This window comes from Rhodococcus sp. WWJCD1 (assembly GCF_002258735.1).
Classification (GTDB): domain Bacteria; phylum Actinomycetota; class Actinomycetes; order Mycobacteriales; family Mycobacteriaceae; genus Rhodococcoides.
The window spans coordinates 1-230,686 of record NZ_NOXY01000008.1 but is presented as its reverse complement, the minus strand read 5'-3'; the positions used below and the strand labels follow the sequence as shown (position 1 = coordinate 230,686).

Below are 230,686 nucleotides of genomic sequence, written 5' to 3'. Positions count from 1 at the left end.
CCTGTGTGGTCTCTGTCCACGGCAGCGACGGAGCGTCCAGCTGGGGAGTGGTGCGCAGTGGCGAGAACATGGCTGCGACGGAACGTGAGTCCGACAGCAGTGGCGCGACCGCGTTTCGTACCGTCGGCCACCGGGGTGAAGGTCGATGGGGTCCGTCCGGTGCCGTCGGCCTCGTCATGGCGTCACCTTCGGCTCAGTAACAACGCCGTAACCGGCACGGGCGGACGGGGCACAGCTCACGATCGAAGGATCCACGCGGACCACCCTATTACGGACAAGGAATGTATGTAAATGTGCCCAGCTTTTAGGGTTCACTGTGGCTCCGGTCCCGCTGCTGGGGTCGGAGTTCTTGGAGGAGGCCCCCACCTCCGATCTGCTCCCCGGTTCGGAATACCCGACGCCGATCGGAGTCAGGTATCCAGATGTGAGGAGTGGATTCGGCTCGAGCGATTTCGGTGAGGGTCGTGGATCAGGGTCGGAGGTCGCTCGTGCGGGCACACATCGGCTCACGTCCTGCATTTGCCGGCTCCCCCATGGCGGGTGCTGGTGTTCGGTGGGGCGCGGCATACGATGAAACGAACAGTCCAGCGTGGTGGGAGGTGAACTGGGGTGGCCGAGGCCCGTCATGAGTTCGTTGCTCGCCATCTGCGTTCGCTGATCGTCAGCGGCGAATATGCAGTCGGCCAATCCCTTCCGAGCGAAAGTGCCTTGTGTGCGCAATACGAGGTCTCTCGGGGGCCCGTGCGTCAGGCGCTGGCGACCTTGTCTGCCGACGGTCTCGTGCAGCTATCGCAGGGACGTCCAGCGGTTGTTCGCTCGCGAGATGCCGCGCAGACCCTCGACACCTTCACCCCGTTCTCTCAGTGGGCCAGGCGGACGGGGCGAGAAGCGGGAAGCAAAACCTTGGAGGTGTCGCGTCGTCGGGCGTCGTCCTCGGCGGTCGATGCGTTGGGGATCGCTCCCGATGATTTTGTTGTCGAGGTTGTTCGTGTTCGGTACCTCGACAGCGAACCCACGATGATCGAGCGAAGCGTGTTCGTCGACGCCGTGGGTTCGCTGCTGTTCGATTTCGATACCGATTCGGGCTCGATCACCGACTACCTCACCGGCCGTGGTGTTCGATTCGAGTCGATGTCCCACGTGCTGGACGCAGTGTCGGCCGACTCGGTCGATGCCGACAGCCTCGGCATCGCCGCGGGCAGTCCCTTGCTCCGTGAACGTCGTACCTCACGTGACGAGACCGGAACCGCATTCGAGTACGCAGACGATCGCTACCGTTCCGATCAGGTGGTGTTCAGCATCGTCAACTCGAGGACGGCGGACCCGCGCATGATCGCATCCGAGAATTCGGGTACCTGATTGTCGGGCAGGGTATTTCATACTGCTGCAGGCATACGATTCCAGTGCGGCATGAGTAGCAGCATCGCCAGAAATGCGGCTGCTGCGAAACCGTAGAACAAGGTGGTCGTGTCGAGGTAACCGGGCAACAGACCACCGAAGATTGCACCGATGGAACCGCATCCGTTGATGATTCCGGACGCTGCCCCAGCGTGTTTCGAGGTTCCGAAGTCCACTGCGGACACACACGAAATCATGGCGTCGGCTCCGTAGATGGTCAGGCCGATGACTGCAAGCACGCCCACCATGATCCACACGTTTCCAGCTGCGGTGAGAGGTGTGAACAATGCCAGGACAGCTGTGAGAGCGACAAGACTCAGCACACATGCGGGGATACGGCGTGCCTTGAATACCTTGTCGGAGATCCGACCGATCAGGATGGGCGCACACACTCCCGCGACTCCGAACGCGATCGGAACCGTGATGGCGACGAAGTTGTCGGCGTTCTGCAGGCGTTCGGCGACGATGACCGGACCCCACAGCAGGATTGCGTAGCGGGCCGGTTTGAGCAGGAAGTAGGCCGCGCCGAGTGTCATGACCATCCGGTCCTTGATCACCACGGAAAATGTTTCGCGTACCGACATCGTTGGTTCAGCGACGGCGGATTCGGTTGCGAGCGGCGCGATCTCGGTAGGCGGGTGATAGTCCTCGATCGGTGGTAGACCGACGTCCTGTGGACTGTTGCGTTGGAAGACGAGTACGACGACGAACACTGCAGCAACGATGACGGCACCGGTGGTGAACGCCGCGCGCCAGCTGTCGAAGAGGCTGTAAGCGAACCATCCGAGGACCGGTGCGGCGACGAGGCCGCCGAATGCGTAGTTCGTGCTCCACAGTCCAAGGACACGACCGCGTTCCCCGATGGAGAAGAACTGCGACATGTTCTTCAATGTCCCGGACCAGCCGGTCGATTGCGACAGTCCCTGCACGATCATCAACGGAAGCAGGAAGACCAGCGCAGGAAGTAGTCCCATGAACAGCGTCGCCACCGCTGAGATCGCGAGGCCGCCGAGCACGACGATTCGGGGGCCGTACCGATCCGAGACCGAGCCCCAGACGAATTGCCCGAATGCGTACGCGGAGAGGTAGACAGCGTCGAGGTTGGCGAGCGTGGATTTGGTCAACGTGGTGGACAGGACGGGGTCCTCGAGGATGCCCAGTTTGGCGACCGAGAAGGCCTGTCTCGTGAAGTAGAAGCCGGCGTAGGCGATCCAGGTGACCGCGAAGATCTGAAATCGCCAGCGTTCGTAGCGTGCGATCTTCTCGTGGGCCGTGCTCAGGGCTTTCGTCATCGTATGCACCTTGGTTCGGACGCGCGAGACCTCTCGCAACGTCGTGCGATATGAGCGTAGAAGAAAGTTGTGCGCGAAGTCGCGTGGGAGAAGCGCGACGAGCGGACGAGCCGTGAGCAGGAAGCGTCGTTGCGGGTGCTCACTCGGAAGAGCAGATGTTCTCGTGAGGTTGCCTCTCTGGGAAGGGCTTTGACGTAAAGCCCGTCCCAGAGCTGACGGGGCTGGAGAGGGTGAGGAGCCGGGTCAGTGAAGAGTGTCGAGCAGGCCAGGCAGCTCTGCGACACTGTCGAGGATGTGGGTGGCTCCAGCTGCGCGGAGTTGGTCGGCGTCGTGTGCGCCTGTCAGCACTCCGACGACAGCGCGTGCACCGGATCTGAGGCCGCTGGTGATGTCGGAGGTCGTATCGCCGATTACCACCATGGACTGCACCGACGGTGCGGCGGTTCGTAGGAGTGCGGTGAGCGGCATGTCGGGGAAAGGACGCCCACGTACCCCGTCACCCGGGCACAGGACGACGTCGGCGATGTCCTGCCACTGAAGCGCAGTGAGGATTGCGTGCTGGGTCTCGTGGGCGAATCCCGTGGTCAATGCGGTCTTGACACCTCTCGATCGCAGATCGAGGAGCAGTTCCGCTGCACCTGGGATGGCACTGCAGTGACCGTCGCGGACCAATTGGCCGTAGCAGCGTTCGAAGGCCTTGTTGGCGGACTGCGCTTGTTCTTCGTTCCCGCCGGTGAGGTGTCGGAACACTTCGATCTTGGATTGGCCCATGGTGTCGGTGACGTATGCGAGCATGCGGGCCTTGTCCTCGGCGTCGTGCGAGAGTCCAGCGTGTTCGTCTGCAGCGGCGAAGGACTGTTGGACCAGTCCACTGTCTTCGACTGTGGTTCCTGCCATGTCGAACACGACGAGGTTGATCGGGTGGGTGTCGGAAATCTTCATGCGTCGACTCCTATCGGGGTGGTGGTGTGCTGTTCGAGTGCGGTGGTGAGACTGGATTCGGCCAGCCCCATGCTGGTGGTCATGCCGATGCCGGTGGTGACCGTGACGACGTGGATGCCCGGGATCGGTTCGACGAGAAGGAATTCCGAGTCGGGTGCCGAGCTGTAGATGCCCTGCCAACGCTCGGTGACCTCGATTCGTTCGACGTCGAACATCGCTTTCGCTTCGGTGACGAGGGTGTCGAACCCGGCTTCGCTCTGAAACGGTGACGACGAGATTTCGCGAATGTGTGTGTCGCCGATCAGAATCGAGCCGTCAGGTTGTGGGGTGTACATCTGGTGCAGGTCCAGTGCGAGGTAGTTCGGGTGTTCTTCACCGAGTCTCGATGCGACGTCGGCAACGGCGGGCAACCCCTCGAAGCCGGAGTACCGCAGGAGCGACCACCCGGTGAACAGGGGAGTGGGAAGTGGCACCGGAAGTTCGATGCGGGCGCGCATCATGTGGAGGCGACACCGAAGAAGCCCGCCTCGCTCGGCATATTCGGGAAAGAGACGGTCGATGTCGTAGTTGACCGTCACGAAGATGTTGTCTGCGTACAGCTCGCCCCGGGAGGTGTGCACCACACCGGGATCGAATGCCGTTGCCGCGGTTCGCCAGTGGAAGTCGACACCGCAGCCTTCGAGCCACCGGACGATCGACGGGGCAGCGGTGCGAGGGTCGACTTGGAGGTCGTCGGGCATGAACAGGCCTCCGGTGACTCCGTCCGGCGAGATGGGCAGGCGTTCGAGAATCTGGTCACGATCGAGGAGTTTCGCCTGCTCTGGTCCGCGCAGGTCCGCGAACTGCTGGAGAACGGCGAGTTCGTCGTCATGTCTGGCGACGCAGTGTGTACCCGACTCGCTCGACCAGAATTCCGCTTGTCCGGATAGGTTCAGCCAGTGTTCGCGGCCCGCTCTCGCGTAGCTCAGAGCGTCGCCCGACTGGGCAGTGATGCAGGCATGTCCGAAGTTCTGAACCGATGCGCCGACAACGGTATCGGCATGGTCCACAACGGCGACCGTCAGGCCACGCCGGTAAGCGTGATAGGCGTGCGCGAGGCCGACGATGCCGGAGCCGATTATGACTACGTCGTAGTTTCGTTGCTTGTGCATGTAAGAACTGTCGACCCTGAGAAGCAACTTGTCAATACAAGTAGGGAAAATTTACTTCATGTATATATACCTGCGATGGGGTGTCATCGGAACGAGTTCGGAGACCGGCATGATGCAAGACGGTTGAATCAGCGCTCTCGCAGGCATATTCAGCTTTCGCGTGTCGCGTTGTCGGTCCGGTCTTCCCGTTTCGACGCGTGCGATAACTTGGCCTTGTACAGGGCGATGTCGGCCTGAGTCAGCATCTCTTCGAGGGTGCTGGCTCCCGTGTTGTGTGCGACGCCGATGCTGATCGACACCGAGACGTGTGTGTCGACGATGTCGATCGGCGGGGACGTCGCAATGATCATCTCGCGCTCGATATCCGCGGCAGATCGTGTTGGACCCAGCAACGTGTCGCCAAAGAGCGCAGCAACGAACTCGTCACCGCCGATCCTTCCGAACACGGTGCCGGAGTCGCAGGTCGAGACCAGCCTGGCGGCTGTGATGCGCAGAACTCGGTCCCCGGCCAAGTGGCCGTAGGTGTCGTTGACTGCTTTGAAGTCATCGAGATCGATGAACAATACGGCTGCTGGAGCCGCCGTTTCTGCGGTCATCCGCTCGATTCGTTCGAGCAACGCAGCGCGATTGAGCACGCCGGTGAGATCGTCGACCCTCGATTTGACCAGGAGTTCGCGATACGCCTCGAGCAGGCTGCTGGTCGTAGCCGCGAAATCCGTGACATCTCGGAAGCTGATCGCGACGACCCCGTCCACATGGTTCGCGGTCACCTCGAGCGTTCTGCCGGGAAGGAAGAGGGCTTGGACCACCCTGGTGACCTCGCCGCGAGTGGCGATCGCGTTGCGATGCAGATCGTCGAAGTAGGACCCTTCCGTCTCCGGCAGTGCCTCGTGGATGTGCCGTCCGACCACCTCCGTTCGGCTGACGCCCAGATGGCGCTCGGTCTGATTGTTGATGTACCGCAGCACCATCGCTTCGTCGACGATGGCGAATCCGAGCGAGACACAATCGAGGATCCGACTCCACCGCACGTCGGGCATGAGGTCTACGTGCAGACCCGTTGGTGGCTCGACGAGCGAGACGACCCCGGTGAGCACCGAGGGCGAACCGTCGGGGGCATGTTCGATGGACACGCTCCGGGTGAGTATGTGCCGAATGTTGCTACCGCGATCGATGATTCGATAGATGCACTCTGCCCCGATGGACGCGCGCGCATCACCGTAGAGGGTTCGGAGCACAGAGGTATCGTCCGGATGCACGCGACTGCGCCAGATATCGAGGGCGGGCCGATCGTCCTGACCGACGTCGAATATCGCGGCTGCGCGCGTATCCCACTCCAGGTACGACGTGCCGATATGAAAGCGGGTGATCCCGATGGACGCCGCGTGCGGTGTCATGTCCGGGACGACTGGTTCCCCGCCGGACGGCGAGTGTGGGGTGTCGACCATACGACTCCATCCCTCGACCGACCCTGTTCCTACCGAGTGTGTACCAATCGACCGATTCACGTCACCGAATCAGGGGTTCTGTCGGTTTTGGGGTGTGTCGAGGGGAGTGTGTCAGAACTTCGGCACGATGTTGCCGGTCGCCCACTGGAGACTGAGTGGCGACGGGAATGCGATCGACTGAGCCTCCGTCGGAGAGAGTGGAACATAGTCCCCGCGCGCGACTGCGGACAGGGATGCAATACCCGGGAGTGCTCGGAAAGCGTCGAGATCGGCGGGTTGCCCCGTCGCGATCACGAGATCGGCATCGTTGTCTGCCAGGTTCTCGTAGGTGATCTGTGCTCGTCCCGGAATGGAGCTGGTCGGCAACCCGGTCGCGTAGTCGGTGGGCCGCATACCGAGCGAGTCGAGAAATTGCGCACCGGCGTCGTCGGTCGAATTGACCACGTAGACACTGCCGTTGGTGGGGCCGACGAAGAACGTGAACGTCTTACCGGACAGGTCGGGGTTGGCCTCTGCCGCAGCGGAGATCGTCGAGTCGGTGTCGGCGATCACCCGCTCACCGTCGTCGCTGCGCCCCAGCGCGGCCGCGATCGTCCTGGTGGCGTCCTGCCAGGTTTCTGCCGAGGGCGTGCTGTCGTAGTGCACGACGGGCGCTATGGCCGACAGCTGTTCGTAGCGGGTGTCGAGTCCGAATGCCTTCGTCCCGACGATCAGGTCGGGCTCGTAGGCGAGCACGTCTTCGATCGACAGGTCGGCATTCGCACCTTCGAGGAACGCTGGGGCATCCTGATCGCCCAGCTCGGCCTCGGCCCACGGTTGGAATCCCGACGCAGCGGTGGCTCGGGCGGTGGCCACCGGCGTCACTCCCAGCGACAGCAGAATGTCGGCGTCGGTCCAAGACAGCGCGACCACACGGGTGGGCTCCGAGCCGACCACGGACGAACCGAGTGCCCCCTCGATCGTGACCGGGAACTCGGCAGACGTGTTCGCGCCCGTCGGTGGTACGGGATCGGGCGACTCGCTCGACGAGCAGCCCAACAGAGAGACGACGACAACCGCGGTGAGGGCACCGTAAAACCTACGCATAACGGACGATTGTAGGGGCCGAGGTCTTCGAGTGGGGCAGTGACGATCAGGTCGTGCAGTGTCCAGGACCTACCCGCGATTGTTGTCCACCGCTGTGCCGAACACCGCGAGGTTGTAGTCGCCGCCGAAGCGAATCACGTCCACGGCAGCTGAGATCGTTTGTGCCAGTATATTTCTGGAGTTTCGTGTGAGTCTACGTCGCTGGCTGCGATCAGCTCGCGGTCGATCGAAAGCGCGGCAACATTCTGCTCGAGTTGCGCCGCGGTGGCAGAGCCGGAGAGCACGACATCGGCCCACGGTTGCGCTAGTGCAATCGCCAGTGCCAGTGCATCACGACCGACTCCCGCCGAATCCGCGGCCCTGCCGAGTGCTGAATCTTCGGCCACCAGTCGGCCATTGGCCACTGCCTCTTTGACAACGACGAACCAGCCGGCGTCGTGTGCACGTTCCAGAGCGGAGCCGGCGGACGGCTCGAGTGGGTTCCACGTCGATTGCACCGAGCTGAACACCCCGACGTCCAGCGCAGCATGCACCACATCGGCTTGGTTCGGTCCGCTGGTACTGATTCCGATTCGGGTGCCACTCTCGGCTACGGCGCGCAGGTCGTCGAGCAGTGCGGTGTCGGTGAGAGCAGGACTGTCCGGGGTGACACTATGGATCAGGTAGTGATCGGGTGGGCCGCCGAGGTCGTGCAGGGTCTGGGGCCACTGCTCGGCCAGACGGGCAGCCGAGTGCTCCTTGACCTCGTGAACTTCGGCCCCTCGCTGAAAATCGGCGACGTAGGCGTATCCCCATTTGGAGCCGATCAGCAGGTTCTCGCGCCGACTCGGGTTGTCGAGACAGCCAGCTGCCGAGGAACCGCTCGGCCAACCCGTAGGAGCGCGCGACGTCGAAGTGTCGAACTCCGCTGTCCCACGCAGCGTCCAGCACTGCGTGGCACAGCTGCTCCAAGGCTGCGGGATCGAATCGCCCGGCCACGGCATCGGAGTGCCCGACCGTGAGGTACTCGGGTCGCCCGAGTGCGGCAAGGCCGAGGCCGAGTTGTGTCATGTCGTCATTACCTTCGTTGCGATCAGGGTCGGAATGCGAGCACACGCTCCTCAGGTATGCATACCAGCACGGCTGAAGCTCGATTGTGAATGTCGTCGGGTGTTGGTTCGGAAACCCACTGTTGTAGGGCATCATGAGTTGATGAGCGATCTCGAGTACCTCGCCACTTTGCTTGCCGGACTGGATGCTGAGATCGCGCGACTCTCAGCTGCCGAATCGGGTTCGGGCGAGCAGTCCTCTGCCGTCGATGACGCGTCCGCTGCCGTCTTGCGGCTGCGCTCGAAGGTCAAGGCCGGTTACTCGGGCAAGAAGGCCTACTACATCGCGGTGTCGACCGATCCGAACGGAATCAGAGTCGAAGGGATTGCAGCGTTGCAGGGCAAACGGGCTCACGAATTGGTGCGAGACGGCGGTTGGATGCACGCGGACTCCACCACGGTGCTCGATCTACTCGATGACGATCAGATCGGCCGGTACAGAGCCATCGCGGGGCGCGGCGTGGCGCAGACGTTTCGCGACTCGCGTGAATACCTCTCAGCAGCAATAGGTCTCGCCGAAAAGTAGATCAAGGCCGGAGGCGTGGATCGGATTCATCGACCAGCGCGCGCCGCATCCAGCCGTACACCCTCTCGTCGTTCAGCAAGGTGAAGTGATGCGCGCTGTTGATCGCCAGGCCATCGTCCGGACGAAGTCCTATGTTGCGCAGCTTGTTTCGTCCTCCGGCGCTGTCGGTGCGAACGAGGCCGTCGCCCACGAATATCCCGACCGGGTGCCGCGGGTTTCCGGTAACGACGGCGGAGGCGTGATGATGCCGCACCCCCTCCGGGACCGAGATGTCCATGGCTGCGCCGACGTCGAATCCGTCGGCGTAGCTGGCATGTCCCTCTTCTTCGGTGATCGCTCCGTGGATCAGGTCGCGGACTCCGGCGCTTCGACGCGCCAACAGGTGTGCGAACGGCCGGGTCTCGGGTGCGAGTGCCAGCGCAGCGGTGGCGACGTGAACGCCGTGTGCGAGCGGCGCGCCCAGATGTGGTGTCCCCAGCGTGAATACGTCAGTCAGCAGGTCCACCCAGTGGCGGTCGCTCTCGGCGGCATGGTGAGCGGCGCTGCGTGAGACCAACCCGCCCATGGAGTGCCCGACCAGTGTGATTCGGTGAACCCTGACCGGCCACGCCGCGACGAGCTGTTCGAGCAGGGCCGACAGGTCGGCACCGTTCTTGGCTATTCGACGTCCGGTGTTGTAGCGCAGGAAGATCGAGGTGGTGCCGGCTTCGGAGTCCAGCCGCTCCCCGTATGTGGGCCGCCCGCCGAGCCGCCATGCGGATTCGGTCTCGACGAGCCCGTGCAGGAACACTACGAGATGCGCTCCCGCGGAGGGAAACGCCGCGGCCAGCGCGCGGTACTTCGGGGGTACGGGGCGGCCGTCGACGCGAATCGACATGGGATAGGCGAGGACCCGGGCGGTTCGCTCCATGTCGTCGCCGATGAGACCGTGCAGGACCGCGATCGTCTGTGCGCCGCGAGTGGTGTGCGAGGGTGACGGCCGCGAGTCGTCCTCGGTCACGTCGTCGCCGGTCACTTCGGAACTGCTGGTCAGGGCACCGACTGCCTTGGCTGCGCCGGTGCAGGCGGCCACGATGCTCGCGTAGGTGCCGGCGGAAATGGCATCGTGCATCCGCTGTGTCGGTAGTACGGCTGGACCGACGCCGAGCCGCACGGCAGCGAACGTTCGTCGTGCAACAGCCGAGTGCACTGCGCGCACTCCACCCGCGGCCGACGCCAACTCGCGAAGGGTGAGCTCGGCGAGTTCACCCAACTCCTGTGTGCGCTGAGTTTTCTTCCCCACCGAAACCAGTGTACGTATGTCCACTGAAACTGCCATTGCTCCTGCGAATCAGCGGCGGCCGACCACCGGGTTCAGCTCGGAATTCGCAAGGCCGCCGGGCTCGACACCGGGAAGGAATTCGCGCCACGTTCCGCTGATCAGCGTCGGCGACTCCACAACTCGAGCCCCATCAGCGAAGTAGGTGGTGGCCAGCGCTCGGCGAGGCTGAGTGGTCAGGTTGGGCCCCGCGGTGTGGAAGCACAGCGCGGAGTGGAACGACACGTCGCCCACTGCGAACGGCTCCGACTGCACCGCGACGTCACGCTCGCCGAAGCGCTGCGCGACGGCCTCGTCGTACGACGTGCCGACCTTGTCGAACTCCAAGTCCGCAACCTCGTCCAGTACCTCTCGGCCGCGAGCGAACGACAGCGGACCCATTCGGCCGGGGATCGCCGACATCGGCATCCAAGCAGTGACCGCTTGGGTGGTATGCAGCGGAAAATGCTCCGCGTCGTGGTGCCACGGTGTGCGTCCGCAACCGGGCTCCTTGGACAGCGCGTTGTCGTGATAGAGCCGAACGGCCGGTTCGTCGAGCAAAGCCGCGGCCACGCCCCCGACTCGGGGAGACAGCGCCACGGCGCGCATCAGGTCGTCATGAAGCCACATCTGTTCCAACGCGGTGAATCGGCCTGTGACGTCGTCGCCGTGCTCGGCTCGCAGCAGCTCCTCGAGGCGCTCCGCGAGGCGACGTACGACGGCCGGCGAGAACACAGCGGGCAGCCGCACGAAGGCTTCTCGAGCGAAGGACTCGACGGCAGCAGGGTCGAGGTCGTACGGCTCGGCAAGCTCACGTTCGACCTGCGCGTCCGTCGCCGCCTCGACGTCCGGTAGACCGGGACCGTCGACCAGCTCGGTCGGCATCGTGTCGTTGGCGGCCAGCGTGACGTACCAGTCCCACCAGTCCTGATCGTCACCTGCCCAGTCCTGATCGATACCGCCGTCGCGATTCTGTTCGGGGAGAAGCTCATTGGTCATCGGGTTCAGAGCCACAACAGGGCCGCCTCGTGCGAGAAGGTGTAGGAGCCGGACTCGTCGCGACAGGAGGCAAGGTAGTCACCCAACACCGGTGCCGCCTCCATCTCCTCCAGCGACACGGAGTCGTCGAAGGCGCAGCGCTGCAGAAAGCCCTCGGCGACAAGGCGATCGGATGTCGAGGTGGTGTACGTGACGCGCTGGTCGCGCACGTCCGCACCGGCTCGTATCAGCGCGTCGCGCACCTGCTCGGCCGTTGTGTACGGCGTCGCTTCGCGGACGCCTGCGCGGAAGGCGTCGTAGAACGCGATGTAGTGGGACGCTTCTGTGGCTTGCGCGACGAGTCCGAGACCGCCGGGGGCCAGTGCAGCCACGAACCGCTCGGTGGCGGCGTCGAGTTCGGCCGGAGGAAGTGCGTAGAGGGCGTGGGTGGCCCATACGACGTCGTAGCCGGTGTGGTCGGCGGGCAAGTCCTGCAGCGTCATCACCAGGTCGTGTCGAGCCACGAACGGCGCACCGAGCGCCCCACGCGCCTCGGCGACAGAGAACGCAGACGGGTCGAGCAGGTCGTAGGCCACCTCGGGTACCGCGGACAGATCGGTGTATCGGCGCAATGCGGTCGGGAACTTTCCGCTGCCGCAGGCTACGTCGAGCAGCGACCAGCCGTCGTGTGCGTGGGCGGCGAGCAGTGCGGGCCAGTCGGCGGCAAGGGCCAGCTGGTGGTAGTCCTCGGTGGCCAGGGCATAGAACGCCTCCATACCCGTGCGACCGGCTTCGCTCCAATGCTCGAGACTGCGTTCGGCTGTATCTCCGCTGCTCATGCCACTCCTTCTGGAAGCCGACCGCAAGGCACCGGGTGGGTGCGTCATGATGGACTCACTGTGACGTCCAACATAGCTCCGAATCTGCCGACCGACATCGCGGCCGTCCTTCTGGACGGTGTGCGAGCGGCTCGGCGTGGTGCTCCGGCCTTGGCCGGCCTCGAGCCCGAGTCCTACGCACGCGAGCATGCCGCCTTCGAGCGCCTCTCCGACCAGCGCGGCCTGATCGCCGAGCACTTCGCCGACCGGCTGGCAGCGATCGGGGACGGACCGGTCTCGGTGCTGTCGGTGGGGTGCGGTGACGGCTCGCTGGACGCCCGGCTCGCCGCGGGACTGATACAGGGGGTACCCGGCCGACCGGTGCGGTACGTCGGCGTCGACCCCTGGGTCGGAAGCGCGGAGCGCTTCTCCGCCACAATGTCCGCGCTCGAGGCGGACGAGCTCAGCTCCGACGCGTACGTCGCGTCGTTCGGTGACTCCTCGGTGGCCGAAACCTTCGATGTCGTCATGTTCGTGCACTCGATGTATTACGTCCCCGACCTGGGCGCGACGCTGCGTGCCGCGCTCGGCTTGTTGCGACCCGGCGGCGAGCTCTGGGTGGCCATTGCGCCGACGGCTGCGCTCAACGCGTTGGTCGGCGTTCTCGCCCCGCCGCTGCAGGGCCACCGACAGTGGTTCAGCGCCGACGTCGAGAGTGCCTTCGTCGACGCCGGGATCTTTCTCGACGGCGTGGTCGCCCTGGACGCGAAGATCGACCTCTCTTCCGCGAGCGACGAGGTGCTCGACTTCTCCGTACAGGCCCGGCTGACGCCAGATCTGCGCGGGCCGGTGCGGGCTTACCTGGACGCGGTCTCGGTGCCCGGTTCCGATGGCAGGCCTCGGGTGCCGCATCCGGTCGACGTGTTCGCCGCGACGCGTCGATGAGAGGGCCCGCCAGATCGACCAAAGCATGCCCGGCAACGCAGCCTGGTGGAATCGGCGGTCACGTCCACGGCAGGTGGGAACGGTTGTTCCAGTAACGCTCTGGATTCTCTGCGCTGTCCAGGCCGGCCGCCACGATCAGCTCGCGGTCGACGGACAGTGCAGCAACATTCTGCTCGAGTTGGGTAGCGGTGGCCGCGCCGGACAGCACCACATCGGCCCACGGTTGCGCGAGTGCAATCGCCAGCGCGAGTGCGTCGCGGCCGATGCCGGCCGAATCCGCGACCCGGCCGAGTGCTGAATCTTCGGCCACGAGTCGGCCATTGGCCATTGCTTCTTTGACGACGACGAACCAGCCGGCGTCGTGTGCGCGTGCCAGTGCGGGACCGGCAGACGGCTCGAGTGGGTTCCACGTCGACTGCACCGAGCTGAAGACCCCTGTCTCGAGCGCTGCGTGAACGACGTCGGCTTGGTGTGGTCCGCTCGTGCTGATGCCGATTCGGGTACCGCTGTCTGCCACGGCCCGTAGGTCGTCGAGCAGTGCACCGTCGCTCAGGGCCGGGCTGTCCGGGGTGACGCTGTGGATCAAGTAATGGTCGGGCGCACCGCCGAGTTCGTAAAGGGTCTGCGGCCACTGCTCGGCCAAACGGGCAACCGAGTGTTCCTTCACCTCGTGAACCTCGGCTCCCTGCTGGAAATCGGCGACGTAGGCGTATCCCCACTTGGAGCCGATCACGAGGTCAGCGCGCCGATTCGGCTGTCGAGACAACCAGCTGCCGAGGAACCGTTCGGCCAACCCGTAGGATCGCGCGACGTCGAAGTGTCGAACTCCGCGGTCCCATGCGGCGTCCAGTACCGCGTGGCACAGCCGCTCAAGGGCGACCGGATCGAAACGTCCCTCTATCGAAGCCGAGTGCCCCACCGTCAGGTACTCGGGGCGTCCGAGTGCGGCAAGGCCGAGACCGAGTTGCGTCATGTCGTCAGTACTTTCGTTGTGTCCGAGCGGTGAAGGTGCACAAGATCCACGGATGTGGATACCAGCATGCATGTCGACCGGAGTCTCGATGCGGCTCGACACACATCGGGCAGCGCCCGCGATATCGAGACCACATGTTGCGAGCCAGAAGTTCTCGGCTGAAACTGGGACGTCGGGCAACCAGGCGCGTGGTCTCGAGAGGCCGAGCGTGCAGAACGACTACGTAGGAGAGAGCTCGTGACCGGTTTCGAAGACAAGCCTTTGATCAACGAGATTCGACTTGCACGCGCACGTGCCGGCTCGAGTTGGGCCGGCTTGGCCGAGGCCATCGACATGCCGGTGGCATGGACGGTGTCGGCACTGTACGGCCAGCATCCGCTGAGCGTCGCTCAGGCCGATGTGCTCGCAGAGAAGTTGAACATGCCCGAAGGCTCGTTGTTCGAGCTGACCCTGGCCCCCTATCGCGGGTCGCTCGGCATCTCCTCGGACCCCACGGTCTACCGATTCCACGAGGCGCTGGAGGTGTACGGCCCGGCGCTCAAAGAACTGATCGCCGAGGAGTTCGGCGACGGCATCATGAGTGCCATCAACTTCACGTTGAACATCGAACGACGCCCGCACGATGACGGAGATCGTGTCGTGGTGACGTTCGACGGGAAGTTCCTCGACTATCGATGGACCGAGTAGACCTGGCGTGCTGCGGAACTCGGCCCTCTGTCGGTCCGCCCCGTCCCTCTGATTCCTAGCTCGATCCGTTCCCGATCCCGTCGCTGCGTCGGAGAAGTTCCAACACCAGATCTGCTGCAGCCCGCATACCCTCTGCTGTCGGATGGAACGACCCGGCGAGAAGTCCGTTGGGCCGGAAGCCGTGAACCCAGGGTTGTGCGGTACCGGTACCGTGGCCGGACTCGAAGGACGACGCGGACACGATCTCTGCCCCGGTCTTCGCTCCGGCTGCGAGGTAGATGTCGGACAACGTCGCCGAGACGGTGCGGGCGAACGCAATCTCCTCGGCGGTGAGAGGAACGGTGTCGCTGGGAACAGTGGTGTCGTCGACGATCGGGACGTAGTCGACGATGACAACCCGCGCGTGTGGTGCACGCCGTCGTACCTCGTCGATGATCCTGACGACGGAGTCGGTGGTGTTTGCTACGAGACCGTCGGTGATGTCCTTCTTGGACAGCACCTTTCGGAACAACCATCCCGCCGGACGGCCGTACCAGTGGTGCGCTACCCGGTTCGCCGCAGCACACCCGAGCAGTGCGCCGAGATAGCCCAGATCGTTTCCACCGACGGTGATCGTCACGAGATCGGTGGAGGTTCGGACTGCGTCGATCTGTGGGGCGAACCGCGTCGTGGAGACCCGTTGCTTCTTCTCGAGGATCGTGGCCGTGGTGGCACCCGACACCGTTGCATCCGTGAGCGCGGCACCCAGGTCCTCGGCGATGAGGTGTGCGTAGTTTCTCCCGGACCGCATTGCCTTGTCGTCGATTACGGGTTCGATTCCGGGTCCGGCAGCGAACGAGCTGCCCAAGGCGACCATGTTGTAGTACGTGCGTGTGCCCGGAGTGCGAGGGGATGTATCCACCACTCCACTGTGGCCGATGCCACGGCCTGCGTCCAGCCGCTTCGAGCACACCCTCTCGATCACCGAAGCTGATTCACCAACGGGTCAATGGATGTCACGCAGTGGGATCGACGAAGATGTCGAGAGAGATGGGTTCTTCCTCGATGATCGAGACCTCGCCGCGGAATCCTGAGCCCTCGGTCATTCGCCGACGCGCCGCCGTACGGCTCCCATGCCGCGGCGAATGTCAGTAGTGGGTCCACTGAGTCGAGGGTGGTCATCGTTCGCTCGTCCTTCGTTCGTTGTCATCCGATCTTCGGTTACATATTGACACGAAGGCGTTCCTAGTTGATGGTGAAATGAGAACGGTGCCGTTCCTGTTTGGTGCCGATGACGGAATGTGGAGGAAAAGTCATGGCGTCGAGCGCAGCACTGATGTCGCGGAAGTGGGTGACGGGCCGGGCGGTCGGCCGCCGGATCGAGGAACTCGACCCAGTTGTCGGAAACGAGGAAGCCACCCATCTCAGCCTCGAAGTCCGTTACGGGGACGCCATTTTCGCTCATGCCGCATACACCGTGGCCTTCGCCCGACAGGTGGCGATTCCGTCGATCGCGCGAATTCTGTACCGAACCGGTACCGGCGACATGATGCACGACGTGCGCAGACGCAACGACGACACGCTGCTTTTCTTCGGAGAGATGCTCCATCACGGGCATTCGAGCGAATACGGCCGATCGTTCATCGACCGGATGGAGCAGATCCACTCACGATTCGGCATCACCGACGACGACAAGCTGTACACGCTGGGATCGCTGGCTTTCGAGCCGGATCGAATCGTCGAACACCTCGGGTTGAACGTCTTCACCGACAACGAGCGCGAGGCGCGCTTTCACTTCTGGCGTCAGGTCGGCGAATACATGGGACTCGACGTTCCGCAGACGCGGGAAGGGTTCTTGCGCTGGACCTTCGACTACGAGGCCCGCTACGAGCACACCGACGGGGCCCGCAAGATCGTCGATCAACTGTTCCTCGATTGGAAGGAGCGGTGGTTCCCCGGTCACACGAAGCGCTTCGCCGACGGCATTCTGCTGTCGGTGTTGACCGAGGATATTCGTGCGGTACATCGATTGCCCGACCCATCCCGGGCCTATCGACGTGTCGTGCCGCCCACGATCGGTGTTTACCTCGCTTTCCAGGGTGCGCGGCCGCACCGGCCCCATCGATCCTGGTCAGATCACTTTGGAACGCGTCATCCCAAGCCGCTGGACATTCCGACGCTCGGCCACCGCAAAGCCGTCGCACGCAGCATCCGTCCGATAGGAGAAAACAGTTGAGCAGCAATGGTATCGGCTTGCCGCTGACGGTGTGCGAGGCGTTTCAGCGGACAAGGAAGATCGACCCGATGCTGTGGCGTTCCGTACTCTGGGCGACGCTGTTGCGGTGACGTGGGCTCAGTACGACTCGCGGGTACGCGCTGTGGCCTCGGGGCCGTGGGATCGCACGAGGGTCTTACCGTCCGCGGTGCGCAGCTCCGAATCGAGAAGGCAGAATCGGCGCCCCCGTCGCACCAGGGTGGTCTCGATGATCAACTCGCCCATGGACAGCGCGGGGGAGCGGATGAGATCGACATCGATGTCGGCGAGATAGCAGTCCTGAACTGCTTCGGTTCAACGGTCCACCGGCCAGCGCTCATGCCAGGAGACCGTGCCGCGAAGGACCTACTCGGTGACGGAGCCGACTCCGCCGGCGTGGGGAAATACGCCCCGTCGAGCAGAGATACGTTTCTCTCAGTGGACGGAGGAGCTCGCCTTCCTCGATAGTGGTCCTATGGACACGCTGAATCCCGATGTACCGGACGATGTCTTCGCAGACGTGTTGAAGCAGATATCGCAGTTCGTACGAACGCGTGTCGTGCCTCGCGAACTCGAGATCATGAACACCGATTCGATTCCGGAGGATCTGCGTATGCAGGCTGCGGAGATGGGATTGTTCGGCTACGCGCTTCCGCAGGAGTGGGGCGGGCTCGGTCTCAATCTGATTCAGGATGTCGAGTTCGCGATGGAGCTCGGTTACACCTCGTTGTCGCTCCGATCGATGTTCGGCACCAACAACGGGATCGCCGGGCAGGTGCTCGTGGGGTTCGGTACCGAGGAGCAGAAAGCGAAATGGTTGCCGGGCATGGCATCGGGCGACATCGTGGCGTCCTTTGCGTTGACCGAGGACGGGGCCGGGTCGAATCCGGCGGGCTTGAAGACGACGGCGACGGTCGACGGCTCGGGTTGGGTGATCAACGGCAGCAAGCGATACATCACCAATGCGCCGATCGCGAACATGTTCGTCGTGTTTGCCAAGTTGGATCCGAAACCGCAGAGTGGCAACGGTATCGCGGTATTCCTGGTCCCTGCCGACACCGTCGGGATCGACGTGGGCGTCAAGGACGCGAAGATGGGGCAACAGGGTTCCGGGACGGCCGATGTGAACTTCACCGACGTGCGGGTCGAGGCCGACGCACTGGTCGGCGGCAATGGCGACATCGGGTACAAGGCGGCGATGACGTCTCTGGCGCGGGGGCGAGTGCATATTGCTGCGCTGGCCGTCGGTCAGGCGCAGCGGGCATTGGACGAATCGGTGTCGTATGCCGCGGCGTCCACGCAGGGCGGTGAGCCGATCGGTAACTTCCAGTTGGTGCAGGCCATGATCGCCGATCAGCAGGTCGGTGTCATGGCGGGCCGGGCGATGGTGCGTGAGGCTGCGCGGGCGTGGGTGCAGGAGACCGATCGGCGTATCGCTCCCTCTGCGGTGAAGTTGTTCTGTACCGAGATGGTGGGCAAGGTCGCCGATCTGGCCGTTCAAATTCACGGTGGTGCCGGGTACATGCGTGAGGTCCCGGTCGAACGCATCTACCGTGACGTGCGATTGCTCCGGTTGTACGAGGGGACAAGTGAGATTCAGCGGTTGATCGTCGGCGGCGGCCTGATCAGGGCCGAACAGAAACGCAACTCGTGAGCGCACCACGCGAAGGTCTTCCTGGCATGTCCTTCAGGATGCTTCGCTCCGACCATGTCGGCTTCTCCGTCGGTTCCCTCGACGACGCCCTTCGGTTCTGGATCGACGGTCTCGGGGCGACCCTCGAACGCACCGGTGAGATGGGTGGAGAGTTTCTCGGAGAGGTCACCGGGGCGCACGGCGCGACGGTCCGGATGGCGGTGGTTTCCGTTGCGGGTCAGACGATCGAGCTGTTGGAATATCGCAACGTGGACGGGGAGCCGGGGACGTCGCGACCCTACGATCCGGGTTTCGCCCATCTTGCTTTCGAGGTCGACAACATCGATGCGGTCCTGACGCGTATCGCGGAGTTCGGGTGGAGGGCGCAGGGAACTCCACAACCGATTGCCGGCGGTCCCAAGGTGGGCACCCGAGTCATGTACGCAGTGGGCCCGGACGGCGAGACCATCGAATTCATGGAGCCGCTGCAGTGACGACGAGGCCGGGTTGCGCAGAAGTCATGTACCGCAGAAAGTCCGAAAACCCGCACTGAAGGTCTCGGGCGCTGGTAGGGCGTAGTCCGACCGGTCGTCGCGTCGATCGAACGGTGACGTGACGACGTCGAGCAGGCGCTCGAAAGGTTCGAGATTGCCCTCGGTCGCGGAATTCAGGGCAGCGTCGACCAGATGGTTGCGGGGAATGTATGCCGGGTTGACGCGATCCATGCCGTCGGCGACAGATGAAAGGTCCTGTCTGCGTGCCGAAACCGCATTGCGCCAACGCTCGAGCCAATTTCCGGACGCATCGGGTGGAACGAGCGCCTCGAACGGAGCCGTGTTCCCGCGCAGATTCTCGGCGAGGGCGCGGAAAGTCAGGGTCCAGTCGGCACGATGATCGGTCAGCAACCGGTGCAGGTCGTCCACGAGTGCCGCGTCCACGCCGTCGTCTGCCAGGCCGAGCTTGAGGGCCATCGCGGTCGAGTAGTGGTGTCGGTAGCGGTCCCCGTACGTGTCGAGGACCGCGGTGAGGGCTGTGATGGCGGTGTCCGGCGTCGAATTCACCAGTGGCAAAAGCGTTTCACCGAATCGGGCCAGATTCCATCCGAGAACCGCAGGCTGATTTCCGTAGGCATAGCGTCCGCTGTGGTCGATGGAGCTGAACACGGTCGCCGGATCGTAGGCGTCCAGAAAGGCGCACGGCCCGTAGTCGATCGTCACGCCGGAGATGGTCGTGTTGTCGGTGTTCATGACACCGTGCACGAATCCGACCGACATCCACTGGGCTACGAGGGACGCCTGAGCATCCACGACGGCCTCGAAGAAGGCGAGGTAGCGATCCTCAGGTGCACCCTCGACGATTTCAGGGTAGTGGCGGGCGATCGCGTAGTCCGCGAGGGTTTGCGCGAGTCCTTCCCGCCGGGCGGCGAACTCGAAGGTGCCCACCCGCAGATGGCTCGACGCAACCCTGGCGAGCACCGCGCCGGGTTGCGGCCCTCCTTCTCGCAGTACCTGCTCACCGGTCGTGACGACGGCGAGTGAACGCGTGGTGGGAATGTTCAGTGCGTGCATGGCCTCGCTGATCAGGTATTCGCGCAGCATCGCTCCCAGTACCGCGCGCCCGTCACCGCCACGCGAGAACGGTGTAGCGCCGGACCCTTTGAGATGCAGATCGACTCGATGGCCCCGATCGTCGCGAAGCTCACCGAGTAGCAGCGCTCGACCGTCGCCCAGGAGGGGCTGGAAGTTGCCGAACTGGTGACCCGCGTAGGCCATCGCCACGGTTGCAACCTCGGCCGGAGGAATCGACCCGGACAGCACGCCCGCCCCTTCCGGAGTCCGCAGCGCCGCCGGGTCGAGCGCGAGTGACCGGGCCAGGCCGTCGTTGAGGATCAGCACCCGAGGGTCCGGTGCGTGGGCGCCATGCCACGGCACCGTGACGCCGGGAACCTCGTCGGCCAAGGTGGTCTCGAATCCGAACGAAGGCAGGTTCGCGGTCGGGACTGCTGGGTCGTGCGAGGATCCACTCATGGTTCAAGGTTAGCGACGAACGACCTCGGGCCGTGCCGCCGCGTCGAATCGAATGTGGACTCGCCCGTCATCGACCGACACTCGAGCTCGCACCTCGTAGACCTCGGCGATCAAGTCCTCGGTCAGCACGTCCGCAGGTGTGCCCCCTGCGACGACCTTGCCGTCTTGGAGCACCAACACCTCGTCGCAGAACATCGCGGCCAGGTTCAGGTCGTGGAGGGCGACGATGCTGGTGATCGGTAGGCGCGCGACGAGCGACAACAGCTCGAGCTGGTGATGGATGTCGAGGTGGTTGGTTGGTTCGTCCAGCAACAGCTCGCGGGGCTGCTGGGCCAGAGCCCGGGCGATGTGTGTCCGCTGCTGCTCGCCGCCGGACAGTGTGCGCCACAATCGATCTGCCTTGTCGCTGAGCCCGGTCTGCGCCAGCGCATCGTCCACTGCGTCGTCGTCCAGGTCGCTTCCACCGAACGGTCCGCGGTGCGGAATTCGACCGAGTCGCACGACGTCACGGACCGTCACATCGATGTCCGTGTGGGAATGCTGACCGACTACTGCGACGGCGCGGGCGATGTGTTTGCGTTTGAGCGAACCGAGCTCGGCACCATCGAGCTCGACGACACCCGAGGTGGGTGTCGCGGCCCCGGACAGCAGATGCAGCAGCGAGGACTTGCCGGAACCGTTGGGGCCCAACAGGCCCACCATTCGTCCGGGCCGTGGATGCACGGTCACCCCGTCGACCACCAGGACTCCGCCGCGCTTCCACGACACGTTCGACGCATGGAGTGTCATCGAATTCTTCTCCTGCGAGCCATGATCGCGATGAAGGCCGGTACCCCGACCAAAGCCGTTCCTACTCCGACCGGAAGTGGGGTAGGAGCGAACGCGACTCGGGACACGGCGTCGACCCACACCATGAAGACGGCACCGATGATTGCTGTCGCCGGTACGAGTCGACTGTGGTTGGGTCCCACAAGTAGTCGCGCGGCGTGCGGGAGGATCAACCCGACGAATCCGATCGCGCCGGCGACGCTGACCAACGTCGCAGTGATCAGGGCGGTACCGACGAGCAGCGCCGTGCGCACTTTCGCGACATCGAAGCCGAGTGAGGACGCGACGGAGTCACCGAACGCGAACGCGTCGAGCACATATGCGTAGTAGCAACACACCACTGCTCCGATGCCGGCCACGGCCACGCACAGCACGACGTCGTCCCACCGAACACCCTCGAACGATCCGAGGAGCCAGAACATCACGCCGCGGGTCTCGTCGGAGTCCGCGAACGCGAAGATCACGAAAGATGTGAGCGCCGAGAACAATTGAGTGGTCGCCACACCGGCGAGGATGACGCGGTCGTTTCCGCTGCCGGACATTCGGGCGAGGAACAACACCAGGCCGAACGCGACGAGTGCGCCGATGAACGCCCCGCCGGACAGGCCGAGGGCGGCCCCGCCCACGCCGAGAACGCCGACCACAACTGCCCCGGTCGAGGCTCCGGAGGACACCCCGAGCACGAACGGATCCGCCAGCGGATTGCGCAGAAGCGACTGCATGATGACGCCGCAGATCCCGAGCCCGACGCCACTGGCCGCAGCGACGAGTGCTCGTGGAAGCCGCTCCTCCCAGATGATCGCGTTCTTCGACACCTTGACCGGCACATCGGTGACGCCGAGATGGTTCAGCACCACATCGCGAACATTGACCAGCGAAATATACGCCGGCCCCAAGGTGATTGCGACGAGAACCGACACCACACTCAGTGCGATTCCAGCGACCGCTGCCAGAACCCACCGCCACAGATGACGGGAAGCAGGCGAGCGATCGGCTGCAGGGCGGCGGACAGCGGTGGTGATCAGGACGACAGTCCCAGGTCGCGCAGTCCGGCCGACACCTTTTCGACGCCGTCGACGGCCCGGATCGACGGGTTCATCTCCGCACCGTGCAGCGAGATGTAGCGCTTGTCGCGGACGGCGGCCATCGTGCTGGTGACGGGGTCGGACTCGAGGAAAGCGATCTTGTCCGCTAGCAGGTCACCGGGAAAACGGTTGCGTGCGAGGTCGCCGAGTACGAGCACCGTCGGATCCCGATCCACCATGGTTTCCCAGCCGACGGCAGGCCAGTCGTCGTCGGTATCGGCGAACACGTTCGCCATACCGACCGTGCGTGCGAGCAGATCTGCCGATCCCCGTCCACCCGCGATGTACGGGCTCTTGGTGTCTGCGAACCAGAACGCCGCGGACACATCGGCATTCGCAGTCCGAGTGGTGGCGTCGGCCATGCGGTTCTTCAGTTCTCCGACGAATTCGGCACCTCGTTCGTTGACGTCGAAGATCGCCGCGAGTTCGGTGATCTCCTGGTAGAGCGAATCCATGGTCAGCGGTGTCGTGCGAGTGTTGCCGCCGTTCACGCTGCGACCGGCGTCGCAGTCCGTCGGTGAAAGATAGGTGGCTGCACCGGTTTCACTGAACCGTGAGCGTTCTGCAACGCCGCCCTGCTCGAAATGGCGTCCGAACGATGCGGTGACGAAATCGGGTTCGGTGTCGAGAACGATTTCGTAGGTGGGCGCGTTGTCGGCGAGTCGGGGGACCGCGGCGTTCGCCTCGGCCAAATTCTCCCGCACTGGATCTGTCCAAGAAGCGGTGCCCACCATCCGATCCTGCACGCCGAGCGAGAGAAGAATTTCGGTGGAGTTCTGATCGAGTGACACCACCCGCTGTGGGGCGGAGGCGAAGGTCACCGACTCCCCACAGTTCTCGATCGTCAGTGGATAGGACGTCCCACCCGCAGTGGCGTCGGAGATCGCGTCGGGCACCTCTTCGGATGCCCCGCAGGCGACGAGTGACCCGACCATGGCAACCGTGGCGGCGAGGGTCCCGGCGCGGCGACGAACGTTGAGCACGTGAAGATGTCCTTCGGTTTCAGACAGCAACGAGCCGCCGGGGATTGCCCGACGGCGGTACGCATCGAGGTGCGTATGAGCACAGGCTAACCTTTGGTTCGCGTCGACGGAAATCGTCGATGAAATCGGGTCCTGAACAGCGTGATGCGCGTCATACTCGTCGTATGGCCGACTTCAACCAGATGATCATCGATGAGTTCCGCAGCAACGGCGGACATGTGTCCACGGCGGGCTTCGGCGATGCGCTCGTCGTTCTGCACTCCATAGGTGCCAAGAGCGGCGAGGTTCGGTTGAACCCATTGATGGCGATCCCGGAGGACGGAAGCTGGCTGATCGTCGGATCGGCCGCCGGCTCACCCAAACACCCTGCCTGGGTGCACAATCTGCGCGCACACCCCGCCATCGACGTCGAGATTCCCGGAGACGGTGCGGTCCGGACCATCGCAGTGACGGTGTCGGAAATCCCCGACGACGAGTGGGACGAGAACTGGCAGAAATTCTTGGACGCGTCCGAGGGCTTCGCGAAATACGTCGAGACAGCCGAGGGACGACGGTTTCCGATCTTTCGGTTGACGCCCGCCTGACCGGTCGATGTCTGGCTAGTGTCGGAGCATGACCGCTCCTGACGCATCGAACCTGCACCCCATTCCCGGGCAGCCGAGGGTGGTGCTGTTGAAGCCGTTGATTTCCAGCCCGCTCATCGACATCGGCGAGTACACGTACTACGACGATCCGGAGTTCGCCGAGCAATTCGCGACCCGAAACGTTTTGCATCACTACGGACCCGATCGATTGATGATCGGGAAGTTCTGTGCCTTGGCCACCGGAGTCACATTCATCATGAATGGGGCGAACCACCGAATGAGCGGTGTGTCCACGTATCCCTTTCCCATCATGGGTGGTGCCTGGTCCGAGCACTCGGATCTGGTGTCCGATCTGCCGTCGCGGGGAGACACCGTGGTGGGCAACGATGTCTGGATCGGCGGCAACGTCACGGTGATGCCGGGGGTGCGGATCGGGAACGGGGCAGTGATCTCCACCGAAGCCGTTGTCACCAAAGATGTTCCGGATTACGCCGTCGTCGGTGGCAATCCCGCCCGTGTGCTCCGAGAACGGTTCACCGCGGACGAGATTCGGACTCTGCTGGACATTGCCTGGTGGAACTGGCCCATCGACTCGATCACCGAACACATCCGCACGATCTCCGATGGGTCGGTGGCCGACCTCGCTGCGGTGGCAGCGCGATTCGACTGAGTAAGAGTCGACTACCAGCCGCGACTTCTATACCCCTGCATGTGAATTCGAGTCGACCGGTGCCGGTGTGTTGCGGGTGTCGACGCTCGGGTGCTGATCCTGCACGCGCGCGGCCATGGCAATGCCGATCTCGCTGATTTCGACACCGAGGTCCTCGCGAGTTCTGGAATCCGACTCGTACACAAATGTTGTCGATCCGACTGTAGCCCCGCAGTATTCGACTATGCCGCGCTCGATCTGCGTGCGGAACGCGTCGTGCACGCGATGGCGTTCGAAGCTCTCGGCGTCGTCGCCAGCGATAACTACCAGGTGGACGGTGAGTCGGTCCAGCTTCTTGACGAGCTCGACTCCCGGTTTGTACTCGTACGCCCATCCGCTGACGAAGACCCGATCGATCCACCCTTTCAGCAGGGCGGGCATCGACCACCAGTACATCGGGAAGGCGAGAATCAGATGGTCCGCGCGGTCGATTCGTTCCTGTTCGGCGATGACGTCAGCAGGGGTGGTGCCGTTGCCGCGGAACAGGTTCTGATCGGCGATGGCAAAGCGGGGGTCGAAGTTCTCCGCAGCGAGGTCGGCCGTCTCGACAGCTCCGCCAGTGGTGCGGATCGCGTCCGAAATGGATCTGGCGACGGAGTGGGTGAGGGAGTCGGGATCGGAATGGGAGACTACGACAAGAGCGGTCATGGCTGGTCCTTTCGTTGAGGCAACGGCTATGTACCAAGAGTAGGTTACTATTCGTATATAGCGCAAGGAGGTCCGCGATGGCACGCACGAGACTGTCCCGATCGGACAGGTACGACCAACTGGTCGAGGTCTCGTGGGCTCTCGTCCGGGCAGAGGGGGCGGACGCGCTGACGCTGGGCCGGCTCGCCGAACATGCCGGCGTCGCAAAACCGGTGGTGTACAGCCATTTCGGCTCACGTGCCGAGCTGTTGGCGGCATTGTTCACGGAATTCGACGACCGACAGGCAGCCATGCTCGAGGCTTCTCTCGACACAGCGCCCGCGACGTTGGACGGACGCGCGAGCGCTATTGCCAATTCGTACGTGGGCTGCACGTTGGCCCAGGGCCGTGAACTGACAGGAGTGCTTGCCGCGCTGGAAGGTTCACCCGAACTCGAACAGGTCAAGCGCGCTGCCGAGAGGGCGTACTCCGATCGTTGCCGGGCTATTCTCGAGCCGTTCGGAAGCGGTGGTATCTCGACGCCGTCGCTCACTGCCATCTTCGGTGCCGCGGACGCGCTGTCGCATGCGGCTGTATCGGGTGCGCTCGCTCCCGGGGAGGCAACTGGGGAGTTGGCGGAGTTGATCGTCGCGATTGTCGGTAAGGCCTGACGCGGCAGGCGGGATGGGAGTGTGAATCGGGTCGCGTCTACTGCGACGTATGCGCGTTCGTGACGGGGAACCGGTTGCGCAACGCATCGAGCTGGCGATGCAACTCGTACAGGGCCCGCCTCTGAGTGTGCGCTTCCTCGCTGTGCCACACCTGACTGCGGGAATCTCCGACCCGGGACGCCTTGCGCGCACATCGCTCGGACTCCTCCACGCGAGTCGACGCCGACGCGATCTCGGCAACCAGCATGTCGGCAAACACCCGCGCCTGCGCCTCGTCCGAGCTCTCCGTCATGTGTGTCCTTTCACGAACAGAGCTGAAGTACTCGAAAGTTCGAGTACCGAAGATGAGGATAACCGCTCCCAAAGAGACCGTCTGACCGGATTCGTGAAGATGTGGGCATCGGTGCCGGCGACTGGCTACTACGCGGCGTAGTCGATAGTAGGATCCCATTCATGTCTGCCTCGGATGGATTCGCGCCCTTGCGCGGTGCCTCCGTGGGCGCTCTGTCTGCGCTGGTCACGGCCACTGCACATACGTTCGGCGGCGGGATGTTCCCGTCCGACGCGGCGATAGTGTTGCTGGTGCTCGTCTGCACGGCGGTCGGATTTGCGACAGCGGCATCACCGACTGCAGCGGCACCCCGGGCTCAGCTGCTGGCCGTTCTGGCCACGGCGCAGGCGATCGGGCACCTGTTGCTTACTGCCGTCGACGGTCACCATCACGGATCGATGCTCACCCAGCAGATGCTTGCCGCGCACGCCGTCGCCGTCCTGGCCGGCGCACTCGCCATTCGTGGAGCCGAGCTCGGACTCCGGCGTGCAGTCACCTCGCTGCGCAGGGTTTTGCCTCTACTGGCGGCCCTCGTCGTCGACGAAAATCGCATCGCTCCGCCGCTCCCGGTGTACCGGGTCCCGGAATCGACGCTATTGCTCGACCTCTCGGGCTGCGGGAACCGCGGACCACCGGCTCGAACTGCCTGAGCACAACCCATCGTCTCACCCGCGCTGCTCGTCAGGCGTCGGGTAGTGGGTTGTTGCCGCATTCGATACCGCACATCGCACTCTCGGTGATTCACGCTGCCTCCGCGCGGCCTGGTCCCGTAGGCGATGCCACCTCGCGCATATCTGCGCGCCCACTCATGCCTTCACGAAACGAGTCCTCGTGTCCACACCGGAAATGGAACGCGTCGCCGATCCTTCCCCGCCCACCCGTCCGACCAGCCCTCGCAGTTGGCGTCCGCTGATCTTGCGGCTGCACTTCTACGCGGGCATCCTCATCGCACCGTTCATCCTGATCGCCACCATCAGCGGCGGGCTGTACGCCGTCGCACCGACCATCGAACAACTCATGTATCGGGACTACCTGCACGTCGACGCCACCGGCCCGGCCGTTCCGGTGGCAGAGCAGATGCGAGCAGCGCAGGCCGAACAACCCGACCTCACCGTCGCCGCCGTGCGGCCCGCCGCCGAGGCCGGCGACACCACCCGCGTGCTGTTCACCGACCCCACCCTTGGTGAATCGAAGCGCCTGGCCGTCTTCGTCGATCCCGCCACCGCGACGTCCGTGGGCGAACTGACGGTCTACGGCTCCTCCAGCGCCTTACCCGTGCGCACCTGGATCTCCGAACTGCATCGCCATCTGCACCTGGGAGAGCCGGGTCGCCTCTACAGCGAACTCGCGGCGTCGTGGTTGTGGGTGATCGCGCTCGGCGGCCTCTACCTGTGGTTCGAGCGCTATCGACGCAACCGCGACAAGGCAAAACTGTTCACCTTCGATCGTAAGTCGAAGGGCCGCAACAGGTCCTTGAACTGGCATGGCGTAGCCGGGATCTGGATAGCCGTCGGTCTGATCTTCCTGTCCGCCACCGGACTCACGTGGTCCACCTACGCGGGCGAGAACGTCACCGACCTACGCACGGCGCTGAGCTGGACCACCCCGGCCATCACTACGACCATCGGTTCGTCCGACGCGGCGACGACGGGGGATCACTCGGATCACAGTGGTCATTCGATGGACATGTCGGCCGACGCGTCGACGGCCGAAAACAACGTCGGACGTATCGATTCGGTTCTCGACACTGCAAAGGCCAACGGTATCGACGGGGCGGTGGAGGCGTCGATCCCAGCGTCGGACGACATGGCGTTCGTCGTCGCCGAAACCCGTCAGCCCTGGGTGATGTCGAACAACTCCATCTCGATCGACGGCAGTACCGGCACGGTGATCGACACCCAGTACTTCTCGGACTGGCCCCTCGCGGCCAAGCTGTCGGCGTGGGGTATTCAGTTGCACATGGGAACGCTGTTCGGCGTGGCCAATCAGCTTGCCCTGCTTGCCCTTGCGATCGCACTGGCGTCGGTCATCATCCGCGGCTACATGATGTGGTGGAAACGCCGCCCCACCAAAGCAACCGGTCTCACCGCGGGACGCCCGCCGCTGCGTGGCGGTATTCGACGCATCTCACCGATCGCGGCGGTCGTACTGACGGTGGTCGCGGTCGGGGTCGGCTGGTTCGTCCCGCTCCTCGGGCTGAGCCTGGTGGCCTTCCTCGCCATCGACGTCGTGCTCGGGTCGATCCGTCGAACGCGAACCAGAGCCGCCAATTCTGCTGCTTCCCAACACGAAAGCGAACTCGCATGAAGCTCTCCCGACGTACTTCGACGATGGTGGCCGCCCTGTCGGTCACCGGTCTGATCCTCACCGGATGCTCCAGCAACGAGCCGGCTGCCGCGGCGAAGGAATCCGATTCCGTCGTCGTCCGCGAGCAATGGGTCAAAGCGGCCGACTCCGGTATGACGGCAGCCTTCGCCGAACTACAGAACACAGGCGACTCCGATGTGCACGTGGTCGGCGCATCGTCACCGGCATCGAGCCGAACGGAACTGCACGAGATGGCAACCGGGGCAGACGGTGCGATGGTGATGCGTCCGAAGGAGGGAGGCTTCGTCATTCCGGCGGGCGGCACGCATGTGCTTGCCGCGGGAGGCGACCACCTGATGTTGATGGATGTGACATCTCCGCTGACTCCCGGAGCCGACGCGGACTTCACCCTCGAATTCGAGGATGCGTCGACGACGACGTTCACCGCGCAGGTCAGGGACTTCTCCGGCGCCCAGGAGAACTACGAGCCCGGCACCATGAACATGGACGGGTCGGCGACCCCTGCGCCGGCGCACGGTGGCTGAGAACGAGAACCGGTCACCACGCTCGATGAGCCGGCGACGCCTCCTCGGAGGAGGCGTCGCCGCGCTCGGCGTCGCGGGCGTGGGAGCCGCGACCGGTTACGGAGTCATCGGCAACCGAGTGGACGAGACGACCACCGGAACCGACACGGTGCCGCATCACGGCATGCATCAAGCCGGAGTCGATACCGTTCCGCCGCAGGCGCACTCGACGTTCGTCGGGTTGAACCTGCAGGATCGCGTCGGGCGCGACGAGCTGATCGGAATACTGAAAGTCTGGACCGAGGACATCGGACGGCTGACAGCCGGTGCGCCCGCGCTGGCCGACACCGAGGCCGAACTTGCGCTTCGGCCTGCTCGCCTGACGGTGACAGTGGGACTCGGCCCCGGTGTGTTCGAAGCGATCGGTATGCCGGATCGACGGCCGTCGTGGCTGGCACCGCTCCCGGCGTTCGGGATCGACCGTCTGGAGCCAGGATTCACCGGAGGCGATCTGTTGCTGCAGGTGTGCTCGGACGACCCTGTCACCGTTGCTCACGCTGTGCGGGTACTCACCAAGAACGTTCGCTCGTTGGTGACGATCGCCTGGGCACAGCGCGGATTCCGGCGATCGCGGGGCACCGAGCAATCGGGGACCACAATGCGGAATCTGATGGGGCAGGTCGACGGCACGGTCAATCCAACGGCCGGGAGCACGGACTTCGATGCTCTGGTCTGGGACGACGGTAGCGATCAGCCCTGGATGAAACACGGAACGTCGATGGTGTTGCGGCGCATCCGAATCGAGATGGACACCTGGGACGAGCTGGACCGACCCGGCCGCGAACTGTCGGTGGGGCGAACCCTCGACACCGGTGCCCCGTTGACCGGAACCGCCGAGTTCGACGAGGCCGATTTCGATGCGACCGATCGATTCGGAATTCCGGTGATTCCACCGTCGTCACATATTGCGCGTGCCCGGCACACGCGCGACGGGGAACGCATCTTCAGACGGGCCTACAACTACGACGACCCACCGGCTACGGGGTCGCTGTCGAACACCGGCCTGCTGTTCGCGAGCTATCAGCGTGATGTGCTCACCCAGTTCGTGCCGATTCAGCAGCGCCTCGACGAATTCGATGCGCTGAACGAATGGACCACGCCGATCGGGTCTGCAGTGTTCGCGATCCTGCCGGGAGTGGCCGAAGGTGGTTATCTGGGGCAGACCTTGCTCGGGTGACCGTGACCCTCTGCTTCAGAACGCTGTCGCCAGGGCGACGCCGAGTGCGGTCAACGTGTCGACGAACTCGGCTTCGGTGAATGTCAGAGTGCCGCGCAGCCACCGGTCGAGAAGTTCGGTCGTGCCGGCGACCATCAGTACGGTGGCTGCTTCGGCGCGTGGGTCTCCGGGATCTGCGTCGAGCACTTCTCGCATCAGTAGCGGGGTGAACCTGTCGACCATCTGCCGGCGTCGGGCATCGAGTGCGGGGTTGGCCGATGCCGCGGTGTACAGCAGGGAGGCCCGTGGATCGGCGGTGAGAGCGCGTACCAGGGCCGCGGCGGTGTGCGCGACGCGGTCCTCCGCCGATCCATGTTGCTGCTCCAGCTCGTTCAGCGCGGTTCCCACGGTATCGATCACGTCGTCGAGGGCGGAGACGAGGATGGTGTCGCGATCTCCGAAGCTCTCGTAGAAGTAGCGCTTGGAAAGGCCGGCCCGGGCGCAGATGTCGTCGACCGTGACGGTGGAGACACCGGACTCCGCTACCGCGTCGAGGCACGCTTCGAGCAACTTCTCACGCCGTTCACGTCGGCGTTCGTCGGCGGCGACGCCTCGGTACGGACGGACGACGGGCGGCATGACTACATCTTGACACGAAGATGTGCTCAGTTGTGCGCGGTGAGCCGAGAACGGGAGTCCGGCCGCTGGACCGGCGTCAGAGCGTTGTCGACGCTCGACAACGCCAGGCCCATGCTGGTGGTCATTCCTATGCCGGTGGTGACGGTGACGATGTGCACGCGATCGAGGGGTTCTTCGAGCAGAAACTCCGAACCCGGTGCCGAGCAGTACGTGCCCTGCCACCGTTCGGTGACGTCGACGCGGTCGACTCCGAACAGTGACTTCGCTTCCGTGAGCAGCACCTCGAACCCCTCCTCGTTTTGAAACGGGGACGTGGTGATCTCGCGAACATGTGTGTCACCCAACAGAATCGACCCATCGAGCTGCGGGGTGTACATTTGGTGCAGATCGAGTTCGACGTAGTCGGGGTGGTCGGCCTGCAGGCGAGCGGCGACGTCTGCGACGGCGGGAAGGTTCTCGAAGCCCGAGTACCGTAGCAGCGACCAACCGGTGAACAGCGGCGAGGGGAGTGGTGCGCGCACTGGGAGGGTGGCGCGCATCATGTGCAGACGGCATCGCACCAGTCCGCCGCGTTCCGCGTACTCGGGGAACAGTCGATCGATGTCGTGGTTGACGGTGACGAACGTGGTGCCTGCGTGCAGGTCGCCGCGCGAAGTGTGGACGATGCCCGGAGCGAACGACGTTGCAGCGGTGCGCCAGTGGAAGTCCACCCCGCAGTCGGCGAGCCAGCGCGCGATGGCCGGCGCGGCGGTACGGGGGTCCACCTGAACGTCGGTCGGCATGTACAGGCCACCCACCACATCGGTGTCGGCAATCGGGAGCCGGTCCAGCACCTCGCGTCGGTCCAACAACACCGTGTGGTCGGGGCCGCGCAACTCGGCGAACTGCTCGAGTACTGCGAACTCGTCCTCGTGGCGGGCAACGCCGTGTGTTCCCGATTCCGCAGCCCAGAAGCCCGCTAGGCGGGCAAGCTCGAGCCAGTGACTGCGACCGGCCCTGGAGTACTCGAGCGCGTCACCGGATTGCGCTGTGATGCAGGCGTGTCCGAAGTTCTGTACCGACGCGCCCGCGACCCGGTCTGCATGATCGACCACTGCCACGGTCAGGCCACGACGGTGAGCGTGGTACGCGTGGGCGAGGCCGACGATCCCGGCCCCGACGACCACGACGTCGTATTTCGTGGTCATCTCAGGCGTCCATGACAGCGGTGAAGGTCATTCGGTCTCCGCGATAGAGCGAACGTCTGTGCTCGATGGGACTGCCGTCGGTGTCGTAGGAGACGCGGCCGAGCAGGAACATCGGTGTCCTCGTGTCGACGGTGAGGAGCGCGGCTTCTCTGGCGTCGGGGAGGACGGTTTCGATGGTATCGACGACGCGTCCGAACGTGATTCCACGCGTGCGTAATTCGGCATACAGAGACGTTCGGTGATCGAAGCTGTCCGGTAGTCCTGGAATCCGATGCGCGGGGATGCGGGTCGTTTCCAGGCCCACTCGGACGTCGCCGGTGGTGAAGACGCGCTCGAGTTGCACCACCTCTGCACCGACGTCGATTCCGAGCAGATCCGCCAGGGCGTCGTCGGCGCGGAACGTATCCCAGCCCACCAGGATTCGGGTTGCGCTCATGCCTTTCTCGCGCGCTGCCTCGGTGTACGAGCCGATGGCGAGCGGCAGTACGACCTTGGGCTCGGCCACCACCGTCGCGCGCCCACGACGCTCGATTCGACCGGCTACCAACAGTTCTCGGATGGCCTGGCGCAGCGTCTCGCGGGAGACGTCGTATCGATCGGCGAGATCACGTTCCGAAGGAAAAGCGTCGCCTGCGGACATGCCGTCGAGCATCGCATCGAGACTTCCGCGCACGATCTGGTGCTTGAGCACCCGGGGTTCGGTGGTCACAACCATGATCCGACCATAGCATCAATTGGTCTAGACCTAATTGTTGCGCGACGTTCACGATTCGTTCACCCGAGTTCCACGCAATGGTCTATACCAAACGGCAGTCTCTTCCTCATGCCGAACTCCACCACCTCGAACACCAGCATCGACATCGAACTCGTCGTCCTCGACATGGCAGGAACGACCGTCACCGACGACGGCCTCGTACTCGATGCATTCGACGCCGCGGCGACGGCCGTCGGACTCGCGACAGACGGACCCGAACGTGACGACGCCCGACGCTACGTACTCGACACCATGGGGCAGTCGAAGATCGAGGTATTCCGGGCATTGTTCGGATCCGAGGATCGCGCCCAGGCCGCCAACCGGGAATTCGAGTCTGCCTACGACGCCCGCATCGACGACGGCATCGCGCCCGTTCCGGGTGCGGCCCAGGCCATCACGAAGCTTCGTGAATCCGGCATCAGAGTCGTACTGACAACAGGGTTCTCGGCACCGACACAGAAGCGCATCATCGACACACTCGGCTGGCAGGATCTGCCCGACGCATTCCTCGCGCCCGGTGATGCCGGTCGTGGCCGGCCGCACCCCGATCTCGTCCTGTCTGCTGCGTTGCGCGCCGAGGTCAGTGACATCGCAGCCGTTGCCGTCGTCGGCGACACCTCGAGCGACATCCTGTCCGGTCGCCGCGCCGGCGCATCAGTACTCGTCGGTGTGCTCAGCGGAGCTCACTCCGAGGACCTTCTGCGCGAGGCAGGCGCGACCCACGTGCTCGAGAGCGTCGCCGATCTTCCCCCCATCGTTCTGCCGTGAACACTCACTCGACCCAACCTCACCGAACGGAAACCATTGCCATGAACACCACCTCTCGCCGTCGTGCCGTGACCGCCGCGGCCGTACTGTCTGCTGCAGCTCTCGTCGCTGCCGGGTGCTCCAGTTCGTCCGACGGAGCCACCACCGAGCAAGGGTTTCCCGAAACCATCACGCTCGCTGCGATTCCCGCCGAGAACTCGACCGATCTGAAGGCCAGCTACGATCCGGTGATCACACGGTTGGAGAAGGAGACCGGTGCGAAGGTCGAGTTCATCCAGGCCTCCGATTACGCCGGTGTGGTCGAGGGCCTCATCGCAGGCAACGTCGACATCGCATTCTTCGGCCCGTTCGCCTACGTCGTAGCCGGCATCAACGGGGCCGAGATGACGCCGCTGGGAGCCGTCGTCCAGGACGAGGGTGGCAAGCCCGGCTATCAGTCCTACGGAATCGCCCGGTCCGACAATGCATCGGTGAACGGTCTTGCCGATTACGCAGGCAAGAATGTCTGCTTCGTCGACCCCAGTTCGACATCCGGATTCCTCTATCCGACAGCAGGACTGATCGAGGACAACGTCATCGCCTCGGGTTCGGAGGCCGACATCTCGGCCGCCATGACCCCGATCTATGCCGGCGGGCACGATGCATCGGTACTTGCTGTGAAGGCGGGCGATTGCGACGCCGGATTCGCGTTCGACACCATGGTCGACCGGACGATGATCGACAACGGCGAGATTGCACCCGGCGAGCTGAAGACCGTCTGGAAGTCCGATACGATCGCCGGTTCGCTCTTCGCGGCCAACGACGATCTGGGTACCGACGCCATCGCGAAACTTCAGGACGTGTTCAGCGAGGGTATGAACTCGGATGCTTTCGTCGCCGACGGCATCTGCGCCGAAGAATGCCGCATCACCGACGAGGATGCCTGGGGCGTCGTACCGGCACAGGACAGCGACTACGACGGTGTGCGCAACGTCTGCGAGATCACCGCCTCCGAGAAGTGCAAGGGCTGACGATGTCCACTTCCTTGGACAGGGCCGACGTGGTCGTCAGCGTCCGCAACGTCACCAAGACGTTCGGGTCGACCACCGCGCTTGCGGACGTCAACCTCGATGTGCACCGCAGTGAAATGCTGGTGCTGCTCGGGCTTTCGGGCTCCGGCAAGTCGACGCTACTGCGATGCATCAACGGTCTGCATCCCGTCACCTCGGGCAGTGTCACCGCGCTCGACATTCGAGTCGATCTGGCCAACCGTCGCCGGGTGCGCGAACTGCGCAGAGATGTCGGCTTCATCTTTCAACACTTCAATCTCGTCGGTCGGTTGAGTTGCCTCGAGAACGTACTCGTGGGAGGCATCGGCCGCCTGTCGATTCCGCGCTACGGAGCACTCACCTACCCGAAGGTGATGCGAGAAGAGGCTCGGGCCTGTCTCGACCGAGTCGGATTGGCGGACTTCGCCGAACGCCGCGCCGACACTCTGTCGGGCGGGCAGCAGCAACGGGTGGCGATCGCACGCACCCTGATGCAGCGGCCGCGGATCGTGCTCGCGGACGAACCCGTCGCATCCCTCGATCCCGAGAACGCGGGGGTGGTCATGGACCTGTTGCAGCGAGTGTGCAGCGAGGAGAAACTGACGGTGGTGTGCACACTGCATCAGGTCGATCTCGCGCTCGGTTGGGCGCACCGACTCGTGGGTCTCCGAGACGGTCGGGTGGTGCTCGATCGCCCGGCAGCAGGGCTCGAGCGCGAGGACATCATGCCGATCTATCAGCGGATTGCCCCCGACGCCGGGAACAGGTCCGCGGTGGCACCGACGTGACCGTCACCTTCGAGCCGAAGCCCACGAACGCTGCAGTACAGAACGATCCGCGGCGACGTCGATGGCTGTTCCCGGCGCTGGGCGTCGTCGCGCTCGTTGTCACGGTGCTCTCGGCGGGGTACATCGACTTCGCGCCGACCACGTTGCTCGACGGTCTCGACGACGTCGGCAACCTTGTCGAACGTATGCTGCCGCCTCGCGTCGACGACACCGGCCGGATCGTCTCACTCGCCGTCGAAACATTGCTCATGGCGGTGCTCGGCACCGTGCTTGCGGCGATCGTCTCGGTTCCGTTGGCCTTTCTCGCCGCGCGGAACACCTCGCCGCATCCGATGCTGCACAGTGTCGCTCGTGCGATCATCACCTTCGGCCGGGCAATGCCGGACCTGCTGTTCGCGGTGCTGTTCGTCAGGGCGCTGGGAATCGGGGTGCTGCCCGGCATCCTCGCCCTCGCGCTGCACTCGATCGGCATGCTCGGCAAACTGTTCGCCGATGCCATCGAGGAGACCGACGTGGGGCCGCGCGAGGCACTGCGCGCCGCCGGGGCGGGCTACTTTCGAGAGATGATCAATGCGGTTGTACCGCAGGTCGTTCCGGCATGGATCGGAGCGTTCGTCTACCGGATCGACATCAACCTACGCATGTCGGTGGTCCTCGGCTTCGTCGGGGCAGGCGGTATCGGCTTCGCACTGCAGGACGCCCTGCGTGGTTTGATCTACCCGCGTGCTCTCGGAATCGTGCTGGTGATCCTGGTGATCATCGCGGCAATGGAGTTGGCGGCCATGGCTCTTCGCCGCATGCTGCTGGTTCCGTCCGCTGCCGGTCCGCAGCGCGATCGAGTGATGCGGATCGGAGCGTCGGCGGTGCTCGTCGTCGCGGTGGTGTCGTCGTTCGTGGTGCTCGAATTGGATCCGCGGTCGCTGCTGACGTGGATCGGGCCGTCGGTCGAAGTGTTCGGAAGAATGATCCCACCGGACTTCTCGTCCCTGGGATCGGACCTGCTCGACGCCGCCGTCCAGACCATCGCCATCGGTGTTGTGGCCACCGCGATCGGGATCGTGTTGTCGATACCCATCGGAGTCCTGGCCGCACGCAACGCAACTCCGCATCCCGTGGTGTATTGGTGCGCGAGGTCCTGGATTCTGTTGGTGCGGGCCGTTCCCGAGTTGATTCTCGCGGTGGTGTTCGTCGCGGCGCTCGGATTGGGTCCGGTGGCGGGAACCTGCGCACTGGCCATCGGATCCGTCGGGTTTCTCGGCAAGCTCGTCGCCGACGCCATCGAGGAGATCGATCCCGGCCCCCTCGAGGCCGTCGCGTCGGTCGGTGGCGGTTGGTGGAATCGGACATTGAGTGCTGTTGTTCCACAGGCCATTCCGTCGATGGTCGGGTCGAGTCTGTATCTGCTCGACGTGAACATCCGTACCTCCACCATCCTGGGGATCGTGGGTGCGGGCGGTATCGGCTTCCTTCTTTTCGAGTCCATCAGGACACTGAACTTCGATGTTGCCGGTGCCATCGTTCTGGTGATCTTCGTCGTCGTGTACATCGTGGAAAGGATCTCCGGGTGGATCAGATCGCTGTTGGTGTGACACGGGCTGCACTATGGACGGGTGACGGAATCGAGATGCGGGACATCGAGATTCCCACACTCGAATCGGGTGACCTGCTGGTCCGCATCGATCTCGCGACGGTGTGCGGGAGCGATCTGCACACGGTGTCGGGACGCCGGACCGGTGCGTGCCCGTCGGTACTCGGGCACGAGGCCGTCGGCCACGTGGTAAACGTCGGCGATGTGACATCCCCTGCGGAGGTGGGGGATCGAATCGTATGGTCGGTCACCGTGCCGTGCGGCCGGTGCAGCCGATGCGACAGAGGTTTCACGGCCAAATGCTCGGCCGTGCGCAAGGTAGGGCACGAATCTGCCGAAGGGGCTTGGGTTCTCAGTGGCTCCTACGCCCAGCACATCGTGCTTCCTCGCGGTACCGCTGTGGCTCGTGTTCCCGAGACCATGCCCGACGCCGTCGCCGCACCGGCTGCGTGTGCGACGGCCACGGTCATGGCGGCTCTCGAGGCGGCGGGTGCTCTCGACAGCAGAAGGGTACTGATCGTCGGCGCAGGAATGCTGGGCATCACTGCTGCGGCAGCGGCCACCGAGCGAGGTGCGACGGTCCGCGTGCTCGATCGAGACCCCGAGCGGCAGGACAGAGCCCGTGAATTCGGAGCCTGCGAGGACGATGGTGCACCGACAGATGTGGCCATCGACTTCTCCGGTTCGTCGCCCGCTGTACAGGCTGCGCTGGGCAGACTCGATGTCGGCGGCCGCCTGGTGCTCGCCGGTTCCGTCGCGCCGGGTCCACCGATTACCGTCGACCCCGAAACAGTGGTCCGAAACTGGCTGACGGTCACCGGCGTTCACAACTACGAACCGCGGCATCTCGATCAGGCCGTTGCCTTCCTGCACGACATCGGCGCGAAGTATCCGTGGGAAGCCCTCGTCGAGGCGCCGGTTCCGTTGACGGAACTCGCGTCGGTGTTGCGGCCGACGCCGTCGGGCATCCTTCGATCCTCGGTTGCGCCGTAGCGGAACGCAGGATTGCGTATCCGGAAGTAGGGATACACCAGAGGCATGCCCGAAGGTGACACCGTGTTCGCGCTGGCCGCGAGGCTGCGTCGAGCCCTGGACGGCACCACCTTACGGGCCGGCAGATTGAACGTGCCGGCACATGCGGTGGAGAATCTGGCCGGGCGAACCGTCGTCGCGCATCGAACTCATGGGAAGCATCTGTTCACCGATTTCGATGGTGGCACAACGCTGCATACACATCTGCGGATGAGCGGTTCGTGGACGGTGGTACGGGCCGGTCGATCGATTCCGCAGCGTGTGCGTCCGGACGTTCGCGTGCAATTGGCCGTGGTCGATGGGCCCACCGCCTACGGAATTCTGTTGCCGGTAGTGGACTACGGCTTCACACCCGACATGAATGTCCTGGTTGCGCATCTGGGTCCGGACCCGCTGCAGCCGACGTTCGATACCGACACGGCGGTGGCCAACGTGGTTGCTCAGACGGATCGGCCGATCATCGCGACTCTGCTCGATCAGAAGGTGATAGCAGGGCCCGGCAATCTATGGGCGAACGAACTGTGTTTCCTACGCGGACTGTGGCCGTGGACTCGGTCGAGTGACGTGGATGCCGAGAAATTGGTCGCGCTGCTAGAGCGGGCGATGCGTCACTCCGCGTCCGTTCCGGGAGCGATGCAGGTCACCACCGGCGACACACGACGAGGACGCTCGCACTGGGTCGCTGGACGAGCAGGCAAGCCATGTTTGCGATGTGGGACGCACGTTCGGGTGGTCGCTGAGGTCCCCGGTAACCCCGATCGGCGTCGAACCTGGTGGTGTCCGAGATGCCAACCGGAGCATTAGCGACGAGCGGTCGATCGCTGTTGGCTCAACGACATAACCGCCCGCGGGTATCGCGTGTTGTGAGCCGGTACCACCCACAGGCTTCCTCGTACGCGGAAATCGAAACCTGGGGGGCCGGTCAGAAGGTCGAGTTGGTCGGGTGATCGGTCTCGACCAGATCGCGAGCCACCCTGTGCAACGGCAGGTTCTGTTGTTGCGACAGCTTCGCGAGCAGCTCGAAGGCCTGTACCGCGTCGAGATCGTAGCGTTCCATGATCATCCCTTTGGCCTGGCCGATGATGTCGCGGCTGGCCAATCCTGCACGGAACTGTTCGTTGTCGCGGGCACCGAGCATCGCGATCGCGGCGTGGGCGGCGAGCGCCTCACCGATCTCGACGGCATCGGCGTCGAAAGCCCCGGGTTCGTCGCTGTAGAAAACCAACGCGCCGAGGTCATCGGCATTGCTGTAGAGCTGAAATGCGGCCAGTGACTTGAAACCTTCGCCGACGGCAAGGACGGCGAATTCCGGCCATCGCGGTTCGGACGTGAGGTCGTCCGAGACGACGACGTCGAAATGTCGGACCTCGGTGGGAATCGGGCCCTCGTCGAGCTCGTACTGAAGTCGACACAGCTCCTCGGCAACAGGATCGGTGGACGCCACGACGGTTCGCTCACCCTTGCTCACCGTCGTGACGCAACCGACGGTGGCTCCTGGGATCAGCCGAATCGCAGTACGCAGAATTTCACTGATCGTCTCGGGCATGGAACGACGGGTGTCGCGGAGTGACCGAGCGAACTCGGCAAGCGACGATGCATGGGACGTACTGGCAGGGTGCCTATCGGTCGACTGTTGCGACATTCACACTGTCCTCTCGCATGGGACCTCTGCCGTCGTCCGCCGGACAGGTCCATGAACATGCGCCGTCTGCTGGACGCCCTGCCGACCGCTACAGCCGGTTCTGTGCATTTTATACAGGTGCAAAAGCAGAAGGGACCGTCGATCGTGCGATCGACGGTCCCCTCGGCGGAAAGAATTACTTGAAGGTGTCCTTGATGTTCTCGCCGACCTTCTTCACACCTGCCGAACCCTGATCCTTCTTGCCCTCGGCCTCGAGGTCCTTGTTGTTGGTGGCGTCGCCCACAACTTCCTTGGCCTTGCCGATGGCGTCTTCTGCTGCGTTCTTGGCCTTGTCGATGAAGCTCATGTGAGTTCCTTTCCTCGTCCTGGGTTGGTACTGATGAGTTAGTCGAGTGCTCCCGTCCGAAGCGCACGTGTGCACGTAGAGATCTAGGTCACACATACCGCCGACGTTTCCACGACGACGGCTGTGGATACATTCGACCGATGATGGTCGCCAAAGTGGACAGTTATCAGCGCAAACACCCGTCGGCGGGTTTTCCGCTGGCAGTGCTGTACAAATTTCTCGACGACCGAGGTGGTTATCTCGCAGCTCTGATCGCGTACTACTCGTTCCTCTCACTGTTTCCGCTTCTGCTGCTGTTCACGACGGTGTTGGGGATCGTGCTGGCCGGCGATCCGGAACTACAGACCCGAATCATCGATTCGGCGATGAGCCAAATCCCCGTGATCGGCGACCAACTCGGTCAGCCCGATCGCCTGAGCGGCGGAACCACCGCCATCGTCATCGGCGTCGTCGGGTCGTTGTACGGCGGACTCGGAGTGTCGCTGGCCGCCCAGTACGCGATGAACACCGCGTGGTCGGTGCCCCGAAACGAGCAACCTGATCCGATCAAGGGACGCCTGCGCGGGCTGTTGCTCCTGAGCACCGTCGGCACGGCAATCATCGGGTTGACCGTCCTCAACGGAGTCGCGTCCTCGGGTGTGTTCGGGTTCGCGGGCGGTGCGTTGGCACTGATCGGTGCGGTGATCGTCAACGTCGTGGTCTTCACAGCAGCGTTTCGCATCGGAACCGCACGTGCACTGAGTGTTCGCGAGGTGCTGCCCGGTGCAGCGATCGCCGCCGTGATCTGGCAGGCGCTGCAGTCCTTCGGCGGAATCTACATTCGCTACGTCGTCGGCAATGCCAGCGCCGCCAACGGAATCTTCGCGATCGTCCTCGGTCTGCTGGGCTTTCTGTACGTCGCATCGGTGCTGATCGTGCTGTGCATCGAAATCAATGCCGTGAGGGTCGATCACCTGCATCCCCGAGCGCTGCTCACGCCGTTCACCGACAACGTCGAACTCACCGAAGGGGACAAGAACTCCTACACCGGCCAAGCAGAAGCGCAGCGTAACAAGGGATTCCAGGACATCACGGTCACCTACGACGAGCCGGATTCGGTAGCGGGGGACGACTCGCCGAGTAAGTGACCTGAGCGTCCACTATTCGGGTTCGCGAGCGGGATCCCGTGTTCGGATGCGAATTGTGGACACTGGCGGCACCTGCGAATGTCTGACATAGCTGGGAAAAATTATCCAGCGGTGCTAAAGTAGGGCTCATGCCCTCTGCCAAGGCGGACCGCCCCGAACCCACGTTCATTCAGAACGCCCGTCGCGAACAGCTGATCGAATGCGCTGTCGACGTCATCGCGGAAGCAGGTGTCGAGAAGGCGTCGTTCGTGCGCATAGCAGAGCGTGCCGGCATCAGCCGCGGCGTTATCTCTTACCACTTCGGCAGTCGCGAGGAGCTTCTCGACGGTGTCGTTCGGCTGGTGTACGCACTGGGTGAAGCGGAGGTCGGTCCTCTCGTACGCGCGGCGGGGTCGAGTCGAGAAGCCCTGTTGCAGTTCATCAGTGGCAGCGTCGCGTTCTACGGTGCGTATCCGAGGCACATGAAGGCGTTGTCGGCCATCTTCGCCGCGGTCCCTGTCCGCGGTGAACGAGCCGAGCACGGAGCCGAGATGCTCGAAGTCCATGCCCTGCTCGAAGAGGGTCAGCGCAGTGGTGAATTCCGCCGATTCGATACACGAATCATGGTGATGACGATTCGCGCCGCTCTGGACGCGGCAGTGTGGCGAGTCGGGGCGGGCGACGATGCGGAGGTGCTTGCGGACGAATTGCGCCGAACGTTCGACGCTGCAACACGATCGGATGACCGATGAGGAGGCTGCTGATCGCCCTCGGTGCAGTCCTTCTGGTGCTCGCCGGGTGCGCGTCGACCTCGGACGAATCCGACAACGCACCCCTCGACGTCGCCACGACCACGGCAACCGTGCACGGCCTTGGCACCGAGAGCACACGACAGTTTCTCGGGATCAGGTACGCCGAGCCTCCGGTCGGTGATCTGAGATGGGCACCGCCGCAACCTCTTCCGATGTCCCGTGCTGACTCCGACGCCACCGTGGCCGGTTCGGAGTGTCCGCAGAGCTCGACCGAGTCCGGTGGCGCACCGTCGACGGACGAAGACTGCCTTTTCCTGAATGTGACAACGCCGCTGGTGAAGTCGAATGATCCACTGCCGGTGATGGTGTGGTGGCACGGCGGCGGGTTCACGTCGGGATCGGGCTCTGCCTACGAAGCTCAACGGATCGCTTCCGAGGGCAATGTCATCGTGGTAACGGTGAACTACCGACTGGGCATGCTCGGTTATCTGGGCCTACCCGGTCTGCGCGGGTCCGGTAACTTCGGGTTCGCCGATCAGATTCAGTCCCTGCGGTGGGTGAACGACAATGCGGCAGCATTCGGGGGAGACCCCGACAACGTCACCGTATTCGGAGAATCCGCAGGCGGTATGGCGGCGTGCGCTGTGTTGACATCGCCTGCGGCGCAGGGCTTGGTGGACAAGGCCGCCATCATGTCGGGCTCGTGTGCGTTGGACTTTCCCGCCGACTCGATCTACCCGGGTGTGCCAGAACAGCGGCCGTACGTTTCGCTTGCAGACAATGAGGCGACCGGAATCGAAGTCGCGAAGCAGCTGGGCTGCTCGGGCTCGAACACCCTCGAGTGTCTGCGGGCTCTGCCCATCGACTCCCTGGTTGCGCAGGGACAGAACTTCTCCGACGACCTCGCCTACGATACCGAGTTGCTCCCCGCCGATCCGGCGCGTGCCGTCGAAGCCGGTGCAGCGCTCGATGTTCCGGTGTTCTCCGGCGGGAACCGGGCTGAACAGAATTCGTTCGTCGGGGGCGCGCTGCTGGCGGACCCGAGCACGGTGACAGCCGATTCTTACCCCACCCTCCTTTCCGATGCATTCGGCTCCGATGCCGCACGGGTCGCGGATCTGTATCCGCTGCAGAACTTTCCGTCCGCGGCGCTGGCATGGGCGTCGGCAACCACCGATGCCGGATGGTCGTGCCCCACGTACCGAAACAACCGAGCGCTGGCAGCGGATGCGCCGGTGTATTCGTACGAGTTCGCCGATACCGGGACCGCCGACGTCAGCGGTGTCGGCGCATCGGGTGTGCCACAGGACGCGGCTCACGCAACCGACATGCCGTATTTCTTCGACATTGCCGGTCACGATTTGCTGAAGACTCCGGCGCAGCACGACCTCGCCCGAACGATGATCGCGTACCTCACCTCGTTCGCCCATACGGGAACTCCCAGTGCCGACGGTGCGCCGCTGTGGCCGCGCACTACCGACACCGCCACTCCAGTGCTGCAGTTCGTCTCCGACAACATCTCGGTGATCGACGCCGATGCCGAGCATCACTGCGACTTCTGGAACACACTCACGCGCTGAGAGGCGTGGGCCGACGATCGATCGACTCCGCAGATGCGCGCGCATTTGTCAGATGCGGGCGGAACAGCTAGCCGATCGGGCACTGGTTCGCGCGCGGATGGCAAACGCGAGCGCGTTTGCGAGAACTGGGGCGGCGAGAACTAGGGCGGCGGCGTCGATAAGCGTGACCCCCGTCACGAACCGGTCAGCCGGTCGGTCAGAAAAGACTCCGAGTTTGTTTCGCGAAAGCGCATGCGCAAGCGCTTGTATGCGCCTTAGGCTCCTGCAATCGAGCGACGCGACCGCGTGGCTAGGGGACAAGGGAGTCCACATGTTCAATCACCGTCGGAAGTCTGCGCTGACGATCGGGACCGTGCTCATGGCCGGTTCGCTCGTCTTCGGCCTGACCGCATGCAGCAGCTCGGACTCGGACAGCGTCAAGGTCGGTCTCATCACCAAGACGGATTCCAATCCGTATTTCGTGAAGCTGCGCGAGGCCGCTCAGGCGCAGGCAGATTCCAGTGGTGCCGAGTTGGTGGCTCTGGCGGGTGCATTCGACGGTGACAACGAAGGACAGGTCGCAGCGATCGAGAACCTGGTGGGACAGGGTGTGAAGGGAATTCTGATCACCCCGAACTCGTCGACCGGAGTGCTCGACGCGATCAAGAAGGCACGTGACGCCGGTGTCGTCGTCATCGCCCTCGACACTGCAACCGACCCCGAGGACGCGGTGGACGCCACGTTCGCGACCGACAACAAGGCGGCAGGCGTCAGTCAGGGCGAATGGGTCAAGGGCACGCTCGGAACCACAGCGCCGCAGGTCATCATGCTCGACGGCACCGCAGGCGGCACTGTCGACACGTTCCGTCACGACGGCTTCCTCGAGGGAATGGGCCTGACCGACAGCTCGTCGGAGATCGTCGGCCAGGAGAACACCAACGGCGACCAGACCAAGGCGCAGACCGCCATGGAGAACCTGCTGCAGCGTGCGCCCGGCGTCAACGCGCTCTACACGATCAACGAGCCCGCCGCAGCAGGTGCGTACCAGGCAATTCAGTCCGCCGGCCGCGCAGATCAGATCACCATCGGCTCCATCGACGGTAGCTGCACCGGCATCGCGAACGTCAAGTCCGGCATCATCGGCGCAACGGTGCTGCAGTTCCCGGCGAAGATGGCCGAGCAGGGCGTCGACGCGGTCGTGAAGTTCGCTCAGGACGGCACCAAGCCCAGTGGATTCAACGACACCGGCTCGCAGCTCGTCACCGACAAGCCGGTAGCCGGCATCGAATCCCAGGACACCGCGTGGGGCGAAGCGAATTGCTGGGGCTGATCGCGAAGTACCGGCGAACACAGGGATCTGATTCGTGAGTACCGATACCGCTGCGCCTCCCAAGGCACCGAGCCGGTTCAACGTGGGCACAATCCTGCGTGAACCGCTGCTTGGGCCGCTGGCCGCACTCGTCATTGCCATCATCGTGTTCAGCTCGATTTCGAGCTCGTTCCTCAACCCGCAGAACGTCTCTCTGATTCTGCAGCAGTCTGTGGTCGTCGGCATTCTCGCCGTCGGCCAGACCCTGATCATCCTCACGTCCGGTATCGATCTGTCGATCGGTGCGGTCGCGGTGATGGGAACCATCGTGATGGCACAGTCGGCCGGGGCGAACGGACCGGTCGTAGCGTTGGGTTCGACGCTCGCCGTGTGCGTTGCGTTCGGCGCGATCAACGGCGGATTGGTGACGATGCTGCGGTTGCCACCGTTCATCGTCACGCTCGGCACGTTCACTGCGATCCAAGCAGCCACCAGGTTGCTGGCCGGCTCCGAGACCTACCAGGTGCCGAGCGGACCACTGACGCTGCTGGGTACCTCGTTCAAGATCGGCAGTTTCTCCACCACCTACGGCGTGGTGGTGATGCTGCTGGTGTACGCAGTGATGTGGTACGCCCTGTCCCAAACATCCTGGGGTAGGCATATTTACGCTGTCGGCGGGAGTCCGCAGGCCTCGGACCGATCCGGCATCAAGTCCGGTCGCGTGCTGTTCTCGGTGTACATCGTGACCGGTGTCATCGCAGCGATCGCAGCATGGGCAGCGCTCGGACGGATCCCCAACGCCGATCCGAACGCCTATCAGAACGCCAACCTCGAAACGATCACTGCGGTTGTCATCGGTGGAACCAGCCTGTTCGGTGGCCGCGGGACAGTCATCGGGACTCTCATCGGAACTCTGATCGTCGGTGTGCTGCGCAACGGGCTCACGCAGGCAGGCGTCGACAGCCTGTACCAGAACGTCGCGACCGGCATTCTCGTCATCGTCGCGGTGGCCGTCGATCAATTCGCACGTAGGAGGTCACAGTGAATGCCCCCCTCGCTCTGGAAGCGCGTGGTCTGGTCAAGACCTACGGCAGCGTGACGGCCATCAACGGTGCAGATTTCGAGTTGCGGGCCGGTGAGGTGTTGGCGGTGATCGGCGACAACGGTGCCGGAAAGTCCAGTCTCATCAAGGCTTTGGCCGGGGCTGTCATTCCGGATTCGGGTGAGATCCTGATGAACGGATCGCCGGTGTCGTTCAAGAACACGCGTGACGCGCGAGCGGCCGGCATCGAGACGGTCTATCAGGACCTGGCCGTCATTCCGGCGCTCGACATCGCCTCGAACGTCTATCTGGGACGCGAGATCAAGCGTAAGGGCATCAGCGGCAGCCTCTTTCGGCGTCTGGACATGCCGAGGATGCGGGAGGAGTCGTCGAAGCATCTGCAGGATCTGAAGATCGGTATCAAGTCGGTCAATCAGGCAGTCGAGACCCTCTCCGGTGGTCAGCGTCAGGGCGTGGCAGTTGCCCGGGCAGCGGCGTTCGGACGCGGAGTGATCATCATGGACGAGCCGACGGCCGCGCTCGGCGTGCGGGAATCGGGCATGGTGATCGATCTGATCCGAACCATTCGTGACCGCGGCATACCGGTGGTGCTCATCAGCCACGACATGCCGCACGTGTTCGAGGTTGCCGATCGAATTCACATTCACCGCCTCGGCAAGCGCGCGGGCGTCGTCGATCCGAAGAACCGCACCATGTCCGAGGTCGTTGCGCTGATGACCGGTGCGGAGGAGCCGACCGACGATGAACGCGCAGGCGTCTGAAAGGGATTCTCCGGTAGGAGTTTTCGTCGGACTGGCCACACTCGACGTCATCCATCGAGTGTCGGCCGCTCCGGCACCGAACGAGAAGATCACGTCCAGTGTGCAGTTCGTCGCGGCGGGAGGGCCGGCCGCCAACGCGGCCGTCACCTTCGCCGCACTCGGCGGCACGGCCGTGCTCGTCACCGCACTCGGCGACGACCCGGTGGCCGAGCTGGTCAAAGCCGATCTGGCTGCGTTCGGCGTCCGCGTGCTCGACGCGGCCCTGGGCACCAGCAGGTCGGTGCCCGTCTCGGCGGTGACGGTGATCGAATCGACCGGCGACCGGTCGGTCGTCTCGGCGGACGCCGTGCATTCCGAAGTTCCACCGCCCGAGGATCTCGAGACGGTAGTGGCCGGTGCCGATGTCGTCCTCGTCGACGGGCACCACCCCTTGATCGCCCGCGCCGCCGCGGAACATGCGGCGGCGCGGGTTACCACCCTGGTCGTCGACGCCGGCCGGTGGAAGCCGGTGATGAGCGAGCTGATCCCGCATGCCACGGACATGGTGTGCTCGGCGGACTTTCGCACCCCCGGCAACTCCGACACGGCTACCACTGCAGCGGCACTCGTCGGAGCGGGCGTGCATACCGTCGTCACCACCCACGGCAGCGAGCCCGTCGAATGGTGGGCCGAGGGGTCGTCCGGCTCGGTCGATGTGGAGCCGGTGACAGCGGTCGACACGGTCGGTGCCGGAGATGCTTTCCACGGTGCCTATGCCTACTACTCGACGCAGTCGGGCTCTCTGGCCGAGCGCATCGACAGGTCGGCTCGCGTTGCGGCCCTTCGCTGTTCGGTGGTCGGACCCCGAGCATGGCTACACGAACTTCCGCTGCCACACTCCACTACCGACGGACTCGAAAGCGACAACGGTGAGCACTGATCAGGACGTACAGAGAGCGACACTCGGAGAGCTCGTGGAGCTGGCCGGGCGACTCGCCGTCGCCGGAGAACGGCGCATACTCGGCCTGACCGGCGCGCCCGGTGCCGGAAAGTCCACGGTGGCGCAGCAACTCGTCGACGCGCTCGGGCCGGAGCGCGCGGTACTGGTTCCGATGGACGGGTTCCATCTGGCCAACGAGGTGTTGATCGACCTGGGCCGGCTCGACCGCAAAGGTGCACACGACACGTTCGACGACGGTGGATACGCGCGATTGATCGCGGCGATTCACGACCAGCGACCCGGTGACCCCATCGTGTACGCACCGAGGTTCAGGCGCGAGATCGAGGAGTCCATCGGTTCGGCCATCCCGGTTCCGTCGACTGTTCCGCTGGTGGTCACCGAGGGCAACTATCTGCTGATGGAGTCCGACGCGTGGCCTGCTGCGCGGTCGATGATCGACGAGGTCTGGTTTCTGGCTCCGCACACAAGGGTTCGGCACGAGCGCCTGGTAGCTCGGCACGAGGCCTACGGAAAGTCGCACGAGGACGCGGAGTTCTGGGCACTGGGCTCGGACGAACGCAATGCGGAACTGATCGGGTCGACCGCAGGCCGCGCCGATCGAATCCTGCGTCTGACATGACGGCTTCGCGGACCCGACAGCGCTGGGCCGATTGACGTGCCCACGATGGACGATGTCGCCCGCATAGCAGGAGTGTCGGTGTCGACTGTCTCGCACGTTCTCAACGGCACCCGTAACGTCAACCCGACCACCCGCCAACGCGTCGACGCGGCAATTGTCGAGATCGGCTACCGCCGCAACGTCGTTGCCCGCTCGCTCGCCGCGGGCCGAACCAATACGGTAGGGCTCTCGATCGCCGCCTTGACCAATCCCTATTTCGGCAGCCTGGTACACGCCGTCGAGCAACGACTGTCCGAGGCCGGATACGTGTTGATTCTCGGTGATTCGCACGACGAGCCGTTGTCCGAGCGGCGAGTGACCGATTCCCTGCTGGACCGTCAGGTCGACGGCATGATCCTCGCTCCCGCAGCAGGATCGGAGTCGACGACCATTCCGGAGATCGTGCGTAGTGGTACCCCTCTGGTGTTGATCGACCGGATGCTCGATCTTCCGTGCGATCAGGTGGGTCCGGAGAACGACGCCTCGGCCTACGAGCTCACCGCCCACCTCCTCGATGCAGGCCATCGACGCATCGCGATCGTCCGCGGAATCGAAGGAATCTCCTCCACGAACGAACGGTTCGACGGCTATGCCCGCGCGCTCGCCGATCGGGGAGTCGACCTCGATCCTGGGCTCATCCTCGATGGTAGGTCCAACGTCGAGGTGGCCGAGATGCACGTACGTGCACTGATGTCGAGCTCGAACCGGCCCTCGGCACTGGTGTCGATGAACAACTCGATGACGATCGGTTCACTCAAAGCCGTTCGTGCCCTTGGTTTGTCGATTCCGCAGGATCTCGCGTTCGTATGCTACGACGATTTCGAATGGTCCGATCTGTTCGAGCCTCGCCTGACAGCCGCTGCTCAGGACGTACAGACGATAGGAAGAACCGCAGCCGACCTGTTGCTGAATCGAATCGAGGGGCGGGACGAGACGCCTCGGTCGATCCGAGTTCCGACCACGTTCAACCATCGCAATTCCTGCGGCTGCGCCGCAACCTCGGCCGGAATACCGGCCGCACCCGAAAGATAGGACAGCTCATGCCCATTGCCAGTCCGGATCAGTACGCGGCCATGCTCGACCGTGCGAAGGAGGGCGGGTTCGCCTACCCGTCGATCAATGTCACCGGCTCGCAGACGCTCAACGCAGCGCTGCAGGGCTTCGCCGAGGCCGAGAGCGATGGCATCATCCAGGTGTCGGTCGGCACCGCTCTGTACCTCTCCGGCAACGCCGTGCAGAACCGTTTCGCCGGTTCCAAGGCGCTCGCCCAGTACGCCCACGAAGTGGCGCAACACTATTCGATCTCGGTTGCGCTGCACACCGATCACTGCCCCGCCGAGAATCTGGACGACTGGGTGCGGCCACTGCTGGCCGACGCGATCGACCGACGCGGACGCGGACTCGACCCGCTGTACCAATCGCACATGTGGGACGGTTCGGCGGTGCCGCTCGACGAAAACCTGCGTGTCGCTCGAGAATTGCTCGATCTGTCGGTGCAGGCCAACACGATCCTCGAAATCGAAGTGGGCGTCATCGGAGGCGAAGAGGACGGCGTCTCACACGAGATCAACGAACAGTTGTACTCGACTGTCGACGATGCTCGGGCCACGATCGCCGCGCTCGGCGCAGGGGAGCGCGGTCGATACATGACGGCCCTGACCTTCGGCAACGTGCACGGCGTCTACAACCCTGACTCGGTGCACCTCCGCCCAGAAATTCTCGCCGAGATCCAGGCTGTCGTCGGAGCCGAGACGGGTAAGGACAACCCGTTCGATCTGGTGTTCCACGGTGGATCGGGATCCAGCGCAGAAGACATCGCCTCGGCGGTGGCCAGCGGAGTGATCAAGATGAACATCGACACCGACACCCAATACGCCTTCACCCGGTCCATCGCAGGGCACATGTTGAGCAAGTACGACCAGGTCCTCAAGGTCGACGGCGAGTACGGCAACAAGAAGGCCTACGACCCCCGATCGTGGGGCAAGCCGGCCGAGACTGCGATGGCGGCGAGAGTGGTCGAGGCGACGCAGATGCTCGGCTCGGCAGGCCGCACGATGCGCTGAGAACAATTTTTCTCGAACATGTCGAATTCTGCGGACCGGTTACGTCCCAGGGTCGAATGCAGAAAGAATGGCTGCATCCGACGCTAGGAGACATCATGGCCAAGTACCTCATGCTCAAGCATTACCGCGGAGCCCCCGAGCCTGCCGACTGGATCCCGATGGACCGGTGGACCCCGGCCGAAGTGCACGACCACATTCAGTTCATGCGAGATTTCGCCGCCGAGCTCGAGAAGACCGGCGAGTTCGTCGACGCGCAGGCCGTGGCCCCCGAGGGAACGTGGGTGCGCTCGGACGGCGAAGGGAAACCTCCGGTCACCGACGGTCCGTTCGCGGAGACCAAGGATCTCATCGCAGGCTGGATGGTGATCGACGTCGACTCCTACGATCGCGCGCTCGAGCTGGCCGGGCAGCTGTCGGCAGCGCCCGGTGCCGGTGGGAAGCCGATCGACGAATGGCTCGAGCTGCGTCCGTTCATGGAGGCTCCTCCCACGATCGCCGACTGACGACCATCATGGATCCCGGAGTGCTGCGGGCACTGACGCCCGCAGTGATCGGCGTCCTCGTCCACCGCGGAGCGGACTTCGCGTCGGCCGAGGACGCCGTGCAGGAGGCGTTGGTGCAGGCGACCTCGACGTGGGCACTCTCGACCGGGGCAGGTGACGCGCCGACCGACCCGAAGGGCTGGCTCGTCACCGTCGCCTGGCGAAAATTCCTCGATGGACAGCGCTCGGAGAAGGCGCGTCGCGATCGAGAAGACCGACTGGCGGCACAGCCGGGACCGGAGAGCGTGGGCGGCGTCGACGACACGCTGCAGTTGTTCTTCCTGTGTGCGCATCCTGCGCTGACTCCGGCGGCAGCGGTGGCGCTGACCCTGCGCGCCGTCGGCGGACTGACGACACGGCAGATCGCCCAGGCGTATCTGGTGCCGGAAAAGACCATGGCGCAGCGCATCAGCCGAGCGAAACGTGCGGTGCGTGATGTGCGTTTCGACGCGCCGGGCGACCTGAGCACGGTACGACGGGTGCTGTATCTCGTGTTCAACGAGGGGTACACCGGAGATGTCGACCTTGCGGCGGAGGCGATTCGGTTGACGCGGCAGCTGGCGACACTGTCCGACGACGAGGAAACGGCGGGTCTGTTGGCACTGATGGTGCTGCACCACGCGCGCCGTGCGGCGAGAACCGGATCCGACGGTCGACTCATCCCCTTGGCCGAACAGGACCGATCCCGTTGGGACACAGCGCTGATCGCGGAGGGCGTGCAAATTCTGCAGGCGGCGCTGGCCCGAGATCGGTTGGGTGAGTTCCAGGCCCAGGCGGCGATCGCCGCCCTGCACGCCGACGCGATGCGAGTCGAGGAGACCGACTGGGTGCAGATCGTCGAGTGGTACGACGAGTTGGTCGCCCTCACCGGCAGCCCCGTCGTGCAGCTCAACCGCGCGGTGGCCGTCGGGGAAGCGGACGGCCCCGCCGCCGGGCTCGCGGCGCTGGCCGAGGTCGATTCCACGGTCCCGAGGCACACTGCGGCGGCCGCGCATCTGCACGAGAAGGCGGGTGACCTCACGCAGGCCGCGCAGTTGTACGCCCGCGCAGCGCAGTCGGCTCCCTCGTTGGCCGAGCGCCACCATCTGACTCTGCAGGCCGCACGGATCCGTGGTGTGACTCCGTGACGTCATCGACCAAGCGTACGAACCGATCGGTTTCGTAATCTGATCGTTAGCGGTAGAAAGCGGAATCCGTGCGACCCTCGTATGGTGCTGATGTTGCCAGTGGGACTGAAGAGAAAGAAGCGAAATCGATCCGCTGCGGTGGTGACGGCTGCCGTGCTGGGATCGATGTTGCTGACCGGAACGTCGGCCCAGGCCCTGCCGGGCAACTCGGGATCGGCCGACGCGGCCGCGGGAGCCGTCGGGATCCATCAGGTGTCGGCCACCCGTGCAGTGCTGAACGTGTTCTCCCCGTCCATGAATCGCGTCATCTCCAACGAGATTCTGCATTCGCCGGGAGGCGGACCTGCCCCGAGCCTGATCCTGCTCAACGGTGCACTCGGCAACGAAGACGGTGTGGGGTGGCTCAACAACTCCGGCGTCGAACAGTTCTTTCTCGACAAGAACGTCACGGTCGTAGCGCCCATCGGAGGTCGCTTCAGCTTCTATACCGATTGGCAGACCCCCGATCCGGTACTGGGCTCCAACATGTGGCAGACCTACCTGACTCGCGAACTGCCTGCTGCCGTCGACGCCGCCTACGGATCCAACGGTCGGCGCGGTGTGGCAGGACTGTCGATGAGCGGTGGCCCCGCACTGGATCTGGCGATCCAGGCCCCGGATGTGTTCGACGCCGCCGCGTCGTTCAGCGGATGCCCGGCACCGTCGAATCCGCTTGCCACCGCTGGTATCTCGGCGATGATCGCCGGCGGTCTCAACAACCCGTTCAACATGTGGGGTCTGCCCGGAAGCCAGGGATGGCGCGACCACGATCCGTCGCTCAACGTCGAACGACTGCGCGGAACCGCGGTGTACGTCAGCTCGTCCCGCGGACTTCCCGGACCGGTGGACCGGATCCCCGAGGGTGCGATTCCCCCGTTCGGCGGAATGGCGGTCGAGGCGATGGTGAACTACTGCACGTCGATCTTCGTCGACGCACTGCGCCAGGCCGATGTGCCGGCCACGGTCTCCATGCGCGACGAGGGCGCACACACATGGCCGCTGTTCGAGGATCAGCTACGCGAAGCCTGGTTCACCACGCTGGCACCGGCTCTGGGAACCAGGTGATTGCGCCGAGGCTCGCGCGGGTACGCGTCGATGGACATCACCGACGAAGGGACCACCCGAACATGGCGAAAGACGACTTGCACAGTGACAAGGGACTGCACAAGGGCGACAAGGTCGAATGGCAGACCCACGGAACCACGACCGAGGGAACGGTGGTGGAGAAGATCACCTCCGAGACCGAAGCCGCAGGCAGAACCGTGAAGGCCTCGAAGGACGAACCGCAATACCGGGTCGAGAGCGACAAGTCGGGCAAGGATGCAGTACACAAGCCGGAATCGCTCGACAAGAAGAACTGAGCGACCACGAGACGCAAACGCGCGCGCGTTTGCGGATCTCGATGGCGCAATGCAGTACTCAGGCCTGGGGCACCGATCGTTCTGCGCCCCAACTTCGTTCGATGTAGCCGCGTATCCGATCGATGTCCTCGGCGGGGATTCTCTCCGGTTCGCCGTTCTCGAGCGGATCGGTATGAAAGATGTACAAGCGTGAGGCGAACTGGTCGAACGGCAGCGAACCTTCGCCTGCGCGTTCGCCGTTGCCTGCCGTTCCCACCACGACGCCGTCTCCCCAGTCCTGCCCGCTGTCGTTGTTCGGGTTGAAGAAATAGACCCGCATGACGCCGTCGGGGTCGGTGGTCACGCGCAGGATGGTGATGGCGTGCCACCCCACATACCGTGCAGCACTGTCGGTTACGGCCACACCGGCGGGCTGCGGATGAATCAGCGGCTGATGCCCGTTGTACTCGGGGTGATACGCCGCGTAGAACTGCCGCAGGAATGCGTCCAGGTCGACGATGTTTCCGGTGGCCACGTCGACGTCGATGTGGAACTCGCGAGCCGACCACCACCCGTGGAACTCCGGGTTGACCCAGCGGTGCGGATCGCCGGGGCGATCGGCGCAGCGCCTGACCATCTCGGCGTAGATGCGGTCGAGGTGCGGAACCAGCAGCAGTGACACCGGATCGAGATCCACCGGGTCCGATGTGGCGACTCCACTGGCGCTCTCGGTCGACGAGATCGATTGCCCCTCGAAGTGCATGACGATCTCCTCGTCACGCGCCGCCCACACCACCATCTGCAGGAGGTAGTCGGGATCGTTGTAGGCCCACATCGACAATGCCCGCGCCGACTGGCACGTCGGGTTGTCACCCTGTCCGACGCCGAGCGGTTGCCCGAGCATCGACAACAGTCCACCCAGCAAGCGGGACTCCGGTGCCGGGACCGGCCCGAACGTGGTGTTCAACTTGTCCTGCACTGCGGGTGCGAGTTTCAGCGACATCTGCCGCCACAACGACGGCACGATCGGCGGTTGATGCAGAATCCCGCGATCGAGCAGCAGTGCCAATCCGTACAGGCACTGCGCGGTCTCGGGGTACACCGTCTCCTCGATGAGGCGATGGACCAGTTCCGGATAGCGCGTCAGACACGTGCGACCGGTATCCGACAGTCCCAACGCCTCGGGGAGAACGTACGAGTAGTGATCGACGAGGTACTGCGTCAACGTCGCGTGGTACGGCGAGACGAGTCCGGTGTCGTGCATCGCTCGCGCGAATCCGCGGGCCTCGAACTGCAGCGCCTCGACGTCCATCGCCTCGAGCCGCAACCGGTACACCTCCACGCCCGGATCCTCTCGGCACGCATCGGTGGTGCCGAACAGGGCCGTGATCAAGCGGTCCAGGCCTTGCCCGGAGGTGCCTAGGTCGACGGTCGGGTCGTCGCGATAGATCGCGATGCGGGTGACCATGTCCTTGATGGTGTCCACCTGAATCGGGCGCTGCCGCAGGATCCGCCAGATTTCCTCAACCAACTCGTCGAGCACGCTGTCGTAGCCGATCTGCCCGGCCACGTACCCGAACAGATCACGGATCAGATGCGCGGTACGACCGAGGCGAACTCGCTCCGACTCGGACGGGGGTGTGAACAGAACGTCGAGATTGACCGCGAGGACCTGAGAAAGGAACCGACGGGCATCCTCGGCGGTGACCGCAGCATGCTCGTACTCGCCCGCAACGATCGCGACCATCCGCAGTTCGCTGGTCGCCTCGAGCACGAAGGTGTCGTCGTTGCCGCTGCGTAGGCTGGGCCCCACGAATCCTGGAACGAGAATGTCCGGCTGCGCCCAATCGGTGCCCGCGAAGAGCCCCGCATTCTCGAGCACCTCGGCGCGCTCACGAATTGCATGACAACCACCGGGCTGCAACAGAACTCGATGCAGCGCATCGAGAACCCGCCGCACTTTGGTGTTCTTACTGAACTCGGGTGCACCGGCCAACGCCTCGGTGGCGTGGTCGAGTTGGGCCAGTCTCGACATCAAAGCCTTGTCGACCGGAGCCTTGTCGACCGGTGCAGAGTCGTTCATCGTCTGCGTCGTGGGTTCGTGGTCGTTGCCGAGTTGTTGCCTCACACGTAGAAGTCCAGTTCTTCCTGATGTTTCAGCAAGTCACGCATGACATAGGTATCTTCGCCGAAGAAGTACAGCAGTCCCCAGTGGGTGCCGAACGCTGTTCTCTTGGTGACGGTTTCCTCGACGGGTGCCGACAGATCGTTGGTCTCGTAGTAGTCGTGTCCGGACGTCTCCTCCGGAATTTCCAGATGGCTGACGACGCGTCGTCGTGGATAGACGCCGAAACATCCGGCCACGCCGGTCGCATCGACGACCTCGCGCGGGAAGAAGGCGTCGATCTCCTCCTCGGTGGTCTTCGGGTCGAACGCCAGCGCCAAGCCCTGGTAGGCGTTGAAGCCGTACGCCCGCTCCAGTAGCTCGAACACCTTGAAACCTGGTGGGCGATAGGCGACCTCACCGAAGTACATCTCACCGTCGCTGGTCACGAAGTACTCGGGATGAATGAATCCGAACTCGATGTCGAAGGTCTTGATCAGCTTCTCGATCTGCACCGTGATCTGCTCGCGGTACTTCTCCAGCTCGGGTGTCGCAGGAACGAACACCGAGTATCCGAGGGTGACGTACTCCGAGATGTTGAGGAACTTGATCTTGCCGTTGTGAATCCATGCTTCGACAGCGAACTCCCAGCCGTCGAGGTGCGATTCCATCAGCGCCGGAAATTCCTCGTCGGGAATGGAGTCGACCTCGTCAGGGGTACGAATGACGCGGTGGCCGAGGCAACCGGCCTTGTCGAAGGCCTTGACATGGATCGGGTCGTTGGGATCGCCGTCGAGCTTGAGTAGCGTCTGGTTGACACGTTTGAGGAATCGAATGACGTCCTCACGGTCGTGGGCTTCTTCGAAGATGCCCACCCGAATGCCGCCGAGCTGAGCACGGCGCTTCATCAAGGACTTGTCGCGCAACAGCATTGCCTGACCGAACAGGCGTGGGTTGCCGAGCAGTACCGAGTTGATGGCGCCGGCCCACTCCACTGTCTCCTCGTAGAGCGGGATCGCGACGTCCACGCCTTTGCTCTGCAGTGTTTCGGCGATCTCGAGCGAGCGATCGTTGAGTCGCTCGAAGTTCCACGGTAGGTACGGAATGTCGTGCTCGGTGCAGTACGCCTCGGCCCATTCCGGGGCGACGACGACGTAGCGCCGATCGAACTTGTCCAGTGCTTCCACCGCGGCCAAACTCCACCCCAGCAGGGCCACGAAACCCTTGTTCGGGTCTTTCTCCAGCCTGTCTGGCTGAGCCATGAAGTTCCTTCCCCTAGATGATTCATCGGTCGAGGTCCTTCGCTCCACCGTACAGAGGCGCTGGTCGGCAATTCCGAGCGGTGTTGAACTGGGCTCATGCGACGACGTCGTGTCGGAATCAGCCTCCCGACTTTCCCGCCGGCGTAGGCGCTCTGTTCTATGGTCGTCGGGTGAGTGCGCGACAGACCGGATGGCAGGTCCCCGCTTTGTGGTGGCGACGCGGCGAGGCGTTCCACGGGCGGAGTCCGCAACCTCGATCCACCCGGCCGAGAGCCAGCGCGAAGGCGGCAGTCACAGCGGTGGCTGCGAAGGAAGCCGCTATCGACGACCTGCTTGTTCGAACCGCCGGACGTTTCGGCGAAACAGTCGACCATCCCGAGTCGAATTCGGAGCTGTCGGCGGCCGCGCACGCCTTCGTCGACGGACGGTTCTCGGGCACCGGTGTGACCCCTACCGGTGCTGCTGTGACACTTACGGTCGTCACCGATCAGCCGGAGCACAAGATGCGAGTTCCATTCGTGGACTTCGTCATCGGCCGCTTCGGCGCGGTATTCGCTGCGGAGATGCTCGCCGAGGCTGTAGGCGTGGAGTTGGTGACCCGCGAACTCGTACCGGATCGATCGCGTACCCGGCACTCACTCGGCGTGCGAGATCCCGACGACCTTCGCAATGTCGTGTTCGGAGATTCGGCGAGCAGGGTGCGCACGGCGTTGGCTGCCCTCCCCGCCGACGACTATGCGAACGCGGTGGACAGGCTCGCACCGCAGCGTGGCGCGCGAATCGGGTGCAATCTGTTGACGTCGTTCCTGTTCCCGACCCAGCACGAGTGGGTTGCTGCGGACATCGCGCGGTCGCAGACCGTCCACCGCTATTACCGAAGCTACTGCTATTACCTCTTGGCCAGCGTCGACTCGGTCGATTCGGTCGAGAAAATTCTCGCGCTCGAAGAAACGCGAGATCATGCGATCTGGTCCACCGGGATGAGCATGAACTTCGTATACGCACTGTGTGCAAATATCGGACCGGGTGTCGAGCCCTTCGTAGCCGAGTTGTTCGAGGGCAACCTGTCTGCCCAGCACAAGAAATGGTGTGCCGGGATTTTAGGTGAGATAGACACGGACTCGGGATTCGAGCACTTGGTGTCTCGGCTGGGTAGCAAGTACATCGAGCCCGCCGTGATCGAGGCGATAGCACGATCGCCCGAGCGAGCCGCGCGGTTGCTGGCCGACGCCTCCGGGCCGGATGCGGAGCGGCTGCGCCGGGATCTGGAGCACGTTCATCCGGAGTCCGCGACGCGCAAGCGAGTATGCGGAACAACGCTCGAATCGTCGGATGTCCCTGCGCTGCTACGCGATCCACCGTGGCTCGACCGCGCCGAATCCATGGATCGCGGAGACGTCCGAGAGCAGGTATTTCGTCTCGAAAGTCCCCCAGCGCCGCTGCGTGTGGCATGGCGGGGAGACGAGCAGCGACAGTGGGCCGAGGCCATCGACGTCTATGTGCCCTATCTCGGGCGCCGGGATTGGCCGGAGGTGGTCGCCGCGTTCGGTCGAGGCACAGGTTTCTGGTCATTGCACGAGATCTCGTACGCTCCGGAGCATCTGCTGCGTCCGGTGCTGTCGTACGCCCCGACGCCACGTTACGCGTATCGAGGTGCCATCTCGTTGGGCCGACTGTTGGCCCGATTCGGAAGCGATGCACTCGATTTCGTGCTTCGTGCCGTCCTCGCTGCACCGGCCGGTCAGGCGCAGGTGTTGCTGCCCGTCGTCGGGGGACAACTGACGACGACAATGCTCGAATGGCTCGGCAAGAAGTCGCTCAGACCGGTCGCGTTCGAATGGTTCGATCGCCACATCGACAGTGCAGCATCGGATCTGGTTCCTCTTGCTCTCGGCCGTACCGGACCGAGCCGAACCCTTGCCCGACGCGCACTGTGCACTCTTGCGCGACGCGGACATCGAGACGCCGTGGTCGCTGCTGGACGGTCGTACGGGGAGCCGGCTGGTGCGGCGATAGTAGATATCGTCGACGCAGATCCACTTCTGGCCCTGCCGCGGCATATTCCGGTCATCCCGGACTGGCTGGACCCGGCGTTGCTCCCCCCGTTGACGTTGCAGGGAGAGCGCGCACAGCTGCCGTCCGACGCGATCCGCACGATCTGCACGATGTTCTCGCTGTCACGAATGGACGAGGTGTACGCCGGCGTCGATATCGTTCGTGAACTCGTCGGCCATCCCGAACTCGCGAAGTTCGTCTGGGACATGTTCGAGAGGTGGTTGCGGGCGGGCGCTCCGGAAGCGCAGAGCTGGACTCTCGACGCCCTCGGGATAGTGGGTGACGACGACACTGCGCGGCAATTGACCCCGCTGATCAGGACCTGGCCGCTTCAGTCGGCGCACCGACGCGCGGCGATGGGACTCGAGGCCCTCGCCATGATCGGGAGCGACGCCGCGCTCGGACACCTGTGGTCGATCTCGCAGTCGCTCCGGTTTCCTGCTCTTCGCGCCAAGGCCGACAAACTGATTCACCGAATCGCCGACGAGCTGAATCTGACGCCTCTCGAACTTGCCGACCGATTGGTGCCGAACTTGGGGCTCGACGCGGACGGTACGACGACCTTCGATTACGGAGACCGAACCTTCACCCTCACGTTCGATCACGAGCTTCGAATAGTGGTCGAAGACAACGACGGTAAGGTCCGAGACCGGGTACCGCGGCCCGGCCGCACCGATTCCGACGGTGCGCGCGAGGAATACCGTCGGTACACCGACCTGAGGAAAGATCTCGAGGGGGTGCGCACCGAACTCGTTTCTCGGTTCGAGAAAGCCATGGTGAACCAGCGGCGCTGGACCCTGTCGCAGGTTCGGACCCATCTCGTCGGGCATCCGTTGACCTGGCATCTGTGCAGTGCTCTGGTGTGGTCGACGACGGACGGACGATACTTCCGATTTTCCGAGCTGCGTCGCCCCGTGGGCCCGGACGGCCGCGATATCGAGGTCGCAGACGGCGATCTTGTTGTCGTGGCCCACCCGGCGACGATGGGCGACTCGCTCGGCAACTGGACCTTCATGCCGGAACAGCCTTTCGAGCAGGTCCGACGGGAGGTCTTCAGGACGGATGTCGCCGCCGAGATGGCAGCACTCGAGGGTCGCAAGACGACTACCGATCAGCTGCTCGCGCTGGGTGAAAGAGGATGGAAGCGTGAGGATCCGCAAGACAAGGGTGCCCAGATCTCGCTGAACAAGCGTCTGGATTCCACGACGGCGGTGATCATGGCGTTTCCCGGCTTCAATGTGTCGAATCCGAGAATGTGGGGCGAACAGAAGATCGTCCACGTCTTTCACAGCGGACTCGAATTGTCGGTGATTGCGGCATCGGAACTGCTCCGTGATCTGGCGATGCTCGAGACCGAGTCAATTCGAGGCGACGAACCCGACCTTCGAGGTGAGCCGTGAGTATCCGTACGGTCGAGTTCTTCGAACGGCTGTAATTTCGACGAGAATGATCGACGATGATTCGGCGCGGTGTGCGCCTGGCGAAGCGAGGAGCCCGACATGACGGTCGACAAAACGGGTGTGCAGGTCGAAATCACCCAGCAAGCAGATCGTTTCACCGTCTCGGTCGAGGGCGCACAGGTCGGCTTCACCGAGTTCGTCGACGACGAGCACGGCCGGCGCATCTTCTTCCACACCGAGGTCGACGCGGCATACGGCGGGCGCGGTCTGGCAACGATTCTCGTGCAGCAGGCACTCGACGCCACCCGGGCGGACGCCAAGCGCATCGTCCCGATCTGTCCCTTGGTGGAGGCGTTCGTGGGCAAGCACTCGGAATTCGACGACATCGTCGAGCAGCCCACCGACGAGATTCGGCAGTGGCTGGCCGACCAGCAGGGCTGACGGCGGGAATACCGTCGGGCCCCGGTAGGTTGAGCTCGATCAGTAGTTGCAGAGTCAACTACCCTGCCGAAAGGGAAGCCATGCCCGCAGTGACGGTCGACAACATCCTTGCGTTGCCCCGAATACCCATGCCCGACGCCACCGCCGTACCCCGGCCGGTCCGGTCCGTCACGATGGCTCCGACGGGGTACGAAGGCGAGGGTTTTCCGGTTCGCCGCGCGTTTGCCGGACTGGACATGTCGTCCCTCGACCCGTTCATCCACATGGATCAGATGGGCGAGGTGAACTACGCGCCCGGTGAACCGAAGGGCACGCCGTGGCATCCGCACCGCGGATTCGAGACCGTCACGTACATGATCGACGGCATCATGGAGCACAAGGACTCTCACGGTGGCGGCGGCATCATCAGCGGCGGCGACACCCAATGGATGACGGCGGGTGGGGGAATTCTGCACATCGAGGCCCCGCCGGAGCATCTGGTGATGTCCGGCGGGCTGTTTCACGGTGTTCAGCTCTGGGTCAATCTGCCGCGGGAGAACAAGATGGCGCACCCGCGCTATCAGGACATCACCGGTAGCAAAGTGGCCTTGGCATCGAGTCCCGACGGCGGTGCGCTGGTTCGTGTCATTGCGGGCAACATCGCGGGTCTGCAGGGGCCGGGTTCGACATACACTCCGATTGCGCTCTCGCACAGCACGATCGCACCGGGCGCGGCGCTGACGTTGCCGTGGGAGCGCGAATTCAATGCACTCGTCTACGTTCTCGCGGGCGAGGGCACAGTGGGTGCGGAGAAGCGTCCGATCGGGATGGGGCAGACGGCGTTGTTCGGCCGCGGGGACACGATCGAGATGTCCGCGTCTGCGGTGGGGGAGTCGCTGGAGGTGTTCGTTCTCGGTGGCAAGCCGATTCGGGAACCCGTTGCGATGGCGGGCCCGTTCGTCATGAACACCAAGTCCGAGGTGTTGCAGGCGTTCGAGGACTACCAGGCCGGCCGGCTCGGCGTGCCCACCCGATGATCACCCCGGTCGTGCAACGATCTGCTGCATGACCGACGCCGAGCCCCGTATTCGTAGAACCCGGTTGTACCGCCGGTTGGTGACCCGTGCGGACGGTCCCCTCGAGCCCGCACGGGCAGCCAGGAGGCTCTCTGCCTACGTCTACGGAAACATCCTCATCCTCGCGGCGGTCGCGGCGTCGACGCCCGGCTCGATCGAGCACGGAACAGCTGCGGTCTTGGTTCTGGCTACGGCAGGGACGACGTTCCTGGCGCACGTGTTCGCCGATTTCGTGGCCAGTAGTCAAATACCCGAGGCGCATGGAAATGCCACCGACGAGCAACGCAAGTTCAAGGCCGTCGAGGAACTACGTGATGCCGTCCCGATCCTGAGTTCCGGCACCGTCCCCGCGTTGATGCTTGCCCTCGGCTGGTTGTCGGTGATTCCGGCACAGTGGTCGGAACTGCTGGCCGGCGGTGTCATCGTGGTGCGCATCGCCACGATTCAGATGGTCACGGAGCGAATTCGCGGCAATCCGTTGACCTTCCGTGCTCTTCTCGGTGGGCTGGCCACCGCCACGGTTGCTGCGCTGATCGTGTTGGCCAAGGTGTTTCTGGGGCACTAGCTCCCGAACTCGGCGTACAGCTCTGGCAGGAAGCCGGCGAGGTGGTTCATCTCCTGCCCGCAGTGCAGCATCAGATCTCGGGCCAGATCGAGCCCGAGTACGAGGTCGGTCGGATCCACCGACGCTCCCCGGCGGACGGCGCACGCAGCCTGCTTCACGTCCGGTACGTGCAACCCGCGCAGGTTCAGGTGGAAGCGGCTGCGCATCTCGGCACCACCGTCGACGGGTCTGACCTGATGGGCCAGCCACCCCAGGTCCACCGGTGCGATGGAGCTTCCCACTCGACCGAAGACGATCGTCTGATCCGAGGGAACGTCGAAGCCGTGCGCAATCGGGTCACGAAAACCGATGCCCAGTTGCTGCAGTTTCGGCCCGACGTACTCGTCCACGAAGGTCGTGTTGCCGACGTACTTGGCCTTGTCGGGTATGTCGAGTGCCGTTCGATCCTCCGCGAGAGCGGCGTACAGGTGGGCATCGGGATGCCACAGCTTGTAGCGAGCGGCTTCGGTGGAATGCCATCCGAACCACCAGTCCCACATCGCCGCTGTCACCCGAGGCATCACCGTGCGTACCGCCACGAACGTCACCCCGTCGGCCCTCCGTCCGTATCCGGTCTCGACCCTGGAATACCCGGTGGGAGCGAGATCGGTTGTGATCGAGTCGAATCCGGGTACCGCGTCGGGTGAGAGCGGGGGGCCTGCGTAGGTATCGGCCACCACGGTCGGCACCGGAGTCGTGTGCTCGGCCATGTAGTGGGCGTACGGCCGGTCTCGGTCGGTGTCGCGGTAGCCCTGGTAACGCTCACCGCATTCGTCTGCAGACCCCACTGTCGGTGCCGCGACCGCCCTCGAGGCAGTCCCGAGGACGGTTGCGGTCACTGCTACTGCCGCCCCCACGACGACCTGACGCCGTGTCGGTTTCCTGTTCATTTGTCCCCCATGCTCAACTTGTGTTGAGAGTAAGTCGCGGGCTCAGGGCATGTCAACGACCAGTCAGTACACTGCCCGGTATGAGTCCTGCCACTCCCAAGGACGACGCATCCAGAGTGCGGCGACGCGACGAGATCGCAACAGCGGCGATCGACGTGCTGGCCACCAAAGGCTTTCGTGGGCTGACGCATCGGGCGGTGGACGAAGCAGCCGGCCTCGGCCCGGGCTCGGTCAACTACCACGCGCCCACCAGAAGTCGATTGCTGCACTTGGCGCTGGGGCAACTGTTCGCCCGAGACTTCGAGATTGCCGGGGCTACGTTCGGCAGTCTGGTCGACGTGAAACCCCTGACCGTGGACGTTGTGGTGACACGAATCGTGGATTTCATCCAAGCGATGACAACGGGCGACGCAGCCAAGCGGGTGATTGCGCGGGCCATCATGCTCGGCGAGGCTCAGCACGATCGCGAGGTGCGTGAGCTGTTCGATACTCAGCGCGGCGCATTCGTCACGTTCGCCCAGTGGATCGTTGCGTCACTGGACTCCGAGGACCCGCAGGCGGAAGCCGAGACACTGGTCGTGATGATCGAGGGCTTGATTCAGCGCCAGGTGCTCATCGGATCACGCCTGCCCCGGTCGCTGGTGGAGCAGATGCTGAGGACGATCGTAGGATCGTCAGCGCTGATTGCGGAATAGCGCCGCACGCGTCATCAGCCCAGCAGTGACTTTCGCTCGGTGTGGGTGAACGTGAAGATCGTCGCGCCGAAGCTGATCAGTGCGGTGAGGAGCAGGACCTGCGGCCCGGTGATGACGACGCCGATGAATGCGCCGACCACCCCGCCCAGTGCGAACGACCCGAGAAGGGCTGTGTAGCAAAGCCAGTCGTAGTGTGTCCCGCCCCCGAACAGATGCCGCTCGATACCTTGACCGAGTTTGACCAACGTTCCGGTGACGTAGCTGAGCGGAATGTACGTCTCTTCCTTCTTCGTGAATGCGGTATTGAGCGCGCCGAGTGCGAAGGCCACCAACAGAATCGGGTAGAAGTTCACGTTTGCGGACGACCAACCGGAGATGGCGATATCGATCGTTCCGGCTGCGGCGAGTGCGATGGTGGTCAACACAGTCGCACCGTGCGGATGGTTCGACCAGTAGCGCCGCCTGCAGATCGAGGAGATCACCACGCCCGCGAGAAACGACCCCATCAAGGCCAGTGCAGCCCACGGCGAAGCGCCTGGCGCAACCTCTTTGCCCTCCGGGTGTCCGAAGTGGCCGACGACAGCGCGTTCGGTGTTGCCGGTCATGAAGGTCACGAAGTAACCGGCGGAGTGCAAGAACGCCACTGCGCCCACCATCCCCGCGAGTCCGGAAAGAATCCAGGACAGGCGAGCTTCGGCGCCGACGGCTGTTTCGCGGCTGATCGACAAAGGGGAAGTCATGACTCGATTCTCCGGGCGTGGGGCGAACCAGCAACTCTTTGAGTCGTCGGTCACATAACCGACGTGTTCTCCACATTCGCGATCATTCCGCGGTGCATCACCCTGTTTCCGATCACCCCGCTGTGGTCGGCCCGATGCATCACACATCGGTTGTCCCACATCACCAGATCGCCAGGAGCCCACGCGTGCTGCACCACGTTGTCCGCTCGAGTGGAGTGCTCGAACAGGTACCGGATGGTCTCGTGCGTGTCCTCGGAGTTCATTCCGCTGATCGCGACGCATCGGGCCGGTGCCGAGAGCGCGAGTGCAGTGCGGCCGGACACCGGATGTACTGCGAACAACGGATGCTCGGCAGAGGAATCGCTGTCCGACGCCACCCCGGTCACCCGATGCGTCACCGTACGCCCCGCCAGGTTCTCTTTCACTGCCGCAGGCAGGGTCTCGTACGCCGAGTACTGGTCGCTGAACTGTGTGCTGCCGCCGGCTGTCGGTACGCACACAGCTCGTAATGCCGTGTACGCGGGGGGATTCGGCACGTACGTCGTATCGACGTGGAACGTCGACTTCGGCGGCGTGGTGCGGCCGATGTTGCTGACGACGTTCAGGTCGGGAAATCCCGGGACCGGAGTCTCACCCTCGGTGAACATGAGATCACCGAACCGGCGAAGGAACTCGATGAAGCGTCGGTCGTCCATCGGTTGGTCACGCAGGATCAGTACACCGTATTCGGCCAGCTGCGTTCGCATGTCGTCGACCGAAGCCGAGTCCAGATCCAGACTGCGAATCTCCATTCCCAGCGTCATGATGCCAACTCCTTCACCGACAGTTCCCGGAGCGAGTGCGCGAACAGGCGGTCGATCGTGATGTCCGCTGCCGCGGCCATCACCGCAAGCACACTCGAGGGTGAGTACGAGCAGTAGAGACCGGCTTCGAGGAACCAGGGTTCCCCGTCGGGATCGATGCGGAAATCGAACAGCCCGTAGTGCCGGCAGCCGAGCGCTCGATAGCACGATCGTGCTGCCGCCCAGACCTTCTCGGTGATCGGATCAGAGGTGTCGACTATCCACGCTTTGGTCTGCTGTTTCGCGACCAGGTACAGATCCCCGTCCGCGGTCCGATTCAACTTGTCGGCACTCGTGCGCACGGAGTCGACGGCGTACTCCTCCAGGGGAAGACACACCAGCTCGCCGTCCACCGCGATGATGCCGCAGCGAACCTCGCGTCCGAGCGGGATATACGATTCCACCAGTGCGGCAGACGAATACGCCAGCGCGTCGCGGATTGCGGAGGCCACAGAGTCGTTGTCCTCGACGAGCGTGACTCCCATCGAGTTGTCCGAGTCGACGGGCTTGACGACGACGGGTAATTCGAGATCGACTGTGCCGCCACTGCGTACCACCACGCCGGCCGGGACGGCGACTCCGGCAGCAGCGACGACGGCACGGGCCAGCGCTTTGTCCGCCGTCATGGCCATGACATCCGGGGTGTTGCCCACGTACGGGACATCCATGAGATCGAACAGGCTGCGGTAGGTCGTCATGCCGGGCAGGCAGAACATCTGCGGCACCATGACGTCGAAGTGCCACGCAGACATGACCTCCACCGCCTGAGCCAAGGACATCTGCGGTGCCGCAGCCACACTGGCGGAGTCGATCCCGCCGGGAAAGCTCCACAGCCCACCCGGGGAGACGAAAGCCACCTCGAGTTCGTACGCGGGATCGTCTCCGAGCGCGTCGAGGAAGCCCCCCGCGTACACCCGAGACAGATCGCAGTGGAACTCGTCCACCGAAGATCCGACGAGTACCAGGACCGACAGTGCCATCAGTCGCCTCCGTTCTCCACGAGCTTGCCGATGTTGAAGTCGATACGAGACCAGCCGCGACGCGCCGCGAGATTGCGCAACAGCAGGGATGGAATCTGTAGGTGATGCACCAGCAGGTACGGCAGCGGGTCCCAGCCGGTCAGGATTGCGTCCTTGCCGCGAAAGATGGTGCGGAGCCGAGATGCTCGATTGCCCTCGGTGATCAGACGCCACAGCTCGTGGTAGATCCAGTACGTCGGCCGGGCCGTCGGACGCGGCACGATCATCGGATGATCGTCGTCGAGGTACGCCGCGGCCAGATCGGGATGGTCGTAGAACATCGTGATGGCCGAATGGGTGCGCGGGTTGCATTCGATGGCGTAGACCCGGCCGTCGGCAGCGGACTCGATGAAGTCGAACGACAGCTGCCCGGTGGTATCGAGCGAGGAGACGAATGTGTGTACCCAGCTGAGGATTTCGGGCTTGTCGATCATGTCGTAGTTGACCTGGAAGGCAGACGACACGCAGCAGCCGTACACCTGAAGGCGACCTTCGCGCACCGTGCCGTGTGTGCAGTACTCCTGTCCGGCGATGAATTCCTGCAGGATCCACGGGTCGTCCTCGGTGATGTGCAGGCTCCGGGCGAACGAGGAGTTGCGCTCGGGCGTGTGCGCCGACAACCGCGTCAGATCCATTCGGCCGACCGGGTTGTACGAGATTCGCTTGAGGATGTACTCACGACCCGGCGCAAACTCGAACTCGTCGATCTGGGCGGGGTCGGTGATGCGTCGGAAGTCGGGAACACGCAGTCCCAATGACGCTGCGTGCTCGGAGAATCGGGACTTGTCGTCCACCATTCGCACGACGTCCGCGTCGCCGTGGATCACCTCGCAGTGCGCATCGAGGAGCATACGTGCGTCCGCGTCGTGAATGCTCGCGGCCGGGCTTGCGACGGGCACGAAGACGTCGACCCCTTCGCGGCGAACGATGTCCAGCAGGGCCTCCGCGTATCCCGGATCACCCGGATCGGGAATGCAATGGAAGCGATCGACAGCGCGAGAAAAACGATGTCCGGTCCAGCGGTACTTCGCCGACTCCACCAGGATCACCCGATGCCCGGCGAGATGGAAGGATCGGGCGAGTTGCAGGGCCTTGGTCATCTTTCCGCCACTGATCAGAATCGTTCTGGGTGAACGGGTTCGATGGGTGGCGGGCCGGGTACCGCGCAGCGCCGCCACCCCCACCACCGCAAGATCGAGGGGAAGGGTGGCCGTGAGGCCGATCAGTGCTGCAACGGTGCGGATCATGTGCGCCGGATCAGCGTCACGCCGTCGCGCAGAGGAATCAGAACCTGTTCCACGCGAGGGTCGTCGGCGACGTAGTCGTTGAATTCGGCGATAGCCCGGCCGTTCTCGCTCGGCTGTGCAGCGTAGGGCTGCCCCTGCAGCAAAGTGTTGTCGACGGCGATCACGGCACCGTCGGAGAGCAGATCGCTCTCGAGCAGATACTCCACGTAGGCGCGATATCCGGTCTTGTCGGCGTCGATGAACACCAGGTCGAACGTCCCGTCCAGTCCGCGCAAGGTGTCGAGCGCAGGACCCACCTGCACCGTGATGGCAGATCCTGCAGTCGATTCCGCGAAGCAGGACTGCGCGAACTCGGCCACGTACGGATCCACCTCGCAGGCGACGACCTCGCCGCCTGCGGGCAGCGCCTCGGCCATCGCCAGCGCCGAGTAACCGGTGAACATGCCGATCTCGAGCACCCGCGTCGCCCGGGTCATGTGTACGAGGAACGCCAGGAAGCGTCCCTCCACATGGCCGGAGAGCATTTCCATCTCCAGGGGCCCGGAACCGGAGACCACGTCACGTGATCTCCAGTCCGCAGAGCGGGTCCGCGACGCCAACGTGGCCAGAGCCGCAGATTCGGAGGTGGTGCAGGTGTCGAGATACGGGTCGAGTCCCGCCGCGAGATCGCGGGCCCGATGCACACGGGTGGTCAGCTCGTCGGTCACCCCGGCGTCGAGTAGCGCGGCAATCTCGCCGAGCTCGCGGGCCAGGATTGTCGTCGGGGTGACCGGTCGCGGCTGCGCAGTCACGGCGTCGGTGCGGTGAACATGTCGAGGCCTTCGCCGGCGCGTGGAAAGTCGAGGCAGATCTTCTTGTGCAAGGTCAGCACATCGGCCAGCTCGTTCGCGTCCAGGTCGTTGAGGAAACGGCAGGTGCCGATCGGGTCGGGTACTGCGGCACGCAGAATTCCGTCACGGGTCTTGAGGATCGATGCCGTTGCCTCCGAGAGCAACTCGGGTGTCAGGTAGGGGCTGTCGAGCGCCAGTCCGATGCTGCTCATGACGCCCAGCACTCGATCACGGTCGGCACTGGACAGATGGCCTCTCTGTTCGGCGACAGTCGTCGACAGTGCCATGTCGATATTGATGGCATGACCGTGGAAGAACGGAGCGGGCGGCGTCAGCTCGAGCGTCGGGCTCCACGTGTGGCCGAAGGCGATGACGCGATCGAGGTCGATCTCGTGCAGGTTGGGAGCCTCGAGCTCGAGCATCGTCGCAATGGCCGAGTACGTCAAACGATCTGCCACCGAACGTAATTCGGGTGTCCCGTCGAGGTGGCCGAAGCGAGTACGCAGCAGTTCCGGGCCGTACTGCTCCAGCGTCTCGAAGATTTCCAGGTTGCCGACGACGGAGATCTTGATCAGCTCCGCCATCCCGTTGCGCACCTGGTCCTCGGGCAGCGTGCCGAGGAACGAGAAGTCGAGAAGCACCTTCTGTGATGCGTGGTACGCACCGAGCCGGTTCTTGTGCTTGCCGTAGTTCACGGCAACCTTGATCGACACGCTCGCGTCGATCAGGCCGATCAACGTGGTCGGAATGCGGATGTACGGGGTGTTGCGTCGGTAGCTGGCGCATGCGAAACCTGCTACGTCCGTGGTCAATCCACCACCGACCACCAGGACCGGCTCGGTGCGGACCAGGCCGAAGGCGTCGAATTCACCGACGATGCGCTCGAAGGTCTCCAGCGACTTCGCGGTTTCCCTGATCTGTACCGGGACCACCGTCAGCGCGATGTCGTAATGATCGAAGTACGCGCGGATTCGGTCCCCGTAGATCTCGTGGACCGACTCGTCGACGACCATCAGCGCGCGTCCGTACGGACGGTAGCTGTCGGCCAATTCGGTGTTCTCGAGGGCGAAGACACCGTCGACGTAAATCAAGTCGTACTCGATGCGCTCGTATCCCTCGACGCGAAACGACCTGTCCCCGGCAACTACCTGGGCCTGAAGATTGCTCACAATTACTCCTGGGGTGGATGAAGGGTCAGGCTGAGATCAGAGCGCGCACGCGCTCGGGATCGAGTGCATCGACGGTGTCGGTGGCCGAGCCGAACTCGGTGCCTGCAGTGTTCTCGTTCGGGAATGCGACGCACGTGATGCCTGCGGCTGCTGCCGCCGCCGCGCCGCCGGCGTTGTCCTCGATGGCCACACTGTCGGATGCGTTCTCGCCCAACGTCTTCAAAGCGAACTCGTAGGACGCGGGATCGGGCTTGCCTGCGTCCACCGAGGATGCGTCGACGATGACGTCGAAGGAGTCGGCGGTGAGCTCCGGGCTCAGGGCCGCCAGTAATGCATCGATGTTGTCGCGGGACGTGGTGGTCACGAAGCCCACCTTGATGCCGTTCGCCTTGGCGGAGTCGATCGTATCGGCAACGCCGGGACGCGTTTTCACGTCGGATTCGCCGATCAACCGTTGGAAGATCTCCGATTTGGTGGCGTGCACTGCGGCCGCGTCGACCTCGGTGCCCGTATCGGACGCATATTCGCTGATCCGGTCGGCACCACCGTTCGACCCGAGCATGGAACGGTAGTCCTCACGAGACCAGTTCCAGTTCAGATCGTGGGCTGCGAAGGCCTCGTTGAACGAGCGACGTTGCAGTTCGGATGTGTCGACGAGCGTGCTGATCGAGCCGAACAGAATTGCGGACATGGGTGCCTTTCGGAGCGAGAGACGTTGTACCAGTCAATGTCTCGGCATGCGCGATGGGTGAGTTGGTTCGGGGGGTATGCCCCATCGGCACCGAACGGGAAACCTTCGAATTTCTACGGTGCGGCGGGCGGTCCGTGCCGATGGACGGGTGCGGCCAGTACCGTGGGTGTGGAGCGTCCACGCAGCGTCACGGAGCCACCTGTTTTCCAGTGCTTCCTCTCGCCCGCGGTTGCGTGATCGAGCACGACCGACGACGTGAGCACATCGGTGTTCGGGTCGTCTTTCGCGAGATCGGTGAGCCGGGCCGCTTGATTGACGGTGTCACCGATGACGGTGTACTCGAAGCGGGATTCGGCTCCGATGTTGCCTGCGATGACCGGCCCGTACGTCACGCCGATGCCGATTTCGAAGCCGCCGTCGGAGGCGAGGGCGACGGCCAGGGTGCGTGCGGTGCGCAGTGCCGCCGTGGCGGGATCGGGGTGATCGACCGGAGCGCCGAAGATCAGCAATGCGGCATCGCCCTCGAACTTGTTGACGAAGCCGCCGTTACGTTCGCCGTGTTCGACTACCACTGCGAAGAACCGATTGAGAATATCGACCACTGCCTCCGCGGTCTCTCGCTCGGCCATTGCCGTCGAACCCACCAGGTCGATGAACAGCACGGCGACCGTCCGGTTCTCGCCGCCGAGGCGCGGAGCACTCGCCAATGCCCGCTGCGCCACGTCGTGGCCCACGTGCCTGCCGAACAGAGAACGCAGTCGCTCGCGCTCGTCGAGACCGACCACCATCTTGTTGAACCCGTTCTGCAAACGGCCGATCTCGGAAGCGTCGTAGACGTCGACGCGGGTGTCCGTCGCCCCGGCTTCGACGCGTTGCATGGCGGAGCTGACCTGCTGTAGCGGGTCCGATACGGAACGTCCGACCAGAAACATGCCGCCGAATCCGACGACCAGGGCGATAGCGGACAGCGACACCATCGCGGGAGACAGGTCGACCTCGGGTGGGATGACGGTGTCGATCAATCTGCCGAGCCCGATGAGACCGAGACCCAGAATGGGGATGGCCGTGCTCAATACCCAGATGAGGACGACACGCAGCTTGACGCCGAGCGCGACCGTGTCGGTGACCTCACTGACGTCCATCACCGCGGCGGTGACCGGCCTGAGCGTTCGTTCGGCAACCAGATAGCCCAACGAGCAGGTCGCCAACCCGCCGAAGCTGACCGCGATGGCGACGATGATCGACAACGCTGCGCCTGCCGACGCATTGACCGCCACGAACACGGCGACACCAAGGGCCCACAGCAGAACGTGGACACCGAGCTGACGCAGCGGCAGTCGCACGATGGCGATCGCGGTGTCCTCCGACGGCGTACCGCCGGTATGCAGCCACAGCACGAGCGGCTTGGCGACGCGGAGTCCGAGCACGATCCCGATGCCGATCGCGACCGGCAGATACACGAAGAACGCCAGGTAGTTGCGATCGGACAGGATCTCCTCGGAGCCGACCGGCAGCGGCAGGATGAAGCGGGCCAGCACGAACACGATGACTGCGCCGATGGCGTTGGCCGAGACCATGCCTGCCGCATAGAGCCGCATCGGGGTGCGGTCGAGGGCGGCGCGTAGAGCTGCGGTCACCGGTGAATCTCCGTTCTGTGGTCGCTCGAACTCTAGGGGCCAGAAAAAGAATCGGAGAGATTTCGCCCGAGCGACTATCTGTGTCGGCAAGTACCTGGTAATCTCCGTAACAGCTAATCACTCCTGTTCGACGATGAAAGGAACGACGGCGATGACCAGCACACTCTCCAGGAACGACGTTCTCGAGCCCGAGGATGTTTCGGCGCGTTTGCTCGATTCAGCCGCCCAGCTCTCGTACGACCCGGCCGAGGAGGTCGACTGGGAGGCCGATCTCGATCCCTCCCTCTACGGCCTCAACCCGGAGTGGAGCACCCTCTACGGCACGAAGTTGTGGGACGAGATGAGCGAGGAGCAGCGCATCACGCTCACTCGCCACGAGGTCTGCTCGATCATGAGCACCGGCATCTGGTTCGAGATGATCCTGCAGCAGATGGTTCTGCGCGATCAGTACTGCAAGGACTCCTCGAACTCGGACTTCCAGTTCGCGCTCACCGAGATCGCGGACGAGTGCCGTCACTCGATCATGTTCGCTCGCGCCTGCCAGAAGATGGGCATCAAGGCCTACCTGCCTCGTCGATCGAGCATCGAACTCGGCCGTGGCTTCAAGGCTCTTGCATCGGCCGAGGTGGCCTACGGCGGCATTCTCGTCGCCGAAGAAGTTCTCGACGTCATGCAGCGCGACTGGATGCGCGGCGAGAACGTGTTGCCGCTCGTGCGCACCACCAGCAAGATCCACGTCGTCGAGGAATCGCGACACATGACCTTCGCGCGCGCACAGATGCGTGAAGACATCGAGGGGAAGAGCCCGGCTCGCCGTAAGGCCAGCGCGTTGGTCGTCGCGATCGCTGCCCGCCTGATCGTGTCGAACATGGTCAACAAGGAGGTCTACGCAGCTGCGGGCCTCGATGTCGACCGCGCCGTGAAAGAAGCGAAGAACAACGCTCATCACCACACGATGATGCGCACCTCGAGCGAGCATCTGATGGCATTTCTCCTCGACTGCGGTTTGGTCACCAAGCCGGCCGAGATGATCTACCGTCGTCTGCACATGCTCTGACCACTCTTTTCGAGGCCGTGAAGGACATCTGAGAAACCCATGCCGTTCGCGATCACGCAGAACTGTTGCAACGACGCATCCTGCCTGTCGGTGTGCCCGGTCAACTGCATTCATCCCACGCCCGACGAGCCGGATTTCGGTAAGACCGAGCTGCTCTACATCGATCCGCGCTCGTGCATCGACTGCGGGGCCTGCGCGGACGCGTGCCCGGTGGACGCGATCACGCGCGTGTCCCGCTTGACGCCGGATCAGCAGATCTACGCCGACATCAATGCCGACTACTACCGCGACAAGCCTGCAGTAGCGGAGTGGGGTGAGCCCAAATTTCCGGTGTCGACGGTCAACGAACTGCCGCCGGTCAGCATCGCCATCGTCGGGACCGGACCGGCCGCCTGCTACACGGCGCAAGCCCTGTTGCGGGTGCCGGGCACCAGGATCACGTTCTACGACCGATTGCACACCGCGGGTGGTCTCGCGCGCTACGGCGTCGCTCCCGATCACCTCGGCACCCGCCGCATCAGTGAGCACTTCCGGGGGATTTTCGCGCATCCTCGGGTCACGATGAAGCTCGGCGTCGAGGTCGGTAAGGACGTCGATCACGTGGAGTTGGCTCGAAAGTTCGACTCCGTCGTTTACGCCGTCGGTGCCGACAAGGACCGAGCGCTCGACATCCCCGGTATCGATCTCGACAATTCCGTCAGCGCACGCACCCTGGTCGGCTGGTACACCGGGCATCCCGACGTCCCGGCCGACGCGATCGACCTCACCGGCGTCGAGCGGGTGACCGTCATCGGAAACGGGAACGTCGCACTCGATGCAGCGCGCATCCTCACCGCAGACCCGGATCGGCTCGACGGTACCGAGATCGCTCCGCATGCACTGGCCGAATTGCGTCGACACCGCGTCACCGAGGTCGTTGTTCTCGCGCGCCGTGGCCCCGAGTTCGCGGCCTTCACGCGTTCCGAGTGCAAGGCGTTGGTCGATCGACCGGACGTCGACGTGGTGGTGGCAGGACCGGACGGAATTGTCGACGCTATCGATCGATTGCCGCTGTCTGCCTCGGCGTCGGCGCTGGCCGGGGCCGAGCGCGTCGATCTCGGCTCGCGTGCTCGAGGGCGTCGCATCGTCTTCGCGTTCGGGCGGGCACCATCCGCCCTGCACGGAAACGGCTCGGTGGAGTCCATCGAGGTGGGGGTGGGTGAACACGCGGTCACTCTGTCGACGGAGCTGGTTCTGCTCGCGATCGGTTATCGCGGAACTCCGTCGCCGGGCGTCCCGTTCGACGACATCACCGGCACCATTCGCAACGACGGCGGACGGATCACCGCTGCCGACGGCACTCCGGTTCCGGGCAGCTATGTGGTCGGATGGGCCAAACGAGGTGCCACGGGCGGCATCGGCGACAACAAGATCGACGCGGAGGAAACGGCCGAGGCCTTGCTCGCGGACGTCCCGACGCGAGGCCCGGCTCGTCCGCTCGGCTGGTATGGCAAAGTGAGCGCCGCTCTCGGTGATCGAGTCTCGCGAGCGCGCTGACCGGCGGTAACTCCGTGTTCTGTTCACTTTGTGTAGCAGTCTGATTCGAGTCTGCGCGATTCGTACGCACGGCGAGCTTCTCGGAGTTACCGTTGAGTATGGCTGAACGGGGGGCCAAGCCCCAGGTTTCTTTTGTAAGACGGACGATGCTGCGCGCAGTCCGATCGTTGTTCAATCCGCTCCGGCCTGACGACTACCTGTCGATGATCAATCCGCTGTGGACCACTCGCGAACTTCGGGGGAAGGTCGAGCGGGTGGTTCCCGAGGGGTCGGAGGCCGTCTCGGTGTACATCCGTCCGGGTTTCGAGTGGCAGGGCCACACGCCCGGGCAGTACGTCCGACTCGGAGTACTCATCGACGGTCGGTACCACTGGCGGGCGTACTCGCTGACATCCGATCCCGACCCTGTCGACGGTCTCGTCAGCGTCAGCCCCAAGCTGGTGCCGTCGGGCACGGTCTCGCCGTATCTGGTGGGCACCATCAGGACCGGCGATATCGTGCGCCTCAGCGAGGTGGAGGGTGAATTCACTCTGCCGAGTCCGGTTCCGGACAAGATGGTGTTCATCAGCGCAGGCAGCGGCATCACGCCGATCATCAGCATGTTGCGCGCCCTCGACCATCACGACCAGGTCCGTGACGTGGTTGTGGTGCACTCGGTGCACAACCGTGAACAGTTGATGTTCGCGGACACGCTGGAGGAATTGGAAGCCAAGCACGACGGGCTGACGGTGAAGCTACGCATCACCAGTGACGAAGGTCGGATGAAGGCGTCGGAACTGGACGAACTGGTCCCGGATTGGCGTGAGCGGGAGTCGTTCTGCTCCGGTCCGGGCGAACATCTGGACGATCTGCGCTCGTACTGGAAGGACCAGGGAGAGTCGGATCGATTCCATTACGAAAGTTTTCAGCCGGTCATCGGCGGCGGAGACGACGCTGGTGAGGGCGGCACCGTCAAGTTCCTCAACAGCAAGAAGGACGTCGAATGCGACGGTGCCACAACGATTCTCGCCGCGGGTGAGGAAGCCGGACTGGATCTGACGTTCGGCTGCCGCATCGGCATCTGCCACACCTGCGTAGGTACCCTGAAGAAGGGGCGTTTACGTGACCTACGTAACGGGGATATCTCCGAACCTACGGGGCAAGCGGTTCGGATCTGTGTCAACACCGCTGAGGGCGACATCGAAATCGAACTCTGATCTTCCATTCGAACAGGGGAATGTATGTCTATCGACGAAACCACGAGGCGCGTCACCGACACCGATGAGCCGGTGAACCCGCTGGCGCACCTGAGCGACGAGACGATCGCCGAACTCGCCAAGGAGTTCGACGCCATTCACGACGAGGTGTACGCCAGCCTCGGTGACAAGGACCGGAAGTACATCACATCGGTGATCGCAGCCCAACGTCAGCTGCTGGTCGCCGGCCGCGTGCTGTTGCTCGGTTCCACCAGCAAGCCCGCGTGGCTGGCCGGTACCGCATGCCTCGGGATCGCAAAGATCCTCGAGAACATGGAGATCGGCCACAACGTCATGCACGGCCAGTGGGACTGGATGAACGATCCGGAAATCCACTCGTCGGTGTGGGACTGGGATACCGCGTCCACCGCCAACTCGTGGAAGCACTCGCACAACTACGTGCACCACACGTACACGAACATTCGCGGCAAGGACAAGGATCTCGGTTACGAGATCATGCGTATCGACCCACGTCAGAAGTGGAGTCCCGTCTACCTGGCCCAGCCGTTCTACAACGTTCTGCTGATGGCCTTCTTCGAGTGGGGCGTCGCTCTGCACGACCTCGACATCGAGGCGATTCGCCGCGGTGAGAAGCCGGTCAAGGAACTCGTCGAGGACCTCAAGGGCATCGGCGTCAAGGCTCGTAAGCAGTTCGTCAAGGACTACGTGGGCTGGCCGCTGATCAGTGCCGGAGCATTCGCGTTGGCTCAGCTCGCCTCGGGCGGTCGTTTGCCGGAGAGCAAGAGGTCTCGGCTGGCGTCCAAGCTGCGTGGGTCAGCTCGGTTCGGCAAGAATCGTAGGACCGCGGCGCTGCTGGACAGTCGGCTCAGCGGTGTCGAGAGCACGTTCCTCTCGACGGTGGCCGCCAACTTCACCGCCAACATCATCCGCAACGTCTGGTCGAACGCAATCATCTTCTGCGGTCACTTCCCGGATCAGGCCTACACCTTCAGCCAGGAAGAGGTCGAGAACGAGACCCGCGGTGGCTGGTACGTCCGTCAGTTGGTCGGAGCCGCGAACATCGACGGCGGACCACTGTTCCACCTGATGAGCGGCAACCTGAGCTACCAGGTGGAACACCACCTGTACCCGGATATGCCCAGCACTCGGTACTCGGACGTCGCGCCGAAGATCAAGGACATCTGCGAGCGCTACGAATTGCCCTACAACACCGGACCGTTCTTCCAGCAGTGGGGCATGGTCCAGCGGACCATCGCGCGATTGGCCTTCCCCGGTGGCAAGGTTCGGCCGAAGCCGGGCCCCTACCGGCCCGAGGAGAGCTGGCGTCGCAAGTTCGCCGAGGGTGCCACCAAGGACAGCGAGGCCGCCAAGACTCGCGGTCGCGTGCCGGCAGAGCATCCTGCGGCGGGACCGGAACACAACTCCGGCGGGGTCGATGTTCAGCCGCCGCCCCGTGGCGACGACTGAGTTTCGTCCGTAGAGAGCCGATAAGAACCGCGGCCACCCGATCACCGGGTGGCCGCGGTTCTTCGATGTTGGCGGTCGGGTTGTGGGCCCTCACGCCATGTCGACATCCTTGGTCTCGATCAATCGCTTGGTGCAGACCAGACTCAGCACCGACAGCAGGGCCAGCATCACGCCGATCGAGATGCTGCCGAACGCGGCCGTGAGCGGTGCGGCAAGCATCGGCGGAATCGCGCCACCGAGAACTCCGGCGAGATTGTAACCCAAACCTGCTCCGGTATAACGGAATCGAGTCTCAAACAGTTCCGGGAGGAGTGCGCCGGTCGGTCCGTATGCAACGCCGAAGATCGCGAGCGTCACGCACATACCGATCACGAACGCTTCCGGTGAGCCCGTGTCGAGCAACGGGAACAGCGCTATCGACCACGGCACCGCGACGATGCACGCCGCCATGATCACTCGCCGCCGCCCGACGCGATCGGAGTAGGTCGCCGAGAGCGCGATCGCGACTCCGAAGATTACCGCAGCGCCTATCCCGGTGACCAACACGAACGGACGGTCGAACCCGAGGGTCTTGGTGCCGTAGCTCGTCAGGTAGGCGGTCCCCATGTAGAAGAATGCGAAGAGTGACGCCAATGCACCTGCAGCGGTGATGATTTCGCGCTTCTGGATACGCCACGCGTCGAATATCGGCAGCTTGGTCGGTGCCGATGTCGCCGGAGCTTGCTCCTCGGCGAGCTTGTTGGCCCGAAAGACCGGGGTTTCCTCGATGGCCAACCGCATGTAGAGGCCGATGAGTACCAGGACGGCGCTGAGCAGGAACGGGATTCGCCAACCGTAGTTCAGAAACGTCTCGTTGGTATCGCCCAGTAGCAGTCCCGTCGCCAGGAACGTCGCGCTCGAGAAGATGAAGGCGGCCGATGGTCCCAGTTGGGGGAACATCGCATAGAAGCCGCGCTTGCCCGGCGGTGCGTACTCGGCCGTCAGCAATGTCGCGCCGGCCCATTCACCGCCGACGGCAAACCCTTGCCCGAACCGGAGCAGCACCAAGATGATCGGAGCAGCCACGCCGATCGTTTCGGCACCGGGCAGCAGGCCGATGGCGAACGTGGATACTCCCATCAGCAGCAGCGTCGAGATCAACGTCTTCTTGCGACCGATGCGGTCGCCGAAGTGTCCGAACAGCACGGCACCGACGGGCCTGGCGATGAACGCGACTGCGAACGTCGCGAACGAGGCCACGGTGCCGGCCGTGTTGCCGAGCGCTGGGAAGAAGATGGTCGGGAAAACCAATGCGGCAGCGGTTCCATAGATGAAGAAGTCATAGAACTCGATCGTCGTACCGATTCCACTGGCGACAGCGACCCGTCTGACACTGGTCTTGGACTGCACCGCCGGTCTGGTCGGCGTCGAGACACCCGGATCTCCGGGCGAGACAGCGGTCATGGTTCCTCCGTTTTGTCGGGTATCGGGCGAATGTGCGATACCGAATGCGACGAACGGTAGTGATCCGGGTCACCCGCGGAATACCCCCGGATGGGGGGAACGGCGACCACCTCTCTCCGACCTACTGCCAGTGGGCAGTCTCGACGGCGGCGCGGTAGGTGTTCTCGAGGAAGGCGAGCAGCAGCGCATCGGGGTCCTCGGCGGTGCGCACGGCCTCGTAGGGGAGGACGTACTCGCCGAGATCGCGATCGAAGTACGCGGGAGCAGTGACGGCCGGATGGCTGTCGTAGCCGTCCGGATTCGGGTAGGCGTAGGCGTAGAACGCGCCCTCCGCTGCCCCGCCCGGCCAGAAGCCGGCGCTCGAGACCTCGTCGCTGTAGGCCTCGTGCATCACCCAGTCCGGACAGTTGGGAACACCACCGGGATGCTGTGGGGCAGACCTACCCGAGAAGCGCGTGACGGCGAGATCGAAAGCGCCCCAGAAGAAATGGACGGGGCTGGACTTGCCGCGAAAGTCGGCGCGAAACTCGGAGAACACGCGATGTGCGCTGACGAGGGCACGCCAGAACCTCTCCATCGCCTCCGAGTCGTAGGAGGCGTGTTCGACGTCCTCCGCGAACGGGGTGGCGTGCGGCAGTTCGACAGGCTTTCCCACGATCGTCGCGTCGACCCCGAGTTGCGTGAGCAGGTCGGTGTATTCGGCGAAGAAGTCTGCGACGGTGCGGGGTTCGAGCTTCATGGTCCGGCTCTGACCATCGGTGGTGGCCAGTACCAGTCGGTGGGCGAGGAAGTCGAAACGAATTTCGAGCCCGCGGTCGCCTAGTGGGATCAGCGATGTCGTCAGTCCGGATGCATCGACGTACAGCGCGACTCCCCACCAATGGTTGAGTGCCGGCGACAGTGCCATTCGGGTCTTGCCGACGATCTGGGTCCATAGATGCACCGTGTCGCGAGTGTCGGACCAGCTCTCGATCGGAAGTTCCGGCCACGCGTCGTACGAAGTTGTCATGCGTCGATGATGCACACACAGCCGGGGGGAAGGCCATAGCTGTGCTACCTCAGGCGAGCCTCAGGATTCGCCGGTACCGTCTGATCCCAGGGGCGAGGCGCGTGTGGCAGCGGTCAGGGAAGAAGAGGTGATCGGCATGTCCACAGACCACAACCGGGATGTGTTCGACAATGCTCGGGTAGCCGCAGCCTATGAGGAGTACGCCGGCCCCACCGATGGATTTCTCGACCGTGGGGAAGCGGCGGCGCTGGTTGCTGCGGCCTCGGTTGCGCGCGGAACACCGGTGCTGGACGTCGGCGTCGGCAGTGGGCGAACCACGGCTCTGCTCCGACTCGTGAGCGATCGCTATGTAGCGATCGATTACGCGCCCAACATGATCGATGCGTTCCGTCGAAATTTCCCGGACCTGCAGGCGCATGTGGCCGATGCGCGCAGTCTGACGGCTTTCGTCGACGGCCAGTTCGGCCTGATCGTGTTCAGCAACAACGGAATAGACACCGTCACCCACCAGGAGCGGGGCCGGGTACTCGCAGAATTCTGTCGCCTGCTGGCCGATCCCGGAGTGTTGGTGTTCTCCACCCTCAACCGCAACGGACCGTCGTTCGGAGAGAAGCCGTTTCAACTGAGCAGGCCTACGCAGCGATTCAGTTTCTCGCCGAAACGGGCAGTGACGGCAATCGGGCGGAGGCTGCTCGATCCTGCCGGTGTCGTTCGCAGCGTCCGTAATTGGTGGTCGGCCAGATCCCGCGTCGACGATCGTGGATCCTGGGCCGTCGCTCCGCTCGCTGCACACGATTTCGCGCCGTTCATGCACTTCACCACTTTGTCGGACGTGCGGTCGCTGGTGTCGGGTGCCGGTTTCACGATCGTGGAGATCTTCGCCGACGACGGTTCGATCGTGGCGGCCGATACCGAGACGAGCTCGGCCGACAACTTCACGATCGTCGCGCGCAAGTAAGCCGTCAGCTCAGCCGCTCGAGCGCCTCGGTCATCTTCTCCACGGTGTCCGGCGCGACCTTCGCCTCGAAACCCGCCTTCAGGAACGGACCGGCAACCTTTGCGACACCGTTGAACTCGACCTGCGCGTGGTAGTCGATCCGAGTCGATCCGTCACCTTCTGCCGTCAGCGTGATGTCGTCGACGCTGGTGGCCGTCTTGTTCTCGCCTTCGAGCACGATGTGATCAGGCTCGTCCGTGACCAGGGTGTAGGTCAACTCCGTGGTGATACCGAACAGCTTCGAGACGTTGTGCCACTGCGTTCCGACGGCGACCGGCCCGTCCGAAATCTGTGTGCAGCTCTGGGTTCCGGGATCCCACGACGGCGCATTGGAAAAGTCGCGAAGAAATGCGGCCGCCTTCTCGATCGAAACAGCGACGGTGAAGGTGCGGGTGACGTCGACCATGAGAGTTCTTTCCTGTCGTTGGGGGTCAGTCTTCGAGCGGGACGCCGAGGTGGTCGGCAAGCCGGCGCATGGTGCCGACGATCTGGTCCTCGGTCACCCGAGGAAACCCGGCCATCTTGCGGAACTCCGGGTCGGTGACGCGCGACCAGTCGTACACCTGCGTCAGCGCGGTCCGGTCGTCGGCGACCTCCTCGAGCTCCCAGGACCACCGCGTGCCACGAGGTTCCATGCCCTGGCGATTGGGAATCCAACCGATGCGTCGGTCCTGCTCGAACACGAACAAGGTGTTCTCCATGACGTACTCGCCCAGTTCCGGCTGGTACATATCCATCGCGAAGGTGTCGCCCACCGCGCGCAGAGGCGTCGGGTCGATCGCGCCGCGCAGCATCTCCGAGCCGTCGACCGCGGCCTGGACCTCGGGATTGGCGAGCGCAGTGAACACGGAGGCGGGGGGAGCGTCGATCACGCGCCGGACGGTCAACTCGTCGGTCATGGACACGCCTTTCAGTTGTTTATGCCGGCTACGGAGTTACCCCCGTCTGCGGGGAAAGAAACTCCGATCGCCGTTTTTGCCTCCCCGTCTGTTTTGCATCGCAGTGGACACAACGACGAAACACGACCGCCACGTCGCGTTCGTACAGTCGCCGGGTCGGACTCCGCAAAATCCAGCTGTGGAGCAGCACCTTGTCAAGGGGTAGCCATGAGTGGAAATACCGTACGCCTGCAGGCGATCAAAGACGTCGAGGCGTATGTGCCGCCTGCGGTCAGCTTCGTCGGAGATGAGAAGCCGGGCGAGATCTTCGGTGAGAACGTCTTCAGCAAGGTCGTCATGCAGAAGCGTCTGCCCAAATCGGTCTTCAAGTCCGTGATGGCGACGATCGACAAGGGCAAGAAGCTCGATCCCATGGTCGCCGACGCGGTGGCGTCGGCGATGAAGGACTGGGCCCTCGAGAAGGGTGCGACGCACTACGCGCACGTCTTCTACCCGCTCACCGGGCTCACGGCCGAGAAGCACGACAGCTTCTTCGACCCCGTCGGTGACGGCAGCGCACTCGCCGAATTCGCAGGCAAGACGCTGATCCAGGGCGAGCCCGACGCGTCGAGCTTCCCCAACGGCGGTCTGCGCAACACGTTCGAGGCTCGTGGGTACACCGGCTGGGACGTCACCAGCCCGGCGTACGTCCTCGAGAACCCGAACGGCAATACCCTGTGCATCCCGACGGTGTTCGTCTCGATGACCGGTGAGGCTCTGGACCACAAGACGCCGTTGTTGCGTTCGCAGCAGGCGATGGGCGGACATGCCGAGCGCATCCTGAAGCTCTTCGGGCACGAGAACATCGAGAACATCGTCTCGTTCTGTGGTCCTGAGCAGGAGTACTTCCTCGTCGACCGGCACTTCTTCCTGGCCCGTCCCGACCTGCTCAATGCGGGTCGCACGCTGTTCGGATCGAAGCCGCCCAAGGGCCAGGAATTCGACGACCACTACTTCGGAGCCATCCCCGAGCGCGTCCTCGGCTTCATGATGGACACCGAGCGTGAGCTGTTCAAGCTCGGTATCCCGGCCAAGACTCGGCACAACGAGGTCGCTCCAGGACAGTTCGAGATCGCGCCGATGTTCGAGCGCGGCAACATCGCAGCCGATCACCAGCAGCTGTTGATGACGACGTTCAAGACGATCGCCAAGAAGCACGGTATGGAGTGTCTGTTCCACGAGAAGCCGTTCGAGGGCGTCAACGGCTCGGGTAAGCACGTCAACTTCTCGCTCGGCAACTCCGAGCTCGGATCGCTGCTCGTTCCCGGCGACAACCCGCACGACAACGCGCAGTTCCTGGTCTTCTGCGCCGCCGTCATCCGCGCGGTACACAAGTACGGTGGTCTGCTGCGCGCCTCGGTGGCGTCGGCGACCAACGATCACCGTCTCGGGGCCAACGAGGCTCCGCCCGCGATCATCTCGATCTTTCTCGGTGATCAGCTGGCAGACGTGTTCGATCAGATCGCCAAGGGTGCAGCCACGTCCTCGAAGGGCAAGGGCACCATGATGATCGGTGCCGACACCCTGCCCGTGCTGCCCACCGATCCCGGCGACCGCAACCGCACGAGCCCGTTCGCGTTCACCGGCAACAGGTTCGAGTTCCGCGCTCCCGGCTCGATGCAGACCGTCAACGGTCCGATGGTCACGATCAACACGATCATGGCCGAGGCGCTGGACTACATGGCGACCAACCTCGAAACTGCCGTCGCCGACGGCACCGACTTCGACACCGCCGTGCAGAACCTGCTCACGGAGATCATCACCGAACACGGGGCAGTGGTGTTCAACGGTGATGGTTACTCGGACAACTGGCAGGTCGAGGCGGAAGCACGCGGACTACCGAATCTGCGTACCACCCTCGACGCATTGCCGGAGTTGATCTCCGAGTCGGCAATGGAACTGTTCGAGAAGTACAAGGTGTTCAACCACCGAGAGATGCACTCGCGTTACGAGATCGGGCTCGAGCAGTACGCGTTGACGGTGTTCGTCGAAGCGCGGTTGACGCTGGAAATGGGCCAGACGTCCATCCTGCCCGCGGCGGTGCGCTACCAGACCGAACTGGCGCAGAACGTCAGCGCGCTCAAGGGTGCAGGCGTCGACGACGTGGACATGACTGCGCTGCAAGCAGTCTCGGCTCCACTGTCGGAGCTGCGCGCAGCATTGGCGACATTGAAGGGCGCGCTGGAAGCCGACCCGGGTGGCGAAGCTCTGGCCGAGGCCGTGCATGCCAAGGACGAACTGCTGCCCGCCATGGCTGCGGTCCGTTCTGCGTCGGACACACTCGAAGCAATGGTGGCCGACGATCTCTGGCCGCTGCCGACGTATCAGGAGATGCTCTACATCCTCTGAGTGCGCTCGGCAGTGGTGTGGTTGAGTGCCGACTGTGGCACTCAACCACACCACTGTTGTTTTCGGCGTGAGCAATCTCTCGGATCGGAATAGCTTCATGGATCTCGATCGTTCGAGTGATCAGTGGCAAAGACTGTGCACGCACTCGTGAGGAGAGAGATCCATGAAGTTGTTTTCCCCGTTGACCCTCGGTGACCTGAAGCTCGGTAACCGGCTGGTGATGGCCCCGCTCACGCGGGTTCGGTCCGGTAAGGACGGCGTGCCGGGTCCGATGGTGGTCGAGCACTACAAGCAGCGGGCGTCTCTGGGGCTCATCGTCAGCGAAGGCACCTACCCGAGCCACGCGGGCCAGGGCTTCCCCGGTCAGCCCGGTCTGGTGACAGACGAGCAGATCGAGGGTTGGCGCAACGTTGCCGACGCTGTACACGCCGACGGCGGACTGATCGTCGCTCAGGTGATGCATGCGGGTCGCGTGACTCACGAGGCGACGACGGGTGGCCGTGAGGTCGTCGGACCCAGTGCGATTGCTATCGACGGCGAGACTCACACGTACGAGGGCAAGAAGGCGTACCCCACCCCGCGCGCGTTGCGTGAGGACGAGCTGCCGTCGGTGATCGAGGACTTCGTGCAGGCGTCGAAGAATGCGATTGCGGCCGGCATGGACGGCGTCGAGGTTCACGGTGCCAACGGATACCTGTTGCACGAGTTCCTCTCGCCGGCATCGAACAAGCGAGACGACAAGTACGGCGGCTCGCCCGAGAACCGTGCGCGCTTCGTCGCCGAGGTCGTCGAGGCAGTGGTCGCAGCCCTGGGCGCAGGCAAGGTGGGCATTCGAATCTCACCGGCGCACAACATTCAGGATGCGCTCGAGACGGACACCGACGACGTGCGGGCCACTTATCGCGCCTTGGTCGACCGAATCGCACCGTTGGGTCTGGCGTATCTCAGTGTGCTGCACAAGGATCCGGCGGGCGAGCTGGTTCAGGATCTGCGGCAGGCCTTCGGTGGTGCCGTACTGGTTAACAGTGGCTTCGGTGAGATCACCAACCGCGACGAGGCTCTTTCGCTGCTCGACAACGGCATCGGTGACGCAGTCGTCGTCGGCCGTCCGGCGATCGCCAACCCCGATCTTGCCTACCGCTGGCGCGAGGATCTGCCCCTGAACGAGCCGGATCCGAGCACTTTCTACACCGATGGTGCCAAGGGCTACACGGATTACCCGGCGCTGCAGCACTGAGGAACGCGCTCGACGTTTGCCCATCAGATATTCACATGCCCACCGTCACAGGTGGGCATGTGAACAATCTGTGGGCGAACAGTTCGGTCGCTGCTAGAAGTCCGCTGTTTTGCGGGCGCGGATCTTGCTGACGATCGAGAACACCACGGCGATGACCATCAGCGCGTAGAGCACGATGGTGATGCCGCTGCTGACGAGGATCGACGGGTCGCCCTCGCTGACGGCCAACGCGCGTCGGAGCGATTCCTCGGCGAGCGGGCCGAGGATCACGGCGATCAACACCGGTGCGAGCGGAATCTCGTAGCGCCGCATCATGAATCCGACGATGCCGAGTCCGAGCATGAAGATCAGATCCACGATCGACGCACTCGACGCGTAGACGCCGAGGGCTGCGAACACCGAGATTCCGGCGTAGAGGTAGTTCTTCGGGATCTTCAGCAGCTGCGCCCACAGCGGTGCGAACGGCAGGTTGAGGATCAACAACACGATCATCGCCACGAACAGGCTGGCCAGCAGAGCCCAGACGATGTCGCCGCTGCGCTCGAACAACAGCGGCCCGGGCTGCATGCCGTACTGCTGGAAGGCCGCCAGCATGATCGCCGCGGTTGCCGATGTCGGCAAGCCGAGGGCAAGTAGCGCACCCATCGCCGTTCCGGCCGTGGAGTTTCCGGCCGCCTCGGGGCCCGCGACGCCTCGAATGGCACCCTTGCCGAACATCGGCTTGTCACGCTTGCGATCGAGCCTGCGCTCGGTGCCGTAGGCCAGGAAGCTCGGCACTTCGGCACCGCCTGCGGGGATCACACCGAACGGAACACCGAATGCCGTGCCGCGCAGCCAGGCCGGCAACGCATCGCGGAATTCGGCCTTGCTCAGCCACGGACGTCCCTTCGACTTGATCAAGCTGCGGTCCTCGGGCCGTCCGATCTTCGACGCAATATGGATGACCTCACCGAGGGCGAGCATCGCCACGGTGATGACGACGATGTGGATGCCGTCGAACAGGGCCGGTACCTCGAAGGTGAATCGTGAAGCGCCCGAAGGGCCGTCGATACCGATCACGGCCAAGGTCAGGCCGATCAGCAGTGCGGTCAGGCCCTTGAGAGCGGAGTCCGAGACCACCGCCGACGTCGCGATGAACGCGAACACCGCGAGCGCGAGATATTCGGCGGGTCCGAAGTTGGTCGCCAGCGCGGCAAGCGTCGGGGCGAAGAACACGACCAGGGTCGTCGCGACGATGCCGCCGATGAATGCACCGATGGCCGAGGTGGCCAAAGCCTGTGGTGCGCGGCCGTTCTTGGCCATGCGGTGACCCTCGAACGTACCTGCAATGGCCGTGCTGTTGCCTGGGGTGTTCATCAGGATGCCGGAGATCGAATCGCCGAACAGGCCGCCGAAATACACGCCGGCGAACATGATCAGTGCGGCAGTGGGGTCGAGGGTGAAGGTGACCGGCAGCAGCAGGGCCACCGCCATGGCAGAGCCGAGACCGGGCAGTACGCCCACGGCGGTGCCCAGCAACGCGCCGACGAACACCCACACCAGGTTCATCGGAGTCAGCGCGGTGCCGAACCCGTCGAGAAGATTGCTCAATGAATCCATCGGAAATTCAGCTCCGTCAGAAGATCTGGGCGAGGACGCCGCCGGGCAAGGTCAGGCCGAGGCCCGCGGAGAATGCGATCTGAATCGTGCTCGAGACCAGGAGCGCGACTGCCGCGTCGAACACGTAACGGCGACCGCCCAATCCGACCGACACACCCCAGAAGAGCAGCGCGCCGGCGAGCACCCAGCCCAGTGGGTCGAGGAGGGCGATGAACACTGCCACCGATCCGACGGTGATGGACAGCGTGCGCCAATTGCTGACGGTGCCGGTGTGCGGCACTCCGTCGTCGTCGACCCCGCGGTCGATCTCGTCGGGCTTGACCATCAGTTGGATGGTGACCAACAGGGCGACCACGAAGCAGCCGCCGGCGACGATCGCCGGAAAGACCTGTGGACCAGGGGAGGTGGCGGTGGGTGGAACCTCCATCGTGACGGTTCCGTAGACCAGAAATGCTCCGAGTGCGACGAGCAGCGCCGGAACGATCAGTCCACTGCGGCCCGTCCAGAAGGATCGGGACGTGTCCGTGTCGGTAGTCGTCGTTGTCATACCAGCCCCAACTCCTCGAGAATTCCGGTGATGCGTGCCTGCTCGACGTCGAGGAACTCTCCGAACTCGTCTCCCGTCACCACCGACTCTTTCCAGCGGTTGCGTTCGACGGCCGTCGCCCACTGCTCGGTCTCGACCATCTCGGTGACGATGTCGACGAGAGTCTGCCGGTCCTCGTCCGAGATCCCCGGCGGTGCAACGATTCCGCGCCAGTTGACGAGGTCGACGTTGTAGCCCTGTTCGATGAAGGTGTCCACGTCGAATCCCTCGAGCGGCTCGGGCGCGGCCACAGCGAGTGCACGCACGTTGCCTGCCTCGATCTGGTCACGGAAGTCGTTGAACCCACTGACCGCAACGCCGACGGTGTTCGAGAGCAGCGACGTCAGTACCTCGCCGCCACCGGAGTAGGCGATGTAATTGATTGCGGCCGGATCGATGTCGGCTTCCTGTGCCAACTGGCCCGCGACGATGTGGTCGATTCCGCCGAGTGAGCCGCCGCCGATCGGTAGTCCGCCGGGATTGGCCCGCCAGGCCTCGATCATGTCTTCGAGATTCTGGATCGGTGAATCCTTGGGGACGACGAACACCTCGAAGTCCTCGGCGAGTTTTGCGATCGGGACGGTGTCGGCCAAAGTGGTGTCGGAGTTGTTGATGGCGATGCCGCCGAGCATCACGGTGCCGGTGATCATCACGGTGGTGGGCTGGCCGCTGAGGTTCTCGAGTTGGCTCAGGCCGATGGTTCCGCCTGCCCCTGGAACGTTGACGACCTGTGCATTGTTGACGATGCCATCGCTGCGCAGTGCTTGCTGCGATTCACGGGCGACGAGGTCCCAGCCACCGCCCGCGGCGGCCGGTGCAATCAACGTGAGCTTGGCGCGGGCGTCGGAGCCGCTGGCGCTGTTGGCGGCATCGATTCCCGCGACGGTCACCGCTCCCACCACCACCAGGGCTCCGGCCGTTCGTAGCAATGTGGGCGATATCGCCATCAGAGACCTTTCGTGTGGTGTGTCACAGCGTCAGGTTAGATACAGTTTGTCCTATTAGTCCAGTTCACAACATCGAGGGCGATCTTCGATGGATTCGAGCAAGGGGAACGACCGTGTCGGTAGGCAGCGCAGTGGCAGTAGCGATGAGCAACACCCCCGAGGGGCAGGAAGCGTTGCGACGTGGTGCCGCCGAGGCCGAGCTGCGTCAGGCCGAGCTGATCGTGTTGTCCGTGGTGGACCGCGATTCCGTATCGGCAGAGGACCGCAGCGCGGCGCAAGCGGAGGTGGAGCGAACCCTCCCCGGAACGGCGACGAGCGTGCGCGTCGAACCGGACGGCGGTGACCCGGCCGGCGCACTGGTCGATCTTGTTGCCGACGTCGGTGCGGGCATGGTCGTCATCGGCTCCAAGCGTCGATCCGCAGTGGGCAAGTTCCTGATGGGAAGCACCGTTCAGCGAGTGTTGCTGGACTGCCCGGTTCCCGTCCTCGTCGTGAAGGCACCATGACGCGGTAGTATCGGACAAACTTCACATCACACGACCCCGAGGAATCATGGACAGCGATAAACCCGGGCCGGACACGGCTCCCCGCACCACAGCTACTACGTGCGAGGCGGTGTCCGGCGAATGAGCGTTCTGCTCACTCTTCTGCTCGGCCTGCTCGTCGTATTTCTCATCACCGTCGCAACCGGCTACTTCGTAGCTCAGGAATTCGCGTACATGACCGTCGACCGGTCCCGGCTCAAGGCGCGTGCCGAAGCCGGCGACGCGGTCGCAGCTCGCACGCTGACCGTCACCAAGCGCACGTCGTTCATGCTCTCGGGTGCGCAGCTGGGCATCACGGTCACCGGCCTACTGGTCGGCTACGTTGCCGAACCACTGATCGGGCAATCGTTCGGTGCCATCCTCGGCGGCGTCGGTGTTCCGACAGCAGTCGGTGTCGGACTGGGTGCCGTTCTGGCGATCACGTTCGCGACGTTCGTGCAGATGCTCTTCGGTGAACTGTTCCCCAAGAACTTCGCCATCGCCCGCCCGGAGCCGGTGGCTCGATGGCTCTCGCTCTCGACGACCATCTACCTCAAGCTCTTCGGCTGGTTGATCACCATCTTCGATCAGTCGTCGAATCTGTTGCTGAAGGCGCTGAAGATCGAACCCGTGCACGACGTGGAGCACTCGGCCAGTCCGCGCGACCTCGAGCACATCGTCTCGGACTCACGCGAGACGGGCGACCTGCCCGACGAGCTCTCGACCCTGCTCGATCGCATTCTCGACTTCCCGACCCGCAACGTCGAACATGCCATGATTCCGCGTTCACGAGCCGCAACGGTGCGCGACACCGACACGCTCGGTGAGGTGAAAGCGCTCATGGGCCAGGAACATTCGCGGTATCCCGTGCTCGACGAGGACGACGGTATCGTCGGCGTCGTGCACCTGCACGACGTGCTGGGCTCCGTCGAGCCCGATTCGACGCCGATCTCCGGACTCACCCGCGATGCACTGATTCTGCCCGAGATGCAGAGCCTGCCCGACGCGATGCGCGAGCTGCGGGCCACACGGAACCAATTGGCCTGTGTCATCGACGAATACGGCGGCCTCACCGGTGTCATCACCATCGAGGACCTGGCCGAGGAACTCGTCGGTGAAATCACCGACGAGCACGACGACGGTGTACTCGACCCGAGCCCGGTCAGCGGCGACGACGGCAGCTGGACGATGGCAGGGGAGGTGCACGTCGACGAGGTCGAGCGCGCGATCGGGGTGGATCTGCCCGACGGGGACTACGAGACCATCGCCGGATTCGCCATCGCGCATCATGGTTCGCTGCCCGACGTCGGTACCCGCATCGAGGTGGATCTTCCGCCGGACAACGCGGATCTGGCCAACGACGACGAGACTCCGATTCGATTCGTCACGATCGAGGTGCAGGAGATCGACAGTCACGTGCCGTCACTACTCACCCTGACCATCGACGAGCGGGCGACCGAGAACAACGAGAATTCGGCCGAGTCCGATATTGCAGGAGCACACCGATGAGCAACCTTTGGGTCTTTCTGGCCGTCACCATCGGTCTCATCGCTGCGAGCGCCTTCTTCGTCGCCGTCGAGTTCGCTCTGCTCGCGGCCAAGCGGCATCGCCTCGAAGATGCTGCACCGAACTCGCGATCCGCTCGGGCCGCGCTGCGCAGTTCCTCGGAGCTGACGGTGCTGCTCGCCGGATCGCAGCTCGGTATCACCGTCTGCACCCTGGCCCTCGGTGCAACGACGAAACCGGCCGTGCACTACTGGCTCACGCCGCTGTTCGAGAGCATCGGCCTGCCCTACTGGTTCGCCGACGTCCTCGGCTTCGTCCTGGCCCTGATCATCGTCACGTTCCTGCACTTGGTCGTCGGCGAGATGGCTCCGAAGTCCTGGGCTATCGCACATCCGGAGAAGTCGGCGACGATGCTCGCAATCCCCATGCGCGCGTTCATGTTTCTCACGCGTCCGGTGCTGACGGCACTGAACAACATGGCGAACTGGTGCCTGCGCAAGGTGGGCGTCGAGCCGGCCGACACCGTGGGCACCGGGCAGAACGCGGACGATCTTCGTCAGCTGGTGGAGCACTCGGTCAATGTCGGCGCTCTGGACGCGAGTTATCAGGCGCAGATCTCCGGTGCCTTGGAACTGCAGGATCTCACCGTCGGCGATCTGGTTGCCGGGAGCGGGACGCCGACCTCGGTGTCGTCGTCGGCCTCGATCGACGACGTGCGGGAGGCGTCACGCATCAGCGGGCACCTGCGCATCCTCGTCAGCGACGGGGACGTCGTCAAAGGTGTTGTGCATGTGCGAGACACGCTGACCGAACCCGAGAGTCTGGCGGAGATCACGCGTCCGGCGTACACGCTGGAGTCCACCACTCCGGTGTACGTGGCGCTCGCGTCGATGCGCGAGACCCGGCATCATCTGGCGCTGGTGGTGGATGCGTCCGTGGGGGTGGGTGACACCGCGCGGACGATCGGCGTGGTGACGCTGTCGGATGTGCTGACGCGGCTTCTGCCCGAACCCGTCTGATCCGATTCCGGCATTCGAACGAGACATCCCCGACCGGCCTACACAGCCGATCGGGGATGTCTCTGTCGTATCGAGCCCGAGTACTCAGATCGGGGCGACGACCAACAGGTGTGCCCAGTACGACGCGACGTCGTGGCCGAGCTGGGGGAGCAGCACGTCGTAGAGCAGGTAGGACATCATTGCCGTCGAACTCCTTGTTCAGCGGGTCGTTGCCGACTCGCATACCGAGACTTGTAGGTCATTGAGACTGTAGATGACCCGGCCTTCGGTGGCATCCATATCGCCCACCTCACGTTCCGTGCCGACTATGCGTCAGCCGATGCAACCCTGAAGCGTGGTGAAGCTACCCGCGATTCCGGCACCGTTGCACACTGCGCCTTCAGGGGTGAGCGTGATGGTGGAGCCCGGTGCGGCCACCGCGATGGAGAGTCCGAGGCCCGCGGCGGTGTTCTGGGCAACCGCTCCGGGTCCGAAGGCGATCGCTGCGGGCGCGCCGCCGAAACTGCCGTTGCTGACGGCAGTTCCGCCGTTCAGGCCGAGCGCCAGAGCGGCCGCATTGTTCATGGCCTCCGCCGAGCCCCAGCCCTCCAGGCCGAATCCTGCGGCCGCGCTGGCACCGTCTGCGGAGCTGTCGCACTGTGATCCTCCGACGAGCGCAGCGATGTCGGCACCTCCTGGCGCTGTGGTGCAGGCGACCGGTGCGGCCGATGCCGTACCGGGCACCAGGGCTGCGAAGGTACAGGCGAATCCGAATGCTGCCGCTCCGCCGAGAATTCTCTTGGTGTGGAACATGGTGAATGCCTCCCGAGATCGATGCGTCGGCACCGGTGCGCCGAGCGTGATGGTCGCTGGGCCGGTGTTGCTGGGGGACCCGACTCCCTGACATCGAGTCTCGACCTACCCGGCCGCGGCGCGGGTTCGTCGACATCTCGAAAACGTCTCGGTAAGATAACGCGGAGGTAACGCGACGTGCAGCGCGGTCGGTCCATACGATTGCCTCATGATCGGACGCATCGACGAGGTCGTTTTCGACTGCACGGAGCCGGCATTGCTGGCGCAATTCTGGGCCGGGGTGCTCGGCGGGATGCCGGCAGTGCGTGACGACGCGTGGCACTTCGTGGACGTTCCCGGGTTCACCCGGCTGGCGTTCCAGCGAGTATCCGAGGGCAAAGCCGGCAAGAACCGACTTCATCTCGACGTCGACGTACCGAGCATCGACGACGCCGTCGAGCAGGCGGTTGCGCTGGGTGCGACGGTGCTCGGCGACCGGCACTCCGATGCGGCCGGATCTTTTCAGGTGCTCCTCGACCCCGAGGGCAACGAGTGGTGCTTGGTGACTCCGCCCAGTTGATCAGCGGGCGTCGTGCTGGGTGCGTGATTCGAGCACGAACGGCATGCTGCCCTCGATGAGCTCGATGAGGTCGCTCAAACGGGTGCCGACGTCGCGCCCCAGTGGGGTGAGGCTGTACTCCACTTTGGGCGGGATGGTCTCGAGCACCGTGCGCACCACGAGGCCGTCACGCTCGAGCGTCTGCAGGGTCTGCGACAGCATGCGTTCACTGACGCCGTCGACGCGTCGGCGCAGTGCGTTGAAGCGGTAGTCACCTTCGGTGAGTGCCGCGAGGGCCAGGACTCCCCACCTGCTCGTGGCGTTCTGCAGAGTCTGTCGCGACGCGCAGTTCCGCGCGAAGACGGACGCTTCGAGGGATTCGGCGGCATCGGACATATGCCCATGCTAGCGCATGCAAAAACATCAGTGGTTACCGTCGAAGTTGCACTGCACAAAAAGTAAGTGCATCATGATGGGGAACTTGAAACCTCAACCCCGAGACACGCAGGAGTCGACATGACCACAGCAGTAACCGGAGCAACGGGCAACCTCGGCGGACTCGTCGTCGACGCACTCATCACACGAGGCGTCGCACCCGGCGACATCGTTGCCGTCGTCCGTAACGCGGACAAGGCCGCACCGCTGGCCGAACGCGGCGTCGTGGTTCGGGTTGCCGACTACAGCGACACTGCCGCTCTGACGTCTGCTTTCGCGGGCGTGGACAAGGTGCTGCTGATTTCGGGATCCGAGGTGGGACAGCGAATTGCGCAGCACCACAACGTGATCGACGCTGCTGAGGCGGCCGGGGTGAGCCTGATCGCGTACACCAGCTTGCTCGCGGCAGACACGTCCGGGGTGAGCTTGGCCCCCGAGCACAAGGCAACCGAGGAGCGCCTCACCGCGTCGGCGATCCCGGCGGTCTTCCTGCGCAACGGTTGGTACTGGGAGAACTACCTCGGCTCGCTCGCCCAGACAATCGAGGGTGGAGTTCTGCTCGGCGCGGCGGGGAACGGCAAGATCGCGGCAGCATCGCGCGCCGATTTCGCCGAGGCCGCAGCTGCTGTGCTGACCCACGACGATCAGGGCGGCAAGATCTACGAGCTCGGCGGCGACGAGCGCCTGACCTACGCCGATCTGGCGGCCGTCATCGGTGAGGTCTCCGGCAAGCCGATGGTCTACCAGGATGTGTCGGAGTCCGAGTACGCCGCAATCCTCGAGGGTGCCGGTCTGCCCGATTTCGTGGCGACCATGCTCGCCAGTGCCGACGCCGGCATCTCGCGCGGCGAACTCGACACCGACTGCGGTGACCTGCAGACCTTGATCGGTCGAGCATCCACTCCGGTGGCCGAGGTGCTCCGCTCCGCGATGTGACGGGTGTGCCGGGGGCGACTGCGGTACTTGTAGCGTGGGCGCGGTGAATCACACGAAGACCCGCACCCTGTTCCTGGCCGCCTCTGCATCGCTCGTTCTCCTGACGGGTGCGTGCAGTTCGGATTCGGACTCCTCGTCCCCCACGACGACGACGTCCGCCTCTGCGTCCGCCTCGGCCGAGGCAGCGTCGACCGGCACATGCCCCACGGCAGCCCCCGATTCGGCCGCAACCTCAGAGTGGACGCTGGCCGGGGATACCGGCAGCATCGCCGTCGTCGGATCGACGGACACCGCGGCACCGGCGGTCACGGTCGAGGCCCCGTTCAACGTCGCCGAGTCACAGGTGAAGACACTGACGGTCGGTGACGGTCCGGTCGTCGCGGACGACGCCGAGGTATCCGTGTGCTACCTGGGCGTCAACGGACGCGACGGATCGACGTTCGACAGCAGCTACGAGCGCGGTGCACCGGTCGATTTCCCGCTGAACGGTGTGGTGGCGGGCTTCCAGAAGGCAATCGCCGGGCAGACCGTCGGCTCGACGGTCGCCGTGGCGGTCACGTCGGCCGACGGTTACCCGAGCGGCCAGCCGGCGGCCGGAATCGAGCCGGGAGACAGCTTGATCTTCGCGATTGCGATCCTGTCCGCGAGCTGAGTGCCTCCGGCAGTGGCGTGGTTGTGCGCCCTCCGCGGCACATAACCACGCCACTGCGGCTCCGCCGCACTACACGGTCGAGAGCTGCTGAATCGTGGTTGCCCCGCCCGGGGTGGGCGTGGTGGTGATGAAGTTCGAGTCGTACCCCAGCGATTCGACGACGCTGCGGATCTCGCGGAACTGATCGACGCTGACGTCGGGCGTGCGCTTGAGCACGAATCCGGACGTGCGGGTGGGGCTTCCGACGAACGCCCACGAGTAGTCGTCGGCGATGTAGGCCACGATGTAGTTGGTCGGCCCTTCCTGGCTTTCCTGCGTGGGAACTCCCGGGAAGCTCACGTGCAGTTGGGCTTTGGTGACCGTGTCGTTGACCCGCGCGTTGCCGACGATGCGGTTTTCCTGGCCCGTCCAGGTGGTGCAGGTGTTCTCGACGCGAATGTTGGATTCGTCGATCATCTGGTAGTTGGCCTGGGTGTCGCGGGCGCAGATCAGGTTGAACGGCTGCGGCACCGCGGCAACCTGGTTCCAGGTGCCCAGGTAACGCTCGACATCGAGTGACGGGATCGGGGCCAGTGGCTCGAGGCCGACCGATCCAAGAGGGCCGACCGGTTGCGCCTGCACCGGGGCCGCGGCGAGCAGGGCACCTGCGGCCAGTACTCCGGCAATTGCGGTGCGGCCCAGTGCGGTACGGATATTCATCAATTCGCTCCTTGTGTTGCGGTTGTGTTTGCGGTCTCGCTGGAATCGATTCTGTTCGGCCACCAGATCTTCGGGCCGATGAGAGTGAACAGGGCGGGGATGACGACGGTGCGCACCACGAAGGTATCGAGCAGAATGCCGAGACCGACTATGATGCCCAGTTGGGTGAGTGTGATGAGCGGCAGGACGCCGAGTACGCAGAACACCGCTGCCAGAACGATTCCCGCGCTGGTGATGACACCACCGGTGGCCGACACCGCCCGTACGATGGCAGCCCTTGTACCGTGCCGCGGCGTTTCCTCGCGGGTACGCGTGACGAGGAAGATCGTGTAGTCCACTCCCAGGGCAACGAGGAACAGGAACGCGAACAGCGGGGTGTTGTCGTCGAGCGCGGGGAATCCGAAGATGTGCAGGCTCACCCAGCTACCGATACCGATGGCGGCCACTGCACTCAATACCGTTGTCGCGACCAGGATCAGCGGTGCGACAACCGCTCGTAGAAGTATCAGAAGTACGGCGAGCACCACCGCGAGGATCGCGGGGATGACCACGAGACGGTCACGAGCTGCGGCGTCGGTGGTGTCGAGTGCCTTGGCGTCGCTGCCACCGACCTGCGCTCCGTCCACTCCGGAGAGTGCGGAGCGGAGGTTTTCGATCACGGTGAAGGAATTTTCGGACGCGGGAGCCGCATCGGTGACCACCGACAGGCGGGTCAGTCCGGTACCGGAATCTGCGACGCGATCGACCGAGACGATCCCGTCTGTGCCCTCCACGATGCCGATGACCTCATCGATGCTCGAGGTGGGCGCCAGAATCGTCGTCGGATCGGCCGAGCCGGCCGGAAAGTGTTGCGAGAGAGTGTCGAATCCTTCGACGGATTCGGCGGTGACACGGAACTGCTCGGTCTGCGAGAGGCCGATCTGAGTGCCGAACAGTGCCGCACAGCACGCCAGTAGCGCGACGATGGTGACCGAGGCCGTTGCCACCGGCCGTCGCGAGACACCTGCTGCGATCGAATGCCACACGCCCTCGGTGGTGGTGTCTCGATCCGATTGCTTGGGGACGAACGGCCAGAACAGCTTCGGGCCGCACAGCGCCAGCAGTGGCGGCAGCACGAACAGGACGAACACCGCTGCGACGACGAGTCCGGCTGCGGCCAGCGCTCCCAGGCTGCGGGTACTGGGCAGGATTGCGAGGAGCAAGGTCAGCAGTGCCAGCACGACGGTGGCATTGCTGGCGATGATGGCGGGCCCGGCCTGCCGGACGGCCTCACGAAGGGCGAGGCGGTGGTCGGACTCGCGACGCAGTTCCTCGCGGTAGCGAGAGATCAGCAGCAGCGCATAGTTCGTTCCGGCACCGAACACCAGCACGCTGGTGATTCCCGAGGTCGAACCGTCGAACGAGAGGCCGGTGACCTCGGCCAGGGCAGTGCCGACGGTAGTGGCAAACCGGTCTGCGAAACCGATGACCAGCAGCGGCACCAACCACAGGATGGGTGACCGGTACGTGACGATCAGAAGGACGGCCACCACGAGCGCGGTGACGGCGAGCAAGGTGAAGTTGGCTCCGGAGAACGAGTTCGCAATGTCGGCACCGAAAGCGGGGCCGCCGGTGACCTGAGCGCGCAGGTCCGGTGCGAGGCCGTCGGTCGCGGCGGACCGCAGCTCGGTGATCAGTTCGTTCAGTGTGAAGCCCGACAGCTCGGAATCGACCTGGACGAGAGCGATCGCGGCCTTGCCGTCGGGTGCCACGATCGGAGGAGGTCCCGGCGCGTCGGGCACCGAACGGTCGACGGCCAGCAACCTGTTCTGTGCAGCGGCGGCGGCCTCGATATCGGCCGGGGTCAGGTCTGTGCCGTCGGTCCGGCTCAGAACCAGGATCACCGGGGCGGTGTCGGAGTCCGGAAACTCGGCCAGAAGCTGGTCCACCTGGTAGGACTCGGCAGAGGTCGGCAGCGAATTGGGTGACTGACCGGCCGAATCGTTGCTTCCGACGAGCCCCATCACGGCGGCCGAAAGAATGAGGATCGCGAGCGCAATTGCCCATGATCGACGGTGCGTCACCGCCGCGGCGATGCGATCCCACGCGGCGTTGTTCTCGGTTCGTGTGCTGTCCACGCTCAAAACAATCTCATTTACTTAGATATTAAGCAACTGAATCTGTTGCGGGCAGTACTCTGACGGTGACCGCAGCGAAGGAGTTACCACCGACATGACCGACCGAAACCACCTCGAATCCGCAATATCTGCGGATCTCCGAGCGCTTTCCTCGGTCTCGGAGCAGATCGGTCAGGTTTTCGGGGCTCTACACAGCCTGCGGTCCAACGACTTTCGTGCCCTGCTGCATGTGATGGTCGCGGACGTGGAGGGTGCACCGCTCACTGCAGGTGAACTCGGCACGATGTTGGGGCTCTCTTCTGCGGCGATGACCTACCTCGTCGAGCGCATGATCGCTTCGGGTCACATACGACGCGAATCGGATGCATCCGACAGACGCAAAGTGATTCTGCGGTACGACGAGCACGGGATGGAGGTCGCTCGCGGCTTCTTCGGACCCCTTGGCATGCGAACCAGCGCCGCATTGGCAGACCTTCCCGATGCCGATCTGGCCGCCGCGCATCGGGTGTTCGAATCGCTCATCGGTGCCATGCGTGAACACCACGCCGACCTGGGTAACAGCAGTCGAGCGTAGGGCGCATGCCCGGGTGCGATGTTCGAACCGCTGGTGGGCGGCCTGCTCGAGCCGATGCTGGACTCCGAGCCTGCGAGTGCCGTAAGGTTGGCCGAGGTTGAGCTAACAGCCGGTCACGGGGAAACGCAGCGAAGTCGGCGTCCGGGTCAGGCATTATTCTGCTCCCGCTGCGTCAATCGGTTTCCCCCTCAGTTCGACCGATCGATGGGATCTGCCATGAGTGTTGAATCTTCAGGCAACAAAGTTCGAACCACCCCGGTGACTGTCGCGGAGAAGTCCGTGTCCGTCGCAGCAACCGGAGCAATCTTCACCGCGCACGACGGCCCCGACGGCTCACTCGTCGTCGCCGTCCACGGCGACATCGACATGCGCAGCGCGCCGATGTTCTCCGATTTCGTCTGCAGCCGCGTGTCCAGCAAACGGCACGTCACCCTCGACCTGTCCGATGTCGATTTCTTCGGCATCGCAGGTCTCACAGTTTTCGATGCGGTCCGCGAGTACACGGCCGGCATCGGTGCATCATGGTCGGTCGTCGCAGGACGTTCGGTCTCGCGTTTGCTCCAGGTCGCAGATCTCGAGGCCACTGTCCCGACGTCTCGTCCTTCGAGCGACTAGAAGTACTCCGGCGATATTCGCCGCGACAAGAGGTGGGCAGCTCCTGTACAGGGGCTGCCCACTGTTGGTTCTGCCCTCGATCACACAACCTCGATTCACAGAACGGACGACCCTGACCGACGGCGTGGCCGAGGCGCAGGATCGTCCGAATGTGTTTCAGCCCAAACGAACTAGTCCTTGGTTCCTTCGGAGTCGCTGAAGAACGCCCACTCGCCGTCGTGCTCCACTTCCAGTCGCCAGCCCAACTCTTCGTTGTCTGCGCGGCTGTCCTTGAACCAGGCATGCGCATCCTCGGAACTGGAGATGTCCTTGGTGTCGACGACGGTTCCGTGCGGATCGATAACTCTGTAGTTTGCCATGACGTCGGGATGCCCCGATGCCGCGCAACCTAATCCACGCCGGCACGCCGAGGGGAAGCGGCGGTCGGCTGCTGGAATCCGCAAACGCGCGCGCGTTCGTCGAAGGCGCGCGAAATCGCCTCGAAAACGATGAGATTCTGCGCGCGTCTGGCAACCGCGCGCGCGTTTGCGAGAATCGAGTACTTCGGTGAACCCTCTACTTGCGCGAGAGAAGCGATCGCGCGAAGAACATCAGGTTGGCGGGGCGCTCGGCCAACCTGCGCATGAAGTAGCCGTACCACTGCTCTCCGTACGGCACGTACACCCGAACGTGTCGATCGGCGTCGACGAGCCGCCGCTGTTCCTGATCGCGGATGCCGTAGAGCATCTGGAACTCGAAGTCCTCGGATGACCTGCCCGCGGCCGCCGCGAATGTCTCGGCCGCCTCGATCATCTCCGGGTCGTGCGAGGCGACCATCGGATAGCCGCGACCGTCCATCAGGACCTTCAGGCACCGGAGGTAGGAGTCGGACACCTCCCGTGCACCCTGAAACGCGACCGACGACGGTTCGTTGTACGCCCCCTTGCAGAGTCGTATCCGTGATCTCGGTCCGGACAATTCCGCGCAGTCCGCTTCGGTTCGCCTCAGGTACGCCTGGAGCACCGTGCCCAAATCGGGAAAGTCGACGCGGAGTTCACGCACGATCGACAGTGTCGAATCGGTGGTCGTGTGGTCCTCGGCATCGACCGTCACCCATACCCCGGCCGCAGCGGCAGCCGTGCAGATCGTCCTGGCGTTCTCCAGCGCCAGGGTCCGATCGATTCCTTGACCGAGAGCCGAGAGTTTGAGTGAGACCTCCAGTGCGTTGGCGTTGCTCCGCCGAGACGAAAAGCGCTCTATCAGAGACAGATACGACTCGACCGTGGCGCGCGCCCGATCTCGGTCGGTGGTGTCCTCACCGAGATAGTCCACGGACACGAACCGACCCGAGTCCAGCAGGGCGTCGACAGCGGTGACGGCCGCGGGCTCCGATTCCCCGGCCACGAAGCGATCGACGAGAGCGCGAGTGGCACGCATTCGCGTCACCGTCGCCTGCAGTTTGGGCGATCGAGCGGCCGCCAGCAGCGCCGGTCGGAGGGGATTGTTCAGCAGGGTGGTCATCGTGTGCCCTCGCCTTCCTGATGTGGGTAGCCGTGGGTGGTCGGCGGGACGAACGTTTCCTTGACGGTGCGGGCCGAGGTCCAGCGGAGCAGGTTCTGCGGTGAGCCGGCTTTGTCGTTCGTTCCCGAGGCTCGGGCTCCGCCGAACGGTTGCTGGCCCACCACTGCGCCGGTCGGCTTGTCGTTGACGTAGAAGTTTCCGGCTGCGAATCGTAGTGCGGCATGGGCCTGTTCGACGGCAGTGCGGTCGGTGGCGATGACCGCGCCGGTCAGCGCGTACTTGGATCCGGTGTCGACGGCGCGCAGTGTGTCGGCGTAGGCGTCGGGCTTGCTGTCGTCGTAGACGTGCACGGCCAGGATCGGACCGAAGTACTCGGTGGTGAAGGCCTCGTCGGTCGGATCGTCGCCGAGGAGAACGGTGGGGGAGACGAAGTAGCCCTCGGAATCGTCGCACGTTCCGCCGGCGGCGATGGTCAGGCTGGGTACGGATTTCGCTCGATCGAGTGCAGCTGCGTTGCGGTCGAACGCCTTTCGATCGATGACGGCTCCGCCGTAGTTCGACAGGTCGGTCACGTCGCCGTACTTCAGCGCCGACACCTGCTCGATGAACGTCTCGCCCATCGCAGCCCACACAGATTTCGGAACGAAGGCCCGAGACGCGGCCGAGCACTTCTGTCCCTGGAAGTCGAAGGCACCACGAATCATGGCCGTGGTCAACACTTCAGGATCGGCGGAGCTGTGCGCGACGATGAAGTCCTTGCCGCCGGTCTCGCCGACCAGCCGGGGGTACGAGTGGTAGTTCGAGATGTTGTTGCCCACCTCGCGCCACAGCGTCTGGAACGTCGCGGTGGATCCGGTGAAGTGGATGCCCGCGAGTCGTGGATCGGCAAGGGCCACTTCGGACACCATCGGTCCGTCGCCGAGGACCAGGTTGATCACACCCGGTGGCAGACCGGCCGCTTCGAGGAGCTGCAGCGTCAGGTATGCGGCCACGGCCTGGGTGGGGGAGGGCTTCCACAGCACGGTATTGCCCATCAGCGCAGGCGCGGTGGGCAGGTTGCCCGCAATGGCGGTGAAATTGAACGGGGTGATGGCATAGACGAAGCCCTCGAGCGGACGGTATTCGACGCGATTCCACACTCCCGGTGCCGATACCGGCTGCTCGGCGAGTATCTGCCGGGCGAAGGTCACGTTGAATCGCCAGAAGTCGATCAGCTCGCACGGTGCGTCGATCTCGGCCTGATAGGCCGACTTGGACTGGCCGAGCATCGTTGCAGCAGCGATCCTTTCGCGCCAGGGCCCGGACAGTAGATCCGCTGCCCGTAAGAAGACGGCGGCGCGCTCGTCGAACGGGAGATCGCGCCACATCGGGGCCGCAGCAGTCGCGGCATCGATGGCGTCGCGAACATCCTGGTGGCCTGCACCGGCGAAGCTGCCGATGATCGACGCATGCCGGTGGGGCTCCACGACATTTTCGACAGCGCCGTCGGCGACGCGGTGGACACCGCCGATGACCTGGTGAATCTCGACGGGCGATGTCCTGAGCTCGGTCAGGCGGGTCCGTAGGCGGGCACGTTCGGCGCTCCCCGGCGCGTAGGTGTTGACCGGCTCGTTGGAGGGGGTGGGAACTGATGTGACGGCGTCCATGGCTGCTCCTCGTCTTCGCTGTGTGGTGGCAATTGAAGTCCGATTCGGAGGCCGTTCAATCAGCTCATCGGCCAAAGAATCCGTGGTCTACTTGTCCGTATGGCCAACGCCGTTTCTCTACGATCGCTATTGACATCTCTGCACAGTGCTGTTGTGGAACTCGTGGTCGCGCCCGCAGGGATCGACATGGCCGTCGAGTCCGTTGCGTTGCTCGACGCCGACGACCTGCGTCTGCCGCCGGGGGCGTCCGCCGATGTGACGCTGCTGGTGGGGGTGAACGAGGCCGACGTGGTGCGGTGGTTCGACGATCTTGCTCTGCGTGCCGCGGCCGACAGACCTCGTGCGGTGCTGACCAAGGTGGCCGACTCGGCTGCACTCACCCATGGTGCGCGCGAGACCGGTATCGCCTTGGTTGCCGTACATCGACAGACGCGCTGGGAGCTGCTGTTGTCGATGACGCGAGGAGTTCTCGACCAGGTGCGGACGCACAGTCCGGACGACGGGACCTTCGGAGCCGATACCGATCTGTACGAACTTGCACAGACGGTGGCGTCGCTGACGAAGGGAATGGTGAGTATCGAGGACGAGCGCTCACACGTGTTGGCGTACTCGGCATCGGACGACGCGGCCGACGAATTGAGAACGCTGTCGATCCTCGGGCGTGAAGGCCCGGCCGACTACCTGCGGGGGCTGCACGAGCGTGGTGTGTTCGATCGTCTTCGGCGCACCGACGACGTCATCGACGTACCCGCCGATCACGAACTCGGAATTCGACGGCGCCTCGCGGTGGGGATACGCCGAATATCCGGTAGCCCGACAACTCTCGGAACCATCTGGGTGCAGGAGGGTGCCATTCCGCTCGCCGACGAGGCCGACGGTGTGCTCCGGGGAGCTTCGGCTGTCGCGGCACGATTGATCACTCGCATCGCGAACGCCCCGACCAACGAGACCCTGCAGATCCAACGACTGCTCGGGGCCAGAGGGGGCGGAGTGGACGTCCCGTCGCTGGCATCCGCGCTGTCGATCCCCGCCACCGGATCGTCGGCAGTCGTAGGATTCGCGTCGTGCGGAGAATTTGACATCGGCGCACTGGCACCGGCGATCAGGGTGCACGCCAGCGCCTTTCGACGTGATTCTCTGGTCACCACCATCGGGGAGAGAATCTACGCACTGTTTCCCGGGGTGGCGTCGGGCACGGGGATTTCGGGGTGGGCCGCCGATGCCGTGGGCCGAATCGAGCGGCGAACCTCGCTGGCATTGCGCGCGGCGGTGGCGTACCCGATCGCCGACCTCGAAGCCGTGGCCGCCGCCCGATTCGAGGTGGATCGGGTGCTCGACGGCACCACCGGCGAGGTTCGCGTCACCACGCTGGAGGAATCGAGAACCTCGGTGCTGCTGGGAGAAATTCTCGAATTGATCGGCAATCACGAACAACTCCGTGACCCGCGTATTGCCGAGCTCGACCGATACGACGCATCCAACGACTCCCGGATGCGCGAGAGCCTGGAGACGTACCTGACGTGCTTCGGTGACGTTCGGTCCGCGGCCGATCGCTTGCACGTCCACCCGAATACCCTGCGCTATCGCATTCGCCGCGTCGAGCAGATCCTGGACCTCGATCTGACCGATTCCGATGCGCGTCTGTTGGTGGAAATACAGCTCCGTATGTGAGCGAGAGGATAGGGAGTGAGCTTGCGGGACAACGAGTTCGACTCAGGGGCGGATGGAAGTCGGGAACCCGGTCCACTGCAATTGTTGCGGCAGGTGGCTCATATCGTTGAACATGACGACGCTCGGCGGTAGTCCTGTCCGGTATTCGATGACGGTCAGTGCGGTGTTTGCGCTGTCGATGCCGAGCCACCGAACGCGTGGCGCGTCGAGGGCGTGCCGGATGAACCATGCAATCGGGTACGCGTGGGTGACGAGCAGCTCGTGGGTGTCGTTCCTCGGCTCGGCTGAATCGGGCGTCGTGGCGAAGCGCCTGATCATGTGATCGGCTGTGTCGGCACCGCTCAGTGCGTCGTCGGCGTCCCAGCCGTCGAAGAACGGAATCCACGACGGGGGTGTCTCGTTCGGTGCCGGCACGTAGGGGACGTTGTCGATCAGTTCGTCGGATTCGATGACGGGGGTGTGAGACCGTCGACGGCGCACGATCTCGTGTGCTGTATCCACTGCACGTGGCAGTGGGGAATGCCAGACGACGTCGAGCGGGATGTGTCCCAGGCGCTCACCGAGGAGGCCGGCTTGTTCGCGACCGACATCGGTGAGTCTTCCGAAGGCGTCGGCGTCTCCGTGACGAGCCAAGTACACGTATCGAGTTGTCATGTGGTGGTGATCGTTCCTTCCTGTCCGTCGATACGGACGATGTTGTTGTCGCGCAATCGATCCGTTGCGTTCGCAACTCCGAGGACCGCTGGGATTCGTAGTTCGCGGGCGACGATCGCGGCATGGGACAGTACGCCCCCGGTTTCGGTCACAACACCCTTCGCTGCTCGCAGCAGGGGTGTCCAGGCGGGATCGGTGTACGGGCACACCAGGATGTCGCCGCGACGTACTCGTCCGAAATCGTGTGGGCCACGGACAATTCGTGCGGTTCCCGTCGCATGCCCATCGCTACCCGGTGTACCGGTGAGAATTGTGGAGGAATCGAATCGTCCATCGGCAGTGGCGGTATGGGGCATTGTGTGGTGACTCGGTAGCGCAGCTGTGATCGGCCTGGCTTGCAGAATCCAGACACGACCTTCTTCGATGGACCATTCGATGTCCTGTGGTCCGCCGAGACTGGCAGCGATCTCTCCTCCGAGCTCGGTGAGCCGTACCGCGGCCCGGTCGTCGAGTGTCGACCTGGTGCGGTCCGAAGGCATGACGTCGCTGGTGAACACTGTGTTCTGGCGGCGATCCGTTCGGGTCCGCTTGTCCGCGATGATCGAGGCGGTGCTCCCGTCATCACCGATGCGGTACCGGTCGGGGGTGACAGTTCCGCCGACGACCGAAAGACCGAGTCCCCACGCTGCTTCGATCTCGGTGTCTCCGCCCGGTGTCGACGGGGTGAACATGACCCCCGAGATGTCGGCGTCGACGAGCTGCTGAACGATGACCGCCATTGCGCCCTGCTGGGGCGAGGCGGACCGAATTCGGGATAGATTCTCGCGGTAGCCGACGGCACGCTCGGAATGCAAAGACGTCCAGCAGGACTGCACCGCGTTCATGATCGAGTCGATGCCCTGAACCCCCAGGACGCTGTCGTGCTGGCCCGCAGCCGATGCTGCCGAACCGTCCTCGCTGTCGGCCGATGAGCGCACCGCCAGCGGAGCATCGCCGAATCCTTCGAGCCAGTCAGCGATGTCGTTGCGTAACGATGTCGCGACTCCAGGGCGATCGCCTGCCGCTGCCCGGTACGTATGGAACGGAACCACAACGCCATCCGGCACAGGATAATTCGCCCGAAGAAGGATTCCCAGCGCATGGGCTTTCCCTCCGCAGCTGGAGAACGTTGCGTCTCCGAGTTTCACGAGCATCCCGACTACCCTTCAACCGACTGGCCATCAACAAAATGTTGACAGCTTTGTCCCGATATTGCAGGCTTCGACCATGGAACGCAAGCGTGAAGTCACGACATCGTCGAATCGAACGCACCTGGATGCCGAACGCGAACAGCAGGCAACCCAGCATCTTCTGGGCCTCGGTGCGGGCGATCTGGACGCCCGCCCTTGGCGTCCTGTGCCTGCTCCGCCGACTGCGGTCGACATCGCGCACTTCGCTCTGTGGCGTTCGGCCGAGCTCGCTCCGGACGCCCTCGTCAGCGCCCTGACCCTTCTGCCCGCCGCCCGTGCGGAAGTCGAAGGTCTCGAATCAGGTCTGCTGTTCGCTGCCCGCAGCGCCGGTCTGACGTGGGCGCACATCGCAGAAGCAATGGGATTCAACTCGAAGCAAGCATGCCAGCAGCACTACACTCGACTCACTGCACGCGATGCTGCCGATTCATGACTGCCACTTCGTCTCCCGATCTTCTGGTCTTGCATTCTGTTCGCATACTCGGGTTCGCCGACACCGCTGTGATTGCACATCGTTTCGGTGTCGACACCGCGCAGGCGGAAGAACTCCTTCTCGACGCGCAGGCGTGCGGATGGATCCAACGCGGCGAGTTCGCGGACATGCGTGGTTGGTCTCTCACGGAATTGGGGAGGACCGTGAACGAGCACCAACTTCGCGAGGAGCGCGAGGCGACGGGCCGGACCGACGTGGTGCGAGGTGTCTATCGGAGCTTTCTGCCGCTGAACGAACGGCTGTTGCGAGCATGTACCGATTGGCAACTGCGGCCCACGGACACGAACAGACTCACCGTCAACGACCACAGTGACCGGGTGTGGGATCAGAGAATCCTCGACGAGTTGGCGTCCATCGGCGATGCCCTGAGTCCGCTTGTCGACCAACTGAGTTCGGCTCTCGCACGATTCGCCGGCTACGACAGTCGATTCGGTGCTGCATCGAGACTCGCGCGCGCCGGGGAACACGGTTGGGTCGACCGCACCGATGTCGACTCCTGCCACAAGGTCTGGTTCGAGCTACACGAAGACCTCATCGCGACACTCGGGATAGATCGCCGATCGGAATCAGGTATCGACGACAGTCAGTGATTCGCACGGGCATGTGGGGGACCGGTGCTGGACCTGATCACCAGACTCGGCTCGATGCTCGAGCGTCGGGTGCTTCGGTTCCCGGTATCGATCTGGTTCAGCAGGATTTCGACGCTTCGGACGCCCACCTCGCTGAATTCCTGGCGGATCGTCGTCAACGGCGGGGAGAAGAATTCCGCGTCGGGAACGTCGTCGAATCCGATGATGCTGACGTCCTGCGGTACTCGTTTGCCCTGTACCTCGAGCGCCCGAAGTATCCCGAGGGCCATGGCGTCGTTGCCGGCGAACACTGCGGTCACACCCGCAGTTCGGGCCAGATCGCTTCCGGCGGAGAACCCCGATCTCGCAGTCCAGTCGCCGCTGAGGGTGGGAGGCGGTTCGATGCCCGCATCCTCGTGGGCCAGCCGCCATCCGGTCACGCGGTCGGTGGCCTCGTACCACCCGAGCGGTCCTGCAACGTGCCACACCGCACTGTGCCCGAGGCCGAGCAGATGTGCGGTGGCAGCCCGCGCGCCGGCGATCTGATCGACCGAGACCACGGCCAGATCGCCTGCGGGAGAACCTTCGACGGCCACCAGCGGAAGTTCGCGGGCCAGCTCGGCGATGTCGCCGCCATCGGTTCTCAGTGGTGCGATGACGACGACGCCGTCCACGCCTTGCTTCTGCAACCTGCGGACGCAGGTGATGATCGCCGACTCGTCGAACGACGTGGGAACGCCGACCACGACGGAGTAGCCTGCCTGTCTCGCTGCGGATTCGATGCTGTAGAGCGTCGACACCGGACCGTAGAGAGCGTTACCGGTTCCGACGATTCCGATGGTGCTGCTACGGCCGGTGACGAGAGCGCGGGCGGCAGGGTTGGGGCGATAGCCGAGCTCCGAGATCGCTTGATGCACCCTGGTTCTCGTTGCCTCGGTCACATTGGGGTGACCGTTGATGACGCGAGAGACGGTCTGATGGGACACCCCGGCGAGCCGGGCGACATCGGTCATGGCCGGTCCGCGGGTCGGTGTCATCTTTCTGCAGCTCCTCTTGCGTCGTCGAGGACAATCACAGCATGTCCGGTCTCGCACCGCTCGAGACCGTACCGCTCACGTCGTCTTCGTCATCGACGCTGACGTCGGCGGTGCGGTCTCTCCCGGTTGGCCGGGGGAGAACATCTCGGCCGGCACGGGCACGCCCAGATAACTGGTGGGTGACTTGGCCAAGTCGCCCTTACTGCCCTTACCGCTCGCTGCGCGACGCTTGGTCCAGATGTCGAACGCCACAGCGGCCAGCAGAACCAGGCCCTTGACCAATTGCACTCGCTCGCTGGGCGAACCGATGAGCGACATTCCGCTGTTGATGACGGCGATGATAAGCCCGCCGGTGAGCGCGCCGACGATGCGGCCCACGCCGCCCTGCACTGCTGCGCCGCCGATGAATGCCGCCGCGATGGCGTCGAGCTCGAAGCCGTTGCCTGCGGTGGGGCCCGCCTGATTGAGGCGACCGGCGAAGATGATTCCGGCCAGGGCCGACAGCACGCCCATGTTGACGAAGATCCAGAAGGTCACCGGCTTGACCTTGATGCCGGACAGCGACGCGGCATGGATGTTTCCGCCGATGGCGTAGACGTGCCGACCGAACACCGTCTTGCCGGCGAGGGTGGAGTACCCCATCACCAGGACCGCAAGGAGGATGAGTACGTACGGGAGGTTCTTGAAGCGAGCCAACTGCACCGCGATGGCGAGTACGAGAGCGGCGGCGAACGTCATCTTGATCAGGAACAGCGGCATCGCGTCCACGGTCTGGCCGTACTTCTGCCGACCCGTTCGAGAACGCCACTGGCTGAACACGATTCCGGCAACGGCCAGAATTGCGACGAGCAACGTGAAGATGTCTGCCCCGCCCAGTGGTCCGAGTCCCACATTGCCCATGAAACCGGGCAGAAAGCCGTTGGACAGGGTGCGCACCGGTCCGGGGAACGGCCCGATGCCCTGGTTGCCGAGAACGATGAGAGTGACCGCGCGGAAGACGAGCATGCCTGCGAGGGTGACGATGAACGCTGGAATGCCGAAGTATGCGACCCAATAGCCTTGCCAGGCACCGATCAGGCCGCCGACGATCAACGTGATCAGCACCGCCAGTGGCCACGGCACGTTCTGTTGAACCATGAGCACACCGGCAATGGCACCGGTGGCCGCAACGACCGATCCGACGGACAGGTCGATATGGCCGGCGATGATGATCACCACCATGCCGATGGCCAGAATGAGAATGTACGAGTTCTGCACCACCATGTTGCTGATGTTCTGAGGCACCAGAAGCTGACCACCCGTCAGCACGGTGAAGAGCACGATGATCAGCGCGAATGCGATGAAGATTCCGCTCTGGCGAAGGTTGCGCGTGAGCAACCCCCGCACGGTCGACAACTGATTCATCGAAGTACTCCTGTTCCACGGGTCATGAGATGCATGAGCGATTCCTGGGTCGCGTCCTCGCGAGTGACCTCACCGGTGATGCGGCCTGCGGACAGCGCGTAGATCCGATCGCACAGCCCGAGCAGCTCCGGGAGCTCGGACGAGATCACCAGCACTGCCTTTCCGGCGTCGGCGAGATCGTTGATGATCGAATAGATCTCGAACTTCGCGCCGACGTCGATTCCTCGCGTCGGTTCGTCGAGAATGAGCACATCCGGATCGCTGAAGATCCATTTGCTCAGCACGACCTTCTGCTGATTGCCACCGGAGAGTTTGCCGACCACGGCGGAGACGTTGGGTGCCTTGATGTTCATGCTCTTACGGAAGCCCTCGGCGACCTTGAACTCCTGGTTGTCGTCGACGAAGCCTCCCGTCACCAGTTTGTCCAGCGCCGCGGTGGAGATGTTGCGTTTGATGTCGTCGATCAGATTGAGGCCGTATCGTTTTCGGTCCTCGGTGGCGTATGCGATGCCGTGACGGATGGCATCGTTGACCGACTTGACGTGTATTTCCTTGCCGTACTTGTACAGCCGACCCGAGATGTCGATACCGTAGCTTCGGCCGAATACGCTCATGGCCAACTCGGTGCGTCCGGCACCCATCAACCCGGCAAGACCGACGATCTCACCTCGCCGCAGCGTGAGGTTCGCCTTGTCGACGACGGTCCGGCCCTGCTGGGTCGGACTGTGCACAGTCCAGTCCTCGATGCGCAGAACTTCCTCTCCCACAGTCGATTCGTGAGGGGGAAACCGGTGCTCGAGATCGCGGCCGACCATGAGCGAGATGATGCGATCCTCGGTGACATCCTCGTCTCGCATATCCAGCGTCCTGATGGTCCGGCCGTCACGGATGATCGTGGTTCGGTCGGCTACGGCCGCGATCTCGTTGAGCTTGTGCGAGATGATGACGCACGTGATGCCCTCGTCTCGGAGACCACGGAGAAGGTCGAGGAGATGAGCGGAATCGGAATCGTTCAGTGCCGCAGTGGGTTCGTCGAGAATCAGCAGTGTCACGTCCTTGGACAATGCCTTGGCGATCTCGACGAGCTGCTGCTTACCCACACCGAGGTCGCTCACGACGCTGACGGGGTTTTCCCGCAGCCCTACCCTTTTCAGTAGGGCTGCGGCCTCGGAATTGGTTCGGTTCCAGTCGATGAACCCGCGCTTCGACCGCTCGTTGCCGAGAAAGATGTTCTCGGCGATCGAGAGATGCGGACTCAGTGCGAGTTCCTGATGGATGATGACGATGCCCTCGGCTTCGCTGCTTCGGATGTCGGAGAACTCGCACGCCCGACCGTCGAACACGATGTCGCCGTCGAACGTGTCGTGTGGGTACACACCCGACAACACCTTCATGAGCGTCGACTTCCCTGCTCCGTTCTCACCGCAGATCGCGTGGATTTCGCCGCGATTCACCGAGAGAGTGACATCCTGTAGCGCCTTGACACCGGGAAAGGTCTTGGTGATGCCGCGCATCTCCAAAATCGGGCTCGTCATCGCCGAACTCACTTCAACTGATCCTCGGTGTAGTAGCCACCCTCGACGAGCAGCTTCTCGTAGTTGTCCTTGTAGACGATCTCGGGCTGCAGCAGGTACGCGGGAACGACCTTGTCACCGTTGTCGTAATCGGTGGTGTTGTTGGTCTCGGGAGTCTGACCGTTGAGCATCGCCTGAGCCATCTGGATCGTGACCTCGGCCAGTTGACGGGTGTCCTTGTAGATCGTGGAGTACTGCTCGTCGGCGATGATGGACTTCACGGACGGCACCTCGGCGTCCTGCCCGGTGACGATCGGGTAGGGCTGACCTGCCGTGCCGTATCCGTTGCTCTTGAGTGCGGAGAGGATGCCGATGGACAGGCCGTCGTACGGCGAGAGCACGCCCTGAACCTTCTGGCCCGAGGAATACGTCTTGGTGAGCAGATCCTCCATGCGCTTCTGGGCGGTGGCCGGATCCCAGCGCAGTGTTGCAGCCGTCTCGAAATCGGACTCGCCGCTGCCGATCTTCAGAGTTCCCTTGTCCAGGTACGGCTTCAGGGTTTCCATGGCGCCGTCGAAGAAGAAGGTGGCGTTGTTGTCGTCCGGCGAACCGGCGAAGACCTCGATGTTCAACGGGCCTGCGGGCGCGTCGGCCTTGTCGGTGCCGTCCTCGTTCTTCAGACCGAGACCGACGAGAAGCGACGTGGCCTGATCGACGCCGACCTTGTAGTTGTCGAATGTCGCGTAGTAGTCGACATTGGGCGAGTTACGAATGAGGCGGTCGTAGGCGATGACGCCGATGCCGTTGTCCTTGGCTTCTTGCAGCTGGGTGGTGATGGCAGTGCCGTCCACGGAGGCCACGATGAGAAGCTTTGCGCCCTGGGTGATCTGGTTCTCGATCTGATTCACCTGGGTGGGAATGTCGTTCTCGGCGTACTGCAGATCGACTTTGTAGCCCTGACCCTCGAGTGCACTCTTGAGGTTGTCGCCGTCGGCGATCCATCGAGCCGAGGACTTCGTCGGCATCGTGACGCCGATCAGCGCTCCGGCGGTGCTGCCGCCTTCGGCCGGAGCCTCGTCTGCGGTCTTGGTGCTCGACCCGCACGCACCGAGCGTGAGGGTGCGTGCCACCGCAGCCGCGGCCATGGATAGGTGTCGAAACTTCATCGTTTCTCCCTGTGTTGTGGAGTAGACCGTGAAGCGGGGCCGTTGGGGTGTCCCGTGTGGTTCGCATCACATCAAAACGAAAGTGTGAGCGATAACATCGGCATTGTCAAAGATTTCTTTTTTGCACCTGCGTGAGCGGTGTGAGCGCTAACATCCGGGGCCCCGAAAACTGGCGGGAGCACCCGTCGGACAGGTCAGTGCAGTTCGTGCACCGACTGCTTGCCGCTCTTGAGCCAGCGCCCCGGCAATCGGCCGACGAGCTCGCCGAGCGGGTGCACCGCCGCCGACAGGATCTCGACGGAATCCTGCAGGATGTCGATCGAGATGCTCATGCGCTCGATGTTGGGAGCCACGGACGTCAATGTTTCGGAGAGCTTGACCAGTTGGTCCAGTGGGCCGCCCTTGGCCGTCAATCTCTCGATTGGACCGTCCTCGGCGAGCAGCGTCTCGAGGATTCCGTCTTCGGCAATGGCGCGTTCGATCAGGCCGTCCTGACGTGTGAGCACCTCGAGGGGGCCGTCCGTTGCCGTCAGTCGTTCGAGCGGACCGTTGGTGGCGGTGATGCGGTCGAGCAGACCGCCTTCGGCCAGCAGTCGTTCGAGTGGACCGTCCTCGGCCAGTAGCCGATCGAGCGGCCCACCGGGTGCGAGGATTCGTTCGACCGGACCGCCGGGGGACAACAGGCGCTCGAGGGTTCCGTCCTCGGACGTGAGGCGATCGACGACGCCACCCTGGGCGAGCAGGCGATCCAGTGGCCCGCCTTCCTTGAGTGCATTGCCCAGGGCGCGGTCGTCGGAGGTGAGCTGACCGAGTTGGGCGAGCAGTTGCATCGTGCCGCCGCGCGGATTGGCGAGCGAGGCCACTCCTGCGGTGCCGGACGCGCCGGTGGCCAGCGCCATTCGGGTGGTTGCCAGCGCGACCTCGGCGACGCCGATCGCCTGTTCGGCAATGGCAATTCCGGCGCGCGCGGGCAGTGTGATCGCTGACACCCAGTTCATCGTTTTACTGTAACTGCTCGTAGCTCGGAAAATCAGTGAAGAACTTTCAGTCCCACGACGCATCCGACGATGCCGACCAGAAGCGCGACCTTGAGCAGTGATGCGGCTTCTTCGCCGGTGATCATGGCGTAGGTGACGGTGAGGGTGGCACCGATTCCCACCCAGACGGCGTAAGCGGTTCCGGTGGGCAACGACCGCATCGCGATTGCGAGACCGATCATGCTGAGCACCACCGCGACCCCGAAGACGGCGGACGGTCCGAGTTTGGTGAAGCCCTCGGACTTACCGAGCGCGGTTGCCCAGATCGCTTCGAGAACACCGGAGACGACGAGAATGAGCCAAGCCATGAGAAATCACTCCTTGCACCGTCTTGTCGCTGTTCGGGTACGGTGCGCTCGTCCGATTGTCGGAAGTGACTTGTACGATCGTACCAATTTTGACGGGTGATGGCCAGGAAATGTCGGTGGGTGCCGGCGTGCGCATGTCCGCTCACAGGAACCTCACAGCGAGAGTCCAGCGAACGAGCAGCATCTCGCGCAAAGATGGACACCGTGAGCGAGACACCCGAGGCCCGAGTACTGATCGTCGACGACGAACCGACCATCGTCGAACTGCTGTCGGTCAGTCTGAGGTTTCAGGGATTCGAGGTGGCGACGGCGTCGTCCGGCCCCGAGGCTCTCGACAAAGCGCGTAACTTTCGGCCCGAGGCTCTCGTTCTCGACGTGATGATGCCCGGCATGGACGGGTTCGGTCTGTTGCGCCGACTGCGCGCGGACGGAATCGATGCGCCCGCGCTGTTCTTGACGGCACGCGATTCGGTGGACGACAAGGTGACCGGGCTGACCCTCGGTGCGGACGACTACGTCACCAAGCCGTTCTCGCTCGAGGAGGTCGTGGCACGACTCCGGGTGATCCTGCGCCGGTCGGGCAAGAGCGAGGATGCGCAGCCGTCGCGAGTTGCGTTCGCAGACATCGAACTCGACGACGACACCCACGAGGTGTGGAAGGCGGGGGAACCGGTATCCCTCTCGCCTACCGAGTTCACGCTGTTGCGGTACTTCATGGTGAACGCGGGAACCGTGCTCAGCAAGCCGCGGATTCTCGACCACGTCTGGCACTACGACTTCGGTGGTGAAGTGGGAGTGGTGGAGTCGTACGTGTCGTATCTACGTCGCAAGGTCGACACCGGAGACACTCGCTTGATCCACACACTGCGGGGAGTCGGCTACGTCATGCGCCAGCCGCGGTGACCGGCATTCGAGCTCGCATTCGGAATCTGCCGCTGCGCTTCACTCTGGTCGCAGCGTTGCTGCTCCTGGTCGGACTGGGTCTGCTGGCGTCGGGTGTGGCGGTGACCTCGTCGCTCGAGACGTCGCTGATGCGTCGCCTGGATCAGCAACTGGTCGAAGCGTCCCAGGGGTGGGCGAAACCGGGTGGAGAACGCCCGCCGTTTCCGATCGACGAACCCAGCCCGAATCGACCGCCGACGAACTTCTTCGTGCGTTCCGTGGCGACCGACGGTACCGTCCGCGGCCCGATCAACGATGTGGCCGAAAGTGTTCCGGACCTCTCGGGTGCGCCGTCGGCAACCCCGGAGACCGTCGGTTCCGAGGGCGACCCGTCGAAGGAGTGGCGGGTGATCACGGTGACCAACAGCGAGGGTTCCACCACCGTGGGAATGTCGCTCAGCGCCAACCAGCAGACCGTCAGCAGGCTTGTGGTGCTCCAGTTCTATATCGGCGCGGCCGTGTTGCTGGCTCTCGCCGTGATCGCCTATTTTGTGGTGCGGCGCAGCCTTCGTCCACTGCGTGAGGTGGAGACGACGGCCGCCGCCATCGCTGCCGGAGACCTGCATCGCCGGGTCCCCGAGTGGAGTGAGAAGACCGAGGTGGGCCGATTGTCGGCCGCCCTGAACGGAATGCTCTCGCAGATTCAGCGTGCCTTCGCGGCGACCGCGGCCTCGGAGGAGGCGGCGCGCGCGTCCGAGGACCGGATGCGCCGATTCGTCGCCGATGCCAGCCACGAACTACGAACACCGCTGACGACGATTCGCGGTTTCGCCGAGTTGTACCGGCAGGGCGCGATGAGCGACATCTCGTTGCTGATGACGCGTATCGAAGGTGAATCGGCACGCATGGGCCTGCTCGTCGAAGACCTGCTCATGCTCGCCCGCCTCGACGCCCAGCGGCCTCTCGACATGCGCCGTGTCGACGTATTGACCATCGCAGCCGATGCCGTGCACGACGCCAAGGCGGTATCTCCCGCGCGGGACATCTCGCTGAAGGTGTTGGCGGGGCCGGGAATACCCGAAGTCGACGGCGACGACGCTCGGCTGCGTCAGGTGCTCGCGAACCTCGTCGGAAACGCGGTACGCCACACCCCCGAATCGGCGTCGATCACCGTGTGCGTGGGGACGACTCGGTCGTCGGTACTACTCGAAGTCGAGGACACCGGGCCCGGTCTGGCCGAGGACGAGGCCGCGCACGTCTTCGAACGCTTCTATCGAGCCGACTCGTCGCGGACACGCGAGAGCGGCGGCAGCGGGCTCGGACTGTCGATCGTCGCGGCATTGGTGGCGGCGCACAACGGTACCGTCTCGGTGCGGAGCACTCCCGGAACGGGCGCGAGCTTTCGCGTCGAATTACCGAGGCCGACAGGCTGATTCGTCGGCTTCGCGAGATGGCTCCTCGTTCGATCGCGCCTTCCTGCGCTCGGCGAGTTTGGTGTACGCCGCGGCGGCGAGTGGCGCAGCAACGAGCATCGACACCAGGCGGATCACCTGTACGCACGCGACGAAGGTGACATCCGACCCCGTGGTCGCGGACACGGCGAGCACCGCCGCCAGACCGCCGGGTGTGGTCGCGAGATACCCGGTCAGCATGCTGACTCCGGTGATCGCGGACAGCGCCCAGCCGAACAGTGCGCAGACAACCCCGATCGACACGACCAGCAGTGCAGCCCACGGAAAGATCCGTCCGATGGCACGCAGGCTCGCGACGGTGAAGGCAAGGCCCGCTTGCCATCCGATGACGATGAATGCGACCGGCAACAGCACTGCGGGCACCGAGATGTCGACGGGCCACCCGAGTAGTTCGCAGGCACCCGCGACGATCAGTGGCCCCAGGGTGGCGGGCGCGGGCAGTCGGATCAGCCGCGCGAGCACGATGCCGATGACGACGGCACCGATCAGAAAGGCCGTGCCGACGAACCACGGGGTCGTCGACTGCTCCTGGGTTCCTGCCCCGCCGTCGGTGTCGGTATGGAAGGCGAAGGTGACGATCAGGGGCATCGTGACGACCACGAGTGCGACGCGGAGGTACTGGACCACGGCGACGATTCGCTCGTCACCGCCGAGTTCGCGGGCAATGGAAACCAGACCCGTTGCACCACCGGCAATCAGGGACAGCGCCCCGGTGACGGGGTCGACGTCGCGGTGCAGTGCGAGCAGTGCACCGCAACCGGCGCTGACGACGAGCGTCCCCGCGCCGACGAGAACGGCGGGAATCCAGTTCTCGCCCAACGCCCCGAGCGTGTCGGTGTCGAGCATCAGGCCGATGGTCACCGCCAGCGTGCCCTGCGCTGCCATCGATGCGGGCCGGGGTACCGCAGCAGGGCCCAGGCCGGTCAGAGCGAAAACCACGGCGACGACGAGAGCGGCGAACAGGGACGGTGCCGTCAGGCCCAGGGCTTCGAAAAGGGCCCAGCCCCCGACGGATACGGCTGCGAGGCCGATCCATCGGAGGCTGTGCCCGAGTATTCGCCTCATCCGTTTCGGAGCACTCACGCTCCGGACTTGACCAGCAGAACAGGAACCGGGATCTCGAGCAGCAGACGCTGAATCGTCTGTCCCATCAGGAACTTTCCGACCGTCGAGCGGTGGCGAGAACCGACTACCAGGATCTCGGACTTCTGCTCTTCCACCAGTGTCAGCAGGGTGTTGACGGCGTCGGGATCGGGCCTGCCCACTGCCACGGTCCAGGAGACGGAGTCGGCGTCATCGATGTCGGTGAGGGCCGTGTCCACTGCGGTGGAGACCGCAGCAGTTTCGGCTGCCTCGGCGGACGGCTCGGCCGATCCCGACAGTGCATGCAGGACGACGAGGCCCGTCTCCCGGATGCGTGCTTCTCGAACTGCGGCCGCCAGTGCTGCGCGGCCCTCGGGTGAATTGTTGTGCAGTACGCCAACAGTCATGACGGTTTCTCCTTCAGGAAGGTGGGGTGGGGGATCAGCCGAAGGGGATCTGGCCGAGAACGATGCCGACGGCCAGCATGGCTAGGGACACGACCACCGCTCGCCACAGCACCTTCTTGTGGTGATCGGCCAACGACACTCCGGCGAGGGTGACCAGCAGCAGGATGGCCGGAACCAGCGGACTCTGCAGGTGGACGGGCTGGCCGGTGATCGAGGCTCGTGCCATCTCCACCGGATCGATGCCGTACTTGCTCGCGGTCTCGGTCAGGACCGGCAGGATGCCGAAGTAGAAGGCGTCGTTGGTCATGAAGAACGTCAGCGGGATGCTGAGGATTCCGGTGATGACGGCCAGGTACGGGCCCATGCCGGACGGGATGACGTTGAGCAGCCATTCGGCCATGGCCTCGACCATGCCGGTGCCCTGGAAGACGCCGGTGAGGATTGCCGCGGCGAGCACCATGGCGACCACCGAGACGATGGAGGACGAGTGCCGTGCGATCGCGTCGCCCTGCTCCTTGACCTTGGGGAAGTTGACCGTCAGGGCGATGGAGGCAGCGATCATGAACAGAACCGGAATCGGCAGGATGTCCATGACGAGGATGACGAGCAGGATGACCGTCAGAGCAGCGTTGAACCACAGCAGCTTCGGGCGCAGGGTGTCGCGATTGGGATCGAGGCCGTCGAAGAACTGACCCGACTCGCCCTCGTCCGATCCGCCGGTTCCTGCTCCGCCGCCGCCCTTGCCGCCCTTGCCGCCCTTACGAAGACTTCCGCCGCCGGAGGCGACCAGCTCGGGCTCGTAGATCAGCTTGCCGATGCGGCGACGCTCCATGATGCCCAGGTGGACGGCGAACAGCAGCACGATGATCAGGCCGACGATCATGGACGGAACCATCGGGACGAAGACGTCGGAGGGTGAGATTCCGAGAGCGGATGCGGCGCGAACCGTCGGGCCACCCCACGGGATGATGTTCATCGTGCCGTTGGCAAGGCCGGCGACCACAGTCAGAATCACCGGACTGACACCGAGTTTGAGGTACAGCGGTAGGAGCGCGGAGGTGACGATGATGAATGTCGTCGAGCCGTCACCGTCGAGCGAGACGACCATGGCCAGGATGGCCGTTCCCACAACCAGTTTCATCGGGTCGTTGCGCACGACGCGCAGGATGCCGCGCACCAGTGGGTCGAACAGTCCGACGTCGATCATGATTCCGAAGAAGATGATGGCGAAGAACAGCAGGGCCGCGGTGGGGGCCAGGGACTTGATGCCGTCGGTGATCATGTCACCGATGCCGAGTCCGGCACCGGCCAGCAGGCCGAAGATGACGGGAACGAGCGTGAGCGCGACGACGGGCGTGGCTCTCTTGGTCAAGATCAAGAACATGAAGGCGGCTACCATGAGGAAGCCGAGTATCACCAACATCGTGCACTCCTTCTCGAAATGTGTGAGGTGGGTCCGGTTGGACTACGTGTTGTGACTGAAGTTACGTAACCGGCATCACATGTTCGCCGTTGTGCGCACTACCCGCGCAAGCAACGTAAAGAGCCTTTTGCGCATTGTGCTCGAGCAGCTCGCGCTCTAGCCTTGGCACGTGCGATTGAGGACTCAAGTGCTGTTGCTGCAGGCTGCGTTGGTTGCGGTGGCGCTGGCAGTGGCCTTCGGGGTGTTCGCGATCAGCAGCGGTGAGCAGGCAAGTGAGGAGTACGGCGAGCGGGCACTCGCGGTCGCGCGCACGGTGGCGTCGGATCCGCAGGTGCGTTCGCTCGTCGAGCAGTTCTCGGCCGCGGACACCGCAGGTACCGATGCTGCGCCGGCCGGGGTGTTGGCCGGCGGCGCACTGCAGCGGGCGGGCGAAAGTGCGCGGGAACGCACCGATGCCCTGTTCGTCGTGATCACCGACGATCGGGGCCTGCGTTTGGCGCACCCCGATCCGACCGTCCTGGGGCAACGGGTGAGCACCGATCCGTCGGGTGCGTTGGCCGGCAACGAGGTGGTCGAGCAGGAGCGCGGCACGCTGGGTGACTCCGTTCGCGCCAAAGTTCCTGTGCTGGCGCTCGGTTCGACCGACGTGGTGATCGGCGAAGTGAGTGTCGGCATCTCCACGACGGCCGTGCACACCGAACTGGTGAAAGATCTGATCAACGGCGCGCTGGTGACCGGAGCAGTGCTGCTGTTGGGTGTGCTCGGCTCGATCCTGTTGGCGCGCAGATGGAAGCGGCTGACCCTCGGGCTCGAACCGGAAGAATTGGCCGAGCTCGTGCGTGAGCAGGAGGCGGTGCTGCACGGGATCGGCGAAGGCGTGGTGGCCATCGACCCCGACGGCGTCGTCACGGTGGTCAACGACGAGGCGCGCACGCTGCTGTCGATCGACGGCAAGCCCGGGATGCGTGTCGAGGACATCGGCCTGACGCCCAGATTGCTCGAGGTCATCGAATCGCCGACGGCGGAACCGGTACTGGCGGCTGTGAACGAGGTCGTGGTGATCGCGGCTGCTCGAAAGGTGCTGCGCGACAATCGAGATCTCGGTACGGTGCTGACCGTGCGCGACCGAACCGATGTGGAGGCGCTGACCCGTCAGCTCGACGCGGTGCAGTCGATGTCTGCCGTGCTGCGCGCGCAACGGCACGAGTTCGCGAACCGAATGCATCTGGTCAGTGGACTGCTGCACGAGGGCCATCCGGACCGCGCGTCTGAGTACATCGACGAGATTCTGGGTGTGGGACCGAGATCGGAAGCAGTCGAGGGAATCGACGCCGTGTCCGATGCGTATCTGCGTTCCTTCCTCACCGCCAAGGCCGCGCACGCCCGTGAGAGTGGTGTGCGCCTGGTGCTGGGGGAGAACACCTGGGTCGGCGGCGAATTGGTCGGACCTGTGGATGTCACCACCGTGCTCGGCAATCTGATCGACAATGCGATCGATGCGGCCCGGCTCGGGGCGCGTCGACCTGCCGAGGTGGAAGTGGAACTGGTGCAAGAAGATTCGACCCTGCACATCGTCGTCGTCGATTCGGGTGACGGCGTCTCGTTGACACCCGAGCAGGTGTTCGTCGAGGGCGTCTCGACCAAATCGACAGCGGATACCCCCGGTGGTCGAGGTGTGGGACTGGCATTGAGCAGACAGATCGCGCGTACCCGTGGCGGCGATGTGACATTGGCCGATGTCGGTGGGCAGATCACGGCAGACAACGACCGTGGCGGCGCGGTGTTCATCGCCACGATTGCCGACGCACTACTGATTCAGGAAGTGACACAATGAGAGTTCTCGTCGTCGACGACGACTTCAGGGTCGCAGATCTGCATGCGGCACTGGTGAATTCGCTCGACAACTACGAGGTGGCCGCGGTGGCGACCAGTATCGCCCAGGCGCGTGAGCTGCTGACGGCACAGTCGTTCGACCTCGCTCTGGTCGACGTGTACCTGCCCGACGGGTCCGGTATCGACCTGGTCCGCGAACTCCCGTGCGACGCGGTGGTGCTCTCGGCCGCGGCGGATCAGCAGACTGTCCGCTCGGCGATGACCGCGGGCGCGTGGACGTATCTGATCAAACCGTTCCCGCGCTCGGCGTTGGTCGACCGGCTCACCGGATACCTGAATTACCGCGGCGCTCTGGATCGTTCGGAGGAACTGACCCAGGCGGACATCGACGGAGGACTCGACGCCCTGCGCCCTCGTGCTGCGGCACCGGTGCCGACCTCGCAGTCGGTCACCCGTGATCTGGTGCTCGAAGCGGTGCGCGGTACGGCCGAGCCGATGTCTGCCGGCGAAGTCGCTGCTGCAATCGGAATTTCGCGAGCGACCGCGCAACGCTATCTGGCCACCCTGGTCTCCAAAGGACGGTTGCGGATGCAGCTGCGCTACGGGTCGACCGGGAGGCCGGAGCAGGAGTACTCGTCAGCGCCGGGTGCGTGAGAACGCCACCACCACGGCCCCGAGAACCGATATCGCGGCAGTCACCAGGGCTGCTGTGTTCCAGCCCGTCGTCAATGCCGCTGCGCTGTGATTGCTTGCCGGAACAGCCACCACCGCAACCACGGTGACGCCGACCGCGGACCCGACGTAGCGTGCAGTGTTGTTCGCTCCGCTGCCCATTCCGCCGCGGCCGGCGGGGACGCTTGCCACCGCCTCGCGACCGAGAGCGGCATTGAGTACCCCGCTGGCAATACCTGCTACGAGCAGTCCGGGCAGTAGTCGGGGCCAGGATGCGTTGTCGGACAACCCCGACACCATCACCATTCCTATCGCTACGCCCACCAAACCGACCGCGAGTTGCGTCCGACCGCTCACCGATGCAGGGAGCCTGCGGGCCAACAGAGCGGTGACGACCGACGTCCCGGACCATCCGAACAGCAGCAGGGCTGCCCCGAGAGCATCGATTCCCAATGCGGTGCCGACGAATCCGGGCATGTACGACATCAACGCGATGATCCCGCCGCCGGTGGCGAGTGCCGCGACCGTCGCTGCGAGAAAGGGCGGGTGCCGGAAGAGGGTGAGATCCAGCATCGCCGTCGCACTGCGTAATTCGAGGAACGTGAAAGCGGCCAGCAGTAGTGCGGCGAGGACGAAGAGAACGATGGGAGTCACGGCGGTCCAGCCCTGCCTGCCCTCGACCAACGCGGCCAGCAACGAGGCTATGCCGGTTGCCAACAGCAGCGCGCCGACCGGATCGAGCCCGCGCGGGGCGTCGGACCTGGATTCTTCGACGAGTAGGTGCGCGGCGACGGCGAGTGCGACCGTGGCGACGGCAAGAACCACATAGGCCTCGCGCCAGCTCGCCCAGCGATCGAGTAGGGCGGCCAGCAACGGGCCGAGAGCAATGCCGGCACCGACGCTCGCGCCCCAGACTCCGCTCGCTTTTGCGCGCACGGGGCCGGCGGGGTGAGTGTGGGCGATGATGCCCAGGCTCGATGCGATGACCGCGGCACCGCCGAGGCCCTGAAGGATGCGGGCCAGTACGAAGATCAACGTGTTCGGAGACACGGCACTGATCAGCGTGCCGACGGCCAATACCGCGGCCCCGAGTGCGAAGGTGCGGCGACGGCCGAAGTCGTCGGCGACAGTCCCGGTGGTGAGCAGTGCGGCGGCGAGACCGATGCTCATCGAGCTGAGAATCCAGGTACGCCCCGCTGCGTCGGACATAAGATCTGCCGCGGTGCTGTTGATCGTCGCGAGCGGGGCGGTGAAGGCCATCAGGGTCAGCAGGGTGCCGAGGGCTGCGATGGAGAGTGCTCGGGTGCTGTTCGTCGTGCTGGTGGGCGAAAGTGCACTGTCGGTCATTGTCGTCCTTTTGGTCTGGTGATCGAACTGTAAACGCCCAACTTGGTTCGGTCAACAGACTGTACGATTACCTCATGGCACTCGGAATCGACTACGCCCGCCAGGACTGTTCCCTGGCCCGTGCTCTGGAACTGGTCGGCGAGCGCTGGACCATGCTCATCGTGCGCGACTGTTTCTTCGGCGTCCGACGCTTCGGCGATTTCCAGGTCCACCTCGACATTTCCAAGGCGGTTCTCGCCCAACGCCTCGGCGCGCTGGTCGACGCGGGGCTGCTCGAACGGCAAGCCCGAGCCCTCGACGGCGGACACGACGACTACGTCCCGACGCCCGCCCTCGAGCGACTGTGGCCTGCCGTCTTCGCCCTGAGCTACTGGGGTGAGGAACAGACCGCGAAACCCGCAGGGAGGCGTCGACGATTCCTGCACGCGGACTGCGGAACCGACCTCGGGAAACTGGGCATGTGCCCCGAATGCGGGGTGGCGCCCGAGCCCCGCGACATCGACACCGACATCGGGCCCGGGTACGACCCCGACACGCGATCCGACGAGGTGTCGATGCAGCTGCGGACGCGTCGACGCTTGCTCACGCCTCTGCGGTGAGCGAGGTGCGTCAGTTCGGGACGTGAGCCTCGTGGCCGAGGTTGCGCAACGCCGCTCGTATCTTGTGTGCGGCCTCGTCCTGAGATTCGGCCGACGGATTCGGGTCGGCACCGGAGATGTCGAAGTTGCCCATGTCGTAGGCCGGGAACACGTGCAGGTGCAGGTGCGGTACTTCGAGCCCGGCGATGAGTAGGCCCGCTCGGGGAGCGTCGAACGCAGTCCTGACGGCCTGACCGATGATCTGTGCGACGGCAGTGATCTTGGCGAACGCGGCACCGTCGACGTCCTGCCACTGGTCGATCTCCGCACGTGGAACCACCAGTGTGTGGCCCTGCGTGACCGGCGCAATCGTCAGAAACGCGACCACGTCGTCGTCCTGCCAGACGAAACGTCCCGGAATCTCGCCGGCGATGATCTTGCTGAAAATGGAAGCCATGGGAACAGGATGCACTACCGGGTTCGGGTGGGTAGAGCTCCGCTCCTGCATCTCCCAGCCAATTGCCAGGTCCATCGCAGGGCGATGCAAGGTCCGGGCTCGATTCTGGTCCACATGACAACGAATTCCCTCGCACGAGCAGCAGGCCAGCGGCCCGGCTCGAACGCCACTGCCACTCTCGAGGTGGTCATTCCGGTCTACAACGAAGAAGCCGATCTCGAACAGTGCATTCGTCGTCTGCACGAGCACCTCGAGGACCGAATCCCGTTCCGGTCCTCGATCACGATCGCCGACAATGCCAGCACCGACGGAACGCTCGCCGTCGCGCATCGACTCGCCGACGAGATCGACGGAGTCCAGGTTCATCATCTGGACGAGAAGGGACGCGGCCGGGCACTCAAAGCCGTGTGGCTGGCCTCGGACGCCGATGTCGTGGCCTACATGGACGTCGATCTCTCGACCGACCTCAACGCCCTGATGCCGCTCATCGCACCCCTGATGTCCGGTCACTCGGACCTCGCCATCGGGTCGCGGCTGAACCGATCGTCTCGGGTGGTCCGCGGGGCCAAGCGTGAATTCATCTCGCGCAGTTACAATCTCATTCTGCGCACCTCGCTGCGCGCGCGCTTCTCGGACGCGCAGTGCGGCTTCAAGGCCATGCGTACCGATGTCGCGCAGAAGTTGCTCCCGCTGGTCGAAGACACCGGCTGGTTCTTCGACACCGAATTGCTGGTCATCGCAGAAAAAGTGGGCCTGCGTATTCACGAGGTGCCCGTCGACTGGGTCGACGACCCGAACAGCAGCGTCAACATCGTCGACACCGCCGTCAAGGACCTGCAGGGGTGCTGGCGCGTCGGCCGAGCCCTTGCCACCGGAGTACTGCCTGTCGCCGAACTACGTCGAAGCCTGGGACGGGAGCCGCTCGTGCCCGGTGTACCGCACGGAATGATCAGCCAGATGGTGCGATTCGGCATCATCGGCGTTGCCAGTACCGTCGCCTATGCACTGCTGTACCTCATGCTGCACTCGTTGATCGGCGCACAGGCAGCGAACTTCTTCGGGCTGCTGATCACCGCGGTGCTCAACACCGCGGCGAACCGTGCGTTCACCTTCGGGGTCCGCGGATCGGACGGTGCGGGCAAGCATCAACTGCAAGGACTGGCCATCTTCGGATTCGCTCTCCTCGTCACCAGCGGATCGCTTGCGGTGCTGCACGCCTGGGTTCCCGATGTGTCACGGCACGTCGAACTCGCCGTCCTGATCGTCGCCAATCTCGTTGCCACGGTCTGCCGATTCGTCGCACTGCGGTGGGTCTTCCGTAGCTCGTTGGACGCAGGCTCGGAGTCCGCCCGTTCGGAGAAGAGCCTGTGACGACGACGATCGAGCGGCCGTCCGCGGCCGAATCGTCCGCGCCCGCGGCCACCCCGCGGTGGGAACTGATCGGGCTGGTGGCACTACTTTTCGGCACCGGCGTTGCCTATATCTGGGGACTCGGTGCCTCGGGTTGGGCCAACTCCTTCTATTCGGCCGCGATTCAGGCGGGTTCGGTGTCGTGGAAGGCCTTCTTCTTCGGGTCCTCCGACGCCGCGAACTCGATCACCGTCGACAAGCCGCCGATGTCGCTGTGGTTGATGTCGTTGTCGGTGCGCATCTTCGGGCTCAACACGTGGGCGATGCTGGTGCCGCAGGCTCTCCTCGGGGTCGCCTCGGTGGCACTGCTCCGCGCCACCGTCAAGAGACGCTTCGGCGGAGCGGCCGGTCTGCTCGCAGGCTCGGTGCTGGCCGTGACTCCGGTTGCCGCATTGATGTTCCGTTTCAACAATCCCGACGCGCTGCTCGTGCTGCTGATGATCGCATCGGTCTGGGCGCTGCTGCGAGGCGTCGAGACCGGAAAGACCAAGTGGCTGTTGATCACCGGCATGTTCGTCGGATTCGGCTTCCTCACCAAACAACTCCAGGTGATGCTTGTCGTGCCGCCGCTGGCGTTGACCTACCTGATCGCCGGGCCGCCGAAGTTCCTCACCCGATTGCTGCAACTGTTCGGTGCACTGGGCGCGATGATCGTCTCGGCCGGATGGTGGATTCTGATCGTGGAATTCTGGCCGGCGTCGTCCCGGCCGTGGGTCGGCGGTTCGCAGAACAATTCGATCCTCGAACTCACGCTCGGCTACAACGGATTCGGTCGCCTCAGTGGTGACGAGACCGGAAGTGTCACCCCCGGCCGCGGCGGTATGGGCGGCGACATGGCCGGTGGAATGGCCGGGGGCATGCCCGGCGGAATCTGGGGAGAAACCGGCATCTTCCGCATGTTCGACGCTTCCCAGGGCGGCCAGATCGCCTGGCTCATCCCGGCTGCGCTGATTCTGCTGGTTGTCGGACTCGTGTTGCGCGGCAGAGCACCTCGAACCGACGGGCAACGCGCGTCGCTGATCGTCTGGGGTTCCTGGCTGCTCGTCACCGGGCTGACGTTCAGCTTCATGGCCGGAATCTTCCACGCGTACTACACCGTTGCGCTCGCACCCGCCGTTGCCGCGCTGATCGGCATCGGCAGCGTCCTGCTGTGGCGGCAACGCGATACGTACTGGGTACGCGTTGCGATGGCCGTCGCGGTGGCGTCGACCGTGGCGATGGCGTGGGTGTTGCTGCGTCGCAGTGAGAGTTTTGTGCCGTGGTTGAAGTGGGCGATTCTCGTCGTCGGAATTCTGGCGGCGGTGGCTCTGCTGATTCCGGCGCTGACGCGAGGGAGGGTGGCAGCTGCGTCGATCATGGCGGTGATGTTCGCCGGACTCGCCGGTCCGACGGCCTACGCGGTCGATACCGTCGATACTCCACATACTGGAGCCATCGTCTCGGCCGGTCCGAACACCGGTATGCGCGGATTCGGCGGTATGGGCGAAGGTCGGGGCGGCCCGGGCGGAATGCCCGGCGGTATGCAGTTGCCTGCCGGGGTTCAGTTGCCTGCCGGAATGCAACCGCCTGCGGGTTTCCCGGGTCAGGCGGGGGCTGCCGGCGGCGACGGCGGGGCCGAGATGGGCGGAACGGCTCGGGGTATGGGCGGCGGTATGGGTGGTCTGCTCGAAGGCAGCGCACCGACCGCGGCGATCACCGAGATGCTCGAGCAGGACGCCGACTCGTACACCTGGGTGGCAGCGGCGATCGGAGCCAACACCGCGGCCGGCTATCAACTGGCCACCGAGGATCCGGTCATGCCCGTCGGCGGATTCAACGGCACCGACCCCTCGCCGACTCTCGCCCAGTTCCAGCAGTACGTCGCCGATGGACAGATCCACTACTTCATCGGAGGCGGCGGTATGCCGGGAATGGCCTCGGGTACCTCGGCCGAGATCTCGGCGTGGGTCACCGAGAACTTCACCGCGACCACGGTCGACAACGTGACGTTCTACGACCTGACGCAGTAACACCGAACCATCACGAAAGAGCCCCGCACCCTGACAGGTGCGGGGCGCTTTCGCGCCGAGCAGATAGTCTGATGCACTGTGCGCGTACTAGTCATAGGTTCCGGTGCTCGTGAGCACGCCCTCCTACTTGCGTTGAAGGCCGATCCGTCGGTCGAGAAGCTCTTCGTGGCTCCCGGCAACGCAGGCACCGCGAAGCTCGCCGAGCAGCACTCGGTCGACGTGGCCTCCGGGGAGGCGGTGACCGCGCTGGCGAAGAAACTCGACGCAGATCTTGTGGTCATCGGACCCGAGGTGCCCTTGGTTCTCGGGGTCGCCGACGCGCTCCGCGAGGCAGGCATCGCCGCGTTCGGCCCCTCCGCCGACGCCGCGCGCATCGAGGGATCCAAGGCCTTCGCCAAGGACGTGATGGCAGCAGCCGGTGTCCGCACCGCACACAGCGAAATAGTCGACTCACCCGCTTTGCTGGACGCAGCTCTCGACCGCTTCGGTCCGCACTGGGTGGTCAAGGACGACGGTCTGGCCGCGGGCAAAGGCGTCGTCGTCACCACCGATCGCCTCATCGCCCGCGATCACGCTGCCGAGCTCCTCGAGAACGGTCACCCGGTGCTGCTGGAATCGTTCCTCGACGGACCCGAGGTCTCCCTCTTCTGCCTCGTCGACGGCGAGAGTGTGGTGCCGTTGCTGCCCGCGCAGGACCACAAACGCGTCGGCGACGGAGATACCGGGCCCAATACCGGCGGCATGGGTGCGTACACCCCGTTGCCGTGGTTGCCCGAGGGTGCGGTGGAGCAGATCGTGCGCGACGTGGTGAAACCCGTTGCTGCCGAGATGGTGAAGCGCGGCGTGCCGTTCTCCGGACTGCTGTACGCCGGCCTGGCGATGGGTGCCGACGGCCCGGCCGTCGTCGAATTCAACTGCCGCTTCGGTGATCCCGAGACCCAGGCGGTGCTGGCGTTGCTCGATTCACCTCTCGGTGAGGTGCTGAACGCGACGGCAACCGGCACTCTCCCGTCGCTGCCGCCGCTGCGCTGGAAGGACGGCGCAGCCGTCACCGTCGTCATCGCCGCCGAGAACTACCCCGGTCGCCCCCGGATCGGTGACGAGATCCTCGGCTCCGACGGCGCTGGCGTCCTGCACGCAGGCACTGCGATCAAGGACGGAGTTGTGGTCTCTGCGGGCGGACGCGTGTTGAGCGTGGTCGGCACCGGATTCGACCTCACCGCCGCCCGCGACGACGCCTACTCCCGAATTGCTGGAATCCGCTTGCCGGGCAGTCACTTCCGCACCGACATCGGACTGGCTGCAGTGGAGGGTCGCATCTCGCTGTAGGTGACCTGGGTGACTCGCAGGTGCGCTGAGTGTCCACAATTTCGCCTACCACACGGGATCCCGTGTGCCGGCCGAAAAAGTGGACACTCACGTCAGTTGTCCACAGGTAGCAGCGTTATCCACATTTCTCGAATCGCCCGCCCACGAGTGGATTTCCGACGCCAGGCTGTAGTCCATGGGGGTATACACGAGGCAGCAGCTGTTGGACACCGGCGTCAGCGAGGGCGCAATTGCGTATCGGACGAGAGCCGGCACACTGACCAGGCTGCTTCCGAGCATCTACTGCACCGGCGAACCGACGTACCGGGACCGGTGCGTCGCCGCTACGCTCTGGCAACCGCACGCAGTGCTGAGCCATCTCGCTGCGGCGTGGTGGTGGAATTTGCTCGAGCACGAACCCGATCACGTGGACATCACAGTTCCTCGCACGTCGAGAACTCGCGGTCCGAAGTGGCTGCGGGCGTACCGACGCAGTCTCACCGAGTCGAGCTTCGCGGACGGTCTGCCGGTCGTGACCATCGAGCAGTCCATCGTCGACGTCGCTGTGTCGCTGACCCGGCCTGAATTAGAGCAGTTCTTCGACTCTGCGCTGAGCCGCGCGGTGAGCTGGCGCGGGGTCGCGAGGCAATGCGAGAAGTCGGCCGGGATGGCCGGTATCACCGAGGTGAGAAGGCAGCTGCGACTGTGTTGCCCGCGCACTCTGTCCGAACCCGAACGCTTGGTGGCTCGGGCACTCACGGCGGCGGGCTACTTCCTCGAGATCAACGCGGAGGTGGGGCCCTACTACGCGGATCTGATGGACCGTCGCGCTCGGGTGATCGTCGAAATCGATGGACGTGAATTCCACAGCGCACCGGGTGTGTTCACCAACGACCGCGTGCGCCAGAATGCTCTGCAACTCGACGGCTGGCTGGTGTTGCGCTATTCGGCGGCGATGGTGCTGACCGACCTGGATTATGTGGTGCGGCAGATCGTCGACACCGTACGACGTCGCCGGAAGGCACTGACGTGAGTGTCCACAATTTGTGCTGTCAGACGGGATCCCGTGGCTGCCGCGAAATAATGGACACTCAGTGCATCTGCGACGCGCGAATCGACGTCAGTAGTGTCGATCGAATGCATAGTGAATCGCAGCGATCGAAGGTCGAGCCGTTTCATGTGATGGATGTGTTCGCGGCAGCAGCCGAGCGGGCACGTACTCACGGCGATGTTCTCTCGCTCGCCGCAGGTCAGCCGTCCACCCGGGCACCCGGGCCCGTGTTGCGCGCCACCCGGGAGGCCCTGGACGCGCATCTGCTCGGGTACACCGAGACGCTCGGGATTCTGCCGCTGCGCCGGGCAATCGCCGAGTACCACAGCGCGCGGTACGGCATCACCGTCGACGCCGACGACGTGGTGATCACCACCGGGTCGTCGGGCGCGTTCACTCTGCTGTTCCTCGCTGCGTTCGACGCAGGGGATACCGTCGTCATGGCCAGGCCTGGGTATCCGGCCTATCGAAACACGTTGGCGGCGTTGGGCTGCCGGGTTGTCGAACTGGACTGCGTGGAAGAGACGCGGTTCCAACCGACCGTCGCGATGCTCGAGGAACTGCCCGAGCCGCCCGCCGGGTTGATCATCGCCAGCCCGGCCAATCCCACCGGCACGATCATCGACGCGGATGAGCTGGCCGCGATTGCGCGCTGGTGCGACGAGCACGGAACGCTGCTGATCTCGGACGAGATCTACCACGGCATCTCCTACGGCAATGCGCGTACGTCCAGCGCGTGGGAGACCTCGAAAGAATCCGTCGCCATCGGATCGGTGTCGAAGTACTTCTCGATGACAGGTTGGCGCTTGGGTTGGATGTTGCTGCCGACTCGATTGCGCAGGGCCGTCGAGCGATTGGCCTCGAACATGACGGTCTGCCCGCCGGCGATCTCTCAGGTTGCCGCCATCGGGGCGTTCACCGAGGAAGCTCGTATCGAGTTGGATTCGCACGTCGAGCGCTACGCCGTGAACAGAAGAATCCTGCTCGACGGTCTACCGGCCCTGGGCATCACCGATCTCGCACCGGCCGACGGTGCGTTCTACGTGTACGCCGATATCGCACACCTCACCGACGACTCGCGGAGTTGGTGTGCGCGTGTCCTTTCCGAGACCGGGGTCGCGCTGGCACCGGGCGTGGATTTCGACACCGTCCGCGGCAACCACACGGTGCGGTTCTCGTTCGCAGGCACCACCGCGGACGTCGAAGAAGCGTTGGAGCGACTACGTCGCATGTGAGCGTTTCCTCGTAGCAGGCTACGAGGCAGGAGTGGAGCCTGCGGAACAACAGGAAGGCCCTGCGCTCACATGCGGCGCAGCCGCTCCAATACCTCGTCGATGTCTGCGGAGTCGACGTCTCGGTGGGTCACGAAGCGCACCTTGCCCGCGACGGTTACTGCGGCGATACCCAATTCGGCCAGCTCCGCCACCGTCTGCACGGGGTCTGTGACCGATGCGAGCACGATGTTCGTCTCCGGCTCCGGCACGTCCCAGCCCTGCTCCCGCAGTCCACGGGCGAGGGTCGCTGCGTTGGCGTGGTCCGTGGCCAGATCACCGATTCGATCCAGCGCAACGAGCCCTGCCGCAGCCAGAACGCCACCCTGACGAACCCCGCCGCCCAACATCTTTCGGACGCGTCGGGCCTCGTGGATTCGCGCCGCGTCGGAGACCAACATCGAGCCGACGGGCGCTCCGAGACCCTTGCTCAGGCACACCTGCACCGTGTCGGCACCTGCAGTCAACGACGCAATCGGAACATCGAGCGCCACCGCGGCATTCCACAGCCGGGCACCGTCCAGGTGAATCCTCAGTCCCGAGTCACGTCCGGCTGCAACGAGTTCGGACCACTCGTCCGGTCCGAAGACGGTACCGCCGGCGAAGTTGTGAGTGTTCTCGAGCGAGAGCAGCGTAGTCCGCAGCGCGAAGTACGGCCCTGCGCCGCCTGCCTTGGCGCGCACGGTCGACGCGAGGGGACGGCCGGGGCCTGCGTCGTGGGGGAGGGCGTCGGGCATCCCGCCTGCCAACCACGCCGCGGTGCCGAGCTCGGATCCCAGCACATGCGCATGCTCGGGGGCCAGGAATCGATCGCCGCGCTGCAGATGCAGCATCAGCGCAATGATGTTGCCCATCGACCCCGACGGCACCCACAGTGCCGACTCGAATCCGAGCATGCCTGCGACTGCCTCTTCCAGTGCCGCCATAGTGGGGTCGTGATCGAGGACGTCGTCGCCCACTTCGGCGTCTGCCATGGCTTTTCGCATCACCGAATCGGGCCGGGTGATGGTGTCGGAGCGGAGGTCGATCGTTGGATGTGCCACGACCACTGACAATTCCATAGCGCCAAAGCAGTCCGACGAACGGCCTCGAGCTGGCACGATGACTTGAATGTCCGCAGGTCCGACCGAGTCGCAACACAAGGTGTCGGGTGCGACTCCGAAGGGGGTGCGCCGCCGCCAGGCATTGGCGTCGGCCGCTGCGGACCTCCTCGTCGAGGGTGGCTTCGACGCGGTTCGGCACCGATCCGTGGCCTCGCGAGCCGGGCTTCCGCTCGCGTCGACCACCTACTATTTCGAGTCCCTTGGAGACCTCGTTGCTGCGGCAGTCGACGTCGTCGGAACCCGTGAGATCGACGTCATGCGCGGTCGCATCGAAGACGAGGGCAAGTGCTCGAACGAAATGGAATCGACGGTCGACCTCATCGTCGACCTGCTCATCGGGCCACAGGACGGCCACGAGCAACTGATCGCACGATACGAGCGCTTCATCGCGTCGGCCCGGCATCCCGAACTGCGGGAAGTGCAACTGCGGCTGCGTGCTCAGATCGACGACCTGCTCACCGATGTGCTGCGTAGATCGGGCCGAACCGTGCAGGAAGAGCAGCTACGACGACTCGTGGCGGTGGTCGACGGAGCAGTGGTGGGCGCGCTCAGCGAAGTGGACCCCGATCCTCGTGAAATGGCGCGAAGCATGCTGTTGGCCGTCATCGACATCGTGGCACCGGCGGAACAGGTGCCGGCCGATTGACTCTGGCCCCTCAGGCCGGGGCGTTCAGCCCGAAGTCGCTCTCGCCGGACTCTGCGTCGTGGATTGGCAGCACCTCGCACACGCCGCCCTCGCAGACGGGGCCGTGGTCGTCGCCGATGATCTCCAAAGGACCGCTCATGAGCCGGCGGCGGCTTTCTGCAGGACCTCTGCGAACACCGACGGTTCCTGCGCGCCCGACACACCGAGCCGTCCGTCGATCACGAAGAACGGCACACCGCTGATCCCGTAGGCGATGGCTTGCTCCTTGTCCGCGCGCACTGCTGGCAGGAACTCCTCGGACTTCAGCGCCTCGACCACCTCGTCGCGGTCGAGGCCGACCTCCGCGGCCAGGTCGGCGAGGTCGTCGGTGCGGCCGACGTGGCGGCCCTCCTCGAAGTAGGCCGCCAGGAGCCGTTCCTTCATCTCGACCTGCCTGCCCTTCGACTTGGCGAAGTGCAGGAGCTCGTGCGCCTTGACGGTGTTGGTGTGCTGCAAGGCGTCGAAGTCGTACGCGAGCCCCTCGCCTGCGGCCAGCTCGGTCATCTGCCCCAACATCTGCGTGACCTGGGCGGCCGGCATGCCTTTGTGAGAGACGAGAAAGTCGACCTCGCTGCCGTCGAAGTCGACCGGTGTGTCGGGTGCCAGCTCGAACGAGTGGAACTCCACCTCGAGCGTTCCGCCCTCGGCGGTGAACTCCGCAGCGCCTGCCTCGAAACGGCGCTTGCCGACGAAGCACCACGGGCACGCGATGTCTGACCAGATATCGACCTTCACTGTTCGGCTCACGACGGCTCCAACATCGGAACGCGCTGCGGTTATTCCACGCTGCGGCGATGCTCGGTCCGACGGCCGAATTCGAGTCCGACCTCATCCGCGACCGACAACCGCGCCACGTAAGCTGGACGCTCGTGAGCATCCCGAATGTCCTGGCCACCCGTTACGCGAGTCCCGAACTGGTGGAGCTGTGGTCGCCGGAACACAAGATCGCCCTCGAACGGCAGCTGTGGATCGCCGTGCTCCGCGCGCAGTCCTCCCTCGGAGTCGACGTCCCCAACGCCGCGATCGACGACTACGAAGCCGTCGTCAACCAGGTGGACCTCGCGTCGATCGCCGAGCGTGAGCGGGTCACCCGACACGACGTCAAGGCTCGGATCGAGGAGTTCAACGCCCTCGCCGGCCACGAGCACATTCACAAGGGCCTCACCAGTCGCGACCTCACCGAAAACGTCGAGCAGCTGCAGATACTCCGTTCGCTGGAACACGTGCACGCGCACGGCGTCGCGGTCGCCAAGCGGTTGGCCGAGCGCGCTGCCGAGTACTCCTCGCTCGTCATGGCCGGCCGCAGCCACAATGTTGCGGCTCAGGCCACGACTCTGGGCAAGCGTTTCGCCTCCGCAGCCGACGAGCTGTTGCTGGCCCTGGCCCGGGTTCAGGAACTGATCGCTCGCTACCCACTGCGCGGGATCAAGGGCCCGATGGGCACATCGCAGGACATGCTCGATCTCTTCGGCGGCGATTCCGCCAAGCTCGTCGCACTCGAGCGCATCGTCGCCGATCACCTCGGTTTCCGGCACACGCTCACCAGCGTCGGCCAGGTGTATCCCCGCTCGCTCGATCACGAGGTCGTCTCCGCGTTGGTCCAGATCGGTGCCGGACCGTCGTCGTTCGCGCATACCGTCCGACTGATGGCAGGCCACGAACTCGTGACCGAGGGGTTCCAGCCGGGGCAGGTCGGCTCGTCGGCGATGCCGCACAAGATGAACACGCGCTCGTGCGAGCGCGTCAACGGCCTGCAGGTGGTACTGCGTGGTTACGGATCGATGGCCGCCGAGCTCGCCGGTGCACAGTGGAACGAGGGTGACGTCTTCTGTTCGGTCGTGCGCCGCGTCGCCCTGCCCGACGCCTTCTTCGCCATCGACGGTCTCATCGAGACCTTCCTGACCGTGCTCGACGAATTCGGTGCCTACCCGGCCGTCATCGCCAAGGAACTCGACCGATACCTGCCGTTCCTCGCGACGACGAAGGTGCTCATGGCAGCCGTGCGCGCGGGCGTCGGCCGCGAGACCGCGCACGAGGCGATCAAGGAACACGCCGTCGCCGTCGCACTGGCGATGCGTGAGCAGGGACAAGAACCCGACTTGCTCGACCGACTGGCCGCCGACGATCGACTCCCACTCGATCGGGCTGCCCTCGATGCTGCACTGGCAGACAAGACCGCTTTCATCGGTGCGGCCGACGCCCAGGTCAGTGCTGTCGTCTCGGCCGTGGAGCGGTTGATCGCGAAGTTCCCGGGCGGAGCGTCCTACAGCCCGTCGCCGATTCTCTAGTCAGGACAGGACGTCGGGGAGGTCGGCGACGGAGTCGATAACGTGGTCGGGCTCCATCGCGAACTCGTCCGTGATGCGGCGGTCCAGGACATCCTGACGGAACTTCCCGGTGCGCACCAGCACCCCCGTCATGCCGACGACCTGGGCGGCGAGAACGTCGTTGTCCAGGTCGTCGCCGACCATCACGACGTCGTCCGGGTCGACGCCCATCCGGTCGGATGCCGTCCGGAAGCCCAGCGGAGCCGGCTTCCCGATGGCCTTCGCGGTATGGCCCGACGCTTGTTCCATTCCGGCCAGATACATGCCGGTGTCGATGCGCAGACCGGCTCCTGTGCTCCACATCAACGACCGATGCATCGCGACGACGGGTATGCCGCGGCACAGCCAGTCGTAGACGCGACTGAGACGTTCATGGGTGAACTCCGGCCCGGCACCGCCGACAACCACGACGTCGGGATCCTCGGACGTCTCGTCGACGAATTCGATTCCCGGCATGTCGCCGGCGATCTCACCGTTGTTGATCAGCACCACCCGCGCGTCCGGATAGTTCTCACGTAGATGATCCGCGGTGAGCGACGCGGCCGTGACGATCTCGTCGGAATGGACGTCCAGCCCGACATCGCGCAGCGCTCCGGCGATCTGTTCGCGCGTCTTCGAAGTCGTATTGGTCAAGAACGCGCGGGCGATGTCCCTGCTGTCGAGAAACTTCAACGTCTCCGCGGCCCCGGGCACCGCTTGCCACGACGTCACCAGGACGCCGTCGATGTCGAAAAGAACCCCGCCGATACCCATCGGCAAACAGTAGTCGGGTTACCGAACGCCTGCAGCCTCAGTCATGTCGTCCACGTAGGGTCGAGCGCGTCCGATGCAGGCAGTGAGGAGCCGGCCGATGGATGCACAACATGTCGAGCGTCGCGCCCGCCATACGGCTGCGAGCGCACTCCTGTCGTCGATGAGTGACCGAGAACTTGCGCGGGCGGTGGCGACGGCTACTCCGCTCGGAACAGGAATCGGCGGTCGCTCGATGGAGATGGACGTCGACGGCCACCGAGTCTTCGTCAAACGTATCCCGTTGACCGACTTCGAGATGATGCCGCAGAACAGGTTCTCGACCGCGAACCTTTTCGGGCTCCCGACGTTCTATCAATACGGGGTGGGGTCATCCGGTTTCGGTGCCTGGCGCGAACTCGCCGCTCACACGATGACCACCGAGTGGGTGCTCGACGGGAAATTTCCTGGATTCCCGTCGATGTATCACTGGCGCATTCTCCCGGACTCGGCCCCCGAAGGATTCGTCGACGAGTTCGGGGGCTTGGAACGCGCGGTGACCTACTGGGAGGGGTCGCCCGCAATACGGAGTCGGTTGGAGGCCATCGGCACCTGCAAGCACAGTGTGGTGGTGTTCCTCGAACACATACCGCACACTTTGGGTGAATGGATTGCCCAGCAGCGCAACGGTTCCAACGGCGATGCGCTCTTCCTGTGGGCCGAGAACGCACTCGCGCGGACCACCGAATTCACGAGTGCGCACGGTTTCGTGCATTTCGATGCGCACTTCGCCAACATCTTGACCGACGGGCGACAACTCTATTTTGCAGATTTCGGACTCGCCTCGAGCTCGACCTTCGACCTGTCCACGCACGAGTCCACGTTTCTCTACCGACACCTGTCGTACGACCGTGTCTACACCGCCGGTCAGCTGCTCCGGACCCTGATCGCCGACCAATTCAGTGAAAGCGAACGCGACGCTTTACCGCAGAGCTGGATCGGGGGAGTGCGGCCCGAAGGCATATCGCCGGCAATCGAAGCATTCGTCGATCGTCACATCCGCCCGACAACCGTGCTGAATTCCTTTCACCGCAGCCTTGTCGACAACACCAAACTGACGCCGTTCCCCAGGGCAGAGATCGACGGGGACTGAGCACCCTAGAGTCGGTAACTGTGAACCCATACACAATTTTCGCCGAGATCATCGCCGGGACGGCCGAGTCCTCTCGCGTCCACGAGGACGAGACAGTGGTCGCGTTCATGGACATTCGGCCGCTCACCAGCGGGCACGTACTCGTGGTGCCCCGGGAGCAGTTCCGGACCCTGGCGGAGTTGCCGCCGGAAGTCGGTGCCCACCTGTTCGTCGTGGGCCAGAAAGTGGCCGCCGCTGTGCGCGCGAGCAATCCACGCGTCGCCGGCGTCAACCTGTTCCTCGCCGACGGCACGGTGGCAGGCCAGGAAATCTTCCATGTGCATCTGCACGTCATCCCGCGCATGATCGGCGACGGCTTCGGTCTCCGTGCTCGCCCGTCGTCCCCGCAGCGATCCGAACTCGACCGACTGGCGACGGAGATCGCAGCTGCCCTGTAGTGATCACGACCGAACGGAACGGGACCACCGGCAGATGTGCCGATGGTCCCGTGCCCGATACGACTACTCGGCAGTGACCTTCTGTGCCTTGGACAGTGCGTCCGCGTAGACGTTGATCGTGTTGGTGTAGCGGCTGTAGCTCTTGTTGGCGCCGTAGTCCCACAGCACCATCTGTTGCTTGTCGACGGCGGCGATGGTGTCGAAACCGGGGTAGCGGCTCGGAATGTCGGCAAGCTTCACATCAGCTGCGTTGGCAACGTCGTGGTAGACGAATGCGATATCGGCATCGACACTCGACACGTTCTCCCAGGACACCTTCTTCCAGTATCCGTCGTCGGTGCCGTCGGGGGTGTACATCTTCAAGCCCCAGCTTTCGTAGTCGCTGAAGTCCGGATCCGCAGACGGATCGAGGACGTACGCGACATCGAGGGGCCAGACTCCGACTCCGGTGAGGTCCTGGCGTTCGGAGGCAACCTTCTTGAAGTTGTCGACGGCAGCGTCGTAGTCGGCCTTGATGTCTGCCAGTTGCGGGGTGTCGAGGTCGACGCCGAGCGAGGACGCGAGTTCGGCATAGTTCTCGATGGTCTTCGCGGTCGATGTCGTGTCCAAGGTGACCCCGAGGGTCGGAGCGAGCTGATCGATCGTGTCGGCCTTGGACGAGTCGGCCGTGGTGGTCAGCTTGCCGAATTGGCCGAATCGTGGGTTGAACTCACCGATGACCAGATCCGGTTCGAGACTGGCGGCTTTCTCGAAATCGAATGTGCCCCAGCTCTCGCCGACCGATTCGATGCCGGTGAGATCGGAGCAGCTCAGAATGGGGCTGGTGCTCATCGGAGTGGTCGACCAGATGGCGATGGGCTTGATTCCGTAGGACATCAGCGCTGCGGCGGATTCCTCGTCGGCGATGATCTTGGTCGGTTGTGAATCGAGCGAAATGGTCCGTCCGCGGCCGTCGGTGTACGTGAACGGTCCTGACGCTCGGTCGACTGAGTCGACGCGGTCGTTCTCGCTGCATGCGGCTGGGTTAGCGTTCAGGTCGACGGCCTGGGTGCCGGAACTTCCCTGGTCCGCGGTCTCGCTGCCACACGCCGCGGCAGCGACGAGTACCAGGACGGAGACGCCCCCGACGAGGACGCGTGGTGGGGATCCGAGCAAGCGTGTGCTGCGGCGTCGGTGAGCAAACATGAGTCACTTCCGTTGTCGTCTGTTGGTTCGAGGTTTCGGGCGGTGCTGGAGGTGCCGTCCACTTCTCCGTGCCGCCAGATGTTAGCCTCCTCAGGGTCGACTAAGCGAGGGTAGCCTTTCCTTATGGACTTGAGGTGGCGAAACTCCTGGTCACACCCAGTACGACGCAGAGCGCAGCCGATCGAAGGGACACACCGGATGGATCCGCACGGAATCGGGACCGACGAACTGCGGGCGCAGGTCGCAGAACTGATCGGCTCCGAGCCCGAGGCTGTGCCTGTCGATGCGAACCTGTTCGAGTTGGGGCTGGAATCGATCGTGCTGATGCGGTTGGTGGGCAGATTCCGAAAGCAGGGCAAGGCGGTGACATTCGCCGATCTTGCTGCGCGGCCGACGGTCTCGGCCTGGTCCGAATTGGTCGGTGCGGCAATCGAACCGGTACCCGCGCCCATTGCTCGCACACCGGAGTCGAACCGGCCCGACATCGGCAGCTTCGATCTCGCCGTCCTGCAGCACGCCTACTGGATCGGCCGCAGCGCAGAGCAGCGGTACGGCGGCGTCGCTCCGCACCTCTACACCGAGTTCGATGGCAGGGCAGTCGATCCCGACCGATTGCGCGCCGCACTTCACGCCGTGGCCCGTAGGCACGACATGCTGCGGGCTCGGATCACCGACAACGGGCAGCAGGTGATCGAGTCCACCCCGGGGTGGCGAGGGTTGACGGTCCACGATCTGCGGAGCGCAGACGACGCAGCAGCCGAACTGGAACGAACTCGACAACGATTGACCCACCACATGCTCGATATCGAAGCGGGAGAGGTGTTCTCGGCAGACCTGTCGCTGTTGCCGGACGGTCGAACTCGTCTGCATCTCGACATGGACATGATCGCAGGCGACGCCGTCAGCTTTCGCATTCTGGTCGCAGATCTGGCGCAGGCATACGACGGTCGGGCACTCCCCACCATCGACTACAGCTACGAGCGCTACCTCACCGACCGGCCGGACGATCGCCGCAACGCTCGGGAGCAGGCTGAAAAATACTGGTCGAACCGACTCGATTCTCTACCCGGAGCACCCACTCTGCCGCTGCTCGAACGTGATTCAGGCTCACCCGTGGCAACACGACGGGCGTTCCATCTCGACTCGCATGCGTATTCGCAGTTGCAGTCGCAGGCTCGTGCGCACGGCGTCACCCCGGCGGTCGCGGTGGCAGCGGCCTTCGCCGAGGTGGTCGGGGCGTGGTCACGTGAACAGCGATTCCTGCTCAACGTTCCGATGTTCGACCGTGCCCCGACGCACCCGGCCGTCGGCGCACTGATCGGCGACTTCTCGTCCTCGGTCATGTTGGATGTCGATCTGAGCGAGGACCTTTCGTTCGCGGAGCGGTCCCGGCAGCTGCGGGCACGCCTGCACGAGGACGCCTCGCACGTCGACTACTCCGGAGTGGAGGTACTTCGCGACCTCGGTCGTCGCAGAGGGGAACCGGTACTCGCGCCCGTCGTCTTCACCAGTGCGCTCGGATTGGGCGAGCTGTTCGACGGCCGTGCGCGGGAGGTGTTCGGGGACCCGGTGTGGATCATGTCGCAGGGACCGCAGGTGGTTCTGGACGCACAGATCACCGAGCTCGACGGCGGCGTGCTGGTCAATTGGGACATTCGCGAGAACGAATTCCTGCCAGGGGTTCCCGAGGCGATGTTCGACGCCTTCGAATCGCTCGTTCGCGGCCTCGTCGACGAGGATGCCGTCTGGACGAAGCCGGTGGGCCAGCTGGCTCCGTCGCGTCAACTTCTCTTGCGGACCCCGGCCGCCGATGTACCGCGCACGGATGCGGTGCCGGCAGCCGGGACCGAGACCCTGCACCGCGCCTTCTTCGACCGGGCGGCCAGAAGACCGGACGCGATCGCTCTCGAGTGGGGCGAGAACGAGTCGATGACCTACGGCGAATTGTGCGACCGTGCGCTGAGAGTGGCTGCGACACTGACAGATCGCGGGGTTACAGTGGGGGACACCGTAGGGGTGACGCTGCCGAAGGGGCCCGACCAGGTCACCGCAGTCCTCGGTGTGCTTGCCGCAGGTGGGGTGTACGTGCCGATCGGCGTCGACCAACCGGCGAGTCGGGCTGCGCTGATCGCTGGAAAAGCCGACTTTGCGGTGACGATCGGGGGATCGGGTGACGACGGCCTCACTGTGGCCGGGAGTGGAGCCTGCGGAATGACCATTCTCGACGCCGTCCTCGGGGAGCCTCTGCCCGCACCGCATCTCGGACCCGACACCGCTCCCGCGTACATGATCTTCACGTCCGGTTCGACGGGCGAACCGAAGGGTGTCGTGGTCTCGCATCGCGCCGCGATGAACACGATCAGCGACCTGATCGGACGATTCGAGCTGGACGAAAGCTACCGTCCGTTGTGCCTGTCCGAGTTGGACTTCGACCTGTGCACCTTCGACCTGTTCTCGGTCTTCGCAGCCGGCGGTACGGCCGTGCTCATCGAGGAGCACGAGCGCAAGGATCCGCAGCGCTGGGTCACTCTGATCCGTGCGCATCGAGTCACGGTGATCAGCTGCGTACCGCCGCTGCTGGACATGATCCTGTCCACCGGTGAGGATCTGGGCCGTTCGCTCGAGGTCGTCATGCTCGGCGGGGACAAGGTGGGTATCGATCTCTATCGCCGGTTGACGGCCGCGGTACCTGGATGTCGGTTCGCCGGACTCGGTGGCGCTACGGAAACCGCGATCCACAACAGCATCTGTGAGGTCGTGGACGTCGATCCGAACTGGCGCACAGTCCCGTTCGGTGGGCCGCTCGGGTGCATGGCGCTTCGGGTGGTCGATGAGCGTGGGCACCAGGTGCCGGACTGGGTGCCCGGCGAGCTGTGGGTCGCGGGCGTGGGTCTCGCCGACGGCTACCTGGGCGATCCCGAGCGTACGAACGAGCGGTTCGTCGACGCCGATGGTTACCGCTGGTACCGTACCGGCGATCTGGTTCGCTACGGCACGGGCCCGATGGTCGAGACCGGGTCCATGGTCGAATTCGTTGGTCGCGTGGACAATCAGATCAAGATCAACGGGTTCCGCATCGAGCTCGGCGAGATCGAGTCCGTCCTGTGTGACGACGCCGAAGTCGCCTCTGCGGCAGCGGTCGTCGACCGGGTCGGAGCTGCAGCGGTGATGGCAGCAGTGGTGCTCGCCGATCGCGACGCGGATCCGGACGAGACCGCTGCGGGCATCATCGCCAGGGCTGCCGATCGTCTGCCTGCACACATGGTGCCGGAACGGACGGTGGCACTGCGAGCCTTGCCGCTCACCGTGAACGGCAAGATCGATTCCGCGGCCATCGTGGAACTGTGCCGCGCAGCAGGCAATACCGAGCGGATGCAGGCGCGGGTGGCCCCCAGAACCCACCTCGAGCGCGCACTCGCCTCGATCTGGAAGACGGTGCTCGGTGTCGACGAGATCGGGGTCACCGACACCCTGTTCGCGTTGGGCGGCGACTCCGTCCTCGCGACCACGATCGTCGCCCGAACCCGCGCGGCCTTCGACATCACGTACGTCACGGTGAGGATGCTGTTCGCTGCCCCGACGGTATCGGGGCTGGCGGAGTCGATGATCGTCGCGGCAGGCGGTACCGAGCTGCTCGAGGCGACGGCAGAGATCTACGTGTCGATCGAATCCATGTCCGAGGACCAACTGCTGGCGGCCCTCGATCAGCAGCACACGCCCTGACTCGCACCACTTACTCCTTCCACGATCGGGAACCCACAGTGCACACAGTCATCGAGAACGATGCCGACTTCGTACCCTTCGACTCGGGCCGTGCCCAGACGTACCTCGATGCCGGACTCTGGCGCGAGACAACACTTTCCGACATGTTCACGGCATGGGTAGACCGGTTCGGCTCTCGTCGCGCGGTCGTCGACGAGCTGGAGGCAGTGACATACGACGAGTTGCACGCGCGCATACGAACGACCGCTGCAGGGTTTGCCGACCGCGGTATCGAGCCGGGTGATCGGGTGGTGGTGCAACTACCCAATTCGGTGTCGTTCGCGGTTGTGCTGTTCGCGTTGCTCGAGTGCGGCGCGGTTCCCGTGCTCACTCTCCCCGCACACCGACGCCGCGAAATCGTCCATCTTGCAGCCACATCGAAGGCCGTCGCGTACATCATCGCGGAGCGGGACGGAAATTTCGACTACCGAGCGCTCGCCGACGAGACGGTGGAGTCGGTTCCGAGCATTCGGGACGTCTTCGTCGATGGTTCGAGCGGGTCGCACAGTCCGTTGGCTGCCGTCGTCGGTACGCCACGGGAGTTTCCACGTGCGTCCGCCGCGGATGTCGCGGTGCTGTTGGTATCCGGCGGAACGACCGGTCTGCCGAAGTTGATTCCGCGTACCCACAGCGACTACGAGTTCAACGCACGGGCGAGCGCCGACGTCTGTGAATTGACGGCCGAGGACGTGTATCTCGCCGTTCTCCCCGCTGCCCACAACTTTCCACTGGCGTGTCCGGGTCTGCTCGGTGCGCTCGGCGTCGGCGCGACGGTGGTGTTCTCCCGCAGCGCCAGCCCCGATCAGGTGTTCGCGCTGATCGAGAAGTACCGCGTCACGGTGACCGCCCTCGTACCGACGTTGACGCATCTGTGGTGCGAGGCCACCGAATGGGAGGAGGCAGACCTGTCCAGTCTGCGGTTGTTGCAGGTCGGTGGCGCGAAATTGACGCCCGGGGTCGCCAAGCTGGTCGAGCCGGCCCTCGGATGCCGGTTGCAGCAGGTGTTCGGGATGGCCGAGGGGCTGTTGAACTACACACGGGCAGGCGACGCACCGGACGTGGTGATCGGCACCCAAGGGCGTCCGTTGTCCGAGTTCGACGAGATCAGAATCGTCGACGCCGACGGCAACGACGTCCCGGCAGGCGATGTGGGCGAGCTGCTCACCCGCGGTCCGTACACCATCAACGGTTACTACGCTGCGGCAGAGCACAATACGACGGCCATCACCCCCGACGGCTTCTATCGCAGCGGAGACCAGGTTCGCGCGCTGCCGTCGGGACACCTGGTCGTCACCGGTCGGATCAAGGACGTCATCACCCGAAACGGTGAGAACGTCGCGGCGGACGAGCTGGAGGATCTGTTGCTCACGCACGACGGAGTGGCCCGAGTAGCGGTGATAGGCGTACCCGATCCCGCTGTGGGCGAGAGTATCTGCGCGGTGATCGTGCCGAACGGCGGTGCTCGGAACGACAGTGTTCCTACCGTTGCCGAGGTGCGGGCATTTCTGACCGACGCAGGCTGCGCCGGGTTCAAGCTACCCGACCGGGTGGTGGCTCGAACGTCGCTTCCCGTCACGGCAATCGGCAAAGTGGACAAGGCATTGCTCGTCAGGCAGTCGGTCGAGCAGCAGGCGAGTCGATGAACCCGGTGGATCTCGACGACGTCAAGCGTCGACTGCTGCAGGATCGGCTGCGGCGCGCCCGGGGCGGTGAGACCGCCGAGGTCGAGCGCGGTCCTCTCGCTGATCTCGAATCGTCCGAATTCGATGTGCTGAAAGCACGATTCGGGCCTATCGACGATGTGTGGCCGCTATCTGCGCTGCAGCTCGGGTTGGTCTATCAGGTCGGTGTCGACGCACACGCCGCCGGGCTCTACACCGTCCGCACCGTCGTCGAGGTCGATCGGGTTCTGGACGGCGACAAGGTAAGGCACGCTCTGCAATCGGTGGTCGACACCACCGCGGCGCTGCGCACTGCGTTCGTCACCCCTGAGGGCGAGGCACCGGTCCAGGTTGTCTTGTCGTCCGTCGAAGCACCACTGACGGTGATCGACCTGGGTGACGGCTCGGCGAACGAGGCGGACGCGGCGTGGAACCGGGTACTCGCAGGCGACCGTGACCGGGCATTCGACATCGACGCACCCCCACTGTTCAGGCTGACTCTTGTGCACCTCCCCGGCGGCGTCGACCGTCTGTTGACGACCTACTGGTTCGGCTGTTTCGACGGCGGTTCCTCCGCGTTGCTGGTCTCTCGTATTCTCGAGCTGCACGACGGCGCAGACGCGCATGTCGATCATGGCTATCGGGAGTACCTGCGCTGGTTGATCTCTCGCGACCGCTCCGAATCCGAGCAGGCATGGCAACGTTGGTTCGCCGATGTCGACACCCCTACACTCGTGGCCGGCGCAGCCGAGGGCGATGACGAGCCTCCTCGGCGAATCGAACGCAGGCTCTCGGCGGCGGCATCGGGCCGACTCGACAGCATTGCCCGCGAGTCCGGCTCGACACTGTTCACGGTGCTCGCTGCCGCCTGGGCAAGTGTGCTGATGCGCGTATCCGGTCGATCCGACGTGGTCTTCGGCACCGCCGTCGCGGGCCGACCGATGGAGGTGCCGGGATCCGAGAGCGCGATCGGAGCGTTCATCAGCACCGTGCCGATTCGAGTCACGGCGCAGGGATCGGATACAGCCGCGAACATCGCTGCGCGGGTGCAGGATCAGCGACTGGATCTGATGCCGCACGACACGCTCGGCCTCGGCGGTATCCAGAAGGCGATCGGTGCGGGCGCGCTGTTCGACACCCTGCTGGTGCTGCGCAACGCAGCCGGTCCCGCAGCCGATGCGGCCGGCGCGCCGAAGCGGCAGGTGCGGCACATCTCGACCGTCGACGGCTCGGAGTTCCCGGTGTCGATTGCCGTCGATCCCGGGACGGAACTGAACCTGTCGGTGACCTACCTGCCGACGTCGGTGGACGACGAGCGGGCGAGCTACCTGCTCGATTCTTTCGAGCACGCCGTGAATACCGTTGCCGAGCAATCCGATCTGCCGATCTCACGGTGGCCTGCACCGGCCACCGAATCGGCAAGCATCGCAGACAACGGTTTCGGCGACAGGCTCGAGCGGCTGCGCGATTCCACGATCGCCGAGTTGCTCGCCGACCGCGCCGCGGCCGTCCCCGAGACGACGGCGCTGGTGTTCGGAGACGAACGAGTGACGTTCGGAGAACTTGACTCTCGGGTCAGTGCGTGTGCGGTTGCTCTGCTGCGCCGTGGTGCAGGCCCGGAGCGTATCGTCGCTCTCGCGCTCCCGCGGTCGATAGAGATGGTGGTGGCGTTGTTCGCGGTACTGCGCACCGGCTCGGCGTACCTCCCCCTCGAACTGGACTACCCGAACGATCGACTCGACGTCATGTTGGCCGATGCGAAGCCGGCGATCCTGGTGACGACCACCGAAACGCAGTCGCGTGAACTGACGACCGACGCCACCGTCATGATCGTCGACGACCCCTCGGTGGTCACGGAATTGTCGATCCGCGTCGACCCCTCGCAGTTCGCCTGCGGTCCGTTCGCACCCGGTACACCCGGTCGCCTCGAGCACCCGGCTTACGTCATCTACACCTCGGGCTCGACCGGCACGCCCAAAGGCGTCGTCACCCCGTATCGGGGATTGACGAACATGCAGATCAACCACCGAGACGAGATCTTCGTCCCCACCATCGCCGCGGCCGGGGATCGAACACTGCGGATCGCGCACACCGTCTCGTTCTCCTTCGACATGTCATGGGAGGAGTTGCTGTGGCTCGTCGAAGGCCACGAGGTGCATGTCTGTGATGAGGAATTGCGCCGCGACGGTGAGGCATTGGCGCGATACTGCGAGCAGAACCTGATCGACGTGGTGAACGTGACGCCCACGTATGCCGGGCATCTGCTGGATCTGGGACTGCTGACCGAGCACGACGGGCATCGTATTCCGCTGGTCCTCCTCGGCGGGGAGGCAGTTCCCGATTCGTTGTGGCAGCAACTGGGAGACGTCGGATACAACCTGTACGGCCCCACCGAGTACACCATCAACGCGCTCGGTGCCGGCACGCGGCAGAGCAACAGTCCGTCGATCGGTGGGCCGATCCTCGGTACTCGCGCATACGTTCTGGACCAGTGGCTGCGACCCGTTCCGGTGGGATCCGTGGGTGAGCTGCACTTGTCCGGTGTGGGTCTGGCCCGCGGCTATCTACACCGATACGGCCAGACGGCAACCAGATTCGTCGCAGATCCGTGGGCACCGGGTGAGCGGATGTACCGCACCGGCGATCTGGTTCGGATCAGGCCCGACGGCCTGTTCGACTATCTCGGCCGTGCCGACGACCAGGTGAAGATCCGTGGGTATCGAGTCGAAACAGCAGAAGTCGAACGGGCAGTGGCGAACTGCGATGCGGTTGCGGGCGCGGTGGTTCGGGCGGTGGAGATCGGCGCGGGTACTCGCGCGCTCGCGGCGTACGTGGTCCCCACAGACGGCGTAGCGTCCGAGGACCGTTCCGAGTTGTTCGGATCGATCCGGGACGAGCTGGCGGCAGTGTTGCCGGAGTACATGGTTCCCACGTTGTTCGCTGCGTTGGAGCGTATTCCGATGACCATCAACGGCAAGCTCGATGTACGGGCTCTCCCGGCTGTCGATGCGGCAGGAGGCGGTACGTTCGTGCCGCCGCGCACTCCGGTGGAGACGATGCTGTGCGAGATCGTCGAGGCGGTTCTCGGGGTCGGCCGGGTGGGTATCGACGACGATTTCTTTGCCCTCGGCGGCGACAGCATCACCTCACTCGCCGTGGCGTCGCGGGCGCGCAAGGCCTCGATACCGCTGGCACCACGTGAGGTGATGCGCAAGCGAACGGTGCGGATGTTCGGGGCAGAGCTCGTCACCGAGGACACTGCCCGACCTGCGGTATCTGCCGAGGCGGCCACCGTGGATCTGTCCCAGGACGAGCTCGACGAATTCGAAAGCAGTATGTGAGTGACGAACACGACGGCCGAGTCCGCGGCAACGCCGCAATCCAAGATCGCTGCGGTTCTGCCGCTCACGGCGCTGCAGGTCGGTATGTATCTGCAGTCGAGTCTTGCTGCAGCGAAACAGGATCCGTATCTCTCTCAGACAGTGCTGGACCTGACCGCCCCGGTTCGAGTCGACCGCCTCATTCTCGCTCTCGAGCACCTACTCGAGCGCCATCCGAACATCAAAGCGTTACTGCGTCAGCGTCGCAACGGTGATCTGGTGTGGGTGGTTCCGCGCGCATCGACACCGGAACTGACAGCTGTCGAAGATGACTGGAACGATCACCTCGGCCGCGACAGGTCCGCCGGATTCTCGTTCTTCGACGGGCCGTTGATCCGCTTCGCGTACTCCACCGATCCTCGGTCGCCGCGGGTGCTGATCACCTACCATCACGCCCTGATGGACGGATGGTCGGAGGCCATCTTCGTTCGTGAGTTGATCGCCCTCTACACATCGGGGGAGTCGGCTGCACTGGCCCCCGCTCCCGACTACCGCAATTACCTTGCCTGGACGGCAGGTCAGGACCGCGACGCGGCCAGGGCGCACTGGGCGGATCACCTCGACCGCTTCGAGCACCCCACGTTGATCGCCGGTGCTGCGCCGCAGTCGAATTCGTGCTCGCGCATCGATCTCGACATCGACGAGGCGCTGGCCCGACGCGTGGAGAACTATGCGCGCAGCCGCGGTGCGACGATGAACGTGGTGGTGCAGGTTGCCTGGGCGTCGATGCTCGCGGCTCGGACCGGAGCAGGCGACGTGGCGTTCGGAATGGCGGCATCCCTGAGGCCGTTCGATCTCGACGGCGCGGATGCGATGGTCGGTCTGTTGCTCAACACCGTGCCCGTTCGGATTCGATTCGGTTCGAGCGGGTCCGTCGCCGATGCGGTCGATCGCCTGCAGGCAGATCACCTCGACCTGGAGGAGCACCGATTTCTGGGACTGTCCGAGATCGCCGGAACCGTCGGCGGCGGTGAGCTGTTCGACACGATCGTCGTGTATCAGAACTACCCAACACTGCCCTCCGAAGCGGGTGCGGCCGTCGATGGGGTCACGGTACTGGGCGCTCAGATGAGTTTCCCGATGGCTCTGATCGTCGGTCCCGACCCTGCTCTGTGGGCTTTCGTGCTGCACGACGACGCAGCCGTCGATCATCGATCGGCCACGTTGTGCGCCGAGGCTTTCGTCGAGATGCTCGACCGGATGACAAGCCGTCCGGACGTCGATGTGCCGCAGCTCCTCTCGGCCCCCGACGGCCAGGGGTGCAGCGTCGGAGCGTCTCGGCAGGTGTCGACACTGGAGACGGCCCTTGCGGACAGGTTTGCGCAGTCGAGCGAGGACATCGCGTTGACGGTCGGCGGGGACGCGATCACCTACACCGACCTTCGATCCCGGGTGGCCGAGGTGTCGACCCGGCTACGCAGCCGGGGTATCGGGACCGAAAGCCGCGTCGCTATCGCTCTCGGCAGGGGCGTCGATATGGTGGCCGCACTGCTGGCGACCATCGACGTGGGTGCGGTCTTCGTCCCCATCGACATTCGCTACCCGAGTGAGCGCATCGACTACGTGCTCGCAGATTCCCGCCACGACATTCTGTTGGTCGACGACGCCACCCCTACCGCGCTGACCGCTCTCGAGACCGCAACGAGAATCGATTCGAGCTCGGCTACCGAGGTGGTGGAAGAACCCTTCGCTCGGAGCATCCCGGGCGAGTGCGGGGCCTATCTGGTGTACACGTCGGGTTCGACCGGTACGCCCAAGGGAGTGCTGGGAACCAGAAGCGCGCTGGCCAATCGTCTGCACTGGGCGACACTGCTTTGGGGCGGTCCCACGAGCCGGGTTGCCAAGAGCTCGCTGTCGTTCATCGACGGAGCAACCGAACTGCTGACCGGAATTTTCGCGGGTCAACGCCTCGTGTTGGCGCAGGATCACGAGTATGCCGATGCGAGTGCGTTGGTCGAGCTCCTCGCTCGATCCGGGGCAGAGCAGATCACCGCCGTCGGGTCACTCGCTGCAGCATTGTCGACGACCGCGCCGCAGGAATGCGGTTCGGTCACCAGTTGGATCCTCAGCGGAGAGCCGTTGACCAGCAACATGATCGATGCGATCGGACGCGCCACCCCCGAAGCGTCGGTGCACAACTCCTACGGTTCCTCCGAGGTGGCGGGCGACGTTGCCGTGCACAGGGTCGTAGGCGACCCGGCCGTCATCGGAACGGCGGTGCACAACACGGTCCTCGGCGTGCTCGACGACCGACTGCGTCCGCTGAGAACAGGGATCGGCGGTGAACTCTACGTCTCGGGCGTGCAGCTCGCCCGCGGATATTTCGGTAAACCGGCCGAGACCGCCGCACGGTTCGTCGCAGACCCGGGCGGGGACGGCCGCCGGATGTACCGCACCGGTGACCGCGCCCGCATTCTCGACGACGGTGCACTCGAATTCCTCGGACGTGCCGACCGGCAGGTCAAGGTCCGGGGCCATCGCGTCGAGCTGGGGGAGATCGAAAACCTCACTGCCGATATCGAATCCGTGGATGCGTGCGCCGTGCTCGCGGTGCCTGACGACGCGGGCGCAACCGTGCTCGTTGCTTACGTGACCCCCGGCGATGTCGATGCCGCCGCACTACGCGGCGTCCTGCGGCGCCGGGTGCCCGAGTATCTGGTGCCGGCGTTCTGGGTGGCGATCGACCGGTTACCGAGTACTCCCAACGGCAAGACGGACCTGGTGACGCTGACGCAGCGCGGGATTCCCGAGAACGGACCGAGCCGGTCACGAGCAGCCACCACTGACGACGAGCGTTGCCTCGTCGACCTGTTCGCCGATGCGACTCGGGCGGGTGCCGAGTCGATCGGGGTCGACGACGACTTCTTCGCGCTGGGCGGCGACAGCATCACCGCCATCACCATGGTTCATCACGCACGGGGTGCCGGGTTGGTCATCACGACCGCCGACGTCTTCGAGTGCCGCACAGTTGCTGGACTGGTCGAACGAGCCAGATGCACCGTAACCGACAGCACTGCAACAGAACCCGAGACCGCTGCGCCGCTACTGGACGTACGAGACCGGACCGAGTTGCGCGCACTCGGTATCGATCCCGAGCTTGCACGCCCGGCAACTCCGCTGCAGCAAGGGCTGGCATTCCAGTCGGTCGCTGCAGGAGACGGAGTCGAGGAAATCTACGTCATCGCCACCGAGTTCGAAGTACGAGGCGAGCTGCACCTCGGAAGACTCGAAGACGCGTTCGACGCATTGTCCGAGCGCCACCCGGCTCTGCGCTCACGTTTTCTCACCCTGAATTCCGGGACCGTCGCGGTCCGCGATACGGAACGAGTGCATGTGCGCAGGCACACGGTCGACGATCCGGATTCGCCCTCGGCGCGCGCTCTGATCGACGAGGATCGACGTACCTTCGACATCGAGCACGGTCCCCTGGCGCGAGTTCTCCTGCTGGACTGCGGAGAACGGCTCCATCGGGTGGTGCTGACCGTGCATCACCTTCTGGTCGACGGTTGGTCCATGGGGACCGTCGGCACCGAGTTGTTCATGCTCTACCGTGGCCGGGATCTACCGGCTCCGGCGTCGTTCGACGACTATCTTCGATGGCTGTCTCGGCGGGACGGCTCGTCCATCGATGTGTGGCGTCGAGCGCTCGGTGCCGGCGTTGTGCCGACAATCCTGGCCCCGGCCGCGTCGCCGTCCGTGGAGCGATCCGAGGCGCGAGAGATAGAGATGCGGTGGGATGTGCAGGCCTCTGCCCGCCTGGCAGCCTCCGCTCGTCGTCGGTCGGTGACGGCGAGCGAATTGATCAATGCGGCATGGGCCGTGGTGCTCTCGGCATTCACCGATTCCGGATCGGTGGTGTTCGGATCCACTGTGTCGGGACGCCCGACCGAGCTGGACCGCGTCGGCGACATGGTCGGGTTGTTCATCAACACCATCCCGGTGCGCGTCGACATCGGGCCCGACGCCACCGTGTCGTCGGTTCTCGCGGGCCTCCGGGCTTTCTCCGTCGCCGTGGCCGCACATCATCACGTCGGTCTCGCAGACATCCAGAAGGCTCTCGGAGGGGGAACGCTGTTCGACACCCTCGTGGTGTTCGAGAACTTCGCTGCCGCCGATACCTCGGGTGTCGATACCGAGGACTTCTCGGTATCGGTCGCCGGGTTCCACACGGTAACGCACTACCCGTTGACGTTGACGGTGTTTCCGGGCGAGGAACTGCGGTTGGTGGTGGAATATCGAAGCGACGCAGTAACGGTCGAGCGTGCTCGGGCGGTGGCGTCGGCCATGACGGCAGTGCTTCGGACGTTTGCCGAGGCGGGGGATCCACTCATTGCGTCGGTGCCCCTCGTGGACGAGGCAACGGCGTACCGGCTCACCGGTGAGCAGGCCGGCATCCCGCGCACCTATCCGTCCGAGACGTTGGTCGAACTCTTTGCCGAACAGGTGGCGCTGCAGCCCGATGCGATCGCCGTTCAGGACGCCACCACGGCATTGACGTTCGCCGAGTTGGACTGCGTGTCCAACAGAACCGCACGGTGGCTCATCGGTGCGGGCGTGGGCGCCGAGGACCTCGTGGCCGTCGTGGCCCCGCGCACGGTGATCACGATGGCGGCGATCCTCGGCGTGATGAAGTCCGGGGCCGCATATCTGCCCATCGATCCGAACTGGCCGGCCGACCGCACCAGCCAGATTCTCGACGACGCACAGCCGGTGGTCACGGTGACCACGGATTCCGTTGCATCGCTTGCTGCTTCACCCGCTGATTCGGTAGGCATCACCGATGCCGAACGGCGGGCACCGTTGCATCCCGACCACCCCGTGTATTCGATCTACACCTCGGGCACGACAGGTGTGCCCAAGGGCGTTCTGGTCCCACACCGTGGCCTGACGAACCTGTACCACTCGCATCGCGAGAACGTGCACGAACCGGCTACCCGACGCGCGGGAAAGTCGACTCTGAACGTGGCGCACGCGTGGTCGATGGCCTTCGACGCGTCCTGGCAACCGCAGCTGTGGCTGTTCGGCGGCCACACAGTGCATTTGATCGATCCCGAGACGGTTCTCGACCCGGTGGAACTGACTGCTCGGTTGACTGCGCTGTCGGCAGACTTCATCGAGGTCGTGCCGTCGTTGCTCGAGCAGATGATGAGATCGGGTTCGATCGACACACTCTCGACGGTGGGGGTCGGGGGAGAAGCGGTGTCCGCCGAGCTGTGGAATCGATTGCGCAGCAGGCAGAACCTGGTGGCGTACAACTTCTACGGGCCGACCGAGGCGACGGTCGATGCGGTGTATACCTCCACCGAACTGTCGAGTGGTCCGGTGATAGGCCGGCCGGTGACGAACATGCGGGCATATGTGCTGGACAGGAGTCTTCGACTGGTGCCGCCCGGGGTGTTCGGCGAGCTCTACCTCGCCGGGCCCGGCGTCGTGCGGGGATACCGGAATGCGCCGGGGCGCACGGCACACCGCTTCGTTGCCGATCCCTTCACGGCAGACGGCACGCGGTTGTACCGGACCGGGGACCTCGTCGCGTGGACCGAGAACGGCACACTGCGGTACGGGGGCCGCTCGGACGATCAGGTGAAAATTCGCGGTCACCGCGTCGAAGTGGGGGAGGTGGAGGTTCGGCTGCGCGAGTTCGACGCCGTGGCCGACGCGCGGGTGGTGGTGCGAGGTTCCGAGAACGGGAATGCCACGCTCGCCGGCTATGTGCTGGCTCAACAGGGAAGTTCGCTGGATCCGAATGCCGTTCGTGCCCGCCTGCGCGGCCTGCTGCCGTCGTACATGGTGCCGGCGTCGCTGACCGTGCTCGATGCGTTTCCGGTCCTGCCGAACGGCAAGCTCGATGCTTCTGCATTGCCCGAACCCGAGCTCGCGACGCGCTCCGGACGTCCCCCGAACACCGATGCGGAGCGGCAGATCGTCGCGGCCGCGGCCGCGGTGTTGCACGTGACCGAGGTCGGTGCCGACGACGACTTCTTCGACCTGGGCGGTGACAGCATCATGGCGATGGAGCTGGCCGCGAGGCTCCGGTCGGCAGGCCTCACGGTGTCGCCGCGGCACATCGTGTCACTTCGAACCCCGGAAAGCATTGCAGAAGAAATTGTTTCGGCAGAGGTGCAGCCAGAAGTCGTCACGATGGACCCGTACGGAACCGTGCCGTTGACACCCATAGTGCGGTGGATGGATGCACTCGACGGGTCCATCGACGAGATCTCGCAGGCGGTGTTGCTCGAGGCTCCGGCGTCGCTCACCGAAGACTCGCTGACGGAGCTGGTCTCGCTGCTGACCGCCCGTCATCCGATTCTGAACTCGTGCTTCGAACGCAATCCCGGCTCCGAGTCGATCTTCACGGTGTTGCCGGACGGTGCCGACGTGCGCCCGTGGATACGCGTCGAAGACGTCGACGCTCTGACCGAGTTCGAGTTGGCCGACCGTGTCGGTGTCGAATCACGAGCTGCGCGTGCCCGATTGAGCCCGGCCGACGCGAGGATGGTCGACATCGTGTGGCTGCGACACCGAACCGACCCCCAATCGTCCGGTCAGCTGCTGATCACGATGCATCACCTCGTGGTCGACGGCGTGAGCTGGCGGATCCTGTTGCCGGATCTGGTCGCATTGTGGAAGCAGACAGCCACCGAGCGAACCCCGATCGGACCGTCGATGCGGCAGTGGGCGCACGAGGTGCTCGCTCTGGCAACCGCACCTCGGGTTCACGCCGATCTCGACTACTGGGCGAGCGTCGGCGACGGAGCGACAACGATCCCTCTGACGCGTCCGCTCGACCCGGTGGTCGATACGGGGGCCCGCGTGCGCACCGTCGACTTCGCGCTGCGGGAGGACGAGAGCGCGCACCTGTTGTCGGCCGCCACAGTTCGCCTCGGCGTCTCCGTCGAACACCTGTTGTTGGCCACATTCGCTGCTGCGGCGGCGGAGTGGATCGACAGTGATATCACGACGACGCAGTCGTTACTGGTGGACGTCGAAGGCCACGGACGGACGGGGGTCGCATCGGATCGGGTGGATGGTTCGTCGGTGGTCGGATGGCTGACGGCAGTGTTCCCGCTGCGCATCACCGCGCGCAGCGAGGATCACCGCACACTGATCGCACACCAGGCGAATCCTGTTGCTGCAGAATCTGTTCTGCGTGAACTGGCAACGGCGGCCAGGACGTCGAGGGAGTCCGTGCCGGGGGATGGATCGACCTACGGAATCCTGCGGTGGATGGGCGGCGAGGCCGAAGAAGTGCTGCGTCGAACTCCCGATGCAGCAATCGAATTCAACTACCTCGGTCGTTTCGACGCGGCGACCGGCGGACCGTTCGGGGCCAGCCGGTTACGGAGCAGTCTCGATTCGACCCCCGGTGCGGCCACACCCTGCAGCTATGCGCTGATCGTGGACAGCTACATCCACGACGAGCATGGTTCTTCGGTACTGGGGGTGACGATGACCTGGCCCGAGGAGGTGCTCGACGGCGTCGAGAAACTCGCGACGCTGTGGCACGACGCGGTGTCCGCAGCGTGTCGAATCCTCGGTGCCGACGCGCCTAGTGAGGCAAGGGTTACCTCATAAGTGCTACCTTGTCAGTCGCCTCACCCGGTCGGGTGTGGGACGCAGCAGTGCGTGGTCGAGTCGAGAGGTCCGAGCAACGATGAAGGTTCGTACGAAGTGGATGAGGAGCGCCGCGTCGATTGCGCTCGCCGGGGGGCTCACCATCGCTCTCGCTGCCGGTTGCAGCAGTACCGAGGAAGCGCCTGCAACCGAGTCCACCACCGCCGCGTCGGAATCTGCATTTCCGGTCACCATCGATTCCGCACTCGGATCCGCGACGATCCCCGAGGCTCCGACGCGCATCGCCACCTGGGGTTGGTCCAACCAGGACGCCGTTCTCGCCCTCGGAGTCGTGCCCGTCGCCATGCCGACCTTCGACGGCGCACAGTACGGAGCGGACGACCGCGGCATCTTGCCGTGGGACGCGAAAGCGCTCGCCGACCTGGGTGGCGAGACCCCGACGCTGCTGACCGGTGACGGAACCGGAGCCATCCCGGTCGAGCAGTTCGCCGCCGCCGCCCCCGATCTGATCTTCGCCCCGTACTCGGGATTGACCCAGGAAGAGTTCGACAAGCTCTCCGACATCGCACCGGTCGTCGCGTACCCGGACGAGCAGTGGACGACCTCGTGGGAAGACCAGCTCACCATCGCGGGCAAGGCCCTCGGTAAGGAGAAGGAGGCGGCAGATCTGGTATCCGGAGTCGACGGTTCCATCTCCGACGCGGCCGCGAAGTATCCGGCGCTGCAGGGCAAGACGGTCACCATCGCACTCCCCAATGCTCCCGGCACGTTCGCCGTCAGCAAGGACGACGACGTCCGTGTCGAGTTCCTCGAACAGCTCGGTCTGGTGAACGAGCCCACCATCCAAGAAGCCGACCCGGTCAAGGATCCCGATGCCGTGTACTTCGAGCTCAGTCTCGAGCAGGCCTCTCTGCTGAAGTCGGATGTGCTGTTCGTCGTCGCCTACGACAAGGAATCGCTCGGTGCATTCTTGGCCGAACCGGCTGTGGCCTCCCAGCCCGTGCTGGCTCAGGGTCGTACCGCATCCACCGAAAGCCTCAGCGTCGACAAGAACTTCGCGTTCGGTGGCCTGACGGTGCTCACCATTCCGTACATTCTCGACGACGTGGCATCGGCGCTGAACACCGCCGCCGAGAACGTCCAGGGCTGATCCGAGCGCAGGCCCACCCGACGCACCACACATCTGCATTTTCGCGAAGGAGCGTGTTTCACAGTGGCAAGGTCTCATCGACTCCAGGTCGTCTTTCCCGAAGTCATCCGAACGGCCACCGTGATCGACACGCAGCAACTCAGTTCGGGAATGCGCAGGATCGTGTTGGGTGGGCCGCAGCTGCGGGCATTCTCGCGAGACGGCTTCGACTTTCCGGCGCTGCGTAGCGAGGGATTCGACGACTTCGTCCGCCTGTTCTTCCCCCTCGACGACAACGGCACGATGGCTCTACCGGTGCAACACGAGCGCACGGTGGAGTGGCCGCGGGAGCCGCGGCCACTGACCCGCAACTACACCGTGCGCAGCGTCGATGCCGAGACTGCCGAAGTGACTCTCGATTTCGTCACTCACGACACCGGAATCGCGTCGACGTGGGGGCGTCGCTGCGCCGTGGGTGATTCCATCCCACTGCTGGGCCCGGTGCGCTCGGGTCACGCACCCGCCGAGGTGGATTGGGTGTTGCTCGTCGGCGACGAGACCGCGTTGCCTGCTGTTGCTCGCTACCTCGACGAAGCCGGAGCAGGTGAGCGAATTCGGGTGTTCGTCGAGGTGGCCGACGCCGAGCGAGAACTACCGCTGCCGACGGCCGCCCACGCCGAGATCACCTGGGTGCACCGCAACGGGGCGGTTGCGGGCACCGGAGACCTGCTGGAAACAGCCGTGCGCAATGCGCCCTGGTGGGAGGGAACCGTGTTCGCCTGGGTAGCAGGCGAATCCACAACACTCAAAGGAATCAGGCGATACCTGCGCGAGGATCGCGCGCTGCCGCCGGAGATGGTCGAGGTCACCGGCTACTGGCGGCGCGCAGAGGTTCTCACCCGCGCGGACGATCCGGAAGTTCCCGATCTGAACGCTCGCGAATCCGAGCCGTTCGACAGGCTCGCCGAACGAGCGGAGATGTTCTCCCCCTTCGCGATCAGGGCCGCCAACACGTTGCGCATCCCGTTGCACGTCTCCCGCGGCATACGCACCGTCGACGAACTGGCCACGGCCACCGGCACCGATACGCGAGCCCTGGCAAAATTCGTCCGCTACCTGCGGTCCGTCGACGTGCTCACCGAGGATTCGGACGGCGGTGTGATCCTCGCCGACATCGGTGAAGCCATGCTCGGTGACGACTGGATTTCGCACTGGCTGGATTTCGACGGTATCGAGGCGCGAGTGGAATTGTCGATCACCGGACTCGTCGAGAGCCTGCGCACCGGCGGTGCCAGCGCGAGTCTGCTGACCGGCAAGACGTTGAGCGAGGACCTCGCCGGCTCGCCTCGGCTGACGGAATTGCACCACAACCACATTGCGGACGAGGCAGCGTTCCTGGGTCCTGCTCTGGTCCAGGATTATTCGTTCGGCGGCGTGTCCACGTTGGCGGTGACCGGTGCCGCATCCGGGGTGGTGCTCGGCTCGATCCTGACGGGCCACGACGCGATGTCGGCAACCGTTCTCGGATTACCGAGCGAACTCGACCTCGTCCGACGAGATCTGCAGAAGTGGCCGGAACTGCACGGGCGCGTGACCGAATGCGCTCAGAGTGTCGTGTCCGAACCGCGCAACAACCCCACGGGCGGGTTCGACGCTTACCTGTTGCTCGAGGTCACCGGGCATTATCGCGACGACGATCTGGCGTTGCTGCTGGCGAGCGCGGCAGCAGGCCTGTCCGCGAGCGGGAAACTGATTGTGGTTGAACGACTGTCGGACGATGGTGCGATCAACGAGGATCAGGCCGAGTTCGACCTGTTGATGCTCTGTATGCACGGCAGTGGAGTGCGAACCAGAGCCGAGTTCGATTCGGTGGCAACCGCAGCAGGCCTGGCGGTGACCGCGTCTCGTCTCGTCGGCTGGGGTATCGCGGTCCTCGATCTGCAGCGTGCACCCGAAGCCGTTGTGCGCCAGGGCTAGTTAGGTTAGCGTTGCCTATCGAAGGCGCGCGGCAATGCCTCGAGCATGTCGGTTGCGCGATGCGCGGTCCAGGACCGAATCACCGTCAGGAGTGCACACACAATGACCGTTGTCGAAGAAACGGCGTCGGGCACGGCCGAGACCACCATCCTGCAGGACGGATTGCAGACGGTGGTCACACTGGCCGAGTCGGGCTTGTTCGACGAGTACGTCGTGTACGAGGACAGAGGACGCTGGGTGTTCGCGGGCGGCGTGGTCGCTCGCATCGTCCTGCAACCGGATGTCGTCACGACCACGTGGGGGAGCGGCGAGCCGACGGTGCGTCGGTGGTCCGGCAATCCGTCGACGGCGCTGCGGGAGGCCTGCGACGGTCTGACCCGAGAATCCTGGAATGCTTACGGATTCGTCGGATTCGGGTTCGCGGCCCACCTGCACGGTGTGACGGCCTCCAGCGACTTCGACGAGGTGCTCGGCCATCTGGTCGTGCCCCGCGTCGAGGTCCGATTCGGTGCCGACCACCACGGCGTCGAGGTGACCGGGAGCGAGGAGGACCGCGCCGCGGTGGTGGCCGTACTCGCAGCCGCCTCCACCGAGGAGTCGCGGGCGGTGCATTCGCTCGATATCGGCGGAGATCTCGACGACTATCGCGATCGGGTACGGCAGGCTGTTGCAGAGATTCACCGAGGTGAGTACGCCAAGGTCATTCTCTCTCGCACGGTGCGTATTCCGTTCGATCTGGACATGCCGGGTACCTACCGGGCCGGGCGCGCGGCGAACACCCCGGCTCGTTCGTTTCTGCTGCACCTGGGAGACCTGCGCGCAGCCGGTTTCAGCCCGGAGTTGGTGGCCTCCGTCGACGCGCACGGTGTGGTCACCACCGAACCGCTGGCGGGCACGCGGGCCTTCGGTCTCGGCTCCGAGGCCGACTCGGCAGCGAAGAGCGATCTCGAGCAGGATCCCAAGGAGATCACCGAACACGCTGTGTCCGTCCGTACCTCGTTCGAGGAGCTCGAATCGATCGCGTGCCCCGGTTCGACCGCGGTCTCGGACTTCATGAGCGTGCGCGAGCGCGGAAGCGTCCAACATCTCGCCTCGACCGTGCGGGCACGCCTGCGTGAGGACCTGTCCTGCTGGGACGCCTTCGGGGCGCTGTTCCCGGCCGTCACGGCGTCGGGCATCCCCAAACGCGAGGCCATCGAGGCGATCGGGAGGCTCGACGACCCTCGCGGCCTGTATTCGGGTGCCGTCGTGAAGGCGTCGTCCACGGGGGAACTCGAGGCAGCCCTGGTGCTTCGAGCCGTCTACGAGCAACGCGGATCGGCATGGCTGCGTGCCGGTGCCGGCATCGTCGGCCAGTCGACTCCCGATCGCGAATTCGACGAAACCTGCGAGAAGCTCGCCAGCGTTGCCCCATATCTCGTCCGCAAGAAGGAGGAAGACGCCTGATGCATCGCACCATGTTGGGTGGAAAGATCCACCGCGCCACAGTCACTCATGCCGATCTGCACTACGTCGGCTCGATCACCATCGACTCCGTTCTGATGCACGCCGCCGATCTGATCGAGGGTGAGCAGGTCCACGTCGTCGACATCACCAACGGGGCGCGCCTGGTGACGTACGTGATCGAAGGACACCCCGGGTCCGGTGTCATCGGAATCAACGGTGCCGCAGCACATCTGGTGTCCCCGGGTGACCTGGTGATCATCATGTCGTTCCGGCAGGTGGAAGATTCGGAGCTGTCGGCGCACAGTCCTTCGGTAGTGCACGTCGACTCTGCCAACGAGATCGTGGCCCTCGGAGTCGACCCGTCCGAGCCGGTTCCGGGTGCACACGATCAGATGTCGGGGGCGAGCGTTCGATGACGTCGCACGAGAGCTACGACATCGTCGGAGTCGGATTCGGGCCGTCCAATCTCGGTCTGGCCATCGCGATCGAGGAACACAATCGAACGTGTGCGCCGGCTGAGCGGCTGACCTCGTGCTTCATCGAGTCCAAGGACGAGTTCGCCTGGCATCCCGGAATGCTGTTGCCGGGGACGACGATGCAGATCTCGTTCCTGAAGGACCTGGCCACTCAGCGCAACGCCGGCAGCGAGTACACGTTCCTGGCCTATCTGTCGGAGCAGGGTCGACTCAACCACTTCATCAATCTGCAGACGTTCTTCCCGAGCCGGCTCGAGTTCCACGACTACCTGTCGTGGGCCGCAGGAAAGGTCGACGCGACGGTGCACTACGGCACCCGAGCGGTCGACATCGTCGACACCGGTGACGGATACGGCGTCCGCACCGAGGGCCGACGAAGCGGCACCGTGCGAGGTCGAAACATCGTGCTTGCCGGCGGTTTGACGGCCACCATGCCCGACGGTGTGACCGCGTCGAACAGGCAATTCCACAATCACGACCTGCTCGGGCACCTGGACCGACTGCCGTCGCGGACGCATCGCACGTTCGTCGTCGTCGGCGCCGGGCAGAGCGCTGCCGAGGTGGTGGACTACCTGCACTCGACCTACCGAGATTCCTCGGTGCACGCGGTACTCCGCAAGTACGGGTACAGCCCGGCCGACGACAGCCCCTACGCCAATCGCATCTTCGATCCGACGGCCGTGGACGACTTCTATTCGTCGTCGCACACGCTGCGTGATCAGTTGCTGCACTACCACCGCGGCACGAACTATTCCGCGGTCGATCTGCCGCTGATCGAAGAGCTGTACGCGCGTGAGTACGCCGAACGGGTCAGCGGGGAGCGCCGGCTTTTCGTGCACGGAGCATCTCGAATGGTCGACGCCGTCGAGGAGGCGTCCGGTGTCCGGGCCGCCGTCGAGCACGGCCCTACCGGGTTGACCGAGGACGTACTGTGCGACGCTGTCGTCTATGCCACCGGCTTCACGTCCCTCGATCTCCCCGAGATCCTCGGTCCGCTGTTCGACGCCGTCGAGTTCGACACGTGCGGTCCGCGCGTGACGCGGGACTATCGGCTCGTCATGCGTGAACCGAGCGCGGGGTCGATCTATCTGCAGGGCGGGACCGAGCACACGCACGGTCTGACCTCGTCGTTGCTGTCCAACATCGCTGTTCGCAGCGGTGAGATCGTGAAGTCCGCCGTGAGCACGAGGGTGCGAACGGTGGTGTGAATCGGGTGCGGACGAGCGTGGGCGACGAGCCGGAACAGCGAGACGTTCCGGCCGAAGTCGTCGGTCGCGCTCGCACGAATGCGCGGCGGGCCGCGGGGTTGTCCGTCGTCATCGGTATTCTCGCCGCGCTGTGCCTGGTGAGTATCGCGGTGGGTACCGAGTACATCCCCCTCGGTTCGGTGTGGCACGGCCTGTTCTTCCCCGACGGGTCGACCGACTCCGTGATCGTCCGCGAACTACGCCTTCCGAGAACGGTTCTCGGGCTTCTCGTCGGAGCCGCGCTCGGGGTTGCCGGTGCACTGATTCAGGCGATGACGCGAAATCCTCTGGCCGACCCGGGCATCCTGGGTGTCAACGCCGGAGCGGCGTTCTTCGTCGCGATCGCAGTCGGCGTGTTGGGTTTCACCGGTATCGACTCCTACATCTGGTTCGCGTTCGCCGGTGCCGCGCTCGCTGCGGTCGCGGTGTACGCACTGGGCTCGATGGGGCGAGCGGGCGCAACGCCGATTCGCCTGACGCTGTCCGGAATTGCGCTCGGTGCGGTACTGGGCGGCATCACCTCGGGCATGCTGCTACTCGACCCGGACGCCTTCGACAGGATGCGGTTCTGGAGCGCGGGATCATTGGCCGGACGCGGCCTGGACATCACAACGGCAACCGGTCCGTTCATCGCACTCGGGCTGTTCCTGGCCGCCCTCGTCGCACGCCCGCTCAACGCGATCGCCCTCGGTGACGATCTGGCACAGTCGTTGGGGGCACGAGTGATTCGTACGCGCATCGTCGGTGTCGTAGCGGTGACTCTGCTCGCTGGTGCCGCGACCGCAGCGGCCGGGCCCATCGGGTTCGTCGGACTGATGATCCCGCACATGGTGCGGTGGTTCGTCGGGCCGGATCAGCGCTGGATTCTGATCTACACGCTATTCGCGGCACCGGGACTCCTGCTGCTCTCGGACGTGTTGGGCCGCATCGTGATTCGGCCGGGTGAGCTCCAGGTGGGGATAGTCACCGCATTCGTCGGCGCTCCGGTACTGATCGTGTTGGTCCGCCGGAAGAAGGCGAGCGGACTGTGACCCAGGTACAGCGCGGCAACGTGGACTTCGGACGGCGACTGTGGATCGTTCGACTGCGTGATCGGGTGGACGGCCGAATCGACATCCGAACGGTGGCGGTCTGCGCTGCACTGCTGCTGGTGACCGTCGCGGTCGCCGTCGTTGCGGTCGGCACGGGTGACTTCTACATTCCGCCGAACGAGGTGCTCGCCGCGGTGTTCGGACACTCCTCGCGCATCACCGAGATCATCGTCATGGAGTGGCGGTTTCCTCGGGTGCTCCTGGCTTTCCTGTTCGGGGCCGCGCTCGGTGTATCCGGTGCGGTCTTTCAATCGTTGACGCGCAATCCGTTGGGTAGCCCGGACATCATCGGATTCGCCACCGGTGCGTACACCGGCGCGCTCGTCGTCATCCTCACTCTCGGCGGTGGTTACTACCAGACCGGAGCGGGCGCGCTCGTGGGCGGACTGGCCACGGCCGCGGCGGTGTATCTGCTCGCATACAAGCGCGGCGTGCAGGGCTTTCGGCTGATCATCGTGGGGATCGGCGTCAGCGCGATGTTGGCCTCGATCAACACCTGGTTGGTCGTCAAAGCCGATCTGGCCGACGCGATCGCGGCCGCCGTCTGGGGGGCGGGCAGTCTCAACGGACTGGGGTGGGCGCAGGTGGTGCCTGCACTGGTGGTGATGGCCGTCATCGCCCCGTGCCTGGCGGTGTTGTCGCGTCGGCTGCCGATGTTGGAGATGGGGGACGACGCGGCACGAGCGCTCGGGGTGCGCGCCGAACCGACGCGTCTGATGCTGGTTTTTCTGGGCGTCGCGTTGATCGCACTGGTCACTGCGGCCGCGGGACCCATCTCGTTCGTCGCGCTCGCTGCGCCGCAACTTGCGCGCAGGCTCACCGGAACATCGGGTGTGGCGATGGTACCCGCGGCCTGTATGGGGGCACTGCTGCTGGTGGTCAGTGACGTTGTCGCACAGCGCGTCTTCGCCCCGACTCAGCTGCCGGTCGGTGTCGTGACCGTGTCGGTCGGAGGCGCATATTTCGTGTGGTTGCTCGCTCGTGAAGGGAGAAAGCAATGACAGGGAGAAAGCGATGACCGAGTCTCGGTTGCACGCGGACGCGATCACGGTCGGATACGACAAGAGCGTGATCATCGAGAACTTGACCGTCGCTATTCCCGACGGCAAGTTCACCGTCATCGTTGGGCCCAACGCCTGCGGTAAATCGACGCTGCTGCGAGCACTCTCGCGGCTGCTGAAGCCCTCCCACGGAGCCGTTCTGCTGGACGGCAAGGCAATCTCGTCGTATCCGGCGAAGGAGGTGGCTCGACGCCTCGGCCTGTTGCCCCAAACCTCCATCGCACCCGACGGTATCTCGGTGGCCGATCTCGTTGCGCGAGGCCGATATCCGCATCAGAAGTTGATCCGGCAGTGGTCGACGGCTGACGAGGCTGCGGTGGTCCAGGCCATGGACGCCACCGGCGTGACGTCGCTGTCGGCCCGGCAGGTCGACGAACTGTCGGGTGGACAGCAGCAACGAGTCTGGGTGGCAATGGTTCTCGCGCAACAGACACCGCTGTTGCTCTTGGACGAGCCCACGACCTTCCTCGACATTGCCCACCAGATCGAGCTTCTCGACTTGTTGGCCACACTGCCCCGCGAGAACGGCAACACTCTGGTCGCGGTGCTGCACGACCTCAACCATGCGTGCAGGTACGCCGATCACATGATCGCGATGAAAGACGGGGCCGTGGTCACCGAAGGTCCGCCTGCGGAGATCGTCACCGCCGAGCTGGTCGAGTCGGTGTTCGGACTGCCGTGCCGCATCATCGACGATCCGGAATCACACACTCCGTTGGTGATTCCTCGGGTGAGAACGACGACGATGGGCGATACCGCTGACGCATAGTAGGTAAGCCTTGGTTTACACTCGGCAAAACGGACCTTCGGGTTCGAGTGAAGATCTCGAAAGGATCCATCAGTGCCGAGTTGGAAGCAGCCCGAAGCAGGCCGTCGCCGTACACATACCGAGCGACGGGCCCTTCGCGTCGTTGCCCTCGCCTCGGCGGCACTCGTCGCCCTCGGCTCGGCCGCCTGCAGCTCCGAGCCCGCATCGAACGAGGGAGCGGGAACATCTACGAGTGACACCCGGGTGATCTCGACCGACCAGGGCGAGGTGACCGTTCCGGCGGACCCCCAGCGCATTGCGGTGCTGTCCGCGGGCCTGGCGGGCTACCTGTTCACTCTCGATGCTCCCGTCACCATCGCCGACACTCGGCTGCTCGGAGTGACCAATCTCGACGGCGGTTTTCCGCCGCAGTGGGCCGAGAAGGCGCAGGCACAAGGCACTCTGGAGTTGCCGGCCGGAGATCAGCTCGACCTCGAAGCCATCGCACAGGCCGCGCCCGATCTCATCATCGGTGGAGGGCAAGGCTTCGCAGCTGTTCTGGCGCAGCAATCATATGAGCAGTTGACCCAGATCGCACCGACCGTGCTGGTCCCGTCGAGCGTCACTACCTGGCAGGGCGAGCTCGAGGAGGTCGCCGAGGCTGCCGGTGAATCCGACAAGGTCGAGGCACTGATGACGGCGTACGAAGACAGGGTTTCCGAGGTGAAGGATTCGATCGCCGTTCCCGGCGCGCCGGTGTCGTACCTGCTCTCGTTGAGCACGAACGAGCCCTCGTTCATTCCGCAGACCGCGGCATTGCCGACGTTGCTCGAGTCGGTCGGATTCGAGCCCGACGACGTCATGACCAAAGCGAACAACCCGGAGCTGTACGGCTCGGGTGATTCATTTGTGGTCAGCCCCGAACTGCTCGCGCCGATCGCGAGTGCGCCGGTGATGTTCGTGGTTCCGGTTGCCGGGCGCAGTCTGGCCGAGCTGCAAGGAGATCCGGCCTACGCCGCTCTACCTGCTTTCACGTCCGGCACGGTGTACGAGCTTCCGGCCACGAGCTACCGCCCGGACTACGACGGCGTGATGGGCACACTCGATCTCGTCCAGCAGATGTTCGCCGGATAGCCGACATCGGTACGAGACAACCGTATTCGTTCGACCGAAGGAGAGCCCTCGATGGCGGGGACCGTCCGCGAGCTTCGAGTTTTTCCGATCTGTATGCGGGAACTCGACGTACTGGCCGTGGAAGACGTGACGCCCGGGATGCGGCGCGTGGTCGTGGGCGGTCCGTCGATGGATGCGCATGTGCGTGACGGCGTCGAGCTGCCACCGGTGTGTAGCACCGGATTCGATGACGACGTCAAAGTCCTTCCGGTGGATCCGATCACCGGGAAGCTGCCGTTTCCGGTGCCCGAGAACTCGGATGACGGAACTGTCGACTGGCCGCCTGGATCGTTCCCATACGGCCGGACCTACACGGTGCGTCGTTTCGATGACGAGCGCCGCGAGATGGCTCTCGACTTCGCGGCCCACGACGGTGGACTGGCGGCCGACTGGGCCAGGACGGTCCAGCCCGGCGAGAAGATTCTCGTTGCCGGACCGAAGCATTCGGCCGGACTGCCCGTCGGTGCCGACTGGATGTTGATCGCAGGCGACGAGACGGCGTTGCCCGCCATCGCACACTGTCTCGAGAAGTTGCCTGCCGATCTACCTGCCACGGTGGTGATCGAGGTTGCCGAGCCTGCGCACCGACAGAAGCTGGCAAGCGCTGCGCACGTGGACATCACGTGGCTCTACCGGTCCGAAACTGGAGGCGAGTCACGCTTGGTGGAGACGGTGCAGCGTGCGCAGTGGCGTCCCGGACAGCCATACCTGTGGGTGGCCGGTGAGGCGTCGACGATCAAACCGCTCCGTCGCTGGGCAAAAGTGGACAAGGAAATTGCGAAGCAATTCGTCGAGATAGCCGGGTACTGGAAGCGACGCGAGATCGCAGCTGTCGGATCGTCCGCAGAGCCGGATCCCGGTGCCCGGCTGCATGAGATGTCGGAGTTGTTGCCGCCGTTGGCGATTCGTACTGCTGTCACCGTCGGCATCTTCGCCGCGATCGACGGCGGGGCAGCTACGGCAGTAGAAGTCGCTGTCCGGTGCGGCACTCATCCCGGTGCCACCGCCAAGTTGTTGCGGCACCTGGCGCTGATGAACCTGGTGACCACCGATGGCACCCATTTTGCCCTGTCCGACATGGGGTCGATACTCGCCGACGAGGACGCATTCGTAACTCAGTCCTTGCATTTCGACCGGATTCATTCGCGACTGGACACGGCATTCCTCGGCCTTCTGGACACCGTCCGCACCGGCACCCCTGCCCGTGGACACGGTTTCGCCGACAAGATGCGCGAGGACGGCTTCGCGGCCGACTTTTACGAAGAAGCCGCGTTCGGGGCGGTCTATCGGGCACCGGCGCTACCCGACGCGATCGATCTCCATGGAGTGAAGACGGTGGCGATCTACGGCGAAGGTGGAGGGGTCTATGCGGACACGCTGGCGCGAATGCGTCCGGATCTGGCGTCACGGCTCGTCGGACTTCCGGCTCAGGGCGATCGCACGGCCGCTGATGTGGCTCCGTCACGTCGTGACCTGGTCGAACGCATCGACGCCAGTGAATTCGTTCCGTTGGCCGAGCCTGTCGATCTGGTGATCGCGGCCGACGTGCTCGATTCTCACCCCGACGCCGATGCCCGAGTGCTGCTGAAGGCACTGGGGAATTCGGGGCGGCGGGTGGTGCTGATCACCGACCTGCTCGATCCCGACACCACCGATGACCACGACACAGAGGACGACCTGTTGCGGCTGTGTCTGTACGGCTCGGGTCGTCGCACTGCAGCGGAAGTACGGGAGTTGGTCGTCGGGTCGGGGTTCGAGCCGCCCCGTTTCGGATCGTTGGGTTGGGGCTCGACCATCGCCGAGTTCGGCGGACATGCTTACCGGGGTTAGCCTGAGGGTTCTCGGAAGAAACGACGAGATATGTATCGAGGACGAAGATGAGTGAAGGATCGGTTGGCTTCTACTACGCCGACGTCGTTGCGGTGGAACGGCTGACCGTGCACATGGTGCGCGTGACGTTCGGCGGCGAGCATGTCGCTGCCTACCGCACCCTCGGGGTACCCGACGAGTGTGTCGGCGTCTACTTTCCCCGAGAAGGGGAGGTGACGCCGCCGCCGATGACCGAGGTCGACGGCCTGTGGTGGTTCCACGGTCTGGAGAACCCACCGGAGGGACGCAACTACACCATCCGCCGCCTCGACGAGACGCGCGGTGAATTGACCGTCGACTTCTTCGCACACGAGGGCGGCGTCGCGGCAACCTGGGCGCAGCAGGCCGCCCCTGGGCAGACGGTGCTATTCACGCGTCCGCGATCCTGGTATTCACCTCCCGCCGACGTCGAATGGCTGCTGCTGGTCGCCGACATGACCGGGTTGCCCGCACTCGGCCGGCTCGTCGAACAGTTGCCGGCCGGGGCGAAGGCTCACGCCATTGTCGAGGTGCTCGAGCGCGGCGACATCCAATCCCTCGAAACTCCTGCCGACGTCACGTTCGATTGGCGCATCGGTTCCGGAAACGGAGACAGCGCAAGCGTTCTCGACGACGCCGCGTTGGCGTACCCACTGCCCGAAGGATGTGGCTACGTGTGGTTCGCCGGGGAGGCGTCGTCCTCGCGTCGGGTGCGCAAGTACTTCCGCAAGGAATTGGGCTACGACATAGCGCATTTCGACATCATCGGATACTGGCGGGCCGATTCCGAGAAGTGGCTCGAGAAGTACAAGCAGTACCAAGAGGAAGCGCTGGCGGTGTACAACGGCGTCATCGAATCCGGCCGCACCGAGCAAGAGGCCAGTGAGGCATTCGATGCGCTGCTCGAGCGGGTCGGGCTCTAACTCCGGAATTCGTAGTTCGGCAACTCCAGCGTCGCCGCGTCGGGACCGAGGAATCTGCTCGTGACCGCTTGCACGGGTTTCGATCCGGCGAGACGAAGTACCCCGCGGAACGCGGCTACTCCCGCAGCTGTCTTCGGATGCGCGACGCGAGGCACGCCGGGCGGCAGCTTCTGGGCCTGCTCGACGAACGGCCGCATCCGCGTCTCGAAGGCCTCGAAGCCGGCGCGATGGTCCTCGGCCCGGGCGAGTTCGCCGGCAAGGACGTAGGCACCGGTGACCGACAACGTGGTGCCCATGCCGCTCAGCGGTGTTGCGCACCAGGCGGCGTCGCCGAGCATCCCTATCCTGCCGTTCGACCAACGCGGGGCCCTCACCTGCGCGAGGTAGTCGACGTAGAGCTCCGAATCCGGTCCGAGCGAATTCAGAATTCTGGGTACTTCCCAGCCGACGTCGGCGAACTTCGCCCGCAAGGCGGCAATCACCTGCTCGGTGGACGCGCCTTCGTACCCGCCGTCGTCGGACACCCAGGACAAGCTGAAACGCGTCGTGCCGAGGTTGTCCGGACGCAGATTGGCGACTCTGGATCCGGGGGCGTTGTACCAACGCCACCAGCCGTCGTCGCTCGGTCCCTTCGGCAACACCCCATAGGCGGTGTACAGGCCGACCGGCGTGGTCTCCGCTTCGGCAGGAAACACCAGTTCTCTACTGCTGGAACGGACTCCGTCGGCGAACAGGACGAGATCGAACCTTTCCGCTGTGGTCGACGCGAACGTGACGTCCACGCCGTCGGCATCCTGAACCACGCCGACGACACGATCGCCGTACCGGTATTCGGTTCGCGGACCGGCTGATTCGACGAGAATCCGAGCGAACTCGCCGCGCAGAATCTCCAACTCCGCTGTCGGTCCGTCGTGAGATCCGTCGCCGGCCGGGAAAGCGGCAATGGTGGCGTCGTTGTCGTCGACGAATCGGGTGCCCTTCTCGGTGGTGCCGTTGGCGAGCAACGTCGCGTCCATGCCCATCCGCCGCAGCACCTCGCGGCCCGATCCACGAACATCGATGTTCTGGCCGCCGAGTCGCAAGTGCGGAGCGCGTTCGACGACGGTGACGTCGTAACCGGCCTTGTCGAGCCAGAAGGCCACGGTGGGTCCGGCGATGCTGGCACCGGTGACGAGCACACGAGAAGTCATGGGACGGGCATGCCCGGGCGGCTGGTCGTTCAATCCCGAAAGGGAAAGTAGCTGAGCCTCACCTTGGTGGTGTACCTTCTCGGATTGTCCGGTTCATCCTTTTCGTCAGGAGTCCAGTGTTCACAGTCCGTCGTTTGGCCCTGCTCTCGTGCAGCGCAACCCTCGTCCTCGGTCTCACTGCGTGCAGCTCGGGCTCCACCGACGAGGCCGCGTCCACATCCGAGACCGCCACCGCAGACACCGCGCTGGTGGTGTACTCCGGACGCGGTGAAGAACTCGTCGACCCGCTGATCGAGCGTATCGGCGGCGGTATCGAGGTCGACTACTCGGGCAACACCAACGCCCAGGCCGCGAAGATCCTCGAAGAGGGCGACGCGACGCCGGCCGACGTCTTCTACGGACAGGACGCAGGCGCCCTCGGCGCTCTCGACGAGGCAGGCGCACTCGCGCCGTTGCCCGAGGACATCCTCTCGCTGGTCCCCGAGCAGTACCGCGGCACCGACGGCACCTGGGTCGCCACCTCCGCACGGGCCCGCGTGCTGGCCTACAACTCCGATTCGGTGCAGGCAGCAGACCTGCCGACCGGCATCGACGGACTGCTCGATCCCCGCTGGCGCGGACAGATCGGCTACGCACCGACCAACGCGTCGTTCCAGGCTTTCGTCACTGCCCTCCGCGTGCAGCGCGGTGAGGACGGTGCTCGCACCTGGCTCGAAGGATTCGTCGCCAACGAGCCCGTTGCGTTCGAGGGCAACGGCCCGCTGCTGACCGCCGTCAACGACGGACAGGTCGCCACCGGCCTCCTCAACCACTACTACTGGTACCCGTTCAAGGACGAGAACGGTGCCGACGCTCCCGTCGAGCTGCACTACTTCGAGCCCGGTGATCCCGGCGCACTGATCAACGTCGCCGGAGCCGGTGTGCTGGCTGCGTCGGACAACCAGGAGGCCGCATTCGACTTCGTCCGTGAGCTGCTCTCGACCGAATCGCAGACCTACTTCGCGAACGAGACCGCCGAGTACCCCGTCATCGACGGCGTCACCTCGGACTACGACCTGCCGCCGCTGTCCGACTTGGGCTCGACCGATCTCGATCTGGGCCGGCTCTCGTCCCTCGAGGAGACCCAGACCCTGCTCACCGACGTCGGAATCATCTAGTCGGTGCTCGATTCTGCACTCCAGCCGCTTCGGCGGCGCCACTTCGGCGGTCGTCCCGTTCTCGGGACGGCCGCGTTGTGCGTGGGAGCGCTGACGCTGACGCCCTTGGTGTACCTGTTCGTTCGAGCGTTCGACGGTGGTACCGAGAAAGTACTGCGGCTGCTATTGCGGCAACGCACCCTCGATCTTGTTGTCCGGACGGCCACACTCGCGCTCACCGTGGTGGTCGCTTCCGTTGTGGTGGGGACGCTGCTGGCATGGTTGACCGTACGGACCGATCTACCGGGGCGGCGCATCTTCTCGATGATCCTCGCAGCGCCGCTGGCCATCCCGTCGTACGTGTCCGGCTATCTGTGGATTGCCGAATTTCCCTCACTTGCAGGATTTTCCGGCGCTGCTCTCGTACTGACGCTGTCCTGCTTCCCGCTGGTGATGTTGCCGGTGTCCGCGGCGTTCGCCACCGCGGACCCGTCGTTGGCCGAAGTGTCTCGCACCCTCGGCCGCGGGGCGATGCGCACCGCCGTGACCGTCGAGTGCCGTCGCGTCGTTCCGGTTGCGGCAGCAGGTGCACTTCTGGTGGCGCTGTACACCATCAGTGACTTCGGGGCGGTTGCGCTGATGCGGTACGACGCCTTCACTCTCGGCATCTACAGCGCGTATCGCGGCGGACTCGACCGCACCGCGGCGGCGGTTCTCGGCCTGGTGCTCGTGGTGGGTGCGTTGGTGCTGACCCTCCTCGAACGGCGTGCTCGACGCGGGGCCACGGCGCGCGTGGGATCGGGTACCGACCGAACCGCGGAGCCGATCGCCCTCGGGCGATGGCGCATTCCCGCTCTTGCTGTCGTCGTTGCAGCGCTGAGTATTTCGGTGCTCGTGCCGATACTGGCCCTGGCGCGATGGCTCACTCGGTCGCTGCGCTTCACCGTCGACTGGTCGGACGTGCTGGCTGTCAGTGCCAAGACAGTTCAGTACTCGGCGACCGCTGCTCTGGTGGTAGCCGTGTTCGCGTTGCCGGTCGCGCTGTTCGCGGCCCGATCCACGTCGAGGGCCGCCCGCGGTGCCGAGTTGTCCACCTACATCGCGCACGGACTACCGGGGATCACCGTGGGACTGGCGACGGTGTTTCTCGGAATCAGGTTCCTGCCGTCGTTCTACCAGACCGCGGTACTGCTGGTGCTGGCGTACGTGGTGCTGTTCCTGCCGTTGGCCGTCGGTAGTACCAGGGCCGTCGTCGACGCCACTCCTGTTGTTCTCGAGGATGTTTCGCGAACGCTCGGCGCCGGACGTGTGCGCACCGACCTTCGGGTGACTATTCCGATCGCCGTACCCGGCATCGCCGCCGGGGCCGCGCTGGTCTTCCTGACCGTCGCCAAGGAATTGCCGGCGACCCTGATGCTGCGCCCGCGCGGAGTCGATACCCTCGCGACCACGCTGTGGTCCACCACCGAGGCGTTCCGATACGGCGAGGCGGCTCCCTATGCCGTGGCGCTGATCGTGATCTCCGTGGTTCCGACGATCGTCCTGACGCGGGCGCTGGGGCGCACGACACGGAAGCGAGTGGTACTGCGATGAGTACGATGATCTCCGATCTTGTTGCCTCCTACGGCAGTACCACGGTGTTGCACGGCATCGATCTGGATCTGGGCGACGGTGAGATGCTCGCCGTGCTCGGTCCCTCCGGCTGCGGCAAGACGACTCTGCTGAGATCGATCGCGGGCCTGCACCGTATCGATGCGGGTCGCATCACCTCCGACGGGCGCGACCTCTCCGTTGCCGGACGTGTCCAGGTACCCCCGGAGAAGCGGGGGATAGGCCTGATGCCACAGGAAGGTGGACTGTTTCCGCACCTGACGGTCCGCCGAAACATCGAATTCGGTTTGCGCACAGGGTTCGTGCGGCCGTACCTGTCCGGCCGAGCGGAGCGGTCGCGACGCGTCGACGAGATGCTCGAGCTCGTCGGACTGCCCGACGCGGGTGCGGTTCGACCCAGCGAACTCTCGGGTGGTCAGCAGCAGCGCATCGCGTTGGCGCGTGCGCTGGCTCCGGCTCCGTCGGTGGTGCTGATGGACGAGCCGTTCGCCGCTCTCGATGCAGGACTGCGCACCTCGATCAGGCAGGACGTTCGAGAATTGTTGAAGGCCAGCAAGACCGCGTCGATCCTCGTCACCCATGACCGGGGCGAAGCGCTCGGCACGGCGGATCGTGTCGCTGTACTACTGGGCGGGCGCTGCGCCCAGGTCGACACGCCGCGCGAGGTGTACGAGCGGCCGGCCACGCCCGCCGTGGCGCAATTCGTCGGCGACGCGTACTTCGTCGATGCGGTGGGCCACGGCGATTACGTCGAGACGATCCTCGGACGAATCGAGACCACCACTCGCGCAACAGGAGACGGGCAGGTTCTGCTACGCCCCGAACAGTTGGTGGTCTCGGATCCGGAGGACGGCGCATTCGTCGTCGAGCACGAGTTCTTCACCGGCCCCGAGTCCTCGGTGACCCTGCGGCACAGCGATACCGGGCTGCGACTGCGGGTCATCGCCCGCACCTTCGATCGATTCACCCCCGGCGGCGTCGTGGACGTCTCCGTGACATCTCCGGTGCACTGGTTCGAGGGCTCTGCGGACTAGGTTCGCAACTCCACGAGCGGGATCGGATTCTCCTGGCCGGGCCAGGTACCGACCAGGTGCGGCAGCTCGGTGGCAGTAGTGTCGATCACCCGTCGGACATACAGGCGCGGTGACGTCGACGGGTGCCCACCGGTACCCCGGACCCGCGTAGTGGATTCACGTACCGTTCGAGCACCATCGGGGGAGTGCACCACCAGTTCCGCCTGATCGGCACCGTCGACGATGGCCGCGGTGGTCACTGCCACGTACACCGGATCGCCGACGCCGTCGTAGACCCAACGCGTGCCCAGTACCGAATGTTCCATCGTGGCAACGAGATACGCGTCGGCTCCGGCCAGTGGGGCATTGCGATAGGTCAGGGGTACCTGAAACACAGTGCCCGACGCCGTCCGCACGAGATGGGTTACGACGCCGACCTCCCCGGCCGGATCGTCGAAACGATATGCGCCGACGGCCTCGAGGCCGGTGATATCCCTCTGAGCTGCCCACTCCTGCGTCGGAATCCAGGCTGCAATCGCGTCCAGTTTCGAGGGAACGAGCGTGGCGCGATGAATGATGGACATACAGAGAACGCTACTTTGCCGCACGCTTCGGCATCAGTACGGCTGCAACGGTCATCAGGACGGCCGCGACCAACACTCCGATGAAGACCAGATGGATGGCGTCGGACAGTTGTTCGGGTTCGGGATCCCCCGACACTCGCGCGTTGACGATCGCGCCGAACACCGCGACGCCGACCGCGCTACCGAGGGAGCGGGCGAACATGTTGGTGGAGGTGACGACGCCGCGTTCGGCCCAATCGACGCTCGACTGTGCTGCGATCAACGTGGGGCTTGCGATCAACCCCATTCCGAGGCCGATGACGAAGCACATCGCCGCGACATGCCAGATCTGCGATTCGGCGTCGAGCAACGTTGTCAGTGCCGCCCCGACGACGCCGATCGAGCCGCCGACGACCGCGGTGGTTCGGAAGCCGAAACGGAGGTACACCCGACCGGACTGGGATGCGGCGATCGGCCAACCGAGAGTCAGTGTGGACAGCGAGAACCCGGCGACGATGGCTCCGGTGCCGAAGACTCCTTGCACGAATGTCGGCACGTAGGAGGTCAGCCCCAGAATCAGCGCGCCGACGAGCAACGAGATGAAGCTGCTGACCACCAGAACGCGCCGGGTGAACACCCACAGCGGCAGGATCGGCTCCTCGGCGCGGGACTCCACCCACGCGAACACCGCAAGCAGTAGGAAGCCCACGACGAAGATCGCGATGCTGATCGGCGAATCCCAGGCCCAGGACTGGCCACCTTCCAGCAAGCCGAGCAACACCATCGTTGCGCCGACGGTGAGCAGAGCGGCCCCGAGGTAGTCGATCTTGGGCTTGGCGCGTTCGACGGCACCCTCCTCGAATTTGCGCAGCAGCATGAACGCCGCCAGTGCGCACAGAGGAATGTTGATGAAGAAGATCCATCGCCAGGACAGGAACTCGGAGAAAACGCCGCCGAGAGCTGGGCCGAGAACCGAGGAGATCGCCCACACGCTGGCCAGGTAGCCCTGGACTTTGGCGCGTTCGGCGAGGGTGTAGATGTCGCCGGCGATGGTGATGGACATCGGCTGTACGGCGCCCGCACCGAGTCCCTGAATCGCGCGGAAAGCGATCAGAGCAGGCATGCTCCACGCCAGGCCACACAGAATGGAGCCGAGACAGAACATCGCGATACCGAACAGCATGATCTTCTTGCGCCCGAACAGGTCGGAGAGCTTGCCGTAGAGCGGCACCGAGACCGCCTGCGCAAGCAGGTAGATCGAGAACAACCACGGGAACTGCGCGAACCCGCCGAGGTCGCCGACGATGGTGAGCACCGCAGTGGCGATGATCGTGGCGTCCAGCGCCACCAGTGACGAGCTGAGCATCAGCGCGATCAGGATGGGACCGCGTTCGGAGCGGAATCCGATGTCCGGGGTCGATTCGGTCGTTGCCATTGCTACTCATTGTGATCCCTGCCTGCCGACGCGGCGGCACCGGCCCAGATAGTGTTGAACACCGTGCGACCATCATTGAGTAGCTACGAGCATCTGGCCGGCGGCAAGGTCCGCGATCTCTACACCATCGACGACGCGCATCTGCTGCTCGTCGCGAGCGACCGCATCTCGGCGTACGACCACATCCTCGACACCCCGATCCCGGACAAGGGACGGGTGCTGACGGCGATGAGCGTGTTCTTCTTCGAAGAACTCGGCGGCGTGAACCATCTGGCAGGCGACCCGCGAGACGAGCGCATTCCCGCCGAACTGCTCGGCCGCGCCCTGGTGGTGAAGAAGCTGAACATGGTGCCGATCGAATGCGTCGCTCGCGGCTACCTCACCGGCTCCGGTCTGGCCGATTACAACGCCACCGGAGCGGTCTGCGGAGTCGAGCTGCCGCCCGGCCTGATCGAATCGAGCAAACTCGACGAGGTGATCTTCACTCCCGCCGCAAAGGCAGCACTCGGCGATCACGATGAGAACATCACCTTCGACCAGGCCGTCGAGCAGGTCGGTGCCGAACTTGCCTTCAAGTTGCGCGAGGACACCATCGAGATCTATTCGCGCGCAGCAAATTTCGCTCTGGAACGCGGAATCATTCTCGCGGACACCAAGTTCGAGTTCGGTACCGACGCCGACGGCAATCTCGTGCTCGCCGACGAGGTGCTCACTCCCGACTCTTCGCGGTACTGGCCCGCCGATTCGTACCAGGAAGGTCGCGTCCAGCCGAGCTTCGACAAGCAGTTCGTCCGCGACTGGTTGACCGGTGAATCCGGGTGGGACCGCAAGTCCGACGCCCCGCCACCACCGTTGCCGGACGACATCGTCGCCGCGACACGCAGCCGCTACATCGAGGCCTACGAGCGCATCTCGGGCCTGAACTTCGACGATTGGGTCACGCCATGACGATCACCCCTCCCGTTGCCAAGAAGGTGCCCCTCGAACGCACCCATCACGGCGATACGTTCATCGACAACTACGAATGGTTGCGCGCCAAGGAAGACCCCGAGGTCATCGCGTACCTCGAGGCCGAGAATGCCTATACCGAGCAGCAGACGGCCGGACTGGAATCACTCCGCGGCAAGATCTTCGACGAGATCAAGTCCCGAACCCAGGAGACCGACCTGTCCGTGCCGACGCGCATGGGCCAGTGGTGGTACTACTCCCGCACCGTCGAGGGAAAGTCGTACGGTCTCCAATGCCGTTGCCCCGTCGACTCTCCCGACGACTGGACACCGCCGACGCTGTCTTCCGACGTGGACGTTCCAGGTGAGCAGGTCCTGCTCGACGCCAACGTCGAGGCGGAGGGTCACGACTTCTTCTCCCTCGGTGCGTTCTCGATCAGCCTCGACGGCACGCTGTTGGCGTACTCGACCGACACCGAGGGCGACGAGCGCTACACGCTGCGTTTCAAGAACCTCGACACCGGAGAACTGCTGGCCGACACCATCGAGAACGTCGCGCCGGGAGCCACCTGGACCGCCGACGCCACGCACGTCTTCTACCTGACGGTCGACGAATCTTGGCGTCCCGACACCGTGTGGCGACACACCCTCGGTAAGACCGAGGACGTCAAGGTCTTCCACGAGCCCGACGAAAGCTACTGGGTCGGTTTCGGTTCCACCCGTAGCGAGAAGTACCTGATGATCTGGGTCGGTTCCAAGATCACCTCCGAGTGCCTCGTCCTGGAATCCACCGATCCCGAGGGCGAGTTCCGCGTCGTACTGCCACGCACGGACGGCATCGAGTACAGCATCGAACACGCCGTCGTGGCCGGTGAGGATCGCTTCCTCATCACCCACAACGGATCGGTCAACGGCTGGGGCACCGAGGGGGAGAAGGCCGAGAACTTCCTGCTCGCCGAGGCCCCGGTCTCCGACCCGCTCGATCAGCGCACCCTTGTTCCTCATCGCGACGACGTCCGCGTCGAGGACATCGACGCCTTCGCCGGCCACCTGATCTTCACCTACCGGCGCGAAGCGTTGACGCGCATGGCGATCTGGCCGCTGACCGACGAGGGATACGGCGAATACCGCGAGCTCGAGTTCGACGAGGAACTCTATTCGGTCGGAGCCGGCTCGAACCCCGAATGGGATCAGCCGCTGCTGCGGATGGTCTACACCTCGTTCATCACCCCCGGTCAGGTCTACGACCTCGACATCGCCAGTGGTGAACTGCTGCTCCGCAAATCGCAGCCGGTTCTCGGCAAGTTCGATGCCGGTGACTATGTGCAGCACAGAGATTGGGCCACCGCGCCGGACGGAACGCAGATTCCGCTGTCGGTCATCGCTCGCAAGGACGTCCCCGAGGGTCCTGCTCCCACGTTGCTGTACGGCTACGGATCGTACGAGGCGTCGATGGACCCGTCGTTCTCGGTCGCGCGGTTGTCTCTGCTCGACCGCGGCATCGTGTTCGTCGTCGCACACGTGCGCGGCGGCGGCGAGATGGGTCGGCACTGGTACGACAACGGCAAGACGCTGAAGAAGAAGAACACGTTCACCGACTTCGTCGCTGCCGCAAAGCATCTCATCGATACCGGCCGCACCTCACCGAAGCATCTGGTCGCCGATGGCGGTAGCGCAGGCGGACTGCTGATGGGTGCGGTGGCCAACCTCGCACCCGAGCTGTTCAACGGCATCCTCGCCAACGTTCCGTTCGTCGATCCGCTCACCTCCATCCTCGACCCGTCACTGCCGCTGACGGTCATCGAATGGGACGAGTGGGGAAACCCGTTGGCGGACAAGGAGGTGTACGAATACATGAAGTCGTACAGTCCCTACGAGAACGTCGAGGCCAAGGACTACCCGTCGATCCTGGCGATCACGTCCATCAACGACACCCGCGTCCTGTACGTCGAGCCCGCCAAATGGGTTGCGGCCCTTCGTGCAACCAAGACCGGTGACTCGGACCTGTTGCTCAAGACCGAAATGAGCGCTGGCCACGGGGGAGTGAGCGGACGCTACGAGAAGTGGAAGGAAGCGGCTTTCGAGTACGCGTGGATCGTGAGCGCCTCCGGCGCACGTGCATAGAAGCTCGTAGCCTGCTACGAGTTTCCGTTCACATGCGGCGCAGCCGCTCTAACGCCATACGTAGCGGACCTGCGGTCGCCCGGCTTTACCGTATTCGGTGTGCCGGGTGACCAGGCCGTCGTCGGCCAGACGCTCGAGGTATCGCCATGCCGTCACTCGGGACACTCCGACGACCTTCGCGGCCTCGGATGCGTTGAGTCCGTCGGCCGATTCCTTGACGGAGGCGGTGATGCCGTCCATCGTCTGCGGGGCAATGCCTTTGGGGGTTGAGACGCGTTCGTCGGCCGTCCGCAGATGCGCCATCGCACGGTCGATGTCTCGCTGACTGGACGCGTTCTCGCCGGCCGGTAACGCATCGTGAAATTCACGGTAGCGCTCGAGCTTGTCGCGAAACGCAGCGAACGTGAACGGCTTGAGCAGATACAGCACGATGCCGTGCGCCACGGCCGAACGCACCACCGACAGATCCCGCTCGGAGGTGATGGCGATGACGTCGGGGCTCGGGCGCAGGCCGCCGAGGGCTGCGGCCACGTCGATGCCACTCGCGTCGGGCAGCCCGATGTCGAGCAACACCAGATCGACGGACTCGGTGCTGGCGAATCTCATGGCCGCAGCACCGGTGTGTGCGACGCCCGCAACCTCGAAGCCCGGGGTGCGCTCGACGTACGTCTTGTGAGCCTCGGCGATCAGCGGTTCGTCGTCGACGATCAGTACCTTGATCACGACGGAGATCCGGGGATGGTGGCGATCATGACAGAGCCGTACGTCACCTCGGATGTCAGGGTGCCGCGATGGCGACCGATCACCTGAGTCACCAGGGCCAGGCCCAGCCCGCGTGACCCGGACTTGGTCGAGTAGCCGCGCCGCAGAGCCGCTTTCAACGTCTCCGGTGGCATTCCGGGACCGCTGTCGGCCACGCGGACGACGAGTTCGCCGTCGGCATCACGGACGGTCACTTCGACCCACGGCTGATCGGATTCTTTCGAGGCATCGATGGCATTGTCTATCAGATTGCCTACCAGCGTGACCAATTCGCGAGCCGTCAATACCCCTTCGTCCTCCATCGCGGTGTCGTCGGTGATGGTGAGTTCCACACCCTGCTCGGCAGCTTGACTGACCTTGCCCAGTAGCAGAGCCGCGAGCGCAGGCTCGCCGACGGCGTTCATCAGCCGGTCGATGAGGGATTGCGAGAGCTCCAGATCGGCCGTCGCGAACTCCACGGCTTCCTCGGGTCGGCCGAGTTCGACCATCGTGATGACCGTGTGCAGCCTGTTGGCCGATTCGTGAGCCTGCGAACGCAGCGACTCGGCGAAACTACGCACCGAGTCGAGTTCACCCATCAGCGAACGTAATTCGGTCTGATCGCGGATTGTCAGCACATTGCCCAGTCGCCTGCCCTCCCACATCACCGGATCCTGATTGACGACGAGAACACGATCCTTCGTCAGATGCAGTTCACCGCGCACGATGCCGGTGTCCATCTGCTGCATCGACTCCGGCAATGACGCGAGCGAGACCGGGCCCTCCGGTAGGTCGAGGAGGCGTCGAGCCTCGTCGTTGACCAACTCGGCCTCGTCGCCGCGGCCGAATACCAACAGACCTTCACCGATGGAGTGCAGGACGGCGTCGTGATGTTCGTACATCGTGCGCAGCTCAGCCGGGGCCATGCCCAGTGTCTGACGCCGGAGCCGGCGGCTGAGCAATGTCGATCCCACAGCGGCGACGACGAAGGCGGCGAGCACGACCCCGATGATGAGCGGTAGCCCCTGAAAGAACTGGTCGCTGATCTTCTGGCGAGTGACTCCGGCGGAGACGAGGCCGACGATGTCGCCGGAGGAGTCGGTGACCGGGGTGACCGACCGGATCGAGGGGCCGAGGGACCCGACGTAGGTTTCGGTGAACGTTTCGCCCTGCAGCGCACGGTCGATGTTGCCGCTGAAGGGCTTGCCGATCAGGTCGACGGTGGTGTGGGTGAATCGAGTGCGATCCGGGGCCATGACGACGATGAAGTCGACGCCCGTCACCTGCCTGATCTTCTCGGTTTCCGGTTGCAGACGCGACGTCGGATCGTCGGACTCGATAGCCAGCGGCGTCGACGGTTCGTTGGCGATGCTCACAGCGATCGCCGTGACTTCGCGTCGGGTCGCGTCGTCGCTGTTGGACCGTTCGTTGAGCACCGTCAGGATGCCGCCGGCGAACACGACGACCGCCATGACTACGAGCTGCAGCACCAGCACCTGGCCGGCGACGCTCAGCGGACGTTTGGTGGACAACGGATTCCTTTCGCGCAAGAACGATCGGTGTGAACGAAATGAACGTATAGGTGACTCCTGTCACTGCGTGCAGCAACATCATCTCTCAGCAGGGGTGATGCACCTCACTCCACTCCCAGTAGTTACGAAGTCCGCAGTTCGACTCGCGCTTCACTTGAACCAGAAGGAACACTCATGAGTATCAGCACCGATGCTGAGCGGTTCGACAACCCGCCCACCGAGCCCAAGAAGAAGCGCGACAAGACTCATTGGCTCTACATCGCGGTGATCATCGCCGTGATCGCCGGAGTCGTCGTCGGATTGCTGTGGAAGGATTTCGGTGTCGAGCTGGCAGTGCTCGGCACGCTGTTCGTCAGCCTGATCAAGATGATGATCAGCCCGGTCATCTTCTGCACCATCGTGCTCGGCATCGGTTCGGTCCGTGCCGCAGCCAGCGTCGGCAAGGTCGGCGGCCTTGCGCTGGCGTACTTCCTCAGCATGTCGACCATCGCGCTCGGTATCGGCATGGTCGTCGGCAACCTGATCCAGCCCGGTGACGGTCTGGACATCCCGGCCAGCGGCGGAGCCGATGACCTCGTCAAGACCGCCGAGGCGGCCGGCGGCACGATGGACTTCATCGCCGGAATCATTCCGACATCGCTGCTGTCCTCGCTCACCGCAGGCTCGGTGCTGCAGACGCTGTTCGTCGCCATCCTTGTCGGCTTCGCGTTGCAGGCCATGGGCAAGAGCGGTGAAGGCATCCTCAAGGGCATCGGCGCAGTGCAGAAGCTCGTCTTCCGCATCCTGACCATGATCCTGTGGCTCGCCCCGATCGGTGCTTTCGGCGCCATCGCCGGTGTTGTCGGCAAGACCGGGTTCGACGCAGTCCTGCAGCTCGGCACCCTGATGCTCGCCTTCTACATCACCTGCTTCATCTTCGTCTTCTTCTTCCTCGGACTGATCCTGCGCTTCGTCACCGGCTTCTCGATCTTCAAGCTGGTCAAGTACCTGGCCCGTGAGTACCTGCTCATCGTCGCCACCAGCTCCTCCGAGTCGGCCCTGCCGCGTCTGATCGCCAAGATGGAACACGTCGGCGTCGAGCGCACCACCGTCGGCATCGTCGTCCCCACCGGCTACTCCTTCAACCTCGACGGCACCGCGATCTACCTGACGATGGCCTCGATCTTCATCGCCGACGCCATGAACCTGCCGCTGTCGATCCCCGAGCAGTTCTCGCTGCTGCTGTTCATGATCATCGCTTCCAAGGGTGCAGCCGGAGTGTCCGGAGCCGGCCTGGCCACACTGGCCGGCGGTCTCGAAAGCCATGCTCCGCAGCTGCTCGACGGAGTGCCGATCATCGTCGGAATCGACCGCTTCATGTCCGAGGCTCGTGCAGTCACGAACTTCTCCGGAAACGCTGTCGCCACCCTGCTCATCGGCACCTGGACCAAGACGCTCGACAAGGATCGGGTCAACACGGTCCTCGACGGCAACCTGCCGTTCGACGAGGAGACCATGGTCGACGATCACCTCCCCGAGGACGAGCGACCTGCCGACAAGCAGGTCATCATCGAAAAGCACGCCGCCAAGGCGTAAGGCCTGCCGGGCGCCGCGCATCCCCCCGTCGCCCGGTTCGGAAAACGCAAGTACGACCCCGCCACCAGCGGGGTCGTACTTGCTTTTGTACGTCGGTTCCATTCTGTCGGTACTCACAGGTAAGTTCGGGTGATGACTGAAGTTCAGAACATCGGCATCAACACGCTGGGTGGTGCGCCCACCTCGCTCGACGAGTACGCCGGAAGGGCCGTTCTCGTGGTCAATGTCGCCTCCAAGTGTGGACTGACCCCGCAGTACGAAAAGCTCGAGAAGCTCGCCAACGAATACTCGGCCCGTGGCCTCTCGGTCGTCGGAGTGCCTTGCAACCAGTTCGGTGGCCAGGAGCCCGGCACCGCCGAAGAAATCGAGACGTTCTGCTCCACCACGTACGGCGTCACGTTCGCAATGACCGAGAAGGTCGACGTCAACGGTGACAACCAGCACCCGTTGTACGCCGAACTGACCAAGACCGAGGACGCCGAAGGTAAGGCCGGGGACGTTCAGTGGAACTTCGAGAAGTTCCTGATCTCGCCCGAGGGCGTCGTCACCGATCGCTTCCGTCCGCGCACCGAGCCGGACGCTCCCGAGGTGCTCGCCGCGATCGACAAGATCCTGCCGAAGGAAACGATCGCCGTTTAGCTTATGTCTGCATCGACTTCGAGCCTCGTTCACGCTGGTGTGCGAGGCTCGAGTCATGTCTGGACGCCTGATCGTGTCGGTGAGCGGAATCAAGAACGACACCTACGAGCACGCCGCCGAGTTCGCACGAATTCTCGACGGACGAGGCGTCCCGTTGTCGCTGCTCGTCGCACCGCGATTGAAAGACAAATACCGACTTGCTGCGGACGTGCCCACCCAGGAGTGGTTGCGGGCCCGACGCGACGGCGGCGACGCGATCGTTCTGCACGGCTACGACCAGGCCGCGACGAAGCGTCGACGCTCCGAGTTCGCCGCACTGCCTCGTCATGAAGCTCGACTGCGACTGATGGCCGCAGACCGGGTGATGGAACAGACCGGACTGCGCACCAGAGTGTTCGCCGCTCCGCGCTGGATCGCCTCACCCGGAGCCGTGGAAGCGCTGCCCGATGCAGGCTTCCGAATGTTGGCTGCGCTGAACGGTATTCACGACCTCGACCGGGACGGCGTCATCCGTGCCCGAGTCTGGGGAATCGGTGAAGGATTCAAAGCCGAGCCCTGGTGGTTCAAAGCTCTGGTACTCGGGGCCGGCCGCACCGCGCGCCGCGAGGGAGTGGTGCGCCTGGCGATCAGTGCCAAACAACTCGGTCGACCGGGGCCGCGACAGGCAATCCTCGATGCCATCGACCTCTCCCTGCACCACGGAGCCGAGGCCGGCGTGTACGAATGGATCCCGCGAACCAAAGCCCGCGTGGCGTAGCTCCTCGCTGACTGATCCCCGCCCCGCCCCGCGTCAATGGACCCTTGCACGCCCCAGACGTATGCACAGTGCCATTCACTCGCACGGGGTTGCGGCGTGAATGTTCCATTCCAACGCTCAGACGTATGCAGTGGTCCATTGACGCGAACGGGGTGGGTGCGGTCGTAGACTCGCAACAATGAGTGCCTCGACCGTGAACCTCGACGACATCGTTGCCGCACATCGCCACATGCGTGAACGCAATCCGCTGGTGCAGTGCCTGACCAACACCGTCTCGGTTCAGTTCGTGGCGAATGCACTGTTGGCCGCGGGTGCCGCTCCGGCGATGGTGGACAACCCAGAGGAAGCGGCCGGTTTCGCGGAGATCGCCGACGCGGTCCTGGTCAATCTCGGAACTCCGACGGCGGCGCAGGTGGAGAGTTCTCGCCTGGCGTCGGCCGCTGCGAGAGAAGCGGGCAAGCCATGGGTTCTCGACCCGGTGGGGGCGGGCGGTCTGCCGTGGCGTACCCAGGTTGCCGTCGAGCTACTTGCCAACCGGCCCAGCGTTATTCGCGCGAATGCGTCCGAGGTCATGGGTCTGGCGGGCGCTGACGGCGGATCGAGAGGGGTGGATTCGTCTGCGCGCGTTGCGGATTCCGTTGATGCGGCGCGATCACTGCTGGATCGGGCCGAGATCGTGGCGGCCTCGGGGGAAGTCGACCACATCGTCGGGCAAGGATCCTTGGTGAAGCTCGGCGGCGGAAGTGCACTGCTGCAACGGGTTACGGCTACCGGGTGTGCGTTGGGTGCACTGACTGCGGCGTACTGCTCCGTGTCACCGAATTCGCTGATCGGTGCCGTCGCCGCGCACGCGCATGTTGCGGTGGCGTCGGAGATAGCGGCGCAGTCGACCTCGCGGCCGGGATCCTTCGCTGCCGCGTTCCTCGATGGCCTGGACACGGTGGACGAGTCGGCACTGCGGGAACTGGTTCGGCTCGACTGACGGGTGCAACGGTTGCTCCACTGTGCGCCGACATCCGCGAACACACTGCGGAGCGTACGACGAGTGGAGCAAAAATCGCCTGCGCCGTGAAGATAACGGCCCCTTGATCGAAATGTGATGTAACACAACACGTTTACGCGCGGACATACCTGGCGTCCCGCAAATCGAACCAGGTGGTCTTATGAAACGACTTCTTCTCGTCACCATCACTGCGCTCAGCCTCGTCGCGTGCGGCAACTCGGACGAACTGGTCGCAGCGACGGCGACCGGTGCGCCCACCTCGAACGCCCAGCCCCAGCCCGTACAGCCACAGGACCAGCCCAATGCGACCCAGCCGGTAGCCGCGGGCGAGGATGCGGATCCCAACGGTCCGGTCGACTCGAACACCGAAGAGCTTCCCGAGAACAACTCCATTCCCGACGCCACCGCACCTGTGACCTGCCTCGACGTGTCGTCCAGCTCGGTGACCGAAGCCGTGAACTCGCTGCCGCTGGTCTTCGCCGATTCACCGTGGGTCGCGACGCGGATGGGCGACCCGTGTGCGTCGTTCACCTGGGTCGAAGCCCTGCCGTACGGCGCGACGGTCAGCTCGCCGACACATCTGCTCTTCTTTCACGACGCCGAGTACCTCGGCACCGCGACGCTCGAGCCGTACGGGTTCACGTCGGTGGCGGCCCAGTCCGCCGACACGATCACAGTGAACTACCGCTGGCCACTCGCCGGTGACGCGAATGCGAACCCTACCGGCGGCCCGGTGACGATCGAGTACCAGTGGGACGGGACGCAGGTGACGATGATCGGCACCCTTCCGCCCGAGGTCATCGGCTAGATCGAGACGGACGATTCCTTGGGAAGCTCGCGGAATTCGGCGTCGGACATGTCCTTGAAGCGGCCGTAGTACGCGCCGGTCGCCTGGTCGGCGATCACTGCCTGATGAATGGGGAACGCCATCTTCGGAGCCACCGCACGCAGGAACTCGACCGTCTCGGACAGCTTCGACCACGGTGCGGCCGCGGGGAGCGCGAGTACGTCGACCTGCTGCTCGGGGACGAAGAGCGAGTCGCCGGGATGGAACAGCTGGCCCGGGTTCTCCGGAGTGCCGAGCAGGTAGCCGGTGTTGTCGATCTCCGGCAGTTCGGGATGGATGACGGCGTGGGTTCCGCCGACGCCGGTGACCGTGATGCCTCCGACCGCGAAGGCCTTGCCTGCGGGAGCCGCCGCCCACTGGCCGCCCAATTGGCCCGCAGTCATCGGATCGGCATGCAGTGCCGCTCGCGGATTTGCCTCGACCAGAGCCGGAAGTCGTTGCAGATCGACGTGATCCGGGTGCTGATGGGTGACGAGGATGGCATCGAGTCCGGTGATGCCCTCGAACCCGTGGGAGAACGTGCCGGGATCGAACAGCACGGTGGTGCCGTTGAGTTCGACGAGAACGCAGGAATGTCCGAAGTGTGTCAGCCGCATGGACTCCACAGTAAGCGCGGTTTCGCGCCTCCCGCCAGGGCTGCGTAGACTCCCACCTGCCGGTAACAGTCTTGCTGTACGTATTTCAAGGAGCGCTTTCGTGGCCCGAGTCGTTGTCGATGTCATGCCCAAGGCCGAGATTCTCGATCCGCAGGGTCAAGCGATCGCGGGCGCGCTGGGCCGTCTGGGTATCTCCGGTGTATCCGACGTGCGACAGGGCAAGCGTTTCGAGCTCGAGGTCGACGACTCCGTCGACGACGCCGAGCTGGAGAAGATCGCAGAGTCGCTGCTGGCCAATACGGTCATCGAAGACTGGACGGTCACTCGCGTGTCGGTAGAGCCCGCCGCATGAGCGCCCGTATCGGAGTCATCACCTTCCCCGGGACCCTCGACGACGTCGACGCCTCCCGCGCAGTCACCCTGGCCGGCGGAGAAGCCGTCAGCCTGTGGCATGCCGACGCCGATCTGAAGAACGTCGACGCCATCGTCGTCCCCGGCGGATTCTCCTACGGCGACTACCTGCGGGCCGGCGCAATTGCCAGATTCGCCCCCGTGATGGAGTCCGTCGTGAAAGCAGCCGAGGGCGGTATGCCGGTTCTCGGTATCTGCAACGGCTTTCAGGTGCTCTGCGAGGTGGGACTGCTTCCCGGTGCGTTGACCCGCAACGAAGGGCTGCACTTCGTGTGCCGCGATCAGTGGCTGGCAGTGGAGAACACCGACACCGCGTGGTCGTCGCGCTACGAGCCCGGTGCCGAGATTCTGATCCCGGTCAAGAACGCCGAGGGTCGATTCCAAGCACCGCAGAACGTGCTCGACGAGCTCGAGGGTGAGGGTCGCGTCGTGTTCCGCTACAGCGGTACCAACCCGAACGGATCGCAGCGGGGGATCGCCGGCATTTCCTCCGCCAACGGTCGAGTCGTCGGTCTGATGCCGCATCCCGAACACGCAACCGAGCCACTGACGGGTCCGAGCGACGACGGCTTGGGCATCTTCTATTCGGCTCTGGACACGATCGTCAACGCCTGACCCCAACCTGTCGGTGCTCGCGGTTATTGTGCTGACATGACGCTGACGTTGGGCATGATCACGTTCGACACCACCGATCCTGGGCCGCTCGCGCGTTGGTGGGCGACGCAGGTCGACGGCACGATCGTGGAGGAGAACGACGGCTGGTTCTACGTCGTCGAACTCGCCGCCGCGCCGTACCGAATGGCCTTTCAGAAGATCGACGATCCGACGCCCGGCAAGAATCGTGTCCACCTCGACATGACCACCGAGAATCTCGACGGTGAGGTTGCGCGTCTGGTCGAGGCGGGTGCACGTGAAGTTGCGCAACACACCATGGGCGACTTTCGCTGGGTGACGCTGAGCGACCCCGACGGCAACGTGTTCTGCGTGTCCGGGTCGCACTGAGCATCGAATGCCTGCCCAAACGTGGGTGACCCTGATCGTCGGTGTGCTCGCCGTCGTCGGAGTCGCTCTCACCATTCGTCAGCGCACCGTCGCCGACAGACGAGCGCAGGCAGGGCAGCGGATCACCTGGTGCCTCGACCACACAGTCAGCACGGACGACGCCGAAGCTGCCCTGGGGTGGGATATCTACGGGGCGGTTACGGACTCCCCACTGATAACCAGAACGGAGCAGGATGTCCTGGTGGCCCTTGCGGATCGCGCCTTGCGGCATGCACTGGCGCAACCCGATGAACACGAGGACACTGACAATCGAGGCGATGAGCTGGAGGACCTGCGATGACCACCACGGACGAACGCAAGATGAAGGTCGGACGACCGGAGGTCGCCGCGGCGGCTGCTCGCGCATCGATCGCAATCCGTGAACGCAGCGGACGTGATGTGCCGCAGTGGATCCGCGACGCCGCAGCGGGTCGACCTACCACCCCGCCGCCCGAATAGCGCGTCCTATCAGGACACGAGCGCCCACCATTCCGTCTCTGGAATGCGGGCGTTCGTCGTGAATGCCAGGCGTGCGGACCGTCGAACGAATTCATGCCGCACGCGCCCGCAACTCCGTCAAGGTAGAAGCGAAAACGCCCGTTGGGCCGTGCGATACGTCGCAATACTCACCGTCTCGCCAGAAGAACACCGAGCGCGACAGTGGGCTCGGTGTGTCACGACTGAACATGTCGGCCAGCTCGGCGAGTGCTGCCACTGCCCCGAGTGCACTATCGGCATCGCTCGGCCTGTGAACGGCCAGTTCGTAGGCGCTGGGGACGGCGAACAAAAGGCCGTACAGGCACTCGCCGAGGTGCGTCGATATCAACGTGGGCATGTCTGCGACCTTCGACGCGATGTAGATCGAATCGCCGCTCAGCACATGGACGTCGATGCCGTCCCTGCTGAGGATCTGGGCGTCCTCGAACTGCATCGCAGCCGTGTTGTGTCGGCCGGCAGCCCAAGCGGCCTGCAGGTCCCGGCCGACGAGATGCCGATCGGCCAGTGTCAGCGCTCGATTGGGAGACGACAGATTCAGCACACGCACCGGGGATCCGGGTGCGTCGACCAGGGGAACCGCGTAATCGTATTCGGCCAGTGTCTCGAGGGCGGTCGGTGCGACGACGCGCTCGCGCAACCTCGCATGGAACTCGTTGTCCGACAACGAGGTGATGAAGGTCGGGTCGGCTTCGCGCATCATCTCGATCATGACGTCGACATGGCTGTCGATGATGCTGTCCCACGCCGATCTGCCTGCCTTCGAGCAGCGGGCGAAAAGGTTCTCCAGCGGAAGGTGCGCGCCTGATCCCGTCGCCAGTGTTGTCGAATCCACGCGGTGAACCACTACCCCGCGCCTGCGGAACACCTCGATGGTCTTCATCCGCACGATTGCGAATGTGGTTGCGTGAACTGCACCGTAGTTCGGCAAAGACTGAAATTTCATGAAGATCCCCCCGGTCTGGTGTGCTCTTGATGCGTTCGACGCGGCGGCTGCCACAATGGTTCCCATGCCGTCCAACGCTTCTGCAATCGGTCTCTGCAACTTCGTCGACGTCTCGCCGTCGCCGTTCCACGTCTGCAACACGGTGTCGGTGCAGCTCGAGGAGGCCGGTTTCGTTCGGCTCGACGAGATCGACGCCTGGCCGACCGAACCCGGTCGCTACTACTTGATCCGCGGCGGTTCTCTCGTCGCCTGGAGTACCGAGCGCGGTAATTCGAGTCGTTCCGCAGGCTCCACTCCTGATGGCCCGTTCCGCATCGTCGGCGGACACACCGACAGCCCCAACCTTCGCGTGAAGCAGCATCCCGATCTCGAATCGGCAGGCTGGCAGATGGTGGGCCTCGAACCGTACGGCGGTGCCTGGCTCAACTCCTGGCTCGATCGCGATCTGGGCATCTCCGGCCGGTTGAGTGTGCGTGACGGCAACGCTGCGCGCGAAGTGCTCGTCAAGGTGGACGAGCCGATTCTGCGAGTTCCGCAGCTGGCGATCCACCTGTCCGAGGACCGAAAGGGTGTCACCCTGGACCCGCAGCGACATGTCAATGCCATTTGGGGCGTGGGTAATTCACCGAAATCCTTCATCGCCTACGTCGCCGAGAGAGAAGGCGTCGACCCGCGTTCGGTACTGGGCTGGGAGCTGATGACACACGACCTCGCGCCCAGTGCCGTCGTGGGCGTGGAGTCGGAACTGGTCAGCGCGCCGCGTCTGGACAATCAGGGCACCTGCTACGCCGGAACTCAGGCTTTGCTTGCTGCAGTGGAGAATCCGACCGATGTGACGCCGGTGCTGGCACTGTTCGACCACGAGGAAGTCGGCAGCATGTCCGATCGCGGTGCGTTCTCGGATCTGCTGAACACCGTGCTCGAGCGCATCGTGCTCGGACGCGGCGGTGGGCGTGAGGAATTCCTGCGCACGATGGCCGGATCCATTTGTGCCTCAGGCGATATGGCGCACGCGACGCACCCGAACTACCCGGATCGGCACGAGCCCGCGCATCGCATCGAGCTCGGCGGGGGACCGGTGCTGAAGGTCAACCAGAACCTGCGCTACGCAACGGACTCCGCCGGAGCAGGTGCCTTCGCGCTCGCCTGCGATCAGGCCGGAGTTCCCTTGCAGCGCTACGTGCATCGCGCCGATCTACCCTGTGGATCGACTATCGGACCCATCACCGCGTCGCGCACCGGGCTGTCGACAGTGGACGTCGGCGCAGCACAGCTGGCCATGCACTCTTCGCGAGAGTTGATGGGTGCCAACGACGTGAAGGCATACGCCGACGCGTTGGCGGCATTCCTCGCCCCTGCGCTTTAGCCGGTCGCAAACGCGCGCGCATTCGTCAGGTGCGCGTGGATTCGTGCCCGATTCGGTGGCTGCTCCGCTCGCGTCTGGCAAACGCGCGCGCGTTTGCGAGATCGGGGGGGGTGAGCGAGCGACCCGAACCCCGACGACTCGGCTAGAGCGGATCGAGTTGGAGGCACGCATCCGCCGCGAGCCAGAACAACTGTTCGCGCACTGTTGTCGCCTTGGTCCAGCCGCGGTGATCCCAGTCGGCGGCGAGGGAGTCTCCCGCGTACAGCAGTTGCGCGAATCGCACTCCGCGGAATCGGGCCACCGCGCAGAAGGCCGATGCCTCCATGTCGACCGTCCGGCAGCCCTCCTCGACGCGACGCGACACTCGGCCACGCGTCTCGCGGTAGAGCGCGTCCGTCGTCCAGGAACGCCCGGTGACGAAGTCGATTCCGGCATCGGTGAGCACCGACTGGAGTACGGCCACACCTGCCGGGTCGGCCTCGACCACCCGTCCGGGCGGTAGGTAGTGGAACGAGGTTCCCTCGTCACGCAGAGCGCTGTCGACCACCATCACGTGTCCCATGCCCAGGTCGTCGGACAGGGCTCCGGCACCGCCGACGGCTACGAACTGAGTGCAGCCCATGGCGATGGCCTCTTCGAGGAACAGCGCAGCCAGTGGCGCGCCGACTCCGGGATGGAAGACGGCGAGCTTCTGTCCACCTCGTTCGATTTCGTAGACGGGGTGTTCGCCGTGCTCGGAGCGCATGACCGACACCACTCGGGCGTCGCCTTTCGCGCAGATGCTCTCGATCACCTCGGCGAAGAAACAGACGACGGCTTTCGGAGGTACGTCGACTCCCTTGGCCACCATCGACGGGTCGATGACGCCCGTTTCGTCCAGATCGTCCTCGGTCAGTGCGATGTCCATCAGGTGATGTTCGCACGAGGCCGATACGTCCGATGCCGTAGATGTCGGTGGCACCTTATAGACTCGCCCTGGCATTTCGCTCCATCGAAGGGACCTATTCCTCGTGTCCGCTAGCTCTGCACCCACAGACACTGTCTCCAACGCCGTCGCCACCCCCGACGTTGCGCAGCCGTACAAGGAACTCGGACTCAAGGACGACGAATACGTCCGCATCAAGGAAATCCTCGGCCGTCGGCCCACCGACGCCGAACTGGCGATGTACTCCGTCATGTGGAGCGAGCACTGCTCGTACAAATCCTCCAAGGTGCACCTGAAGTACTTCGGCGAGACCACCACCGACGAGATGCGCAAGCCGATGCTCGCCGGCATCGGTGAGAACGCGGGCGTCGTCGACGTCGGCGACGGCTGGGCCGTCACGTTCAAGGTAGAGAGCCACAATCACCCCTCGTACGTCGAGCCCTACCAGGGTGCGGCGACGGGCGTCGGCGGCATCGTCCGCGACATCATGGCCATGGGTGCGCGCCCGATCGCCGTCATGGACCAGCTGCGATTCGGTGCTGCCGATGCACCCGATACGCGCCGCGTTCTGAGTGGCATCGTCGCAGGCGTCGGCGGTTACGGAAACTCCCTCGGCCTGCCGAACATCGGTGGCGAGACGGTGTTCGACGCCTCGTACGCCGGTAACCCTCTGCTCAACGCCCTGTGTGCCGGCGTCATGCGCGTCGAGGACATGCACCTGGCGTTCGCGTCGGGCCTGGGCAACAAGATCATTCTGTTCGGTGCCCGAACCGGTCTCGACGGGATCGGCGGCGTGTCCGTCCTCGCGTCGGAGACCTTCGACGGTGACGAGACCGGTGGGGGCCGCAAGAAGCTCCCCGCGGTGCAGGTGGGCGACCCGTTCACCGAGAAGGTGCTCATCGAAGCCTGCCTCGAGCTGTACTCGAACAAGCTGGTCGTCGGTATCCAGGACCTCGGCGGTGCCGGATTGTCTTGTGCCACTTCGGAACTCGCCTCGGCGGGTAGTGGTGGTATGCACATCGAGCTGGAGAAGGTGCCGATGCGCGCCACCGGCATGACGCCCGCCGAGGTGCTCTCGAGCGAATCCCAGGAGCGCATGTGCGCCGTGGTGACGCCCGACAACGTCGATGCGTTCATGGCCGTCTGCAAGAAGTGGGACGTGCTGGCGACCGTCATCGGTGAGGTCACCGACCGTGAGCATCTGCAGATCACCTGGCACGGCGAGACCGTCGTCGACGTTCCGCCGAAGACCGTTGCGCACGAAGGACCGGTGTACAACCGCCCGGTCCAGCGCCCGGACACCCAGGACGATCTGGTCGCGAACACCACGGCGTCGCTGCAGCGCCCGCAAACCGGGGACGAACTGAGGGCGACGCTGCTGAAAATGATCGGCTCGCCGCAGTTGTGCAGCCGTCGATTCATCACCGAGCAGTACGACCGCTATGTGCGCGGCAACACCGTTCTCGCCGAGAACGCCGATGCCGGCGTGATCCGAATCGACGAGAACACCGGGCGCGGAATCGCTTTGGCCACCGACGCGTCTGGCCGTTACACCGCACTCGATCCCTACCAGGGTGCCCAGCTCGCACTCGCCGAGGCGTTCCGCAACGTCGCGGTCACCGGCGCGACACCCAAGGCCGTCACCAACTGCCTGAACTTCGGCTCGCCCGAGGATCCCGGTGTCATGTGGCAGTTCCAGCAGGCCGTGCGCGGACTGGCGGACGGCTGTGTGACCCTTGGCATCCCGGTCACCGGCGGCAACGTCAGCTTCTACAACCAGACCGGTGCCGAGCCGATCCTGCCGACGCCCGTCGTCGGTGTGCTCGGCGTGATCGACGACGTGCATCGCCGCATCCCCACCGGCCTCGGACTCGAGCCCGGCGAGACGCTGATCCTGCTGGGCGAGACCCACGACGAGTTCGACGGATCCATCTGGTCGCAGGTCGAGCACGATCACCTCGGCGGCGTTCCACCCAAGGTCGATCTGGCCCGCGAACAGTTGTTGGCCGACATTCTGCTGTCGTCCTCGCGCGACGGCCTGGTCTCGGCGGCACACGACCTGTCCGAGGGTGGTCTTGCGCAGGCAGTGGTGGAAGCGGCCCTGGCCGGTGAAACCGGTTGCCGCATCATCGTTCCCGAGGGTGCCGATCCGTTCGTCACGCTGTTCTCGGAGTCCTCGGGTCGCGTACTGGTCGCGGTGCCGCGCACGGAAGAGACGCGTTTCACCGGTATGTGCACCGCCCGCGGGCTGCCGTGGACGCGCATCGGCGTCGTCGACGAGGGTTCGGATTCCATCGAGGTGCAGGGGCAGTTCTCCGTCCCGATGGCGGAGCTGCGTGAGACGTTCGAGAGCACTCTCCCCAGACTTTTCGGCTGACCGAGGTGGGGGGACAGACATCGGTCGGGAAACAGGCATCGGAGCGGCACGACAGAGAACTCGACGCTGCACTCGAACCGGATCAGCATCATCGGTACCACCTGCCGACCATGGAATTCTCGGTCCCCTCGCCCGACAAGCATCCGTTCGTCATGTGGGCGTGGGGTCTGCTGCGCCTCGACTTCACCGGGATCGCGTTCAGCGCGTTGTTCTTCTGCTGGTCGCTGACTCCGTCGCTGCTTCCTCGCGGGTGGCTGTTCCAGGGCATCATCGGCGGTATCAACGCGGCCATCGGCTACGCCTTCGGTGTGGCGATCGGGTGGGCGGTGACGCGGTGGTGGTTGTCGTCCCGATCGTGGTGGCCGTTGCCGCGCGCGGTCGATCGCGCCGTCAAGATCGCAGTGCCTGTCGTGGCTGTCGCGGTGTCGATGATCATGCTGGCCATCTCTGCGGAATGGCAGCGTGAGCTCGCCGCACTGATGGACGCGGAGGGCACCACCACAACGGGTTACCTACGAACCGGGGCACTCAGCATCGCCATTGCGGCACTGCTGATTTCGCTGTGGCGGGTGTTGCGCGACGTCGTTCGGCTGCTGGCCCGCCAGATCAACCGCGTGGTGAAGATGCCACGGGAAGTGGCCAATGCGCTCGGGGTCGTCCTCCTCGTCGTGCTCTCCGTCGCACTGGTTCAGGGCGTGCTGCTCCGTGCGGTCTCGGCGGTCACCAACTCGGCATTCAGTCTGCAGAACGACGAAACTCGGGACGGGGCAGAACAACCCGTCGCCGACGAGCGATCCGGCAGCCCGAACTCGTTGGCTCCCTGGGACACCCTGGGGTTCGAGGGTCGTAACTTCGTCTCCAGCGGTCTGCGCGCCGACGAGATGGAGCGGGCCACGGGCCGCCCGAGTCTCGAGCCGATTCGGGCATACGCAGGATTGGAAACCGCGGAGACCCAGGACGAACGACTCGACATCGTGGTCGCCGAACTCGAACGCACCGGGGCCTTCCAGCGGCAGGCCCTGATCGTCGTTCCGACGACGGGCACCGGGTGGGTGAATCCCACCGCCATCGAAGCGGAAGAGCTCATGTTCGACGGCGATGTCGCCACCGTCGCATCTCAGTATTCGTATCTGCCCAGCTGGATCTCGTTCATCGCCGAGGGCGACAAGGCGGCTCAGGCCGGCAAAGCGCTCATCGACAAGGTTCACGATCGCTGGCTGCAGGAGCCGGAGGCCACCCGCCCCAAGTTCTACGTGTACGGCGAGAGCCTCGGTACCCAGGCCGGGGAGGGTGCCTTCGACGGTCTGGCGGACATCAGGGCCGTCACCGACGGAGTCCTGTGGGTAGGACCGCCGAACAACAACCGCATCTGGAGTCAGTTCGTCAGCCGACGCGACCCGGGAAGTCCCGAGGTTCGGCCGGTCTACTCCGAGGGGCTGACGGTTCGCTTCGCCGACAACTCGTCGGGCATCCCGCCGGAGGACCAACCGTGGTACGCACCGCGGATCCTGTACGTCCAGCATGCCTCGGATCCGGTGGTCTGGTGGTCGCCCGATCTGCTGTTCGAGCGTCCCGACTGGTTGTCCGAACCACCGGGGCCGGATCGGCTGCCGAGTATGCGATGGTTCCCGGTCGTCACGTTCTGGCAGGTGGCCGCCGACCTGACCAACGCCGCGGGCGTCCCCGACGGACACGGCCACAACTACGGAACCCTGGTGCTCGACGGCTGGGTCGCCGTCGCCGCCCCCGAGGGCTGGACCGACCGAGACACCGAACGAGTCCGCGGAGTCATGGAGCAATTCGCCGGGCGAGACGGTCCCGAGAAGTGAGAACCGCCCTGACAACAGGACTCGCGACGACGGCGTGGAGTACCTATCTCCTTCCCGCGCTCGGTCTCGATGCCCGCGCGCGGGCGGTGGCCAACGCCTCGTTCGCAGTGGGCGTGGCTGCACTCTCTCGAACGAGCGCGGACGAGCTCGGCCTGCGCAGTACCGCTGCCGGCCTGAAGTGGGGCGCTGCGGCGTCGGCGATTCCTGTCCTCGGATCTGCCGTCGTCGCCGCAATTCCAGCGCTGCGACGTCGGGTCCGGCCGTCCGAGGACGAGCTGGCCGAGTGGGTGCTGTTTCGCATTCCCGTGGGAACGGTGCTCACCGAGGAGTTGCTGTTCCGTGGTGTGCTCGACGCCGCGTCGCCGGCCCTGTCGCCGATCTTCTTCGGCCTGTGGCACATTCACCCGGCCCGCGCTGCCGGAGACACCGTGATCGGAACGGTGCTGGCGACGACCGTGGCCGGTGTTGTCTTCTCATGGCTCAGGGCCCGCAGTGGGAGCGTGCTCGCCCCGGCGCTGTTGCACTACTTCCTCAACACGAGTGGCGCTGTGCTGGCGCATCTCGCAGCGAACGACAGGAGTCGGTAGCAGTGCCTCCGCACAAGGAAGTCAGCCCCGCCGAGGTGCGCGACGCAGTACTGGCGGTGGGGGACTGGATCAAGGGTGAGGCGGACAGGCCGGCTCGCGCACAGATTGCCGCGGCAGTGCGCACCACCGCCAGAACTCTCGGCCAGAATGCGCCCGGATCCTCGGTGGAGGTACGCGTACCGCCGTTCGTTGCGGTGCAGTGCATCGTCGGGCCTCGTCATACTCGTGGAACTCCGCCGAACGTCGTCGAAACCGATGCTCTGACGTGGCTGCAGGTTGTGACCGGAACCCGGGATTTCGCCGAGGCCCTCGCCGACGGTTCCATCGATGCGTCCGGTAGCCGGGCGGCCGAAGTGGGCCGCTGGTTGCCGCTGCTGTCCATCAAGTGAGCCTGTCTGATCCGAGGGCGAATCGGACACTCGTTCACCTGCTGGGAATCTCCCGTCCACACGATGCGTTGACTCCGGCCGTGTGCCCGTAGACTTGGGCACGGCCCCCCGCCCCGTACCCCCAAGGGAGCAATGCCCGTGACCAACGCCGATTTGTCGGTCGACAGTCCGAATCTTCTGCTAGGCAAACCCCTCGACGAACCGGAGAACGAGCCGCGCGAAGAGTGCGGAGTGTTCGGAGTATGGGCACCGGGCGAGGATGTGGCCAAGCTCTCTTATTACGGCCTCTATGCGCTGCAGCACCGTGGTCAGGAGGCTGCCGGCATCGCGGTGTCCGACGGTTCCCAGGTGCTGGTGTTCAAGGATCTCGGCCTCGTCAGCCAGGTGTTCGACGAGCAGACCCTGGGAGCTATGCCCGGGCATGTCGCCATCGGCCACTGCCGCTACTCCACCAGCGGGTCGGTCACGTGGGAGAACGCTCAGCCGATCTTCCGCACCACCACTGCGGGCACCGGGATTGCGCTCGGCCACAACGGAAATCTCGTGAATTTCGCCGAGCTCGCCACCAAGGCTCGTGACGCCGGCCTGATCAGCGATCGGCTGCAAGGAAACGGCACCTCGGATTCCGACGTGGTGACGGCGCTGATGGCCCACAAGGCCGCCGATTGCACCGTCGAGCAGGCGGCGATGGAGCTGTTGCCGCAGCTCAAAGGTGCCTTCTGCTTGACGTTCATGGACGAGCACACGCTCTACGCCGCCCGCGACCCGCACGGTGTTCGTCCGCTGTGCCTCGGCCGCCTCGATCGCGGTTGGGTGGTTGCCAGTGAGACGGCCGCGCTCGACATCGTCGGTGCCGCGTTCGTTCGAGACATCGAGCCCGGCGAGCTGCTCGCGATCGATGCCGACGGCGTTCGGTCGTCGCGTTTTGCCGCTCCCGAGCCCAAGGGATGCGTGTTCGAGTACGTCTACCTCGCACGACCCGACAGTGTGATCGGCGGCCGTTCGGTGCACTCGACCCGCGTCGAGATCGGACGACGGCTCGCCAAGGAGCATCCGGCCGAGGGTGATCTGGTGATTCCGGTGCCCGAGAGCGGAACTCCCGCTGCGGTCGGTTTCGCTCAGGGCTCCGGCATTCCCTACGGCCAGGGCCTGATGAAGAACGCCTACGTGGGCCGCACGTTCATTCAGCCGTCGCAGACCATTCGTCAGCTCGGAATCCGGCTCAAACTCAATCCACTCAAAGAGGTCATTCGGGGCAAAAGGCTGGTGGTGGTGGACGATTCGATCGTCCGCGGCAATACCCAGCGTGCGCTGATCAGGATGCTGCGAGAAGCCGGTGCGCTCGAGATTCACGTCCGCATCGCGTCCCCACCGGTGCGGTGGCCCTGCTTCTACGGCATCGACTTCGCTTCTCCCGCAGAGCTGATCGCCAACGGCGTCGACTCCGAGGACGGGATTCTCGAAGGCGTCCGCCAGGCCATCGGTGCCGATTCGCTGGGGTACATCTCCATCGATGGCATGATCGCGGCGTCGGAGCAGCCCGAATCGCGGTTGTGTGCAGCATGTTTCACCGGTAAGTACCCGATCGATCTGCCCGCCGACAATGCGCTCGGCAAGCACGTTCTCGAGGGTCTACTGGCGTCGGCGGCCGGGCAGCCGGTGGCCAACGACGCAAATGTGAGCGCTCTCAGTCGCCCTTGACCTGGTCGTTTCCTCCAGGGAACAGCAGGGTTTTCTCAATGCCACATATTGGAAACAGTCCATCGGTACTGTCCCGAGTTACATAGGACACACCGATTTGGATAGAGGCATCAGATGACCCTGTCGCCCGACGACGGACGCATGCTGCGCTACAGCGCAGCATCCAAGACCGCTGTGCGTAAGCACGGCAAGAAGACCGCTGCAGTGGCAGCACTGTCGGTACTTGCACTGACGGCCGCTGCGTGCGGCTCGGGACGCACCGACGCCGGCGGATCCGGTGACGGCGGCGGAGACACCATCACCGTCGGCACCACCGACCAGGTGACCTCGCTCGACCCGGCCGGCTCGTACGACAACGGCTCGTTCATGGTGATGAACCAGACGTACCCCTTCCTGATGAACTTCGCGCCCGGCAGCTCCGAGCTCGAGCCCGATGTCGCCGAAAGCTGCGATTTCGCCGAGCCGACCGTCTACAAGTGCACGCTCAAGGACGACCTGACGTTCGCGAACGGCAACCCGCTGACGAGCGAGAGCGTGAAGTTCTCGTTCGACCGGATCGTCGCGATCAACGATCCCAACGGGCCTGCGTCGCTGTTGACCAACCTCGACAGCATCGCGACGCCGGACGAGAAGACCGTCGAGTTCACGCTGAAGGCAGCGAACGATCAGACGTTCCCGCAGATCTTGGCGACACCGGCAGGTCCGATCGTCGACCAGACGGTGTTCCCGGCCGACAAGATCCTCGACGACGACGCCATCGTGGCGGGTACCCCGTTCGCCGGTCCGTACTCGATCTCGAGCTACGCCAAGAACTCCCTCGTCAGCTTTACCGCGAACGGTGATTACAAGGGCATCCTCGGTACGCCGAAGACGTCGTCGATCAACACGAAGTACTACACCAGCTCCGACAACCTCAAGCTCGACGTGCAGAACAAGGCCATCGATGTCGCGTGGCGCTCGTTGACGCCGACGGACGTCGAGTCGCTCGGCGGGGTGGACGGTCTCACCGTGCACGAGGGGCCCGGCGGCGAATCGCGCTACATGGTCTTCAACATGAACACGATGCCCGGCGACACCCCCGATCAGAAGCTGGCCGTACGCAAGGCAATTGCGGCCTCGGTCGATCGTCAGGCGCTGTCCGACGGCGTCTACAAGGGCACCTACACTCCGCTGTACTCCGTCGTCCCCACCGGTTTGGCCGGTGCGAACACCGCGTACGGCGATGTCTACGGCACCACGCCCAACCGCGACGAGGCAGCCGGATTCCTTTCTGCGGCAGGCGTTGCCACCCCGGTTCAGCTCAACCTGCAGTACAACCCGGACCACTACGGTTCGTCCTCGAGCGAGGAATACGCCGCGATCAAGAGTCAGCTCGACGCGACCGGCCTGTTCAACGTGAACCTGCAGTCCACCGAGTGGAGCACGTACACCAAGGAACGCGTCGCCGACGCGTACCCGGTGTATCAGCTGGGTTGGTTCCCGGACTACCCCGACGCAGACAACTATCTGACGCCGTTCTTCGCGCCGGACAACTTCCTGCAGTCGCACTTCGAGAGCCCGGCCATCACGTCACTGCTCGATCTCGAGCGCACGACGGCCGACGAGAATGCTCGGATGCAGATCATCGGCCAGATCCAGACCGAGCTCGCGACGAACTACCTGCCGACGCTTCCGCTGTTGGAGGGCAAGCAGATTGCCGTCGCAACCAACGAGATCAGCGGCGTGGACGAGACGCTCGACGCCTCGTTCAAGTTCCGGTTCGTCACGCTCGCCAAGAGCTGACGGCGTGCCCACTACCGACAGCACGACGGTAGAGGGCGAGAAGCAAGCACAGCAGGCGAGCGCGCCGTCACGGTACGGCGCGCTCGCCCGTTATCTCGGGGTCAGATTTCTGCTGATCATTCCGACTGCCTGGATTCTCGTCACCGTTGTCTTCTTTCTGATGCGGGTGATCGGTGATCCGATCACGGCGGCCCTCGGTGGCCGCCTTCCTGCCGAACAGATCGCCCAGCGCAAGGCCGAGGCCGGCTACGACCGGCCGATTCTGACGCAGTACTGGGAGTACCTGACCGGCTTGCTGCGTGGCGATTTCGGCCGTTCCGCGACCGACAACCGCGCGATCAGCGATGTTCTGCTCGTCAACGGCGCGGCCACTCTGGAGCTGGCCTTCTGGGCTCTGCTGGTGGCCTTCGCCGTCGGTATCCCGCTCGGGTTCTTCGCCGCTACCCATCGCGACCGGTTCGGCGACGCCTCGTTGCGGATCTTCGCCATCCTCGCGTACGCGGCACCGGTGTTCTTCGTCGGAATGCTGCTCAAGCTGCTGTTCGCAGTCAAGCTCGGTTGGCTCCCGGTGGCCGGACGAGCCAGCACCAATGTGGAACTGGCACTGCAGAACGTCTCGCCCAAGACCAACATCCTGATCGTCGATTCGTTCCTGTACGGCGAATCGAGCTACACCATCGACGTGCTCGAGCACGCTGTGCTGCCTGCTCTCGCTCTCGGCCTGTTGACGGCCGGCGTATTCCTGCGGCTGGTGCGCGTCAACCTGATTCAGACGCTGCAGGCACCGTTCGTCGATGCCGCTCGAGCTCGCGGGTTGAGCGAGGGGACGGTGACGAGACGACACGCGTTTCGCAACGCGATGATCCCCATCGTCACCGTCATCGGCCTGCAGATCGCCGTGCTGCTCGGCGGCGCTGTGCTCACCGAAACCACCTTCGAGTGGCAGGGCCTGGGATACGAACTCGCCCGGTACCTGCAGGCCCGCGATTTTGTTGCGGTGCAAGGCATCGTGACGTTCCTGGCCGTGGTGGTCGCCGTCGTCAGCTTCGTCACCGACGCGATCGTTGCACTCATCGACCCGAGAGTGAGGTTCTGATGAGCACCGAAGTCGTGCTGTCCGACGTACCTCCCACCCGTCCACACCGTCGAGGATTTCCCGGCGTCGCGTTCGTCAAGTCCACCTCGGGATTGCAACGCGTCACGTTGATCGTCGGCTTGGCCCTGATGGTGGGGTTCGTCATCGCGGCGGTGTTCGCGCCGCTTCTCGCGCCGTACGGGTTCTCGCAGACCAGCGATGCCGGGCAGGATTTTGCGCGCCAAGCGGCTCCGTCCGCCGAGCATTGGTTCGGTACCTCGGTCCGCGGCGAGGATGTGTTCTCGCGGGTGATCTACGGTGCCAGAACAGCATTGATGGTGATCGCCTCGTCGTTGATTCTCTCGCTGATCATCGGCGTTCCTCTCGGGCTCGCCTCGGGATACATCGGACGCTGGTTCGACCGCGTGCTCGTTCTGTTCATGGACGCGATGTACGCATTCCCTTCTCTGCTTCTCGCGGTGGTCATCTCGATCGTCGTGGCAGGCGGTCAGTCGTCGAGCTTCGGAGGCATCGCGTCCGCGGCCATCGCCATCACGGCCATCTTCGTCCCGCAGTATTTCCGTGTGGTCCGCAACGCCACGGTAGCGGTCAAGACCGAACCGTACGTCGATGCCGCACGGGTCACCGGCGCAGGCACACCGCGAATCCTGTTCCGCCACATCCTCGCCAACGTGGTGCAGACGCTGCCGGTCATCATCACCCTCAACGGGGCCGAGGCCATCCTGACCCTGGCCGGACTCGGGTTCCTCGGATTCGGCATCGAACCCACCTCCGCCTCGGAATGGGGATACGACATCAACAAGGCCCTGCCCGATATCTCCAACGGCATCTGGTGGACGTCGGTGTTCCCGGGCCTCGGCATCGTGCTGGTGGTTCTCGGTCTGACCATGGTGGGCGAAAGTGCAAGCGAGACACTCAATCCGCTGCTACGCACCCGCAAGAAATTCAAGAAGGCGGTGAAGGTATGACATCGAGCGTTGCGACTCCACGCGAGTCCGCACTGTCGGTGAAGTCGTTGTCCGTCACGTTCCTCACCGATGCCGGCGAGGTCGATGCCGTCACCGAGGTCTCCTTCGAGGTGTATCCCGGTGAGGTATTGGCCGTGGTGGGGGAGTCCGGCTCGGGCAAGTCCGTCAGCGTCCGTTCCGCCATCGGACTGTTGCCCGACACCGCACGCGTCGAGGGACACGTGGTGCTCGGTGGCCAGGACGTGACGAGGCTGAGCAACAAGGCGTGGGCGCAGTTGCGCGGCAACAAGATTTCGATGGTGTTCCAGGAACCGGGCAGTGCTCTGGATCCGCTGTTCACCATCGGATATCAGATCGTCGAGGCACTGCGTGCGCACACCCGCGCGGACGGTAAGCGGATGTCGGCGAAGGATGCCAAAACACGGGCCATCGAATTGTTGACGATGGTGGGCTTGCCCAACCCTGAGCAGCGCTTCTCGTACTACCCGCACGAGCTCTCCGGTGGGCAGAAGCAACGCGTGATGATCGCGATCGCCATCTCGTGTGAGGCGAAGGTCATCATCGCCGACGAGCCGACCACCGCCCTCGACGTCACGGTGCAGGCCGAAATCCTCGAACTGCTACGTGATCTCAAGGATCGGCTCGGCTGCGCCATCGTGCTCATCACCCACAGCATGGGCGTCGTGTCCGATCTGGCGGACCGCGTCGTCGTCATGCAGAACGGTCGCGTCGTCGAGGAAGCGCCGGTGGCGCAGTTGTTCGACGCCCCCGCGGACGACTACACCAAGAAGCTGCTGGCCGCGGTGCCGACTCTCGCTGCGGTGGAGTCGGACAAGACCGTCGACACCTCGGGTGAACCGGTACTGGAGGTGTCGCGGCTGGTGGTGCAGTTCTCCGGTGGTGTCGGCTCCCCGGCGTTCCGGGCGGTCGACGACGTTTCACTCACCATTCACCGCGGCGAGACCCTCGGCTTGGTGGGTGAATCCGGCTCGGGTAAATCGACCATCGGCAGATGTGTTGCGGCACTGCAGAAGCCGACAAGCGGCAGCGTGACGGTGATGGGTCGGAACATTGCCGGCGTCAGTGAACGCAAGCTCAAGCCCCTGCGCAAACGCTTCGGCTTCGTCTTCCAGGACCCGTCGGCGTCACTGAATCCGCGACTGACCGTCGGACAATGTATCGCCGAGCCGATGATCGTGCACAAGTACGGCTCCAAGGATGCGATCGCGGCGAGGACGACCGAACTGCTCGACGCCGTGCAATTGCCGTCGGGCACCGACAAGCGGTACCCGCACGAGCTGTCCGGTGGGCAGCGGCAGCGCGTCAGCCTGGCGCGCGCACTGGTGCTGGGTCCGGATCTGGTGGTGGCGGACGAGCCGACCAGTGCACTCGACGTCTCGGTGCAGGCAGCAGTGCTGGACTTGTTCGAGGCGCTACAGCAGGAATTCGGTTTCGCGTGCCTGTTCATCAGCCACGACCTCGCCGTGGTGGACCGCGTCGCGCATCGTGTGGTGGTGCTGCGCAACGGGGGAATCGTCGAAGAGGGAACGCCGTGGAAGATTCTGCGATCCCCGGAGGCGGACTACACCAAGAAGCTGTTGGCCGCGATTCCCGGCAAGCGCCTGCACACGTGAGTTCTTCTCCTGACCGGGCACTCCGGTACCGTTGGGGCCGCGCCGCACCGGGCGCTGACATGAACTAGTACACAGGCTGGAGCCGAATGACCGAGGAATCCCAACCCACGAGCGCAACTCACTCGGGCGGTGCCTCCTACGCGGCGGCCGGGGTCGACATCGCCGCAGGAGACCGAGCAGTGCAGCTGTTCGCGCCGCTCGCCAAGAAGGCCAGCAGGCCCGAGGTCATGGGCGGTCTCGGCGGTTTCGCCGGTCTCTTCGCACTCAAGGGCGACTACCGTGAGCCGGTCCTGGCGGCCTCGACCGACGGCGTCGGCACCAAGGTCGCCGTGGCGCAGGCCCTCGGAAAGCACGACACACTCGGCCTCGACCTGGTGGCCATGGTCGTCGACGATCTTGTCGTCTGCGGAGCCGAGCCGCTCTTCCTGCAGGACTACATCGCCGTGGGCCGCGTCGTTCCCGAGCAGGTCGCAGAGCTGGTCAAGGGCATCGCCGAGGGCTGCATCATCGCCGGCTGTGCACTGCTCGGCGGCGAGACGGCCGAACACCCGGGGCTGATGGCCGACGGCGATTACGACCTCTCGGCCACGGGCATCGGCGTCGTGGAAGCAGATTCGATCCTCGGCCCCGAGCGGGTGCGTCCCGGTGACGTCGTCATCGGCATGGGATCGTCCGGCCTGCACTCCAACGGATATTCCTTGGCTCGCAAGGTGCTGCTCGAGATCAACCACATGGACCTCGGCGGACACGTCGAGGAGTTCGGCCGCACTCTCGGTGAGGAGCTGCTCGAACCCACCAAGATCTACGCCAAGGACTGCCTCGCGCTCGCAGCCGAGACCGACGTGCGTACGTTCTGCCACGTCACCGGCGGCGGACTCGCCAACAACCTCTCACGCGTGATGCCCGAGGGCCTGGTGGCCGAACTGGACCGCACCACGTGGAGCCCGGCTCCGATCTTCTCGCTGATCGCGCAGCGCGGACGCGTCGAGCGGGCCGAGATGGAGCAGACGTTCAACATGGGTGTCGGCATGGTCGCGATCGTCGCTCCCGAGGACGTCGACCGCGCACTGGCCGTGCTCACCGCACGTCACATCGATTGCTGGACACTGGGCACGGTGAAGAAGGCAACTGGCAAGGACGTTGCCGACGAGCGCGCGCTGTTGCTGGGTAACCACCCGAGGTTCTGATCGGGGCGTTACCGCACGAACAAATGAGGGGGAGCCGCTAAGCGGCTCCCCCTCAGTCGTTCAGTGCACAGTACTAGCGTCGCCAGTCCTCGTACTCGTCTTCCTCGACTCGGGAATGCACATCCGAGTCAGAGTGGATGCCACGATGGGAGTTGGACGAACCACCGGAGAGTTCTTTCTGCAGACTCTCCAAGTCCGTTGTCGGCGAGCTGTACTTGAGCTCACGAGCGACCTTTGTCTGCTTTGCCTTAGCCCTGCCTCGGCCCATGGCGGTGCCCCCTCGCGGACTTGCGGGGCGGCCTGGGGAAATTTGGCGGCCCCGTTAGAGTTGGTATTTCTTCCTGGCACACACTCTAGCGCGCGAATCGCCGCGATGCGCATACGGCACCACGTGTCGGTGGCGGGCGCACCGGCGCGACACGCCCGGGGCAGGGGCCCGCGCTGCCTGTACCTGCGCATATCCGTGCACAGGCAAACTATCTTCGTGATGCGACACGAGAACTACGTGCTGCGCGTCATGGTTTGCGCGACGATTTCAGTGCAGCGGCTGCATCGCGATACACCTTCGGTGCCAGTCCCGGCTCATCGAGCAGTGTCTGTAGTGCGGCTGCATCCTTCCCCTCGAAGAGCATTCGTACCGTCACCCCGTGGTCGGGGATCGACTCCACGGTCACCGCGTCGCCGGCGGCGAAGATACCCGGCTCGAGAACTCGGAAGTACGCACCCACATCGCCGCGTGCAGTGAAGCGGCGAACCCATCCCGACTCGCCCATCCACCGCGCGAACGTGCCGCAGGGCCTGCGAGCGATGGTCGCCTCCAGCGTCACCGTGCCGACTCGCCACCGTGAACCGATCACCACGTCGGTCACCGGCACCCCGCTGGTGCGCAGGTTCTCCCCGAATCGACCCGGCGGAACCGGTGCCCCCAGCTCGTCCGCCCAGTAGCGCGCCTCGTCCTCGTCGTAGACGTACACGGCCTGATCGAGACCGCCGTGGAACTTCGTGTCCCGGCAGTGATCGCCGCCGATGCCCAGCTCGTGGACGTCCACCGGTCCGTCGACGGGTCTCTTGTCGATGCCGCTGTCGACCACCGCTCGGCGTCCCAACGGAACGTCGGCGTGCACGACGCAGACCGCGAGAACGGTCCCGGTCACCGGCCGCGCAGGCGGTCGACGGCAGCGCGACCAGCTTGGACGTCGTCGTAGGACGGGATGGAATCAGGATCGATCGACGCGGCACACGGGCCCGCTTCGAGGGCGGTGTCCACCGGAATCGTTCTCTTGAGAAGAGCGAGAGCGATCGGGCCGAGCTCGAAGTGATCGATGACGGTACCCAGACGCCCGACCGACCGTCCGCCTGCGGTGACCGCATCGCCCGTGCTGGGCCGACCGTCGGCGGAGCCGTCGAGATGCAGCAACACCAGGTGCCGCGGCGGTCGACCGAGGTTGTGGACGCGCGAGACGGTCTCCTGGCCGCGGTAGCAGCCCTTCTCCAGGTGCACGGCACCGAACTCGGCGGCACTGCCGATCCAGCGAACCTCGTGCGGAATGGTCTTCTCGTCGGTGTCCACGCCCACGCGCGGACGCAACGATTCCACCCGCAACGCGTCGAACGCCCAGGTTCCGGCCGGGGCGGCACCGGCATCGCGCAGGCGGAGGAACCACTCGGTGAGGTGTGCGCGGGGGATCACCACGTCGTACGAGTTCTGACCGGGCCACGGCATCCGCCGAACGAATCCGCCGCCGTCGATCGCCGACGCACCGTAGATCTCGCTCGGAGCCGGCACACCGGCCTTGTCGAGGACCGACGCCGCGTCGGATCCCAGGACGGTGAGAACGGCCACATCGTCGGCCTCGCGGGGTTCGGCTTTCGCCCAGAACACCATCTTCTTCAGAAACGACAGCAGATCGGGGCCCGCGGCCCGCTCGGTATCGATGTACGTGACGCCGTCCAGGTCGGTCTGGACGAAGTGGTGCTCGATGCGGCCGTTGACGTCCAGGCTCAGGTTCTCGGCCGAGCTACCGTCGGGCAGGTTCGAGACGAGTTGGCTCGAGATCGTGTTCAACCAGCTCAGGCGTTCGTCTCCGCTGATGGCGAGGACGAAGCGATGGGATCGATCGATGACGGCGGCTCCACTGACGGCGTCGCGCTGTTCGCCGAACGGATTGCCGTAGTGCCAGGCCACCCCGGCGTCGACGCTGTCGTCCGGGGATGGAACGGCACCGGGAAGAGTGAGAAGAGGACTTGGACTGATCGTCACGGAATCGGACACCACTCCATAGTAGGAGCCTGGGGAGTCCGACGTTTTACCTACGTGCAACGCGTGCGATATCCGTGGGCGATTTCCCCTGTCTAGGTTTCGAGCCGTGAAAGCTCTGAGACACCCGGCAGCACAAATAGGTTTGGCAGCGATCGGCGGAATCGTGTTCGGTCTGATCGTGGGTGACTGGGCCGCGAACCTGAAGTTCGTCGGCGATCTGTTCATCCGCCTGATCCAGATGTCGATCGTGCCGCTGGTGATGGCATCGGTGATCGTGGCGACGGGATCCATGTCCGGAACAGGTACCGGCAAGATCGCGGTGCGAACGTTCAAGTGGATGATCGGCTTCTCGTTCGTGGCCGCTGTGCTGGCGTGGCTGCTGAGCGTTCTCATCCGGCCGGGTGCAGGCATGGAATTCACTGCGCAACTCGACCCGAGCCTGGAAGAGAGCGCGAGCGAGGCGCTCGGCTGGCAGGACACTTTGCTCAACTTCGTCTCGACCAATGTCTTCAGCGCGATGTCCACCGCGACGATGGTTCCGATCATCGTGTTCTCGTTGCTCTTCGGAATTGCGCTGCGCAGCCACATCACCAAGACGGGCGACACCGGCGTACTGACGTTCATGGATCAGATTCAGCAGATCGTCCTGACGATGATTCGTCTGGTCATGACCATCGCTCCGGTCGGTGTCTTCTGTCTCCTCGCCGCTCTCGCCGGAGACGTCGGATTCTCTGTCGTCTCGACCGCGTTGAGCTACTTGGGGACCACCCTGCTCGGAGTACTGATTCTCTTCGCACTGTTCGTGATCGTGGTGACGGTACGAACCCGGTTGGATCCGAGAAGCTTGCCGAGCAAGCTCACCGAGCAGACGGCCATTGCTGTTACCACCACGAGCTCTGCAGTCACCTTCCCGACCGTTCTGAAGAACACCGTGGAGAAGGTGGGCGTCAGTCAGAAGGTCGCGAACTTCACGCTGTCGATCGGACTCACCATGGGTTCGTACGGCGCGGTCCTCAACTACATGATCGTCGTGATGTTTCTTGCACAGGCGGGCGACGTCGATCTGAGTGTCGGTCAGATTGCCCTCGGTATGGGTCTGGCGATCCTGCTGAACATGGGCACGATCACGGTGCCGGGTGGATTCCCGGTGATCGCGATGTTCCTGGCAACGTCGTTGGACCTGCCGTTCGAAGCGGTCGGCCTGTTGATCGCCGTGGACTGGTTCGCCGGAATCTTCCGCACCTTCCTCAACGTCAACGGCGACACGTTCGTCGCGATGTTGGTGGCCAACGCCGACGACGAGATCGACCGTGACGTCTACAACGGAACCAAGACGGTCGTCGCCGAGGACATCGACCTCGACGAGTACCGCGACGTGATGGCGCAGGCAGATCGAGCCGACTGACCGTCTAGCTCTACAGTGACGGCCATGGCCGATTCGGTAGTGGTGACGTTGGACGGCCGAGTGCACGACGCCGGGCAGCCGTTGTTGTTCGCCGACGACCTGGCTGCCGTACGCGGCGACGGGGTGTTCGAGACATTGCTCGTGCGGGGCGGCGCTGCCTGCGCCGTGGAGTTGCACCTGGCCCGTCTGGCGGCATCGGCGACGGCACTGGAACTGCCTGCTCCCGATCTGGACGAGTGGCGAACCGTGATCGACAAGTCCGTCGGTCTCTGGACCGAGGGCTCGGTGGACGAGGCCGTGCTCCGGTTGGTACTCAGTCGGGGACGCGAAAGCGGCGGAGAGCCGACGGCGTTCGTAACGGTGGGGCCCCTTCCCGAGCGGGTGCGGACAGCGCGTGCGAACGGGGTGTCGGTGATCACGCTCGATCGAGGCTATTCGGTCGAGTTCTCGGCGACTGCGCCGTGGCAGCTCGCCGGCGCGAAAACACTGTCGTACGCGACGAACATGGCAGCACTGCGGCACGCGTCAGCACAGGGGGTCGACGACGTCATCTACCTGAGCAGCGAGGGGCGGGTACTGGAAGGTCCACGGTCCACGGTGGTGCTCGCGCGCGGTAAGACACTCGTCACACCGTCGGTGGAGCAGGGCATCCTGGCCGGAACCACCGTCGCCGGGTTGTTCCAGGTTGCCGAGGCGGCCGGCTGGACCTGCGAGCACGGGCATCTGTACCCAGCGGATCTCATTGCGGCAGATAGCGTTTGGTTGGTCTCGAGTGTCACCCTCGCGGCGCGGGTGACGGCGATGAACGGCGTTGTTCTCGGTCGTCCCGGGAGCGGCGAAGAGGTGGCCGAGATGGTCGATCGAGCCGTGGAAGTCGCTGCCACGCGATAGGTGCCCAACGACCCTGCCGAAAGACTCTTCCCTACTACTACTCGTAGTAGTACATTCGAATCAGTAGCGGGCCAATGCCCTGACCTGCGGTGTTGCCCGTCACAGCTCGGGTGGAAGAGTTCGGAGTATCGATGGACGCGTTGGATGTCTCGCGGTGGCAGTTCGGTATCACCACGGTTTACCACTTCATTCTCGTACCTCTCACGATCGGCCTCGCGCCGATGGTGGCCGCCATGCAGACCATGTGGGTGATCACCGGCAAGGACTCCTGGTATCGGCTCACCAAGTTCTTCGGCAAGCTGTTCCTCATCAACTTCGCGCTCGGCGTCGCGACCGGAATCGTCCAGGAATTCCAATTCGGGATGAACTGGAGCGAATACTCGCGCTTCGTCGGTGACGTGTTCGGTGCGCCACTCGCGCTCGAGGGACTGGTGGCATTCTTCCTCGAGTCCACGTTCCTCGGGCTGTGGATCTTCGGGTGGAGCAGACTCCCCAAACTCGTTCACTTGGCGACGATCTGGCTCGTTGCCATCGGCGTGAACGCCTCTGCCTTCTTCATCATCGCAGCCAACTCCTGGATGCAGCATCCCGTCGGCGCGATCTACAACGAGGAGACCGGCCGCGCCGAGCTCACCGATATCTGGGCGCTGCTCACCAACAACACTGCGCTGGCGGCCTTTCCGCACGCCGTTGCGGGTGCATTCCTCACCGCCGCAACTTTCGTCGCCGGCATCTCCGGTTGGTGGATGGTGCGGGAGGCACGCAAGAAGAAGCTGGACAGCCCGGCCACTGGGGTCACTCCGCAGGCTCCGCTCTCCGATAAAGGGGTCACTCCGCAGGCTCCGCTCCCGGCAACCGACTCGCGCACGATGTTCCGATCTGCAGCGCGCATGTCCTTCATCGTCATGATCGTCGCAGGCGGCGCACTCGCCATCACCGGAGACGTTCAGGGCAAGCTCATGTTCGAGCAGCAGCCGATGAAGATGGCATCCGCAGAATCGTTGTGCGACACAGAAACCGGAGCCAGTTTCTCGCTCTTGACCGTGGGTACCCACAACAACTGCGAATCCGTGGTGCACCTCATCTCGATTCCCGGCCTCACCTCGTTCCTGGCGGAGAACGATTTCGGTGCCACCGTGCAGGGCGTCAACCAACTACAGGACCAGTACGAGCAGCAATTCGGCCCGGGCAACTACAAGCCCAACCTGTTCGTCACGTACTGGGCATTCCGGATGATGATCGGACTGGCCGCAGGCTCGGCCCTGCTCGCCGTCGCGGGATTGTGGGTCACCAGAGGTGGTCGGATTCCCGACCAGAAGTGGTTCTCGTGGTTGTCGCTGCTGGCCATTCCGACCCCGTTCCTGGCCAACAGTGCCGGCTGGATCTTCACCGAAATGGGCCGTCAGCCATGGGTTGTCGCGCCGAATCTTTCGGGAGTCGACCAGATCCGGCTCACCGTCGATCAAGGCGTCTCCGACCATCCCGTCGGCCTCGTCGTCGCATCGCTTGTAACGTTCACACTGCTCTACGCCGCTCTCGGGGGCGTCTGGTTCTACCTGCTTCGACGCTACGTCGTCGAAGGACCTCTCGACCACGACGCGCACCCGCACGTCGATCCACCGGATTCGGAAGACGAAGAGCCCAAACAGCTCTCGTTCGCGTACTAGGGGATAGTCATGTCACTGCCCGAATTCTGGTTCCTCATCATCGCTTTCTTCTTCGTCGGCTACTTCGTGCTCGAAGGCTTCGACTTCGGCGTCGGCATGCTCATGCCCATTCTGGGCAGGCACCCGGACGCCGCGACGGGTGAGAAGCGCAGGCGCGCCGTCCTGAACACGATCGGTCCGGTCTGGGACGGCAACGAAGTCTGGCTCATCACCGCAGGCGGTGCCCTCTTCGCAGCGTTCCCCGAGTGGTACGCCACGTTGTTCTCGGGCTTCTACCTGCCGCTGTTGTTGATCCTGGTGGCGCTGATCCTGCGCATCTGCGCCATCGAATGGCGCGGAAAGATCGACGACCCGGTGTGGCGTCGACGCTGCGACATCGGAATCGGCATCGGCTCGTGGGTTCCGGCGGTGCTGTGGGGCGTCGCGTTCGCCAACATCGTGCGCGGAGTCGCGATCGACGAGAACAAGAAGGTCACCGCAGGGTTCTTCGACCTGCTCAACCCGTACGCATTGCTCGGCGGAGTAACGATGGCCGTGGTGTTCGCACTGCACGGTGCCGTGTTCATCGCGCTCAAGACCTCCGGGGATGTACACGAGGACTCGGTGAAAATGGCAGCGTGGCTGTCGGTTCCGGCAGTGCTCGTCGGTGGAGCCTTCGCACTGTGGACACAACTCGCGTACGGGAAGACCTGGACCTGGGCACTCGTCGCGGTGGCAGCAGTAGCGCTGCTGCTCGTCGTCGCGCTGACGGCGAAAGTACGCGAAGGCTGGGCCTTCGTCTTCACCAGCATCGCCATCGTCGCCGTCGTCGTGCTGCTGTTCGCCTCCCTGTTCCCCAACGTCATGCCGTCCAGCACGGACGCCGCCTTCGATCTCACCATCGCGAACGCGTCGTCCAGCCCGTACACGCTGAAGGTGATGACGTGGGCCGCGGCCTTCGCTGCCCCCGTCGTCATCGGTTACCAGGCCTGGACGTACTGGGTCTTCCGGCAACGCATTTCGAGCGCACAGATACCGGACTCGATCGGACTGACGGTGAAGTCGTGAGCGCACCCGCTCGCTCACGGGCACCGGTCGATCCCAGACTGTGGAAGTACTCTCGCTCCGCGCGGGGCTACCTCGTGACGACGGTCGGACTGTCGACCGTCGTCACCCTGTGCATCATCGTGAGCGCGCTTGCCATCGGCCGCGTTCTGGCGGGCGTCATCACCGACCCGACGGCCAGATCGTTGTCCGACTGGACCACGGAACTGGTGGTCCTGGGATGTGCGATGGCAGTTCGCGTGCTTGCGGCCGGAGCCCAGTCTCGATACGCGCACCGGTCGGCATCGCGAGTGGTGGCCGAGCTGGAGCTCGAAGTGCTCACGACCGCAACTCGTTTCGAGCCTAGGGAACTCGACTCCGAACGTGAAGAGCTGGCGGTCGTCGTGACTCGCGCCATCGGCGGATTGCGGGCGTACCTGATCGGCTACGTACCGGCGCTGGTGCTGGCCGTCATCGTCACCCCGTTGGTCCTGGTCGTCATCCTGACCCAGGACGTGACATCGGCGGTGATCATTGCGGTGACCCTGCCGCTCATCCCGATCTTCATGATCCTGATCGGACTGCTGACCAAGGGGCGAGCGGCTGCGACGCTCACCACGATGACCCGGCTGTCGGCGCAGTTGCTCGACCTGTTGGCCGGTCTGCCGACATTGCGCGCACTGGGGCGCGAACACGGGCCCGCCGCCCGCATCCGGGCGCTGGGCGATGCACATCGGCGAACGACGATGCGCGCGTTGAAGGTTGCCTTCCTCTCGTCGATGGTTCTCGAACTGCTCGCGACCCTGTGTGTCGCGCTGGTGGCCGTCGGTATCGGACTGCGGCTGGTATTCGGGGAGATGACACTCGAGGCAGGCATCGTCGCGTTGATCCTCGCGCCCGAGGTGTACTTTCCACTCCGGTCCGTGGGCACTCAATTCCATGCGGCCGAGGACGGCGTCGAGGCCGCGGGCCGAGCATTCCGCGTGTTGGACCGCCGGACGGTTCGGCCGAGTGGTGGTCGAACGGTCGACGCCTCGGCCGCGAACATCGAACTCGACGGACTCACTGTCACGAGTCGAGACGGCGAGGCTCCGGCAGAGCTCAGTGCAGTGTGCCGAGCGGGCACCGTCACGGTACTGACCGGACCGAACGGCGCAGGCAAATCGACTGCACTACAAGCAATCCTGGGACTGACAACGCCTTCGAGCGGCGCGGTGAGAATAGGGGGAGTGCCGGTGGCCGAACTCGACCTCGACCAGTGGTGGGCGCAGGTTGCCTGGCTTCCGCAGCGGCCGGTGTTGTTGCCCGGCACGCTGTACGAGAACGTCACCCTGCACGGAGTGCCCAATTCGGATGCTTTGATTGCGGCGTGCCGTTCGGCCGGCTTCGACGAGGTTCTCCGAGATCATCCGGCCGGCTGGGACACCTGCGTCGGTCAGGGCGGAGTGGGGCTGTCGCTCGGCGAACTGCAGCGCCTCGCCCTCACCCGGACCTTCGTCTCGAATGCTTCGGTGATGGTGCTGGACGAGCCGACCGCACACCTCGACTCGGCGCGGGAAAAGACTGTGCTGCAGGCTGTTCGGGCCGCGGCCGACCGAGGAGTCACCGTGGTGATGGTGGGTCACCGGCGGTCGGTGTTGCATGCCGCCGACCGAGTCGTCGAGGTGCGCAGTGACGCGACTCTGCAGCCGAAGGTCGATCATGTCTGATCTGCGTCGGGCGTTGGCGTTGTTGGAGCTCTCCCCGCGGCGGGTAGCGGTGGCCGTGGCCGCCGGGGTGGCGACCCTCGGGAGTGCGCTGGCTCTGGCCGCGCTCTCGGCATGGTTGATCACCCGAGCCTGGCAGATGCCACCCGTGCTCGATCTGTCCGTGGCAGTGGTAGCCGTTCGGGCGCTGGGCATTTCGCGGGGTGTGTTCCGATATCTGGAACGACTGTCCACACACGATGCGGCACTGCGCGGTACGACGGCAGCTCGCACCGGAATCTACGAGAGGTTGGCGAACGGAAACGGTGCGATCCACCTGCGGCGCGGTGACGTTCTCGCGCGCACCGGAGCAGACGTGGACGTGCTCGGCGACGTCGTCGTGCGGGCCGTGGTGCCCATCTGTGTCAGCGTCGTGATGATGTTCGCGGCGGTGGGCCTGCTCGCCGGCATCGCGCCTGCTGCCGCGTCGATCATGGCAGTGGCGTTGCTGATCGCCGGAGTGGGCGCACCGATGCTGGCGGCGCGGTCGGCGAGGATCGCCGAAGAGGCCGGTGCCGACGCCGACGCGCGGTTCGCGGAGTCGGCCGTCCGCGCCCTCGACCATGCTGCGGAACTACGGGTCGCCGGGCGACTGGACGCAACACTGGCCGAAGCTCGAAGCGCAGCAGAGGATTCGGTGGTTGCCCGGGACCGCGCCGCCCGTCCGTCGGCCATGGCCGACGCCGCTGGGCCGCTGTCGATCGGAGCGTCGGTGATCGGGTCCTTGCTCGTCGGAATCGGTCTGTACGGACCGGACGGAGGCACCGCCGGCGGTATGACGCCGATGGCACTGGCGATCATCGTGCTGGTTCCGCTGGCTGCGTTCGAGGCGACTGCCGCGCTCCCCGGGGCGGCTGTCGCGCTGATGCGCGGCCGAATCGCAGCCACCCGAATCATGGCGATGCTCGATGCGGCTCCGCCGCATGTGAGCAGAACTTCGACCCCTGCTACGAACTTCCGCGCACATGCGCGAAGCGCAGTCATCGGCCCCAGTGGATCCGGGAAAACGACGATGTTGCGCGCACTTGCCGAGGAATACGGCTCGGACGCAGCGCTGTTCGCCGAGGATGCGCATCTGTTCGACACCTCGATTCTGGAGAATCTGCGGGTGGTACGCGGCGACGTGAACGAGGAGGAAGCAGCGAAGGCGCTGCGAAAAGTCGGCCTCGGCTCGTGGCTCGACGCGATGCCCCTCGGTGTCAACACAACTCTGGTGGGCGGCGCACAGGCGGTGTCCGGGGGAGAGCGGCGCAGGCTGCTGCTCGCGCGCGCTCTGCTCGGTACCGCACCGATCGTGCTGCTGGACGAGCCGACGGAACACCTCGACAGAGTCTCCGGGATGCGAATACTGCGCGAGCTGCTCACCACCGACGGCGGCCTGTTCGGTGCCGACCGAACCGTAGTGGTCGTCACCCATCAATTGCCGGAGAACACCGATGCCGACCAGGTGATCGATCTCGGAGCAGACCCGAAGAAAAAACACTTTGCCGACTCGGAATCTCCGGCGTACGTTGGGAGTACACGAGAGAGGAGGTGGTCTGAAGTTGATGAATTCTAGGACGCGTGAGGTGGCTGTCAGCTAGCCGCTATCGCTGACGGATTCACTGCGAAGACCGCGCGAGCGGCAAGCGAATCCCAGGCAGCTACCCGGCCCCCGAGCCCCCGACCTGTCCGGTCGGGACCTGAAAGCAGGTATGGCTCGGGGGCCGTTCGCGTGCGAGCAGAAAGAAAGATTCAGCCGATGTAGCGAGAGAGCCGCGCGGACAACCGCGGTGCGAGTGGGCCGTCGGCGACGACACGTTCCTCGACGTACGCCAGATCTCCACCCTCGACGATGCCGTAGAGCCGCTTCGCCCCGCCGACCAGCGCACCCGAGGTGCTGCGGATGACGACGTCGGTGGCGAGTTCCCAGGAGGACTTGGTGAGTGCGTGTCCGTAATACAGTTCGACCACACCGGTGCTGTGGGTCAGCAGGAGCTCGATGACCTCTTCGTTCTCGGAACCCTTGACGCCGTGGCCGCCGCTGACGCGCCAGAATCCGGTCTCGCGGAGGTCGGGGTGAGCGTAGTTGCCGTCGGAGTCCAGCCGCCAGGAGCGCGATTCCCAGCTCAGGTAGCTGCCGCCGTCGTGGGTGATGACGATCTGCTGTCCGAAGAGGTAGTCGGTTCCCAGTTCGGGGTCGTGCCCCTCGCCCTCACCGCGCCAGACACCGACGAGTGGCAACAGGGCCAGCATCGACGGGTTCAGATCGGGACCGAGCCGCAGGTTGGCGGTGTCGTCGGGATGGGGGATATCGGGCAGTACCGGGACGTTGCGCAACGATGCCTCGGCGAACTTCTGTTCGGCCGCCGCTATCGCTTCGTCGCCACTGGTGATGGGGGCGTTTCGTCCCTCGTCAGTACTGCCGGGTTGCCCCGCAACCGGATCCGTCACGACTCGTCGTTGACCAGTCGGTAGACGACGTAGAGCGAGAACGCGATGATGGCAATTGCCGCAAGCGCAAGCAATACCTCGAAGAAGATGACCACGGGATCGAGTTTAACCCGCGTAGTTTCCCTTCGAGAACAGCGGCCCGAATCCGACGTGTGTCCTTGGTGACATCTACCCAACTTCGGGGTCGTCAGTGCGCTGGATCTCTCGTATTGGTGGAGAAATCCCGGCAAGCAGGTACCTTCTTCGGGGGACGTCGGGCGCTCGCGGGCGGATTTCCGACGTGTTTCACTGTGTTCTGTCACGAAGGCTGGGGAGGTCTCCGCAACAATGCTGCGTCGTAAACGCGCTCTGACATCGTCGTTCGGATCCGTGTTGTTCAGGTCTGCTGTGGTGACCCTGGCGCTGGCGCTCGCAGCACCCGCTGCTGCGCTCGCCGCACCCGACTCCGGATCGGCGGACTCAGGATCGGCGGACTCAGGATCGGCGGACTCAGGTTCCGCAGACTTCGGGTCCTCGCAGGGTCCGAACATCGATCCCAACAACTACGCGCAGGACTGCCCGGACGTGCTGCTGTTGGCCGTGTCCGGAGCCACCGACTCGGCCGCAGATCGCAATCCGCTCAACGAAGAAGCACAGACGATCGCGTCGAACTGGGTCGGCAACGTCACCGTTCCGGTCGGTGAGGCGAACGCGGACAGCCCCGGTACCGTCGGCTGGCTCTACGTCCCGTACACCTCCACGTACGGCTTCGACGTCATCGACAACGTGGCCACCTACCAGGAATCGATCGCCGACGGCCTCGCGTCGACCAATCGGTTGATGGACGAGTACAAGACCAAGTGCGGCGAGAAGACCAAGTTCGTCCTGCTCGGGTACAGCGTCGGCGGTGAGGTTCTCGATCGACTCGCGATCGAACTCGGACACCGCGATCCCAACGCGCTCGTCACGTCCGACGACGTCGTCGGCGTCATGATGGTCGGGTCGCCCTACCGCCCGGCCGGCGTGCCGAACTTCGGTGACGAGGTAGGCGAGTCACGCGGCGGATTCATGGACCAGTCGCCCCGGGACTACGGATCGATGACCGACAAGGTCACGTGGTCGTGTCGTCCCTACGACCTCGCCTGCGACTCGCCGGACAAGATCGAACTGCTGCAGCTGGCGCTCGGCGTGCTCGGTCAGATGCGGTTGACCCTGCTCAATCCGGTGCAGACCGTCTCCGATTTCGCTCGGACGGTAGCCAGCATCGCCACCCGCGCGATCGTCGACATCGCCACGAACAAGTCCTGGCTCGAGTCGGACGAGACGCTTCTGCAGGTTCTGGTCAAGGTCTCCGACCGGCAATATCAGGTGGATGACGCGCAGGCTGCAGCAGCGCTGTCTCCCGACCAGCTTCTCGCCGATCTCAACTGGGCTCTCGGGCCCGGTGCCGAGACCGTGAAGGCGAAATTGCGTGCCGAAGGCGAGGGCCTGGTGGAGAACAACAAGGGCATCGTCGACGTCGTGCTCGGCCCCTATTTGGCAATCGGCTTTCTGCAGCACCTGTCCTACTGGTACAACGACCCCAACGACGGTTACGAGTGGGAGAGCGAGAAGATGGTCGCCTGGGTGACCGATCTCGCTCGCACCGAACGCGAGAAGAACAACGCACCCCCTGCAGTCGATCCAGCCACGCCGTCCGTGCCCGAGACTCCCCAGCCTGCCGCCGAGCCCCAACTGCTCCCGGAGCCGGGCACGCAGACTCGCGTCAGTGACCTCGGTGCCTTCCTCGAGTCCCAGGGCATCCCGGTTCCGGAGGGGATGTTCCCGCCGCAGTACTCCACGGTTCCGGAGCGCACCACTGCAGCGCCCCTGCTCAACTGAGCAATCTCCGGCTGGACAGAAAAGAACCCCGCACCTGCTCGCAGGTGCGGGGTTCTTTTTTTCGATCGGTGGTGCGAAATCAGACTCCGACGGTGACGTCGGCAGAGTGCACGCCAGCGCCCTCGGGAGCGATGACGGTGTCGCCGTTGCCCGATGCCGACAGTGCGCGCAGCGTCCACTGGCCGGGAGCGGCGAAGAAGCGGAAGTCTCCGGTGCCCGACGCGACGACCTCGGCGGTGAACTCGCCGGTGCCGTCGAGCAGACGCACGAACGCTCCTGCTACCGGTTCACCGTCGCCGGCGAGGACGCGGCCGGTGATGACCGTTTCCTTCTCGACGTCGACGCCTGCCGGGATGGTCTGGCCCTGTACGGGTGCTCCACACATATCAGTGAACCTCCAACTCGATGGGTGCTCCGACGAGGGAGCCGTACTCGACCCAGCTACCGTCGTAGTTCTTGACGTCTTCCTTGCCCAGCAGCTCCTTGAGGACGAACCAGGTGTGGCTCGAACGCTCACCGATGCGGCAGTAGGCGATGGTGGCCTTGTCGTCGTCGTAGCCCTTGGTCTTGTACAGCTCTTCGAGCGCGTCGTCGGACTTGAACGTGCCGTCCTCGTTGGCGGTGGTGCTCCACGGGATGTTGATCGCCGACGGCACATGGCCGCGCTGCTGAGCCTGTTCCTGCGGCAGGTGAGCCGGGGCGAGGATCTTGCCCGAGAACTCGTCGGGGGAGCGTACGTCGATCAGGTTCTTGTTGCCGATCGCGTCGATGACCTCGTCGCGGAATGCGCGGATCGACAGGTCGGGAGCCTCGGCACGGTACTGCGTGGTCTCGCGGCTGACGACGTCCTTCGACAGTGCGCGTCCGTCGAGTTCCCACTTCTTGCGTCCACCGTCGATGAGCTTGACGTCCTTGTGGCCGTAGAGCTTGAAGTACCAGTAGGCGTAGGCGGCGAACCAGTTGTTGTTTCCGCCGTACAGGACGACGGTGTCGTCGTTGCTGATGCCCTTCGCCGACAGCAGGTCGGAGAACTGCTCCTGGCCCAGGAAGTCGCGGCGAACCGGGTCCTGCAGGTCCTTGCGCCAGTCGAGCTTGACTGCACCTTCGATGTGTCCGCCGTCGTAGGCGCTGGCGTCTTCGTCGACCTCGACGAAGACGGTCTTCGGTGCGTTGAGGTTCTGCTCGGCCCAGTCGGCAGAGACCAGGACGTCGGAGCGAGCCATGGTGTTCCTTTCGGTCTTTCTTGTACGGATCGGAAGAAGGGTGTGAGTGCTAGGTGCTGCGCAGTCGCGCCGCGAGGGGGTAGATCATGCACCCGAGGCAAACCGCGAACGCGGCGTTGAGAAACGCCGCGAACAAGGCGAAGCCTGCTGCCACGGTGCCGACGACGGGAGCGCCGAGCGCGAAGCCGAGAACTCCGACGGCGGCGAACGCGAATCCCACCAGCTGAGCGAACTTCAACGGAGCCACCGGCTCGCGTTCGCTGGTCGGGGAGAGTCGCGGAGCGACGAACGTCGCGTAGATCGTGCCGTACGGACTGTGCTTGGGTCCGCGTACGGCTCCGATTCCGAACACGATCGCCTGTAGCCCGAGCAGGATTGCCGCTGCGGGGACCGAGAACGTGGTCAGGAGAAGTACGACGACCAGGACGGCGGTGGTGATCCACGCTGCGAAGCGCGGGCCGCGGACGTCGACCTGGTCGATCGTGGGGGTGTCGGTGTGGGTGTCGTGTGTCGACATCGAGAAGTACTCCTGTGCGAGGCCGGGGCACGCCGCAAAGGCAGTGCTCGGACGTGGATTCCTGTCTTGGGCCGACATCACGCATGGGCGTGGCGGCAGAAGGAAATCAGCAGCAGCGACAGCAACATCCGCCCAGTCGGCACAGATCAACCGTGCGTCGACTGGTGAGCATCAGCTCGTGGCGGGAGAACACGAAGAGCATCCTACCTGCTACCAGCGGCGCGTCGAACCGCCGGCCCGAGCGGGTGCGGTCACAGGGCGTCGAGCGCGGACCGCAGAGCCGCCGCGGAGGGAACCCCCGCGATTCTGGAGCGCCGACGCAACTCGGTGTCGAGCACGAACGTGGTGGGCAACGACAGCACTCCCAGCTCACGAGCGAGGACCGGATGGGCATCGATGTCGAGCTCTACTTCGCGGGCCCCGCTGCGGTCGTTCAGCACTTGGCCTACGACGCGACGGACGGCCGCGCACGGTCCGCACCAGTCCGCCGAGAAGTGCAGCACCGTCGCGGTGTCGGTCGTGATGCCCGCCTCGAGCAGGAGTGGGCGTAGAGCGTCGGTGTCGGAGCCGGTGTCTCGAACGGCGCGCACGGTGCCGGACCGGCTCCGGAGGTAGAGCCCGGTGGCTACGGCGAGGACCGCCACGACCAACAGGACTGTGATCCCTGTCACGGCTTTTCGATCTCGTTGAGGTCGATCGTCACGTTGTCGCCCGAACCCTCGATGACGATCTGCGACCCTTCCGCGTACACGTCGGTCGGCAGAAGTCCGAAGGGCAGGTTCTGGCGCTCGATGGTCTTGGTGAACAACCCGAGCACGGTCGGCTTGGCGAAGTCGGGAATCGTGAAGTCCGCCCGACCCTCGGGGCCGAAGTAGAAGTCGGATGCCACGATGGCGACACTGTCTCCCTCGAGCAGAAGGTCGGCTTCCACGCTCACTGTGGTCTGCAGTGGGCCGACCGGCACCGTTCCGGTCAGCACGACGCCTCCGGTAGTCGTTTTCCCCGAGCCACCCGAGCCGCCCGTGCCGTCGGACTTGTCGGCCGGGGGCGCAGAAACCTGCAGGTCGACGATGCCGAGGAACCGGCCGAGGTCGGTCGCTTCGATACGGACGCGGCCGTCGAGTTCGTCGACCGGAATGGCGCGGACGTTGTTGTCGATCAAGTCGGACAGGGCGATGTGCACGCCGCGAAGATTGGCCTCGATCGTCGTCGAGCCGACGTATTCGGTGGGAACGTCCTGAGCCCTGATCTCGATGTTCTGGTAGCGGCCGTCCGCTGCCTGGGTCAGGAACGGGAATCCGTGCACGATCACCTGGGGGTCCGAATTGAGTTCGCCACCGGCGCGAATCGCGCGTGAGACTCGGTATTCGGAATACGCCGCCGCGCCGAAATCCACGACGAGCGCGAGGGCCAGCAGGCTGACGAGTCCGATGAGAAGTGTGCGCACGCGTCCATTGTGACCGACGGGTCGCGTACTGCCCGCTTCGGCCAGTTGTACGGACAAGCTAGTCTGTGTCCTTGACGAATACTCCAATCCAGCTCGGGCTGGACCGGCCAGCAGTAAGAATGGAGACGCAGTGGAGCTCCTACTACTGACCTCCGACCCCAATCCGGAGGGCGTTCTTCCGTCCCTTGCTCTTCTGGCGCATCACGTGCGACCGGTGCCCACCGAGGTCTCCTCGCTACTCGAAGCGGGTTCGGCCGATATCGCGCTCGTGGACGCCCGCACCGATTTGGCTGCGGCACGCGGGTTGTGTCGCCTGCTGGGTAGTACCGGGTCGGCCATCCCCGTCGTCGCGGTTCTCACCGAGGGCGGGCTCGTGGCGGTCAACTCCGATTGGGGCCTGGACGACATCCTGCTTCCGGGTACCGGCCCGGCGGAGCTGGACGCGCGCTTGCGGCTACTGGTGGGGCGTAGTGGCGGCGTCGCGAGCCCGGAAACCTCGGGCAAGATCACGCTCGGAGAGCTGATCATCGACGAGGGCACCTACACCGCACGACTGCGCGGTCGTCCGCTCGATCTGACCTACAAGGAATTCGAGCTGCTGAAGTATCTGGCTCAGCACGCGGGCCGCGTGTTCACTCGCGCCCAACTGCTGCAGGAAGTGTGGGGTTACGACTTCTTCGGTGGCACGCGCACCGTCGACGTCCATGTTCGACGCCTGCGCGCCAAGCTCGGCACCGAGTACGAATCGCTGATCGGTACCGTGCGCAACGTGGGATACAAGGCGGTTCGGCCTGCACGCAACACCAAGGGCGGCCCAGTTTCATCGGATGGCGCGGGCGGGGATACCGGCGATGCGGATTTCGAGTTCGAGCAGGAGAGTACTCTCTCCTAGATGAGTTCGGATACTGCGTTCGGCGTCCATCCCATCGACGGCGACGCACCGTCTTCTCGAGTTTCCGACGAGGTTCACCGGATCCTTTCTCGCGCAACGGAAGTCGACGGTACCGCGCCGCTCTCGGAGCAGGCGGTGAAGGCGGTCGACGCCGGCGAGGACGTCGTTCGTCTCGTCGCCACCGAAGGTGATCGCGTCGTGGGCTACGCCGGAATCGCCGATGGGATGGCCGAGGCGGTGGTCGATCCTTCTTCTCGCGGTCGCGGCATCGGTCGCGAATTGGTTTCCCGCGCACTCGATATCGGCTCGGACGCGCGAATCTGGGCGCATGGCAACATCGCCGCGGCGCAGTCCGTTGCAGCTCGTCTGGAGCTGAAGGTGGTTCGGGAACTGCTGCAGATGCGTCGGGCATCGGCCAGTCCTGATCTCCCCGATGTTGTTGTGCCGGAGGGTATTACGCTGCGGACCTACCGTGGCCATCAGGATGACGCAGAGCTGCTGCGGGTGAACAATGCGGCATTCTCGTGGCACCCCGAGCAGGGTGGCTGGACCGACCGCGACATTGCCTCGCGACGAGACGAGCCCTGGTTCGATCCGGCCGGCCTCTTCCTGGCGTTCGAGGAAGGCAGCGACCACCTGCTGGGATTTCACTGGACAAAAGTTCATCCGGCCGAGGGTGCCGAGCCGGCCATCGGTGAGGTGTACGTCGTCGGCATCGATCCGCAGTCCCAGGGCCGTGGTCTCGGTCGAGTGCTGACGCTGGCGGGCCTGCACTACCTGCGTAGCCGCGAGCTGGGTCAGATCATGCTGTACGTCGAGGCCGACAACACTGCCGCGGTACACACCTACACCAAGCTCGGGTTCACGAATTACCACGTGGACGCCGCGTACGCGCGCACCGTCTAAACGGACATTTCCAGCGCGGTGTTCATCTTCCGTTCACCCACGCGGGGGTAAACGTCTACCACCTGCCCTTACCTTTCTCTCTGGGCGGCAACCAACGCCGCCTGGTGCGAGGTTTCTTTCGAGCCGGCACCCACACAGTCACTGCTCGGCCGATCAGGCCCGAGGCGTGAACACGGCCCAAGATTCCTCGGAGGAAACAGGTGAACCTCAAGCGCAACGGTGCTCTCATGAGTGCAGTGGCAGTCAGTGCCATGTTGCTGGCCGCATGCGGTAGCGACGCGAACGTCGCCACCACGGACGGCGCATCACAGTCCTCGGCTACCTGCGAAGGCAAGTCCCCGCTGACCGGTGAAGGCTCGTCCGCTCAGCAGAACGCCATGTCCAACTTCACCTCGATCTACTCCGGCGTCTGCGCCGGCAAGGCCGTCGAGTACACCACCAGCGGCTCGGGCAACGGCCGCACTCAGTTCGTCGCCGGTCTCGTCGACTTCGCCGGATCCGACTCGTCGATCAAGGACGATCAGGCCGCCCAGGCTGCCGTTCGTTGCGCAAACAACCCGGCCTGGAACCTGCCCTTGGTCTTCGGCCCGGTTGCAGTGGCCTACAACGTCGACGGTGTCGACAATCTGGTGCTGAACCCCGACGTCATCGCCCAGATTTTCACCGGCAAGATCACCACCTGGAACGACCCGGCCATCGCCGCACTCAACGAGGGCGCAACGCTCCCGTCGACCGCGATCACCCCGGTCTACCGCTCCGACTCCTCGGGCACCAGCGACAACTTCCAGCGCTTCCTGGCCGCATCCGCTCCCGAGGCCTGGACCCTGAACCACAGCTCCGACTGGGCCGGCGGCGTCGGTGAAGGTGCCAACGGATCCTCGGGCGTCGCCCAGGCCGTGGCCGCAACCCCCGGTGCGATCACCTACGTCGAGAAGGGCTTCGCCGACCAGGAGAGCCTGGGTAAGGCAGCCGTCGACTTCGGCAACGGACCGGTCGAGCTGAGCAGCGAGACCGCAGGCAAGGCCATCGACGCCGCGAAGTTCAAGGGTGAGGGCAACGACCTCGTCATCGACATCGACGGCCTGTACGCCAGCAACGCAGCCGACACGTACCCGCTGGTCCTCGCGACCTACGAAATCGTGTGCTCGAAGGGCTACGACGCCGACACCACGGCAGCCGTCAAGTCCTTCCTGCTCAGTGCAGCCAACGAGGGCCAGGAGGGCCTCGAGGCAGCCGGCTACGTCCCGCTGCCCGACGCATTCAAGGAACGCCTGGTCACCGCTATCGAAGCGATCGCCTGATTCAATGAGACGTAATCTTGCTTCGGCTCGCGATATCGCGGGCCGAAGCAAGACCGTCCTCGACCCCCACACGAGACAGTGAGCGGTATGAGCGACACCCACTCGATGACCGGCGTCCCCTCCGCGGCTACCGTGCCCTCCACGGGTGCCGCGCACAAACCGGAAGAACCACAATTGTCAGACAAGAAAACGTCGGGAACCGTCACACGTCCCGGTGACCGGATCTTCCGAGGCCTGGCCACGGGCTCGGGCATCTTCATCATCGCCCTGATCGCCGCCGTGGGAATCTTCCTGCTCTGGCGCGCGATCCCCTCACTGTCGAACAACACGGTCAACTTCCTGACCTACAACGGTGCCTGGGACACATCCGACACCTCCGCAATGGTGTTCGGTGTACTCGACCTCTTCCTGGTCACCGTCACCGTGTCTCTGTTCGCGCTGATTCTCGCCATGCCGGTCGCTCTCGGCATCGCCATCTACCTGACGAACTACGCACCCAAGCGAGTCGCAGGACCGCTCGGCTACATCATCGATCTGCTGGCCGCGGTCCCGTCGATCGTCTTCGGTCTGTGGGGCCTCTACGTCCTCGCGCCCGCCATCAGCCCGTTCGCCGAATGGCTGAACTCGTCGCTGAGCTGGTTCCCACTCTTCAGCACCGGATCGGTGTCGATCGCCGGCGGCGGCACCATCTTCACCGGTGGCATCGTGCTCGCCGTGATGATCCTGCCCATCATCGCCGCAGTCACCCGTGAGGTGTTCATTCAGACGCCGAAGGGCCAGGTCGAAGCCGCCCTCGCGCTCGGAGCCACTCGCTGGGAGGTCGTGCGCACCACGGTCATTCCGTTCGGTAAGTCCGGATTCGTCTCCGGCTCGATGCTCGGCCTCGGCCGCGCGCTCGGTGAGACCATCGCGCTGTACATCATCATCCGCAGCACCCAGGCGACCTTCGGCGGAACGTTGTTCGACGGCGGTTCCACATTCGCCACCAAGATCGCGCTGGCCGCAGGCGAGTTCAACAACCCGCTGCAGGCAGGTGCCTACATCGCCGCCGGTCTGGTGCTCTTCGTCCTGACCTTCGTCGTCAACGCCGGTGCTCGCGCCGCCATCGCCGGAAAGAAGGACTGACCCATGACTGCAACCATGGACAAGCCCGTCAAGGAACCCACGTTCCAGGGCGTCAGCGCCAGGCGCAAAGCGTCCAACCTGGCCGCGACGATTCTCGTCAGCCTCTCGGTGCTGGTCGCTCTCGTACCCCTGATCTGGGTGCTCTACACGGTGATCTCCCGCGGTCTCTCTGCCGTGGTTTCACCTACCTGGTGGCAGAACTCGCAGGCCGGCGTCACCCAGTTCATCGCAGGCGGCGGCGCGTATCACGCCATCGTCGGAACTCTCCTGCAAGGACTGTTCTGCGCCGTCATCTCCATCCCGATCGGCATCTTCGTCGCCATCTACCTCGTCGAATACGGGGTAGGCACGCGACTGGCCCGAGTGACGACGTTCATGGTCGACATCCTCACCGGTGTGCCGTCCATCGTCGCGGCCTTGTTCATCTACGCGCTCTGGATCGCTACCTTCGGCTTCCAGCGCTCCGGTGTGGCCGTCGCATTCGCTCTGGTACTGCTGATGATCCCGGTGATCGTGCGCTCGGCGGAGGAAATGCTGCGCATCGTTCCGCAGGACCTGCGCGAGGCGTCCTACGCACTCGGTGTGCCGAAGTGGAAGACCATCGCGAAGATCGTCATCCCCACCGCACTGTCCGGAATCGTCACCGGAATCATGTTGGCCCTGGCCCGCGTTATGGGCGAGACGGCACCGGTGCTGATCCTGGTGGGATCTGCCACCGCCATCAACTTCAACATCTTCGAAGGGCCGCAGACGTCTCTGCCGCTCATGATGGTCGACCTGCAGAAGGCAGGAACCGGCGTGCTCACCGCTGAGCGCATGTGGGGAGCAGCCCTGACGCTGATCCTGATCGTCGCAATACTCAACATCGGCGCGAAGTTGGTCTCGAAGTTCTTCTCGCCCAAGAACTTCTGACCCACCCGACTCCAGCGAACCGTAAGGAACGAAGAACATGGCAAAGCGTCTCGATCTCAAGGACGTCAACATCTACTACGGCAAGTTCCACGCCGTCTCCGACGTCACCCTGGCCGTACCGCCGCGCAGCGTCACCGCGTTCATCGGACCGTCGGGCTGCGGTAAGTCGACCGTCCTGCGTTCGCTCAACCGCATGCACGAGGTAACCCCTGGTGCCCGGGTCGAGGGCTCGGTGCTGCTCGACGGCGAGGACATCTACGGCAACGGCGTCGATCCAGTGGGTGTGCGCCGCACCATCGGTATGGTCTTCCAGCGCCCCAACCCGTTCCCGACGATGTCCATCAAGGACAACGTCGTGGCGGGCCTCAAGCTGCAGGGTGGCCGCGGCAAGAAGGAACTCGACGAGATCGCCGAGCGCTCACTCAAGGGTGCCAACCTCTGGAACGAGGTCAAGGACCGCCTCGACAAGCCCGGTGGCGGCCTCTCCGGTGGTCAGCAGCAGCGTCTGTGCATCGCTCGTGCCATCGCCGTCTCGCCCGACGTGCTGCTGATGGACGAGCCGTGCTCGGCTCTGGACCCCATCTCGACACTGGCCATCGAGGACCTGATCCAGGAACTCAAGCAGGACTTCACGATCGTCATCGTCACGCACAACATGCAGCAGGCTGCGCGCGTGAGCGATCAGACCGGCTTCTTCAACCTCGAGGCGACCGGTAAGCCGGGCAAGCTCATCGAGATCGACGACACCGAGAAGATCTTCTCCAACCCGACGCAGAAGGCCACCGAGGACTACATCTCCGGCCGCTTCGGATAGCCACACACCGCGAAGAGAACCCCCGCCGAGCGACAGCTCGACGGGGGTTCTTCTCGTTGTGCGCCTGCCCTGATACGGACATCGAGTAGCGCTGCCGGGCAGCGCTACTCGACGTGAGCGGTACTACGAGGTGGGAATGTTGTTCTGGTGCAGGTCGACCGGAAGCTGGCCGGTGACGAGGAAGATCACTCGGCGACCGACCTCGACAGCATGATCGGCGAAGCGTTCGTAGAAGCGACCCAGCAGGGTCACGTCCACCGCAGCTGCGACGCCATGGCTCCACTCACGGTCCATCAGAACGGTGAAGAGGTGACGGTGCAGATCGTCCATCGCCTCGTCTTCCTCCTGCAACTTCGCAGCGCGCTCGGGGTCGCGTGTCTCGAGGACCTCGCGTGCGGACGCGCCGATCTGAACGGCGAGGCGTCCCATCTCGGCGAAGTACCCGTTGACGACCTCGGGGAGGGCATGGTTCGGGTGTCTGCGGCGAGTGATCTTCGCGACGTGCAGGGCGAGTGCGCCCATCCGGTCGATGTCGGCGACGATCTGAATGCCGGCCACCACCGAACGAAGATCGCCTGCGACGGGCGCTTGCAGGGCGAGGAGCGTGAAAGCCTTCTCCTCGCACACCGCACTGAGCTCGGTGATCTTGTCGTGCTCGGAAATGACCTGCTCGGCGAGCACCAGGTCTGCTTGGAGGAGTGACTGGGTGGCCTTCTCCATGGCCGTACCAGCCAGGCTCGCCATCTCTCCGAGGAGATCGGCAAGCTCGTTCATCTGTTCGTTGTAGGCGACGCGCATGAGCGAAGTTTAGTAGGTCACACTGACCTGTTCCCTGTCCCGAGGGTTAACGGAGCATGAATGAACTCAGGCACACGTGTCGTCGGCGGCATTGGTGAACGAAAGATCTTCCGGGAGCGGCGCACTCTCGGTTGTGCCCTCCACCTGTGTGGCATCGATTGCGGTGCCGAACGCCGTCGGGGATTGCGTGTATCCGGGGTAATTGGAGCCGAGCACCACCTCGACGACGTTGTTCAGGCTCGGAGCCAGCTCGATGGCTGCGCCGGGGATCGCCGATGCGACGGTCGCTGCGGCCGCTTCCTGGTCCTGGGAGTAGCGCACGACGGTCTGGGCGGCGGAGCCCGAGAAGTTGCCGACCGTCAGGATCTGGAATCCGTAGGTCGCGAGCTCGTCGGATGCTGTTTGGGCCATCCCGGCGATATCGGACGCGTTGGATACCTGGAGCGACACCGTGCCTGGTTCGACGGCCAGTAGCGGGGCGTCGGGGGCGGCGGGGGGAGCCGAGGATTCGGGGGTCACCGGCTCTGCGCGTTCCTCGCCGGGCAGCGGATCGTCGTCGATGATCGCCTGGAAGATGGCACCGATCGCCTCGTCGTTGGGGATCTCGTTGCCGTAGTCGTTGGTGCCGGTGGTCGGGATGGTGAGGAAGGTGACCGCGCCGGCGTCCACGTTCTGCAGCGATCGGCCCAGCGTCACGAGGTCCTGGGTCTTGACGTTCTCCACGAACGTGTCCGAGGTGAACGCGTTGACGAATCCGTTCAGCTTGCCCGGGTCGAGCAGCACCTTGTTCGAGAGCGCGGACCTGAGCAAGGACGACAGGAAGCGTTGTTGCCGCTTGATGCGGCCGTAGTCGCCGTTGCCCTCGGACTCGACGTTGCGGGCCCGAACGTAGTTCAACGCGGTGCGCCCGTCGATGCGTTGCGTACCGGGGTTGGGCAGCACGTCTCCGAGCTCGTAGTCGATCAACGGTTGCGCGGTGCAGACCTCGACGCCGCCGACCTCGTCGACCATGGACTCGAACCCGGCGAAATCCATTCCCACGAAGTGCCCGATGCGGAGACCGGAAATCTTCTGGATCGTCTTGACCAGGCATTTGGGGCCGCCGAGGGCGTAGGTGGCATTGAGCTTGTCGCCGTACGCCTCGGGGAACATCTCGCCGGTGTAGGTATTGGTGTCGTTGTCGAACTGCTCGCACTCGGGGCGCGTCACATCGAGATCTCGCGGGAAAGACACGGCGACGACGCGACTGCGATCGGCCGAAATGTTGACGAGCATGACCGTGTCCGAGCGGGCTCCCTCGGCGTCGGCGACGGTTCCGGCACCCACCTCGCCGCTGGCCCCGGTGCGGGTGTCGGTACCGACGATCAAGTACGTCTCGTCGCCGTACTGGCCTGCGGCGTCGACGACGTCCGTCGAGTCGGGATCGAGCGCAGCGACCTGAAGAAATCCTTGGTCGGTGTTGCGGAGATATCCCCACACCACTCCGGTCAGTGCCACCGAAAGAATCGCGATGAGAGACACCAGACTCCGGCCGACCATCCGCAGTCGCCTGCGTCGTCGCACCCGGCTCATCGCCAACCGCGTCAGTGCCGGGCGGTCCGAGGCAGGCGCGCCCACCGGTTCCGGTACCGCATGCGGCGGCGTCGGTGGTACTGCCCGGAAGGGTGGGGGCGTGGAATCGGTGATCGGGGCGATGATCTCGGTGGGTTCTTCGGTCTCGGGCCGTTCGGTGGGTACCCGACGACTCGATCCCGACCGCGACATCTTGTCCACCAACTCGGCCACCGAGACGGTGTCGGCATTACGCGGCGATCGTTTACCGAGCCTGCCGCTGTCGCCCGGCTGCGGTGGTGAATCCTGGTCCGGTGTGGACGGGCGTTCGGAGCGAGGCCGATGCTCTCCGTTTTGTCTGATTGAGGAAAGCGGGCGCTCCCATGGGGCGCGACCCTCGGGCACAGACGGGCCCGACTCTCGATCGTCTCCCACGAATTCGAACCTGGCCTTCCATCACACGCACGCGTTGCCTACTCGGCAATCCAAGCCATAGTACTGACTCGAGCGGCATGGTCCACTTCGTGCGAGGTGAGGGCCGGTCAGCTGGGGATCAGCCGCCCGAGTGCATCAGGTCGGCGCCGGCCGGGACGCAGATGTCCTCCGGATCGTCGAGCCAGCCGTCGGGCAGAGCAACCGCGCCCGGTGAGCCCTGTCGTCCGCGGGGCCCCTCTGCGTCCTTGGGAAACGGAACGGTCGGATCGAGTTGCGCCAGAAGATCGTCGAGCTCGGCGAGAGTGGACACCAAGGCCATCGAGACTCGAAGATCCGATCCTGCAGGGAAGCCGCGCAGGTACCAGGAGACGTGCTTGCGCAGCTCGCGTAGGCCCTTCTTCTCACCGTGGTGCTCGGCCAGCAACTCGGCGTGGCGGGCGATGATCGTGGCCACCTCGCCGAGGGTGGGTGGAACGGGCTCGGGTCGGCCGTTCAGGCGGGCGCTGAGTTCGGCGAACAGCCACGGCCTGCCCAGGCAACCTCGCCCGACGACGACGCCGTCGCAGCCGGTCTCGGCCATCATCCGGACCGCGTCGGAGGCGGAGAAGATGTCTCCGTTGCCCAGCACCGGGATACCCGTGACGTGTTCCTTGAGTCGAGCGATCTCGTTCCAGTCCGCGGTACCGGCGTAGCGCTGCGACGCGGTTCGCGCGTGCAACGCCACCGCGGCGGCACCCTCGTCGGCGGCGATTCGGCCTGCGTCCAGGTGCGTGTGGTGGTTCTCGTCGATGCCGACGCGGAACTTGACGGTGACCGGAATGTCGGTGCCCTCGGTCGCCTTGACGGCCGCGGCGACGATGCGACCGAACAGGTTGCGTTTGTACGGCAGAGCGGCACCGCCGCCCTTGCGAGTGACCTTCGGAACCGGGCAGCCGAAGTTCATGTCGATGTGGTCGGCCAGATTGTCGTCGACGATCATTTTCGCCGCGGCGTACGTGGTGTCCGGATCGACGGTGTAGAGCTGCAGCGACCGCGGAGTTTCGGTGGGGCCGAAGGTCGTCATGTGCATCGTGGCGGGCTGTCTTTCGACCAGCGCGCGGGCGGTCACCATCTCGCAGACGTACAGGCCCGACGTGCTACCTGCCCGCTCGAGTTCCTGTTCCCGGCACAGCGTCCGGAAAGCCACGTTGGTGACGCCTGCCATCGGTGCCAGGACGACGGGGCTGCGCAACTCCAGTGAGCCGATCTGCAATGTCATGGAAGAGCCTTTGGAACGGAGGGAGAACTTTCAGGAGCAAAAAGGGGTGCCCGGCACCGAAATCGGTACCGGGCACACCAGTCGAGCGAAACTTACGACGCGCGTGCTTCGGCTTTGGCGCGTTCGCGGGCGAGGGAGCGATCTCGCATTTCCTCGAACTTGGTGGCTTGGCGTTCGAGGTCTTCGAGGAACGCGGCGAGTTCTTCGCGCTTGTTCTCACCGCGGGCGGTGAAGTCGTTGCGCTCGAAGACGTTCCACTTGCGCAGCACCGGCCAGACGACGTCTTCGAGGTGCTGACGCAGGTCGTAGATGCCGTGCTTGGCCATGAGCACACCGTTGCGGCGGAAGTTCGGCATCCCGGCACCG

Annotated in this window: 211 protein-coding genes, 2 pseudogenes and 1 riboswitch (1 of these 214 cut by a window edge); of the genes and pseudogenes, 125 read left to right on the top strand and 88 right to left on the bottom strand. The window is 64.4% G+C overall.

All coding sequences use genetic code 11. The annotated features are described in order from the left end of the window. On the bottom strand, window positions 1-178 hold the beginning of the coding sequence (locus tag CH286_RS05190; protein ID WP_094608542.1) for an alpha/beta fold hydrolase. It extends 809 nt beyond the left edge of the window; only the first 178 of its 987 coding nucleotides appear in the window; its start codon is at window positions 176-178; its stop codon lies off the left edge, out of view. A gap of 431 nt (window positions 179-609) precedes the next feature. Here CH286_RS05190 and CH286_RS05185 point away from each other — a divergent pair, with 431 nt between their 5' ends. Beyond that, on the top strand, window positions 610-1,359 hold the full coding sequence (locus CH286_RS05185) for a GntR family transcriptional regulator (protein ID WP_032405643.1): 750 nt from the start codon (window positions 610-612) through the stop codon (window positions 1,357-1,359). Between the two features lie 17 nt (window positions 1,360-1,376). On the opposite strand, the gene CH286_RS05180 is transcribed toward CH286_RS05185, so the two are convergent. The 6 genes and pseudogenes from CH286_RS05180 to CH286_RS05155 form a co-directional block, all read right to left on the bottom strand. Continuing rightward, a complete protein-coding gene (locus tag CH286_RS05180; RefSeq protein ID WP_094608541.1) occupies window positions 1,377-2,690 on the bottom strand; it encodes an MFS transporter in 1,314 nt (437 codons plus the stop codon). A 243-nt stretch (window positions 2,691-2,933) separates the two neighbouring features. Next, entirely contained in the window at window positions 2,934-3,632 is a 699-nt protein-coding gene (locus CH286_RS05175) for a phosphonatase-like hydrolase (protein ID WP_032405645.1), read from the bottom strand. Beyond that, window positions 3,629-4,783, bottom strand: coding sequence for a TIGR03364 family FAD-dependent oxidoreductase (locus tag CH286_RS05170; RefSeq protein WP_094608540.1), 1,155 nt, complete (start codon window positions 4,781-4,783; stop codon window positions 3,629-3,631). Before CH286_RS05170 ends, CH286_RS05175 begins: the two co-directional genes overlap by 4 nt. A gap of 149 nt (window positions 4,784-4,932) precedes the next feature. Further along, window positions 4,933-6,231: a GGDEF domain-containing protein gene (locus CH286_RS05165; RefSeq protein ID WP_094608539.1), complete on the bottom strand. Its 1,299-nt coding sequence runs from the start codon at window positions 6,229-6,231 to the stop codon at window positions 4,933-4,935. Window positions 6,232-6,342: 111 nt separating this feature from the next. After that, window positions 6,343-7,317, bottom strand: a complete 975-nt coding sequence (locus CH286_RS05160; RefSeq protein ID WP_094608538.1) for an iron-siderophore ABC transporter substrate-binding protein — start codon at window positions 7,315-7,317, stop codon at window positions 6,343-6,345. A 134-nt stretch (window positions 7,318-7,451) separates the two neighbouring features. After that, window positions 7,452-8,367, bottom strand: a pseudogene (locus tag CH286_RS05155) (aldo/keto reductase). A 141-nt stretch (window positions 8,368-8,508) separates the two neighbouring features. Between CH286_RS05155 and CH286_RS05150 the strand changes: the two are divergent. Then, entirely contained in the window at window positions 8,509-8,931 is a 423-nt protein-coding gene (locus tag CH286_RS05150) for a phosphate acetyltransferase (protein WP_094608537.1), read from the top strand. 1 nt (window position 8,932) lies between these two features. On the opposite strand, the gene CH286_RS05145 is transcribed toward CH286_RS05150, so the two are convergent. From CH286_RS05145 to CH286_RS27595, 3 genes are read right to left on the bottom strand one after another with little or no spacing between them, the layout of a single operon-like run. Beyond that, window positions 8,933-10,213: an esterase/lipase family protein gene (locus CH286_RS05145; protein ID WP_255182576.1), complete on the bottom strand. Its 1,281-nt coding sequence runs from the start codon at window positions 10,211-10,213 to the stop codon at window positions 8,933-8,935. Window positions 10,214-10,261: 48 nt separating this feature from the next. Continuing rightward, on the bottom strand, window positions 10,262-11,227 hold the full coding sequence (locus tag CH286_RS05140) for a phytanoyl-CoA dioxygenase family protein (RefSeq protein WP_094608572.1): 966 nt from the start codon (window positions 11,225-11,227) through the stop codon (window positions 10,262-10,264). A 5-nt stretch (window positions 11,228-11,232) separates the two neighbouring features. Further along, entirely contained in the window at window positions 11,233-12,045 is an 813-nt protein-coding gene (locus CH286_RS27595) for a class I SAM-dependent methyltransferase (protein WP_176458140.1), read from the bottom strand. 60 nt (window positions 12,046-12,105) lie between these two features. Here CH286_RS27595 and CH286_RS27590 point away from each other — a divergent pair, with 60 nt between their 5' ends. Continuing rightward, window positions 12,106-12,969: a class I SAM-dependent methyltransferase gene (locus CH286_RS27590; protein WP_176458139.1), complete on the top strand. Its 864-nt coding sequence runs from the start codon at window positions 12,106-12,108 to the stop codon at window positions 12,967-12,969. A 58-nt stretch (window positions 12,970-13,027) separates the two neighbouring features. Here the strand turns inward: CH286_RS27590 and CH286_RS05130 are convergent, their stop codons facing one another. Beyond that, window positions 13,028-13,942: an aldo/keto reductase gene (locus CH286_RS05130; RefSeq protein WP_094608534.1), complete on the bottom strand. Its 915-nt coding sequence runs from the start codon at window positions 13,940-13,942 to the stop codon at window positions 13,028-13,030. A 237-nt stretch (window positions 13,943-14,179) separates the two neighbouring features. On the opposite strand from CH286_RS05130, the gene cynS reads away from it, so the two are divergent. After that, a complete protein-coding gene (gene cynS / locus CH286_RS05125) occupies window positions 14,180-14,629 on the top strand; it encodes a cyanase (RefSeq protein WP_094608533.1) in 450 nt (149 codons plus the stop codon). Window positions 14,630-14,684: 55 nt separating this feature from the next. Here cynS and CH286_RS05120 read toward each other — a convergent pair whose 3' ends face one another. Then, window positions 14,685-15,530, bottom strand: a complete 846-nt coding sequence (locus tag CH286_RS05120) for an SGNH/GDSL hydrolase family protein (protein WP_255182575.1) — start codon at window positions 15,528-15,530, stop codon at window positions 14,685-14,687. Between the two features lie 393 nt (window positions 15,531-15,923). Here CH286_RS05120 and CH286_RS05115 point away from each other — a divergent pair, with 393 nt between their 5' ends. Continuing rightward, the gene (locus CH286_RS05115) at window positions 15,924-16,844 is read left to right on the top strand and encodes an oxygenase MpaB family protein (RefSeq protein ID WP_176458138.1); all 921 of its coding nucleotides are present in this window, start codon (window positions 15,924-15,926) and stop codon (window positions 16,842-16,844) included. Window positions 16,845-16,961: 117 nt separating this feature from the next. On the opposite strand, the gene CH286_RS27585 is transcribed toward CH286_RS05115, so the two are convergent. After that, entirely contained in the window at window positions 16,962-17,108 is a 147-nt protein-coding gene (locus CH286_RS27585) for a thioesterase family protein (protein ID WP_141215791.1), read from the bottom strand. Between the two features lie 229 nt (window positions 17,109-17,337). On the opposite strand from CH286_RS27585, the gene CH286_RS05110 reads away from it, so the two are divergent. Beyond that, window positions 17,338-18,516, top strand: coding sequence for an acyl-CoA dehydrogenase family protein (locus CH286_RS05110; protein ID WP_094608531.1), 1,179 nt, complete (start codon window positions 17,338-17,340; stop codon window positions 18,514-18,516). 26 nt (window positions 18,517-18,542) lie between these two features. Beyond that, complete coding sequence (locus tag CH286_RS05105; protein ID WP_094608530.1) at window positions 18,543-18,989, top strand: VOC family protein; 447 nt, start codon at window positions 18,543-18,545, stop codon at window positions 18,987-18,989. A gap of 24 nt (window positions 18,990-19,013) precedes the next feature. Here the strand turns inward: CH286_RS05105 and CH286_RS05100 are convergent, their stop codons facing one another. The 4 genes from CH286_RS05100 to CH286_RS05085 form a co-directional block, all read right to left on the bottom strand. After that, the gene (locus CH286_RS05100; RefSeq protein WP_094608529.1) at window positions 19,014-20,522 is read right to left on the bottom strand and encodes a protein adenylyltransferase SelO; all 1,509 of its coding nucleotides are present in this window, start codon (window positions 20,520-20,522) and stop codon (window positions 19,014-19,016) included. 9 nt (window positions 20,523-20,531) lie between these two features. Continuing rightward, window positions 20,532-21,311, bottom strand: a complete 780-nt coding sequence (locus CH286_RS05095) for an ABC transporter ATP-binding protein (protein ID WP_037154170.1) — start codon at window positions 21,309-21,311, stop codon at window positions 20,532-20,534. Then, on the bottom strand, window positions 21,308-22,273 hold the full coding sequence (locus CH286_RS05090) for a FecCD family ABC transporter permease (RefSeq protein ID WP_094608528.1): 966 nt from the start codon (window positions 22,271-22,273) through the stop codon (window positions 21,308-21,310). The genes CH286_RS05095 and CH286_RS05090 overlap by 4 nt, the downstream gene beginning before the upstream one ends. Before the next feature lie 98 nt (window positions 22,274-22,371). After that, on the bottom strand, window positions 22,372-23,370 hold the full coding sequence (locus tag CH286_RS05085) for an ABC transporter substrate-binding protein (RefSeq protein WP_052058745.1): 999 nt from the start codon (window positions 23,368-23,370) through the stop codon (window positions 22,372-22,374). A 212-nt stretch (window positions 23,371-23,582) separates the two neighbouring features. On the opposite strand from CH286_RS05085, the gene CH286_RS05080 reads away from it, so the two are divergent. Together CH286_RS05080 and CH286_RS05075 are read left to right on the top strand one after the other, a co-directional pair. Further along, the gene (locus CH286_RS05080; RefSeq protein ID WP_037154161.1) at window positions 23,583-24,002 is read left to right on the top strand and encodes a nitroreductase/quinone reductase family protein; all 420 of its coding nucleotides are present in this window, start codon (window positions 23,583-23,585) and stop codon (window positions 24,000-24,002) included. A gap of 28 nt (window positions 24,003-24,030) precedes the next feature. Further along, the gene (locus CH286_RS05075) at window positions 24,031-24,672 is read left to right on the top strand and encodes a CatB-related O-acetyltransferase (protein WP_094608527.1); all 642 of its coding nucleotides are present in this window, start codon (window positions 24,031-24,033) and stop codon (window positions 24,670-24,672) included. A 27-nt stretch (window positions 24,673-24,699) separates the two neighbouring features. Here the strand turns inward: CH286_RS05075 and CH286_RS05070 are convergent, their stop codons facing one another. Continuing rightward, window positions 24,700-25,359: an NAD(P)H-dependent oxidoreductase gene (locus CH286_RS05070; RefSeq protein ID WP_094608526.1), complete on the bottom strand. Its 660-nt coding sequence runs from the start codon at window positions 25,357-25,359 to the stop codon at window positions 24,700-24,702. Between the two features lie 77 nt (window positions 25,360-25,436). Here CH286_RS05070 and CH286_RS05065 point away from each other — a divergent pair, with 77 nt between their 5' ends. Beyond that, window positions 25,437-26,009, top strand: a complete 573-nt coding sequence (locus CH286_RS05065) for a TetR/AcrR family transcriptional regulator (protein WP_094608525.1) — start codon at window positions 25,437-25,439, stop codon at window positions 26,007-26,009. A gap of 37 nt (window positions 26,010-26,046) precedes the next feature. On the opposite strand, the gene CH286_RS05060 is transcribed toward CH286_RS05065, so the two are convergent. Further along, window positions 26,047-26,301 (bottom strand): hypothetical protein, encoded by a 255-nt coding sequence (locus CH286_RS05060; RefSeq protein ID WP_037154115.1) that lies wholly within the window; start codon window positions 26,299-26,301, stop codon window positions 26,047-26,049. A 161-nt stretch (window positions 26,302-26,462) separates the two neighbouring features. On the opposite strand from CH286_RS05060, the gene CH286_RS05055 reads away from it, so the two are divergent. From CH286_RS05055 to CH286_RS05040, 4 genes are all read left to right on the top strand, one after another. After that, window positions 26,463-26,990 (top strand): hypothetical protein, encoded by a 528-nt coding sequence (locus tag CH286_RS05055; protein WP_094608524.1) that lies wholly within the window; start codon window positions 26,463-26,465, stop codon window positions 26,988-26,990. Between the two features lie 181 nt (window positions 26,991-27,171). Continuing rightward, a complete protein-coding gene (locus CH286_RS05050) occupies window positions 27,172-28,647 on the top strand; it encodes a PepSY-associated TM helix domain-containing protein (protein ID WP_255182574.1) in 1,476 nt (491 codons plus the stop codon). Next, window positions 28,644-29,192, top strand: a complete 549-nt coding sequence (locus CH286_RS05045) for a copper chaperone PCu(A)C (protein ID WP_052078000.1) — start codon at window positions 28,644-28,646, stop codon at window positions 29,190-29,192. Before CH286_RS05050 ends, CH286_RS05045 begins: the two co-directional genes overlap by 4 nt. A gap of 25 nt (window positions 29,193-29,217) precedes the next feature. After that, complete coding sequence (locus tag CH286_RS05040) at window positions 29,218-30,408, top strand: Dyp-type peroxidase (RefSeq protein ID WP_094608522.1); 1,191 nt, start codon at window positions 29,218-29,220, stop codon at window positions 30,406-30,408. A 15-nt stretch (window positions 30,409-30,423) separates the two neighbouring features. Here CH286_RS05040 and CH286_RS05035 read toward each other — a convergent pair whose 3' ends face one another. The 3 genes from CH286_RS05035 to CH286_RS05025 are packed head-to-tail and all read right to left on the bottom strand — an operon-like array spanning window position 30,424 to window position 32,928. Continuing rightward, window positions 30,424-31,026, bottom strand: coding sequence for a TetR/AcrR family transcriptional regulator (locus tag CH286_RS05035; protein ID WP_037154107.1), 603 nt, complete (start codon window positions 31,024-31,026; stop codon window positions 30,424-30,426). A gap of 26 nt (window positions 31,027-31,052) precedes the next feature. Next, complete coding sequence (locus CH286_RS05030; protein WP_094608521.1) at window positions 31,053-32,213, bottom strand: TIGR03364 family FAD-dependent oxidoreductase; 1,161 nt, start codon at window positions 32,211-32,213, stop codon at window positions 31,053-31,055. Window position 32,214: 1 nt separating this feature from the next. Continuing rightward, window positions 32,215-32,928: a GntR family transcriptional regulator gene (locus CH286_RS05025; protein ID WP_170944579.1), complete on the bottom strand. Its 714-nt coding sequence runs from the start codon at window positions 32,926-32,928 to the stop codon at window positions 32,215-32,217. A 108-nt stretch (window positions 32,929-33,036) separates the two neighbouring features. Here CH286_RS05025 and CH286_RS05020 point away from each other — a divergent pair, with 108 nt between their 5' ends. The 6 genes and pseudogenes from CH286_RS05020 to CH286_RS04995 all read left to right on the top strand — a co-directional run bounded on the left by CH286_RS05020 (window position 33,037) and on the right by CH286_RS04995 (window position 38,975). Then, window positions 33,037-33,735 carry a phosphonatase-like hydrolase gene (locus tag CH286_RS05020; protein ID WP_052078003.1) on the top strand — a complete coding sequence of 233 codons (699 nt, stop codon included), beginning with the start codon at window positions 33,037-33,039 and terminating at the stop codon, window positions 33,733-33,735. Between the two features lie 41 nt (window positions 33,736-33,776). Continuing rightward, a complete protein-coding gene (locus CH286_RS05015) occupies window positions 33,777-34,745 on the top strand; it encodes a phosphate/phosphite/phosphonate ABC transporter substrate-binding protein (RefSeq protein ID WP_032405676.1) in 969 nt (322 codons plus the stop codon). 2 nt (window positions 34,746-34,747) lie between these two features. Beyond that, window positions 34,748-35,551 carry a phosphonate ABC transporter ATP-binding protein gene (gene phnC / locus CH286_RS05010; protein WP_094608520.1) on the top strand — a complete coding sequence of 268 codons (804 nt, stop codon included), beginning with the start codon at window positions 34,748-34,750 and terminating at the stop codon, window positions 35,549-35,551. Between the two features lie 101 nt (window positions 35,552-35,652). After that, window positions 35,653-37,140 (top strand): annotated as a pseudogene (gene phnE / locus CH286_RS05005) (phosphonate ABC transporter, permease protein PhnE); the annotation flags it as partial. Further along, window positions 37,116-38,132: a zinc-binding dehydrogenase gene (locus tag CH286_RS05000; RefSeq protein ID WP_094608518.1), complete on the top strand. Its 1,017-nt coding sequence runs from the start codon at window positions 37,116-37,118 to the stop codon at window positions 38,130-38,132. The pseudogene phnE and the gene CH286_RS05000, both read left to right, overlap by 25 nt. A 45-nt stretch (window positions 38,133-38,177) precedes the next feature. Beyond that, entirely contained in the window at window positions 38,178-38,975 is a 798-nt protein-coding gene (locus tag CH286_RS04995; protein WP_094608517.1) for a DNA-formamidopyrimidine glycosylase family protein, read from the top strand. Window positions 38,976-39,093: 118 nt separating this feature from the next. On the opposite strand, the gene CH286_RS04990 is transcribed toward CH286_RS04995, so the two are convergent. Both CH286_RS04990 and CH286_RS04985 read right to left on the bottom strand, forming a co-directional pair. After that, window positions 39,094-39,717 carry a GAF and ANTAR domain-containing protein gene (locus CH286_RS04990; protein ID WP_249305040.1) on the bottom strand — a complete coding sequence of 208 codons (624 nt, stop codon included), beginning with the start codon at window positions 39,715-39,717 and terminating at the stop codon, window positions 39,094-39,096. A gap of 271 nt (window positions 39,718-39,988) precedes the next feature. Then, complete coding sequence (locus CH286_RS04985; protein WP_027495724.1) at window positions 39,989-40,159, bottom strand: CsbD family protein; 171 nt, start codon at window positions 40,157-40,159, stop codon at window positions 39,989-39,991. A gap of 140 nt (window positions 40,160-40,299) precedes the next feature. Between CH286_RS04985 and CH286_RS04980 the strand changes: the two genes are divergently transcribed. The 14 genes from CH286_RS04980 to CH286_RS04915 all read left to right on the top strand — a co-directional run bounded on the left by CH286_RS04980 (window position 40,300) and on the right by CH286_RS04915 (window position 53,439). Next, window positions 40,300-41,286, top strand: a complete 987-nt coding sequence (locus CH286_RS04980; RefSeq protein ID WP_371832155.1) for a YihY/virulence factor BrkB family protein — start codon at window positions 40,300-40,302, stop codon at window positions 41,284-41,286. A gap of 128 nt (window positions 41,287-41,414) precedes the next feature. Beyond that, on the top strand, window positions 41,415-42,017 hold the full coding sequence (locus tag CH286_RS04975) for a TetR/AcrR family transcriptional regulator (RefSeq protein ID WP_037154089.1): 603 nt from the start codon (window positions 41,415-41,417) through the stop codon (window positions 42,015-42,017). Further along, the gene (locus tag CH286_RS04970; protein WP_037154087.1) at window positions 42,014-43,597 is read left to right on the top strand and encodes a carboxylesterase/lipase family protein; all 1,584 of its coding nucleotides are present in this window, start codon (window positions 42,014-42,016) and stop codon (window positions 43,595-43,597) included. The genes CH286_RS04975 and CH286_RS04970 overlap by 4 nt, the downstream gene beginning before the upstream one ends. A gap of 310 nt (window positions 43,598-43,907) precedes the next feature. Continuing rightward, window positions 43,908-44,906: a substrate-binding domain-containing protein gene (locus CH286_RS04965; RefSeq protein ID WP_032405682.1), complete on the top strand. Its 999-nt coding sequence runs from the start codon at window positions 43,908-43,910 to the stop codon at window positions 44,904-44,906. Window positions 44,907-44,940: 34 nt separating this feature from the next. Continuing rightward, complete coding sequence (locus tag CH286_RS04960) at window positions 44,941-45,930, top strand: ABC transporter permease (protein ID WP_032376276.1); 990 nt, start codon at window positions 44,941-44,943, stop codon at window positions 45,928-45,930. After that, entirely contained in the window at window positions 45,927-46,709 is a 783-nt protein-coding gene (locus tag CH286_RS04955; RefSeq protein WP_032376277.1) for an ATP-binding cassette domain-containing protein, read from the top strand. The genes CH286_RS04960 and CH286_RS04955 overlap by 4 nt, the downstream gene beginning before the upstream one ends. Beyond that, window positions 46,690-47,628, top strand: a complete 939-nt coding sequence (locus tag CH286_RS04950) for a PfkB family carbohydrate kinase (protein ID WP_094608515.1) — start codon at window positions 46,690-46,692, stop codon at window positions 47,626-47,628. Before CH286_RS04955 ends, CH286_RS04950 begins: the two co-directional genes overlap by 20 nt. Next, entirely contained in the window at window positions 47,618-48,268 is a 651-nt protein-coding gene (locus tag CH286_RS04945; RefSeq protein WP_032405685.1) for a nucleoside/nucleotide kinase family protein, read from the top strand. Before CH286_RS04950 ends, CH286_RS04945 begins: the two co-directional genes overlap by 11 nt. 45 nt (window positions 48,269-48,313) lie before the next feature. Beyond that, complete coding sequence (locus CH286_RS04940) at window positions 48,314-49,339, top strand: LacI family DNA-binding transcriptional regulator (protein ID WP_242640294.1); 1,026 nt, start codon at window positions 48,314-48,316, stop codon at window positions 49,337-49,339. An 8-nt stretch (window positions 49,340-49,347) separates the two neighbouring features. Further along, a complete protein-coding gene (gene fbaA, locus CH286_RS04935) occupies window positions 49,348-50,370 on the top strand; it encodes a class II fructose-bisphosphate aldolase (protein WP_032405687.1) in 1,023 nt (340 codons plus the stop codon). Between the two features lie 95 nt (window positions 50,371-50,465). Continuing rightward, window positions 50,466-50,873 carry a YciI family protein gene (locus tag CH286_RS04930; protein WP_032405986.1) on the top strand — a complete coding sequence of 136 codons (408 nt, stop codon included), beginning with the start codon at window positions 50,466-50,468 and terminating at the stop codon, window positions 50,871-50,873. 8 nt (window positions 50,874-50,881) lie between these two features. Further along, complete coding sequence (locus tag CH286_RS04925; protein ID WP_032405987.1) at window positions 50,882-52,039, top strand: RNA polymerase sigma factor; 1,158 nt, start codon at window positions 50,882-50,884, stop codon at window positions 52,037-52,039. A 99-nt stretch (window positions 52,040-52,138) separates the two neighbouring features. Beyond that, entirely contained in the window at window positions 52,139-53,143 is a 1,005-nt protein-coding gene (locus CH286_RS04920) for an alpha/beta hydrolase (RefSeq protein WP_255182573.1), read from the top strand. Window positions 53,144-53,205: 62 nt separating this feature from the next. Further along, on the top strand, window positions 53,206-53,439 hold the full coding sequence (locus tag CH286_RS04915) for a DUF2945 domain-containing protein (protein ID WP_032405688.1): 234 nt from the start codon (window positions 53,206-53,208) through the stop codon (window positions 53,437-53,439). Window positions 53,440-53,497: 58 nt separating this feature from the next. Here CH286_RS04915 and CH286_RS04910 read toward each other — a convergent pair whose 3' ends face one another. Both CH286_RS04910 and CH286_RS04905 read right to left on the bottom strand, forming a co-directional pair. Continuing rightward, window positions 53,498-55,501, bottom strand: a complete 2,004-nt coding sequence (locus CH286_RS04910; protein ID WP_094608568.1) for a hypothetical protein — start codon at window positions 55,499-55,501, stop codon at window positions 53,498-53,500. 41 nt (window positions 55,502-55,542) lie between these two features. After that, on the bottom strand, window positions 55,543-56,784 hold the full coding sequence (locus tag CH286_RS04905; protein ID WP_094608514.1) for an ATP-grasp domain-containing protein: 1,242 nt from the start codon (window positions 56,782-56,784) through the stop codon (window positions 55,543-55,545). A gap of 170 nt (window positions 56,785-56,954) precedes the next feature. On the opposite strand from CH286_RS04905, the gene CH286_RS04900 reads away from it, so the two are divergent. The 4 genes from CH286_RS04900 to CH286_RS04885 all read left to right on the top strand — a co-directional run bounded on the left by CH286_RS04900 (window position 56,955) and on the right by CH286_RS04885 (window position 62,300). Then, window positions 56,955-60,239, top strand: a complete 3,285-nt coding sequence (locus CH286_RS04900) for a DUF4132 domain-containing protein (protein WP_176458137.1) — start codon at window positions 56,955-56,957, stop codon at window positions 60,237-60,239. A gap of 99 nt (window positions 60,240-60,338) precedes the next feature. Continuing rightward, window positions 60,339-60,680 (top strand): GNAT family N-acetyltransferase, encoded by a 342-nt coding sequence (locus CH286_RS04895; protein ID WP_094608567.1) that lies wholly within the window; start codon window positions 60,339-60,341, stop codon window positions 60,678-60,680. A gap of 80 nt (window positions 60,681-60,760) precedes the next feature. Next, entirely contained in the window at window positions 60,761-61,696 is a 936-nt protein-coding gene (locus CH286_RS04890) for a pirin family protein (protein ID WP_094608512.1), read from the top strand. Between the two features lie 28 nt (window positions 61,697-61,724). Further along, complete coding sequence (locus CH286_RS04885; RefSeq protein WP_032405692.1) at window positions 61,725-62,300, top strand: hypothetical protein; 576 nt, start codon at window positions 61,725-61,727, stop codon at window positions 62,298-62,300. Here CH286_RS04885 and CH286_RS04880 read toward each other — a convergent pair. After that, entirely contained in the window at window positions 62,297-63,229 is a 933-nt protein-coding gene (locus CH286_RS04880) for a DAPG hydrolase family protein (RefSeq protein WP_255182572.1), read from the bottom strand. The genes CH286_RS04885 and CH286_RS04880 overlap by 4 nt on opposite strands. Before the next feature lie 80 nt (window positions 63,230-63,309). On the opposite strand from CH286_RS04880, the gene CH286_RS04875 reads away from it, so the two are divergent. Next, window positions 63,310-63,924 (top strand): TetR/AcrR family transcriptional regulator, encoded by a 615-nt coding sequence (locus tag CH286_RS04875; protein WP_052058708.1) that lies wholly within the window; start codon window positions 63,310-63,312, stop codon window positions 63,922-63,924. A 14-nt stretch (window positions 63,925-63,938) separates the two neighbouring features. On the opposite strand, the gene CH286_RS04870 is transcribed toward CH286_RS04875, so the two are convergent. The 8 genes from CH286_RS04870 to CH286_RS04835 form a co-directional block, all read right to left on the bottom strand. Further along, window positions 63,939-64,664 carry a YoaK family protein gene (locus tag CH286_RS04870; protein WP_052058707.1) on the bottom strand — a complete coding sequence of 242 codons (726 nt, stop codon included), beginning with the start codon at window positions 64,662-64,664 and terminating at the stop codon, window positions 63,939-63,941. Window positions 64,665-64,714: 50 nt separating this feature from the next. Further along, the gene (locus CH286_RS04865; protein ID WP_094608511.1) at window positions 64,715-65,467 is read right to left on the bottom strand and encodes a TauD/TfdA dioxygenase family protein; all 753 of its coding nucleotides are present in this window, start codon (window positions 65,465-65,467) and stop codon (window positions 64,715-64,717) included. Continuing rightward, a complete protein-coding gene (locus CH286_RS04860) occupies window positions 65,464-66,486 on the bottom strand; it encodes a D-alanine--D-alanine ligase family protein (RefSeq protein WP_037154073.1) in 1,023 nt (340 codons plus the stop codon). Before CH286_RS04860 ends, CH286_RS04865 begins: the two co-directional genes overlap by 4 nt. Next, the gene (locus tag CH286_RS04855) at window positions 66,486-67,772 is read right to left on the bottom strand and encodes an ATP-grasp enzyme (RefSeq protein ID WP_094608510.1); all 1,287 of its coding nucleotides are present in this window, start codon (window positions 67,770-67,772) and stop codon (window positions 66,486-66,488) included. The genes CH286_RS04860 and CH286_RS04855 overlap by 1 nt, the downstream gene beginning before the upstream one ends. Further along, window positions 67,769-68,563 carry an O-methyltransferase gene (locus tag CH286_RS04850; protein WP_037154068.1) on the bottom strand — a complete coding sequence of 265 codons (795 nt, stop codon included), beginning with the start codon at window positions 68,561-68,563 and terminating at the stop codon, window positions 67,769-67,771. Before CH286_RS04850 ends, CH286_RS04855 begins: the two co-directional genes overlap by 4 nt. Then, window positions 68,560-69,771, bottom strand: a complete 1,212-nt coding sequence (locus CH286_RS04845) for a sedoheptulose 7-phosphate cyclase (RefSeq protein WP_094608509.1) — start codon at window positions 69,769-69,771, stop codon at window positions 68,560-68,562. Before CH286_RS04845 ends, CH286_RS04850 begins: the two co-directional genes overlap by 4 nt. A gap of 25 nt (window positions 69,772-69,796) precedes the next feature. Continuing rightward, window positions 69,797-70,462, bottom strand: coding sequence for an HAD-IA family hydrolase (locus tag CH286_RS04840; RefSeq protein ID WP_032405698.1), 666 nt, complete (start codon window positions 70,460-70,462; stop codon window positions 69,797-69,799). A gap of 113 nt (window positions 70,463-70,575) precedes the next feature. Next, window positions 70,576-72,099: an adenylate/guanylate cyclase domain-containing protein gene (locus CH286_RS04835; protein WP_094608508.1), complete on the bottom strand. Its 1,524-nt coding sequence runs from the start codon at window positions 72,097-72,099 to the stop codon at window positions 70,576-70,578. A gap of 151 nt (window positions 72,100-72,250) precedes the next feature. On the opposite strand from CH286_RS04835, the gene CH286_RS04830 reads away from it, so the two are divergent. The 4 genes from CH286_RS04830 (at window position 72,251) to CH286_RS04815 (ending at window position 77,355) form a co-directional block, all read left to right on the top strand. Continuing rightward, on the top strand, window positions 72,251-73,156 hold the full coding sequence (locus CH286_RS04830; RefSeq protein WP_032405699.1) for an AurF N-oxygenase family protein: 906 nt from the start codon (window positions 72,251-72,253) through the stop codon (window positions 73,154-73,156). Between the two features lie 39 nt (window positions 73,157-73,195). Continuing rightward, complete coding sequence (locus CH286_RS04825; protein WP_032405700.1) at window positions 73,196-74,692, top strand: FAD-dependent oxidoreductase; 1,497 nt, start codon at window positions 73,196-73,198, stop codon at window positions 74,690-74,692. 98 nt (window positions 74,693-74,790) lie between these two features. After that, window positions 74,791-75,888, top strand: a complete 1,098-nt coding sequence (locus CH286_RS04820) for a ferredoxin reductase (protein ID WP_032376296.1) — start codon at window positions 74,791-74,793, stop codon at window positions 75,886-75,888. A 24-nt stretch (window positions 75,889-75,912) separates the two neighbouring features. Further along, a complete protein-coding gene (locus CH286_RS04815; RefSeq protein ID WP_032405701.1) occupies window positions 75,913-77,355 on the top strand; it encodes a fatty acid desaturase family protein in 1,443 nt (480 codons plus the stop codon). Between the two features lie 90 nt (window positions 77,356-77,445). Here the strand turns inward: CH286_RS04815 and CH286_RS04810 are convergent, their stop codons facing one another. After that, window positions 77,446-78,798 (bottom strand): MFS transporter, encoded by a 1,353-nt coding sequence (locus CH286_RS04810; protein WP_037154056.1) that lies wholly within the window; start codon window positions 78,796-78,798, stop codon window positions 77,446-77,448. Between the two features lie 121 nt (window positions 78,799-78,919). Further along, entirely contained in the window at window positions 78,920-79,807 is an 888-nt protein-coding gene (locus tag CH286_RS04805) for a DUF5996 family protein (protein ID WP_032376299.1), read from the bottom strand. Window positions 79,808-79,943: 136 nt separating this feature from the next. Here CH286_RS04805 and CH286_RS04800 point away from each other — a divergent pair, with 136 nt between their 5' ends. Then, entirely contained in the window at window positions 79,944-80,765 is an 822-nt protein-coding gene (locus CH286_RS04800) for a class I SAM-dependent methyltransferase (protein ID WP_094608565.1), read from the top strand. Between the two features lie 4 nt (window positions 80,766-80,769). On the opposite strand, the gene CH286_RS04795 is transcribed toward CH286_RS04800, so the two are convergent. Continuing rightward, the gene (locus tag CH286_RS04795; protein ID WP_094608507.1) at window positions 80,770-81,210 is read right to left on the bottom strand and encodes an SRPBCC family protein; all 441 of its coding nucleotides are present in this window, start codon (window positions 81,208-81,210) and stop codon (window positions 80,770-80,772) included. A 25-nt stretch (window positions 81,211-81,235) separates the two neighbouring features. Beyond that, the gene (locus CH286_RS04790; protein ID WP_032376301.1) at window positions 81,236-81,703 is read right to left on the bottom strand and encodes an SRPBCC domain-containing protein; all 468 of its coding nucleotides are present in this window, start codon (window positions 81,701-81,703) and stop codon (window positions 81,236-81,238) included. Window positions 81,704-81,910: 207 nt separating this feature from the next. On the opposite strand from CH286_RS04790, the gene CH286_RS04785 reads away from it, so the two are divergent. Together CH286_RS04785 and CH286_RS04780 are read left to right on the top strand one after the other, a co-directional pair. Continuing rightward, entirely contained in the window at window positions 81,911-84,091 is a 2,181-nt protein-coding gene (locus tag CH286_RS04785; RefSeq protein ID WP_032376302.1) for a glutamine synthetase III family protein, read from the top strand. A gap of 163 nt (window positions 84,092-84,254) precedes the next feature. Beyond that, window positions 84,255-85,328 (top strand): alkene reductase, encoded by a 1,074-nt coding sequence (locus CH286_RS04780; RefSeq protein ID WP_094608506.1) that lies wholly within the window; start codon window positions 84,255-84,257, stop codon window positions 85,326-85,328. A gap of 93 nt (window positions 85,329-85,421) precedes the next feature. Here the strand turns inward: CH286_RS04780 and CH286_RS04775 are convergent, their stop codons facing one another. From CH286_RS04775 to CH286_RS04765, 3 genes are read right to left on the bottom strand one after another with little or no spacing between them, the layout of a single operon-like run. Next, a complete protein-coding gene (locus CH286_RS04775) occupies window positions 85,422-86,927 on the bottom strand; it encodes a tripartite tricarboxylate transporter permease (RefSeq protein ID WP_094608505.1) in 1,506 nt (501 codons plus the stop codon). Between the two features lie 16 nt (window positions 86,928-86,943). Beyond that, entirely contained in the window at window positions 86,944-87,474 is a 531-nt protein-coding gene (locus tag CH286_RS04770) for a tripartite tricarboxylate transporter TctB family protein (RefSeq protein ID WP_094608504.1), read from the bottom strand. Further along, a complete protein-coding gene (locus CH286_RS04765) occupies window positions 87,471-88,460 on the bottom strand; it encodes a Bug family tripartite tricarboxylate transporter substrate binding protein (protein WP_094608503.1) in 990 nt (329 codons plus the stop codon). Before CH286_RS04765 ends, CH286_RS04770 begins: the two co-directional genes overlap by 4 nt. A 113-nt stretch (window positions 88,461-88,573) precedes the next feature. Between CH286_RS04765 and CH286_RS04760 the strand changes: the two genes are divergently transcribed. The 3 genes from CH286_RS04760 to CH286_RS04750 all read left to right on the top strand — a co-directional run bounded on the left by CH286_RS04760 (window position 88,574) and on the right by CH286_RS04750 (window position 91,509). Then, window positions 88,574-88,966, top strand: coding sequence for a universal stress protein (locus CH286_RS04760; protein WP_255182571.1), 393 nt, complete (start codon window positions 88,574-88,576; stop codon window positions 88,964-88,966). 120 nt (window positions 88,967-89,086) lie between these two features. Then, a complete protein-coding gene (locus CH286_RS04755) occupies window positions 89,087-90,493 on the top strand; it encodes a hemolysin family protein (RefSeq protein ID WP_094608502.1) in 1,407 nt (468 codons plus the stop codon). After that, a complete protein-coding gene (locus tag CH286_RS04750; RefSeq protein ID WP_032405710.1) occupies window positions 90,490-91,509 on the top strand; it encodes a hemolysin family protein in 1,020 nt (339 codons plus the stop codon). The genes CH286_RS04755 and CH286_RS04750 overlap by 4 nt, the downstream gene beginning before the upstream one ends. Window positions 91,510-91,821: 312 nt before the next feature. Here the strand turns inward: CH286_RS04750 and CH286_RS04745 are convergent, their stop codons facing one another. Beyond that, entirely contained in the window at window positions 91,822-92,301 is a 480-nt protein-coding gene (locus CH286_RS04745) for a DUF6764 family protein (protein ID WP_032405711.1), read from the bottom strand. Between the two features lie 208 nt (window positions 92,302-92,509). Between CH286_RS04745 and CH286_RS04740 the strand changes: the two genes are divergently transcribed. Beyond that, on the top strand, window positions 92,510-92,860 hold the full coding sequence (locus CH286_RS04740; protein WP_094608501.1) for a VOC family protein: 351 nt from the start codon (window positions 92,510-92,512) through the stop codon (window positions 92,858-92,860). Here the strand turns inward: CH286_RS04740 and CH286_RS04735 are convergent, their stop codons facing one another. Beyond that, window positions 92,861-93,235 (bottom strand): winged helix-turn-helix transcriptional regulator, encoded by a 375-nt coding sequence (locus tag CH286_RS04735; protein WP_094608500.1) that lies wholly within the window; start codon window positions 93,233-93,235, stop codon window positions 92,861-92,863. It lies immediately after the preceding gene. Between the two features lie 120 nt (window positions 93,236-93,355). Here CH286_RS04735 and CH286_RS04730 point away from each other — a divergent pair, with 120 nt between their 5' ends. Both CH286_RS04730 and CH286_RS04725 read left to right on the top strand, forming a co-directional pair. Then, window positions 93,356-94,210: an SDR family oxidoreductase gene (locus tag CH286_RS04730; protein ID WP_094608499.1), complete on the top strand. Its 855-nt coding sequence runs from the start codon at window positions 93,356-93,358 to the stop codon at window positions 94,208-94,210. Between the two features lie 34 nt (window positions 94,211-94,244). Beyond that, window positions 94,245-94,862: an FKBP-type peptidyl-prolyl cis-trans isomerase gene (locus CH286_RS04725; RefSeq protein WP_094608498.1), complete on the top strand. Its 618-nt coding sequence runs from the start codon at window positions 94,245-94,247 to the stop codon at window positions 94,860-94,862. 69 nt (window positions 94,863-94,931) lie between these two features. Here CH286_RS04725 and CH286_RS04720 read toward each other — a convergent pair whose 3' ends face one another. Then, complete coding sequence (locus tag CH286_RS04720; RefSeq protein ID WP_094608497.1) at window positions 94,932-95,561, bottom strand: lipocalin family protein; 630 nt, start codon at window positions 95,559-95,561, stop codon at window positions 94,932-94,934. After that, window positions 95,561-97,564, bottom strand: coding sequence for an MMPL family transporter (locus CH286_RS04715; protein WP_176458143.1), 2,004 nt, complete (start codon window positions 97,562-97,564; stop codon window positions 95,561-95,563). The genes CH286_RS04720 and CH286_RS04715 overlap by 1 nt, the downstream gene beginning before the upstream one ends. Window positions 97,565-97,772: 208 nt before the next feature. Here CH286_RS04715 and CH286_RS04710 point away from each other — a divergent pair, with 208 nt between their 5' ends. Both CH286_RS04710 and CH286_RS04705 read left to right on the top strand, forming a co-directional pair. Further along, entirely contained in the window at window positions 97,773-98,252 is a 480-nt protein-coding gene (locus CH286_RS04710; protein ID WP_094608496.1) for a MarR family winged helix-turn-helix transcriptional regulator, read from the top strand. A gap of 216 nt (window positions 98,253-98,468) precedes the next feature. Next, window positions 98,469-98,867 carry an STAS domain-containing protein gene (locus tag CH286_RS04705; protein WP_052058704.1) on the top strand — a complete coding sequence of 133 codons (399 nt, stop codon included), beginning with the start codon at window positions 98,469-98,471 and terminating at the stop codon, window positions 98,865-98,867. A 170-nt stretch (window positions 98,868-99,037) separates the two neighbouring features. Here CH286_RS04705 and CH286_RS04700 read toward each other — a convergent pair whose 3' ends face one another. From CH286_RS04700 to pruA, 3 genes are all read right to left on the bottom strand, one after another. Next, a complete protein-coding gene (locus CH286_RS04700) occupies window positions 99,038-99,226 on the bottom strand; it encodes a hypothetical protein (protein WP_032405716.1) in 189 nt (62 codons plus the stop codon). A 196-nt stretch (window positions 99,227-99,422) separates the two neighbouring features. Then, window positions 99,423-100,367, bottom strand: coding sequence for a proline dehydrogenase family protein (locus CH286_RS04695; RefSeq protein WP_094608495.1), 945 nt, complete (start codon window positions 100,365-100,367; stop codon window positions 99,423-99,425). After that, window positions 100,364-102,013, bottom strand: a complete 1,650-nt coding sequence (pruA, locus tag CH286_RS04690) for an L-glutamate gamma-semialdehyde dehydrogenase (RefSeq protein ID WP_094608494.1) — start codon at window positions 102,011-102,013, stop codon at window positions 100,364-100,366. The genes CH286_RS04695 and pruA overlap by 4 nt, the downstream gene beginning before the upstream one ends. A gap of 153 nt (window positions 102,014-102,166) precedes the next feature. Here pruA and CH286_RS04685 point away from each other — a divergent pair, with 153 nt between their 5' ends. Beyond that, window positions 102,167-103,684, top strand: a complete 1,518-nt coding sequence (locus CH286_RS04685; protein ID WP_255182570.1) for a PucR family transcriptional regulator — start codon at window positions 102,167-102,169, stop codon at window positions 103,682-103,684. 42 nt (window positions 103,685-103,726) lie between these two features. Here CH286_RS04685 and CH286_RS04680 read toward each other — a convergent pair whose 3' ends face one another. Beyond that, window positions 103,727-104,338 (bottom strand): histidine phosphatase family protein, encoded by a 612-nt coding sequence (locus CH286_RS04680; protein WP_094608492.1) that lies wholly within the window; start codon window positions 104,336-104,338, stop codon window positions 103,727-103,729. Next, on the bottom strand, window positions 104,335-105,531 hold the full coding sequence (locus CH286_RS04675) for a PEP/pyruvate-binding domain-containing protein (protein WP_094608491.1): 1,197 nt from the start codon (window positions 105,529-105,531) through the stop codon (window positions 104,335-104,337). Before CH286_RS04675 ends, CH286_RS04680 begins: the two co-directional genes overlap by 4 nt. 73 nt (window positions 105,532-105,604) lie before the next feature. Between CH286_RS04675 and CH286_RS04670 the strand changes: the two genes are divergently transcribed. Then, the gene (locus CH286_RS04670) at window positions 105,605-106,000 is read left to right on the top strand and encodes a DNA-binding protein (protein ID WP_094608490.1); all 396 of its coding nucleotides are present in this window, start codon (window positions 105,605-105,607) and stop codon (window positions 105,998-106,000) included. Next, on the top strand, window positions 105,997-106,650 hold the full coding sequence (locus CH286_RS04665; protein ID WP_094608489.1) for a transcriptional regulator: 654 nt from the start codon (window positions 105,997-105,999) through the stop codon (window positions 106,648-106,650). The genes CH286_RS04670 and CH286_RS04665 overlap by 4 nt, the downstream gene beginning before the upstream one ends. Here the strand turns inward: CH286_RS04665 and CH286_RS04660 are convergent. The 6 genes from CH286_RS04660 to CH286_RS04635 all read right to left on the bottom strand — a co-directional run bounded on the left by CH286_RS04660 (window position 106,644) and on the right by CH286_RS04635 (window position 113,095). After that, the gene (locus CH286_RS04660) at window positions 106,644-107,666 is read right to left on the bottom strand and encodes a LacI family DNA-binding transcriptional regulator (protein ID WP_094608488.1); all 1,023 of its coding nucleotides are present in this window, start codon (window positions 107,664-107,666) and stop codon (window positions 106,644-106,646) included. The genes CH286_RS04665 and CH286_RS04660 overlap by 7 nt on opposite strands. A gap of 75 nt (window positions 107,667-107,741) precedes the next feature. After that, on the bottom strand, window positions 107,742-109,070 hold the full coding sequence (gene mmsB, locus CH286_RS04655) for a multiple monosaccharide ABC transporter permease (RefSeq protein ID WP_032405721.1): 1,329 nt from the start codon (window positions 109,068-109,070) through the stop codon (window positions 107,742-107,744). Continuing rightward, window positions 109,067-110,605 carry a multiple monosaccharide ABC transporter ATP-binding protein gene (gene mmsA, locus CH286_RS04650; RefSeq protein ID WP_094608562.1) on the bottom strand — a complete coding sequence of 513 codons (1,539 nt, stop codon included), beginning with the start codon at window positions 110,603-110,605 and terminating at the stop codon, window positions 109,067-109,069. The genes mmsB and mmsA overlap by 4 nt, the downstream gene beginning before the upstream one ends. Before the next feature lie 8 nt (window positions 110,606-110,613). Then, window positions 110,614-111,750: a multiple monosaccharide ABC transporter substrate-binding protein gene (chvE, locus tag CH286_RS04645; protein ID WP_094608487.1), complete on the bottom strand. Its 1,137-nt coding sequence runs from the start codon at window positions 111,748-111,750 to the stop codon at window positions 110,614-110,616. 194 nt (window positions 111,751-111,944) lie between these two features. Beyond that, entirely contained in the window at window positions 111,945-112,748 is an 804-nt protein-coding gene (locus tag CH286_RS04640; RefSeq protein WP_032376325.1) for a hypothetical protein, read from the bottom strand. Between the two features lie 32 nt (window positions 112,749-112,780). Beyond that, a complete protein-coding gene (locus tag CH286_RS04635; RefSeq protein WP_032376326.1) occupies window positions 112,781-113,095 on the bottom strand; it encodes a DMT family transporter in 315 nt (104 codons plus the stop codon). Window positions 113,096-113,107: 12 nt separating this feature from the next. Next, window positions 113,108-113,170, bottom strand: a riboswitch (guanidine-III (ykkC-III) riboswitch). Between the two features lie 120 nt (window positions 113,171-113,290). On the opposite strand from CH286_RS04635, the gene CH286_RS04630 reads away from it, so the two are divergent. Both CH286_RS04630 and CH286_RS04625 read left to right on the top strand, forming a co-directional pair. Continuing rightward, window positions 113,291-113,998 (top strand): response regulator transcription factor, encoded by a 708-nt coding sequence (locus CH286_RS04630; protein WP_032376327.1) that lies wholly within the window; start codon window positions 113,291-113,293, stop codon window positions 113,996-113,998. Beyond that, window positions 113,995-115,410 carry a sensor histidine kinase gene (locus CH286_RS04625; RefSeq protein ID WP_277950833.1) on the top strand — a complete coding sequence of 472 codons (1,416 nt, stop codon included), beginning with the start codon at window positions 113,995-113,997 and terminating at the stop codon, window positions 115,408-115,410. Before CH286_RS04630 ends, CH286_RS04625 begins: the two co-directional genes overlap by 4 nt. Here CH286_RS04625 and CH286_RS04620 read toward each other — a convergent pair. The 3 genes from CH286_RS04620 to CH286_RS04610 are packed head-to-tail and all read right to left on the bottom strand — an operon-like array spanning window position 115,390 to window position 118,362. Continuing rightward, window positions 115,390-116,514, bottom strand: coding sequence for an AbrB family transcriptional regulator (locus CH286_RS04620; RefSeq protein WP_052078008.1), 1,125 nt, complete (start codon window positions 116,512-116,514; stop codon window positions 115,390-115,392). The two genes, CH286_RS04625 and CH286_RS04620, sit on opposite strands and share 21 nt — an antisense overlap. Window positions 116,515-116,528: 14 nt before the next feature. Further along, window positions 116,529-116,939 carry a universal stress protein gene (locus CH286_RS04615; protein ID WP_094608485.1) on the bottom strand — a complete coding sequence of 137 codons (411 nt, stop codon included), beginning with the start codon at window positions 116,937-116,939 and terminating at the stop codon, window positions 116,529-116,531. A gap of 34 nt (window positions 116,940-116,973) precedes the next feature. After that, window positions 116,974-118,362, bottom strand: a complete 1,389-nt coding sequence (locus CH286_RS04610; RefSeq protein WP_094608484.1) for a CitMHS family transporter — start codon at window positions 118,360-118,362, stop codon at window positions 116,974-116,976. Window positions 118,363-118,531: 169 nt separating this feature from the next. Here CH286_RS04610 and CH286_RS04605 point away from each other — a divergent pair, with 169 nt between their 5' ends. Next, window positions 118,532-120,196 (top strand): sensor histidine kinase, encoded by a 1,665-nt coding sequence (locus CH286_RS04605; RefSeq protein ID WP_094608483.1) that lies wholly within the window; start codon window positions 118,532-118,534, stop codon window positions 120,194-120,196. Beyond that, entirely contained in the window at window positions 120,193-120,849 is a 657-nt protein-coding gene (locus CH286_RS04600; protein WP_094608482.1) for a response regulator, read from the top strand. Before CH286_RS04605 ends, CH286_RS04600 begins: the two co-directional genes overlap by 4 nt. On the opposite strand, the gene CH286_RS04595 is transcribed toward CH286_RS04600, so the two are convergent. Further along, a complete protein-coding gene (locus CH286_RS04595) occupies window positions 120,832-122,214 on the bottom strand; it encodes an MFS transporter (protein WP_094608481.1) in 1,383 nt (460 codons plus the stop codon). The genes CH286_RS04600 and CH286_RS04595 overlap by 18 nt on opposite strands. A 74-nt stretch (window positions 122,215-122,288) precedes the next feature. On the opposite strand from CH286_RS04595, the gene CH286_RS04590 reads away from it, so the two are divergent. Continuing rightward, entirely contained in the window at window positions 122,289-122,813 is a 525-nt protein-coding gene (locus tag CH286_RS04590) for a winged helix-turn-helix transcriptional regulator (RefSeq protein WP_094608480.1), read from the top strand. A 10-nt stretch (window positions 122,814-122,823) separates the two neighbouring features. Here the strand turns inward: CH286_RS04590 and CH286_RS04585 are convergent, their stop codons facing one another. Beyond that, window positions 122,824-123,249: an HIT family protein gene (locus tag CH286_RS04585; protein WP_094608479.1), complete on the bottom strand. Its 426-nt coding sequence runs from the start codon at window positions 123,247-123,249 to the stop codon at window positions 122,824-122,826. Window positions 123,250-123,363: 114 nt separating this feature from the next. Here CH286_RS04585 and CH286_RS04580 point away from each other — a divergent pair, with 114 nt between their 5' ends. The 5 genes from CH286_RS04580 (at window position 123,364) to CH286_RS04560 (ending at window position 130,262) form a co-directional block, all read left to right on the top strand. Next, complete coding sequence (locus CH286_RS04580; protein ID WP_032405732.1) at window positions 123,364-124,620, top strand: bifunctional glycosyltransferase family 2/GtrA family protein; 1,257 nt, start codon at window positions 123,364-123,366, stop codon at window positions 124,618-124,620. Then, a complete protein-coding gene (locus CH286_RS04575; RefSeq protein WP_094608478.1) occupies window positions 124,617-126,668 on the top strand; it encodes an ArnT family glycosyltransferase in 2,052 nt (683 codons plus the stop codon). Before CH286_RS04580 ends, CH286_RS04575 begins: the two co-directional genes overlap by 4 nt. Before the next feature lie 78 nt (window positions 126,669-126,746). Beyond that, on the top strand, window positions 126,747-127,997 hold the full coding sequence (gene purD, locus CH286_RS04570) for a phosphoribosylamine--glycine ligase (protein ID WP_094608477.1): 1,251 nt from the start codon (window positions 126,747-126,749) through the stop codon (window positions 127,995-127,997). A gap of 175 nt (window positions 127,998-128,172) precedes the next feature. Next, the gene (locus tag CH286_RS04565) at window positions 128,173-129,009 is read left to right on the top strand and encodes a DUF559 domain-containing protein (RefSeq protein ID WP_094608476.1); all 837 of its coding nucleotides are present in this window, start codon (window positions 128,173-128,175) and stop codon (window positions 129,007-129,009) included. A gap of 104 nt (window positions 129,010-129,113) precedes the next feature. Further along, window positions 129,114-130,262, top strand: coding sequence for a pyridoxal phosphate-dependent aminotransferase (locus tag CH286_RS04560; protein WP_094608561.1), 1,149 nt, complete (start codon window positions 129,114-129,116; stop codon window positions 130,260-130,262). Between the two features lie 65 nt (window positions 130,263-130,327). On the opposite strand, the gene CH286_RS04555 is transcribed toward CH286_RS04560, so the two are convergent. After that, entirely contained in the window at window positions 130,328-131,341 is a 1,014-nt protein-coding gene (locus tag CH286_RS04555) for a GntG family PLP-dependent aldolase (RefSeq protein WP_255182569.1), read from the bottom strand. A gap of 67 nt (window positions 131,342-131,408) precedes the next feature. Between CH286_RS04555 and CH286_RS04550 the strand changes: the two genes are divergently transcribed. Further along, window positions 131,409-132,047: a TetR/AcrR family transcriptional regulator gene (locus CH286_RS04550; RefSeq protein WP_052078009.1), complete on the top strand. Its 639-nt coding sequence runs from the start codon at window positions 131,409-131,411 to the stop codon at window positions 132,045-132,047. Window positions 132,048-132,057: 10 nt separating this feature from the next. Here the strand turns inward: CH286_RS04550 and CH286_RS28125 are convergent, their stop codons facing one another. Together CH286_RS28125 and CH286_RS04545 are read right to left on the bottom strand one after the other, a co-directional pair. Continuing rightward, the gene (locus CH286_RS28125; RefSeq protein ID WP_255182568.1) at window positions 132,058-132,186 is read right to left on the bottom strand and encodes a hypothetical protein; all 129 of its coding nucleotides are present in this window, start codon (window positions 132,184-132,186) and stop codon (window positions 132,058-132,060) included. Then, window positions 132,183-132,833, bottom strand: coding sequence for a DsbA family oxidoreductase (locus CH286_RS04545; RefSeq protein WP_094608474.1), 651 nt, complete (start codon window positions 132,831-132,833; stop codon window positions 132,183-132,185). Before CH286_RS04545 ends, CH286_RS28125 begins: the two co-directional genes overlap by 4 nt. Before the next feature lie 122 nt (window positions 132,834-132,955). Between CH286_RS04545 and purB the strand changes: the two genes are divergently transcribed. Then, complete coding sequence (gene purB / locus CH286_RS04540; RefSeq protein ID WP_094608560.1) at window positions 132,956-134,374, top strand: adenylosuccinate lyase; 1,419 nt, start codon at window positions 132,956-132,958, stop codon at window positions 134,372-134,374. On the opposite strand, the gene CH286_RS04535 is transcribed toward purB, so the two are convergent. Beyond that, window positions 134,375-135,166, bottom strand: coding sequence for an HAD-IIA family hydrolase (locus CH286_RS04535; protein WP_037153978.1), 792 nt, complete (start codon window positions 135,164-135,166; stop codon window positions 134,375-134,377). A gap of 97 nt (window positions 135,167-135,263) precedes the next feature. On the opposite strand from CH286_RS04535, the gene CH286_RS04530 reads away from it, so the two are divergent. Further along, complete coding sequence (locus CH286_RS04530; RefSeq protein ID WP_094608473.1) at window positions 135,264-136,295, top strand: serine/threonine protein kinase; 1,032 nt, start codon at window positions 135,264-135,266, stop codon at window positions 136,293-136,295. Between the two features lie 20 nt (window positions 136,296-136,315). Beyond that, window positions 136,316-136,732: an HIT family protein gene (locus CH286_RS04525; protein ID WP_032405741.1), complete on the top strand. Its 417-nt coding sequence runs from the start codon at window positions 136,316-136,318 to the stop codon at window positions 136,730-136,732. A gap of 63 nt (window positions 136,733-136,795) precedes the next feature. On the opposite strand, the gene CH286_RS04520 is transcribed toward CH286_RS04525, so the two are convergent. Next, the gene (locus tag CH286_RS04520; protein ID WP_094608472.1) at window positions 136,796-137,917 is read right to left on the bottom strand and encodes an ABC transporter substrate-binding protein; all 1,122 of its coding nucleotides are present in this window, start codon (window positions 137,915-137,917) and stop codon (window positions 136,796-136,798) included. Between the two features lie 198 nt (window positions 137,918-138,115). On the opposite strand from CH286_RS04520, the gene CH286_RS04515 reads away from it, so the two are divergent. From CH286_RS04515 to CH286_RS04445, 15 genes are all read left to right on the top strand, one after another. Next, window positions 138,116-141,640, top strand: a complete 3,525-nt coding sequence (locus CH286_RS04515; protein WP_094608471.1) for a non-ribosomal peptide synthetase — start codon at window positions 138,116-138,118, stop codon at window positions 141,638-141,640. A 38-nt stretch (window positions 141,641-141,678) separates the two neighbouring features. Then, window positions 141,679-143,322 (top strand): (2,3-dihydroxybenzoyl)adenylate synthase, encoded by a 1,644-nt coding sequence (locus CH286_RS04510; protein WP_176458136.1) that lies wholly within the window; start codon window positions 141,679-141,681, stop codon window positions 143,320-143,322. Continuing rightward, entirely contained in the window at window positions 143,319-146,681 is a 3,363-nt protein-coding gene (locus CH286_RS04505) for a non-ribosomal peptide synthetase (protein WP_094608470.1), read from the top strand. Before CH286_RS04510 ends, CH286_RS04505 begins: the two co-directional genes overlap by 4 nt. Continuing rightward, a complete protein-coding gene (locus CH286_RS04500) occupies window positions 146,682-154,295 on the top strand; it encodes a non-ribosomal peptide synthetase (protein ID WP_094608469.1) in 7,614 nt (2,537 codons plus the stop codon). It begins immediately after the preceding gene. A 79-nt stretch (window positions 154,296-154,374) separates the two neighbouring features. Then, complete coding sequence (locus CH286_RS04495; protein ID WP_255182567.1) at window positions 154,375-155,445, top strand: ABC transporter substrate-binding protein; 1,071 nt, start codon at window positions 154,375-154,377, stop codon at window positions 155,443-155,445. 63 nt (window positions 155,446-155,508) lie between these two features. Beyond that, window positions 155,509-157,401, top strand: coding sequence for a siderophore-interacting protein (locus CH286_RS04490; RefSeq protein ID WP_141215790.1), 1,893 nt, complete (start codon window positions 155,509-155,511; stop codon window positions 157,399-157,401). A gap of 102 nt (window positions 157,402-157,503) precedes the next feature. Continuing rightward, window positions 157,504-158,847, top strand: a complete 1,344-nt coding sequence (locus CH286_RS04485; protein WP_094608557.1) for a salicylate synthase — start codon at window positions 157,504-157,506, stop codon at window positions 158,845-158,847. Then, complete coding sequence (panD, locus tag CH286_RS04480; RefSeq protein WP_094608467.1) at window positions 158,847-159,263, top strand: aspartate 1-decarboxylase; 417 nt, start codon at window positions 158,847-158,849, stop codon at window positions 159,261-159,263. Before CH286_RS04485 ends, panD begins: the two co-directional genes overlap by 1 nt. After that, window positions 159,260-160,531: a lysine N(6)-hydroxylase/L-ornithine N(5)-oxygenase family protein gene (locus CH286_RS04475; protein WP_094608466.1), complete on the top strand. Its 1,272-nt coding sequence runs from the start codon at window positions 159,260-159,262 to the stop codon at window positions 160,529-160,531. The genes panD and CH286_RS04475 overlap by 4 nt, the downstream gene beginning before the upstream one ends. A gap of 5 nt (window positions 160,532-160,536) precedes the next feature. Then, the gene (locus CH286_RS04470; RefSeq protein ID WP_094608556.1) at window positions 160,537-161,601 is read left to right on the top strand and encodes an iron chelate uptake ABC transporter family permease subunit; all 1,065 of its coding nucleotides are present in this window, start codon (window positions 160,537-160,539) and stop codon (window positions 161,599-161,601) included. Further along, complete coding sequence (locus tag CH286_RS04465; RefSeq protein ID WP_094608465.1) at window positions 161,598-162,662, top strand: FecCD family ABC transporter permease; 1,065 nt, start codon at window positions 161,598-161,600, stop codon at window positions 162,660-162,662. Before CH286_RS04470 ends, CH286_RS04465 begins: the two co-directional genes overlap by 4 nt. A 13-nt stretch (window positions 162,663-162,675) precedes the next feature. Next, window positions 162,676-163,491 (top strand): ABC transporter ATP-binding protein, encoded by an 816-nt coding sequence (locus CH286_RS04460; protein ID WP_032405751.1) that lies wholly within the window; start codon window positions 162,676-162,678, stop codon window positions 163,489-163,491. A gap of 72 nt (window positions 163,492-163,563) precedes the next feature. Then, complete coding sequence (locus tag CH286_RS04455) at window positions 163,564-164,604, top strand: ABC transporter substrate-binding protein (RefSeq protein WP_052078010.1); 1,041 nt, start codon at window positions 163,564-163,566, stop codon at window positions 164,602-164,604. Window positions 164,605-164,655: 51 nt separating this feature from the next. After that, window positions 164,656-166,473 (top strand): siderophore-interacting protein, encoded by a 1,818-nt coding sequence (locus tag CH286_RS04450; RefSeq protein ID WP_094608464.1) that lies wholly within the window; start codon window positions 164,656-164,658, stop codon window positions 166,471-166,473. Between the two features lie 47 nt (window positions 166,474-166,520). Further along, complete coding sequence (locus tag CH286_RS04445) at window positions 166,521-167,414, top strand: siderophore-interacting protein (RefSeq protein WP_094608463.1); 894 nt, start codon at window positions 166,521-166,523, stop codon at window positions 167,412-167,414. Here the strand turns inward: CH286_RS04445 and CH286_RS04440 are convergent. Further along, window positions 167,411-168,604 (bottom strand): FAD-dependent monooxygenase, encoded by a 1,194-nt coding sequence (locus tag CH286_RS04440; RefSeq protein ID WP_094608462.1) that lies wholly within the window; start codon window positions 168,602-168,604, stop codon window positions 167,411-167,413. The two genes, CH286_RS04445 and CH286_RS04440, sit on opposite strands and share 4 nt — an antisense overlap. Before the next feature lie 116 nt (window positions 168,605-168,720). Between CH286_RS04440 and CH286_RS04435 the strand changes: the two genes are divergently transcribed. Genes CH286_RS04435 through CH286_RS04425 form a run of 3 tightly spaced genes read left to right on the top strand, consistent with a single transcriptional unit; the run spans window position 168,721 to window position 172,385 of the window. Continuing rightward, window positions 168,721-169,761 carry an iron ABC transporter substrate-binding protein gene (locus CH286_RS04435; protein WP_094608461.1) on the top strand — a complete coding sequence of 347 codons (1,041 nt, stop codon included), beginning with the start codon at window positions 168,721-168,723 and terminating at the stop codon, window positions 169,759-169,761. 3 nt (window positions 169,762-169,764) lie between these two features. Then, window positions 169,765-171,333: an ABC transporter permease gene (locus CH286_RS04430; protein ID WP_255182566.1), complete on the top strand. Its 1,569-nt coding sequence runs from the start codon at window positions 169,765-169,767 to the stop codon at window positions 171,331-171,333. Beyond that, window positions 171,330-172,385 carry an ABC transporter ATP-binding protein gene (locus CH286_RS04425; RefSeq protein ID WP_094608460.1) on the top strand — a complete coding sequence of 352 codons (1,056 nt, stop codon included), beginning with the start codon at window positions 171,330-171,332 and terminating at the stop codon, window positions 172,383-172,385. The genes CH286_RS04430 and CH286_RS04425 overlap by 4 nt, the downstream gene beginning before the upstream one ends. On the opposite strand, the gene CH286_RS04420 is transcribed toward CH286_RS04425, so the two are convergent. Next, on the bottom strand, window positions 172,382-172,948 hold the full coding sequence (locus CH286_RS04420; protein WP_094608459.1) for a CG0192-related protein: 567 nt from the start codon (window positions 172,946-172,948) through the stop codon (window positions 172,382-172,384). The two genes, CH286_RS04425 and CH286_RS04420, sit on opposite strands and share 4 nt — an antisense overlap. A 10-nt stretch (window positions 172,949-172,958) precedes the next feature. Beyond that, a complete protein-coding gene (locus tag CH286_RS04415; protein ID WP_032405758.1) occupies window positions 172,959-174,362 on the bottom strand; it encodes an MDR family MFS transporter in 1,404 nt (467 codons plus the stop codon). Between the two features lie 63 nt (window positions 174,363-174,425). Between CH286_RS04415 and CH286_RS04410 the strand changes: the two genes are divergently transcribed. After that, window positions 174,426-175,310, top strand: coding sequence for a phosphoribosylaminoimidazolesuccinocarboxamide synthase (locus tag CH286_RS04410; RefSeq protein ID WP_037154373.1), 885 nt, complete (start codon window positions 174,426-174,428; stop codon window positions 175,308-175,310). Beyond that, window positions 175,307-177,433, top strand: coding sequence for a S9 family peptidase (locus CH286_RS04405; protein ID WP_094608458.1), 2,127 nt, complete (start codon window positions 175,307-175,309; stop codon window positions 177,431-177,433). The genes CH286_RS04410 and CH286_RS04405 overlap by 4 nt, the downstream gene beginning before the upstream one ends. 48 nt (window positions 177,434-177,481) lie before the next feature. Here CH286_RS04405 and CH286_RS04400 read toward each other — a convergent pair whose 3' ends face one another. Next, window positions 177,482-178,156, bottom strand: a complete 675-nt coding sequence (locus CH286_RS04400) for a response regulator (RefSeq protein WP_032376361.1) — start codon at window positions 178,154-178,156, stop codon at window positions 177,482-177,484. Next, on the bottom strand, window positions 178,153-179,646 hold the full coding sequence (locus CH286_RS04395; protein WP_230592739.1) for a sensor histidine kinase: 1,494 nt from the start codon (window positions 179,644-179,646) through the stop codon (window positions 178,153-178,155). Before CH286_RS04395 ends, CH286_RS04400 begins: the two co-directional genes overlap by 4 nt. Window positions 179,647-179,880: 234 nt before the next feature. On the opposite strand from CH286_RS04395, the gene CH286_RS04390 reads away from it, so the two are divergent. The 5 genes from CH286_RS04390 to CH286_RS04370 all read left to right on the top strand — a co-directional run bounded on the left by CH286_RS04390 (window position 179,881) and on the right by CH286_RS04370 (window position 184,488). Next, window positions 179,881-181,281, top strand: coding sequence for a cation:dicarboxylate symporter family transporter (locus tag CH286_RS04390; protein ID WP_094608457.1), 1,401 nt, complete (start codon window positions 179,881-179,883; stop codon window positions 181,279-181,281). Window positions 181,282-181,413: 132 nt separating this feature from the next. After that, window positions 181,414-181,920 carry a glutathione peroxidase gene (locus CH286_RS04385; protein WP_032376363.1) on the top strand — a complete coding sequence of 169 codons (507 nt, stop codon included), beginning with the start codon at window positions 181,414-181,416 and terminating at the stop codon, window positions 181,918-181,920. 55 nt (window positions 181,921-181,975) lie between these two features. Next, window positions 181,976-182,677 (top strand): DUF2334 domain-containing protein, encoded by a 702-nt coding sequence (locus tag CH286_RS04380; protein WP_037154368.1) that lies wholly within the window; start codon window positions 181,976-181,978, stop codon window positions 182,675-182,677. A 178-nt stretch (window positions 182,678-182,855) separates the two neighbouring features. Then, on the top strand, window positions 182,856-183,659 hold the full coding sequence (gene thiM, locus CH286_RS04375; RefSeq protein ID WP_176458135.1) for a hydroxyethylthiazole kinase: 804 nt from the start codon (window positions 182,856-182,858) through the stop codon (window positions 183,657-183,659). Between the two features lie 181 nt (window positions 183,660-183,840). Beyond that, window positions 183,841-184,488 carry an LppP/LprE family lipoprotein gene (locus CH286_RS04370; RefSeq protein WP_094608456.1) on the top strand — a complete coding sequence of 216 codons (648 nt, stop codon included), beginning with the start codon at window positions 183,841-183,843 and terminating at the stop codon, window positions 184,486-184,488. Here the strand turns inward: CH286_RS04370 and CH286_RS04365 are convergent. Beyond that, window positions 184,485-185,123, bottom strand: a complete 639-nt coding sequence (locus CH286_RS04365; protein ID WP_032376366.1) for an MBL fold metallo-hydrolase — start codon at window positions 185,121-185,123, stop codon at window positions 184,485-184,487. The two genes, CH286_RS04370 and CH286_RS04365, sit on opposite strands and share 4 nt — an antisense overlap. A 100-nt stretch (window positions 185,124-185,223) precedes the next feature. On the opposite strand from CH286_RS04365, the gene purS reads away from it, so the two are divergent. The 5 genes from purS to CH286_RS27755 are packed head-to-tail and all read left to right on the top strand — an operon-like array spanning window position 185,224 to window position 187,034. After that, window positions 185,224-185,475, top strand: a complete 252-nt coding sequence (gene purS, locus CH286_RS04360; protein ID WP_032376367.1) for a phosphoribosylformylglycinamidine synthase subunit PurS — start codon at window positions 185,224-185,226, stop codon at window positions 185,473-185,475. Further along, window positions 185,472-186,149: a phosphoribosylformylglycinamidine synthase subunit PurQ gene (gene purQ, locus CH286_RS04355; protein WP_032376368.1), complete on the top strand. Its 678-nt coding sequence runs from the start codon at window positions 185,472-185,474 to the stop codon at window positions 186,147-186,149. The genes purS and purQ overlap by 4 nt, the downstream gene beginning before the upstream one ends. A 36-nt stretch (window positions 186,150-186,185) precedes the next feature. After that, entirely contained in the window at window positions 186,186-186,536 is a 351-nt protein-coding gene (locus CH286_RS04350) for a VOC family protein (protein ID WP_032405765.1), read from the top strand. A 7-nt stretch (window positions 186,537-186,543) separates the two neighbouring features. Beyond that, window positions 186,544-186,876 carry a hypothetical protein gene (locus CH286_RS04345; protein ID WP_094608455.1) on the top strand — a complete coding sequence of 111 codons (333 nt, stop codon included), beginning with the start codon at window positions 186,544-186,546 and terminating at the stop codon, window positions 186,874-186,876. Next, a complete protein-coding gene (locus CH286_RS27755) occupies window positions 186,873-187,034 on the top strand; it encodes a hypothetical protein (protein ID WP_155292588.1) in 162 nt (53 codons plus the stop codon). Before CH286_RS04345 ends, CH286_RS27755 begins: the two co-directional genes overlap by 4 nt. Window positions 187,035-187,125: 91 nt before the next feature. Here CH286_RS27755 and CH286_RS04340 read toward each other — a convergent pair whose 3' ends face one another. Further along, window positions 187,126-188,016 carry a hypothetical protein gene (locus CH286_RS04340; protein WP_094608454.1) on the bottom strand — a complete coding sequence of 297 codons (891 nt, stop codon included), beginning with the start codon at window positions 188,014-188,016 and terminating at the stop codon, window positions 187,126-187,128. Window positions 188,017-188,080: 64 nt separating this feature from the next. Between CH286_RS04340 and CH286_RS04335 the strand changes: the two genes are divergently transcribed. Beyond that, on the top strand, window positions 188,081-189,382 hold the full coding sequence (locus tag CH286_RS04335; protein ID WP_176458134.1) for a M18 family aminopeptidase: 1,302 nt from the start codon (window positions 188,081-188,083) through the stop codon (window positions 189,380-189,382). A 142-nt stretch (window positions 189,383-189,524) separates the two neighbouring features. Here the strand turns inward: CH286_RS04335 and CH286_RS04330 are convergent, their stop codons facing one another. Continuing rightward, window positions 189,525-190,289: a nucleoside phosphorylase gene (locus tag CH286_RS04330; RefSeq protein ID WP_255182565.1), complete on the bottom strand. Its 765-nt coding sequence runs from the start codon at window positions 190,287-190,289 to the stop codon at window positions 189,525-189,527. A 103-nt stretch (window positions 190,290-190,392) separates the two neighbouring features. Between CH286_RS04330 and purL the strand changes: the two genes are divergently transcribed. From purL to purM, 10 genes are all read left to right on the top strand, one after another. Next, a complete protein-coding gene (purL, locus tag CH286_RS04325) occupies window positions 190,393-192,684 on the top strand; it encodes a phosphoribosylformylglycinamidine synthase subunit PurL (protein WP_094608453.1) in 2,292 nt (763 codons plus the stop codon). A gap of 110 nt (window positions 192,685-192,794) precedes the next feature. Then, entirely contained in the window at window positions 192,795-194,513 is a 1,719-nt protein-coding gene (locus CH286_RS04320; RefSeq protein WP_230592740.1) for an alpha/beta hydrolase, read from the top strand. Further along, window positions 194,510-195,100 carry a CPBP family intramembrane glutamic endopeptidase gene (locus tag CH286_RS04315; RefSeq protein WP_094608452.1) on the top strand — a complete coding sequence of 197 codons (591 nt, stop codon included), beginning with the start codon at window positions 194,510-194,512 and terminating at the stop codon, window positions 195,098-195,100. The genes CH286_RS04320 and CH286_RS04315 overlap by 4 nt, the downstream gene beginning before the upstream one ends. Window positions 195,101-195,102: 2 nt before the next feature. Further along, window positions 195,103-195,489: a sterol carrier family protein gene (locus tag CH286_RS04310; protein ID WP_094608451.1), complete on the top strand. Its 387-nt coding sequence runs from the start codon at window positions 195,103-195,105 to the stop codon at window positions 195,487-195,489. Window positions 195,490-195,627: 138 nt separating this feature from the next. Next, window positions 195,628-197,190 (top strand): amidophosphoribosyltransferase, encoded by a 1,563-nt coding sequence (gene purF, locus CH286_RS04305; RefSeq protein WP_032406013.1) that lies wholly within the window; start codon window positions 195,628-195,630, stop codon window positions 197,188-197,190. Window positions 197,191-197,331: 141 nt separating this feature from the next. Then, window positions 197,332-198,972, top strand: coding sequence for an ABC transporter substrate-binding protein (locus tag CH286_RS04300; RefSeq protein WP_094608551.1), 1,641 nt, complete (start codon window positions 197,332-197,334; stop codon window positions 198,970-198,972). Window positions 198,973-199,081: 109 nt separating this feature from the next. After that, the gene (locus CH286_RS04295) at window positions 199,082-200,068 is read left to right on the top strand and encodes an ABC transporter permease (RefSeq protein ID WP_165712949.1); all 987 of its coding nucleotides are present in this window, start codon (window positions 199,082-199,084) and stop codon (window positions 200,066-200,068) included. Next, a complete protein-coding gene (locus tag CH286_RS04290) occupies window positions 200,068-201,036 on the top strand; it encodes an ABC transporter permease (protein WP_032376376.1) in 969 nt (322 codons plus the stop codon). Before CH286_RS04295 ends, CH286_RS04290 begins: the two co-directional genes overlap by 1 nt. Next, the gene (locus CH286_RS28355) at window positions 201,033-202,670 is read left to right on the top strand and encodes an ABC transporter ATP-binding protein (RefSeq protein WP_094608450.1); all 1,638 of its coding nucleotides are present in this window, start codon (window positions 201,033-201,035) and stop codon (window positions 202,668-202,670) included. The genes CH286_RS04290 and CH286_RS28355 overlap by 4 nt, the downstream gene beginning before the upstream one ends. An 86-nt stretch (window positions 202,671-202,756) precedes the next feature. Continuing rightward, complete coding sequence (gene purM, locus CH286_RS04280) at window positions 202,757-203,857, top strand: phosphoribosylformylglycinamidine cyclo-ligase (protein WP_032376541.1); 1,101 nt, start codon at window positions 202,757-202,759, stop codon at window positions 203,855-203,857. A gap of 73 nt (window positions 203,858-203,930) precedes the next feature. On the opposite strand, the gene CH286_RS04275 is transcribed toward purM, so the two are convergent. The 3 genes from CH286_RS04275 to ygfZ all read right to left on the bottom strand — a co-directional run bounded on the left by CH286_RS04275 (window position 203,931) and on the right by ygfZ (window position 206,129). Beyond that, on the bottom strand, window positions 203,931-204,125 hold the full coding sequence (locus CH286_RS04275; RefSeq protein WP_008719426.1) for a DUF3073 domain-containing protein: 195 nt from the start codon (window positions 204,123-204,125) through the stop codon (window positions 203,931-203,933). Window positions 204,126-204,372: 247 nt separating this feature from the next. After that, window positions 204,373-205,011: an MOSC domain-containing protein gene (locus tag CH286_RS04270; RefSeq protein ID WP_094608449.1), complete on the bottom strand. Its 639-nt coding sequence runs from the start codon at window positions 205,009-205,011 to the stop codon at window positions 204,373-204,375. After that, window positions 205,008-206,129 (bottom strand): CAF17-like 4Fe-4S cluster assembly/insertion protein YgfZ, encoded by a 1,122-nt coding sequence (ygfZ, locus tag CH286_RS04265; protein WP_094608550.1) that lies wholly within the window; start codon window positions 206,127-206,129, stop codon window positions 205,008-205,010. The genes CH286_RS04270 and ygfZ overlap by 4 nt, the downstream gene beginning before the upstream one ends. 94 nt (window positions 206,130-206,223) lie before the next feature. On the opposite strand from ygfZ, the gene CH286_RS04260 reads away from it, so the two are divergent. From CH286_RS04260 to CH286_RS04235, 6 genes are all read left to right on the top strand, one after another. Further along, window positions 206,224-207,522, top strand: coding sequence for a dicarboxylate/amino acid:cation symporter (locus CH286_RS04260; RefSeq protein ID WP_032405772.1), 1,299 nt, complete (start codon window positions 206,224-206,226; stop codon window positions 207,520-207,522). A gap of 24 nt (window positions 207,523-207,546) precedes the next feature. Continuing rightward, window positions 207,547-208,413 (top strand): aminodeoxychorismate lyase, encoded by an 867-nt coding sequence (locus tag CH286_RS04255; RefSeq protein WP_094608448.1) that lies wholly within the window; start codon window positions 207,547-207,549, stop codon window positions 208,411-208,413. 131 nt (window positions 208,414-208,544) lie between these two features. After that, complete coding sequence (locus CH286_RS04250) at window positions 208,545-210,080, top strand: cytochrome ubiquinol oxidase subunit I (RefSeq protein ID WP_094608549.1); 1,536 nt, start codon at window positions 208,545-208,547, stop codon at window positions 210,078-210,080. Window positions 210,081-210,089: 9 nt separating this feature from the next. Beyond that, the gene (gene cydB / locus CH286_RS04245) at window positions 210,090-211,127 is read left to right on the top strand and encodes a cytochrome d ubiquinol oxidase subunit II (protein WP_032405774.1); all 1,038 of its coding nucleotides are present in this window, start codon (window positions 210,090-210,092) and stop codon (window positions 211,125-211,127) included. Then, window positions 211,124-212,812 (top strand): thiol reductant ABC exporter subunit CydD, encoded by a 1,689-nt coding sequence (gene cydD, locus CH286_RS04240; protein WP_094608447.1) that lies wholly within the window; start codon window positions 211,124-211,126, stop codon window positions 212,810-212,812. Before cydB ends, cydD begins: the two co-directional genes overlap by 4 nt. Beyond that, on the top strand, window positions 212,805-214,406 hold the full coding sequence (locus CH286_RS04235; RefSeq protein ID WP_094608446.1) for an ATP-binding cassette domain-containing protein: 1,602 nt from the start codon (window positions 212,805-212,807) through the stop codon (window positions 214,404-214,406). Before cydD ends, CH286_RS04235 begins: the two co-directional genes overlap by 8 nt. A 176-nt stretch (window positions 214,407-214,582) precedes the next feature. Here CH286_RS04235 and CH286_RS04230 read toward each other — a convergent pair whose 3' ends face one another. Beyond that, window positions 214,583-215,224, bottom strand: coding sequence for an FABP family protein (locus tag CH286_RS04230; RefSeq protein WP_052064779.1), 642 nt, complete (start codon window positions 215,222-215,224; stop codon window positions 214,583-214,585). Window positions 215,225-215,608: 384 nt separating this feature from the next. On the opposite strand from CH286_RS04230, the gene CH286_RS04225 reads away from it, so the two are divergent. Beyond that, window positions 215,609-217,141, top strand: coding sequence for a cutinase family protein (locus CH286_RS04225; RefSeq protein WP_094608445.1), 1,533 nt, complete (start codon window positions 215,609-215,611; stop codon window positions 217,139-217,141). A 79-nt stretch (window positions 217,142-217,220) separates the two neighbouring features. On the opposite strand, the gene CH286_RS04220 is transcribed toward CH286_RS04225, so the two are convergent. The 5 genes from CH286_RS04220 to CH286_RS04200 form a co-directional block, all read right to left on the bottom strand. Next, on the bottom strand, window positions 217,221-217,526 hold the full coding sequence (locus tag CH286_RS04220) for a DUF1416 domain-containing protein (RefSeq protein ID WP_032376387.1): 306 nt from the start codon (window positions 217,524-217,526) through the stop codon (window positions 217,221-217,223). 1 nt (window position 217,527) lies between these two features. Further along, entirely contained in the window at window positions 217,528-218,364 is an 837-nt protein-coding gene (locus CH286_RS04215) for a sulfurtransferase (RefSeq protein WP_032405779.1), read from the bottom strand. Between the two features lie 49 nt (window positions 218,365-218,413). Further along, window positions 218,414-218,881, bottom strand: coding sequence for a DUF4395 domain-containing protein (locus CH286_RS04210; protein ID WP_032405780.1), 468 nt, complete (start codon window positions 218,879-218,881; stop codon window positions 218,414-218,416). A 251-nt stretch (window positions 218,882-219,132) separates the two neighbouring features. After that, window positions 219,133-219,552, bottom strand: coding sequence for a thioredoxin family protein (locus CH286_RS04205; RefSeq protein WP_094608444.1), 420 nt, complete (start codon window positions 219,550-219,552; stop codon window positions 219,133-219,135). After that, entirely contained in the window at window positions 219,549-220,328 is a 780-nt protein-coding gene (locus tag CH286_RS04200; protein WP_032376391.1) for an LmeA family phospholipid-binding protein, read from the bottom strand. Before CH286_RS04200 ends, CH286_RS04205 begins: the two co-directional genes overlap by 4 nt. 130 nt (window positions 220,329-220,458) lie before the next feature. Between CH286_RS04200 and CH286_RS04195 the strand changes: the two genes are divergently transcribed. From CH286_RS04195 to pstB, 6 genes are all read left to right on the top strand, one after another. Further along, window positions 220,459-221,220: a winged helix-turn-helix transcriptional regulator gene (locus tag CH286_RS04195; RefSeq protein WP_032405782.1), complete on the top strand. Its 762-nt coding sequence runs from the start codon at window positions 220,459-220,461 to the stop codon at window positions 221,218-221,220. Continuing rightward, window positions 221,221-222,126 carry a mycothiol synthase gene (gene mshD / locus CH286_RS04190; protein ID WP_094608443.1) on the top strand — a complete coding sequence of 302 codons (906 nt, stop codon included), beginning with the start codon at window positions 221,221-221,223 and terminating at the stop codon, window positions 222,124-222,126. Between the two features lie 200 nt (window positions 222,127-222,326). Next, window positions 222,327-223,427, top strand: coding sequence for a phosphate ABC transporter substrate-binding protein PstS (gene pstS / locus CH286_RS04185; RefSeq protein WP_032376394.1), 1,101 nt, complete (start codon window positions 222,327-222,329; stop codon window positions 223,425-223,427). Between the two features lie 87 nt (window positions 223,428-223,514). Beyond that, the gene (gene pstC, locus CH286_RS04180; protein WP_032376395.1) at window positions 223,515-224,552 is read left to right on the top strand and encodes a phosphate ABC transporter permease subunit PstC; all 1,038 of its coding nucleotides are present in this window, start codon (window positions 223,515-223,517) and stop codon (window positions 224,550-224,552) included. 3 nt (window positions 224,553-224,555) lie between these two features. Then, window positions 224,556-225,464: a phosphate ABC transporter permease PstA gene (gene pstA / locus CH286_RS04175; protein ID WP_032376396.1), complete on the top strand. Its 909-nt coding sequence runs from the start codon at window positions 224,556-224,558 to the stop codon at window positions 225,462-225,464. 37 nt (window positions 225,465-225,501) lie between these two features. Next, entirely contained in the window at window positions 225,502-226,278 is a 777-nt protein-coding gene (pstB, locus tag CH286_RS04170; protein WP_032376397.1) for a phosphate ABC transporter ATP-binding protein PstB, read from the top strand. A 123-nt stretch (window positions 226,279-226,401) separates the two neighbouring features. On the opposite strand, the gene phoU is transcribed toward pstB, so the two are convergent. The 4 genes from phoU to CH286_RS04150 form a co-directional block, all read right to left on the bottom strand. Then, on the bottom strand, window positions 226,402-227,076 hold the full coding sequence (gene phoU, locus CH286_RS04165; protein WP_032376398.1) for a phosphate signaling complex protein PhoU: 675 nt from the start codon (window positions 227,074-227,076) through the stop codon (window positions 226,402-226,404). 66 nt (window positions 227,077-227,142) lie between these two features. After that, window positions 227,143-229,062 carry an LCP family protein gene (locus tag CH286_RS04160; protein ID WP_094608442.1) on the bottom strand — a complete coding sequence of 640 codons (1,920 nt, stop codon included), beginning with the start codon at window positions 229,060-229,062 and terminating at the stop codon, window positions 227,143-227,145. Between the two features lie 118 nt (window positions 229,063-229,180). Further along, entirely contained in the window at window positions 229,181-230,320 is a 1,140-nt protein-coding gene (gene dusB / locus CH286_RS04155; protein ID WP_094608441.1) for a tRNA dihydrouridine synthase DusB, read from the bottom strand. Between the two features lie 92 nt (window positions 230,321-230,412). After that, window positions 230,413-230,686: acyl-ACP desaturase (locus CH286_RS04150; protein WP_176458133.1), on the bottom strand; the 274-nt coding region annotated here is incomplete at its 5' end.

Bases quoted from the DNA above. Each gene is read 5' to 3' on its own strand.
- CH286_RS04990 (WP_249305040.1), bottom strand. From the start codon at position 39,717: ATGCCCGAGACGATCAGTGAAATTCTGCGTACTGCGATTCGGCTGATC.
- CH286_RS04860 (WP_037154073.1), bottom strand. From the start codon at position 66,486: ATGGCACTGTCGGTCCTGGTACTCGTCGGATCTTCGGTGGACGAGTTC.
- CH286_RS04675 (WP_094608491.1), bottom strand. From the start codon at position 105,531: ATGCTCGTGAAACTCGGAGACGCAACGTTCTCCAGCTGCGGAGGGAAA.
- fbaA (WP_032405687.1), top strand. From the start codon at position 49,348: ATGCCCATTGCCAGTCCGGATCAGTACGCGGCCATGCTCGACCGTGCG.
- CH286_RS04405 (WP_094608458.1), top strand. From the start codon at position 175,307: ATGACGATCACCCCTCCCGTTGCCAAGAAGGTGCCCCTCGAACGCACC.
- phoU (WP_032376398.1), bottom strand. From the start codon at position 227,076: ATGCGCGTCGCCTACAACGAACAGATGAACGAGCTTGCCGATCTCCTC.
- chvE (WP_094608487.1), bottom strand. From the start codon at position 111,750: ATGAAGTTTCGACACCTATCCATGGCCGCGGCTGCGGTGGCACGCACC.
- CH286_RS04925 (WP_032405987.1), top strand. From the start codon at position 50,882: ATGGATCCCGGAGTGCTGCGGGCACTGACGCCCGCAGTGATCGGCGTC.
- mshD (WP_094608443.1), top strand. From the start codon at position 221,221: ATGAGTTCGGATACTGCGTTCGGCGTCCATCCCATCGACGGCGACGCA.
- CH286_RS04505 (WP_094608470.1), top strand. From the start codon at position 143,319: ATGAACCCGGTGGATCTCGACGACGTCAAGCGTCGACTGCTGCAGGAT.
- CH286_RS04895 (WP_094608567.1), top strand. From the start codon at position 60,339: ATGACGGTCGACAAAACGGGTGTGCAGGTCGAAATCACCCAGCAAGCA.
- CH286_RS04560 (WP_094608561.1), top strand. From the start codon at position 129,114: ATGCATAGTGAATCGCAGCGATCGAAGGTCGAGCCGTTTCATGTGATG.
- CH286_RS05180 (WP_094608541.1), bottom strand. From the start codon at position 2,690: ATGACGAAAGCCCTGAGCACGGCCCACGAGAAGATCGCACGCTACGAA.
- CH286_RS04590 (WP_094608480.1), top strand. From the start codon at position 122,289: ATGGCACTCGGAATCGACTACGCCCGCCAGGACTGTTCCCTGGCCCGT.
- CH286_RS05170 (WP_094608540.1), bottom strand. From the start codon at position 4,783: ATGCACAAGCAACGAAACTACGACGTAGTCATAATCGGCTCCGGCATC.
- CH286_RS04320 (WP_230592740.1), top strand. From the start codon at position 192,795: ATGGAATTCTCGGTCCCCTCGCCCGACAAGCATCCGTTCGTCATGTGG.
- CH286_RS04795 (WP_094608507.1), bottom strand. From the start codon at position 81,210: ATGGTCGACGTCACCCGCACCTTCACCGTCGCTGTTTCGATCGAGAAG.
- CH286_RS05015 (WP_032405676.1), top strand. From the start codon at position 33,777: ATGAACACCACCTCTCGCCGTCGTGCCGTGACCGCCGCGGCCGTACTG.
- CH286_RS05040 (WP_094608522.1), top strand. From the start codon at position 29,218: ATGAGCCGGCGACGCCTCCTCGGAGGAGGCGTCGCCGCGCTCGGCGTC.
- CH286_RS04475 (WP_094608466.1), top strand. From the start codon at position 159,260: ATGACGTCGCACGAGAGCTACGACATCGTCGGAGTCGGATTCGGGCCG.
- CH286_RS05070 (WP_094608526.1), bottom strand. From the start codon at position 25,359: ATGACCGCTCTTGTCGTAGTCTCCCATTCCGATCCCGACTCCCTCACC.
- CH286_RS04275 (WP_008719426.1), bottom strand. From the start codon at position 204,125: ATGGGCCGAGGCAGGGCTAAGGCAAAGCAGACAAAGGTCGCTCGTGAG.
- CH286_RS04970 (WP_037154087.1), top strand. From the start codon at position 42,014: ATGAGGAGGCTGCTGATCGCCCTCGGTGCAGTCCTTCTGGTGCTCGCC.
- CH286_RS04740 (WP_094608501.1), top strand. From the start codon at position 92,510: ATGATCGGACGCATCGACGAGGTCGTTTTCGACTGCACGGAGCCGGCA.
- CH286_RS04565 (WP_094608476.1), top strand. From the start codon at position 128,173: ATGGGGGTATACACGAGGCAGCAGCTGTTGGACACCGGCGTCAGCGAG.
- CH286_RS04720 (WP_094608497.1), bottom strand. From the start codon at position 95,561: ATGAATATCCGTACCGCACTGGGCCGCACCGCAATTGCCGGAGTACTG.
- CH286_RS04885 (WP_032405692.1), top strand. From the start codon at position 61,725: ATGACCGACGCCGAGCCCCGTATTCGTAGAACCCGGTTGTACCGCCGG.
- CH286_RS04830 (WP_032405699.1), top strand. From the start codon at position 72,251: ATGACCAGCACACTCTCCAGGAACGACGTTCTCGAGCCCGAGGATGTT.
- CH286_RS04815 (WP_032405701.1), top strand. From the start codon at position 75,913: ATGTCTATCGACGAAACCACGAGGCGCGTCACCGACACCGATGAGCCG.
- CH286_RS04345 (WP_094608455.1), top strand. From the start codon at position 186,544: ATGCCTGCCCAAACGTGGGTGACCCTGATCGTCGGTGTGCTCGCCGTC.
- CH286_RS04995 (WP_094608517.1), top strand. From the start codon at position 38,178: ATGCCCGAAGGTGACACCGTGTTCGCGCTGGCCGCGAGGCTGCGTCGA.
- CH286_RS04750 (WP_032405710.1), top strand. From the start codon at position 90,490: ATGAGCAACCTTTGGGTCTTTCTGGCCGTCACCATCGGTCTCATCGCT.
- CH286_RS04880 (WP_255182572.1), bottom strand. From the start codon at position 63,229: ATGAACAGGAAACCGACACGGCGTCAGGTCGTCGTGGGGGCGGCAGTA.
- CH286_RS04235 (WP_094608446.1), top strand. From the start codon at position 212,805: ATGTCTGATCTGCGTCGGGCGTTGGCGTTGTTGGAGCTCTCCCCGCGG.
- CH286_RS04425 (WP_094608460.1), top strand. From the start codon at position 171,330: ATGAGTACGATGATCTCCGATCTTGTTGCCTCCTACGGCAGTACCACG.
- CH286_RS04890 (WP_094608512.1), top strand. From the start codon at position 60,761: ATGCCCGCAGTGACGGTCGACAACATCCTTGCGTTGCCCCGAATACCC.
- CH286_RS04620 (WP_052078008.1), bottom strand. From the start codon at position 116,514: ATGAGGCGAATACTCGGGCACAGCCTCCGATGGATCGGCCTCGCAGCC.
- CH286_RS04415 (WP_032405758.1), bottom strand. From the start codon at position 174,362: ATGGCAACGACCGAATCGACCCCGGACATCGGATTCCGCTCCGAACGC.
- CH286_RS05150 (WP_094608537.1), top strand. From the start codon at position 8,509: ATGAGCGATCTCGAGTACCTCGCCACTTTGCTTGCCGGACTGGATGCT.
- CH286_RS04905 (WP_094608514.1), bottom strand. From the start codon at position 56,784: ATGGCTCAGCCAGACAGGCTGGAGAAAGACCCGAACAAGGGTTTCGTG.
- cydB (WP_032405774.1), top strand. From the start codon at position 210,090: ATGTCACTGCCCGAATTCTGGTTCCTCATCATCGCTTTCTTCTTCGTC.
- CH286_RS04710 (WP_094608496.1), top strand. From the start codon at position 97,773: ATGACCGACCGAAACCACCTCGAATCCGCAATATCTGCGGATCTCCGA.
- CH286_RS04550 (WP_052078009.1), top strand. From the start codon at position 131,409: ATGTCCGCAGGTCCGACCGAGTCGCAACACAAGGTGTCGGGTGCGACT.
- CH286_RS05110 (WP_094608531.1), top strand. From the start codon at position 17,338: ATGGACACGCTGAATCCCGATGTACCGGACGATGTCTTCGCAGACGTG.
- phnC (WP_094608520.1), top strand. From the start codon at position 34,748: ATGTCCACTTCCTTGGACAGGGCCGACGTGGTCGTCAGCGTCCGCAAC.
- CH286_RS04810 (WP_037154056.1), bottom strand. From the start codon at position 78,798: ATGACCGCTGTCTCGCCCGGAGATCCGGGTGTCTCGACGCCGACCAGA.
- CH286_RS05020 (WP_052078003.1), top strand. From the start codon at position 33,037: ATGCCGAACTCCACCACCTCGAACACCAGCATCGACATCGAACTCGTC.
- CH286_RS04420 (WP_094608459.1), bottom strand. From the start codon at position 172,948: ATGTCCATCATTCATCGCGCCACGCTCGTTCCCTCGAAACTGGACGCG.
- CH286_RS04615 (WP_094608485.1), bottom strand. From the start codon at position 116,939: ATGACTGTTGGCGTACTGCACAACAATTCACCCGAGGGCCGCGCAGCA.
- CH286_RS04780 (WP_094608506.1), top strand. From the start codon at position 84,255: ATGAAGTTGTTTTCCCCGTTGACCCTCGGTGACCTGAAGCTCGGTAAC.
- CH286_RS04965 (WP_032405682.1), top strand. From the start codon at position 43,908: ATGTTCAATCACCGTCGGAAGTCTGCGCTGACGATCGGGACCGTGCTC.
- CH286_RS04790 (WP_032376301.1), bottom strand. From the start codon at position 81,703: ATGACCGACGAGTTGACCGTCCGGCGCGTGATCGACGCTCCCCCCGCC.
- CH286_RS04735 (WP_094608500.1), bottom strand. From the start codon at position 93,235: ATGTCCGATGCCGCCGAATCCCTCGAAGCGTCCGTCTTCGCGCGGAAC.
- CH286_RS04865 (WP_094608511.1), bottom strand. From the start codon at position 65,467: ATGACGCTGGGAATGGAGATTCGCAGTCTGGATCTGGACTCGGCTTCG.
- CH286_RS04700 (WP_032405716.1), bottom strand. From the start codon at position 99,226: ATGGCAAACTACAGAGTTATCGATCCGCACGGAACCGTCGTCGACACC.
- CH286_RS04695 (WP_094608495.1), bottom strand. From the start codon at position 100,367: ATGACCACCCTGCTGAACAATCCCCTCCGACCGGCGCTGCTGGCGGCC.
- CH286_RS04640 (WP_032376325.1), bottom strand. From the start codon at position 112,748: ATGAACTGGGTGTCAGCGATCACACTGCCCGCGCGCGCCGGAATTGCC.
- CH286_RS04390 (WP_094608457.1), top strand. From the start codon at position 179,881: ATGAGTATCAGCACCGATGCTGAGCGGTTCGACAACCCGCCCACCGAG.
- thiM (WP_176458135.1), top strand. From the start codon at position 182,856: ATGAGTGCCTCGACCGTGAACCTCGACGACATCGTTGCCGCACATCGC.
- CH286_RS05095 (WP_037154170.1), bottom strand. From the start codon at position 21,311: ATGACACTCCATGCGTCGAACGTGTCGTGGAAGCGCGGCGGAGTCCTG.
- CH286_RS05115 (WP_176458138.1), top strand. From the start codon at position 15,924: ATGGCGTCGAGCGCAGCACTGATGTCGCGGAAGTGGGTGACGGGCCGG.
- CH286_RS04365 (WP_032376366.1), bottom strand. From the start codon at position 185,123: ATGCGGCTGACACACTTCGGACATTCCTGCGTTCTCGTCGAACTCAAC.
- CH286_RS04875 (WP_052058708.1), top strand. From the start codon at position 63,310: ATGAGTCCTGCCACTCCCAAGGACGACGCATCCAGAGTGCGGCGACGC.
- CH286_RS04290 (WP_032376376.1), top strand. From the start codon at position 200,068: ATGAGCACCGAAGTCGTGCTGTCCGACGTACCTCCCACCCGTCCACAC.
- CH286_RS05025 (WP_170944579.1), bottom strand. From the start codon at position 32,928: ATGGTTGTGACCACCGAACCCCGGGTGCTCAAGCACCAGATCGTGCGC.
- CH286_RS04600 (WP_094608482.1), top strand. From the start codon at position 120,193: ATGAGAGTTCTCGTCGTCGACGACGACTTCAGGGTCGCAGATCTGCAT.
- CH286_RS04255 (WP_094608448.1), top strand. From the start codon at position 207,547: ATGGCCGATTCGGTAGTGGTGACGTTGGACGGCCGAGTGCACGACGCC.
- CH286_RS04530 (WP_094608473.1), top strand. From the start codon at position 135,264: ATGGATGCACAACATGTCGAGCGTCGCGCCCGCCATACGGCTGCGAGC.
- CH286_RS28125 (WP_255182568.1), bottom strand. From the start codon at position 132,186: ATGAGCGGTCCTTTGGAGATCATCGGCGACGACCACGGCCCCGTCTGC.
- CH286_RS04250 (WP_094608549.1), top strand. From the start codon at position 208,545: ATGGACGCGTTGGATGTCTCGCGGTGGCAGTTCGGTATCACCACGGTT.
- CH286_RS04515 (WP_094608471.1), top strand. From the start codon at position 138,116: ATGGATCCGCACGGAATCGGGACCGACGAACTGCGGGCGCAGGTCGCA.
- CH286_RS05165 (WP_094608539.1), bottom strand. From the start codon at position 6,231: ATGGTCGACACCCCACACTCGCCGTCCGGCGGGGAACCAGTCGTCCCG.
- pruA (WP_094608494.1), bottom strand. From the start codon at position 102,013: ATGGACGCCGTCACATCAGTTCCCACCCCCTCCAACGAGCCGGTCAAC.
- CH286_RS05080 (WP_037154161.1), top strand. From the start codon at position 23,583: ATGGCCGACTTCAACCAGATGATCATCGATGAGTTCCGCAGCAACGGC.
- CH286_RS05160 (WP_094608538.1), bottom strand. From the start codon at position 7,317: ATGCGTAGGTTTTACGGTGCCCTCACCGCGGTTGTCGTCGTCTCTCTG.
- CH286_RS04450 (WP_094608464.1), top strand. From the start codon at position 164,656: ATGGCGGGGACCGTCCGCGAGCTTCGAGTTTTTCCGATCTGTATGCGG.
- CH286_RS05030 (WP_094608521.1), bottom strand. From the start codon at position 32,213: ATGACCACGAAATACGACGTCGTGGTCGTCGGGGCCGGGATCGTCGGC.
- CH286_RS05075 (WP_094608527.1), top strand. From the start codon at position 24,031: ATGACCGCTCCTGACGCATCGAACCTGCACCCCATTCCCGGGCAGCCG.
- CH286_RS05175 (WP_032405645.1), bottom strand. From the start codon at position 3,632: ATGAAGATTTCCGACACCCACCCGATCAACCTCGTCGTGTTCGACATG.
- CH286_RS04300 (WP_094608551.1), top strand. From the start codon at position 197,332: ATGCTGCGCTACAGCGCAGCATCCAAGACCGCTGTGCGTAAGCACGGC.
- CH286_RS28355 (WP_094608450.1), top strand. From the start codon at position 201,033: ATGACATCGAGCGTTGCGACTCCACGCGAGTCCGCACTGTCGGTGAAG.
- CH286_RS04460 (WP_032405751.1), top strand. From the start codon at position 162,676: ATGACCGAGTCTCGGTTGCACGCGGACGCGATCACGGTCGGATACGAC.
- CH286_RS04745 (WP_032405711.1), bottom strand. From the start codon at position 92,301: ATGTTCCACACCAAGAGAATTCTCGGCGGAGCGGCAGCATTCGGATTC.
- CH286_RS04770 (WP_094608504.1), bottom strand. From the start codon at position 87,474: ATGACAACGACGACTACCGACACGGACACGTCCCGATCCTTCTGGACG.
- CH286_RS04350 (WP_032405765.1), top strand. From the start codon at position 186,186: ATGACGCTGACGTTGGGCATGATCACGTTCGACACCACCGATCCTGGG.
- CH286_RS04495 (WP_255182567.1), top strand. From the start codon at position 154,375: ATGAAGGTTCGTACGAAGTGGATGAGGAGCGCCGCGTCGATTGCGCTC.
- CH286_RS05060 (WP_037154115.1), bottom strand. From the start codon at position 26,301: ATGACGGAGAGCTCGGACGAGGCGCAGGCGCGGGTGTTTGCCGACATG.
- CH286_RS04535 (WP_037153978.1), bottom strand. From the start codon at position 135,166: ATGGGTATCGGCGGGGTTCTTTTCGACATCGACGGCGTCCTGGTGACG.
- CH286_RS04755 (WP_094608502.1), top strand. From the start codon at position 89,087: ATGAGCGTTCTGCTCACTCTTCTGCTCGGCCTGCTCGTCGTATTTCTC.
- CH286_RS04395 (WP_230592739.1), bottom strand. From the start codon at position 179,646: ATGGCGGTCGTCGTGTTCGCCGGCGGCATCCTGACGGTGCTCAACGAA.
- CH286_RS04380 (WP_037154368.1), top strand. From the start codon at position 181,976: ATGTCTGGACGCCTGATCGTGTCGGTGAGCGGAATCAAGAACGACACC.
- CH286_RS04855 (WP_094608510.1), bottom strand. From the start codon at position 67,772: ATGATCCGCACCGTTGCAGCACTGATCGGCCTCACGGCCACCCTTCCC.
- CH286_RS04805 (WP_032376299.1), bottom strand. From the start codon at position 79,807: ATGACAACTTCGTACGACGCGTGGCCGGAACTTCCGATCGAGAGCTGG.
- pstB (WP_032376397.1), top strand. From the start codon at position 225,502: ATGGCAAAGCGTCTCGATCTCAAGGACGTCAACATCTACTACGGCAAG.
- pstA (WP_032376396.1), top strand. From the start codon at position 224,556: ATGACTGCAACCATGGACAAGCCCGTCAAGGAACCCACGTTCCAGGGC.
- CH286_RS04220 (WP_032376387.1), bottom strand. From the start codon at position 217,526: ATGTGTGGAGCACCCGTACAGGGCCAGACCATCCCGGCAGGCGTCGAC.
- CH286_RS05085 (WP_052058745.1), bottom strand. From the start codon at position 23,370: ATGGTCGGGTCACTCGTCGCCTGCGGGGCATCCGAAGAGGTGCCCGAC.
- CH286_RS04630 (WP_032376327.1), top strand. From the start codon at position 113,291: ATGGACACCGTGAGCGAGACACCCGAGGCCCGAGTACTGATCGTCGAC.
- CH286_RS04635 (WP_032376326.1), bottom strand. From the start codon at position 113,095: ATGGCTTGGCTCATTCTCGTCGTCTCCGGTGTTCTCGAAGCGATCTGG.
- CH286_RS04385 (WP_032376363.1), top strand. From the start codon at position 181,414: ATGACTGAAGTTCAGAACATCGGCATCAACACGCTGGGTGGTGCGCCC.
- CH286_RS05035 (WP_037154107.1), bottom strand. From the start codon at position 31,026: ATGCCGCCCGTCGTCCGTCCGTACCGAGGCGTCGCCGCCGACGAACGC.
- mmsA (WP_094608562.1), bottom strand. From the start codon at position 110,605: ATGACGAGCCCGATTTTGGAGATGCGCGGCATCACCAAGACCTTTCCC.
- CH286_RS04870 (WP_052058707.1), bottom strand. From the start codon at position 64,664: ATGACTTCCCCTTTGTCGATCAGCCGCGAAACAGCCGTCGGCGCCGAA.
- CH286_RS04715 (WP_176458143.1), bottom strand. From the start codon at position 97,564: ATGGGGCTCGTCGGAAGCAACGATTCGGCCGGTCAGTCACCCAATTCG.
- CH286_RS04585 (WP_094608479.1), bottom strand. From the start codon at position 123,249: ATGGCTTCCATTTTCAGCAAGATCATCGCCGGCGAGATTCCGGGACGT.
- mmsB (WP_032405721.1), bottom strand. From the start codon at position 109,070: ATGAATCAGTTGTCGACCGTGCGGGGGTTGCTCACGCGCAACCTTCGC.
- CH286_RS04610 (WP_094608484.1), bottom strand. From the start codon at position 118,362: ATGTTGGTGATACTCGGCTTCCTCATGGTAGCCGCCTTCATGTTCTTG.
- CH286_RS04705 (WP_052058704.1), top strand. From the start codon at position 98,469: ATGAGTGTTGAATCTTCAGGCAACAAAGTTCGAACCACCCCGGTGACT.
- CH286_RS27755 (WP_155292588.1), top strand. From the start codon at position 186,873: ATGACCACCACGGACGAACGCAAGATGAAGGTCGGACGACCGGAGGTC.
- CH286_RS04445 (WP_094608463.1), top strand. From the start codon at position 166,521: ATGAGTGAAGGATCGGTTGGCTTCTACTACGCCGACGTCGTTGCGGTG.
- CH286_RS05105 (WP_094608530.1), top strand. From the start codon at position 18,543: ATGTCCTTCAGGATGCTTCGCTCCGACCATGTCGGCTTCTCCGTCGGT.
- CH286_RS05100 (WP_094608529.1), bottom strand. From the start codon at position 20,522: ATGAGTGGATCCTCGCACGACCCAGCAGTCCCGACCGCGAACCTGCCT.
- CH286_RS05065 (WP_094608525.1), top strand. From the start codon at position 25,437: ATGGCACGCACGAGACTGTCCCGATCGGACAGGTACGACCAACTGGTC.
- CH286_RS05055 (WP_094608524.1), top strand. From the start codon at position 26,463: ATGTCTGCCTCGGATGGATTCGCGCCCTTGCGCGGTGCCTCCGTGGGC.
- CH286_RS04940 (WP_242640294.1), top strand. From the start codon at position 48,314: ATGGACGATGTCGCCCGCATAGCAGGAGTGTCGGTGTCGACTGTCTCG.
- CH286_RS04580 (WP_032405732.1), top strand. From the start codon at position 123,364: ATGACAACGAATTCCCTCGCACGAGCAGCAGGCCAGCGGCCCGGCTCG.
- CH286_RS04775 (WP_094608505.1), bottom strand. From the start codon at position 86,927: ATGGATTCATTGAGCAATCTTCTCGACGGGTTCGGCACCGCGCTGACT.
- CH286_RS04485 (WP_094608557.1), top strand. From the start codon at position 157,504: ATGACCGTTGTCGAAGAAACGGCGTCGGGCACGGCCGAGACCACCATC.
- CH286_RS04215 (WP_032405779.1), bottom strand. From the start codon at position 218,364: ATGGCTCGCTCCGACGTCCTGGTCTCTGCCGACTGGGCCGAGCAGAAC.
- CH286_RS04840 (WP_032405698.1), bottom strand. From the start codon at position 70,462: ATGTCCGCAATTCTGTTCGGCTCGATCAGCACGCTCGTCGACACATCC.
- CH286_RS05140 (WP_094608572.1), bottom strand. From the start codon at position 11,227: ATGACCAATGAGCTTCTCCCCGAACAGAATCGCGACGGCGGTATCGAT.
- CH286_RS04950 (WP_094608515.1), top strand. From the start codon at position 46,690: ATGAACGCGCAGGCGTCTGAAAGGGATTCTCCGGTAGGAGTTTTCGTC.
- CH286_RS04520 (WP_094608472.1), bottom strand. From the start codon at position 137,917: ATGTTTGCTCACCGACGCCGCAGCACACGCTTGCTCGGATCCCCACCA.
- CH286_RS27595 (WP_176458140.1), bottom strand. From the start codon at position 12,045: ATGAGCAGCGGAGATACAGCCGAACGCAGTCTCGAGCATTGGAGCGAA.
- CH286_RS04660 (WP_094608488.1), bottom strand. From the start codon at position 107,666: ATGACACCGACCCGCGGACCGGCCATGACCGATGTCGCCCGGCTCGCC.
- CH286_RS04335 (WP_176458134.1), top strand. From the start codon at position 188,081: ATGCCGTCCAACGCTTCTGCAATCGGTCTCTGCAACTTCGTCGACGTC.
- panD (WP_094608467.1), top strand. From the start codon at position 158,847: ATGCATCGCACCATGTTGGGTGGAAAGATCCACCGCGCCACAGTCACT.
- CH286_RS04225 (WP_094608445.1), top strand. From the start codon at position 215,609: ATGCTGCGTCGTAAACGCGCTCTGACATCGTCGTTCGGATCCGTGTTG.
- CH286_RS04440 (WP_094608462.1), bottom strand. From the start codon at position 168,604: ATGACTTCTCGTGTGCTCGTCACCGGTGCCAGCATCGCCGGACCCACC.
- CH286_RS04975 (WP_037154089.1), top strand. From the start codon at position 41,415: ATGCCCTCTGCCAAGGCGGACCGCCCCGAACCCACGTTCATTCAGAAC.
- purQ (WP_032376368.1), top strand. From the start codon at position 185,472: ATGAGCGCCCGTATCGGAGTCATCACCTTCCCCGGGACCCTCGACGAC.
- CH286_RS27585 (WP_141215791.1), bottom strand. From the start codon at position 17,108: ATGGGCGAGTTGATCATCGAGACCACCCTGGTGCGACGGGGGCGCCGA.
- CH286_RS04210 (WP_032405780.1), bottom strand. From the start codon at position 218,881: ATGTCGACACACGACACCCACACCGACACCCCCACGATCGACCAGGTC.
- CH286_RS04595 (WP_094608481.1), bottom strand. From the start codon at position 122,214: ATGACCGACAGTGCACTTTCGCCCACCAGCACGACGAACAGCACCCGA.
- purM (WP_032376541.1), top strand. From the start codon at position 202,757: ATGACCGAGGAATCCCAACCCACGAGCGCAACTCACTCGGGCGGTGCC.
- CH286_RS04915 (WP_032405688.1), top strand. From the start codon at position 53,206: ATGGCGAAAGACGACTTGCACAGTGACAAGGGACTGCACAAGGGCGAC.
- CH286_RS04800 (WP_094608565.1), top strand. From the start codon at position 79,944: ATGTCCACAGACCACAACCGGGATGTGTTCGACAATGCTCGGGTAGCC.
- CH286_RS04930 (WP_032405986.1), top strand. From the start codon at position 50,466: ATGGCCAAGTACCTCATGCTCAAGCATTACCGCGGAGCCCCCGAGCCT.
- CH286_RS04670 (WP_094608490.1), top strand. From the start codon at position 105,605: ATGGAACGCAAGCGTGAAGTCACGACATCGTCGAATCGAACGCACCTG.
- CH286_RS04370 (WP_094608456.1), top strand. From the start codon at position 183,841: ATGAAACGACTTCTTCTCGTCACCATCACTGCGCTCAGCCTCGTCGCG.
- CH286_RS04820 (WP_032376296.1), top strand. From the start codon at position 74,791: ATGGCTGAACGGGGGGCCAAGCCCCAGGTTTCTTTTGTAAGACGGACG.
- CH286_RS05130 (WP_094608534.1), bottom strand. From the start codon at position 13,942: ATGACGCAACTCGGTCTCGGCCTTGCCGCACTCGGACGCCCCGAGTAC.
- CH286_RS04980 (WP_371832155.1), top strand. From the start codon at position 40,300: ATGATGGTCGCCAAAGTGGACAGTTATCAGCGCAAACACCCGTCGGCG.
- CH286_RS04910 (WP_094608568.1), bottom strand. From the start codon at position 55,501: ATGAACGACTCTGCACCGGTCGACAAGGCTCCGGTCGACAAGGCTTTG.
- CH286_RS04985 (WP_027495724.1), bottom strand. From the start codon at position 40,159: ATGAGCTTCATCGACAAGGCCAAGAACGCAGCAGAAGACGCCATCGGC.
- CH286_RS04340 (WP_094608454.1), bottom strand. From the start codon at position 188,016: ATGAAATTTCAGTCTTTGCCGAACTACGGTGCAGTTCACGCAACCACA.
- CH286_RS04680 (WP_094608492.1), bottom strand. From the start codon at position 104,338: ATGACAACTCGATACGTGTACTTGGCTCGTCACGGAGACGCCGACGCC.
- CH286_RS04785 (WP_032376302.1), top strand. From the start codon at position 81,911: ATGAGTGGAAATACCGTACGCCTGCAGGCGATCAAAGACGTCGAGGCG.
- CH286_RS04330 (WP_255182565.1), bottom strand. From the start codon at position 190,289: ATGGACATCGCACTGACCGAGGACGATCTGGACGAAACGGGCGTCATC.
- dusB (WP_094608441.1), bottom strand. From the start codon at position 230,320: ATGACATTGCAGATCGGCTCACTGGAGTTGCGCAGCCCCGTCGTCCTG.
- CH286_RS04765 (WP_094608503.1), bottom strand. From the start codon at position 88,460: ATGGCGATATCGCCCACATTGCTACGAACGGCCGGAGCCCTGGTGGTG.
- CH286_RS04825 (WP_032405700.1), top strand. From the start codon at position 73,196: ATGCCGTTCGCGATCACGCAGAACTGTTGCAACGACGCATCCTGCCTG.
- CH286_RS05045 (WP_052078000.1), top strand. From the start codon at position 28,644: ATGAAGCTCTCCCGACGTACTTCGACGATGGTGGCCGCCCTGTCGGTC.
- CH286_RS04730 (WP_094608499.1), top strand. From the start codon at position 93,356: ATGACCACAGCAGTAACCGGAGCAACGGGCAACCTCGGCGGACTCGTC.
- pstC (WP_032376395.1), top strand. From the start codon at position 223,515: ATGAGCGACACCCACTCGATGACCGGCGTCCCCTCCGCGGCTACCGTG.
- CH286_RS04665 (WP_094608489.1), top strand. From the start codon at position 105,997: ATGACTGCCACTTCGTCTCCCGATCTTCTGGTCTTGCATTCTGTTCGC.